Genomic DNA, 226,657 nt, shown 5'->3' on the forward strand with positions numbered 1-226,657 from the left:
CGGGTGGGACAACCTGCTGGCTGTTATCCCGGGTGGCTCGTCCGTGCCGTGTGTGCGTGGCGAAAACATGCGCGACGCGATCATGGATTTTGACTATCTGCGCGGTGAACTGGGCTCGGGCCTTGGTACCGCAGCCGTGATCGTCATGGACAAGAACACCGACATCATCAAAGCCATCTGGCGCCTGTCGAAGTTCTACAAGCATGAAAGCTGTGGTCAGTGTACCCCGTGCCGCGAAGGCACCGGCTGGATGATGCGTGTCATGGACCGTCTGGTGCGCGGCGAGGCAGAGGTCGAGGAAATCGACATGCTGTTCGACGTGACCAAGCAAGTCGAAGGCCACACCATCTGTGCGCTTGGCGACGCGGCGGCTTGGCCGATCCAGGGTCTGATCAAGAACTTCCGTGAGGAAATCGAAGACCGGATCAAGGCTCAGAAAACAGGTCGCATGGGGGCCATGGCGGCAGAATAATCGTGCAATTTCAGGGGCATCATAAAGTAGCACTAGCTGCCAAGCGGACGGGTAAGGGGTATTCTCTCTTGGCCGGTATCCGCCGTTCCGACGCGGAACGTGCCCCTTGTTATTGCATAGCGAAAGCTGCGCCTCCCACCTCTACCATCGTCGCAAATCCTGCGACGCTGATCGGAGGTGACGCATGAAACCCCTTATGACCACTGCAATTGCTGTTCTTTTGGCCTCGGCTTCGACCGTTCAGGCCCTAGCCAGCGAATTGCGTTATCACCAGCCCATCAATGACGGGCTGACCATCGTCGCTATTGCGGACATCCTCCGCAAAGAGTGCGATGAGATCGAGCCGCGGATGATCCGCGCTTACCGTTTTATCAAGTCGCTGGAATACACGGCCAAGGCCGATGGGTTCAGCGATGAAGAAATCGAGGCCTTTGTCGAGAACAAGGATGAAAAGGCCCGCGTCCAAGGCGCGGCCCGGGAATACTTGTACTCGAAGGGCGTCAATCTGGCCGAACCGCAGACCTACTGCACTGTTGGTCTCGCTGAAATTGACCGGAACAGCCAAATCGGCGCGCTGTTGAGGAGCAAATAGACTATGAGCGACCTTCGCAAGATTGTCATCGACGGGCAGGAGATCGAAGTAGATCCCGCCATGACCCTGATCCAGGCTTGTGAGCAAGCCGGGGTAGAGGTGCCGCGCTTCTGCTATCACGAGCGTCTGTCGATTGCCGGTAACTGCCGGATGTGTCTGGTAGAGGTCGTTGGCGGCCCGCCCAAGCCGGCTGCGTCTTGCGCGATGCAGGTTAAAGACCTGCGTCCGGGGCCGGAAGGCCAGCCTCCGGTCGTCAAAACCAACTCGCCCATGGTCAAGAAGGCCCGCGAAGGCGTGATGGAATTCCTGCTGATCAACCACCCGCTGGATTGCCCGATCTGCGACCAGGGCGGTGAATGTGACCTTCAGGACCAGGCCATGGCTTATGGTGTGGATTTCAGCCGTTTCCGTGAACCCAAGCGCGCCACCGAAGACCTGAACCTTGGTCCGCTTGTTGGCACCGCGATGACCCGCTGCATCAGCTGCACCCGTTGCGTGCGTTTCACCTCGGAAGTTGCTGGCATCACCCAGATGGGCCAAACCGGCCGCGGTGAAGATGCAGAGATCACCAGCTATCTGAACCAGACACTGGATTCGAACCTGCAGGGCAACATCATCGACCTGTGCCCGGTGGGTGCGCTGACGTCGAAGCCTTATGCCTTTACCGCCCGTCCGTGGGAACTGACCAAGACAGAATCCATCGATGTGATGGACGCTCTTGGATCGAACATTCGCGTCGACACCAAAGGTCGCGAAGTGATGCGCATTCTGCCGCGTAACCATGATGGCGTGAATGAAGAGTGGATTTCGGACAAGACCCGTTTCGTCTGGGATGGCCTGCGTCGCCAGCGTCTGGACACGCCGTATATCCGCGAAAACGGCAAGCTGCGCAAAGCAAGCTGGGGTGAGGCGTTGGACGCTGCCGCTGCTGCGATGAAGGGCAAGAAAGTTACCGGTCTGATCGGTGATCTGGCCTCTGTCGAAGCGGCCTTTGCTTTGAAACAACTGGTTGAAGGTCTGGGTGGTTCGGTTGAGTGCCGTACCAACAACGCCAAACTGCCCGCGGGCAACCGTTCGGGCTATGTGGGCACCGCCACCATCGAAGATATCGACAGCGCAGAGATGGTTCTGCTGATCGGCACCAACCCGCGTGTTGAAGCACCGGTCCTGAACGCCCGTATCCGCAAGGCATGGGCGGCTGGCGCAGATGTCGGTCTGATCGGTGAAGCTGCTGACCTGACCTATGATTATGCACATCTGGGCACTGACCGTGACACATTGGTTGATGTCGCGACCAAGGATGTGACCGAAGAAACCAAGGCGAAGAACACTGTTGTCATCGTTGGCCAGGGCGCTCTGCGTGAAGCCGACGGCGAGGCGGTGCTGAGCCAGGCAATGGCGATTGCCGAAGCCTCGAACAGCAAGCTGATGATCCTGCACACTGCGGCCAGCCGCGTAGGTGCGATGGACGCTGGTTGTGTGACCGAAGGCGGTCTGGAAAAGGCCATCGACGGGGCAGAGGTGATCTATAACCTCGGTGCCGATGAGGTCGAAATCGACGCGGGTGCCTTCGTGATCTATCAGGGCAGCCATGGCGACCGTGGCGCGCACCGCGCTGACATCATCCTGCCGGGTGCCGCATACACCGAGGAAAACGGTCTGTTCGTGAACACCGAAGGTCGTCCGCAGCTGGCGATGCGCGCTGCGTTCCCTCCGGGTGATGCGAAAGAGAACTGGGCCATCCTGCGTGCCTTGTCCGCGCAAACCGGTGAAGTGCTGGCATACGACAGCCTTGCCGCCCTGCGTCAGGCCCTGATCGCCGAAGTTCCGCATCTGGGTCAGATCGACGTGGTTGCCCAGAACGAATGGACGCCGATCAAAGCGAAGAAACCGGGTAAGGCCGACTTCCGCAACGCGGTTGCCGACTTCTACCTGACCAACCCGATCGCACGTGCGTCGGCCCTGATGGCAGAGTTGTCTGCCAACGCCAAGGCCCGCGCCGAAGCGCCGATCGCAGCGGAGTAATTTGTGCTGAACGCCCAGATCATATCCCCCCAGATGCAGGTCGCGAACCTGACAGTCTTGGCTCGCGGTGGCGAGAACGGGGCTGGTTGGGGCGTGTCTGACTCTGCGGCGATGTTTCGCAATAAATTCAACGAAGATACTGGCAATCGTCGCGCAGATGCTGTTAACAGCAACTCACCGATGCTGCCGCGCGGCATGCGTGTTTCAAACGCGCCTGCCACGACGAAAAACGTACCGTTTCGGACACACCGACGGACTGAGGGAATGAGGAACGATGGCTGATTTCTTGAACACTGGCTTCGGAACCTTCTTGCTGATAGCGGCTCAAGGCCTGCTGATCATCGGTTTCGTGATGATTTCGCTGCTGTTCCTTGTGTACGGCGACCGTAAGATCTGGGCTGCTGTCCAGATGCGTCGGGGTCCGAACGTGGTAGGGGCCTTTGGTCTGCTGCAATCGGTGGCTGACGCACTGAAATATGTTGTGAAAGAGGTGGTTATCCCCGCTGGCGCCGACAAGACGGTGTTCATGCTGGCGCCGATGATCTCTTTCGTTCTGGCGATCCTCGCTTGGGCCGTGATCCCATTTGCCGATGGCTGGGTTCTGGCGGACCTGAATGTCGCGATCCTGTATGTCTTCGCGATCTCTTCGCTAGAGGTCTACGGCGTCATCATGGGTGGTTGGGCCTCGAACTCTAAATACCCGTTCCTTGGCTCGCTGCGTTCGGCGGCACAGATGATCTCTTACGAGGTTTCGATCGGCCTGATCATCATCGGCATCATCCTGTCGACCGGCTCGCTGAACTTCACCGACATCGTTGCAGCGCAAGACGGCAAGTATGGCCTGTTCAGCTGGTACTGGCTGCCGCACCTGCCGATGGTCTTCCTGTTCTTCATCTCGGCGCTGGCTGAAACAAACCGCCCGCCGTTCGACCTGCCAGAAGCGGAATCGGAACTGGTTGCCGGTTATCAAGTTGAATACAGCTCGACCCCGTTCCTGCTGTTCATGGCCGGTGAATATATCGCGATCTTCCTGATGTGCGCACTGACCTCGCTGCTGTTCTTCGGCGGCTGGCTGTCCCCGATCCCGGGTCTGCCGGATGGCGCCCTGTGGATGGTCGGTAAAATGGCGTTCTTCTTCTTCCTCTTCGCGATGGTGAAGGCGATCACGCCGCGCTACCGCTATGACCAGCTGATGCGTCTGGGTTGGAAAGTTTTCCTGCCGATGTCGCTGGTGTGGGTCGTGATCGTGGCGTTCTTCGCGAAATTTGAACTTTTCGGCGGTGCATATGCCCGTTGGGTAATCGGAGGCTGATATGGCATCTATCGACTGGAACCGCGCGGGCAAATACTTCCTGCTGCACGATTTCTTCGTCGGCATGAAGCTGGGGCTGCGTTACTTCTTTGCCCCCAAGGCCACGCTGAACTATCCCCACGAAAAGGGCCCGCTGTCCCCGCGTTTCCGCGGTGAACACGCGCTGCGCCGCTATCCCAACGGGGAAGAGCGCTGCATCGCCTGTAAACTGTGTGAGGCGATCTGCCCGGCACAGGCGATCACCATCGACGCGGAACCCCGCGAAGACGGTTCGCGCCGCACCACGCGCTATGACATCGACATGACCAAATGCATCTACTGCGGTTTCTGCCAAGAAGCCTGCCCGGTAGACGCGATTGTCGAAGGTCCGAACTTCGAATTCGCAACCGAGACCCGCGAAGAGCTGTTTTACGACAAGGAGAAACTCCTTGCGAACGGCGAACGTTGGGAAGCGGAAATCGCTCGTAACCTGGAACTGGATGCGCCGTACCGATGAACGACCTAAGCAAACTCTTCGAGCAGATGATGGAACAAAGTCACGCTATGGCGAAGGCTTTCAATCCTGCTTTGGAAAGTTTCCAGGTCTCTGGGTTCGACAAGCTGATCCCGACCATGCCCAAGGACTTCATGGAGATGATCTGGGGCAACTCCTTTAACAAGGACGGTCTGGACGCAAAAACCCGCCTGCTGGTTGTTCTGGGTGGCCTGACCGTGTTGGGCGCACAGGCCGAGCCGCAGTTCAAACTGACTGTCCGCCACGCCATCGAGGCTGGCGCGACCCCGAAAGAGATCGCCGAGGTGATCTATCAGATGTCGATGCTGGGCGGTGTCCCGGCGATGGCCAAGGCGCTGCAACTGGCGCAAGAGGTCTTTAACGAACTTGAAGGAGACGAGGAATGAGCGTCGCCGATATCATCTTTTATGTTTTCGCCGTGGTGGTGGTGAGTGCGGGTTTCATGACCGTGATCTCTCGCAACCCGGTGCATTCGGTGCTGTGGCTGATCTTGGCCTTCCTGTCTTCGGCAGGCCTGTTTGTTCTGCTTGGTGCGGAATTCGTGGCGATGCTTCTGGTCATCGTTTACGTTGGCGCGGTTGCCGTGCTGTTCCTGTTTGTCGTCATGATGCTGGACATCGACTTTGCCGAGCTTCGGGCGCAGATGGCACGGTATATCCCCATTGCCGGCCTGATCGGCGTGGTGATCCTGATGCAACTGGGCATGGTCTTTGGCAACTGGCACGTGGCCGAAACGGCCGAGGCGGCCCGCGCGGCTGTAACGCCAGCCGTGGATGAGGTGCACAACACCGCCGCTTTGGGTCAGCTGATCTATGACGATTACATCTACCTGTTCCAGGCTGCGGGCCTGATCCTGCTGGTCGCGATGATCGGTGCGATCGTACTGACCCTGCGCCACCGCACGGACGTCAAGCGTCAGGACATCCTGGCCCAGATCTACCGCGATCCGGCGACCGCTATGGAACTGAAAGACGTGAAACCGGGGCAGGGGCTGTAAGCTTCTCCCAAGATAACAATCGGCCCCGGGCAACCGGGACCGCGATAGTAAAGACGAAATCGAGCCAAAGGCTCGGAGGGACGACATGGTTGGATTGGAACATTACCTGACAGTAGCCGCCGCGCTATTCGTCATAGGCATCTTCGGCATCTTCCTGAACCGCAAGAACGTCATCATTATCCTGATGTCGGTGGAATTGATGCTGCTTGCGGTGAACATCAACCTTGTGGCGTTCTCGTCCTTCCTGGGCGATCTGGTCGGCCAGGTCTTCACGATGTTCGTCCTGACCGTTGCGGCTGCGGAAGCAGCGATCGGTCTGGCAATTCTGGTTTGCTTCTTCCGGACCCGCGGAACCATCGCGGTCGAAGATGTCAACGTGATGAAGGGGTAACGGACAATGGCAAGCATCATCCTCTTTGCCCCGCTTGTGGGCGCGATCATCTGCGGCTTCGGCTGGCGGATCATCGGCGAAAAAGCCGCCATGTGGGTTGCCACGGGTCTGCTGTTCTTCGCCTGTCTTCTAAGCTGGATTGTATTCCTTGGCTTCGACGGCCAAATGCAACAGATCCACATTCTGGATTTCATCCAGTCGGGCTCGCTTGATACGGCTTGGGCCATCCGTCTGGACCGCCTGACCGCGATCATGCTGATCGTTGTGACCTCTGTTTCCGCGTTGGTTCACCTGTATAGCTTTGGCTACATGGACCACGACCCGCAGTGGGGCGAGGGCGAGACCTATAAGCCGCGCTTCTTTGCGTATCTGTCGTTCTTCACCTTCGCGATGTTGTCGCTGGTGACCGCTGACAACCTTGTCCAGATGTTCTTTGGCTGGGAAGGCGTGGGTGTCGCATCCTACCTGCTGATCGGCTTTTACTGGAAGAAACCGACGGCAAGTGCAGCGGCGATCAAAGCGTTTGTGGTCAACCGTGTTGGTGACTTCGGCTTTGCCCTCGGTATTTTCGCGCTGTTCATGCTGACCGACAGCATTGCGTTTGACGATGTCTTCGCGGCTGGCCCGGCGCTGGCAGACACAACCTTGCACTTCCTGTGGCGCGACTGGAACGCGGCTAACCTGATCGGCTTCCTGCTGTTCGTTGGCGCGATGGGTAAGTCGGCCCAGTTCATCCTGCACACATGGCTGCCGGACGCGATGGAAGGCCCGACACCGGTTTCGGCGCTGATCCACGCAGCAACCATGGTTACCGCCGGTGTCTTCCTGGTCTGCCGTATGTCGCCGATCTATGAATACGCACCGCAAGCGACCAGCTTCATCGTTTTCCTTGGCGCACTGACTGCCTTCTTCGCGGCGACCGTGGGTCTGGTGCAGAACGACATCAAACGCGTGATCGCGTACTCGACCTGTTCGCAGCTTGGCTACATGTTCGTAGCGGCGGGCGTCGGCGTCTACTCGGTCGCGATGTTCCACCTGTTCACGCACGCCTTCTTCAAAGCGATGCTGTTCCTTGGCGCCGGCTCGGTCATCCATGCGATGCACCACGAGCAGGACATGCGGAACTATGGCAACCTGCGGAAGAAGATCCCCTATACCTTCTGGGCGATGATGATCGGTACGCTGGCCATCACCGGTGTTGGTATCCCGCTGACGCACTTCGGCTTCGCTGGCTTCCTGTCGAAAGACGCCGTGATCGAAAGCGCCTATGCAGGTGGCACTGGCTTTGCTTTCTGGGCACTGGTTGTCGCGGCTTGCTTCACCAGCTTCTATTCCTGGCGCCTGATGTTCATGACCTTCTTCGGGGAAGAGCGTGGGGACAAGCATACGCATGAACATGCGCATGAAAGCCCGAAAGTCATGCTGATCCCGCTTGGTGCGCTGGCACTGGGTGCCGTGTTCTCGGGCATGGTCTGGTATGGCAGCTTCTTCGGTGACAACGTGAACAAGTTCTTCGGTATCCCGGCAGCAGCCTATGGCGAAGCGAAAGACGGCCATGGCGACGATTCTGCCAAGGGTTCGAAAGAGGCCAAGGCTGAGTACGCGGACTCCAATGGACATGAGGATCAATCGGACGATCATGCTAAGGCAACCGATCTGCACGGAACTGCACCTGAAGGCGCGATCTTCATGGGCCCGGACAACCACGTGCTGCATGACGCACACTATGTTCCGAAATGGGTCAAGATCTCGCCCTTCATCGCGATGCTGATTGGTCTGGGCGTGGCCTACCTGTTCTACATCGTGAACCCGGCGCTTCCGAAGAAATTGGCAGAGCAGCAGCGTCCGCTGTACCTGTTCCTGCTGAACAAATGGTACGTCGACGAGATCTATGACTTCCTGTTTGTCCGCCCGGCGCGCGCGCTTGGTAACTTCCTGTGGAAGAAGGGCGACGGTACTGTCATCGACGGTTTCCTGAATGGCGTTGCCATGGGGATCATCCCGTTCTTTACCCGCCTCGCTGGCCGTGCCCAGTCTGGCTACTTGTTCCACTATGCCTTTGCCATGGTGATCGGCATTGCCGTTCTGGTCACCTGGATGACGATCAGCGGAGGAGCTGAATAATGGAGAACCTCCTGTCCATCATCACCTTCATCCCGCTGATTGCGGCGTTGGTGCTGGCGTTCTTCCTGCGAGGCGACGATGAAGCCGCGCAAACCAATGCAAAATGGGTGGCGTTGATCGCAACCTCGGCGACCTTCCTGGTCTCGCTGTTCCTGATCGCTCAGTTCGATCCACAGGACACAGGCTTCCAGTTCGTGGAAGAGCGCGAGTGGCTGATGGGTCTGACCTATAAGATGGGTGTGGATGGTATCTCGATCCTGTTCGTGATGCTGACCACCTTCCTGATGCCGATTACGATCCTGTCGTGCTGGGGTGTGACCCACCGCGTGAAAGAATACATGATCGCCTTCCTGCTGCTGGAAACGCTGATGATCGGCGTCTTCTGTGCGCTGGACCTGATCCTGTTCTACCTGTTCTTCGAAGCAGGCTTGATCCCGATGTTCCTGATCATCGGTATCTGGGGCGGTCAGAACCGTATCTATGCGGCGTTCAAGTTCTTCCTGTACACGTTCATCGGCTCGGTTCTGATGCTGGTCGCTATGATCGCCATGTATATGGACGCAGGCACCACCGATATCGTCGCTCTGCTGAGCCACGAGTTTAGCGCGGGCCCGATCAAGGTGCTTGGCTGGCAGATCGCTGGTGGTTTGCAGACCATGATGTTCTTGGCTTTCTTCGCGTCCTTCGCGGTGAAGATGCCGATGTGGCCCGTGCACACCTGGCTGCCCGACGCGCACGTTCAGGCGCCAACCGCGGGTTCGGTCATTCTGGCGGCGGTTCTCTTGAAGATGGGCGGCTACGGCTTCTTGCGCTTCTCGCTTCCGATGTTCCCGGTTGGCTCTGATCTGCTGGCACCGCTGGTGCTGTGGATGTCGGCCATCGCGATTGTCTATGCCTCGCTGGTTGCTCTGGCGCAGCAGGACATCAAGAAGCTGATCGCTTATTCGTCTGTCGCGCACATGGGGTACGTCACCATGGGTATCTTTGCTGTGAACCAGCAGGGCATCGACGGTGCGATCTTCCAGATGCTGAGCCACGGCTTCATCTCGGGCGCGCTCTTCCTGTGTGTCGGCGTGATCTATGACCGGATGCACACTCGTGACATCGACGCTTATGGCGGTCTGGTTAACAAGATGCCGGCCTATGCACTGGTCTTCATGCTGTTCACCATGGCCAACGTCGGCCTGCCGGGCACTTCGGGCTTTGTTGGGGAATTCCTGACCCTGATGGGTATCTTCCAAGTCAACACTTGGGTCGCGATGATCGCAACCTCTGGTGTGATCCTGTCGGCGGCCTATGCGCTGTACCTGTTCCGCAAGGTTGTCTGGGGTGACCTGATCAAGGAAAGCCTTAAGACGATTTCCGATATGAATGTCCGCGAGCGTGCGATTTTTGCGCCGCTGGTGGTCATGACCATCCTTCTGGGTGTCTACCCGGCGCTGATCACCGATGTGATCGGCCCGTCGGTCGAGGCGCTGATTTCCAACTATGAGACCGCAATGGCGCAGGCCGACACCGGCGCGGCGGTCAAATTGGCTTCGCACTAAAGGGGCGTGACGATGATCTCTGCTGATATCAATGTAGTTCTCCCCGAGATCGTTCTGGCGGTCTACGCCATGGCGGCTCTGATCTTTGCGGTCTACACCAGCAAGGACAAAGCAGCGGGTCTTCTGGTCTGGGTCACCTCGGCGGTCTTCGTCGTGGTTGCGCTTTGGATCGGGATGGGCGGCAACGGCACGAAAGAGGCGTTCAACGGCGCCTTTGTCGACGACGGCTTCGCCCGTTTCGCCAAGGTCGTGATCCTGCTGTCTGCAGCTGCCGTGATGGTTATGGGTCAGGAATTCATGGCCAAGCGTGACCTGCTGCGGTTCGAATACCCAATCCTGATCACGCTGGCATCCGTCGGTATGATGATGATGGTTTCGGCTGGCGACCTGATGGCGCTGTACATGGGCCTAGAGCTTCAGTCGCTGTCGCTTTACGTCGTCGCATCGCTGCGCCGTGACAGTGCACGCTCGACCGAGGCTGGCCTGAAGTACTTTGTGCTGGGCGCGCTAAGCTCGGGCATGCTTCTGTATGGTGCGTCGCTGACCTATGGATATGCGGGCACCACCCTGTTCGACGGCATCATCGCGTCGATTGGAGATGAAGGTATCTCGCTTGGTCTGCTGTTCGGTCTGGTCTTCATGATCACCGGTCTGGCGTTCAAGGTTTCGGCGGTTCCTTTCCACATGTGGACCCCGGACGTTTACGAAGGTTCGCCGACCCCGGTCACCGCTTTCTTCGCGACTGCGCCGAAAATGGCCGCGATGGGCCTGTTCGCCCGTGTAATGCATGACGCCTTCGGTACCGCGACCCAGGATTGGGGGCAGGTCATTGCTCTGCTGGCGGTACTGTCGATGTTCCTTGGTGCCGTGGCCGCAATTGGCCAGCGCGACATCAAGCGACTGATGGCGTACTCGTCGATCGCCCACATGGGTTTTGCCCTGATGGGTCTGGCCTCTGGCACTGCGACTGGCGTTGAAGCGATGCTGATCTACATGACCATCTATGTGGCCATGAACGTCGGTACCTTTGCCTTCATCCTGTCGATGGAGAAAGACGGCAAGCCGGTTACCGATATCGACAGCCTGCAGATGTACAGCAAGGTTGAACCGCTGAAAGCGGCGGCGCTGCTTGTACTGATGTTCTCGTTGGCAGGTGTGCCGCCGATGGTTGGCTTCTTCGGTAAGCTGGCTGTTCTGCAGGCCGCTGTTGATGCTGGCATGGTCTGGCTGGCGGTTGCCGGTGTGATCGCGTCCGTGATCGGTGCGTTCTATTACCTGCGGATCGTCTTCTACATGTACTTCGGGGAAGAGCGTGATCAGGCGCTGGATACCTCTGGCAATCCGGTCCTGTTTGGCTTCCTGATGCTGTCGGCGTTCGTCATGCTGGCCGGTGTCATCAACCTGTTCGGCGTCGACGGCATGGCGGCCGCTGCCGCGGGTACCCTTGTCAACTAACCCGCTTCCGGGCGGGTATGCCCATATGCACCTCGGCCGGGTGGACAGCACCCAGGCCGAGGCCGCACGCCGGGTGGCCGAATTACCCGGCCCCACATGGATCACCGCTGACGAACAAACCGCAGGTCGCGGGCGTCGCGGGCGCGTCTGGTTAAGTCCCACCGACAATTTCACCGCAACGCTTCTGTTGCAGCCCAAAGAGGCACCGGAAGAAGTCGCCTTGCGGTCGTTCGTGGCCTCGCTTGCCCTGTTTGATGCCTTTGTCGAGGCGACAGGCCGTCCGCAAAGCTTCGCCCTGAAATGGCCCAACGACGTTCTGCTTAACGGTGGAAAGGTTGCTGGCATCCTGTTGGAAGGTGTCGGACACGGCAATCAGGTGGGGCATCTGGCGATCGGTATCGGTGTAAACTTGATCGGCGCACCGGAAGTCCGCGATCTGGAAGAGGGAGCTGTTGCCCCCGTCAGCCTTGCGTCTGAAACCGGGGTGACCGTAGTGCCCGGAGAGTTCTTGCAACTTCTGGCCCCGGCCTATGCCCGATATGAGGCGCAATTCACCACTTACGGTTTTGCACCTATTCGCGAGGCCTGGCTGGCCCGCGCTGCGAAACTTGGAGAGGTCATTACAGCCCGTACCGCCACGCAGGAATGGGTAGGAACCTTTGAAACCATCGACACATCCGGCAATTTGGTGCTGCGCACCGCCGAAGGCCAAAAGGCCATCGCTGCCGCCGATGTATTCTTCTAGAGGAGGCATCCATGCTTCTTGCGATTGACTGCGGAAACACCAACACCGTGTTCTCTATCTGGGACGGAGAGAAATTCCTCTGCACCCTGCGCACCTCGACACACCACGCCCGCACCGCGGATGCTTATTTCACGTGGTACTCGACGCTGGTGAAGCACTACGGGATCGAGGTGGACATTACCGAGGTGATCATCTCGTCCACCGTGCCGCGCGTGGTCTTCAACCTGCGCGTCTTCGCAGACCGGTTCTTTGGGTGCCGCCCGATGGTGGTTGGCAAGCCAGAGTGTCTGTTGCCGCACAATCCGCGCGTCGATGCAGGGACGCAGGTCGGCCCGGACCGTTTGGTGAACACGGCCGGGGCCTTCGATCGTCACGGTGGGGATCTGATCGTTGTCGACTTTGGAACCGCGACCACGTTCGACGTTGTTGACGTTGATGGTGCTTATATCGGTGGCGTGATTGCCCCGGGTGTAAACCTCAGCGTCGAGGCGCTGCACTCTTCTGCGGCCGCTCTGCCGCATGTCGACGTCACCAAGCCTGAAAAGGTGATCGGGACGAATACCGTCGCCTGTATCCAGTCGGGCGTCTTCTGGGGCTACGTCGGGCTGGTTCAGGGTATTTGCAACCAGATCCGTGCCGAATATGGGCGAGACATGAAGATCATCGGCACTGGTGGTCTTGCCCCGTTGTTCGCGCAGGGAGATGTGTTATTTGACACAATCGAAGACGACTTGACCATGCACGGCCTGACCGTGATCCATGCTTACAATAAGGAAAACAACAAGCAATGAGCAGTGAGAACCGGCTGATCTATCTTCCTCTAGGCGGGGCAGGCGAGATCGGAATGAACGCCTATGTTTATGGCTACGGGCCCAAGGATCAGGAACGCCTGATCCTTGTCGATTTGGGGGTGACCTTCCCTGACATGGACGGCACGCCCGGTGTGGACCTGATCTTTGGCGATATCTCATGGCTTGAGGCGCGCGCTGACCGGCTTGAGGCGATCTTTGTCACCCACGGCCACGAAGACCACATCGGGGCTGTGGCCCTTGGCTGGCCGCGCCTGAAGTGCCCCGTTTATACCCGTGCATTCACCGGCAATCTGGCCGTGCGGAAAATGGAAGAGCGCGGCGGTGACCCCGAGGCCGTTCAGATCGTGGGTGCCTATCCCGAGAAAGTCGACGTTGGGCCGTTCAGCGTGTCTTTCCTGCCAGTGTCGCATTCGATCCCCGAAAGCTCTGGCCTGATCATCAACACGCCTGCGGGCCGGATCGTTCATACGGGCGACTTCAAACTGGATGAAAGCCCGGTAGTGGGCGAACCCTTTGACCCCGCCCTGTGGGGCCAGTTGGGGCAAGAGGGTGTGAAGGTCCTGACCTGCGATTCCACCAATGTCTTTTCGCCGCAAGGCGGCCGGTCCGAGGCCACCGTTGGCCCGGGCATCCATCAACTTGTGTCTCAGGCCAAAGGCATGGTCGTGGCGACCACCTTTGCCTCGAACATCGCTCGCCTGAAAACGCTGGCCGAGGCGGGCAAGAATGCGGGACGCTCTGTTGTGCTGCTTGGCCGCGCGATGCGCCGCATGGTTGAGGCAGGCATCCAAAGCGGCGTCCTGACCGATTTCCCGACCGTCGTCAGCCCCGAAGAAGCAACGCAAATCCCGCGTGAAAACCTGATGCTGATCGTCACTGGCAGCCAAGGCGAACGCCGGGCAGCAAGTGCGCAACTGGCGCGGGGCAAGTACATGGGGCTTGAGATGAAAAAGGGCGACCTGTTCCTGTTCTCTTCCAAGACCATTCCGGGGAATGAAAAGGGTGTGATCCAGATCATCAACGCGCTGTCTGAGAAGGGTGTTGATGTGGTCGACGACAGCTCTGGCATCTACCACGTTTCTGGCCACGCCAACCGCCCCGACCTGAAGCGCGTGCACGAATTGATGCATCCCGAGATGGTCATCCCCATGCACGGTGAACACCGCCACCTGCGCGAGCACGTAAAACTGGCAGAAGAAAACGGCATCCCCGCGATCATTGCCACCAATGGCACGATGGTTGACCTGACGGGCCCCGTCCCAAAAGTAGCTGAATATATAGAGGCCGGGCGCACCTATCTGGACGGCGCTATCCAAATTGGCGCACTGGATGGCGTAGTCCGCGATCGTATCCGCATGGCTCTGAATGGGATCGTTCTGGTCAATGTCATCATCGATGAAGAGGACGAGCCGCTTGGCGATCCTTGGGTCGAACTGCGTGGTTTGCCAGAGACGGGCACTTCCAATGCGCCGCTGGCAGATGTGCTTGAAGGTGATCTGGGCCAGATGCTGGGTCGGACCGACGACAAGGTTCTGCGTGATGATGACAAGTTGGAAGACGCCCTGCGTCGCCGCACGCGTCAGGTTGCCAACGAAGAGATTGGCCGCAAACCCGAAGTCGTTGTGGTGATCAGCCGTCTGTCGGCTTAACCACTTGGTTTGCATTCACCTCCTGCGCTATCGTTAGGGTAGGGGGTGACGATAATGACGAATGCAGATCATTGGGAAAAGGTTTACCAGACAAAACCTGAAGATGCGGTCAGCTGGTTCCAGGCTGACCCTGCGCTTTCCTTAGAGCTTGTCCAAAAATACGCAGAGCCGGGTGACCCAATTGTAGATGTCGGGGCAGGGGCCTCGCGTCTGGTGGATCAGCTTGTCTCTGCTGAACTTGGTCCGATCACCGTATTGGATCTGTCAGAGGCCGCGCTGCGTGTCAGCCAAGTCAGACTGGGGGCAGCAGCAGAGGGAGTTACCTGGATCGCGACCGACGTGACAGAATGGGACCCACAGATCGCGTATCAGGTTTGGCATGATCGTGCGGTGTTTCATTTTCTGACGGATACGCAGGATCAAGAAAAGTACTTGTCGCGAATGGACGCCGCGCTTCAGCCCGGTGGTGTCGCGATCATTGCCACCTTTGCCTTGGACGGGCCCGAAAAGTGCTCGGGCCTGCCAGTTCAGCGGTATTCCGGTGAAACGCTAGAGCACAGGATCAACGCCTTTGCGCCAGACAGGTTTAAGCGCCTTGGCACCCAAGACGTTGTCCACGAAACACCATTCGAAACCAACCAACGGTTTCAGGTGTCTGTATTCCGCAAGTTGGCTTAGTTTGAACCGTTTTCCTCGGTTTCAGCTGCGCCTTCGGCCGGTGCGGGTTCTGATTCTGCTTCCACTTTAGGTTCCGGCTTCGGAGCCTTGAAAGAGCGCAACAGGAAGGCCGGAACGTGATCGCCCAGACCGACGACGGGCTCACCCTGCGAACGGCCGTTTCCACGACCGCCACGACGAGAGCGGGACCGGTTTTCGCGTTTTTCCTCGGCGGGCTTCTCAGCGGCTTCTTCGGACTTTTCGCGCGGCTTGCGGCCCTTGTTTGCCGGTTTTTCACCATCTTCATCGCGCGGCTTGCGGCGGCTGCGTGACGGTGCCTCGGGCAGCTCCGGGGTCTCGATCCGCGGGATTTCCTGCTTTACCAGATCCTCGATCTGGGCCAGGTATTTCTCATCTGCGGGGACGCAGATCATCATCGCGGTGCCTTTGCGCCCCGCGCGACCGGTGCGGCCGATGCGGTGCACGTAGTCCTCGGAATGGGTCGGGACGTCATAGTTGAAAACGTGGCTGACGTTCGGGATGTCCAACCCACGGGCGGCAACGTCCGACGCACAGAGGAACCGGATAGAGCCATCGCGGAACCCGTCCAACGTACGCATGCGGTGCGCCTGATCCAGATCGCCATGAATCGCGGCGGCATTATAGCCGTGCTTGTTCAGCGATTTCGCAACGATGTCGACTTCGGTCTTGCGGTTGCAGAAGATGATCGCGTTGGTACAGGCCTCGCCCTCACTATCGATCAGGCTGCGCAGAACCATGCGCTTTTCTTTGGCCTGACGGTCCTTGCGCGAGGATTTGAACAGAACAACGCCCTGTTTGATGTTCTCGGATGTGGTCGCGGCGCGGGCGACCTCGATCTTCTCGGGGTTCGACAGGAACGTGTTGGTGATACGTTCGATTTCGGGCGCCATGGTGGCCGAGAAGAACAGGGTCTGGCGCGTGAACGGCGTCAGCTGGAAAATCTTCTCAATGTCCGGGATGAAGCCCATGTCCAGCATCCGGTCAGCTTCGTCCACGACCATGATCTGCACGCCAGTCAGCAAGAGCTTGCCGCGTTCGAAGTGGTCCAGCAGGCGGCCGGGGGTGGCGATCAGGACGTCGACACCTTTGTCGATCAGGGCGTCTTGTTCCTTGAAGCTAACGCCGCCGATCAAAAGCGCTTTGGTCAGCTTGGTGTTCTTCGCATAGATGTCGAAGTTCTCGGCAACCTGAGCGGCCAGTTCTCGCGTCGGGGCAAGAACAAGGCTGCGCGGCATCCGGGCGCGTGCGCGGCCCCGGGCGAGCATTGTGATCATCGGCAGGGTGAAACTGGCGGTTTTACCTGTGCCGGTTTGGGCAATCCCAAGAACGTCGCGACCCTGAAGAGCAGGGGGAATGGCGCCGGCTTGAATAGGGGTAGGGGTTTCGTAGCCCGCGTCAGAAACGGCGGAAAGAACTTTGGGGTGCAACCCCAAGTCAGAGAACTTGGTCATTGAGATCCTTTGGCGCTGCGGCTCTTATGGAAGGCCGCAGTTCTGCGCGGCCCGATCAGCCGAATTGCCGATCGTCATCTAGGCCTGACGCATATGCGAAAGGCTTGAAACAGTCAAGATTGTCGGGGCCTTAGCCTTTATTTGCAGCAAGTGAAGTGTTCAAAACAACACCTTGGCCACCAACCAGATAGCGGGCGCAATAGCGGTTAGGCCAAGGCTCATGACGACGCCGTCTCTGGCAGTCAGGCCCAGACCGATCAGAAGGATATGGATCGAAAGGACAAATGGCAGGCCGGGGACAAAACCGATGAAGAAAATCACGCATCCCGTGAGCAACAGGATTAATGCATTGGCCAACTGAAAAGCGCGACTGTCGATGATAAAGGTTAAGCGCTCTGACAAAAGCAAACGCGCTTTTCGGCGGAGGGGCCGGGCACGATCCACTATGGATTTGAGCGTTTCGGTCTTGATGGTAATGCGGCGCAGGCGTGCAGGCATCCAAAGCTTTGGTTGAACGAACAGAAGCTGAATACCGATCAACACAAACACAATTGCCACGAGCCCCGGCATCCCGGGAACCATCCCGACCGGCAGGATAAGAACCGCAGACAGGATCACCAGCAAAGGGCCAGTGCCCCGTCTCCCAAGTGCGTCGACAAGCTCTCCGAGGGTGGTCGCCTCGGTTTCGTGGGCAACGGAGTGCAGATCGTCGAAGACCTCTGAAAACTGATCCTCTGTCTCGTCTTCAGGGGTCATCGGGTCAGACCTGCATTTCCTTGGTTGCGCTAAGCGTCAGTTCCGGGTGATCGCGTTCGATCCGGTCGATGTCCCACTGTAGGCGGGTCATGTAGACAAGATCGCCGTCGTTATCATAGCTGATATGGCCCTTGTTCTTGTTCACAAAGGCATCAACATCTTTTTCCGGTCCGGTGATCCAGCGGGCGCTGGTGAACTGGGTCGGCTCAAACCGTACGGGTAGCCCATATTCCAGTTCGATCCGGCTGGCGAGAACCTCGAACTGCAGCTGACCAACGACGCCTACCACAAAGCCAGAGCCGATCATGGGTTTGAAGACCTTTGCTGCGCCTTCTTCGGCAAACTGCATCAGGGCTTTTTCCAGATGTTTCGCTTTCAGCGGGTCGCCCGCGCGGCAGGCCCGCAGCAGTTCCGGAGCGAACGAGGGAATGCCGGTGACGCGCAGGGCTTCGCCTTCGGTTAGCGTGTCGCCGATGCGCAATTGGCCGTGGTTGGGGATGCCGATGATATCGCCCGCCCAGGCCTCTTCCGCCAGTTCGCGGTCCGAGGCGAGGAACATGACCGGGTTCGAAATGGCCATAGGCTTTTTCGAGCGCACATGTGTCAGCTTCATGCCCCGTTTGAAGTGACCAGAGGCCATGCGGACAAAGGCCACCCGGTCGCGGTGCTTGGCGTCCATGTTGGCCTGAACTTTGAACACAAAGCCCGAGACCTTTTTCTCTTCCGGCGCAATCTTGCGCGGCTCGGCTGCCTGAATCTGCGGTTCGGGCCCGTATTTGGCGATGCCGTCCATCAGCTCTTTGACGCCGAAACTGTTGATGGCAGAGCCGAACCAGATCGGGGTCAGTGTGCCATCCAGCAGGGCCTGCGGGTCAAGCGGCGGCAACAGTTCGCGGGCCATTTCGACCTCTTCGCGCAGCTGCTCTAGCAGGTTGGCGGGGATGTGTTCTTCCAGCTTGGGGTCGTCCAGACCTTCGATGGCGATGCTTTCAGCGACCTTGTTCCGGTCGGCGCGGTCCATCAGCTCCAGACGGTCACGCAGCAGATCATAGCAGCCCAAGAACTCTCGTCCGACACCGATCGGCCAAGAGGCTGGGGTCACGTCGATCGCAAGATTTTCCTGAATCTCGTCGATGATCTCGAACGTATCGCGGCTTTCGCGGTCCATCTTGTTACAGAAGGTAAGGATCGGCAGATCGCGCAGGCGGCAGACTTCGAAAAGCTTGCGAGTCTGGCTTTCAACGCCTTTCGCGCCGTCGATCACCATGACGGCTGCATCAACAGCGGTTAGCGTGCGATAGGTGTCTTCCGAGAAGTCAGAGTGGCCGGGCGTGTCGACCAGGTTGAAGCGGTACTTGTCGAAGTCAAACGACATGGCCGAGGCCGAGACCGAGATCCCGCGGTCCTGTTCCATCTTCATAAAGTCCGACCGCGTCCGCCGTGCTTCGCCTTTTGCGCGCACCTGTCCGGCCATCTGAATGGCGCCACCATACAGAAGGAATTTCTCGGTCAGGGTCGTCTTACCCGCGTCGGGGTGAGAGATGATCGCAAAGGTCCGACGCCGAGCAATCTCGGGCGGCAACTCTGGGCGGTTTGAGGCGTTGTCTAACATAGGCGCGATATAGCGATCCAAGAGGCGCTGTGAAAGACCCTAAAGCCAGCGGCGGGTGCGTTTCAAAAGCATGGCGTAGGGTTCGCCGAATTTCGTCTTCAGATAAGCCTCTTCCCGCAGCACGACGCCAAAGTGCAGGGTCAGCGCCAACAGGGGCGTGGTCAACAGACCCCAATCCAACGAGGCAGCAAGGGTCAGCCCAAGGTTCAGGGTGATCATGCCCAGATACATTGGGTTGCGGGTGAACCGGTAGGGGCCGTCGTTCACCAGCACCAGCGCGGGCTGTCGCGGATCAATATTGGTCTTCGCGCGTTTGAAGGCGCGGGTGCCAGAGACAGCCAGACCGCCGGCGAGCAACATCAGCAACACGCCAGCAACCAACATGGAGCCGCCCGGGGCCGGAAGAATTCCATATGGCAACAGCCATTCCATCAGGCCTGCGAACGCGGGTGCGGCAACGGAAACCGATGGCGGGAAGACGAGAATATTGGCGGTGTCTTGGCTCATAATCAAAGGCTACCGGGCAAAAAGCAGGAGTCCAGCTTTTCCTGAAATCGCTTCTTGGCAGCTCAGGGCTGGTAAATTTCTGGAAATCTGGTCCATATGGAGCATATCAAACCCGGGTGTTAAAAAGCCCGTAAAGAATATTAGGGGGAACCTATGGATTTGGGAATTGCCGGGAAGACGGCTTTAGTTTGCGCCTCGTCAAAAGGTCTAGGTCTGGGCTGCGCGACCGCGCTGGCCGAGGCTGGTGTAAATCTTGTGATGAACGCGCGTGGCGCCGAGGTTTTGGAAGCCGAAGCAGAAAAACTGCGCCAGAAATATGGTGTGCAGGTTAAGACCGTAGCGACGGATGTTTCGACACCAGAAGGTCAGGCAGAGCTGATCGAGGCCGCGCAGGGCGTGGACATTCTGGTCAACAACGCAGGTGGTCCACCTCCGGGGATGTGGTCTGACTGGGACCGTGAAGACTTCATCAAGGCGTTGGATGCCAACATGCTGGCGCCGATTGCGCTGATGAAGGCCTTTCTGCCGGGGATGATCGAAAAGGGCTGGGGCCGTGTGGTGAATATCACCTCTGGCTCGACCAAGGCACCGATCCCGGTACTGGGCCTGTCGAACTCTGCCCGTGCAGGTCTGACCGGCTATGTGGCGGGTACCTCGCGGCAAGTGGCGCAGTATGGCGTGAACATCAACAACCTACTGCCGGGCATCCACGACACTGACCGGGCCTCGTCCCTGGATCAGGGTGTTGCCGATCAGCAGGGGATTACGAAAGATCAGGCGCGGCAGAACCGTTACGCCACGATCCCGGCCAATCGCTATGGCACGCGGGAAGAGTTCGGCGCGATGTGCGCCTTCCTTTGCTCGCAGCACGCTGGCTTCATCGTAGGGCAGAACATCCTGCTGGATGGCGGTGCCATCAACTCTACGATGTAGGCAATGGCCAAGGGGTTCAGTCTGAAAGACCAGCTGTTCAATCGCGACAAGCTGGTCTACCTCGCCGGGCTGTTCCGTGACAGCGATCCGTCCTTTCCGGCGGATCGCTTCGTTGACGAGGTCATGCAGGACCTGCCAGCGCTAGAGCTGAAGCAGCGGATCACGCTGATATCCGAAGTGCTGGAGCGGTTTCTGCCAACCAACTTCACACAGGCAGCACAAGCCATTCAGAAGGCGCTGCCGCCGCCTTTGGACCCTTCCAAGACGGACGATGATTTTGGTGATTTCATCTTTGCTCCGCTTGGGGCCTATGTCGCGCGGCGGGGGCTAGGGGCGAATGACCTGCCGGTCGCTTTCAATCTGCTTGAGGAATTGACGCAAAGGTTCTCGGTCGAATTCGATATCCGTGCCTTCCTGAATGCTCACCCAGAGGTGACATTGGCGCAGATGCGCCAATGGGCCAGTCACCCGAATTATCACGTGCGTCGGCTGGTCAGTGAAGGGTCTCGGCCCAAATTACCCTGGGGGCAGAAAATCCATCTGGACACCCACGCACCGATCCCGCTGTTGGATGAGCTACACGCCGATCCGACCCGCTATGTTACGCGCTCTGTGGCAAATCATCTGAACGATATCGCCAAGATTGATCCCGATCTGGTGCTTCATACGTTGGGGCGCTGGCAGGATGAGGCCCGGCAGGACCCCAAAGAGTTGGGATGGATGACCCGCCACGCCCTTCGTGGGCTGGTGAAGAAGGGCCACCCGGAGGCGCTGGCTTTGCTTGGATTCCATCCGAACCCGCCCATCGAGGTGGTCATGTGGGCGCCGGGGGCCGCAGAAACCGGGCTGGGAGAGGCTGCAACCCTATCACTGAAGCTGCGAGCCAATGCCAAAGCAGCGCTTATGATCGACTATGTCGTGGACATGCCAAGACCCTCTGGCAGGGCCGCGTCCAAAGTCTTCAAGTTGAAACAGCTTGCACTGTCTGCCGGGGAAGAGGTCTTGCTGACCAAGACGCACCGCTTTGTGAAAGAGGCCACAACGATCACCTATTACCCGGGTCCACACGACCTGCACCTGCAGATCAATGGAACCCGGGTGGCAACGCTTCGGATCAACCTGACGCCGTAACAAACGCGCTTGCGGCGGGCTTGGGCGGTTGTTAAACCCTCGTAAAGTCCGATTTTTTTGATCGGAAATGCGAGGGATACAGGTGAGCGACACGACTCCACGTTTGGAAATCCGCAACCTCATGCGCCAGTTCGATGGGCGCATGGTGGTGAATGACGTGTCTCTGACTGTTATGCCGGGGCAGGTGACCTGCCTTCTGGGTCCCTCCGGTTGCGGCAAGTCCACGACCTTGCGGATGATCGCGGGCGTCGACATGCAGGACAGCGGTGAGATTTACGTCGACGGCAGTCTGGTCTGCGACACGGTCTTCCGTATTCCGCCTGAACGCCGGTCTGTTGGGCTTATGTTTCAGGACTTCGCGCTATTTCCGCACCTTTCCGTCGCCGAGAACGTGGCCTTTGGCCTGTCCGGCAGCAAGGAAGAGAAACGCGCGCGGGTCGAAGAATTGCTGAGCCGCGTGAACCTTTTGCGGTTCATCGACGAATACCCACACAACCTGTCCGGCGGAGAGCAGCAACGCGTGGCACTGGCCCGTGCCCTTGCTCCGCGCCCGCGCATTATGCTGATGGACGAGCCTTTCTCTGGTCTCGACAATCGGTTGCGTGACGAAATTCGCGACAGCACGCTTGAGGTTCTGAAATCCGAAGGCTCTGCCGTTCTTCTGGTCACGCACGAACCCGAGGAGGCGATGCGCATGGCTGATGAAATCGCGTTGATGCGTGACGGCAAGATCGTGCAGCAAGGCGCACCCTATAACATCTACAACTCGCCGGTTGACCTGAATGCGGCGCAGTTCTTCAGCGATGTGAATGTGATCAACGGCACGGTGCAGGGGGCGCTGACGGATACCGCGTTTGGCCAATTTCTGGCGCCCGGCGTGGCCGATGGAACGCGCGTGAATATCGTGATCCGCCCGCAGCATGTGAAGATCGACTTCGATCGCAGCGGTCGTGGGCCCGACCCCTCACCACAAACAGGAACACCCGCAAGGGCAATCGTGGAGCGCGCGCGCTTCTTGGGGAAGGAAAGCCTTGTGGAATTCCGGCTGGAGTATGACGGTTCTTACATGACGGCAGCGGTCCCGGCCGTGTTCTTGCCCGCGCCTGGAACCCCGATGTGGCTGATGGTGCGGCGCGAACGCTGTCACGTCTATCAAGAGACACCCGCGGCCTGACCCGGATCACGGCCCGGATTTGCGCCTTTTGATCCCTTGTTTTTCAAAAATCTCACTTATTATCGCCGCTAACATTCGTATTGCTGCAAATAAATTGGCAGAAATTGCGCGAAGGGGCTTTGAACTGGCCTCTCAAACAAATAAATACGTCTGGCAGAATTCAAAAAAGAGCGCCCCAATAGCGCTCTGTGGGAGAAAGAAATGCTGAACAACATTGGCCTGCCGGGCCTACTTCTGATCGCCGTCGTCGTTCTGGTGCTCTTTGGCCGTGGCAAGATCTCGTCGCTGATGGGTGAAGTTGGCAAAGGCATCACCGCGTTCAAGCGCGGCGTGAAAGACGGCACCGAAGAGCTGGAAAACCAAGCAGCGGAAGAGGCGAAAGACGTCACTCCGGAAGCTGAGACCGAAAAAGACAAGGCCTAATTGGCCCCGCGCCAATAAGGCAGGTTTTCTATGTTTGATCTCGGCTGGTCAGAGCTTCTGGTTATCGGCATCGTTGCGTTGATCGTGATCGGCCCCAAGGACCTTCCGGACCTGTTCCGGACCTTGGGCAAGTTCACGGCAAAGATTCGCAGAATGGCGCGCGACTTTCAGCGCGCGATGGAGGACGCGGCGGATGACGCAGGCGTCAAGGATGTCGCAAAGGACCTGAAAAGCGCAACCAACCCCAAAAAGATGGGTTTGGATGCAATCAACAAGGCTGCAGACGAGCTGACCGCTTGGGAGCCGCCTGAAACCTCTGATGCGCCCAAGACCGCCGAAATGACGGAAGAGCGCAAAGAGATGGCAGAAAAGATCAGGAATGCGACCGCCAAGTCTGCGCTTGATCGTCAGGTTGAAGAGTCCGCCGCGGCCGACGTCGACAATGAAGAAGGCTATGCGCCTCTGAAAGAGCCCGGAAAGGCCAAAGAATGAGCGATCAGGACGAGATCGACAACTCCAGCGCGCCGCTGATTGAACATCTGGCAGAGCTGCGCTCGCGCCTGATCTGGTCCGTCGCCGCCTTCCTTGTGGGGATGGTGATCTGTTTCACGGTCGGCGGGATGATCCTTGATTTCCTGCTGGTTCCGATCGAAAAGACCATGCGGTCCTTGGGTAATCCCAACCCGGTGATGCAGTACACCGCGCCGCAGGAATATTTCTTCACGTTGATTCGTATCTCTGTGGTGGGCGGACTGGCACTGTCCTTCCCGGTGATCGGCTATCAGCTTTGGCGCTTTGTTGCGCCGGGCCTTTATAAGAACGAAAAGAACGCGTTCCTGCCGTTCCTGATCGCGTCGCCCGTGCTATTCCTTCTGGGCGCGTCGTTTGCCCATTTCGTCGTCGTTCCTCTGGCGATGAACTTCTTCCTTGGGTTCGCGGATCTGCCGTCATTCGTGGCTGCCATGTTCGTAGAGGGCACTGGCGTTGCCGAGACCGCAGAAGACACCGGGATCGACATTGTCTTTAACGGTAAGGTTAACGAAACCCTTGATATCACGCTTAAAATGATCGTGGCCTTCGGCCTGTGTTTTCAGCTGCCGGTTCTTCTGACCCTGATGGGCAAGGCGGGTCTTGCCAGCGCCGAGGGCCTGCGCAACACGCGGAAATACGCGGTTGTCGGTATCTTGTCGGTTGCTGCTTTGGTCACGCCCCCGGATGTCACCACTCAGGTGCTGCTGTTCACGGTGGTCTATGGCCTTTATGAGATCTCGATTTTCCTTGTCGGCAGCGTCGAAAAGAAACGCGAGAAAGAGCTGAAAGAGCAGGGCCTTTGGTTCGACGACGATGACCTAGAGAACGCTTTTGATGCTGACGAAGCTGCAGACGCGGCAGAGCACAGTGCGGACGGTTCAAAGGAATGAGTAGCGAAGTCTATTTGCGCCGCATTGCCGAGGCGTTGGAGCGTCGCTCTCCTGCGCCTCTGGCCGCGCCTGATTTTTCTGCTGCGGACGCCTTTGTGTGGCACGTGTCGCCAGACAATCTGGCGCCCGTTCCGGATGTGGCGCGCGTGGACCTGTCACTGCTGATCGGCATTGATCGCTCGCGCGACACGCTTCTGAACAACACCCGGCAATTTGCTAAAGGGTTGCCCGCCAACAACGCGCTTCTTTGGGGCGCGCGGGGGATGGGTAAGTCCAGCCTTGTAAAAGCGGTCCATGCGCAGGTGAATGCCGAGGGGTTGCCATTGAAAGTGGTAGAGCTTCAGCGCGAAGACCTGCCATCGGTGTCGCGGTTGCTAAACCACCTACGGGCCGCGTCAGAGCATCGTTTCCTGCTGTTCTGTGACGACCTGTCGTTCAGCCATGATGATCAGCATTATAAATCCTTGAAGGCGGTTCTGGATGGCGGGATCGAAGGGCGGCCGGACAACGTGCTGTTCTATGCGACCTCCAACCGGCGTCACCTGATGCCCCGCGATATGATCGAGAATGAACGCTCAAGCGCGATCAACCCGTCCGAGGCGATCGAAGAGAAAGTATCTCTGTCTGATCGGTTCGGCCTGTGGCTGGGCTTCCACCCGTGCAGTCAGGATGAATACCTGGATATGATTCGGGGCTATTGCGCGGCTTTCGGGATCGAGATCGACGAAGACACGCTTTGGGCCGAGGCGATTGAATGGCAAGCCACCCGTGGCGCGCGTTCGGGCCGGGTGGCTTGGCAATTTGTTTGCGACCTTGCAGGTCGTCGCGGTGTCAGGATCTAAGGCAACAGCAGTCCGACCAATCCGGCGGCCAAGATCACCCAAACCTCATCGCGTTTGAACCCGGCGAGGGCGATCAGGGACACGCCGAAGATCGCCAATTGGGGCCACGCCTCTTCCAAGCCTCCGCTAAAGTCGATCGACCGCAGCAACGACACGGCTGCCGCCATGATCATTCCGCAGACCACAGCCCTTATGCCGCTTTGGGCCGCTTTGTAGTATGCGTGGTGGCTGATACGCTCTAACTGGTTTGCAGCCAGAACGATCAGCGTGGCGGGGGGAAGGAAGATCGCGATTGTCGCGACAATCGCCCCTGCGATGCCGGCGACCTTATAGCCCACGAAAGTCGCGCTGATCAGGATGGGGCCGGGGGTCACCTGTCCCAAGGCGATGCTGGCGGCGAATTCATCTGGACCAAGCCAACCCTGCGCGCCTACCACGGCCTCTTGCACCATCGGGATGAAGATATAGCCGCCCCCAAAGAGCATCAGGCTCATCCCTGCGAACAGCGAGAATAGTTGCGCACTGAGGGACGTGATATCCAGGCTGGGGAACAAAAGGAAGAGGGCGAGACACCCGACCAGAAAAGCCATTGCGAGCCACGACCCTAATCCAAATGAAACAGGGTTTTTGTGAGCAGTGGCAGAGGTTTCTGTGCGAGAGCTAAGGCGAAAGCGCAGCATGCCAACAGTAGCGGCACCCACGATAATCGCCGCCACGATCCAGATGCCGCCAACAAACAGGATCAAGCCTGCAGCGATCGCAGCCAAAGTCCATTCCAAAGGTCCGGGCAAAGCTTTGCCGCGCATCTTCAACGCCGCATTGGCGATAACCGCAGCAATTGCCGGGATGATGGCCGACAGGGCTTTTTCGGCCACTTCCTGACCTTCCCATGCGAAATAGACCGTGGCGAAACCCAGCATCAGGAAGAAGGACGGTAAGATGACCGCAGTGGCGCATAGGGCTGCGCCAAGGGTTCCGCGCAGGCGATTGCCGACAAAGGCAACGACATTCACCGCGACGGGCCCCGGAAGCAGCATCGCCAAGGCGATGCCGTCCATGATTTCATCGTCGCGAAGCAGGCGATGCTTTTCTACGATCTCGGCTCTGACGACCGAAACCAAGGCCATATAGCCGCCCCACGAGACGCATCCGATCTTGAAGAAGATCAGGAATAGGCGCCACAAAGAGGGGAAGCTGTTCTCACTGGCCGTCTGTTCATGCGACATTTCGTTGTTCACCCAAAAGCCGGGATTTGATCTGCTTCATGGCCGTGGCCTGCGCTTTGCGTCGTTGCAGGTCCGCGGGATCTGCCTTTTTTAGGGCTTCTTCCTTCAGGCGGTCGTTCTCCAGATCGAACCCATTGGTCAAAGGATACCCCAAGGCGACAAGCGAGTCCCCCGCCACGGATTCGAAGATGGCGATATCTTCCGGCGACATTTCCCGAAGAAATTTGCTGGTGTTTTGCTTCATCACGGGCTTTTGCACGTTGCTCCACATTTTCCCGGCCTGAGAGGTACTGGCAGCTTCGCGCGAACGGTGGAACTCCAGCATGTCAAAACGGAAATCGATTTCCATGAAGTCGCAAAGGCGGCGCAGTTCGGTCTCTGGGTCATTAACCAAGTCAGCGTAGGCGACAGAGCAGAAACGCTCTTTTGGTAGACGTGCTTCGAGGGCCAGTGCTTTTTGCTGCTCTTCATGCCACTGACGGGCAATGTGGAATGGTGTTTTTTCGCCAACAATCGCTTTCTGGAAGGACAGGGCAGAGTCGCGGCCATCGCGATGCAGGTGGATGAACTTCGCGCTTTCTCCACCAAACCGGTCGATTTCGTCTACAAAATGGACATTGGCCAGCGACTTGCAGACCCAGTCACGCGCGTTATTTTTCTGGGTCAATTGCTCGTGTATCGCGAAACACAAAGCCACCAGAGATTTTTCCTTGCACGAAGCGGCAAGCGCATAGCGGTCAATCTGCCCAAGCTCCCAACTGACCGGATTGGTGTCGATCAATAGACAGACATCTTCGACCAACTGCATGAAGGCTTTGTCTTCCCCCAGATTTCCATAGGCCGGCAATAAAGGGGCCAGACGTTCCAGGATATGAGGGGGGTGCGGGGCCACCAACTCGGGCGATTGGTTAATCATGACTCGCAAAAGGTTTGATCCGGACCGTTGGGTTCCGATCATGAAATAGGGCATTTGGTAAGCTCCGAGTTCGGTTCAGAAATGCCAACGCAAGGTAGCGGCGAGCGAAGGCGACTCGGCTCAACCAAAGAGAATAAAAATAAACGGTCCGTTAACGTTGTTGAAATAGGAATTAACGAAATGGGTCGGGATCTGTGAAAAGTTTAGAGAGCTTCTTTTTGCCGCTATCGAAATTTTAACGCCTTTCCCTCTTGAATCTAAGGGGTTGGTCTTGCCGGGGAGTTCTCCGGGCCAGCCGGTTAAGCAAAAAGGTGGGGCTTTCTTTGATGTTGAAGCGAATAAATCCCAGTTTACGTCGCGCAGTTATGGTCTGTGGGCTTGTTCTATCTGCAAGTACAAACGTTTTTGCCGAAACCTATTCTTTCGGCGTGGTTCCCCAGTTTGAGGCACGAAAGCTGGCCCGAATCTGGGAGCCAATCCTCTCGGAACTGGAAACGCGTACAGGATTTGAGTTCGAAATTCTCGGTGCGCCCCGTATCCCAGATTTTGAAGAGGCTTTTACGAACGGCGACTATGATTTCGCCTATATGAACCCATATCATGCCATTCTGGCGAATGATGCGCAGGGGTACGAGCCGTTCATCCGCGATGGGGCTCGGCAGCTTTACGGGATCTTGGTGGTCCGCGAGGACAGCCCGTACAAGTCGGTCCAAGATCTGAACGGTAAGGAAATCGCATTTCCCGCGCCGAATGCACTTGGTGCGTCACTGATGATTCGTTCGGATCTGTCGAAGGCGCACGGGGTCGCGTTTAAACCGAACTATGTGTCGACCCATAGCTCTGCGTATCTCAACGTGATCTTAAAGCAGGTCGCAGCAGCCGGTGGCGTTATGGGAACGTTCCGCTCTCAACCTATTGAGATTTCAGAACAATTGCGGGTTCTCTATGAAACCGCACGCGTGCCCCCGCACCCAATCTCAGTTCATCCACGGGTTCCGAAACATGTTCGGGAGGCTGTGGAAGCCGCGTTCCTTGATCTTTGGAAGTCTGGATACGGTCGTGAAATTCTAGAGCAAGTTCCGATTCTTGAAGCCGTTCCTACCAGCCTCAAGGAATACAAACCGTTGAGTGCGATGGGTCTGGATGAATTCATCGTAGTGAACTAGGGGAGAGCTTTGCTGGACACCAAGCACGTAACGCCAAAGCCCCCTGAGCGGCGCTTTCGGCTAAGAACAGTTTTTGTCGCCATTCTGGCGTTGGTGATGCTTGTCTGTGTTCTGGGGATGTCCTTGCTTTGGGAGCCCCGCGTCGAACGCGTCATGACTGAGGCTCAGGTTCAAAGTCTCGAACTCAAAGTAGAGATTCTGTCAGACGCTTTGGTGCCATTTCTTCTGCAAAACGATTTTGGTGCGATATTTGAGACCTTGGACAGCACCCAGGCACGGATCCCAAATTGGGAACAGGTCACTTTGACCAATATGAGCGGGCAGTTGCTTTACCCGCTGTCATCAGTTCAAGAGCAGGTGGAAGGCGCCACCATTTTTGCCGAGAAAACCATTGTTTTCGAAGGGCGAAAGCTGGCAACCCTGAGGGTCGGATCCGACATCTCAGGAGATCTTGGAGAAATCCGGGAGCAAGTGCGGGAACTTTCGATCCTGTTAAGCGTTGTCTTCTTGGGACTTCTGGTTTTGCTTGGCCTGCTGTTCGAGCGTTGGGTTGTCCGAAGAATTGCGTTGCTAGCCTCGGCAGCACGCCAACTTTCGCTTGGTGATTATGACGCGCGGCTCCCAGATGGGATCAGCGATGAGATCGGACTTTTGACACGAAGTTTCGGCAAGATGCGTCAGACCATTCGTCAGAATGAAAAGAAGCTGATCGCTTCTCGCGACGAGGCGCAACGTGCAGCCGAGGCGAAGTCGCGCTTCCTTGCCATGATGAGCCACGAAATTCGAACGCCATTGAATGGCGTCATCCCCGCAGCAGAATTACTGTTGGAAGGGGTTATGTCGCCGGAGCAACGGCAGTTGGTTGGAACGATTCAGGATTCTGGCAAGGCATTGAAAATCATCATTGATGACATTCTGGATATCTCGAAATTGGACGAAGGTCGGTTTGTTATCCGAAGTGAGACTTTTGCCCTCCACGAACTCGTCCAGAAAGTAGCGGGTATGTTCCAGGTTTCCGCTCGCCAAAAGGGGCTGTCCTTGAACGTCGAGCTTGATGCGAGGTGCCATCAGAACGTTGTGGGCGATCCTGACCGGCTGAGACAGGTGCTTATAAATTTGGTCGGCAATGCGATTAAATTCACGCCGCAGGGCGAGCTAACGATACGGGTTGAACCCGCTGGTGACGGTACCTCGTCGTCGAAATACCAATTCGAAGTAGTGGATACCGGAATCGGCATTTCCGATGACGATCAGGCAAAGATCTTTGAGCGGTTTACTCAGGTCGACAACCGGAGCAACCGAGAGTTTCAGGGTAGCGGGCTTGGGTTGTCGATCTGCAAACTTCTGGTCGAAGCGATGGGGGGAGAACTTCAGGTCGATAGCCGCTCTGGGGAAGGTAGTCGCTTCTATTTCACTTTGCCGTTGGTGGAAGCAGAAGATCAGCCGAAACAAACCCCGGCGCTCGCAAAAGTGGCACAGTTGGTACTTCAGGATGATGTTATGCCTGTGCGGACAGATGTGCCCAAGATGGCTGAGACGGTTGAGAGTACAGGTCTGCGTGTGCTGATTGTCGATGATAACCGCACGAATTTAAAAATCGCCAGTGCAATCCTGAAGTCGATGGGGCACGCACCGTCGTCGGCTGAGAACGGGATGAGGGCATTGGAGCGGCTGGAAGACGAAGAATTCGACCTTGTCCTGATGGATGTGAACATGCCTGGCATTGATGGTCTTGAGACGACACGCCGAATTCGGAAGGGGCCCGCCAAAATGGCTAACACGATTATTTTGGGGCTAAGTGCGGGCGCATTTCCCGAGAACATTGAGGCTTGCATTGCCTCTGGAATGAACGGGTTCCTGGCCAAGCCCCTGTCGAAGAAGAAGCTAGTGCTTGAGCTGGAAACCTACTTTCAAGCCGCTTGAGGGTAGTAGGCCTTTCAAGATGAAAGGCCGACTTCACCCTTCGGAAACTGACCGTGACACTTGCCCGTGAAACGCGGCTGTTATGGGCATTAGGCAAGCGTCGCCGATGAAACAGGTCAATTGACGTAGGGCGTCGGATCGACGCTGTCGAAACCTTCCCGAACCTCGAAGTGAAGGAAGCTGGGGTTACCACCTCGAACGGCGGCAATGGTTTGACCGCGCGAGACAGAGTCGCCCTTCTTCACCTTAAGGTCTTTGATGTTGGCATAAACCGTCAGAAGGTTGCCCGAGTGTTTAAGTACTAGGATCGGCACGCCTTCGGTATCGCGCGTGATCGCCGCGACAGTTCCGCTTTCAGCGGCACGAACGGCGTCCCCTTCGCGGGCCGCAATGTCGATCCCATCATTCACTCGTTTCTGATAATCACGAATGATCTTGCCGCTGACCGGCATTTGGAACCGAGTGCTGGAACTTCTTTGCGAGGAAAAGTCACTGGCCGGAACTGCCGCAGTCGTAACAGTTTCGGTTGGTAACGGTTGACCGGAACTGGGCGGTGCAGAAACAGTGCTGGTCCCGCCGGGTCGGCTGGTTGTTGTGGTGGTCACGTTTTGGGTTTCTGCCGAAACCGGGATCAACAAATACTGGCCCTCGCGCACCTGCAGATCGGGGCCAAGCCCATTCCAATCTGCCAAGGCGCGTACCGAAACCCCGTAGAGGCGCGCGATTGAAAATGCTGTTTCACCACGCTCTACTTTGTGGCGCACAGGTGTGTCCGCGGTAGGCTGAGTTGTGCCCGCTGTCGATTGCCCGCCACCGGCGCGCTCAATCGCGTTGCCGGCCAGTGTTGTGATGCTGATTTCGCCGTCTGGTTGGATCGTGCCACTGCCGTTTGCCCGAGTGGGCAATGCGATGATTTCATCCGGGCGCATGCGGGTCTCTGGCGTTAATCCGTTGTAGCTGGCCAGCTCTTGCGCGTTCAAACCCACGCGTGCGGCGACGGTCGCGACCGTGTCGCCTGGACGCGCGACCACGACTTGATAGGTCGGGTAGGAAATCACCCCACGGGCGTCCGGTTCGGGGCGAGGCGCCGCATTGCGGACAGCGTTGGTGGTGTCAATGCTGGTGCCATTGCGAAGATCAAAATCGGGCGCTTGGCAAGCGGTCAAGGTGGCCAACAACAGGCCAGACACCGCAAGGCGGTGGAGGTTAAAGGTTGTCATAGCGCGTGTTCCTCAATTCTATCCCCATGTTTTTCCGGGGTTTGATAACTGCTCTAATCGCGACCGAGCCCTTCCAGCAAGGGTACAAAACGTACCGCAAGCAACTCGTCATATTCAAATCCGTCGGCAGTCCGCGTCACTTTTATCAAGCTTTGAACGGCATCAGACTGCCCAACCGGTACGACCATAATACCGCCCTCTCGCAGTTGCGCCAAGAGCGGACCTGGTGGATCTTCGGCGGCGGCCGTGACGATGATCCGATCAAAGGGTGCCTGTTCAGGCAATCCGCGGGATCCGTCGCCATGCAAGGTGGTGATATTGTGCAGGTCCAGTCGTTGAAACAGCTCTTTGGCCTCTTGCACCAACCGTTTGTGCCGTTCGATCGTATAAACACGGCGCGCAAGCTGGCTGAGGATCGCAGCCTGATAACCAGAGCCAGTGCCGATCTCCAATACCTTGTCACGTGGGCCGACATTCAGCGCTTGCGTCATCAGCCCCACGACAGAGGGCTGGCTGATGGTCTGCCCGCAGGCAATAGGCAGCGGCATGTCGTCATAGCTGCGATCCGAGAACAGGCCTTCTTTCACGAACTCACCGCGATCGATCTGTTCCATCGCGGTCAAAACACGCGGATCCGTCACCCCGTGAGAGCGGAGCGCAAACATGAAACGCATCTGGTTCTCTGCGGTGGTCATTCGAGGCGCTCTTTCAAACCGGACAGTTGGTCATGGGCCGTGAGGTCGGCGCGCATCGGAGTAACGCTGATATATCCATTCAGGTTCTCGGCCACGTCGCTGCCGGGCAGGGTGGGGCCTTGCTGATTGCCGCCAGTCACCCAAAGGAAGCGGCGGCCTGTGGGGCTGTCTTGTGGCACAACGCGGAAGTAGGTGTCGCGGCGGAACCCCTTGGGGGATACGCGAAGGCCCGAGACTTCATCACCACGGCAGGGTGGGAAATTGACGTTGTAGAACAGCCGGTAATCCCCTTCGTCCCAAGCGCCGTGTTCTAGCAGCTTTCGGACCGTGGCGGCCCCATGCTGCGCGGCGGCTTCGAACTGATACGGTTTGCCATAGGTTTTGGGGCCCAGATATTGCGACAGGGCGATCGCGGGCAGGCCTTGCAACGCGGCCTCCATCGCGGCGCCAAGAGTGCCGGAATACATGGCGTTTTCACCCGAGTTATTGCCGCGGTTCACACCAGACAGAACCAGATCAGGCGGCGTCTCTTGCATGATGTCGTAAAGGGCAGCGATCACGCAATCGGCGGGTGTGCCCTCGGCTGCGAAGCGGCGTTCGGAAAGTTCCGAGACCATGAATGGGCGGGTGTAAGAGATGCAGTGCGCGACGCCGGATTGTTCAAACGCGGGGGCAACGGTCCAGACTTCGCCGTTGGGGCCCGCGATGTCTGCGGCGATGGCCTGCAGAACCTCTAGTCCCGGCGCGTTGATGCCGTCGTCATTGGTAAGAAGAATACGCATGTACCGCCCGCCTTATTGGTCTTGGTTCTGCATAGAACACAAGGTGAATCGCAGCAAGCGGGCAGGCAGTTTTAGCGCAAGAAAGCCTGATTACAGCGCTGACAAAAGACGTGCGGCCTCTGCATGGGCGTCGGCCAGCGGCGTCCGGTCTTCGCCGGGATAGAAGCGCGCGCGGGTCGCGGTCGCCATGGGCGCGGGCTCAAAAGCTTGAACCGTCAGTGCCTCAGCTGTGGCTGTCTCGGCTTCCCACGCGCTAAACAGGGCGCGCTGCGCGGCTTTCGCGGCGGCATAGGCCCCGTGGAATTTGCCCGCGTTGCTGTCATCGACAAACACGGCTTGTCCTGCGCCAGAGGCGTGCAGCAGGGGCGAGATAAACGGGATCAGCATGCCAATCGGCTTGATGTCGATGTTGATCGTCTTGTCCCAGTCCTTTTCCGCGATGTGATCAGCGGGGGAAAGGGGCGGGGTGTGGATGGCGGTATGAACCCAAAGGTCCAGCTTACCCCAACGGTCATGGATCGACCGGCACAGGTGACGCATCGCATCGATGTTCGAGATGTCCATCGGCGCCAGTGTCGCCTGACCGCCCTTCGCCTGAATGCGGTCATCCAGTTCTTCCAGCGCGCCAGTGGTGCGCGCCACGGCAATCACGTGATGGGTCGGGGCGAGGGCCTCGGCAACCGCCGCGCCAAAGCCGCGCGAGGCACCGGTGATAAGGGCAAGTTTGGTCATGGGCGGGGGTGTGGAGCAACTGGCACGCAAGGTCAAGAGAGAGCGTCTAATCCTCTAGCAAATGCGGCCGAATGTCGTGGCCCGCGGCGGCATATAGGTCCAGCACCTGATCAAAATTGACACCGTTGCGCTGCGCCATGCTGATCGGGTGGTGGTGCGGGTGGACATCGATCACCGGGCGGGATGCTTCGGCGATAAAGTTCAAGGTGGCGGGCAGCCAGCTGGTCATATCCCAGCCTTGGAGATAGTTCATCATCCACCCGTTCGCGCTTGAAAATGAGGAAAAATCGCCAGACTGCTTACTGTTCAAGTAGCTTTTGAAATTGTCGAGGGAAACGCTGATCCAAGGTGTGTAGACAAGCGCCTCTTTGGTGCCCAGAAGGGGTAGTCGTACCTCTCCACGAATGAAGAAGGACTGACCGACCTGACATAGGTCCGCAGTCAGCCGGTCGTCACCGAATTCCAAGGTATCTTCGCCTGAGACTTGCAGGCTGACATGACGCCAAGGATGCGGGTGATCAAAGTCGATCGGGAACATCCCGTTGAACTGGCGCCCGCTGTTTGGCGCGATGCGGTCGGGATCGTTGAACCGTTTCCAACGCAGGTCGTTCTGAATGTCGATCATGTCGGGCCTTTGATGCGGTCAGTCTGAGGTCAGATGTGCGCGAATATCGTTGCCCGTCGCAGCGTAGATGTCCAGCAGGTCATCGAAGCTGATCCCGTTCTCTTGCGCTTCTTTCAGCGGACCGCCTTGGGCTTGCAGGGCGGGGCGCTCTCCGGGCTCGCCGATCCACAGATTGCACGCGATGGGCTCTTCGCTTTCGAAGCCGGGAAGATCGTTGGAAAGCCAAGAAAAACAACCCTCGAAACCACTCCAATCGCCGCTGTTCCAGGCTTGAACATAGGCGGCGAAGTGGTCGGGGTGGACACTGCCCCAGGCGCCAAAGGCAAAGGTTTCATCGCTGCCACGGATGGGTAAGGCGACGATGCAGCGAATGAACCGATCATCGCCAACACGGCACAGGTCGGCGCTTAGCTTGTCATCGTCCTTCTCGATCACCTCTTGTCCGCTGTCGGCGCGATTTTCGTGTGGCCACGTCAAAGGGTGATCGAAGCCAATATCGAACACCCCGCCGTAGGTCTGACCACAGCACGGGCATTCGCGGTTCGCGTCGTTGAAGCGCTGCCAGCGTTTGTCGAGGTCAAGAAGGTTCATCAACTGTCTCCTGCGGGGTGGGTTCTGTCTGCGTCCATTCCTTGCTGCATTCAAGGGGGCAAAAGTCAAAGCGGCAGTTGGGCGTCCTGCTTCAGTTGACTCATCACGATCTGGCTTTGGACCCGGGCAACATGCGGATGGGCAAGAAGGACGTTCTGCACAAGGTGATTAAGCTCTTCCAGATCAGCGCAATATACGCGCAGCAGATAGTCAGCCTCGCCGGTCAAGGTCCAGACAGAGGTGATTTCAGGGCGCAGTTCGACCAGCCGGGCAAAGTCCCCTGCGGGTTCTGTGCCATGCTTGGCCATTTGCACCTGCACGAAGGCCTGAATGGCCAGCCCCACTCTCTGGGGGTCCAGCTTTGCGGTGTAGCCTCGGATCAGTCCATCGGCCTCTAGCCGTTGGCGGCGGCGGCTGACTTGGCTTGCGGAAAGGCCGCACAGTTCACCCAATTCCTGCGCGCTAAAACGGGAATCAGCCTGAAGGTTAGAGAGTAGGGTTTTGTCTATCTGGTCGAGCATGATGCGGTATTTGTGCGTATTTAAGCGATATAATGCACCATATCACGCAAAATTTCCGCTAGTAAGGCGCGTTTTGCGCAAAAGGTGCATCTGTCTCGTGTCATTCTGATCTTAGGAAAACAGGAGATGCCAGATGGGACCTTTCCCCCATAACGCAAAGCGCGCGACGATTTCAGGTGAAAACCCCGCAGGCACTGATGGGTTTGAATTCGTTGAATTCGCCCATCCAGACCCTCAGTCCCTGCGTGATGCCTTTACCAAGATGGGTTTCGCCCATGTCGGCAATCACAAGACCAAGAAGGTAGAGCTTTGGCAGCAGGGCGATGTGTCGTACCTGCTGAACGCCGAACCTGACAGTTTCTCGGCGCGGTTCGCGGACCTGCATGGGCCCTGTGCTTCGGCAATGGGCTGGCGCGTGGTTGATGCACAGCACGCCTTTGATCATGCCGTGAAGAATGGTGCGACCCCTTATCAGGGAGCGGACAAGACACTGGATTGGCCTGCGATTGAAGGGATCGGGGGCAGCCTGATTTATTTTACCGATCAGTACTACACCACCTCGCCGTTCAACGAGGAGTTCGATTGGATCGACAAATCCAAGCCCAAGGGCGAGGGGTTCTATTACCTCGATCATCTTACGCACAACGTCTTCAAGGGGAACATGGACGTTTGGTTCAAGTTCTATGGCGATCTGTTCAACTTCAAGGAAATCCGCTTCTTCGACATTCAGGGAAAGTTCACTGGTCTCTACAGCCGGGCGTTGACTTCACCCTGCGGGCGGATCCGCATTCCAATCAACGAAGACCGGGGTGAGAAAGGGCAGATCGTTTCCTATCTCAAGAAGTACAACGGCGAGGGCATCCAGCACATCGCCTTGGGAACCGATGATATCTATGAAAGCGTGAATGCGATTGCCGAAAATGGCGTTGTCTTCATGCCGGGGCCGCCGGAAACCTATTACCGGATGAGCACGGATCGGGTGAAAGGTCATCAAGAGCCGTTGGATCAAATGCAGAAGCACGGGATCCTGATTGATGGCGAGGGTGTCTTGGGAGGTGGCGAAACCAAGATCCTGTTGCAGATCTTTTCCAAAACTTTGGTCGGCCCGATCTTCTTTGAATTCATTCAGCGCAAAGGCGACGATGGCTTTGGCGAAGGGAATTTTCAGGCGCTCTTTGAATCGATCGAACAAGAGCAGATCGAAACAGGAGAGCTTGCCGCCGAATAACGGCTGGGAAGAGTGCTAAGAATAGAAAAAGGGCCGGGCAGGTTTACTGCTCAGCCCTTTGCTTTGGATCAGATCACTCAGCCGCTTTCAGCTCGAAACCCTTTTCGATCATATCGCTTGGGGCGACCGGGTATTCACCCGAGAAACATGCGTCGCAATAGCTGGGCGCTTTTGGATTGCGGCCGTTCTTTTCGCCAACGGCGCGGTACAGTCCGTCAAGCGAGATGAACTTCAGGCTGTTTACGCCCAGATAACCCGCCATCTCTTCCGGGGTCATTTGACTGGCCAGCAGCTTTTCGCGCTCTGGGGTGTCCACCCCGTAGAAGCACGGCCACGCGGTGGGGGGCGATGCGATGCGGAAGTGCACTTCCTTTGCGCCTGCATCAAGGATCATGTCTTTGATCTTGCGGCTGGTGGTGCCGCGCACAACCGAGTCATCGACCAGGATCACGCGCTTGCCTTCGATCAGGGCGCGGTTGACGTTCAGCTTTAGGCGCACGCCCATGTTGCGGATCTGTTCGGTCGGCTCGATGAAGGTCCGGCCCATATACTGGTTGCGGATGATCCCCATCGCGTAGGGAATGCCGCTTTCCTGGCTGAAACCGATCGCCGCAGGTGTGCCGCTGTCAGGGACGGGGCAGACCAGATCCGCTTCGACCGGGGATTCCTTGGCCAGCTCGACACCGATCTGGCGGCGGGTCTCATAGACCGACTGACCGCCCTGAATCGAATCCGGACGCGAGAAATAGACATGTTCAAAAATGCAGAACCGCGAGGGCCGACGCTCGAACGGGTGAAAGCTTTCCAAGCCACCTTCTTCGGTGATTACGACCATCTCGCCGGGTTCGATCTCGCGGATGAATTCCGCGCCGATGATGTCCAGCGCGCAGGTTTCCGAGCTAAGCGCCCAGCCATGGTCGCCCACTTTACCCAGAACCAGCGGGCGCACGCCCATCGGGTCACGCACACCGATCAGCTTGGTACGGGTCATGGCAACGACCGAGAACGCGCCTTCAACACGGCGCAGGGCGTCTTTCATCCGCTCTGGGATGTTCTTCTGCAACGAGCGCGCCATCAGGTGGATGATGCATTCACTGTCAGACGACGATTGGAAGATCGAGCCGCGCTCTATCAACTCGCGCCGCAGGGCGTCGGCATTGGTGATGTTGCCGTTATGGGCGATCGCAGCGCCGCCCATCGAAAACTCGCCAAAGAAGGGCTGTACGTCGCGGATCGCGGTGTTGCCTTTCGACCCGGCGGTGGAATAGCGCACGTGGCCGATGGACAAAGAGCCCGGTAGGGTCTCCATCAGGCTTGCCTTGGTGAAGTTGTCACGGACATAGCCAAAGCGGCGTGCCGAGTTGAAGCCTTCTTCGGCATCGTAAGTCACGATGCCCCCAGCTTCTTGTCCCCGGTGTTGAAGGGCATGAAGCCCCAGAGCTACGAAGTTCGCCGCGTCGGCGATCCCCACGACGCCAAACACGCCGCACTCTTCTTTTAGCTTGTCGTCGTCGAACGGGTGGCTGGGGGGCAAGTCGGCCATTTAGGGCTATGCTCCGAATCCGCTGTGGTCAGGTTGGCCCCTACTTAGGGGGTCGCGGCCCTCATGTCACGAAAGGATCACAATCGCCAGTGCGATTGTGCCATTTCCTTAATTCGCCGACGGGGCTTCACCCTCTGCCGGGGCGGCTTCTTCCACGGCCGGCGGAGGGGTAATGGGGGCGTCGTTGCCAGCATCGGGCGAACAGCCACCGATCAGGTCTTCATACTTGTCGGTCACCCAACCAAGCGCGTCTTCGGGGCGCTGTTCCTGAATACGGTCGGTCATCTGCGCGAAAATCGCAGCAGATTTACTGTCGTCAACAACCAGAACTTCTTCTGTCACGACCATTTCGTAGACAAAGAAGGCCACAGCGATCAGCAACAGGCCACGCGCCACGCCGAACAGGAAGCCAAGGCCCTGGTCAATGCCACCAAGCGCAGAGCCTTGGATAATGGCTGCAAATAGCGGCGCAAAGATCGACACCACAACCAGCGCAGCAGTGGCGACAATGGCGAAGGAGGCAATGATCGAAAGCTCACAGCTTTCGCGCAGGAAATCACCGACAACGGGAATTTGCTGGATCAGCGGTTCCGCCTGTGGGGCGAACATATAGCCCACGATCGCGGCGGCAACCCACCCGGCAATCGCCAGCACTTCACGCACCAGTCCGCGCGAATACGCAAGAATCCCCGAGAGGATAACGATGGCGAATACGCCTGCGTCGACGACGGTGAAACCTTCCATAATCTCTCCTTCCGGGGGTTAGCCCGTACCGAATACTTGTTCAACAAATCCCGGCAAATCTTTCATCTGCCTTAAGTTTAAGCCAGCCTCGGGCCGCCCTGACAAGGGGCTTTCCGGGAATATGGCTTGAGTAAAGCCTAGTTTATGCGCTTCTTTCAATCGGTTCTGGGTCTGGTTTACCGGACGAAGCGCCGCCGAGAGACTAATTTCCCCAAAAATCACGCATTCTGCGGGCAAGGGTGTGTCTTCCCGGGCACTCATCAAAGCGGCAGCGACGGCCAGATCGGCGGCGGGCTCTGTGACTTTCATACCACCGGCGACGTTCAGAAATACGTCCAAACCGGTGAACGGGACGCCACAACGGGCCTCTAGCACGGCCAATGTTGTCGAAAGGCGACCAGCGTCCAGCCCAACAACTGTACGTCTGGGCGTTCCTAGTGGGGATGGCGCAACCAAGGCCTGAATTTCGGTCAGAATCGGGCGCGTGCCTTCGATCCCAGCAAAAACCACCGATCCGGCGGCGGGTTTTTCGCGTTCTGACAGGAACAGGGCAGAGGGGTTGCCGACCTCGGCCAAGCCGGCGCCTGTCATTTCGAATACGCCGATCTCATCGGCTGGGCCAAAGCGGTTCTTGACGGCGCGTAGGATGCGGAAGTGGTGACCACGTTCACCCTCGAAGTACAGGACCGTATCGACCATATGTTCGACCACGCGCGGGCCCGCGATCTGGCCCTCTTTGGTGACATGCCCCACCAAGATCACCGCTGTGCCCGACCTTTTGGCGAAGCTGACCAGCTCATGTGCGGCGGCGCGCACCTGACCTACGGTTCCCGGCGCGCTGTCGACCGTGTCCAGCCACATGGTCTGGATCGAGTCGATGATCGCCAGATCAGGTTTTTCCTTATCCAGCGTCGTAAGGATTTCGCGCAGGTTCGTTTCCGCGGCCAGTTGCACCGGCGCGTTCGACAGACCCAAACGCTGTGCGCGCATTCGGACCTGCGCGCTGGCCTCTTCGCCCGTGACATAGACGCATTTTAACCCAGCCTGCGCGAACTTCGCGGCGGCCTGCAACAGCAGCGTCGACTTCCCGATGCCGGGATCGCCGCCCACCAGCAGGGCCGAGGCGGGAACCAAACCGCCGCCTAGCACCCGGTCCAATTCATCCATGCCCGACAAGTCGCGTTTGGGCGGCTCTTCACGGGTGTCCAGCGAGGTCAGCGCCATGCCTTTGCCGCGGGTAGAGCCCAAGGCCTTTTTGCCGGGTCCTGATGACAGCGGTTTTTCTTCGACGATAGAGTTCCATTCGCCACAGGCGTCACAACGCCCGGACCACTTGGAATGAACGGCACCGCATGCGGTGCAAGAGAAGGTCATGCTTTTGGCCATGGGCAAGCTTTGCCGGATGGGGGCGAGGGGGGCAACCCCAGAACGTCCCAAGGTGCGGGCGTCTAGCCCGGGCCGCGCCCGACCCTCCCCCCGGGAGGGCGCATTTGCGACGTTTCAAGGGGGACGTAACGTTGGATGTGAGCGGTGAGATAAACTGCACAAGCCCTAGGCCCCAAAGCGCCCACCCAAGGCTCGGGCGCGTCCCTTATCGCCCCGTTTTCGGCGTTAGCATCGAAATCGCCAGAGAGGCCAAAATGCAGAAGGTAAACAGGTACAGCCCCCAAGCCGTTTCCAGGCGTCCGACGCCCACGCCCTTGGCTATCACGATATAGAGGGCAATCAGGAAGATATCCGCCATTGCGAGCTTTCCCATCACCGTCAGTACCGGCAGCAAGCGGGGTGAGGCCATCCGAAACTGCACCAGTGCCAAGCCGACAGTTTTTACCATAGGCGCGACGAGGGCGAAGAAGGTCACCAGAAGGGCGAGGAAAATATCACTTTTCCATAGCGCCTGAAGTCCCGAGATGACCGAAATCTCATCCAGTTTGAACAACGGCAACAGCCCCGCCCGCATCAAAGGTGCGAACCACGAGATAGGGAATAGGATGAGAAGGGCGAGGTTGGCGTATTTCAAATAGGCCAAGGGCATTAGCGAACCGCTTCAATCGGCCCCTCGGCCCGTCCATGGATGAATTGATCGACATAGGGATCGCCAGAGGCGTCCATCTCGGCCACGGGGCCGGTCCATTTGATCACCCCGTCATGCAACATCGCGACCTTGTCGGCGATGGCGCGGACGGACGACATGTCGTGGGTGATGGTCATCGCCGTGGCGCCCATCTCTACCACGATCTCGCGGATCAGATCGTTGATGACGCCGGCCATGATTGGGTCCAGGCCCGTGGTGGGCTCGTCGAAAAAGATGATCTGCGGGTCGGCGGCGATGGCGCGGGCAAGGCCCACGCGTTTCTGCATGCCGCCAGACAGTTCAGCCGGAAACAGGTCGGCGACGTCGGCGGTCAGGCCGACGCGTTTCAGCTTGGCCACGGCGACCTCTTTGGCGTCGGTCTTGGACATCTTGTGTTCGCCCCGCAGCAGGCGGAAGGCGACATTCTGCCAGACGGTCAGGCTGTCAAACAGCGCGCCGCCCTGAAACAGCATCCCGAAGTGGGCAAGGAACTCTTCCCGCTCGGCGGTGGCCACGTTCTGCCCGCCAACAGTGATCGTCCCCTGATCCGGTTTGATCAGGCCCAGAACACATTTCAGCGACACGGATTTCCCGGTGCCGGACCCGCCGATGATCACCATCGACTCGCCCTTGGGAATGGTCAGGTTCATCCCGCGCAGCACCTTCTTGGGGCCAAAAGCCTTATGGACGTTATCGAAGATAATCATGCGGAAAAGAACAGCTCTGTCAGCAAGTAGTTGGAAGCGAGGATCATGACCGAGGCGGTCACAACGGCGGATTTAGTGGCTTTGCCGACGCCCTGTGCGCCGCGGCCAGAGTTCATGCCGAAGTAGCAGCCGATCAGGGCGATCAGGAAACCAAACACCGCGCCTTTGATCAGGCCCGAGGTGACGTCCCAAAGCTCTAGGAAATCCGCGGTGTTCTTGAGGTAGGCTGCCTCGTTGAAGCCAAGGCGGCCTGTGCCCACCAGATAGCCGCCGAAGATACCGATGCTATCGCCTACAGCGACAAGGATCGGAACCGACAGGGTCGCGGCGATCACGCGTGGAACGGTCAGGTATTTCATCGGGTCGGTGGACAGGGTGACAAGCGCGTCGATCTGCTCTGTCACTTTCATGGTGCCGATTTCCGCCGCGATCGAAGACGCGACCCGGGCGGCAACCATCAAGCCACCCAGCACAGGGCCCAGCTCTCGTGCCATGCCGATGGCGACGATGGAGGGGACAACTTGTTCGGCGTTGAACCGGGCACCGCCTGCGTAGATCTGCAGGGCAAGGGCGCCCCCGGTGAACAGCGCTGTCAGCCCGACAACCGGCAGGCTGTTATAGCCGATGGTCCAGAACGCATGCAGCGTCTCTTTGATATAGAAGGGTGGGCGCAGCATCGCTGCCAAGGTTTGCAGGAAATAAAGCGTCATGCGCCCAATTCCTGCCAGCAAAGCCAGCGTTGAACGCCCAATCCCTGCAACTGGTGCCAGAAGGATCATGCTTTGCCTCCGACGTAGGTTCGGTCATAGCGCGCACCCAGAGAGGTCAGGATTTCATAGCCGATGGTCCCGGCATGGCCTGCCACGTCATCCACGCCTTGCGCGGGGCAGACGATATCCAGATAGTCCGGCACCTCGTTTAGATGGGTCACATCGACCGAGATCAGGTCCATCGACACGCGTCCGGCGATGGGGCAGGCAATGTCGCCCGCAAACAACTGTCCTTTGCCCGACTGGCTGCGCAGCAACCCGTCAGCATAGCCGCCCGAAACGGTGGCGATGCGGGTTGGCTTGTCAGCTACGAAGGTGGCGGAATAGCCTACGGTCTCTCCCGGTTCCAGATCGCGGGTCTGCACGACAGGCAGCGACAGGCGAATGACCGGGGTGGCGTTCACAAACGGCTCGCCCCCATATAGGCCGACACCGGGTCGTGTCAGGTCAAAGTGATAGTCTTTGCCCAGAAGGATCCCGCCGGTGGCCGACAGCGAACGTCGTACGTTCAAACCGTCCGTCATCCTGCGGAAAGCCGCCAGTTGTTCGGCGTTCTGCGGGTGATCGGGCTCGTCCGCGCAGGCAAGGTGCGACATGATCAGGTCAGGATTGGCCTGCAGTACCAGATCAGAGACTGCGGCCCATTCGGCAGGTTCCATACCTAGACGGTTCATGCCGGTGTCCAGCTGAACGCCGAAACGGTGGCCGGGCAGGGCTTCCAGATGGCGGGTCAGCTGCTCGATCGAGTTCAGCATGGGCGTCATTGCTAGCTGGTCCAGCAATTCCGTGTCGCCGTCCATATGGCCTGAAAAGACGCAGATCGCGGGGCCGGGGCCAAGGGCTTCGCGCACGGCGATGCCTTCCTCGGCGACGGCTACAAAGAAGCGGCGCACGCCGTTTTCGGCCAGACGACGCGCCACGCGACCCGCCCCAAGGCCATAGCCATCGGCTTTAATCACGGCTGCGGTTTGCGTGTTCGGGCCCGAAAGCTGATCCAGCGCGGCCCAGTTGGCAGCGACGGCGTCCAGATCGATATGCAATTTTCCTGTCGACATGGGAACGGTTTCCGCCGCAGGGCGAGCAAGGTCAAGGAAAAACAGCCCAGCTTGCCGAAGCGGTCAGAATTCCTCCCACTCTTGCTGACGTTGAAGGCGGATCTTTTCTCCGATCAGGCAGTCATACCCGCTGACAGGTCGGATCTGTTCCGGGGCAAAGGGCGCCGGGGCCGCCGCGATTTCAAGGACAAGCTTGCGCTTGATTGCATCCGCAAATTGCCCCCAGCTGAAAACCGGGATCAGGAAAGAGCCCGGACCGCCAATCACGCATTCGCGGTAGTAGGTATCAAGATCATCCAGATGCCAGCGACTATAGGTCCCGTCATTCGTCATAAGCGGTAGACCATTAATAATGGCACCTTCGGCCAGTAACGCCGCCCGAGAGTCCAGTACGGGACGTCCCCCGTTGTTAGGGCCATCTCCGGATACATCAACAACGCGTCGTAGCCCTATGAATTCGTTAGATTCTAGGCTAATTCTAGCATGATCTAGCGCACCAGAAATCGAGGTGCGGCGCATATTGGTGCGGGGCTGTACCAACAGTTCTTCGACCAGCTCTATCGCTTGGTCTCGACTTTCGATCAGGGTCCAAGGGACGACGACGTTGTGGCTGCGCTGACCGGCCCATTCGACATAGGTGATCGCGATGCGCCCGATCAAACCGCCTTCAATGGCGGCAAAAACCTCGGGGCTGGCCAGTGCATCGGCATAACCGCGGCGCTGGATTTCAAGTTCCTCAAGGTTCATGGAGCGTGAAACATCCACGGCCAAGAACAGCTCTACATCCACCTCGGTCAGGTCAGAGGCAGTCGCAGGGCTAAGGCCGATGCCAAGACAAAGGGCAAGAATGCGAAGCATGGACCTATTGAGGCCCGAAAGCGCCGCCATGTCCAATCAAATATGGCTGACTGTTCGTCCTGCGCGGCCGCGATCAGAGCGCGATACCGATGGCAAACACGATGAAGAACACGATGTTAAACAGCGCGTAAATCGGGTGACGCTTCCAAATTTGTGACCCGAGCGGGTCCTCGAATGACCACCATTTCCTGTGGGCGTCGCGAAAGCTTTGCTTGGTGAACATCGAAACGTAGACGGCGAGATAGACCGCCACGAACCATCCGTGCCAAGGCACCCGCGCGATTGCTTCAATCACCGCTTAGAATCCTTGGTCCGACCCCTGCTGCCATGGCTTCACAAGGTTGCCAAAGCGGGTGAACTGGCTTTCGAACGACAGTTCGACCGTACCGATTGGGCCGTGACGCTGTTTGCCGATGATGACTTCGGCCTTGCCGTGCAGGCGCGACATGCGTTCCTGCCACGCGGCCATTTCGTCTAGCTTGTCCTCGGACGGCTTTTCACGCTCGGCATAGTATTCTTCGCGGAACACGAACATAACCACGTCGGCGTCCTGCTCGATCGAGCCCGATTCCCGCAGGTCTGACAGCTGCGGACGTTTATCGTCACGGCTTTCCACCTGACGCGACAGCTGCGACAGGGCGATGACGGGGATGTTCAGCTCTTTGGCGATGGCCTTCAGGCCCATCGAGATCTCGGCGATTTCTTGCACCCGGTTGTCCGACGTGCCGCGCAGCAGTTGCAGATAGTCAACGATGATCAGGTCCAGCCCATGGGTCCGCTTCAGGCGACGGGACCGCGCGGCGACCTGCGAGATTGGCAGGGCAGGGGTGTCGTCGATATAAAGCGGGCAGCTTTCCAGCGTTTTCGCAGCTTCCACGAAGCGGCGGAATTCCTGTTCCGTCATGTCACCCTGACGGATTTTGTGCGACGAAATCTCGGACGCCTCGGCCAAGATACGACCAGCCAACTGTTCGGCGCTCATCTCAAGGCTGAAGAAGCCGACAACGCCGCCCTCAATCGCGCCTTCGCTGCCGTCGGGTTTTTGCCCTTTCTTATAGGCCTTGGCGATGTTGAACGCGACGTTGGTCGCCAACGAGGTTTTCCCCATCGACGGACGTCCGGCAAGGATCAGAAGGTCCGAGGGGTGCAACCCGCCCAGCTTGCCATCCATGTCGATCAGACCGGTCGAGATACCCGCCAGACCACCGTCCCGCTGATAGGCGGCATTGGCCACGTTCACCGCGTCGGTGACGGCTTTCAGGAAGGATTGGAACCCGCTTTCGGTCTGGCCTTGCTCGGCCAGCTTATACAGCTTCTGCTCTGCATCGACGATCTGGTCCTTGGGATCGTTGTCGACCTTCATATGGGTCGCGCGGTCGGCGATGTCATGACCAAGGCCAATCAGCTCTCGGCGGATCGCCATGTCATAGATCATCTGCGCATAGTCACGCGCTGCGAAAGACGAGATCGCTGCACCGGCAAGGCGGGCCAGGTAGGCGGGACCACCCAGTTCTTTCAGGCCTTCGTCTTCTTCCATGAAGGCCTTCAGCGTCACCGGGCTGGCCAGCGCATTCTTCTGAATGCGCTGCATCGCGACCTCATAGATCCGCTGGTGCACAGGTTCGTAGAAATGGACAGGCTTGATGATCGAAGCCACCCTGTCGAATATCTCGTTATTCGTCAGAATGGCCCCGAGAAGTTGCTGCTCGGCCTCGATGGAATGCGGGAGCGCCCCGTTTCCTTCACTGCCCTCTTGGTCTTGCCGAATTGCGGCTAACTCGTTCATGAACTGCCCCTGTCCCCTTGGTCGAGTTGGATACAGCCCCCACGCATGCGGGTGCAAATGGTATGTTTCTGTGGATAGCCTGTGGATAGCTACCATAGCACAAATTGTGGAGGTCTGGACAAAAAATGCCGCAACAAGTTGCGGCACAATTGTTGACCTTTAGGGGTGCGGAGCCTCAAAAAACTTTTGCGCCCGCACCAAAGGACAGTGGTAAACCCGTGGTTGGGTCAGCCCTTCTGTCGCGCTTCTTGCCATTTTCGCGGATCATTCAGGAACGATTCGACCTCTGCCAGCGTCTCGGCGTCAAAGGACCCTTGCGCCTTGGCCTCGGCCAGAACGTCCCACCATGTGCAAAGCGAATGCAGCTTCACGCCGTGATCGCCAAGCGTCTTCTCGGTTTCCGGGAAGATGCCATAGTAGAAGATTACCGCCGTATGGCCGCAGGTGGCGCCGGTCTCGCGGATCGCGTCGACGAAGGACAGCTTGGACCCGCCATCGGTGGTCAGGTCCTCGACCAGCAGCACACGGTCGCCTTCGGTCATCGCACCTTCGATGCGGGCGTTGCGGCCATAGCCCTTGGGTTTCTTGCGGACATAGGACATGGGCAGCGCCATGCGTTCGGCCACGAATGCCGAGAACGGGATGCCCGCTGTTTCACCACCCGCGATGTTGTTGAACGCCTCAAACCCGGCCTCGCGCATCACGGTGACCACAAGGAAATCCATCAGGGCCGAGCGCACGCGGGGGAAAGAGATAATCTTGCGGCAATCCACATAGGTCGGCCCCTGAAGGCCGGACGCATAGGTGAAGGGCTCTCGCGAATTGAAGTCGACCGCGCCAATCTCCAGCAGCATGCGGGCAGACAGGCGGGCGATCTCGGTGCTGTCGGGGAAGGAAGAGGGGATCATTTAATGTCCTTTCAAGTCGCTCAGGCCTCGACAGACCAATGCAGCGGAATACCGGGGTTGAAGACGGTGACCGGGCCAGCGCCAGTTTCGATTTGCTCTGGGATCGTAATCGGATCGCCTTTGGTCAGGGTGATCGTGCCCTCGTTCAGCGGCAGGCCGTAGAATTTGGGGCCGTATTCCGAGACGAAAGCTTCCATCAACTCCAGCTTGCCGGCGGCCTCAAAGGTTTCGGCCAGGCAAGACAGGGCGATCGGCGCGGTAAAGCAACCGGCACATCCGCAGGCGTTTTCCTTGGTGTGTGTCGCATGAGGCGCGCTGTCAGTGCCAAGGAAGTAACGTGGGTCGCCAGAGGTCGCAGCGGCCAGTAGGGCCTCGCGGTGCTCGCGGCGCTTCAGGATCGGCAAGCAGTAATAGTGCGGGCGGATGCCGCCTACCAGCATGTCGTTCCGGTCCAGCATCAGGTGTTGAACGGTGATCGTGGCGCCCAGATCGTCACCACCTTCGGCGGCATAGGCTGCGGCTTGGGCGGTGGTGATGTGTTCCATCACGACACGCAGGCCGGGCGTGGCTTTGCGGATCGGGTCCAGAACGCGGTCGATAAAGACGGCTTCGCGGTCAAAGATGTCGATGTCGTGGCTTGTGACCTCGCCATGCACGCACAGCGGCAGGCTGATCTCGGCCATCTTTTCCAGCACGGCGCGGACGTTGTCGAAGTTGGTGACCCCAGAGGCAGAGTTGGTCGTGGCACCCGCCGGGTAAAGCTTTACGGCTTTGATCAATCCGCTGGCATGGGCCGCGGCGACGTCGTCCGGGTCGGTGTCCTCTGTCAGATACAGCGTCATCAGCGGCTCGAACGTCATGCCGTCGGGCAGGGCGGCCAGGATACGCTCGCGATAGGCGGCCGCATCGGTGCCCTTCACGACAGGCGGCACGAGATTTGGCATGATGATGGCCCGCTCAAAATGGCGAGCGGTTTCGGGCAGCACACCTTCCAGCATCGCGCCATCGCGCAAATGCAGGTGCCAGTCGTCGGGGCGGCGGATCGTCAGGCTTTGGGTCATGGCCCGTGCGATACAACAAGCTTTGCCGCCTGACCAGACCGGATAACGCCTGTCTGAGGTTAGAATCCTTTGCAGATGCAGCAGGCTGCGTCAAAATTACCAATTTTCCCCCTTAGTTTTATGAAGATTTTTATTGCTGCATCGCAGCATTGTGCTAATGTTCAATCGACCCGAGCAGCGGATTAGGCAATTGTCATGAAGGTTCATGCCAACCAGACACAGCAGCTGCAGCGGAACCAGCATTCCGCGCGCGTCGCCTTTGGGCGAGCGAGAGAGTTTTTGACCCCGTGCCACACAGAAAACTTCGACAGAGAGGCGCATCGCGGGCAGAGACGGCCGAAGGTCACCGCCCCGAGGATCCAGACCACCGGATCGCCGCAACCCAACCGCTGCGTATCGACCCAAGGCAGCACCGCTAATTGAACCAATCATCGCACTGGGCGAGCCCCGGTAAAAAGGCCCGAAAGGACAAGAATATGATGACCCCTATCAAATTCACCAGCAAGGTGATGTTTGACACCACCCCCGTGAAACTGTGGGCGAAGACCGTCGACATGCAAATCAATGCCTTCAAAGCATGGTGCGATCTTGCAATCGATATTGCGCCGGTTGGTCTGGGCTACCGGATTCCGGAAGCCAAGGCAGAGGTTGCCAAGCCTGCCGTGAAGAAAGCCGCGCCGAAGCCTGCAGCCAAAAAGCCAGCAGCAAAGAAGGCCGCTACCAAGAAGGCTGCCGCTCCGAAACCTGCCGCCAAGAAAACGGCGAAACCGGCCGCGAAACCTGCTGCAAAGGCAGAGGCCGCCCCGGTCAAGCCTGCCGCCAAGGCAGAGGCCAAACCGGCCGCCAAAAAGCCCGCCGCCAAGAAAGCTGCCCCCAAAGCAGCTCCGAAGGCAGAGGTAGCAGCCAAACCTGCGCCGAAAGCGGAAGCAGCACCGTCCAAGAAAGCACCGGCTGCTAAAAAGGCTGCCGCCAAGAAACCTGCTGCTACTAAGAAACCTGCGGCAGCTAAGGCCGCTGCTCCGGCTACGAAGGCAACCGCCGAGAAGGCACCGGAAGAGAAAAAACCAGCCACCCGCCGCCGCCGTACCCCGGCCAAGCTGGACCAGCCGTTCAAGCAGTAAGCGGCGCAAAACTACCGCACCAAACCCGATGCCCTGCAATTACGCCGGGGCCTTGCGGGTTGATCAGAGGTCCTTGAAAACCTTGTTTAGGCCCGTGCATGCAGCGCGGGCTTATCTTTTTCGGACTGGCTGACAGGGTAAGATCAGGAACATGACCGTTCTGCACTGTGCTAGTGCGGAGGGTTTCTCCCGGCCTGAATTGCCTGAACGCGCTTCGGCCATGTTGACCGAATATAAGCCAGAATATCCCAGATTTCCTCATCCGAGAGGACATCAGAAAATCCGGACATTCCGCTTTTATAGTTGGTCACGCCGAGTGCTTCCAAGGCACCTTGGCCGCCAAGCTTGGTGTAGCTGAACAGCAGTTGATTGTCATGGTGCCAGGTGTGCCCGGTCTCATCGTGCGGAGGCGCAGGTAGCGTGCCATCTGCATTCGGACTTCGCCAGTTCGGCTGCCCCTGAAGCTTGGCGCCATGACATACGGCGCATTGCTCTGCATAAAGCGTCTTGCCGTTTTCAATGTCACGATCATCAAGTTCGTGCCCTGCAAAAGCGATTGCCGGGCTCAGAAGACACGCAAGAACGATTGTTTTTCGGATCATATGACCTCTACCCATGTCCTCATGCCGGTGGCTGCATGGCCAAGCATATGACAGTGCAATAACCACTTTCCGGGGTTGTCGAAGACACAGTAGATGTCCCTGCTTTCACCCGGGTCGACCAGCGACGTATCGCGCAGTGGACCCACTGATCCGTCGGCTTCAATCTCGAAGAAGTGCTGCCCATGCAGGTGAATACCATGCGGGAAGGATGTGTCGTTCACCAATGTCATCAGAACAGAGGTGCCCCGATCAATCTTCAGCCACGGCTCGTCCTGCAAATCCGAAATCCCGTTGAAAGACCAAATGTCGTCCCCGGCATGCCGCCCACCCATCGCTCCGCCCTGCATCCGAAGAACCTCGCGCCGGTTGGCTTCTCCGCTGGGGGGCATGATCCCGCTGGGCGGCAGGGGGGAAATCGCCGAGCTGCGTTTTGAGGGGTTCATGCCTTCCGCCAAGATCGTGCCAAGGCCGTAGTCGCCTTCCCGGGTCTGGAAGCTGAACTGAATATCTTCCACGACATCGGCAATGATATCGGCCCGCTGTGCCGGCGCCATCATGATTTTCCCGAAGTCTTCGACTTGCGTCAGGGGCATTCCGTCCAGCGCAACAAGCTTGCCATCAATGCCCGTGATATCGATCGGAAAAATCCGTGCGTTCGAGGTGTTGATCAGCCTCAACCGAACACGATCCCCCTGTCGAACGGTGGACTGAGACGGCATCGCCTTCGCGTAATTCCCAAGCCGCCCCCCATGGGCGAATTGGAACATGGCGCCAAAGTCGTCAATGAAGGCGGCGTCCTCTCCCAGACGCCAGTCGTCGATCATCACGATGATATCGGCATCCACATCCGGGGGCGTGGCCTCTTCGACGATAAGGGGGCCATAAAGCCCTTTTGCGACCTGTTCCCAAGACCGGCTGTGCGAATGGTACCAGAAGGTCCCCGCGTCCGGGGCGACAAAGCGATACTCGAAATCTTCGCCATCGGCGACAGGCTCTTGTGTCAGACCGGGGACGCCGTCCATCGCATTGTATATGCGGATACCATGCCAGTGGACCGACGAGTCAGCGCCTGATCTGTTCTGGAAGGTTACGGCAAGCTCTTCGCCCTGACGCACCTTAAGCAGCGGACCCGGCGTGCCACCGTTAAACCCAAGCGCTGGCGTCGGACCAAAGTCACGGTACTCCCCCGCAAGTATTTGCTGAATGACAGGCTCTGCCCTAAGGCTTTGTGTCTTCGCCATGCCAAAGGTCGGCGCAATCGTCGCTGCCGCCGTGGAGGCCAGAAATGTTCTTCTCGATATCGTCATGGTGCTAACGATAGATCGGACAAACAGATTTGCAATTCTTCCTTCGCAGTCCGCTGTCCAGCGGCCATTTACGGCCGGTTATAGTGAAGACCTAAAAAAGAATGGCCCGCACATGTCTGCACGGGCCAATCCATGAATAGGAGGCGCAGATCAGACCGCAGAGCGCGGCTCTCTGCCTTCCATCTCGTCCAACTGATCGCGGAAATAGGTCTGGTCATAACGGCGCGAGGCCCAAGCGGCCAATCTGGCGGCCAGCTTGTCACGCCCCTGACCGCGCAGTTTGCGCAGAAGGGTGACGGCGTAGGGTTTTGACCGACGACGGGACCGCATGATCTGATGATAGGTCGGTTTCGACATTTCACCTTCGCAGGCCGCATCCACGATCTCGGTCAAAGCACCGATCATTTCTAGGTCAGCCTCGGCAGAGTGGCCGTGCAGGCTGCATTTCAAAAGCGCGACATTCGGGCCGCTGAACAGCGCTGCGTGGATCGCGTCTTCCTGATGGCTGGGGTCATAGATGACAAACACCTTATCTGCGCCTTGCACCATCTTTGGCGCATAGCCATAGCGGCTGGTGAAATCCAGACGGCGCTTGTTGCGGAACCGCATGTCCCAAGATGCAAAGGTCGGGTCCAGCGTCGCCTGCGGAGCAATGGCAACTACGGTCGAACCTGGGGCGACGACCGAGAATGCCGCGGCCGCGTAACCACACATGCCGACGCCAAAGAAGACGATCTGGTCGAACTGGTCAAAGAAACCTTGGTCGGTTAATTCGTCGAAATAGTTAAACAATGTGTCTTCGCGGAACCAATCTTGGCGGTCGGTCAGAATCGTCAGGAAAGACGTTCCGGACTCTTCAGCCAAGGGGGCAGCGAAGGGTTTTGCATCTGCGTCCTTGAGCTCGAAGCTGACCAGCAAGGTCGAGCCTTCTTCTTTGAAGGCAGAGGCGTAACCCTCTGAAATCAAAGTGGTATCGTAATCTTTTTCGCGGTGCCCCCAATAAGAGAATAGGGGGTTTGAAATCACATTTGGTTGCGGATCTGGCGACATCATCTGGTTAATCCCGTTTACAAATTACTCTAAGGTTCAAGAAGCGTTTGACCCGAGAGTAATTCACGTTCCCTGCAAAATTAGGGCGAATTCGTGGAATTGGCTACGTTTTTGAACCGGAAGAGGTTTTTTGTGCTTTGAGCCCGACCTCATGCATGAACTGCGCGTCGGCCTTGGACAGGGGCTGGCTGGAGGGGGTAAGAAGCAGGCGACCGTAAAGTGCGCGTAGCTCTTCATCCATCAAAAGGGCCGCAAACCGCGCGCGCCGCCACTCCACCGATGCGCCATGAAGGTCCGACAGAACGGGATCGGTTTTCAGGGCGTTCAGATGGGCTTGCATTTGGGGGCGCAGGCTGGCGATCGAGCTATCTTTGACCGTGTTGAAATTCCGCTCTACCCAGTAATCCATACCCAGCACATCGCGTCCGTGTACGGCCCGGCCCCGGTCGCATTTCACAAGATAGCTTTCTTTGGCGCCAAGAGGGTAGTGGTTCAACTGGACCAGATTGTGGTTTTCCAGATGGTAGTTCGAGAAAATCCTGCTGGTCTTGATCTGTGCCGGCAATTCACGGCCAGAGCCATCGAACCAACGCATCTCATTCAGTCGGGTCTTGTCCGGTTGCCGGGGGCGATGAACGCCAAGTTTTCCATAGGTCCCGTCGTTGCGATAAAGCGTTTTGAACATCGCCGCCCGCCACGGCCATTTCATTTGCTCTGGCGCCGCCATAGTGAATTGTTCGGTGATCGGTTCATCCACGAACCGGTCGATCCCGGCATTGCCAAACAGCTTCCATGTGATCGGAATGGCGCCTGCCTCGGGCAGGGCGGCCAGCAGGGCGGGCAGCGTGTGATCGCCCGCATGGATATTCACGAACTCGTCGACATCCAACGTCAAGATCCAGTCGGCCTGGCGGACCAATGGATGCTTGTTTGCCTTCTTCAGGCCTGCCCACTGGATGCCGCCGTCATAAGGTGGATCGTTGGGCATATGGGCGATCTCGCCCATGTCTTGCAGCCGGTCCAGAATGGCATCCGTGCCGTCCTGACAGTCGTTCGACAGGATCAGGAAATCGGTGAAGCCAACAGCTTTGTGGTGAGCCAGCCATTCCAGCAGAAAGGCGCCCTCGTTGCGAACCGTCAGAACCGCCAGCGCCCGCATCTAACTCTCCATGTCCAAGGCTAGGGCGTAGGACACGCGCTCCATCGCGGTCAGCTTCAGGGTCAGGGCGCGTTGGTACAGCTTTTCGAACTCGGGCACCTTGTGCAACTCGTCCGCCTTGGCGCGATGCCAAGCGCAAGCCTTGTCATGCCATTTAGCCAGTTCGGGGTCCTGTTTCAGGCGGTCCAATTCTGCCTTCACCCGCGTGCTGTTGCGGCGGATCGAATGGTCTTCGTGGTCGTTCCAATCCATCCGGATCCAATAGTTCAGCCCGATTGATCGATCCACATGCAGCGCACGCCCGCGCTGACGCTTGATCAGGAAACTTTCAGCAGAGCGCAGCGCATAGTGGTTCAGTTGCAGCAGGTCATAGCCGATATTGCCTTTCGACGACCGCCAGCCGCCGGTTTTAAGGTCCTGTCCTAAAAGCTGGGCAGAGCCATTGGCCCAAGCCACCTGTGCAAGGCGGCTTTGATCGGGTTTGTTCGGGCGGTGACAGCTAAGCTTGCCATAAAGCCCAAGGTTCCGCGTCATGGTCTTGAAACCCCACGCCGTGTGCGGCTTTGGGCAAAAACTGGGGGCGCAGCGGGTGAACTGGTCGATCACCAGATCATCTGACAGGTCCGTCACGCCGTTGTGGCCGAACATGCGCCATGTCATGGCGACATTCGTCGCCTCTGGGACAAGTTCCAGAAAATCATCCAGTGTGCCATTGCCACAACGCACGTTGATGAACTCGTCCACGTCGATATGGATCAGCCATTCGGCTTTCCGGATCACTGGTTCCTTCTTGGATTGATTCAACGCGTATTGCTGCGGAGACTGCCCCTTCCAGTCATCGTTCAGCCGGTGCTGAAGCACTCCCATCTCTTGCAGGCGATCCAGAATTTCATCTGTCCCATCCTCGCACCCGTTGGTGTAGATCAGGAAATTGTCGACGCCGATGGCCCGGTGATAGGCGACCCATTCAAGGATGTAGGGGCCTTCATTCTTCATGCAGCCAACGATCACCTTGCCGGTTGATCCCTTCGGCAGCTTCCGCGCCGGGGCGGGCGGGTAGTCGGCGCCAAGCCGGGTCAGATCGCCCTTGGCCAACCGGTTGCTTGGGGCAAAGGGGCCACCACGCAGCCGCTCAAAGTTCGCTTTAGCCAAGGGGGGAAGCAGCTGTTCGGCTTCTGGCGACAGAACTTCTTTGGCGGTCTCCCTCTGCGAAATCACCGCCTTCAGGTGTTCGCGCCTTGTGTCCTGCGTCGCCTTTTCGATCCGTGGCAAATAGGCGGCAAGATATTGCGACGCGCGGAAACCAAAGTCCGGGTCTGCCTCTTGCCAATTGGAAATCGGATCATCCGGTACCAAGGCGGGCGCGATGTCGGGAAACCGTTCGATCAGCTCTGCGTTCATCGCTTTGAAGCGGGCAGAGACCTCTGCCAACTGTCCCGCAACAGGCGCAGGGCCAGGGATCGAAGCCTCGGCATGCAGGATGCGCCACAGGCGACGGGGTATGATTTTGCCGGTCGTAATCAGCTTGGCGAAGCCTTCGTTCAGCAACCGCGCGCGGGTCAGCGACGCGGCAGAGGGCAGCGTGGGCGCGCCAACAGGATCGGCCTTGCCAATAGAGCGCGGCAGGTCGAAAGCGGTGCAGACCTCGTCCATCACTTGTTTTGGGCTAGGGTCTTCCGGCAGGGCGGGGCGCAGCGTGACGCGGCCTTCGCCAAAGACGTCCTCCCAACGCTCTACTAGTCGGCCATAGTCCAGCCAGAAGGCGGGGGCGACCACCTCGGGCGATTTATGCGCAGGTTGCGGGGTCTTGGGCCATTGGTTCAGGCAAGCGGTTTCCCAGTCGGCCTCTGCCATCAACTCCAGATCGCGGGTCAGCGGGGTGGTCCGCCCGGCCATGACCTGTCCGATATAGTTGCGCAGCATGGCGCGCGCCTGTTCCTGCACATGGCAGACGATAGAGACTTCGTCGGCCACCTCGTCCAGAAACTCGCGTAGGCGCACCAGTTCAGACCGGTGATAAAGGCTGATGGCCAGTTGCTCGGCCGACAGGATCAGCCTTTTGCAATCACTTCGCGCAATCTCGGCCTTCAGTTCGGCCAGCACATCCGCGTGTAGCCGCGCTTGAGCCTGACGCCCGGCAAAACCCCGGGCCACCCGCAGCGGATCAATGTGATCGGGGTCGGTGACCGCCATGAACAGGCGCGTGTGGTTCTTTCGACCAAGAGACGCCGAATAAAGCACGCCCTTGCTTGCCAGCTGGTTCCGCTTGGCATCTAGAACCGACTGCATCGCCGGGGTGCCCGCCGAAGGCAGGCCGATATGAAGGGTCAGCTTCAAAACGCGTCCTCTCCTTCAATATCGGTGTCGGAGGTGCGGTATTCGTTGAAGTTTTCAACGCCCCACCACGGCAGGTCACGGCCCAGGAAGGCGCCGATTTTCGTGGGCGCCTCGGGGTCTTCGATGTCGTACTCCAGAAAGTTATCACGTCCTGCAAAGACACGGCGGCAGAATTCGTAATGCCCTTCGATCCAGCGCAGCCGGTGCGGATGGCGGTGGCCAAAACCTACGGGCAGGCCGGGGATCGGGTTGTCGGGCAGGCGGTCTGATCCAAGGTCGGACCAACGCTCCATCGAGTCGCTCAGGGCTACGGAATCCCGGTAGGACAGCAGGAATTTCACACCCGGATGGAATTCTTCGATCGCGGTGATCAGGCCAAGGTCGGTCTGCGGCCACAGGCACAACCCGTCGCGAACCACGCTGATTTCCGTGAACGCATCAAAATCACCAAGCCGCGCCAGTGGATTGCCGGTGTTGAAATAAGCCTTGTACATCAGCTTGCCAACGAAATGAGACTGCAGGCGGGCCTTGCTGCCTTCGCCCTTGCGGATACGCCAGTCGGCGACGAGAAGCCCCGCCTGACGAAGGGCCTCGGCCAGCGTCGTGGTGCCGGATTTCGGAAGCCCCAGATTGATGACCTTCAGCTCATCCATCGACACCGTCCAGCATCTCGATCAGCGCCAATTCTTGCGGAGACTCCTGCGGCAACGTCTGCAGGTGATCGTACAGCGCGCGATAGTCGTCCTGCTGCATCAACCGGTCCCGCGTCGCACGGTGGGCTTCGACGGCCTGATCATGCAGGCGTGCGATCTCTGGATCGGACTTCAGCTTGGTCAGTTCTTCTTTCAGTCGGGGCAGGTAGCTTTGGATCGAGGTATCCTCATACGCCCCGTCATTCCGCTCGCGCCAATAAGTGTCGTCGAAATTGCGGTTCTCGCGGTTCACATCACCCCGGTCGTTCTTGACCAGATAGCTGTCCAGCGACCGCAGCGCATAGTGGTTTAGCGTCGCAAAGGCGCGTACACCCTTGGCGGGGAACTTTCGGATGCGGCGCTTGTTGGCGGCATGCAGGAACTTGTTTGGCACTTCTCGCCCCGCGCAATCGGTCCACGCGGGCAGCTTGTCGGCGGGCAACCCGTCTTTGAAGAACGGCCGGTGCGCGCCGTAATACTGCACGGGGAAGTCCTTGCGGATCAGCGTCTTGACCTCTTGCGCGGCCTGATCTGTCCACATGTCGGGGTTATGCGACCGCGTGAACTGTTCGATCACCGGCCTGTCTTCGTAGTCCTTGATCCCGTCATTGGCGAAGAACTGGAATGTCGCCGAAATGGCCTTAGGGTTCCCACAAGCCGCGATCAGCGCGGGGATTGTTCCGTCGCCGACGCGGATGTTCAGAAACTCGTCGACATCCGCGATCCAGACCCAGTCTGCGTCCTTCACAACCTTCTGACGGCGCGCGTCCTTCAGCGCCTCCATCTGGTAGTTCCGCCCCTCGGCCGGGTTGGGCAAATGCACCACGCCGCCACGCTTGGCCAATGCGTCCAGCATCGTGTCGGTGCCATCGGTGCAGTCGTTGGAATAAAACAGGTGATCGGTCACGCCAATCAGCCGGTTGAAGGCGATCCATTCCAGCAGGAAGGGGCCCTCGTTCTTGACACAGGTGACGGCTGTTATGCGCATTCATGCGCCTTTCGCCTTGCGGTCTTGATCAGGATCATTCCGTCAGTCGCCTGTTTGCTCTTTGATTGCCGGGATTAGTGCCAAATCCACCGTCGCAGGTCAATTCGAACCGGGGTGATCTCTGCCACAGTTGGCCATCTGCAACTTTCGTGCCGCTTGACCCCGACGGCAAGCGGTGCCTTCCATAGGGAAACGCCTGAGGGGAGACGTCATGAGCAATAGTCCGGGCTCGATAGAAGACATCCAGCAGATGCTGGCAGAGCAGAACTATGTCTGTGGCCGCCCATTGGCGACGGTCGCGTTTCTGTCGCTGCAACTGGGGCGTCCCCTGTTTCTGGAGGGAGAGCCCGGGACCGGCAAGACCGAGATCGCCAAAGCCATTGCCGCGGCATTGGGGCGTAATTTGATCCGACTGCAATGCTATGAAGGTCTGGATTCCGCCAGCGCTGTCTACGAATGGAATTTTGCCGAACAGATGATCGCGATTCGAACGGCTGAAGCATCGGGTGGCGCGGACCGCGAATTGCTGAAGACAGAGCTTTTCACCGAGGACTATCTGATCGAACGCCCGCTGCTTCAGGCCATGCGCCCGCAACCCGGTGGCGCCCCGGTCCTGCTGATCGACGAGGTCGACCGCACCGACGAACCGTTCGAAGCGTTCTTGCTGGAGGCCCTCTCCGATTTTCAGGTTACGATTCCCGAACTGGGCACCGTCCGTGCACCAGAGCCGCCGATCGTCATCCTGACCTCGAACCGCACCCGAGAGGTTCATGACGCGCTCAAACGTCGCTGCCTGTATCACTGGGTTGACTATCCCGGCTTCGAGCGTGAGGTCGAGATCCTTCAAGCCCGCGCGCCCGAAGCAGCGCTGAAGCTCAGCCGCGAGGTCGTAGCTTTCGTCCACAAGCTGCGGGGAGAGGACTTGTTTAAGAAACCCGGCGTGGCCGAGACAATCGACTGGGCGAAATGCCTGCTGGCGCTGGATGTGATCACCCTGTCGCCTGAAGTCATCGCTGACACTCTGGGCGCGATCCTGAAGTATCAGGACGACATTCAGAAGCTTGAGAACTCTGAAATCAAACGCATGCTGGATGCCGCCAAGGCCGACCTGCAGATGGTCATCTGATGTCAGCTAGGTTGCAGTGCCTCGGCCAGCTCCGCCACTGTCGAGACGGATACCATCTTGCTGCTCAGAAAGTTTTGCGTGGCTCCGGTCAGATGCGTGACGTAAAAGTTTCGGCCGGTCGGATCACATTGCACCAACAACGCGTTCTTAGCCTCGTTTCGGGCGACCACGGTCAACAAGCCTTGGGTCAACAAGGCCATCCGCTTCTGCTCGGCAAGCAGGCGTTCGGTCAGCGCTGCACTGACTTTGGGGCTGAGACGAACCCACCCCGTGGGCAAGGCACCCCTGGCGAGCGGTTGGTTCATGCGGCGACTATGACACCTTATGGGAGATTCGCAAATGGTCGAACTCAACCCCATTGATGTCAACGAAGATGGCGCCCTTGTGCGCAACATCATCTGGTTTGCGCGTGCTTTGCGAAAGTCCGGTCTTCCGGTGGGCCCCGGTCAGGTGATACGCGCCGTTCGGGCTGTGCAGGCCGCAGGGTTTTCCCGTCGTGAAGACTTCTTCTGGGTGTTGCACGCCTGTTTCGTTTCTAAGCGCGAACATCACACCGTGTTTGTTCAGGTCTTCCGCCTATTCTGGCGCGATCCGCAGTATCTGGAGCACATGATTTCGATGCTGTCGCCCATGGTGCGCGGAGTGAACGAGGAGCACAAAGCCGCTGCTGCTGCCAAACGCGCCGCAGAGGCCCTGCTGGATCAGGATCAGTTCGATCTGCCGGACCTTGAAGAAGAGCAGGGGACAGAGTTGGAAATCGACGCGCGGACCACTTCAACTTCTCAGGAACGGTTGAAGACGCTCGATTTCGAACAGATGAGCCTGTCCGAAATAGCAGAAGCCAAGCGCATGCTGGCCAAACTGACCCTGCCGGTCCCACCCATTCGAACCCGCCGTATGGCCCCCAAGGTTCACGGGCGCAAGCCTGACTGGCGGGCCACCATGCGAAGCTCTATGCGGCAAGGCGGAGAGATTACGACCCTGAACCACCGCGCCCCGAAAGAGCGCTGGCCTGATCTGGTGGTGATTTGTGATATTTCCGGCTCGATGTCGCAATACAGCCGGATGGTGCTGCATTTTCTGCACGCGGTCAGCAACGCCAAGGGGCAGGGCTGGGCACGTGTGCACGGTTTCACTTTTGGCACGCGCCTGACCAACATCACCCGCCATATGGCCACCCGCGACGTGGATGCCGCCCTTGCCGCTGCGGGATCGCAAGCGCAGGATTGGGAAGGCGGAACGCGGATCAGCGATTGCCTGCATGACTTCAACCGCGATTGGTCGCGCCGGGTTCTGTCACGTGGCGCGGTCGTGTTGCTGGTCACTGATGGGCTCGAACGCGGCGATATCGAGCAGCTGAAGCGCGAAATGCAACGCCTCCAACTGTCGGCCCGGCGCTTGATCTGGATAAACCCGCTTCTACGTTTCGACGGGTTCATGCCGCGTGCCGAAGGCATTCGCACGATGCTGCCTTTTGCTGATACGCTGGTGGCGGGGCACAACGTTGCTTCGCTAGAGGCTTTGGCAGATGTGATTGCAAATGCCAAAGATGCAGGCGACAAAACACGTCTGATGGCCATGGCCTAAGAGGAAAAGATGCAAGATCACGAACAGATGCCCGAAACCGCACTGGCATGGCACCGCGAGGGACGCGGCGCCGTCTTGGCTACTGTGATCGAGACCTGGGGCAGCGCCCCGCGTCCAGTTGGCGGGCAGTTGGTGATCTCTGGCGATGCGGAATTACAGGGCTCTGTGTCTGGTGGCTGTGTCGAGGGCGCTGTTGTGGCCGAGGCGATTGACGCCTTGGATGACGGCAAAGCCCGCGTTCTGGAATTTGGCGTCGCCGATGAAGAGGCCTTTGCCGTCGGGCTGGCTTGCGGCGGGCGTATCCGTGTTATGGTCGAACCGATCGGCGGGGCCATGCCCGAAGCGATGCTGGCCGAACTGGTAGAAGCCCGCGCTGCGCGGCGTCCCGTGGCCTATTGCGTGAACACCCAGACATGGCAGCGCCAATTGCTGGACCGCGACGATCCGAAGGTTGCTGATCGGTTCCGCATGGATCGCTCTGGGATCGAGGAAGATGGTGAGACCTTCGTGGCAATCCACAATCCCCCGCTACGGATGATGATCGTGGGCGCGGTCCACATCGCCCAGCCCTTGGTCGCGATGGCGCGGCTGGCGGGGTACGACCCGACGCTTGTCGACCCGCGAGAGGCCTTTGGCTCTGACGCGCGTTTCCCCGGCGAGACCATCCTGCACGAATGGCCGGATGAGGCGCTTCAACAGATCGGTCTGGATGCGCGTACAGCCGTCGTCACCCTGACCCACGACCCGAAACTGGACGATCCCGCGATTAAGGTCGCACTGGCCTCTGAGGCGTTCTATCTGGGCTGCCTTGGATCGACCCGCACCCATGCCAAACGCGTGGCGCGGTTGACCGAGGCCGGCCTGACCGAAGAGCAAATCGCGCGTATCCATGCGCCTGTCGGCCTTGATATCGGCGGCAAATCCCCTGCGGAAATCGCGGTCTCGGTCATGGCCCAGATCACTCAGACACTAAGGAAAGGCTGATGCAGTTCGGTCCGGTAGATACGCAGGACGCCGCAGGCGCGATCCTTGCCCATTCGCTGAAGCTGAAAGGCGGTGCGCTTAAGAAGGGCACCATTTTAGACGCCGAAGATATCGCACGGATTGCAGGGGCAGGCATCGATCAAGTCACCGTCGCCCGTCTGGAACGGGACGATGTCGCCGAAAACACCGCAGCCGACCGTTTGGCCCGCGCCATCGTGCCATACCCCGAGCGTGCCGGGTTGATCCGGTCCCATGCTTTCACTGGCCGGGTGAACCTGAACGCGGCTTGCCACGGGGTGGTCGAACTGGACGCCGAGGCGATCCATGACCTTAACAGCATCCACCCCGAAATCACATTGGCGACGCTGCCGCCAATGATGCGCGTGACCGAGGGCCTGCTGGTCGGGACAGTGAAAATCATCGGCTACGCGGTGCCCGGCGGGGCGCTGGACGACGCCTGCGCAGCCGCCCGTGCCGCGCTTCGCGTCAAGCCGGTTATCCGAAAGTCGGCGGGGCTTTTGCTGACCGAAGTTCCGGGCCAGAAGGCCACGATCTCGACGAAGGCTGAAAAGGTCATTGCCGCTCGGTTGGCCGCTCTTGGCGTGACGCTGGCCGAGGTGAAGGTGGTGCCCCATAAGTCGGGCCCGATGGCCGACGCCCTGAAATCCCTGAAGGGTGACATGCAGCTGATCCTGACCGGATCGGCGACCTCGGACCTGCACGACACTGGCCCAAATTCGGTGCGCAAGGCGGGCGGGAAGGTACAGCGTTTCGGGATGCCCGTCGACCCCGGCAACCTTTTGTTCCTTGGCGATCTAATGGGAAAACCGGTGATCGGACTGCCAGGTTGTGCACGATCCCCCGCGCTGAATGGGGCAGACTGGGTGCTGGAACGCGTGGCCTGCGGGCTAGAGATTTCCAGTGATGATTTTGCCCGAATGGGGGTCGGGGGATTGCTCAAGGAAATCCCCACACGCCCCCATCCACGAGAGCGTAAGACCAAGGCCTAGCAGTCTCTACGACCAAAGGACTACCGGATTTTTCGCGACTCGAGGTTCTCAAGTCAGCACTTCCGTGATTAACTTTCGCAGAAGATTTTCCGGGAGGACTCTATCAAATGACAAACGTATCCATGACCGTGAACGGCAAGGCCGTTTCCGGAGAGATCGAGGGACGCACTCTGCTCGTGACGTTCCTGCGAGAGGGGCTGGGCCTGACCGGCACCCATGTCGGCTGTGATACCAGCCAGTGCGGCGCCTGTGTTGTGCATGTGAATGGCGAAGCCGTGAAGGCCTGCACCATGTTCGCCGCAGACGCCGAAGGCGCCGAGGTCACCACGCTAGAAGGCATGGCAAACCCCGACGGTTCGCTAGGCACCATTCAGGCTGCGTTTCAAGAGCATCATGGCCTGCAGTGCGGTTTCTGTACCCCCGGCATGGTTATGTCGGCGGCGTCTCTGCTGAAAGAGAACCCGAAGCCTTCCGAGGCAGAAATTCGCGACTACCTCGAAGGCAACCTGTGCCGCTGCACCGGTTACCACAACATCGTCAAGGCGATCATGGCCGCGTCCGGTCAGGACGTCAGCAGCATGGCTGCTGAATAAGCGTCACCTTTAGGGAGGATATTACATGCCCAAAGACAATGGCATTGGCGCCAGCCCCAAGCGGCGCGAAGACGTCCGGTTCCTGACCGGCCGAGGAAAGTACACAGACGACATCCAATTGGCCAACACCTCTTACGCGTGCTTCGCGCGTTCGGACGTGGCCAATGGTGTTATCAAATCCATCGACACATCAGCGGCCGAGGCAATGCCCGGCGTTCTGGCGGTATTCACCGGCGAAGACTTTGTCGAGGTCGGCGGCAACCCCGCGGGCTGGGCGATCTCCAGCCGTGATGGCACCCCGATGCACGAGCCAAAGCGCCCGGTTCTGGCGCACGGCAAGGTCCGTCACGTAGGTGATGCCTATGCCGCCGTCGTCGCTGAGACCCCGGAACAGGCGCGCGATGCGGCCGAGGCGATCGAGATCGACATCGAAGAGCAACCCGCCGTTATCGACATGGCAGCAGCTCTGTCTGGCTCGACCTTCGTCCATGACGAAATCGGCACCAACCAGTGTTTCGACTGGGGTTGGATCGAAGACAACCGCGAGGCCACCGACGAGGCAATCAAGAACGCCCCGCACGTCACCACGCTCGAGCTGATCAATAACCGCGTCGTCCCGAACGCGATGGAGCCGCGCGCTTCCATTGGCGACTATGACCCGGGCACCGACGAGTACAAGCTCTACACCACGTCGCAGAACCCGCACCTGACGCGCCTGCTGATCTCGGCCTTCGTTCTGGGGATCCCCGAGAACAAGTTGACCGTTGTCGCACCTGACGTTGGTGGTGGTTTTGGTTCGAAAATCTATCACTACGGTGAAGAGGCGCTGGTTCTGGCCGCGGCAAAGAAACTGGCCCGTCCGGTCAAGTGGACTGCATCGCGCTCTGAGGCGTTCCTGACAGACGCGCACGGTCGTGACCACGTCACCAAGATTGAACTCGCCTGCGATAAAGAGGGCAACTTCATCGCCTTCCGTACCGAGACCCTTGCGAATGTTGGCGCCTACCTGTCGAACTTCTCGACCGCGACGCCGACCTTCCTACACGGCACGCTGATGGCTGGCACGTACACAGTTCCGAATGTCTATGTGAACGTGAAGACTGTCTTCACAAACACCGCACCGGTTGACGCCTATCGCGGCGCGGGCCGCCCCGAGGCGACCTATTCGATCGAACGTGTCATCGACAAATGCGCCGATGAGTTGGGGATCGACAAGATTGAAATCCGCCGGAAGAACTTCATCCAGCCCGATCAGTACCCGTACACCACCCCGGTGGGCCTGTCCTATGACATCGGCAACTATGATGCTCTGATGGACACGCTCGAGCGTCGTCTGGACGTTGCTGGCTTTGAAGCGCGCCGCGCTGAAAGTGCAGCGAACGGCAAGCTGCGCGGTATCGGCATCAACTCCTACATCGAGGCCTGCGGCATCGCGCCGTCGAACCTTGTGGGCCAGTTGGGTAGCCGTGTTGGCCTGTATGACGCTGCGACCGTCCGCGTAAACGCGACCGGTAATATCTCGGTCATGGTCGGGGCGCACAGCCACGGTCAGGGCCACGAAACCGTGTTCCCGCAGGTCGTGGCAGAGATGCTGGGGATCGACGAGGCTTCGATTGACATCGTCCACGGTGACAGCTCGAAGATCCCCTTCGGCATGGGCACCTATGGCTCGCGCTCGCTGGCGGTTTGTGGTTCGGCAGTTGTCCGCGCCACCGAGAAGATCATCAACAAAGGCAAGAAGATCGCGGCCCATATGCTGGAAGCATCGGATGCAGATATCGAGCTGGTCGATGGTCAGTTCACCGTCGCAGGAACCGACAAATCGGTCGGTTTCGGCGATGTGGCGCTGAAGGCCTATATCCCGCACGAGTTCCCGCTGGAAGACATCGAGCCGGGGCTAGAGGAAACCGCCTTCTATGACCCGGCGAACTTCACCTATCCGTCGGGTGCCTATGGTTGCGAGGTCGAGGTCGACCCCGAAACCGGCAAAGTCGACATTCTGAAATTCGTCGCCTGCGACGACTTCGGCAACGTGGTCAACCCAATGATCGTGGAAGGTCAGGTTCAGGGTGGCCTGGGTCAGGGCATCGGTCAGGCCATGCTAGAGGTCGGCACCTACGACGCCGACGGTCAGCTGACCAACGGGTCCTATATGGACTACGCCATGCCGCGCGCCGATGACATGCCCCAGATGGTCGTTGACCATTCGAACGGCACCGCCTGCACGCACAACCCGCTTGGTGTGAAAGGCTGTGGTGAGGCCGGGGCCATCGGTTCTCCGCCGACCGTTGTGAACGCCGTCGTCAACGCGCTGCGTAGCGCGGGCCATGATGTCACTCACATAGATATGCCACTGACGCCATCGCGCGTCTGGGCTGCAATGAACGGGTAAGAAAGGATCATCCCATGTATGAATTTGATTTCGAACGCCCGAGCACTATCGCAGAAGCGGTCGCAGCATTGGCAACCGAGGACGCGCAGGCACTGGGTGGGGGTCAAACCCTCATCCCGACGCTGAAACAGCGACTGGCCTCTCCAAGCAAACTGGTCAGCCTGTCCGGCATTGCCGAGATGAAAGGCATCTCGGCTGATGGCGGTACCGTCACCATTGGCGGTGGCACCAGCCATGCCGCTGTTGCTGCAGGGGCAGGGGCCTATCCGGCGCTGGCTGCTCTGGCTGGCAACATTGGTGACCCGGCGGTCCGCTCGCGCGGCACTATCGGCGGCTCGCTGGCCAACAACGACCCGTCGGCTTGCTACCCTTCAGCAGCACTGGCCTCTGGCGCAACCATCGTGACCAACACGCGCGAGATCGCGGCGGACGACTACTTCGAGGGCATGTTTACCACCGCCTTGGAAGAAGGTGAGATCATCACCGCTGTCCGCTTCCCGGTCCCCGACGCCGCGGCCTATGCGAAGTTCGAACAACCCGCCTCGCGCTTTGCGCTGGTTGGTGTGTTCGTCGCCAAATACGCCGATGGCGTCCGTGTCGCAGTGACTGGCGCCTCGGAAGACGGCGTCTTCCGCTGGACCGAGGCAGAAGAGGCGCTAAGCGCCAACTTCAGTGTCGACGCGGTGGCTGGCTTGTCGGCCTCTGCTGACGGTCTGATCAGCGACCTGCACGGCGACGCGGCCTACCGCGCGCATCTAATCGGTGTGATGACCAAGCGGGCGGTTGCGGCAGCCAGCTAACCGGCGCGACCCATAAACAAAGGAAAAGCGCGCCTGAGAGGGCGCGCTTTTCTCATTGGAAGTTCGAGTTACGCAGTGTTTAGGCGAAGCCAGCCTTTGTCGGAAAACCAAGCTTCTTCAGTGTCATGACAACAGGGCACATCCCGGTAAAGGACGCCTGCACCAGATGCGCCCCCATGATGCCCGTCACCCAAAGCCAATTCGGACTATGGAAAGCGGCTAGAAGAGCACTTCCCAGAACAATTACACCAACAATCAAAAGAATAGAGCGTTCAACGGTCATAGTTCCCTCCTCTGTGATGGCACGAATTATGCACGAAAACGACGCTCTTTTCCAATTTGAGGGAGACTCGCGGTGTCGCCAGGAAGCCGTTCGTAAAAGCTTCACCCCGAAATACTGCTCAACACGCCCAGAAGCAACGTCCGGCGGGACGCAAAGCGTTCCGTCGCTCCCACGATTCGACGCTTTCTAAGTTCCGATGCGAAGGCAGGTTTTTGAGCAGAACAACCTGATTACCAAGATCAATTTCAAGGCAAAGGTTTCTGCGCCACGAAATCAATCAACGCCGACATGCCAGAGTGCCCTTTGCCCTCTTGAATTTCGTGCTCATAGGCGCGGTTCTCGATGATATCCCATCCGGCGAATTCCTCGGCAAGCAGATCCTCGGTGTACATATTCGCGGGGTTTGATGGGCCGCCGGTGCCGTAGTCCACCTGTTTGGGCGTATAGCCGTGGATCAGGATCAGCCCGCCGGGACGGACCGCCTGTTTCATCCCGTCGAATATCACTTTCCGCCCCTCGGGGCCGACGAACTGAAAGAACACGCCGACGACCAGATCGAACTGCTCGGACCAGTCATAGGCCAGTACATCCGCTTCACGAAAATCGACCGCCACGCCGCGTGCCTCCGCCAATGTCCGTGCCTTGGAGATGGCCGAAGGCGCGTATTCCAGCGCAGTGACCGGCAGCCCTTGTTGTGCCATCCAGACAGAGTTGCGGCCTTCGCCATCGGCCACGGACAGGGCCGTGGCGCCGGGGGTGAAGTGTTGGCTGTGCTCGGTCATGAATCGGGCGGGTTCTGTTCCGAAGACGAACTCTTCCGTGGCAGAAAACCGTTCTTCCCACATTGGCAGGCTCCAATTCAAAGATGGGGCAGGATAGCCCGAAACCAGCATCGTCGCGCACATTCGTATGTACAGGTTCTGCACGCAATCTTCATAGGCCTATTATGCAAATAAAAACGCCCCCGAAAACGGGGGCGTTCGAATACAATCTGGATCAGCTTACTTGGGAAGCGGGCCGATCATCATGACCATTTGGCGGCCTTCCATCTTCGGCATGTTCTCGACCTTGCCGATTTCCTTGATGTCTTCAGCGACCCGCTCTAGCAGTTCGCGGCCAAGGTTCTGGTGAGCCATCTCGCGGCCACGGAAGCGCAGGGTCACCTTCACTTTGTCGCCGTTTTCCAAAAACTTAAACACGTTGCGCATCTTGACGTCATAGTCGTGCGTATCCGTGTTGGGGCGGAACTTGACCTCTTTGACCTCAATGATTTTCTGCTTTTTCCGGGCTTCGGATTCACGCTTCTGCTGTTCATACTTGAACTTGCCGAAGTCCATGATCTTACACACGGGCGGCGTTGCATTGGGCGAGATTTCCACCAGGTCCAGGCCTGCCTCTGCTGCCAAATCCATGGCTTTGCGAGGATGCACAACGCCAATATTCTCACCATCAGCGCCAATCAGGCGAATTTCAGGTGCGCGAATACGGTCGTTGACGCGAGGGCCGGTGTCGCGCTGCGGGGGCGCGTTATGAGGTCTGCGGGCTATGGTCCTTGTTCCTTCTGAGATTTCAGGTGGCGGAAAAATAGACGTGAGGGGCCTGTCTTTCAACCCGATAGTCTTACCCGAGCCGATAAATGTTGCGGGGCCGCGGTGCGGGGTATTTCGATGGGATTTTCCCCCTGTTAGTGTTGGGGCACGCTACCTAGGTAGACCGGTAAGATTTGAAAGGGGGCATTAAGATGTCTAAAACAGTTATCTTGGTAATAGCGTTGGCCGTCGTGGCCTTGGGTGGATTCTTTGTGTTTCAAAGTCAGCAGGGTACGCCTGAACCGGTGACGACCACCGAGGCGCCTAAGCAACCGTTTGAATTGCCGCAGGAGACCCCCAAGGCAGAAGACGTCGTAGAAACGGTTCAGGACGCCGTTGAGGGCGTAGTGGAAGAGGCCGAAGAGGTCCTGAATGGTGCCGCTGAACAATTGGAAGAGAAAGCCACCGAGGCCGTTGAGGGCGCCGTTGAAGAAGCCAAAGAAGCTTTGGGTGACGCTTTGAACCTTGGTGAGCAAGGCGAAGCAGCTGCCGAGGCGGCGACCGAAGCCGCCACAGACGCCGTGAAAGAGGCTGTCGAAGATGCGGCCACTCAGGCCGTGGAAGGTGCCGCTGAAACGGCTACGGACTCGGCCGTGGACACTGCCACTGATGCTTTGAAAAAGGTCATTACCAACAACTGATTTTCGGAGTTTGGCAGGCTTTGACTTGCTGAACCCATCGAGCAGGAAAGCCGCGATCCGTTTCGGGTCGCGGCTTTTTCTTTGTTCTCATTGGCGGCTTGTTTGGGGGAAATGTTTTCGATACTAGTCAGCAGAGTCGCTGTGAACAGAAACAATTTCCCGGGAAACCGTGATGTCGAATGCATTGGACACGATAGACAAAAAGATTCTGAACGAGCTTCAGATGGATGCATCGCAGTCTTTGGACGAGATTGCACGTAAGGTTGGGTCGTCAAAGACGCCTGTCTGGAATCGTATTCGCAAAATGCGCGATGCCGGTGTGATCAAGGGGCAGACGGCCTTGCTGGATGCAGAGGCTTTGGGGCTGGAGGCGTGTTTCTTCGTTCTGATCCGAACTTCCGAGCACGAGGCCGACTGGCAGAAGGCGTTTCTAGAGACACTCCATTCGCGGCCCGAGGTACTGGAAGCGCACCGTTTGGCGGGGGATATTGATTATATCCTGAAAGTCCGGGTGCCCAATGCGCGGGCTTATGACGCTTTCTATCAAGCACTGATCGCAGAGGTGAAGATTCACAATGTGACGGCGCTTTTGTCGATGGAAGAGATCAAGGCGACGACGGTTCTGCCGATAGATGTTTAGAAAGCAGAGCGCCACCCACGGGTGGCGCAAGTCTATCGTAGAAAGGCCGCCTGTGAGGGCGGCCTTGGTAATTGTGGTCTGGGGTCAGGCGGCCTCTAGCGCTTGGATGATGGCACCGAAGTCGCTGGCTTTTAGGGAAGCACCGCCGACCAATGCGCCGTCCACGTTCGAGGTGGCGAAAATTTCAGCTGCATTACCGGGTTTGACAGAGCCCCCGTACAGGAGGGGTGTTTCATTTGCTGACGAGCCGAAGCGACCGGTAAGTTCAGCGCGCATCAGTTCGTGAACCTCGGCGATTTGGTACAGCGTCGGGACGCGGCCCGTGCCAATTGCCCAGACCGGTTCATAAGCGACGACGAAATCCGCCCCGTTCAGATCATCGGGCAGGGAGCCGGCCAATTGTGAACGGATAACGTCGAGCGTATCGCCCGCGTCACGTTCACTTTCGGTTTCACCAACGCAAACGAGAGGTAGCAGACCTGCGCCAAGGGCCGCGACGGTTTTGACGCGCACAGTGGCGTCGGTTTCCCCGTGGTCGGTCCGGCGCTCCGAGTGGCCAAGGATGACATGAGTTGCGCCCGCGTCTTTCAGCATGTCCGCAGAAATATCACCAGTGTGTGCGCCAGATTTGGCGGCGTGGCAGTCTTGGCCACCCACAAAGATTGAATTACCAGCGCGGTCGGCGGCGCGAGACAAAAGCGTTGCAGGAGGGCAGATAAGCACGTCCACAGAGGACTCGGCGTGAACTTTTGCCAAGGCATCCAGTTCGGACAGTTCGGCAGAAGTGCCGTTCATTTTCCAGTTTCCTGCGGCGAGTTTTCGCATCCTATCCCTCATCTGCGTTAATTCGCGATCACACTATCTTGTCGTGTGGGGCAGGGAAACGGGCAAATTGCCTATTGAGGGAGGTCGAGTTCGGATACGTCTTTGAACTTGATCGACTCGCCGCAACCGCAGGCGTCTTCGACATTGGGGTTGTTGAATTGGAAGCCGCTTTCCAGCAGGCTGGTCTGATAGTCGATCTCGGTTCCGAACAGGAACATCTGGGCCATAGGGGCGATCATCACGCGGGCGTCGCCCTGTTCGACAACCTCGTCATTCGCGTCAATCTCGTTGGCGAATTCCATGGTGTATTCCATTCCCGCGCACCCGCCTTTCTTGAGGCCGATGCGCAGGCCTTTGTGGCCGTCGCGGGCCATGAGGCGGGCGATTTGCGCTTCGGCAGCGGGGGTCATGGTGACCGCGTTTTTGCCAGGAATGCCAAACATTTTACATGAATCCCAGTTCCAGACGAGCTTCGTCCGACATCATTTCCATACCCCAGGGCGGATCCCAGGTGATCTGCACGTCGACCTGTTTGACGCCGTCCAGCGGCTCTACCGCCTCGGCCAGCCAGCCCGGCATTTCGCCAGCAACGGGGCAGCCGGGTGCGGTCAGGGTCATGATGATCGAAACTTCATTTTCGTCTGTAATTTCAATCGTATAGACCAAGCCAAGATCGTAAATATTCACCGGAATCTCGGGGTCGTAAACCGTGCGACATGCCTCGATCACGCTGTCAAACAGCGGGTGCTCGGTGGTCGAAGGCTTGATGAGGGGGGCGCCCTCCATCGGTTGAGTTTGCTCGGTCATAGTCGTCTGTCCTTAATTCCGACCAAAGATATAGGGTTTAAGACCCGGGGCGTAAAGGTGCGTTCTGGACGCATTGTTTACGTTTAAGCACATGGGCTGTGCGGGCAGTATGACCTGCATATGACTGCCATATGAGTTGCATATGACCTTTGAGCGGGGCGCAAAGGTTAATACGCCTGCCCTGATTAGCTTGTTACACGTTTGCGGGTCGGTGCGGGGCGCATGTTCTTTTCGATCTCGTCAAAAAGGTGCGCGGCGATGTTCTTGCCGCTGCTGCGTTCAATCCCTTCCAGTCCGGGGGAGGAGTTGACCTCGAGCACTTTGGGGCCTTCTTCAGAGCGCAGCAGGTCGACGCCTGCAAGGTTCAGGCGGAAAGCCCGAGCCGCGCGAACTGCAGCAGCGCGTTCTTCCTTGGTAATCTTTACCGCACTGGCAGCACCGCCCTGATGCAGGTTCGAACGGAACTCTCCGGGTTGCGCCGTGCGCTTGATGGCTGCGACGACCTTGCCGCCGACGACCAGGCAACGGATGTCTTCGCCAGCGGCCTCTTTTACAAAGTGCTGTACAAGGAAGCTGGCGCGCAGGCCCCTGAAGGCCGAGATCACGGACTCCGCCGCTTTTTTAGTTTCGGCCAGAACCACGCCCTTGCCTTGGGTGCTTTCCAGAAGTTTCACGATTAGGGGCGCACCCCCGACGAGCCCGATCAGGTTGTTCGTATCCTTGGGTGAGGCTGCGAAGGCTGTCACGGGCATGCCGATCCGGTGGCGGGCAAGGATCTGATGGGCGTGCAGCTTGTCACGGCTGGCCGTGATGCCATCAGAGCCGTTCACGCAGTAGGTACCCGTGGTTTCGAACTGACGCACAACAGCGGTGCCATAACTGGTGATTGACGCGCCGATGCGCGGGACCACTGCGTCATAGCGGGGAAGGCGTTTGCCGTCGTAATGGACCTCTGGCGAGGACGCGTTCAGCGCCATGTAGCAGCGTAGGGTGTCTATGACCTCGACCACGTGGCCGCGGGCTTCACCTTCGTCGACAAGGCGGCGGGTGGAGTAGTTGTTCGCCTCGCGGCTGAGGATCGCGATGCGCAGCGACCGGGGCGGGGCGCTAGTTCGGACAGAGGGTGAGGCGTAAATGTCATAGGACAGTTGCGGCTGGCAGAAACTGTCCGTTGGACTAACGATAAGGTCTTCAGTCAGGGCCTGACGTCCCAGCAACATGCGATAAGCCATGGTGCCCCGGTCTGTCAGGGTGATCTCGATCGGCCAAGACCGGTCGCCCATGGTCAACTGCGAGGTAATGACATAGCGCAGTTCGGTTTCCCCGTTCGAACTGGTCACCTCGCGCCGGTCGGTGATTGGCGCAGAGCAGGCGATGGTCACGTCTGTGCGACCCGGTATCGGGTGCACGGCAAACCGCACTTTCGGTTTTGCAGCGGGGCCGAAAGGTTCGATATCGAAAGCGTGCAGGGCCGAGGTCCGTGCCCCGGTGTCAATCTTGGCCTTCAGGGCGGGCAGGCCGAGTTCGGGCAAAGATAGCCACTCTTCCCAGCCCAAACGAAACGGTTCGCCGGCGTTCGAAATCTTGTCCATGTTTCCACCTGTCTTGGAATCCCGCCAGAATCGCATATACCCGCCATTCCAGCTCAAAGCACTCAGGATCAGCAATGACAGAGAAATTCAACTTTGATTTGACGTCAACCGACGGGATGGCTCGGACCGGTGTGATCCACACGCCCAAGGGCGACATCCGCACCCCGGCGTTCATGCCGGTGGGCACGGCTGCGACCGTGAAGGCGATGATGCCGGAAAGCGTGGCCGCGACAGGGGCGGATATCTTGCTTGGCAACACCTATCACCTGATGCTGCGGCCGACGGCGGAACGCATCGACCGGTTGGGTGGGCTGCACAAGTTCATGAACTGGTCCAAGCCGATCCTGACCGACAGTGGCGGGTTTCAGGTGATGAGCCTTGCCGGGCTGCGCAAGCTGACCGAGAAGGGCGTGACGTTCAAGTCGCATATCGACGGGTCCCGGCACGAGTTGACGCCGGAACGGTCGATGGAAATCCAAAAGCTGCTGGGGTCGGACATTGTCATGTGTTTCGACGAATGCCCGGCACTGCCCGCGGATCGTGACCGCATTGCCAAAAGCATGCGCCTGTCTATGCGGTGGGCGCAACGGTCCAAAGACGCCTTTGGCGACCGCCCGGGATATGCCTTGTTCGGCATCCAGCAGGGCGGGCTGGAGCAGGACTTCCGCCAAGAAAGCGCCGAGGCGCTGCGCGAGATCGGGTTTGACGGCTATGCCATCGGCGGTCTGGCCGTGGGCGAGGGGCAAGAGGCCATGTTCAATACGCTGGACTTTGCCACCGACATGCTGCCCACCGATAAGCCGCGCTATCTGATGGGTGTTGGCAAGCCTGATGACATTGTGGGCGCCGTGGCGCGCGGTGTGGACATGATGGACTGTGTGCTGCCGTCGCGGTCGGGCCGGACGGGGCAGGTCTTTACCCGTAATGGTGTGGTAAACATCAAGAACGCCCGCCATCAGGACGACCCGCGTCCGCTGGATGAAAACTGTAGCTGCCCGGCCTGTCAGAACTATTCGCGGGCCTATCTGCACCATGTCTTCCGCTCGAACGAGATGATCTCGGGGATGCTGCTGACGTGGCACAACCTGCAATATTATCAGGATCTGATGCAGGGCATGCGCGACGCGATTGCGGCGGGGCAGTTCAAGGCATTCGAAGCAGATTTCCACGCCAAGCGGGCGCAGGGCGATATCGAGCCGCTGTAGCCTTTAGCGGTTTCGCTTGGGCTTCATCGCATCTTTCACCATCTTGCCGAAGGCTTTGTCTTCGGCGCGGCGTTCGTGCAGGGATTTGGCGTTATAGGCGTCCTCGGCCAGCAGCTTGCGCCAGCGGGCCACGCGCGCGGGGTCAACGTCATTGGCCTCTATCGCGGCCTGAATGGCGCAGCCCGGTTCGGTCTGGTGCTGGCAGTCGTTGAATTTGCACTGGTGGGCAAGTTCAGAGAGGTCCGAGAAGACCTCGTCGATGCCTTCGCGGACGTCGGCCAGTTGCAGCTCTCGCATGCCCGGCGTGTCGATGATCCAGCCCGCGTCCGGAATGCGGAACATCTGTCTGAAGGATGTGGTGTGGCGGCCTTTGGCATCGTCTTCGCGGATCGCGCCCGTTGCCATCATGGTGTCGCCTAGCAGCGTGTTGACGATGGTGGATTTGCCCACGCCAGAAGAGCCGACCAGCGCGACGGTTTCGCCCGGCTTGCACCATGGGCGCAGCACGGCGATGTCATTGGGGTTGGTGGCATCAATCGCTTCGATCAGCAGGCCGGGCTGAAGCGCCTCTGCCTGCCGGCGATAGGTATTGGGGTCGTCTGTCAGGTCGATCTTGGTCAGCACTATTACGGGGGTGACGCCGGCCTCGTAGGCCAGCGCGAGGTAGCGCTCTAGCCGGGCGATGTTGAAGTCCTGATTGCAGGAGCTGACGATGAACAGCGTGTCGACATTGGCCGCGATCAGCTGTTCCCGCCGGTCCTTGCCCGGGGCGCGCCGCTTGAACAGGCTGGATCGTTCCAGCAGGCCCATAGGCTGCCCCTGATCGTCCAACCAAAGCCAGTCGCCGACGGTGGTGCTGTCGAATTGCGGGCAGGTCGAGGGGCCATCGGGGCTGATTAGGTCCAGCCGGTCGCGATGGACGGCGGTCACGCGCACGGGCCGCGTGTCAGCAGGGGCGTCCGGCAGTTGGCGCGCGAAATTCGGCTTGAACCCAAACACCAGCAAATCACCCGTTCGACCCTGCGAAACTTGGGTGTTCAGAAAGTCCGGGATCTTGCCGCGTGCCATCAGTGTTGGGTGTCCTGCAGTAAGTAGTCTGAAACAGCCTGAGTCATTTCCGCAGCAGGCTAGGCTTTCGCCGAGGGTCTGTAAATCCGACGATTTGGCGCCAGACCGGCGCAGAGCCCCGGCAATCTGGGCGGCAGACCCAATTCAAAGGTATATTGAAGGGTCGGTTGCTTGACTCATCCGCGCGATTACCCAGATAAAGGGTCTGACCTAAGGGGAGAGACCTTGCTGCCGCGACGTTGGGGCCGGTCTCTTCTGCCAAGAACAAGGAAATTTCATGACCCTGCTTTCGAGCGATTCCTATCCTGTCCTCCCGCTGCGCGATATCGTTGTCTTTCCGTACATGATCGTGCCGCTCTTCGTCGGCCGCGACAAATCGGTGCGCGCGCTGGAAGAGGTGATGGCGGACGACAAGCAGATCCTTCTGTCCAGCCAGATCGACCCGTCTGACGATGATCCGGCGGAAGAGGGCATCTATCGCACTGGCGTTCTTGCCAATGTGTTGCAGCTGCTGAAGCTGCCCGACGGCACCGTGAAGGTGCTGGTCGAGGGGCGCGCACGTGTGTCCATCGACGAATTCATTGAAAACGAAGAGTTTTTCGAGGCTCGCGCCACCCTTCTGGAAGAAGAAGAAGGCGACGAGGCAACGGTTGAAGCGCTGGTGCGTTCTGTCGGGGCCGAGTTCGAGCGCTATGCCAAGGTAAAGAAAAACGTTCCCGAAGATGCGCTGACGGCGGTTGCGGAAACCCGTGAACCGGCGAAGCTGGCCGACCTTGTGTCGGGGCATCTGGGTATCGAAGTTGACCAGAAGCAAGAGCTTTTGGAAACTCTGCCGATCGCAGAGCGGCTGGAGAAAGTCTATGGCCTGATCCAGGGCGAAATGTCGGTCCTGCAGGTCGAGAAGAAGATCAAGACCCGCGTGAAGTCCCAGATGGAGCGGACGCAGCGCGAGTACTATCTGAATGAGCAAATGAAGGCCATTCAGAAGGAGCTTGGCGACGGCGAAGAGGGCCAGAACGAGATTCTGGAACTTGAGCAGAAGATCGAAGAGACCAAACTGTCGAAAGAGGCCCGTGAAAAGGCCGATGCCGAGATCAAGAAGCTGAAATCCATGTCGCCCATGTCGGCCGAGGCCACCGTGGTGCGCAACTATCTAGATTGGCTGCTGTCGATCCCGTGGGGCACGAAGTCTCGGGTCAAAAAGGACCTGAGCCGTGCGCAGGGTATTCTGGATGACGACCACTATGGCCTTGAGAAGGTCAAAGAGCGGATCGTTGAATATCTGGCGGTTCAGCAGCGCTCGAAGAAGCTGAAAGGCCCGATCCTGTGCCTTGTTGGCCCTCCGGGTGTTGGCAAGACCTCTTTGGGTAAGTCGGTTGCCAAGGCAACCGGGCGCGAGTTTATCCGGATTTCTCTGGGTGGCGTGCGTGACGAAAGTGAAATTCGCGGTCACCGTCGGACCTATATCGGGTCGATGCCCGGTAAGATCATTCAGGCGCTGAAGAAGGCGAAGACCACTAATCCGCTGATCCTGTTGGATGAGATCGACAAGATGGGGCAGGACTTCCGTGGCGACCCCGCGTCGGCCATGCTGGAGGTGCTGGACCCGGAACAGAATGGCACATTCGTCGACCACTATCTGGAGGTCGAATACGATCTGTCGAACGTGATGTTCCTGACGACCTCGAACAGCTACAACATGCCGGGCCCGCTTTTGGACCGGATGGAGATCATCCCGCTGGCGGGCTATACCGAGGACGAAAAGACCGAGATCGCGCGTCAGCACCTGATCGCGAAACAGGTCAAGAACCACGGTCTGCGCAAGGGGGAGTTCGAGCTGACCGATGAGGCCCTGCAAGAGATCATTCGTACTTACACCCGCGAGGCGGGCGTGCGGAACCTTGAGCGGGAACTGGCCAAGCTGACCCGGAAAGCAGTGACCAAGATTATCAAGAAAGAGGATGAGAAAGTCACTGTAACCCCTGAAAATCTTGAGGATTTCCTTGGGGTGAAGCGGTATCGCTATGGTCTGGCCGAGAAAGACGATCAGGTGGGTGTTGTCACTGGGCTGGCCTATACCAGCGTGGGTGGAGACCTGCTGTCGATCGAGGCGCTGAAGCTGCCCGGCAAGGGTCGCATGAAGACCACCGGTAAGCTGGGCGACGTGATGAAGGAAAGCATCGACGCAGCATCCAGCTATGTCCGCTCTGTGTCTCCGCAGATCGGGGTGAAGCCGCCGACCTTCGAGAAGATCGACATCCACGTGCACGTGCCCGATGGGGCCACGCCAAAGGACGGGCCGTCGGCCGGTCTGGCGATGGTGACCTCGATCGTGTCGGTGCTGACGGGGATCCCGGTGCGCAAGGATATCGCCATGACGGGCGAGGTCTCTTTGCGCGGGAATGCGATGCCGATTGGTGGCTTGAAAGAGAAGCTGCTGGCCGCGCTGCGCGGTGGGATCAAGACGGTCTTCATTCCTGAAGAGAATGAAAAAGACTTGGCGGATATCCCGGACAACGTGAAAGAGGGGCTGAAGATCATTCCCGTCACCCACGTCCGCGAAGTGCTGGAACAGGCGCTGGTCGAGCAGCCCGAACCCATTGAATGGGACGAGGCTGCGGAAGAGGCCGCCGCCAAGGCGCTGGCGGCTGAAAAGGCCGAAGGCGCCGCACGGCACCACTGATCTTTAGTGAAACACTTAAAAACGCGTCCTTCGGGGCGCGTTTTTTGTTGGGTGGTTCCGGGCGCCTATATTGACGTTCATCAAGGAAACAGGGTCAAAACCCCATTAAATTCGTTGTGTGGACGATCAGGAGGAGGAGCCATGATCACACTCGACGATGTTGAAGACATGACCGATCTGACCCGCGACGAAATTGCGGCTATTGCAGAACATGACCATGTGCCGCTGATGACGGCGGCGATGACCGCCAACTATTTGATACACGAAGCAAAGGGGCCGCAGCATATCCAGCAGGTGATCTGCGAGGATATCCGCGAGGCGCTGCACAACGGCGACCTGAACCACGCGCGAGAGCTGTTCACCGTCCTGCGCCGTTTTATCTATGAACATCCCGAAGCTGTCCGAGGATCTGAGGCCGAGTGATTCCCGGTCGTACGGCGTGCGCTTAGCTTGAGAATGATGCCCGAGTGACCATATTTCGGGCAGGAATGGGCTGTGGGTAACCGTCACACACTTGTAACGAATTCAATCTAAGTATTGTGATGTCCACAGTATGTTGTGGGGGTTGCCAGAAGGGCAACTCGATATATAGTTGAATCATAGCTGGGGCGGGTCGTCCCGCCTTGGTGTCGTGAAGGCAGACGAGGCGGAGGCGGAGTCCCGATGGACGGTGATTTCAGGACGAGTTTTGTACATCAACCCGGTGGGCTGAAGCAGCACCCGGCGTTGGTCTTGAACGCGGATTACAGACCGCTTTCCTATTACCCGTTGTCGCTGTGGCCTTGGCAAGAGGCGATCAAGGCGGCGTGGCTCGACAGGGTGGATATCGTCGCTGAATATGATCAGGTGGTTCGAAGTCCTTCGACCGAGATACGGATCCCCTCGGTTGTTGTTCTGAAAGACTATGTAAAACCTCGAAAGCGCGTGGCCTTCACGCGCTTTAATTTATTTTTAAGGGATGAATTTTCCTGCCAATACTGCGGCAGCCGGGGTGATCTGACATTTGATCACGTGGTGCCGCGTGCCCGCGGTGGGGTTACCAGCTGGGAAAACGTCGTTGCGGCCTGTTCGCCCTGCAACCTTCGCAAAGGGCACAAGAGTCTGCGGCAGGCGGGGATGTCCCTGCGCAAAACGCCGAAGCAGCCTTGCGCGGAGGAATTGCGGAATATGGGGCGGCGCTTTCCCCCGAATTATCTGCATGATAGCTGGATGGACTTCCTGTATTGGGACGCCGAACTGGAGCGCGATCAATAACGTTATCGGAACATCTTGGGGTTTGTCGTATCTGGGTGCTAGACAGGTTATGACAAATGTATTAGGTGAGCGTTAGCGCTAACGTAGTTGCGGAGGAAGCCATATGGTCTCGCGCGTTATTCCAGTTGAAACCTTTGATCTTGTGATCTTCGGAGCCACCGGTGATCTGTCTCGGCGCAAGATTTTGCCGGGGCTGTTCCGCCGGTTCTGCGCAGGGCAAATGCCGCCTGAAGCCCGCGTCATCGGTGCGGCCCGCACTGAAATGGACGTTGCCGGTTTTCAGCAGCTTGTCAGCGACGCAATTTCCGAATTCGACCCTAAGAACAAGGCCACGGCCGACGACATGCAGCGCTTCCAAGAGCGGTTGGACTATGTCGCGATTGACGCAAAGGGCGATGACGGCTGGACAGAACTGGCCGGGAAGGTCCGCAAGGATGTTGTCACGGCCTTCTATTTCTCGGTTGCGCCCAGCCTGTTCGGTGATCTGGCCGAACGCCTGCGCAGCAACAATATCGCGACCTCTGAAAGCCGGATCGTGGTTGAAAAACCCTTCGGTCATGACCTTCAGACGGCCAAAGCGCTGAACGCGACATTGGCCAAGCATTTCGACGAGACCCAGATCTATCGGATCGACCACTATCTTGGCAAAGAGACGGTTCAGAACCTGATGGCCGTGCGGTTCGGAAACATCCTGTTTGAACCGCTTTGGAACAACCATTTCGTCGACCACATTCAGATCACGGTGGCAGAGACCGTCGGGGTTGGCGGGCGAGGGTCTTATTATGACCAGTCCGGCGCGATGCGCGACATGGTGCAGAACCACCTGATGCAGCTTCTTTGCCTGATAGCGATGGAACCGCCCAACGAGTTCGAGCCCAACGCGGTGCGTGACGAAAAACTTAAGGTTATCAGGGCATTGGACCCTGTATCCCCGTCTGACATTGTACGTGGCCAGTATTCGGGGACGGACAAGTTGTCGGGCTATCTTGAAGACTCAGAGAACCCAGACAGCAAGACCGAAAGTTTTGTGGCGATGAAAGTCGCCATTTCGAACTGGCGCTGGAAGGGAACGCCGTTCTACCTGCGTACCGGTAAGCGGCTGCGCGACCGGACCTCGGAGATTGCGATCGTGTTTCAGGACCCGCCTCACTCGATCTTCGAAGCACAGGAAGAGCGTCGCGGCAATGTGCTGGTCATTCGTCTTCAGCCGAATGAAGGTATCACCATGCGCGTGACCATCAAAGAGCCGGGGCCGGGTGGTATGCGCCTGATCGAGGTGCCTCTGGATATGAGCTTTGCCGACGCGCTGGACGAGGCGCATGATGTGCATGACGCCTATGAGCGTCTGATCATGGACGTCATCCGTGGCAACCAGACCCTGTTCATGCGCGGCGACGAGGTCGAGGCAGCATGGGCCTGGACCGACCCGATTATCGAGGGCTGGCAAGAGCGGGGCGATAAACCGCGTCCCTATGACTCTGGCAGCTCGGGCCCCGAGGATTCGCTGATGCTGTTGCACCGCGACGGGCGCCGCTGGCGTGAGGTCCGGGCATGAGGCTGATTGATTACCCCGACCGCGATGCCTTGATGCTGGATTTGGCCGGCGTACTGGCAGAAGAGCTGGAAATGGCCTTGCTGCACGAAGAGCGCGTGACGTTTGTTGTGCCGGGCGGGACCACGCCGGGGCCGGTGTTTGATGCACTGTCAGTCACCGATCTGGATTGGTCGCGCGTGGACGTGATGCTGGGCGATGAACGGTGGGTGCCTGAAACCTCTGACCGGTCGAACACCCGGCTATTGCGCGAGCGTCTGCTGGTGGGCAAGGCCGCCAAGGCGACCTTGTTGCCGCTGTACGCTGACGCCCCGCAGCCAGAGGACAAGCTGGACGATCTATGCGAGGGCATTCGCCCGGCGCTGCCGATCAACGTGCTGCTTTTGGGTATGGGCGCGGATATGCATACCGCGTCGCTGTTTCCCGGTGCCGACCGGCTGGACGAAGCTTTGTCGCCCAACGCGCCGATCCTGTTGCCGATGCGTGCGCCCGGCGCACCCGAACCCCGGATCACCCTGACCGCTCCGGTTCTGGCTGGTGCGCTGTCGATCCACCTTTTGATCACCGGCGAAGAAAAGCGTCGCGCGCTGGAAACAGCGAAAGCGACATCCAACTTGCGCGACGCTCCTGTCGCCGCCGTTCTAAATGATGCAACCGTTCACTGGGCAGACTAAGCGATGACACTCTGGACTACGCTGGCCGCGAAGGCCGAAGCCGCAAAAGACACCTCGATTGTGGGCCTGTTTGACGATGCTGACCGGGCCAAGAATTTCTCGGCCCGTTTCGGCAGCTTGCTGTTCGACTATTCCAAGACAACGCTTCAGGCCGACACTCTGGAGGCCCTGATCGCACTGGCGGAAGAGGCCGATCTGGTGGGCCGTCGCAAGGCGATGTTCGGCGGTGAGAAGATCAACGAAACCGAAGGCCGCGCGGTTCTGCACACAGCCCTGCGCCGGTCGGACGTGGGCGTTTATGTGGACGGCGAGGATGTCATGCCGGGCGTTCATGCGACGCTGGACCGGATCGAGACCTTTGCCAATGAGGTGCGCAGCGGTGCGTTCACGGGGCAGGGCGGCTCTATCACCGATGTGGTGAACATTGGGATTGGCGGTTCGGATCTGGGGCCGGTGATGGCCTGTCAGGCGCTAGCGTCATACAGCGACGGGCCGCGGGTGCATTTCGTGTCGAACGTCGACGGGGCGCATATCGCGCAGGTGATGCGCGGGCTGGATCTGACCCGGACACTGGTGATTGTGGCGTCGAAAACCTTCACCACGATCGAGACCATGACCAACGCGCAGACCGCGCGGGACATGATGGCCGAAGTGGTTGATGATCCCGCCGTGCAGTTCGCAGCCGTGTCGACCTCTGCCGAGAAAACCGCCGAGTTTGGCATCGCGGCCGAGCGTGTGTTCGGTTTTGAGGACTGGGTTGGTGGACGTTATTCCATGTGGGGGCCGATTGGCCTGCCGATCATGCTGGCCGTAGGCCCTGCAAACTTCCGCGAGTTTCTGGCTGGCGCCGAGGCGATGGACACCCATTTCCAAGAGACGCCCCTGCGGTCGAACTTGCCGGTGCTTCTGGCGCTGGTTGGCATGTGGCATCACCAGTTCTGTGGCCACACGACCCGCGCCGTTTTGCCCTATGATCAACAGCTTGCACGCCTTCCGGCATACTTGCAGCAGCTAGAGATGGAGAGCAACGGCAAGGGTGTCGCGATGGATGGCAGCTCTTTGGAAACCGTGTCTGGCCCTGTTGTTTGGGGCGAGCCGGGCACCAATGGCCAGCACGCGTTTTACCAGTTGATCCACCAGGGTACCGCTGTGATCCCGTGCGAGTTCATGGTCGCCGCCGAAGGCAACGAGATGGGCCGTAGCCGCCATCATCAACTGTTGGCGGCGAACTGTCTGGCGCAAAGTCAGGCACTGATGCTGGGCCGGTCGCTGGAGACCGCGCGCGAGATGATGGCAGCCAAAGGGCTGGAAGGGGACGAGTTGGAACGTCAGGCGCGTCACCGCGTCTTCCCGGGCAACCGCCCGTCGACCACGCTGGTTTACCCGAAACTGACCCCCCATTTGTTCGGCCAGATCGTGGCCCTTTACGAACACCGCGTCTTTGTCGAAGGGGTGATCCTTGGCATCAACTCGTTCGACCAGTGGGGCGTTGAGCTGGGCAAGGAACTGGCAATCAAGCTAGAGCCGGTGCTGACCGGCGAAAGCGACGCGCCTCAGGACGGATCAACCGAAGCGCTGGTCGCCTTTCTTCAGGACGCGTTGCGCTAGGGCGCCAGCGTCTTTGTGAACAGCTGTTCCAGAAAGGCCTCTGCCTCGGGGTAGGGGTCATCAGCGCCGATCATGAAATGCACCTGGGCGTCGAAGTCTGCGTAATGCTGTGTCAGCGCCCAGATTGAAAAGATCAGGTGGTGGGGATGCACTTTGGCGATGCGCCCAGAGTCGATCCAGCCCTGAATAACAATCGACTTTTCTACGAACTGCTTCTTCAGGTCGCCCATCAGCTCGCCTTCCATCCGCGGCGCGCCCTGCATGACTTCGTTTGCGAATAGGCGACTTTCGCGCGGCATGTCGCGGCTCATTTTCAGCTTGCGACGGACGTATTTCAGGATTTCGTCGATCGGTTCGCCCTCTGGGTCCATCTCGATCAGGGGGGCAAGCCAGATATCCATCAACTCTGTCAGAAGGGCGACGTGGATCGCCTCTTTCGAGGGGAAGTAATACAGCAGGTTGGGCTTCGACATTCCCGTAGTCTGAGCGATCTGCTCTAGCGTAGAGCCGCGAAATCCGTGCTGCGAGAAGACCTCTAACCCGGCGTTTAGAATGGCTTTTCGGTTCTTGGACTGAATACGGGAGAGAGGCTTCTTCATAGGGCTAAAACTATGTTGGGGGGCTTTGGGCTGTCCAGCCGGAAATCAAATATAACGCATAGAAATCCGAAGTCAGCCAGTTCCCCGGGGCCGATGCGGGTGCTATGGCTTAGGCAGTTAATGAATTTTCAGGAGTGTTCGATGATGCGCCTAAGTTTTATCTGCGCAGTGAGCCTTGCAAGTTTTGGGGTTTTGGCGGGTTGCGCGACCCCAGAGCCGAAAGTTCCGATCTCGGCCAAGGCAGCGGCTGCAATGCCCGAGGGGGTCGAGATCACCGACCTGCGCCGACTGTCGAACGGGTGCTATTTTATCGTCCAGCAGATTGGGCCCCGCACGATTTCACGCCCTCTAGAAGGGCCGGATGGTTTGCAGGTTTGCGACGAGGTGCCCCTAGAGCAGATGCTAAGCCCCAGCCGGGTCGTAGTGAACGAAAGAGCGATCTAGCCAATAAAAGAGGGCGCCCCGAAGGGCGCCCCTAGCCGCGTGAGTGGTGGCTTAGTTTAGATTGCGAGGTATTCCGAGCGTAGATCCGCGTTCTCTAGAACCTCTTTGGCAGTACCGTCGAACACGACGGACCCGGTGTCCAGAATGACCGAGCGATCGGCCAGTTCCAGCGCACGAACAGCGTTCTGTTCCACGATAATTGTGGTCATACCCTGTTCTTTAATGTGGATGAGGGTCTTTTCGATCTCGTCCACGATCACCGGTGCCAGACCTTCATAAGGTTCATCCAGCAGCAGTACCTTGATGTCCCGCGCAAGGGCCCGGGCGATCGAGAGCATCTGCTGCTCGCCGCCCGAAAGGGTCACACCTTCCTGCTTGCGACGTTCGCCCAGACGGGGGAACAGGTCATACAGGCGTTCCAGTGACCAGCCGATCGGCGGGGCAATCTGGGCCAGTTGCAGGTTTTCTTCCACGGTCAGGCCGGGAATGATGCGACGATCTTCGGGGACCAGTCCCAGACCAACAGACGCAGCTTCGTGGCTGGACATGTTGTGCAGGGGCTGGTGGTCCAGCCAGATCTCACCCTGACGGGTTTCGGGGCTGCCCGTGCGCGCGATTGCGCGCAGGGTCGAGGTTTTACCGGCACCGTTACGTCCCAGAAGGGCAAGGATCTCGCCTTCGTGGACGTTAAAGTTGATGCCCTGCACGATGTAGCTTTCGCCGTAGTAAGCGTGCATGTCCCATACCGACAGGAAGGCCGGTGCGGTGGTCGCCTGGTTGGCGTTTTTGCTGAAGTCGGGTTTGACGTTCATTGTATCGCCTCCTTACGCGCTTTCGCCAAGGTACGCTTCGCGCACTTTGGGGTGGCCTTTGATTTTTTCCGGCGTGTCTTCGACAAGCGGAGTACCCTGCGCCAGAACCGTGATCCGGTCTGCCAGAGAGAACACCACGTGCATGTCGTGCTCGATGATCGCGATGGTGATGTCGCGCTCTTCCTTGATCTCCTTCAGCAGGTCGATCGTGTTGTTGGTGTCGGCCCGGGCCATGCCCGCGGTCGGTTCATCCAGCAACAGAAGGCGCGGCTCTTGCGACAGGCACATGCCGATCTCAAGACGACGTTTGTCACCACGCGACATCGAAGCCGCATTCATGTGACGCTTGTCTGCCATGTTCATCTCTTCCAGTACCTTCTCGGCCCGTTCGATCACGTCTTTCTGGGACGAGACCGAGCTGAAGGCGTTCAGTTCGAACGCCCCATCACGGGCTGCGAAGATCGGGATCATCATGTTTTCCAGGACCGACAGATCTCCGAAGATTTCTGGGGTCTGGAACACGCGGCTGATGCCCATCTGGTTGATCTCGAAGGGTTTGCGACCCAGAACCGACTGGCCGTCAAACATGACGCTGCCGGTGTCCGGGATCAGTTTCCCGATGAGACAGTTCAGAAGGGTGGACTTGCCAGCACCGTTCGGACCGATGATCGCGTGGCAGGTGTTTTCCTGCACACTGAGGTTCACATCGCCGAGCGCCTGCAGGCCGCCGAAGCGTTTGCCAACACCTTTGACTTCAAGGATTCCCATAGTTCCGTTCCTCCTTATTCAGCCGCAGGCTGGGTTTCAGCCGCGTCGTCATCGGACTTCTTGCGACGTTTGATCAGGTTCATGATGCGCTGACCACCTTCGACCAGGCCACCTGGCAGGAAGATAACCACTGCCATGAACACAAGACCAAGGGTCAGGTGCCAGCCTTTACCGACGAACGGGTGGATCACGAAGACAACGAAGTCTTCAAGCCCATCCGGCAGGAAAGAGAACCAGCCGTGCAGAACGGTGTCGTTGATCTTGGAGAAGATGTTCTCCATGTACTTGATCGCACCTGCGCCCAGAACCGGGCCAATCAGGGTGCCGGCACCGCCAAGGATGGTCATCAGAACAACCTCACCCGACGCGGTCCACTGCATGCGCTCGGCGCCTGCCAGCGGGTCCATACAGGCCATCAGTCCGCCCGCCAGACCAGCATACATGCCAGAGATGACGAAGGCTGCAAGGGTGTAGGGACGGGTGCTGAGACCGGTGAAGTTCATGCGGTTCTGGTTACATTTCACAGCCCGCAGCATCATGCCGAAGGGTGAACGGAACACGCGGATCGCGATGTAGAACGACAGCAGCATGATGATTGCACTGACATAGTAACCAGCCGAGAAGCTGAAGCTCCATGCACCCATTTCGATCGTTTCCGAACCGCGCATCTCGAGACCAAACAGGTTGGTCACCGGGATCGAACCGTCGGCCGTTGCACTAACACCCAGAACGCGCGGGTCATCCAGCAGCAGCTGCAGGCCGGTTTCACCGTTTGTCAGGTTGTAGCTGGAGGCCGGGTTGCCCAGAACCGAGTAGGCCATGTTGTAGCACATCTGTGCAAACGCCAGTGTCAGGATCGAGAAGTAGATACCCGATCTGCGCAGGCTGACGTAGCCAATGACCACTGCGAACAGACCCGAGACAATCACCGAAAGGATGATCGCAGGGATGATGTTCATGCTCAGCAGTTTGAACATCCAGACCGCCGAGTAGGAACCGATGCCCAAGAAGGCCGCGTGGCCGAAGGACAGGTATCCGGTCAGACCGAACAGGATGTTAAACCCGATTGCAAAGATCCCGAAGATCACGAAGCGCTGCATCAGGTCAGGGTAACCCGCGTTGAACTGGGCCAGGCCCGAGTCAGTGGGGAAGGGGTTCAGGATGAAGGGGGCGAACATTGTCAGGACCGCCACGATCATCAATAGGGAAGTGTCTTTTTTATCTAGACCAAACATGTCCTTAGTCCTCCATCACGCCTTTGCGGCCCATCAGACCCCGCGGACGGGTGAGCAGGATAACGATTGCAACCAGATAGATGATGATCTGGTCGATGCCGGGGATGATGTCCTTGATCCAGTTCATCGAAGCAAAGGCCTCAAGGATACCCAGAAGGAAACCAGCGGCGACAGCGCCGGGCAAAGAGCCCATGCCGCCCACAACAACCACAACGAAGGACAGGACAAGGAAGTCCATCCCCATGTGATAGTTCGGCGAGTTAATTGGCGTGTACATCACACCAGCCAGACCAGCCACGGCGGCCGCCAGGCCGAACATGATGGTGAAGCGGCGGTCGATGTTGATGCCCAGAAGGCCCACGGTCTCGCGGTCAGCCATACCGGCACGGACAACCATCCCGAAGGTGGTGAACTGCAGGAAGGCAAAGACGCCCGCGATGATCACGCCTGCGAACAGGAAGTAGACCATACGCCAGTAGGGGTAGATGATCGCATTCGCTTCGAAACCCAGCATCGCGCCGAAGTCGAAAGACCCTTTGAAGGCTTCCGGGGCAGGGGTCGGGATCGGGTTCGCGCCATAGAAGTATTTCACAACTTCCTGAAGAACGATTGCCAGACCAAAGGTCACAAGGATCTGGTCGGCGTGGGGGCGCTTGTAGAAGTGTTTGATCAGGCCGCGCTCCATCGCGTAGCCAACGAACAGCATGATCGGAATGGCGAACAGGATCGCCAGCGGGACCGACCAATCGATGATCGCGCCGCCGAAGCTTTCTCCGAACCAGCTTTCAATATAAGGAACCTTTACTTTCAAGGGGTTACCCAGAAAGTCTGTCTTGGTCGGATCGACAACTTCTTTCGAAATCGTCAGAATTTTGCTGAGTGTAACGGCACAGAAGGCGCCAATCATGAACAGCGCACCATGTGCGAAGTTCACGACGCCCAAGGTGCCGAAGATGAGCGTAAGCCCCAAGGCGATCAGCGCGTACGCCGAGCCTTTGTCGAGGCCGTTGAGAATCTGCAATAGGATTGCGTCCATTTTCCCCACCCGGTCTTGGTGTTGGAGTGAAGCTGCCCGAGGTCTGTGACGGGTCAGCCGAAAAAAGAATGCCGGCCGCGTTAGAACGCGGCCGGCAAACTATGCAAGGCTTATGCGCCCGGGTTACACGAACCCAGAGCACCGCCAGCGAACATCGGGTGATCAGGTGCATAAGTAACCTGCTCAACCGGGGTCTTCTCGACGATTTCCAGAGTGTCGTAAGGCGACGTCGGGTTCATGTTACCGCGCACAACCAGAACGTCTTTGAAGCACTGGTGGTCTTCGGCACGGTACAGGGTCGGGCCGTTGCCCAGACCGTCGAACTCGAACCCTTCGAGAGCTTCTACAACACCACAGGGGTTGAAGGTGCCCGCGCGCTCACACGCGTCTGCGTACAGCAGAGTCTGTGCGTAGCAGGTCTGAGCCGAGTTGGACGGCGGCTTGCCGTACTTCTCACCGAACGACTTAACGAACGCCTTGGTGCCATCGTCGGTCAGCTGCCAGTTCCAGTTCATCGAGCCAAGAACGCCTTTGATGTTCTCACCCGCACCAGTTGCCATCAGCTCCGAGTACAGCGGAACAACGATCTTGAAGTCTTTGCCGTTGGCCACTTTGGCCAGCAGGTCGAACTGGATCGCGTTGGTCAGCGAGTTGACCATGTTGCCGCCGTAGTGGTTCAGAACCAGAACGTCAGCACCCGAGTTCAGAACCGGGGCGATGTAGGACGAGAAGTCAGTTGCCGCCAGCGGGGTGCGGACGGTGTTGACGGTTTCCCAGCCCATCGCTTCGGTCGAAGCAACGATCGACTCTTCCTGGGTCCAGCCCCAGTTGTAGTCGGCGGTCAGGTGATAAGCGCGACGGTCTTTGCCCATCTCTGCGGCCAGCACCGGCGCCAGAGCGGCACCCGACATGTAGGCGTTGAAGAAGTGACGGAAGCCGTTGGCTTTCTTGTCTTTACCGGTGGTGTCGTTGGCGTGGGTCAGACCCGCCATGAAGATAACACCAGCTTCCTGACACAGGCCCTGAACAGCAACAGCAACGCCCGAGGACGAGCCACCGTTGATCATGACAGCGCCGTCTTTTTCGATCATCGACTTTGCCGATGCGCGAGCTGCGTCCGATTTGGTCTGAGTATCGCCGGTGACGAATTCGACCTTCTTGCCAAGGATGCCGTTTCCTTTCAGCGCTTTCGAGCTGAAGGTGTTCAGGCAGCCACCGTCGCCTTCACCGTTCAGGTGCTCGACGGCCAGTTTCTGTGCCAGCAGTTCGTCAGCACCCTCATCAGCGTAGGGGCCGGTCTGCGGAACGTTGAAGCCCAGGGTCACGGTCGAGCCGGTCGGCTCGTTGGTGTAGGCAGCAGCCGAAGACGCGGTGAAGATCGTCGGCAGAGCAACGCCTGCACCAGCGACGGCACCGGTTTTGAGCATGCCGCGACGGGTCATGTTCGAATTGGACATGTATTCCTCCCAAAAATTGTAAAAATGGGCCGCTCTCCTCATTTACGACCCACACTTTTCAGCACCTTAATTATCGGTGAGTAGTGTAAAACCTTGCAACAATTGGTTTTTCTTGAATGTCCATTTTGTAAACTTGTAAACGATGCGGGGGCGAAGTTTGTAAATACGTTTTCGCGCAGGTGCAGAAAGCCTTTGATATTGTTCAGAATTCGGATTGTCCGTCGGAAATAAAATTTTGGAAAATAGCTGTGAAGGGTATCTTCCTTGCTCTGAAAACTGGGTGATTTGAGTAAAAATTAGGCACGCGTTTCTGTCGCGGTAAGCGAATCCCCTTTGCCACCAACAACTTTTACCCTGACACGTGGGAATTCCGTAGTCAGTAGATCGCAAAGCGTCTGAGTAAAGGGGCGTTAAGCGCCAGCTGTGCAGCGGGGAGGGCGTCGAAACCGGCTCCTGCGAAGCGTAGATGCTGTGTCTGGCCGAGAAGGCGGATGTCTTGAAACGAAAACGCCGCGCAGTTGGACTGCGCGGCGCGAATATTTAGACTTTTGTTTGGGCGATTATACGCCCGGGTTACAGCGACCCAGTGCACCACCTGCGAACATCGGGTGCTCTGGCGGATATGTAACCTGCGAGGCAGGAGTGACCTCGACCACTTCCAGCACGTCGTACTGCGAAGTCGGGTTCGCCTTACCGCGGACAACCAGAACGTCTTTGAAGCACTGGTGGTCTTCGCCACGGTAAAGGGTCGGGCCGTTGCCCAGACCGTCGAACTCGAAGTTCGACAGGGCGTCGGCGACACCGCAGGGGTTGAACGTTTGAGCGCGCTCTACCGCATCGGCATACAACAGAGTCTGGGTGTAGACGGTATGTGCGGCCTGCGACGGCGGGAAGCCGTACTTGGTGCCGAAGGACTTCACGAATGCGCGCGAACCTTCGTCCGGCAGGGTCCAGTGCCAGTTCGCGGTGCCAAGCACCCCGATTGACGCATCGCCCGCACCGCGTGCCATCAGGCGCGAATACAGCGGAACGACAACTTCCATACGCTTGCCATTGCGTTCCAGATCGCGCAGGCCCATGGCCACGGCCTGGGTCACAGAGTTCACCATGTTGCCGCCGTAGTGGTTCAGAACCAGAATATCTGCATCACTGTCGAGAACCGGCTGCAGGAAGTTCTGGAAGTTTGTCTGGGTCAGCGGCGTACGGATGGTCGACACGGTGTCCCAGCCCAGAGCCTCGGTCGAGGCAACCATCGCGGCCTCGGTGGTGTAGCCCCAGTTGTAGTCGGCAGTCAGGTGGTAGGCTTTGCGGTCGGTGCCATATTCGGCAGCAAGAGCCGGCGCCAGTGCTGCACCCGACATGTAAGAGTTAAAGAAGTGACGGAAACCGTTGGCCTTGCGGTCCTTACCGGTGGTGTCGTTCGAGTGGGTCAGGCCCGCCATGAAGACCACACCCAGTTCCTGACACAGCGCCTGCACGGCAACGGCTACGCCCGAAGAGGACCCCCCGGTAACCATCAGCGCGCCTTCTTTTTCGATCAGGCGACGGGCAGAGTCAGTTGCGACCTGCGCGTTGGTCTTGGTGTTGCCAGTTACGAAGTTTACCTTCTTACCCATGATGCCGCGGCCAGTCAGAGCCTTGGAAGAGAAGGTGTTGATCATGCCACCGTCGCCTTCGCCGTTCAGGTGTTCAACTGCCAGCTGGAAGGCGAACATCTGGTCGGTGCCCTCGTCGCGATAGGGGCCAGACCGTGGGACGTTCAGACCAAGCGTCACGAAACGACCTGTCGGCTCGTTGGTGTAGGCTGCGGCGGACTGCGCGGTGAAAATGGTCGGCAATGCCAGGCCGGCACCAGCTGTTGCACTGGTCTTCAGCACACCCCGACGAGTCAGTTTGTTGGTAGCCATTGTTTACTCCCGTTCCTCAATGGTCAGGCCGTTGTTGCTCCTCATCGGCCGTACGTTTCTGCTTTGGAACCGATTTGGGGCCATTTGTCGCCATTGGGTAGGCGGCCGCCACAACCAGCTGTAAAAACAATTACTGGTTGGACAAGAATCTTGTTTATTTTTAGGCAAGCAAATGGGGAAATCGTACAAAGTGAGGGCAAATGCCTAGAACGGCCTTAGTGGGAAGTCGCATTCGAGAGCGGCGAACAGTTTTGAAGATGCGACAGGCCGAACTTGCACGTTCAGTCGGAATTTCTCCTTCTTATCTAAACCTTATTGAACATAACCGGCGCCGGATCGGTGGCAAACTGTTGGTAGATATAGCGCGCCAGTTGGAGGTTGAGACCACTGCATTGACCGAAGGGGCAGGTGCCACACTTATCGCCAGCCTTCGAGATGCCGCTTCTGGTAACGCAGAAGCCGAGAAGGAAATGCCCAGAATCGAAGAGTTTGTTGGGCGCTTCCCGGGTTGGGCGCAATTGCTGTCTTCAAGCCACCGCCGGATCGACGATCTGGAGCGAACAGTAGAAGCTTTGACAGAGCGTATGGCGCATGACCCGTTCCTGTCCGAATCTCTGCACGAAATCCTGTCGACCGTGACGGCGATCCGTTCGACCGCGGGGATTTTGAACGATACGCAGGATATTGACCGCGAATGGCGCGAGCGTTTTCACCGCAACATGTTCGAGGAAAGCCAGCGATTGGCCGATGGGGCAGAGGCGCTCGTATCCTATCTGGACAGTGCTGGGGGCGATGCCGATGTGCGCAGTTCTCCGCAGGAAGAGGTTGTTGCCTTTCTGAAGGCTCGTGAATTCCACTTGCCTGATCTGGAAGAAGGTGATGAGGCCGCTGTACATGACCTTGTTGTGGGTGACGAAGATCTGAAATCGGCCTCTGCGGTCGAGTTGGCAGAGGCGTTCTTGCACCGCTACCAGAGCGACGCCGAAAAAGTGCCGATGAGCGATTTGTTGGAGGCATTGAAAGATGGTGCCTTAAATCCGTCTGCGCTGGCCCGACAGTTCAGGGTGGACCTGTCGACGATCCTGCGCCGACTTGCATCAGTTCCGCGCGACAAAATCGGGCGATCTATTGGACTGGTAGAGTGCGACGGATCGGGCACGCTGACCTACCGCAAAGAGATCGAAGGTTTCCCGCTGCCGCGTTTTGGGGCGGCCTGTCCGCTATGGCCGCTGTATCAGGCATTGGCGCAGCCTATGATGCCGGTTCACAGGGTTGTGTCCGTATCTGCCCGTAGTGACGAGGTCTTTGAAACTTATGCGGTTTGCCAGTCGATCAATGCTGAACAGTTCGACGAACCTCAGGTCTATCGTGCGGTGATGCTGTTCTTCCCCCGGAAGGCAGGAGAGGCCAGCGATGCCCTGCATTTGGATGCCGGCACAAGCTGCCGGATATGTGAACGCCGCAAATGTGTCGCACGAAGAGAGCCTTCGATCCTTGCGGATGGGCTTTGACAGTGGAAGCGTTCTTGGTGATAGTGTGCGTCACTCAATTGCCAGAGGCAGGTAAGGGGCGGCGAGCAATCGTCGGGGGGAGGGCTCTTATATGAGCAAAGAAGTTCTGCTCATCGAAGATGAGCCAAACATCATCGAAGCGATCAGGTTTATCCTGTCGCGGGACGGATGGGTCGTGCATACGCATTCCGACGGCACCACTGCGTTCGAAAAAATCACCGAGAAACAACCGGATGTGATCATTCTAGACGTCATGCTGCCTGGGCGCAGCGGATTCGACATTCTTCACGATGTCCGAAGCGTAAGTGAACGTCCCGACATCCCGGTCCTGATGCTGACAGCCAAAGGCCAAAGCAAGGACCGCGCCCGCGCCGAAGAGCTGGGCGTAAGCAAGTTCATGTCGAAACCCTTTTCCAACACGGATGTTCTTGCCGCTGTGCGGGAACTGGCCGGGCAGTGAAGTCTCCGCTCTTCTTGGAACGCCAAAGATATCGCCGCAGGCGGTTACAGGACATGTCGCGGTTAACACCTGTGCTTGGGCTGTTTCTGTTTATGGTGCCTTTGCTAGGAACGCAGAAATTCGGCGGTGATCTTGCAGCCTTGCTGGTCTACTTCTTCCTCGCCTGGGCGGTGCTGATCTTGTTGGCCATGCTGGTGGCCCGTGCTCTGGTGCGTCAAATGGCGGATGAACAGGCAGAGGAGCGCCTAGGGTGATTTCCTTCAACCTTCTGGTCGGAATTTGCCTTGCCTACGTGGTCTTTCTTTTCCTTGTGGCCTTTTTGGCAGAGCGTCGCGCGGCGCGGGGCTTGGGCGGTTGGTTGCGCTCGCCGATGGTCTACACATTGTCGCTGTCGGTTTACTGTACCGCTTGGACCTTTTACGGGGCCGTCGGATATGCCGCACGATCGGGGCTAGAGTTCGTTACGATCTATCTTGGGCCGACACTTGTACTGGTCGGTTGGTGGTGGTTCCTGCGCAAGCTGGTCCGGATCGGGCAGACACAGCGGATCACCTCTATCGCGGACTTGATTTCCTCGCGGTATGGTAAATCCAACATGCTGGGTGTGATGGTAACGCTGATCGCGGTGATCGGCACAACGCCCTATATCGCGCTTCAGCTTCAGTCTGTGACACTGTCTTTCACGGTCTTCGCGGGCGAAGGCGCGAAGTGGATTTCGCAAGATCACAACGCCACTGCATTTTGGGTTGCTGTTGGCTTGGCCTTGTTCACGGTTCTTTTTGGCACGCGCAACCTTGACGCAAACGAACGTCACCACGGTGTGGTCATCGCCATCGCGGTCGAGGCTGTGGTCAAACTGGTCGCCCTTATTGCGATTGGCATTCTGGTCGTCTGGGGCGTTGCAGGCGGCCCAACAGACATGATCAACCGGATCGCTGAAAGCCCGATTGCAAATGCCCAGATCAGTTCCAGTCGTTGGGTCGGTCTGACGTTCCTGTCGGCGGCGGCCATCTTTACGCTGCCGCGGATGTTCCAGGTTTTGGTGGTCGAGAACGCGGATGAAAACCACCTTGCGACCGCGTCTTGGGCATTTCCTTTGTATCTGATGCTGATGAGCCTGTTTGTGGTGCCTATCGCCGTGACCGGCTTGGCGATCCTGCCTGAGGGCAGCAACCCCGACCTGTTTGTTCTCAGCATCCCGCTTAGCCTTGGGCAAAACGGCTTGGCGACGCTGGCGTTTCTTGGCGGCTTCTCTTCGGCGACCTCGATGGTCATCGTGGCGTCGATCGCGCTGTCGACGATGGTCAGTAACCACATTGTAATGCCGCTGTTCCTGCGCTGGCAGGGGGCCTCGGCGACGATTTCCGGTGACGTTCGGACGCTGGTTCTGCGGTCGCGCCGGATCTCTATCGCGGCGGTGCTGGTGCTGGGCTACGCCTATTACAGCCTGACCGGCGGGACAGAGGCACTGGCGGCGATCGGTCTGATCTCTTTCACCGGCGTCGCACAGGTTTTGCCTGCAATGATCGGCGGGATCTTCTGGCGCGGGGCGACTAGGGTCGGGGCGGCGGCCGGTCTGTCGGTTGGGTTCATAGTCTGGGCCTATACCTTGTTCCTGCCCAGCTTCGGACCTGACGCGTTCCTAAGCTCTGGCATTCTGCAAAACGGTCCCTTCGACATTAATTGGCTGCGTCCGCAGGCCTTGTTCGGTGTCACCGATATGGATCCGCTGGTCCACGCGATCTTCTGGAGCCTGATCCTGAACAGCTTTGCCTTCTTTGGCGCCTCGCTTATCAGCTTCCCGTCACCGATGGAGCGATTGCAGGGCGCGCAGTTCGTGAACGTGTTTGACCACTCTCGTGCGACGTGGACCTGGACCGAGGGTCACGCCCAGGCCGAGGACTTGCTGATGATGGCGCAGCGGATTCTTGGCTCGGAAGATGCGCAGGCCCTGTTCCGTCACGCGGCGGAAGAGCAGGGCAAACAGGGCTATCTGCCAGAGATCACTCCCCGTTTCATGGAAACTCTGGAAAGAGAGCTTTCCGGTTCGGTTGGTGCGGCAACGGCCCATGCGATGGTCAGCCAGATTGTGGGCCGGTCGTCGGTTTCGGTCGAAGACCTGATGGCGGTGGCGGATGAGACCGCGCAAATCCTTGAATACTCCACGCGGCTAGAACAGCAGTCCGAAGAGCTTTCGCGCACGGCCCGTCAGCTGCAGGAAGCCAACCAAAAGCTAACAGAACTGTCGGTGCAAAAGGACGCCTTCCTGTCGCAGATCAGCCATGAATTGCGGACACCGATGACCTCGATCCGGGCGTTTTCCGAAATCCTGATGGAAACGGATATGCTGACGCCAGAGGAGCAAAAGAATTACTCTACCATCATCCATGATGAGGCGATCCGCCTGACCCGTCTTTTGGACGACCTGCTGGACCTCAGCGTGCTGGAGCGGGGCAAGGTCACACTGAACGCGCAAGAAGGCAACCTGTCTGACCTTCTGGACAAGGCCATGAGTGCGACCTCGTCGATGGAAGATGGGGCAGACATGGTCTATTCCCGTAGAAAAATCCGTGAAGACATCGTTGTCCGCACCGATACGGACCGATTGAGTCAGGTGTTCATCAACCTGATCGCCAATGCGCGGAAATATTGCGACGCCGAACACCCGCGCTTGAAGATCAAAGTAACGCATCGCGGGGACATGGTGACGGTCGATTTCGTCGACAACGGCAGCGGCATTCCCACCAAAAGCCAAGCGATCATCTTCGAGAAGTTCTCACGCTTGTCAGATCAGGCAGCGGCTGGTGGCGCGGGTCTAGGGCTGGCCATCTGTAAAGAGATCATGGCCAACTTGGGCGGTGATATCGTCTATCTGCCCGGGCAGGGTGGGGCGGCGTTCCGGGTCAGCTTTCCGCTGGATATGCCGGAACGCGAAGAGGATTAACGCGCGGCGGCAAGCTGCTCTAGCTGGCCGCGTGCGGGGGACAGATCATATCCACCGCGGGCTGCTGCTGCGATGATGTCATCGACGGGCATTTTTCCAGCCATTGTGAAGGCCCAGACATGGGTCGATCGGGTGCCAGAGCGGCAATAGGCCAGAACTGGACCGGCGCTGTTTTCCAAAATTTCTGCGGTCTGGTCGAGCATCTCCATCGACATGCCGCCGTGCCCAACCGGGATCACGAAAAACGCCAGCCCGGCATCGGCTGCGGCTTTTGCCATTGCCTCGGCATGCAGGTCTTCGGTCACCTCCATGTCCGGCCGGTTGCAGATCACGGTGGTGTAGCCCGCGGCAGCTATGTCTGGCAGCTCTGCTGGGTCAATTTGCGGGGCGGCCGAAAACGTGTCGGTAAGCGGGCGGATGTCCATGAAAGCGTCCTTAATCAACTGTGCCCACAAAAAACCCTATGCCCGCGACGAAGGCAAGACCGGGAAATGTTCATATTCTGACTAGAAAACAGGCAGGTTTGCGCAAACAGTTGAAAAACACCCATGGTGAACCTTCCAAACTGTCATAGCCGCGTTAATTTTGACATGTATCAAGGAAAAAGCCGTCAAAGGGTTTACTTCTGTCAGGAAGGCGATCTGCGTGTTTCCGCTTTTGTTTGTTTAAGACCTGATTAACCAGTCTTGCTCAGAAGATGCGCATCGGATTAAAGACGCCGCTGGTAGTTCCAGTGGCAGAGACGGCCAAAGATATTGGGAGAGAATACATGGCTTTTGAAGAACTTCGCGCGGCAGCACTCATGCTTCTGGAAGAAGTAGAGAAAGACCCGGAGGATAAACATATCCTGCTGGAGCAGCTGCGTGAAAAAGTCTCGGAGATGCGGACCTTGGGTCTGCAAGTCCCAAACGATCTTTTGCGGTTTGTTGACCAACTGGAACAGGAAGAAGCGGACGACATGTTTGACAACATGCCGGTCTGACCTGCAACCGACCGAGTTTTTTAGGGCACCCCGCGTCTTCGCGGGGTGTTTTCGTTTAGGGTTACAGCATGATGCCCATGACGACCATCATCAGCCCGATGGCCGACACGAACAGGGCGCCCATGTTCAAAGCAACCACGCCTTTCAGGCGGGCGTGCATCTCTTCGCCGGACAAGCCCTCTTTCTTGGCCTTCATTGCGACGCGGACACAATACAGAAGCCCTGCGAGCCCCAAAAGCGATACAGCGGCGCCTGCCCAAACCAGCCATTCCATGTCAGTCTCCTGTCCTTTTGCCACGCGCCTAGACGATGCGGGGGCTCAAGGCAAGGGCAGGGCTTGCGAAGGGGCGTCGCGGCAGCTATCCGAGGGGGAAACATCGAAACAGATCAGAGGCCGACATGGAAGGTTCCGCATCCGACGCAAGCTATCGCGTGACCGCAGACGAGCTGCGCCAGTTTATAGAGCGTTATGAACGGCTGGAAGCCGACAAGAAAGACATCGCCGAGCAGCAGAAAGAGGTCATGGCAGAGGCCAAGTCCCGCGGCTATGACACCAAGGTCATGCGCAAGGTGATCGCGCTGCGCAAGCGTGACAAGGACGACATCGCCGAGGAAGAGGCGATCCTTGATATGTATAAAGAAGCGCTTGGGATGTGATGATCAGGGGGTCAGGAACGTGACCCCCTCCATCTTGGCGATCCGCTCCAGATCCTCTTCATAGGCCTCGGTGAGCGCGTTGATCAGGTCCTGCGACCAGTGGGGCAGGTCGATCTCTTCTTCCATGGCGTCAGGGCGGCCATAGGTGTCCAGCATGTCGGCCAGAAGCGCACGTTTCGATGCGGCGTCTTTCGGCGGATCTGTTTTCAGTCGACTGGCCAGCGCCTGAACCCCGTCTTCGCTCATCAGGCTTGCCGGGAAGTCATATGATCCGCGCAGGGTCATATCCGGGCCAATCCCCGCGAACCGGTTCAGAATGTCGTGCCAGATAACCGGGCTGTCTTCATTGGCCCAGACAATCAAGGGCGATCCCGGCGACGCACGTCTGATCCGAGAGATCGTTTCGGACCAGTACATATTGATGGGCTCGATCCCCATCATGAACTTTTCAAAGTCCTTTTCGCCGCTTTGTTTGAAAATGGCCGGAAAGTAGGTGGCCGGGTCGCGGACAGCGATGAAGAATTCGCAGTGGTCTTGCGGAAACAACCGGGCATAGCCCTGCGCCAACTCGCCTGCTTTGGGGTAAAACCGCCCTAATCCTACCGCGCCGCCGGCGCTTCCCAGAAACGCGGAGTGTGAAAAAATCACGCGTTCGACGTTGTCGAAAATGATCACATCATCCAGAAGTTCGTCCTGTTTGGCATCAGAAGCGATCTCTCCGCGCAGTTCGCCAACAGCGGCGCGCAGCTGTGCACGATAGCGTCCGGGGCCGGAAACATTGATGCTGCGCTCACCTAGGGCGCCACGGTTCTTGAACAGGCATTTCAACAGGCGATCTTCATCGGTGCAATGGGCGCCGAAATGATATGCGAACTTCATGAACTCTCTCGCCAATGAATTTTGTTATCCTCTGGTTACACCAGCCTTTCTGGACAGGTAAACCGCATTCGTTTAGGTCAGGCAAATGACCGTCGCAAACCAGCCAGCCATGAACCGCAAACGACCCAAGATCGAGGCCAACCCCTGGTCAATCGGGGCATTGTTGATTTCGGCACTGGTTTTGATGCCGATCCTGTCGGTCGTCTGGATAGCATTTCACCCGGAAGAGAACATCTGGCCCCACCTGATCCGGACCACGTTGCCGCGCTATCTAAGCAACTCGGTCACCTTGATGTTGGCGGTGGCGGCATTGTCATCCTTTGTCGGGGCAGGGACTGCATGGTTGTTGTCAATGTACCGCTTCCCGCTGTCGCGCTGGCTGGAATGGCTGTTGTTTCTGCCGCTGGCGATCCCGGCCTATGTCGGGGCCTATGCGCTGGTCGATTTTCTAGAATACGCGGGCCCGGTTCAGGGCGCGTTGCGCGATATGTTTGGCTGGCAAAGTGCCCGGGATTATTGGTTCCCCGAAATCCGCTCTCGCGGTGGGGCGATCTTGGTGCTGTCCTTCGCGCTGTACCCCTATGTCTATCTTCTGACCAGAACAGCGTTTCGCGAACAGTCAGGCAGCATCTATGAGGTCGCGCAAGCCTTGGGGGCTGGGGCGTTCGGCCGGTTCTGGCGCGTCGGCCTGCCACTGGCCCGGCCTGCAATCGCGGCCGGTGCAGCGATTGTCATGATGGAAACCGTCAATGACTTTGGCGTGGTAGAGTTTTTCGCGGTTCAGACCCTGACCACCGGCATCTTCTCTGTCTGGCTGGAAAGCGGCAATGCGGGTGGCGCGGCCCAGATCGCGAGCGTGGTTCTGATCCTGATCTTGGCGCTGATGGCCATGGAAAAGTTCAGCCGCCGGCGCCTGCGTTTCCACAACCCAAGCCGCCAGCCGCGTCCGATCGTTGTGAAACAGCTAACCGGTCCTACGGCGTGGGCCGCATCTGGCTTGTGCTTGTTGCCTTTCCTGATTGGCTTTGCTCTGCCGGTCGGTGTTTTGCTGTCCCATGCGATCAGCAACGAAAGCTGGTTCGAGCCGGGCCTTCTTCAGGCCCTTATCAACACGCTATTCGTTGGCGGCGCGGCGGCTGTCGCGACCATGATCGCGGCCCTGTTCCTTGTCTATGGGGTGCGTTTGAGCGGTCAAAAACTGCCGCGCCTTTTGCTGCCTGTGACGACCATCGGATATGCGGCACCGGGCGCTGTTCTGGCTGTTGGCATTTTGATCCCCCTTGCCAGTGTTGACCACGTGCTGGCTGACGGTGTCGAGAACACTTTCGGTGTCGATGTGGGGCTGGTCCTGACCGGGACCGCCTTCGCGCTTGTCTATTCCTATGCCGTCCGGTTTTTCGCCGTGGCCCAAGGGGCGACAGAATCTGCGATGGGTCGTATCTCTCCAAGCCTGCCGATGGCGGCCCGCTCCTTGGGTCGAAATGCCCGCAGCACCCTGTGGTCGGTTTACCTGCCACTGATCCGCGGGTCGGTTGGAACCGGGCTGCTGCTTGTCTTCGTTGATTGCGTTAAAGAACTTCCCGCGACCTTGCTGTTGCGTCCCTTCAACTATGACACACTGGCCACGCGCGTGTACGAGAAGGCATCGCTTGAAGACTTGGGCGGTGCCGCACCTGCCGCGCTGCTAGTTGTTGGGGTGGGGCTGATGGCGGTGGCATTGCTGGCGCGAACAAGTCGGTCAGTTTGATCCGGGGCGTTGCGACTGTAGCTTTCGATCAGATCAAATCGCGTAGGTTTCATCCTCACATAGTGCGTACAGCACCCGAAGGAATTTGTGTGAAGTTGCGCGTTCGCGAAAAATGTCATCAATGTGACATTAGATTGCTTAAAATTGTAATTATGTTGAAAAATAACCGCGATTGTTGTCTAATCGCGAGGTAATTCTCCCGATTTCAAGCCCGCCTGTGGGCGCCTGTTTTTTTGGTGAAGCCATGTCATTTTCACATTTTCTGAAGTCTATTGCGCTTTGCGCGGTTTTGATTGTTGGCTCCGTTGCGGGGGGTGTTGCTGCGCCAATCGCGACTGTCACCGGTTTGGCGGGCCAAGCGACGGTCAAAGAAGGATCAACCGCGACAGCATTGAAACAGGGCGCGCGGATCGAGCAAGGCAGCACGATCGAGACCGACGCAAAGTCACGCGTTCAGCTGGTATTTGATGACGGCACAAAGATCGCGATGGGGCCGAACTCCAAACTGGAAATCACCGATGTCCTGATGCGGTCCTCCAATCGCGCAAGCCGCTTTGCAGTGAAAGCGATTGGCGGCGGGTTCAGGTTTATTTCTGGCAATAGCAATCGCGATGTTTATGAGATTTCGACGCCGACAGCGACGATGGGTATTCGTGGAACGGCCTTCGATCTGAATGTTCGCCGTGGTGATACTGTGATGGCCCTGCTCGAGGGGCAGGTGAAGATGTGCCACAACAAAGCCTATTGCGGCTTGATCCAGGACCCTTGTGCGATTGCGTCTGTTCCTCGCCGAAAGGTCGTGCGTGAATTCATCGGTCGGCGCGCCACACGGGCGCTGACCTCGAAGTTCGTGTTTATTGATGACCCGTCTCTTCTAGACGAGCAGTTCGAAGCTGATCTATCTGGGTGTGGTCGTCATTTCGATATTGTCGTCCAATCTATTCCTGAAGATGAAGAGACGGAAGAAACGCCTGCGCCGCCACCCCCTCCGCAACCAGAACCTGAGCCCGAACCAGAACCTGAACCTGAACCGGAGCCCGAGCTTGAAACCGGATGTAACGGCAGTGGCTGCGAACCCGGAACAGGGAACGGAAATAGTGAAGGTCGTGAAGGATCGCAGAAAGATCGGGACTAAGTCTGGCAATCCGAATGACAGCTTTTGTTTTGCCCTTTGGCTTTATCCCGCAGAAAGCGACCTAGGTCTTGCGCGCGCCTGTTCTTCTTCTCGGGGCCGCACTTATTCTGGTGCTGACAGCGCTTAGGCTTGCAAACCCGCATCCCATTCAGACGCTCCGCCTGAGCTACTTTGATTTCCTGCAAAGGCTGGAGCCTCGTGACTATCAGGAACTTCCTGTACGCGTCGTTGATATCGATGAGGATTCGCTGCGTGAGGTCGGGCAATGGCCTTGGCCGCGTGACCAACTTGCTATCTTGCTGGACAAACTCGCGGGTTATGGTGCCGCGGTCATAACGCTGGATATCCTGTTTGCGGAACCGGACCGAAATAACCTTGCAAGGTTGCTTCAGGATCCGGTTTTGGCCGATATGCTTTCCCCGGACGCGCGCGACGTTCTTTCCAGCAGGTTGGCGACGGATCAAGTATTTGCGAGGGCGATGTCCCGCGTACCCGTCGTGCTGGGTCAGGCCGCGGGTTCAGGCAGTCGCACGGATCAAACGGCATATGACAAGGCCGGCTTCGTCGAGGTAGGCCAATCACCCGGTGAGGGAGTGATCCCACTACGCTCTGTCACGCCTATCATCCCGGTCTTACGGAATGCCTCTCTGGGGATTGGGAACGTGAACGTGACCCCGATCCGAACGACCGGCGTCGTGCGCCAGGTGCCACTGGTCTGGCGACTGGGTGATGGTTACCTGCCGTCGCTGTCGACTGAAGCCCTGCGTGTCGCGCTTGGCCAACCTATTTTCCTGCTGAACGGGTCGCCTGACATCTCAGGGGTCATGCAATCGCTTCAGGTGGCGGGCTATAACATCCCCACGAATGAAAGAGGGGAGATCTGGGTTCACTACAGGAAGGATCATCCTGACCTTTATATCTCGGCTAATGACGTCTTGACGGACCGAAACCCTGAAGACCTGCAGGCGGCGCTGCAGGGGCAGATTGTGCTGGTCGGAACCTCTGCCGCAGGGCTGCTTGATATCAGGGCGACCCCGCTTGGAGAAAGCGTTCCGGGGGTTTCGATCCACGCGCAGATCCTCGAACAAATCCTGACCGAAGATTACCTGTTCCGAAATGACACGATTGCAGGGCTAGAGGTTCTTGCCTTCGTCATTTTGGGATTTCTGGTGACACGCCTGATGCACAGGTCTGGCGCGGCCCATTCCGTCTTTGCAGGGGCAATTGTCGCTGTGATTGTGACGGCGGGAAGCTGGTTCGCTTTCAGCCAATACAACATTCTGTTCGACGCGACCTTTCCGCTGCTCGGCGGGCTGGTCAATTTCGGCTTTCTCAACGCCTTTCAGTTTATCGTGGCGGATAGGGACAAGCGTCGCATTCGCGGCTCGTTTTCCCAATATCTTGCGCCTTCCGTTCTAGAACAAATCGAAGAGCACGACTACGAAATCACGCTGGACGGTGAAGTGCGTGACATGACGATCATGTTCACGGACATTCGGAATTTTTCTCCGATGGCAGAAAAAGTCTCTCCGCAGCAACTGGTTCCAATTCTCAATGAACTGTTTACCGATCTGTCCGAAGAAATCCTTGAACAGGAAGGAACGATCGACAAGTTCATCGGCGACAGCATCATGGCCTTCTGGAACGCACCGCTGCCGGTAGAGCAGCACTGTCGAAAGGCAGCCTTGGCCGCGCTTCAGATCGAAAAAGCAACGGCTGAGTTTGCCCGAAGACACCCAGAGATCGATCCACCAATCCGTGTGTGTCTTGGTGTCGCCTCGGGGATGGCCAGCGTGGGCAACATGGGGTCGCGGCAACGATTTAATTATTCCGTGATCGGCGACACCGTAAACGTAGCAGCGCGGCTTGAAACAAGTTGCCGTCACCTGTCGGCCGAACTGGTGTTCTCGGAGCGGGTTCGAGAAGAGGCCGACGATCTTGCGTGGATTTACGCTGGCAAGGTCGCGCTTAAAGGGATTTCAGAGCGCCAACCCGTCTACGTTCTTGTCGGTGACGCTGAACTGAAGGCGTCGGAAACGTTTCAAGCCTTCTGCAGGGCATACGACGGGTTGTTAGACGGTCTTAAGTTGGGAGTCCTGAACACTGGGTCCCTGCAAGAGTGTCAGTCTTTGGCGCCATCCGTCAGCAGGCAGTTGATCGACTACCTTTCCCAGATTGAGAACCGGGTCGAGGACTTTCAGCAGGTTCAGGCCGTCGCCCAAACCGCCAAGATAGCGACGTAAGTCAATTGATGTGCGGCCTGATCAACGCCAGCTGCACGCCAAAATCCTGCATCCGCTGGTGTCAGGCCCGATCCATCTGTCACCCGCGCCTTTAACCAGTCGATGTGAAAATGGATGACAAGATCGCCGATAGCTAAAATAGCCAACAATGTTAGCGGCGTGGGTACAAATGCCAGCGCGATCGCGGTTCCCGTGGCATGTACCGCAGCATGTGCCAAGCGTCCAAAATGTAGGTAGGTGTCTCGGCCGCTGCGCATAAATTCTGGTTGAAGGAAATAGTCCGCAAACATGTGCTTCATTTGAAAAAGCACCATCAAAACCAGCAACTCAGTCGTCATTTCAGCACGCTTTTCGATCCTTTGATGATGCCAGCGTACAATCAGCCTTCTCTTTCATGCAATCAGCAATCTCGAAACACATTGCCCGGCACAGCATTCCCACACTCGGTTGATGCCGAAGCAGGGGTGCAAAAACCAAATAGACCGCGCAAACACCTTTGGCGATCTTAAGCGTCTGAGTTTGGGAAATGGTGCCCCCACACGGACTCGAACCGCGGACCTACTGATTACAAATCAGTTGCTCTACCAGCTGAGCTATAGGGGCAACGGCACAGCGATTAGCATTGGCCGAAACAGGGTTCAAGATGAAAGAGAACGGAAATGTTCGGGGCGGGCTATAAATTCTGCTCGATTGTCTTAATCAAGGTGATTTACCTGATCTGTAACTGCCGTGCCGCAGCCTAAGCGTATAGGCGAAACAGAGAACGAAGACGCGCCAGAAGTCTGGGACACGTCAAATGCCCCATAACGTGGATTTCAAACTGAACTGGAATTGGTGCAGAAGTGTCGCGCTGAGGCGTTAACCACAGAGTAGTCGATTATTCGTCGTCGTCGGCTGTGTTGATCAGCCAGCCGCCGGGCCCAGCAATCGCGTCGGGCAGGGTGAAAATCATGGCTTCACGCAGCATGCCGGTCAGGATCAGCGCATACAGCATTTGGTCCATAGTCACGGGCTGGAAGATATCCATGTCAATCGCTCCATCGGTGGTTCGATCTCTGATTTCTCACGGAAAAATGTCGTAATAATGGCAGGTATCGCCCTAATCACCGTGAATTCTAAGAGTTTCGGCCGTGCTTGTCTTAGTTGTCGGGCGAAATGCTTTATGCGGCGCGGATTGTTTTGAGTTTGGCGAGCTTTGTACATCACCTGCCATTTGCCAATTGTGAGGTGCCAATGCCTTGTAGGGCAGGTGTTAATCCAAAGCCTATGGTTTGACCATCAAAGCGTTGCCCGATGAAGCAGATGGAACTTACCATCTTCGGCTTCACCGAACAGGCACAGGCTGTCGATCATGAAGGGGTATGGCAGTAGGGGGGTGATCAGAGGTTTCAGCACTGCCTCGGTCTGGTTTAGGTCTTCAGGGCCCAGGCGGCCCGTCATGGTCATGTGGAACCTGAACTCTTCCATGACATAGGGATAGCCCCATTGAAGCAACAAACTGCGTTGTTGGGCGCTTAGTCGGTTGGGATTGCGGCGAGCGATGTCAGCGTCGGTAAGTGGCGCGCGAAAGATGTCCAGCCCACGAACGACGGCCGCCGCAAGTGCCTTTAGTTCAGTGGTGTCGCCCTGTGGTTTCAGTGCCAGAAACCGACCAAGGCGCGACAGTTGCAATCCCTGCAGATGAACTGAATTCAGGCTAAGCGCCAGAGCATCGAAAGCAGCGACTAGATCGACCTGGCCCATGCCCTCGGCCAGTCTGAAGGGGGGCTTGATCGTACCATGGAACCCGTATTTGCGCGGCGTGGCGGTGATGACATCCAGCGGCTGGGGCAGGCCCTCAATGGCGGGCGGCGCGGCGGGGGCGCCTGCAACCGGATCCCAGCCCAGCCAAGCAGAGCCAAAATCCATAAGCGGACCCGGATCTGGGGTGTAAAAGACTGCATATCTTTTAAAGTTCGTCATGGTCGCCGTCATAAAGCCGATGCGCAACAGGTTCATGACAGGACCTGCCATGCGCACAGAAGTTTCTCAAGGCGCTTACCGCGACTGTGTCTGATCGCACTTGCGTCAGCTTAACCCACGAACGAGCGCGTGAAGCTGATCGTAGTGGTTAAAGGTCGCGTTGTGGCGCAGCGCCTCGACCGGGTCGCGGCGATAGCCTTCGGTAAACAGCAGAAACGGCGCGTCGGCGCGATCCGCTGTTTCGGCGTCGGTGCCGCTGTCGCCCACGAAGATGTAGTCAGAGGCATTCAACTGCCGGGCTGTTTCGAACAACGGGGCAGGATCAGGCTTACGGACCTTCAGGCTGTCACCGCCCAAAACGGCATCGAAGAAGGGGGCTAATGCCAGTTCTTCCAGAATTTGAACGGTGGGCTCGAAGGGCTTGTTTGTACAAACGCCCAATGGCCGTCCTTCGTCCCGCAAAGCAGCGAGGGCGTCCATCACACTTGGATAAAGGCGCGTTTCCGCAGAAGGAGAGGCTTTGTAATGGGTCTGTGTGATATTGGTCAGTTCGGCGTGATCGGCAAGGTCCAGACCCACGTGGCGCATCGCACGCTCGACCAATTTGGGAAGGCCGTTTCCGACAAATCCGATAATGGTGTGCAGGTCGAGCGGGTCCTTGTCCCGCTCGGCCAGCATTTTGTTCACGGCAATTCGAATGTCTGGCGCACTGTCGATCAGCGTGCCGTCCAGATCGAAGATAACGGCCGTCACAGCGCGGCTTCGGCCGCTGCGCGGATGGAGCGGATGTTGTCGCCATAGGGAGCTGGATTGTCGACCGAGCCGCCTTTGAAAACTGCCGAACCAGCGACCAGCACATCAGCACCCGCAGCCGCCATTAAGGGGGCGGTTTCGGGGGTGATGCCGCCATCGATCTCAATATGGATTGGGCGATCGCCGATCATGGCGCGCAGTTTCTTGACCTTGTCGATCTGGCTGTGAATGAATTTTTGTCCGCCAAAACCCGGGTTTACGGTCATCACGCAAATCAGGTCGACCATATCCAGCAGGTATTCGACATCCTCGATCCCCGTCGCGGGGTTCAGGGCCAGACCAGCCTTGCAGCCTGCGCCGCGGATGGCCTGCAGGGTGCGGTGGATGTGGGGGCCGGCCTCTAGGTGGGCGGTCAGGACATCGGCACCGGCGTCGGCGAACGCTTCGATATAGGGATCGACGGGCGAGATCATCAGGTGCACATCCATCACGGTGTTGATGTGCTTGCGGATGGCTTTGCAGAGGGGCGGGCCGAATGTCAGGTTCGGCACAAAGTGGCCGTCCATGACATCGACGTGAACCCAATCGCAGCCCTCTGTTTCGATGGCTTCGATCTCTTTACCGAAGTTTGCGAAATCCGCCGACAGGATCGACGGGGCGATTTTGATTGAACGGTCAAACATGTGCGTTGCCTGTAATTGCGTGAGTCGCGGGTCTTTTAACGTATCAAAGCCCCGGGCGCATCATGCAGCTTTGGGTCGGCGGATCTGGTCGGCGGCTTTGATCACAAGTGGCGACAGCCCGTCACCGCCCGCATCCAGGATTTCGAACAGTTGAAGGCGCATGCGAGGCTCCCAGAAATCATTGATATGGTTCGCAATTCCGGCGACGGCCTTGTCTTCGGGTTGCGACCTGAAGAACGAAGCGATCTGGTTGGCCATGTAGGTGAGTTTCTCAAGCGACATTATGGGCCTCTTGTGGGGTAATCCGGTGGGGATGGGTGAAAATCTCGAAACGCTCGTCGCGGGCCAGCGCGATCAGGGTCAGGCCTGCATCTTCGGCCAGCCGGACGGCGTGGGCTGTCGGGGCAGAGACAGCGATTAGAATAGGCGCACCCGCAAGGACCGTTTTTTGCACCAGTTCGACGGAAACGCGGCTGGTCAGCAGGATCACGCCGCTGGCCGGATCGATCCCCTGAAGCGCCAAAGAGCCGATCAGTTTGTCCAGCGCGTTGTGGCGGCCGACGTCCTCTTTCACGGTTACGGTATCGTCTGCGTGCAGGAATCCGGCGCCATGAACGCCGCGGGTCAGATCGTGCAATTTCTGGCCTTTTCGCAGCATGTGCATTGCGTGAAGAAGGCGTGCAGAACCCGTACATACGTTGTCAGGTGGCAATTGGGGCAGGGGACGCATGGCCTGTTCCAGTGAATCGATCCCACATAGGCCACAACCAACGGGTCCCGCCATCTGGCGGCGGCGTTCACCAAGGCGGTCGGCGGCCTCGTCCGACAGCCACATCTGACAGTCGATACCGGCGTCCAGTTCTTCGATTTCTAACCGTTCGATCTGGTCAGGATGTGTGACGATCCCCTCGCCAAGTGAAAAGCCGATGGCGAATTCCTGTAGATCGGCGGGCGTGGCCATCATCACCGCCTGCGTCGTACCGTTATAAGACAGCGCGACGGCGGTTTCCTCGGGGATGTCCCGCGTATTGGGGCGGGCGGTGCCCCGGGACACCGCCACGCTGGAAACAGATTGCGACGGGCGCGGCATCACTCTGCCGCTGGAAGGATGCGACGCGAAGCCTTGGCCCGCGCGGCATAGTCTTCCTGCCAGTCGGTTGGTCCGTTCGAGGGGCTGACCTGTACCGCCGTCACCTTGTATTCCGGGCAGTTCGTGGCCCAGTCGGAATAGTCCGTTGTGATGACATTGGCCTGCGTGTCAGGATGGTGGAAGGTCGTGTAAACCACGCCGGGAGAGACGCGATCGGTAACCTTGGCCCGCAAGGCAGTTTCCCCGGAGCGTGACGCCAGTCGGACCCATGAACCATCCTGAATTCCGCGGTTTTCGGCGTCGAACGGGTGGATTTCCAGATCGTCCTGATCGTGCCAGACGACGTTCTCTGTCCGACGGGTCTGGGCGCCCACGTTGTATTGCGACAGGATACGGCCCGTGGTCAGCAACAGCGGATAGCGGGGGCCTGTTTTCTCATCCGTGGCGATGTATTCGGTGACGACGAACTGGCCTTTGCCACGCACGAACCCGTTGGTGTGCATGATCGGCGTGCCTTCGGGCGCGGCGTCATTGCAGGGCCACTGGATTGAGCCTTTCTCTTCCAGTGCATCGTAATTTACGTTTGCAAAAGAAGGGGTTGTGGCTGCTATTTCATCCATGACTTGCGAGGGGTGCGTGTAGTTCCATCCAGCATCCATGGCGTTGGCCAGAAGCTGGGTGACCTGCCAGTCGGCATAGCCGTTCTTGGGTGCCATCACCTTGCGAACGCGGTTGATGCGGCGTTCGGCGTTGGTGAAGGTGCCGTCTTTTTCCAAGAAGGACGACCCCGGCAGGAAGACATGGGCGTAGTTTGCGGTTTCGTTAAGGAAGAGGTCGTGAACGATCACGCATTCCATGGCTTTCAGGCCCGCGGCCACGTGTTTGGTGTTGGGGTCCGATTGCAGGATGTCTTCGCCCTGACAGTAAAGGCCCTTGAACGTGCCTTCGACAGCGGCGTCCAGCATGTTGGGAATGCGCAGACCGGGTTCATCGTCAATCTTGGTGCCCCAGATCTTTTCAAACACCTCGCGGGTGGCATCGTCAGAGACGTGGCGATAGCCGGGCAGTTCGTGCGGGAAAGAGCCCATGTCACACGCGCCCTGCACGTTGTTCTGCCCGCGCAGTGGGTTCACACCCACACCTCGACGACCGATGTTGCCGGTGGCCATGGCGAGGTTGGCGATTGAAATAACTGTGGTGGAGCCTTGAGAGTGCTCGGTCACACCCAGACCGTAATAGATCGCGCCATTGCCGCCAGTGGCGAATAGGCGCGCAGCAGAACGCAGCTCTTCCGCGGGGACGCCGGTCAGAAGGGCGGTGCTTTCGGGCGAGTTTTCCGGGCGGCTGACGAATTCGGCCCAATCCTGGAACTCTTCCCAGTCACATTGGGTGCGGATGAAGTCTTCGTCACACAGGCCCTCTGTCACGATGGTGTGGGCCAGCGCTGTCATGACCGCAACGTTCGTGCCGGGGGTCAGCGCCAGATGGTGGGCGGCCTGAATATGCGGGGTGCGGACCAGATCAATCCGACGCGGGTCAATGACGATCAGCTTGGCCCCTTGGCGCAAGCGTTTCTTCAGACGCGAGGCAAAGACCGGATGGCCGTCGGTAGGGTTGGCGCCCATGACGATGACCACGTCGGTGTCTTCGACGGAGTCGAAATCCTGTGTCCCGGCTGATGTGCCAAAGGTGGTCTTCAGCCCGTAACCGGTGGGCGAGTGACAGACCCGTGCGCAAGTGTCGGTGTTGTTGTTGCCAAAGACCTGACGGATCAGTTTCTGAACAAGGAAGGTTTCCTCGTTCGTGCAGCGGGAAGAGGTGATGCCGCCGATCGAACGCACCCCGTGTTTCGATTGTAGATCGCGCAGCTTGGTGGCGGCAAAGCTGATGGCCTCGTCCCAGGACACTTCTTGCCACGGGTCCTCGATGCTGTCGCGGATCATCGGGTTCAGGATGCGATCTTTGTGGCTGGTATAGCCATAGGCAAAGCGCCCTTTGACGCAGGAGTGTCCCCGGTTCGCCTTGCCTTGCTTATAGGGGACCATGCGAACCAGTTCTTCGCCGCGCATCTCGGCCTTGAAGGAGCAGCCGACGCCACAATAGGCGCAGGTGGTGACGACAGAATGGTCGGGCTGGCCGACCTCAATAATGGATTTTTCCTGCAGGGTTGCGGTGGGGCAAGCCTGCACGCAGGCGCCGCAGCTGACGCATTCGCTGCCTAGGAAGTCGTCAGACCCCATGCCGGGCGAGACGCGGCTGTCGAAGCCGCGACCCTCGATCGTCAAGGCAAAGGTGCCCTGAACCTCTTCACAGGCGCGGACGCAGCGCGAGCAGACGATGCATTTCGACGGGTCGTAGGTGAAATAGGGGTTGGTTTCGTCTTTGGGCTGGTAGGCGGGGTTGGCCTCGCCGTTCTGGCGGGTCTCAAAGTGGTTTTCGCCCGGTTCATAGCGCACGTCGCGCAGGCCGACGACGCCAGCCATGTCCTGAAGCTCGCAATCGCCATTAGCGGCACAGGTCAAACAATCCAGCGGGTGGTCTGAGATATAAAGCTCCATCACCCCTTTGCGCAACTTGTGCAGCTTGGGGGTCTGGCTGTGGACGACCATCCCCTCGGCCACGGGCGTGGTGCAAGAGGCCGGGGTGCCGCGACGGCCTTCGATCTCGACCAGACACAGGCGGCAGGACCCGAAGGCGTCAACCATATCGGTGGCGCAAAGCTTGGGGATCTTAATCCCGGCCTCGGCACTGGCGCGCATGACAGAGGTGCCCTCTGGCACGCTCACCTGCTGGCCGTCGATGATCAGGGTGACGGTGTTTGTGGATTTCGAGGCAGGGGTGCCGAAATCGGGATCGGGGATGATGAAGTCTTTCATTCCGCAGCCTCCTTCTGAGGTCCGAAGTCTTCGGGGAAGTGGGTCAAGGCCGACATGACAGGGAAGGGCGTAAAGCCGCCAAGCGCGCAAAGGGACCCTTCGCGCATTGTCTCGCACAGGTCGGTCAGGATTTCGGTCGCCTCAAGGTCGCCGCGTCCGATGCGGTCGATGGTTTCCACACCGCGCACCGCACCAATACGGCAGGGGGTGCACTTTCCGCAGCTTTCAATGGCGCAGAACTCCATCGCAAAACGGGCCATGGATTGCATATCGGCGGTGTCATCAAAGATCACGATCCCGGCGTGGCCGATCAGCCCGCCTTGGCCGTCGAATTCTTCATAACCAAACGGTGTGTCGAATTTCTCGCGCGGGAAATAGGCGCCCAAGGGGCCGCCCACTTGGACCGCTTTCACGGGCCGACCCGTCGCAGTGCCGCCTGCGATCTCGTCGACCAACTCGCCAAGGGACATGCCAAAGGCGGCCTCGAACAACCCGCCGTGTTTGGCATTGCCCGCGATCTGAATGGGGATCGTCCCGCGCGACCGGCCAAGGCCGAAGTCACGGAAATACTCGCCGCCCTTGTCCAAGATGACCGGCACAGTGGCCAGCGAGATGACGTTGTTCACAACGGTTGGTTTGCCCAAGAACCCTTCGTGCGCAGGAAGCGGGGGCTTGGCGCGAACCACACCACGTTTGCCTTCCAAGCTGTTGAGAAGGCTGGTTTCTTCGCCGCAGACATAAGCGCCTGCACCCACGCGGACCTCCATATCGAACGCTTTGCCACTATCCAAAATGCTGTCGCCCAGAATGCCTGCGCCTTGGGCGATTTCGATTGCGCGCTTCATGACACGGATCGCGTCTGGGTATTCGGATCGCAGGTAGATGTACCCCTTGGTCGCCCCGACAGCGAGACCTGCGATGATCATGCCTTCGATCAAGACGAAGGGGTCGCCCTCCATGATCATCCGGTCGGCAAATGTGCCGCTGTCGCCTTCGTCGGCGTTGCAGACGATGTACTTCTGGGGTCCGTCGCAATCTAGAACAGTCTGCCATTTGATCCCCGTCGGAAAACCCGCCCCGCCGCGACCGCGCAGGCCCGAGGTGGTGACTGTATCGACGATCTCTTGTGGCGACATCTTCAGGGCCTTGGTTAGACCGGCAAAGCCGCTGTGGGTCCAATAGTCTTCAAGGCTAAGCGGATCCGTCAGGCCGCAGCGGGCGAAGGTCAGGCGGGTTTGCTTGGCGAAGAACGGCAGGTCTTCGACCGGGCCAAGGGCTTTGGGGTGGGTGCTGGGCGAGGCCAGCAAGTCTGGGATTTCATCCGGGGTGATGGGGCCGAAGGCGGTGCGCCCGGCCTCTGTCTCTATTTCGACCAGAGGTTCCAGCCAGATCATCCCACGAGAGCCGTTGCGCACCACATGCAGGTCCAAATCCTGTGTTTCAGCCTCGGTCATGACCGCGCGGGCCACGGCGTCAGCCCCAAGGGCGAGGGCGGCGGAATCGCCGGGGACGTAGACCTTCATCATGACTGTGCCTCCGCCAGCAGCGTGTCGAGCTGTTCGTTCACCCGGCCATGGACCTTGTCGTCCAGCATGGCCGCAGGTGCACAGGCACACAGGCCAAGGCAGTAGACAGGTTCCAGAGTGACCGCCCCATTCGGGGTCGTCTCGTGCCAGTCCACACCTAGCTTATCTTTGGCGGCTGCTGCCACGGCATCGGCACCCATGGCCTGACAGGCTTCGGCCCGGCAAATCTTCAAAACCTTGCGCCCGCCGGGTTTGGTTTTGAAGTCATGGTAAAAGGACATCACCCCGTGAACCTCTGCCCGCGACAGGTTGAAGTGTTCGGCCAGTGTAAGCAGAGCCTCTTCCGGGATATGGCCAAGCGCATTCTGAACGCCATGCAGGGTGGGCAGCAAGGGCGCCTCAAGCCCGTCATGGGCCGTGGCGATCTCTAAGGTTCGGGCGCGGATGGCGCTTGCGTCGGTGGCTGTTTGCACAGGTCGTCCCCACAGTAAGTCTATTGGTTTGTTCTGTGGTGGTTTGATCGGCAATTCAATATTGAATATTCGTTATTTGATAGAGATAGTCTATCAAATAATATCCCGTTTCGCAATGAAACAGGGCGACCGATCAGTCGATGTCAGACAGTTTCCGCGCCTCGGATATCAGCGCCTCCAGCACAGGTGTGTGCGGTTCGCGCGGGGGCGCGACAAGGCCCACCATATGTTCGGCCTCGGGTTCTGTGATCGGGCAGGCGGCCAGTTCGCCAGAGTTCAGGAACAGGCGCGCGGTTTTCAGCGGCAGGATGGTCGCCCAGTCGCCCGTCAGAACGTGGCTGATCAGGGTGATGACAGAGTTCGATTCCAGTCTTGGCGCGATCTCTGCCCCGGCGGCGGCCATATACTGGTTCACGATCCGTCGGTTCTGCATTTCTGGTGTCAGCAGGCACAGTGGCAGTTGCGCGGCCTCTGCCCAGGTGATGGATGTGCGCGCCTGATTGGCAGGGGTCACCAAATAGTAATGTTCGTAGAACAGCGGCACGGTTGTCAGCCGCCCAAGCGGTTCATTGTCGAGATAGGTAATACCTGCGTCGATCTCGAGGTTCTCAAGAAGCTGCAGAATCTCGACAGAACTTTGCGAGGTCACGGTGAATCGCAAGTTGGGGTGACGGGCCCGCAAACGGCTGGTCAGATCGCTGACCATCGCCAATGCGGTGGGAATGACCGCAATCCGAAGATCGCCAGACAGGCCTTGTTTCACCGCCCGCATCTCTTCGCGCATGGTCCGCGCGTCGCCGACAATCTGCCGCGCCCAGACCAGAACGCGCTGCCCCTCTGGCGTTAGCCCCTTAAACCGGGAGCCGCGCCAGACCAGCATCACGCCAAGCTGGTCTTCCAGCTGTTTGATCGCTGCCGACAGGGTGGGCTGGGTCACACCGCATTCCTCGGCCGCGCGGCCAAAGTGCTGCTGATTGGCCAGCGCAATGAACATCTCAAGCTTGTCGATCATGGCGACACTCTGCACCCGGTCAGGGCGGGGGGTAAAGAGGGGATGGAGCGGGTGAAGGGAATCGAACCCTCGTCTTAAGCTTGGGAAGCTCCTGCTCTACCATTGAGCTACACCCGCAACGTCTTCGATATAGCCACGCAGCCATAGCCGCTGCAATAGCGAAACTGGGCTTCATAGGTCTGAGGAAGGAAAATCACCAACACCCGGAAATCCCGCTTGTCCTTCCCCTGCGATTAAGGCTACACCCGTCGGCGGAGACGTGGCCGAGTGGTCGAAGGCGCTCCCCTGCTAAGGGAGTATACCGGAAACGGTATCGAGGGTTCGAATCCCTTCGTCTCCGCCATTCACCCCATAACTGTTTTTAAATAATAAACAGTTAGTGGGGTATTGGCCTTTCTTGTCCCCCTATAAGTCCCCTAATTGTAAATTGTAGGATTGTTGCAGTCGATCTCAGTTTGCTTCGGATCTTTTGTTGCAGAGTACCAAAGAAATTGAGCGGTTTCTTTGAAGTTGTGTGGTGCTTTCAGTGCGTTTGGGAGCGGCGCAGACGGCTTTGCTCGCCTGCGCCGTTCTAAATGATATTTCTCAGCTTGCTGCGGTTTGAAACGAATCCGCAAAGGTCTCTCGAAGTTGGTTCTTTTGAACTTTGCCCATCGTATTGCGCGGCAGCGCGTCCACGATTTCGATCCGTCTAGGCCGCTTGAACCCCGCGAGGTCACGTCGCACGAGTGCTTCGATTTCGGAAGTGTCGAGGGATGCGTCCGTTTCGGGGACCAGAACTGCCACCACGCTTTCGCCGAAATCGGGGTGCGGCGCGCCGATCACCGCACTTTCCTTCACGCCTGGGATCGCGTCCAAGAAGAGTTCGATTTCCTTGGGGTAGATGTTGTAGCCGCCGGAAATAATGAGATCCTTGCCGCGCCCGACGATATGGATGTAGCCCCGTTCGTCGATCAGCGCGAGATCGCCGGTGATGAACCAACCATCTTCCATGAGTTCTTCACGGGTCTTTTCGGGCATTTGCCAATAGCCCTTGAAGACATGAGGCCCGCGGACCCAAAGCACCCCGATTTCGCCGGTCGGAATCTCATCGCAGGTCTCTGCGTCGCAGATCTTCGCCTCGACGCCGGGCAGAGGTAACCCCACGGTTCCGGCACGGCGTTCGCCGTCATAAGGGTTTGACGTGCTCATCGATGTCTCGGTCATGCCGTAGCGTTCCAGTATCTTGTGACCGGTCCGTTCTTCGAACTGCTTGTGTGTCTCGGCCAGAAGAGGCGCGGATCCTGAGATGAAAAGACGCATATGGCCCACGAGATCTTTCGTGAAGCGCGGATCGTCCAGCAGTCGGGTATAGAATGTTGGTACGCCCATCATGGTGGTCGCGTCTGGCAGGCGATCGAGCACGATCTCGGCATCGAATTTCGGCAGGAAAATCATCGAGCCGCCAGCGAGCAGCATAATATTCGTCGCCACGAAAAGCCCGTGACTGTGAAAGATTGGCAGGGCGTGGAGCAATACATCATCCGACGTAAAGCGCCACGTTTCGACCAAGGCCTCCGCGTTCGAAAGCAGGTTTTTGTGGGTCAGCATAGCACCCTTCGACCGGCCGGTGGTGCCCGAGGTATAAAGAAGAGCGGCAAGGTCATCTGCCCCACGTTCACAAGTCTCGAAATCGATGGGTTGGGTTGCGACCACATCGGTCAGAGAGCCTTTCCCGTCGCCACCGAGCGTCTTCAGGACACCCCCTGTTTCACCAGCGATAGCTTGCAGGTCGTCGGCTTCGCTTGGGTCGCACACGAAGAGCGCCGCGCCACTGTCGCCGACGAAATACTCGAGCTCACGCGGAGTATAGGCGGTGTTGAGCGGGAGAAAGACCGCGCCCGACTTGACGCAGGCCGCGTAAAGCGCCAGCGCTTGCGGCGATTTCGCGACATGGACTGCGACACGGTCTCCGGGCTTGACGCCGAGCGCCCGAAGCGCGTTTGCAGTTTGGCCCACCTCATTTAGAAAAGCGCCATGCGTAATCGTCGAGCCGTCGGCCAGATGTAGAAACGGTGTTGACTTGTCTTCGTGCGGGGCAAAAAGGGCATCGTAGAGCGGGTTGCTCATGTTGAGGTGTTCCTTGCTGTCGGTCGGGCGGGCGTCAGGTGGAGCCGACGTCTTCTTTTTCGACCATTTTCATATAACGTGTGAGGCTTGCTGCGATGTGGTGTTCGGCCGCCTTTCTTGCCGCTTCCGCATCGCCAGAAATGACGGCATCGCTGATGGCGCTGTGCTCTTCGAGCGACCGCGCGATATTGTGCGGAACAGAAAGACCGCGGCGCCTGAACAGATGCATCTCTTTGACCAGATTGTCATACATGGCCTTGGCGCGCGGGTTCCCCGCGCCGTGGAGAAGCAGATCGTGAAATTCGATGTTGAGTTTGTAGTAGGCCGCCGTTTCTCCGCTCTTATGCGCCTTTTCCATCTTCGCGATGTTCTTGGTTAGAGCATTGGGAAGGTTGGGTTCGGTGCTTTCCCTAACCCTGCGAGCGGATGATGCGCAGGCAAGCCCGAAAATCGCGGCCCTCAGTTCATATAGGTTCCGTACCTCGCCGAGGGTGGTTTCATGAACAAAGGCGCCCCGGTTCGCGATTAGGTCGATCAATCCGGAATCGGCCAGTGATCGGATGGCTTCTCGCACAGTGCCGCGGCTCACGCCCATGACATTCGACAACGCCAGTTCGTTCAGCTTCTCTCCGGCGGCGAGATCTCCCTCGACTATCATACGCTCAATCTCGCCGCGTACTTCGCCGGCGAGTGTGGCGCGTCCCTGTCCAATTGTTCTGGCCGAAATCGTCATACGTCTTCTTCTCCCAACGCCGTATTTTTGTCAACAATCAACATTTATATTGCTAAGCACTGATCTTTGGCATAGTAATGCCAACGACACAATTTCCAAGGGGGGAGCATAATGGCGCAGTCCCAAAAGGAGGCCGTTGGCGAAATGCAGGATACGGAAACCAATATGTCGCTTCCTCTCCCGAGTACGGCCCTGAAGGGCATTCGCGTTCTGGACCTGACGCGGGTCCGCTCTGGTCCCACATGTGTACGCCAGTTCGCTGATTGGGGCGCCGATGTCATAAAGATCGAGACGCCCGTAGATAGCGCGCAGCTTGGCGGTCCGCGCTCCGGACCCGATTTCCAGAACCTGCATCGGAACAAGCGGTCGCTGACGCTTAACTTGAAAACCGAGGAAGGGATCGCGGCTTTCAAGAGACTCGCCAAGACGGCCGACGTCATCGTCGAGAATTTCCGTCCCGGCGTAAAAAAGCGCCTCGGCATCGACTATGAGACGCTTTCTGTGGACAACCCGGGTTTGGTCTATGCCTCCATATCCGGTTTTGGACAGGACGGTCCGCTTGCCGCGCGGCCAGGCTTTGACCAGATCGCGCAGGGCATGGGCGGTCTGATGTCGATAACCGGCAAACCCGGTGAGGGCCCGATGCGCGTCGGCATTCCGATCGCCGATCTTTGCGCAGGGCTTTTCGCCGCACAGGGCATCCTGATCGCACTTCTCGAACGCGAAAAATCGGGCAAGGGGCAGTGGATTCAAACCTCGCTCCTTCAGGCGCAGGTCTTCATGCTGGACTTTCAGGCGGCGCGTTTCCTCATGGATGGAGACGTGCCAAAGCAGGCGGGCAACAATCACCCGACGTCGATTCCGACCGGTGTCTTCAAGACTAAGGATGGGCACATGAACCTTGCCGTCGCGGGACAGGAGATATGGAAGCGGTTTGCGACCGCGCTGGATCGCAAGGATTGGATCGAGGACGACCGATTTGCGACGCCGCCAGCACGATCCGAGAACCGGGATGTTCTTGGGGAAGAGATCGAGGAGATAACCCTCACCCGGACGACGGCGGAGTGGATCGATATCATGAATGAGGCGGGCGTTCCCGCCGGTGAAATCAACGACATCGGACAGGTCTTTGACAATCCGCAGGTGCACCATCTTGGCCTTGCCCAGCCTGTCCATAGCCACGAACGTGGTGAAACTCGGCTTGTGGGCCAGCCAATCACCATGAGCCGGACGCCCAGCAGAATCGCGGCGCCGCCGCCGCTGGCGGGTCAGCATTCCGAAGCCATCCTCAAAGAGATAGGCTATTCGGAAACCGAAATCGCTGCCATGAAAGAAAATGGCGCAATCTAATCTAACGGACGTAATAAATGACTGAAAAAATTATCACCGAGCAGAATGGCGAGATCGCGCGGATCATCTTCAACCAGCCGGAAAAGAGAAACGCCGTCTCGCTGGAGATGTGGGAGGCTGTCGAAGAAGCTCTGGCTCGTTTCGCCGCAGACCCAGAGGTGCGGATCCTGATCCTGTCAGGTGCCGGTGGAAAAGCTTTCGTCTCGGGGGCCGATGTATCGAAGTTTGAGAGCGAGCGCGCCAGCGCAGAGGCCGTCGCGCATTACAATGCCACCACAAAACGCGTCTACGACAGCCTCGAAGCGTTTCCCAAACCCACGATCGCGCAGATCGACGGTTTTTGCATTGGGGGCGGCGTCGCCCTGTCGCTCAGCTGCGATCTTCGGATCTGCGGAGAAGGGTCGCAGTTCGCGGTGCCAGCGGCCAAACTTGGCCTTGGATACGGCTATCCCGGCATCAAGCGACTTGTCGACGTTGTCGGACCGTCCTTTGCCAAGGAAATCTTTTTCACCGCTCGGCGCTTCAACGCTGAAGAGGCAAGAACCATGGGTCTTGTAAATCGTGTGGTCGAAGACGGAAAAGTGGCCGAGGCCGCCGAAGAGACCGCGAAGATGATTGCGGCAAACGCGCCGATGACCGTCACTTCGGTCAAGTACATCGTGAGTCAGGTGGTTCTGCCAGAAAGTGAGCGAGACCTTGAAGAATGCGAGCGCCGCGTGCAGGCCTGCTTCAATAGTCAGGACTATATCGAAGGCCGCCGTGCCTTTCTTGAAAAGCGCAAACCTCAGTTCGTTGGGTCCTGATGGAGGATGCCGCACCAAAGCGCATAGACGAGGCGAAAGCCCGGGCGCATTTTAATGAAGCGATCGAAGGTCACGAGCAGGCCTTCGAAACCTTCTTCTTTTCGCGGTTTCTGGGGCTCAGCTTCGAGTATCTTCCTGAAGGCGTTCCGGACTCTGAGAAAGAGGTATGCAGGCTGACGTTTCCGGTCACCGACATGCTTCGAAATCCGCAGGGGTCGCTTCATGGGGGCGCAATGGCCTCTGCTATGGACATTTCCATGGGGCATCTGGTTAAAAAGATCGCAGGGCCTGGCGCGACCATAGAACTGAAGGTGCAGTTCATGCGCCCGGTTATGGAGGGAACTGTGACCTGTGAGGGCCGATTCACCAAGAAGGGGCGGACGCTGTCTTTCATGGAAAGTCGGCTCAAGGGGCCGGATGGCAAACTCGCAGCTCTCGCAACCGCCACGTGGAAGATGCCAGGCTGATGACGATGCTAATACGACCTATTGACGCCGAACTTCTCTCGGAAGTTCGTAGCCGTTTCGCTCATGTCGATACCTGCCCGTTCGAAGGCGAGCGGATATTCTTCGAGAATGCGGGCGGCGCGCTGACCCTGAAATCTGTTGTTGAGACCTCTGCGAAATTTGCAGCCATTCCCGACAACCAGGGCCGAGACAACCCTGCCGCTCATGCACTGATGGCCCTGATCGACAAGGCCAAGGCCGATATGGCGGTCTTCTTCAATACTTCCGGTGGTCAATTCTTTGTCGGCGAAAGCGGCACCGAGCTTCTTTTCCGGCTGATCCGTACCGCCTGCTTGGCGACGGAGGAGGGCCGCGTTCTTGGCAGTACGCTCGAGCATCCCGCGACCCGCAGCGCCGCGCGGCACTGGTCTGAAGTTGCGGGCAAGGCACATGTCCTTGTGTCTCATGACAACGCGACGGGAACAGTTGACCCGGATGGATATCGGCCCGAGATCACTCCCGATACCCGCGTGGCCACAATCCTGCACACATCGCCCGTGACCGGCATGGGTGTTGACGTGGGCGCAGTTGCAGCCGAAATACGCCGCGTCGCCCCAGACTGCATCATCATTGTGGACGGGATTCAGCACGCCGCGCATGGCCGGTTAGACATCGAGAGCTATGACATCGACGGCTATGTCGTGTCGCCTTACAAGGTCTTCTCGCGCCATGGCTATGGTGTGGCTTGGGTTTCGGACCGCCTAAACGGGCTTAAGCACGAGCATCTTATCGACGCGCCCGGCGAGCCTTGGGAGTTCGGAACTCGGGATACCGGTGCCTATGCCACCTTTTCCGACGTGGTAGATTATTTCGACTGGCTAGGGGGCGAAGTCTCGTCTGCCGAGGACCGGCGCGAAAGGATCGTTGCCGCGGGCGAGGCGATCCATGCCCATGAGATGGCGCTGACCGACGCCATGATCAAAGGCACAGGCAATCAGAAGGGTCTGGCAGAAATACCCGGGATAACGATCATTGGCGGGGCCGAAAACCCGAAACGCGAGGGTCTTGTGTCCTTGGTGGTCGAGGGAATGGACGCTCCCGACGTCGTAACAGCGCTGCGGAAGCGGGGCATCCGAACCCACACGCGCAAGGCCGATCACTACTCTGGCAACATCCTTGATCCGCTTGGCATTACTTCTGCCGTTCGCGTTTCCTTGTGTCACTACAACAGCCAAGCCGAGGTCGCGCAGTTCCTTCAGGCGATCCGCGAGATTGCTGAAGCCAACTAGACCCGCGCGAGCGCCTTGAGTCTTCCCAGCAGGTCAGGCGCGATCGGTACGCCTTTGGCACGTGCCTCGGCGAGCGACGCCAGCGCGCGATCGCCAGGAAGGCGCGGCCCATGCGCAGCATCTGGTGCGGCGCTCTCTTTCAGAAGTGAGCGTGCCACGCCAAGACGATCCGAGGCGGATTGGGGCGATAAGAGGCGCCCGGCGTCGATCACCAGGAACAGGTGCCCGGTATTGCTTACGGCTTCGGGGTTTTGATTGGCGTTCGGGATCTCCGATAGAAACGACGACCCCGAAAGGACGGCTGTAAAGAGGTCGAGCGCTAGAGAGAGGTTCGCGCCCTTGCTACCACCGATGGCCTGCATGAACCCCTTCATCGCCTCGGCCGCATCGGTCGTTGGCTGGCCCTGCGCATCCGTCGCCCAACTGTCCGGGATCGGGATGCCTGCAGCCGCTGCCTGTCGCACCTTCGATCGGGCGGCGACTGACAAAGCTACATCGAAGATGAGATGCCGACCGCCGGTATCGGGGATCGTGATCCCGAGCGGCTGATTGCCAAGTATCGGAGAGCGTCCTCCGGGGGCAGCGATCATGGGTGCGGTGTTGGTGGTGCAGATCGCGGCGAAGCCAGCCTCGGCCGCTTGGAGCAGCAGCGGCGCCAACGCGCCGAGATGTGATGAGGCACGGCAAAAGGCCGCGCCTATGCCGACCTCCCGCGCCGCCTCCATCGCAGAGGTCATGGCGCGAAATGCGACGGCCGCACCAAGGCCGTTCTGACCGTCCACCTGCCTTAGGGCCGCTGCAGGGGCGGTGATTATGGGCGTTGCATCGGGATTGACGCCGCCTTTTTCCATTCGGTCGACATAGTACCCGGTCCGTGACACGCCGTGGGTGCTGATCCCCATCATCTCGGCGGTAACGAGCATCCGCGCGGCGTCATCGGCCATATCGGCGCGCATCGCCGCCGCGCGGAAAGCCGACCCAACGAGCCCGACCAGCTCGCATTCAGCGATCCTCTCCACTACCTTAACTGCCCGCTTTTTCGGATTCCCCGGCACTGGTGTTTCCGAACCGGTTGAGCAGTGGAAGCAGTACCACAAGGGCAATCGTCACGCAGATGATCGACAATGATGGCGTGCGCTCGATGAAGATGCCAAAGGACCCGCGAGAGATGGTCATCGTTTGTCGAAGGGCTTCCTCGGCGAGGGGGCCGAGCACTAGCGCCAGGACCAGAGCGGCGGGCGAGAAGCCGTAGAGCCGCATGAAGAAACCGACCATACCGGCGGCAAACATCAGGTAGGTCTCGATAAAGCTCGCGTGAACGCTAAACGTGCCAAGCGCGCAGACCACCACGACCGAGGGCCCGAGCACCCGGTAGGGCACCTTGATCATTTGGACGAAGAGTGGGATCGCAAAGATCGAGATGACCAGAAGCACCATGTTCCCAAGATACATCGATGCGATGAGGCCCCAAGCCAACTCGGGGTTCTGCTCCATGAAGAGAGGACCAGGACGGAGGCCCCAGAGAAGGAATGCTGCGAGAAGCACCGCCGTCGAAGCCGACCCCGGTATACCGAGCGTCAGAAGCGGGATCATTGCGCCGGACGATGCCGCGTTATTCGCGGTTTCCGGGGCGACAAGGCCCGCCATCTCGCCATTGCCGAAGTTATCGCCATTTTTTGAGATCGACCGCTCGGTGGAGTAGGCCATGAGCGAGGCAATTGTCGCTCCTGCGCCCGGGATCACACCGACAACAAAGCCAAGGATAGAACCGCGCACCATGGTGAAGCGTGTGGAAACCCAGTCCTCAATCGACGGCCAGAACCGCTCTTCCTTGTCGTACTGGACGATGCCGCCCGTGCCGGTTTTGTGAAGCCCGGTGTAGAAGGCATAGAACAGTTCGCCAAGGCCGAAGAGACCGATCGCAATCGGGATGAAATAGATGCCCCCGATTAGCTCGGCAGAGCCGAAAGTGTAGCGGCCCTGTCCGGTTTCAAGGTCGACGCCTACTGTGCCAAGGGCGAAGCCGATCAGCGCCGAGATCACCCCAAATTTCCAGTTGGTTCCGATCATGACGAGAAGCGTCAGCATCCCCATCACAGCCAGCAGAAAATACTCGGGTGGCCCAAAACTCCGGCTAACCTGAGCGAAGAGTGGTGCGAGGATGGTGATCAGGATCACGCCTACGGTGCCACCCACGAAAGAGGCCGCTGCCTGCATAACAAGAGCGGGCCCTGCGCGGCCTTTCTTGGCAAGTGGAAAGCCATCGAAGGTCGACGCGACTGTAGCGCTTTCCCCCGGGGTGTTGAGAAGGATCGAGGTGATCGTTCCGCCGTACATCGCGCCGTAATAAATGGCCGCGAGCATCATGATGGCGCCGATTGGGTCCATCCCGAATGTCACTGGTAGAAGGATCGCAAGACCCGCCGAGGGTCCAAAGCCCGGTATAACACCGACGATCATGCCGACGATGGCACCGATTAGAAGGTAGAAGAGGTTGATCGGGGAGATGGCGATCGAAAGCCCCATCATCAAATCCGAAAAGATGTCCATTGCGGCTGCTCCGGCTAGTGTATTGTGAGGCTCAGATTGGTAGGTCGTAGAGCGCGGGCGGCATGTTGGCGTTCAGCACCCTGTCGAACAGAAGATAGACGCCGCCTGGGATCAAGATGGCCAAGGCGAAGTTCTTGAGCGGTTGTGTGCGGTTTAGAACCATCAGGGTCACGCCAAGGAAGATCACGGTAGCGACGAAGCCGCCGAACATCCGGAGTAGCACAGCGTAACCAATAGCGAGGGCCATGAGCATGACCACGTCCTGCCATGCCTCCGGGTTCGCCTTTTCCTGCTCATCCGCGCCTTTTCTGAGCTCGTCGATCAGCGCCCAGAGGATGATGAAGATAGCAGAGATGCCGATCACACGCGGAAAGAAACCTGGGCCGGGGCGTCCGGTCCGCGTCAGAAAGTTAAGGTCGGCGAATGCGACGTAGGTATAGTAGATCACCCCGGCGAGGAGAACGACAAGGAAGACGCGGCGCATGATTTGAAATCCTGTGATGGAGAAGGCCGGCCGCGGACCATTCCGCGGCCGGCCCATAGTTTTGGCAGATGCCGCTTATTCGATCGCGCCGACTTCACGCAGAACGGTCTCGAAGCCGTTCTTTGTGTTGCCAAGGAAGGTGCGGAACTCGTCGCCGTAGAGTACGGTCGGTGTCAGCGTATTGCTTGAGATGTACTCGTCCCATTCCGGCGTCTCGACGACTTTTTTCATGGTCTCGATCCAGAACGTCTGGGCTTCTTCCGGCGCATTTGGCGGCAGGATCAGTCCGCGGGGCATCGACACGCCGATGTCGTAACCGATATCACCCATGGTCGGTACGCCTTCGAGCGCGGCCGGGGTGGATGTTCCCGAGAACACCATCGGGCGCAGGTCTCCGGAGTCGATCAGACCAAGGATTTCACCTGGGTTGCCGACCATGGCGTCTAGCGCGTTCGAGAGAAGCGCTGTGGTCTGCTCGGACATCGAGTTGAACGAAACGTAGTCGAACTCGAAGCCCGCGCGCTTGGCAAAGAGAGTCGGCACGATGAAGTCGACATTGACCGAACCTGTACCGCCGATCGTGATCGGGTTTTCTTTCGCGTTCGCGATGAACTGGTCGATATTTTGGATATCGCTTTCGCCGTTCACCACGAGGACGAGGTCGTCGGTTGCCAGAAGCGCCACGGGCGTGAAATCTTCGGGCTGCCAAGGCGTATCTGCCTGAAGCGGTGTGGTCACGAAGCTGCCCGACGTGGTCGAGATGCCATAGCCGTTGCCGTCCTGTGCATAGAGATAGCCCCAACCGACAGCCCCAGAGCCGCCCGCGCGGTTCTCGGCCGAAATTTCGCCAGGATAGAGGTCGTACTTGTTCAGGATCTCGATGATGCTGCGGGCCATGATGTCGTTGCCGCCACCCGGACCGAAGGCGATGGTCCAGTCGAGCGTTTCATCGGCCGAGGGATAGTCCTGCGCAATCGCAGGCGTTGCCACAGCGAGGGGGGCGGCGACAACGGCCGCCGCTACGGCGCCGAGAAGTCCGCGTCCGAATTTGGTTTCAGTCTTGTCCATGAGTATCCTCCCTAGGTTTTGCATGGAATTTCGGCTCGGCGCCTCCTGCGCCGGGCAGATAAATGTTGATCGCGTTACGCTGTCTCTTCTGGGCTCCCTCCCATCAGGTCCAGAAGGCGCGCTTTTCCGTTCAGGTGATGCACGCTTCCTGCCTCGCGCGCAGCTTCAACGTCGCCCATCTCGATGGCCGTTACGATGCGCTCGTGTTCCAGATTTGAAACGCGCAAAGAGTCCTGCCCGGTAAGAACACGATGGCGAAACAGCCGCACCTCTTTGCCGAGAGCAATGTAAAGTGCCGCGGTCCTTTTTGTGTCCGCTGCTTCAGCGATCCAATCGTGAAAGGCTAGGTTCTGAGCGAAGTAGCTCTCTTCGTCCCGTGCCTCGATTGCCTCTGACATACTCTCGACCTGAGCTCTAAGAGCAGCCCCCGCATCGGCGCCGCAGCGTCGAGCCACGCAGGCGCAGAGTATACCGGCAAGCATGGCTCTCAGATCGTAGAGCTCGAGTGCATCCTTTACCGAAAGTTTGCGGACAAAGACGCCTTTCTTGGCCACCGTAGTGACAAGGCCATCACGTTCAAGGGATCGCGCAGCCTCCCGAACTGGAGCGCGGCTGACACCCATTTGAGCCGCGAGCGTGTGCTCGTTCAGCCGTTCCCCGCCAGGGACTTCGCCCTCCAGGATCATGCGTTCAAGTTCGTCACGCACCTCCAATACAAGCGGGCGTCGACGCTTGAAGCCAGTAAACTCGTGCTGTTTAGGGGTGCTGATCATGGCGCCAAGCAAATAGATATAATGTAGAATGTCAACAATATTCTGTTGATTGGCGGGGGGCATACGGCTATTCACTGTGTGCAGAACGAGCCATTGCGCAATATGAATTTGGGCGAGGAGGGCCCGAACCTAATGTCAAAACCACTCATTGGAAAAACCGCTTTTGTCTCTGGTTCCGGCCAGAATATTGGGCGCGGGATCGCAGTTCATCTTGCAGGTCTCGGAGCGAATGTCGTGATTAACGGATCGCGCGACGAGGCCGCCTGCACCGAAACGGCGCGTCTGGTGGCCGAGGCCGGTGCCGAGGCATTGGTAGTGATGGGCGACATGGGGCAAGCCGATGACGTCGCCCGCGCCGCTGACATCGCGAAGACACGCTTTGGTACAGTTGATATCCTCGTCAACAACGCTGCCCGCCGCCCGCACAAACCCTTCCTTGAAATGACGGACGAGGACTGGGATGGCGTGGTCGACGTTGCGCTTACCGGCGCTTTCAGAACGGCGCGTGCATTCCTGCCGGGCATGGTCGACAAGGGTTGGGGCCGGATCATCAATTTCGCGGGTATGAAGGCCATTCGTGGCTATTTTGAAGGCGCGCCCATCTCTGCGGCGAAACACGGCGTTTGGGGGCTGTCGAAGGCGCTATCGACCGAGTTCGCGCCCAAAGGCATCACAGTAAACGTCATCTCGCCGGGCCAGATCCGGAAGGATGAGGACAACGCCGACGACCCCAAGCGCGTGGCAACCATTCCAGTCGGGTTCATGGGGCAATCCCCTGATATCGCCGCCTGCGTGGGCTATCTCGCATCGCCCGAGGCGCGGTTTGTCACCGGGCAGATGATCGCCGTGAATGGTGGAGAAGAAACATAGCCCGCGTCGGTCTCAGGCGACCAGCCGGTGGGGCTGAAAATCTTCCTCGCATTCTAGCCACTATCGCCATGGGTCTTTCGGGGACCGGCGTTTTCCTTTTCTTGGGGTTGCCGCTTCCGTTCTTATTCGGACCGCTTATGGCCTGTCTTCTGGCTGCACTTTTCGGCATCCATGTGGTCGGTTCCGGCCAGATCGGCGTGGTCATGCGAACCATTCTCGGCGTCGCGATCGGGGCATCGATCACGCCCGAATTGATCCAGCGACTTCCGCTGATGACGGTCTCGCTCGCGATGGTACCGCTCTACGTCCTGGTGGTGGCCGTGATTGGCTTCCAGTTCTTTCGCCGGGTCTACGGTCTCGACAAGGCGACGGCCTTCTTTGCGGCCATGCCGGGCGGGCTTCAGGAGATGACTGCCTTTGGCGAGGAGTCGGGTGCAAAGGTGCGAACGCTTACCCTGATCCACGCGACACGGCTTCTTGTTATCGTGCTAGTTGTGCCCTTGATCATGGTCGCCGGTTTCGGTGCTGACCTTGACAATCCGATCGGAGCGCCCGCCGCCACCATACCTATCCACGAGATGCTAATCATGGTTGCTGCGGCACTTATCGGCTGGCAATTGTTCAAGCGCATCGGAATGTTCGGGGCCGCAATTATCGGGCCGATGGTGCTTTCGGCTGCGCTCTCTCTTGGTGACGTCATTCATTCCCGCCCGCCGGCCGAGGCGATCCTAGCAGCGCAGTTCTTTATCGGCATGGGGCTTGGTGCGGGCTATGTCGGCGTGACACTGTCCGAGATCCGCAAGGATGTCGTCGCGGGGCTGGCGTATGTGATCATCGTAGCTGCCGTCGCCGCCCTTTTTGCAGAGATCGTCATTCTGGCAGGGCTCGCGCCAGCCCTTGACGGGTTTCTCGCTTTCGCGCCTGCCGGTCAGGCTGAAATGGCGATCCTCGCTATAGTCGTCGGGGCAGATCTCGGGTTCGTGGTCCTGCATCACGTCACGCGCGTCTTTTTCATCTTGACCTGCTCGCCGCTCGCTGCGCGCCTTCTCGGCTTCAACGCCGGGAAAGACGGGACATAGAGTCATGGCGGCGTCTTGGCAGGTCGAAGCGACGGTTCACTCACCCAAGCCGATGAAGGGTGATCCTTCTGCCTATTCCGGGTCAGACAGTTTTACGTTTGTCAGGCTTCGGCTGCGCGATCTGGACGGGGTTGAAGGCAACGGGTTTTCCGGGCGCTTCTTAGCCCCTGAAGTCGCGCATTTCCTGAATCGCGCCTTGCCGGAAATCCTTGCGGAAGGTGTCGAAGATCCGGTGACCGTGATGGCGCACAGGTTCAATCCGAGGAACATGGGTGGGGTCGTGATTTCGGCGCTTTCTGCGCTCGAAATCGCACTGACGGATCTCCGCGCAAAGCGCGCGGGCCAGAGCGTTGCAGCCCATCTGGGAGGAGCCCGCGCGGCAGCACCGTTCCACGTAACCTGCGGTTTTCCCGAACTCTCGACCGAGGTGCTTGCCGAGGTGTGCCGAAAAGAGGTCGCCAGCGGTGCGCTTGGCGTAAAGGTTCTTGTCGCCGCGCGCGGAAGAAGCGTTGCCGAGGACCTCGCTCGGCTTCAGGCTGTGAGACAAGCTATTGGAGAGGAAGCCGAGCTGATCGCCGATGCTAATTGCAGGATGGATTTGGAGGCAGCGCTGCGTTTCGTCGATGGTGCACGACACCTAAACCTCGCCTGGCTTGAAGAACCGGTTATCGGAAATGACATTGCTGCTCTTTCTCGCCTTGCGGCCGAAGGTATCCCGATCGGGGCCGGGCAGATGGAACAGAGCGCCGCGCGGTTCGAGGCCTTTAGCGAGGCCGGCGTTAAAATGATCCAGCCAAACGCGGTTTTTCTTGGCGGTTTTAAAGCGGCCATCGACGCGGCCCAAGACGCGGTCGACCGGAGGATTTCGATTTCGATGGCAGGAGGCTGGGAGATCGTAAACCTTCACTGGATCTGCGGGGCGTTCACGACAGGAGCTGTCGAATTGCACCGAGCCCAAGTCCGTATCGTGCGTCTTCTGATGGCGGACCCGCCCATGTTATCCGCGGGCAAGATCGCCGTGCCAAATCGCCCGGGTCTGGGCCTTGAACCTAATGAGCGTCTTTTGCGCGAATGCCGTATTGGATAGGGACCGATCATGCTCTTTCCGACTTCTCGAACACGACCGAAACCCCGCAACTGTTCAACATTGGCCAGTATCGGAAACAGTTATGTTTGCCCTGCGTCTTCTGAAGAACGGGGCGAGGCTGACCGTTACTTTCCAGTACGACAAACACGAATTCGGCATCGGTCACCTTCTCGGATTTCTTGCCGCATCTCGGACACGCCGAGGCATCGACGTGCGCCCGACTTTGCGCAGCCGTGGAAAGCGCGGGCTGCCGCACTTTGTCGGATACCCAACGATTGGCAATCCGTGACGAGGAGTGCCTCCGGGTCGCGAAAACGCCGACTCTACACCGGTACACCTGTCCTCGGGTTGTTGCGTAGGAGTACAGGGCAACTACTAGGTTCCAGCTTCGATCGCGTTCGAGAAAGGCATATTAAGCTCTGCTTCGTCTACGATTACACAGACGAGCGCTTGGCCTTAAAACACTGCTCGAAACACTCGCGAATGTTGGTTTTTTCGGGCGGTCTAGATAGGATTACAACGCCATGAATGACCCTGACAGCATAGACGCGACGGTTGCCCGATACATTTCGAAAGCGGGGGGAATGGAACTGCCGCCCGAGGTCGAAATGCGCGCGCGATGCCATCTTCTCGATACCATAGCGGCGATTCTTTCGGGCCGGTTTTTGCCCGCGGGTCAGTTCGGTTACCGCTTTGTGGAAGGTGCGAAACAGATTGGACCGGCGGCATTGCTCGGATCGACGTCCCGAACAAGCGTCGAGTACGCGGCATTCGCCAATGCGATGGCTGCCCATGCGGATGAGACCGACGACAGCCATATTTGGGGGCGTTTTCATCCCGGATGCGGTATCGTGCCGGCGGCGCTTGCCATGGCCGAGCGTCAGGGTTCTTCTGGCGCGGCGCTTCTTCGCGCCATCGCTCTTGGATACGATATCGGTGCGCGGGCAACCATGGCGTTGGGATATTCCAACCCGAAGACAACGGTGTTCTCGACCCATTCCTTCGGGTCGCTCTTCGGCGCTGCTGCGGCTTCTGGCACTCTGGCCCAGCTCAGCGCCGCCCAATGCGAGGCGATGCTGTCATTTACAGTTCAGCAGACCTCAGGGTTGTCCTATTGGAACCGCGATCCGGACCATGTTCAAAAGTCGTTTGACTTCGGCGCCAAAAGCGCACGGAACGGCGTGTTTGCGGCGCTGCTTGCCGAAGCCGGCATGACGGCGCCGGACCATCCCTTGACCGGCGAGAACAGTTTTCTTGCGGCCTTCGCGGAAGCCCCGCGTCCAGAGGCCCTGTACGAAGAGCTCGGAGAGCGTTTCGAAATAGCACGCTCGTCGATCAAGAAATGGTCCGTCGGCTCGCCACTGCAATCCGTGCTCGACGCGGTCGAGGCAATCTTCGGCGGCAAGACACAACGAGGTGAGGACATCGACGCTATCACGGTGCACCTTCCTTCGAACCGGATTCATATCGTTGACAATCGTCACATGCCGGCGGTTTGTGCACAGCACCTCGTGGCACTTTCGACGTTACGCGGCCGGGTCGGCTTTGCCGCTTCGCATGACGCGGCTCTGATGTCGGACCCCGAAATTCTTGCCCTTCGTCAAAAGATCCGACTGGTGGCGGATGACGCGCTGACCCATGCGCGGCCCGAACGCCAATCGATCGTCGAGATACGCATGGCGGACGGGAAAACGCTCCGGCACCACGCCAGGGTCGTGCGTGGTACGCCAGACGACCCGATGTCTCCGGATGAGGTTTGCGAAAAGGCCGGCGATATCCTTGGCGGCATACTTCCTGATGGCGGGACGCGCTTGATCAGCCTCTGCTTGGAAGAAAACTTCCAACCGGGCGATCTTGTTGATGCGTGTCTTATCGGACCGCATCCGAATGACACAATTGCGCTAGGTGGAACATGACCGGAATCGAACCTCCTGAGGTGACGCGCCAAATCGCCTCCTTTATCGCGGCGACGAGATTCGAGGATTTGCCGGACGATGCCATACAGGTTGCGGTCCGCTGCGTTTTGGACGGCATGGCTGTAATGATCGCGGGTACGCAGGAAGCCTGCGCAACGATTGCCAGGGACTACGTTAGGTCCGTCGGGGGCAAAGAAGAAGTCACGGTTTTCGGAGCAGGGGGCAGGCGGTCGCCCATTCATCTTGCCGCTTTCGCCAACGGAATTGCAGGGCACGCGCTTGACTATGACGATACAGCGCTGTCGCTCGAAAAGGACCGTTCTGTCCTGATCCATCCGACGATGCCCGCGCTCTGCGCGGCATTGGCTGTCTCTGAATTGACCGGAGCGAGCGGGCCCGAGTTTCTTACGGCCTTCGTTCTGGGGTTCGAGACCGAGGTGAAGGTCGCGGAAGCGATCCACCCGGATCATTTCGCCGGCGGTCGGGGTTTTCATTCGAGTGGAACAATCGGTGTTTTCGGCTCGGCAGCGGCGGCGGCAAAGTTGATGAAGCTAACCGAGGAGCAGACGTGCCATGCGCTCGCTATCGCTGCGACAATGTCGGCTGGTCTGGGTGTTAATCACGGCACGATGTCGAAACCCCTCAACATGGGGCGGTCGGCGGAAACCGGTGTGACAGCGGCACGGCTCGCAAGCCTTGGATTCGATGGCCCAGGCAATGCGCTTGAAGGCGGACGTGGTTTCTTCGAGGCATTCGGTGGCGGCTTTGCCGCAGAGAAAATCGTGGATCGACTTGGCGCGCCATTTGCGATCCTCGACCCAGGCTCGTCGATAAAACCTTACCCGTCCGGCGTCGTCGGACATCCCGGGATGGATGCGATGAAAACGCTGGTTACCCTGCACGACATAGCCCCCGGGGACGTGGCAAAAGTCGTGGTCAGAACAGGGCTGAACGTGATTGCCCCCGGCCCGTTGCGCGTCGCGCATGCACGCACGGCGCTCGAAGGTAAGTTCTGCGTTCCATTCCAGATGGCAGCGATGATCCTGCGCCGGAAGGCGGGGCTAGCAGAGTTTTCGGATGATTTTGTTGCGTCCGAAGCCTGTCAGGCAATGCAGAAACGGGTGACGGCCGTTATCGCGCCCGATATCGCGGCTCTCGGCAAGGACAAGATCGTATTTGAGATCGAGCTACACACTCATAGCGGCGCTGTTCATGTTCAGAGATCTGAGGAGCACTACCGAGGTGGACCGCGCAATCCTCTTACTTGGGAGGAGCTGGTCGAAAAGTTTAGAGACTGCAGCGAAGGGGTTATCGAAAAGGGGGCGCAGGATACCTTTATTGCGAATTGCCGCAACATCGCGGATCTGCCGACGATTTTGCCACTTGTGAAGTCCCTAATCTGATCGGCGCGCACCAGCAGGCGCGCGTCGATTAGTTTTTTATCGGTTAAGAGTTATTCTGCGCTGTCCGCGTTCGCCGCGTTCTTCTTTTTCCTCGCGTCGAAATAGTCCCGGAGGCCCGATCCCACCACGAAGAGAAGCGCCGTAATCAGCAGCCCGAGCGAGATGCCATCATTGATGAAAACGGAATGATCGCCACCAGTCAGCAAGAGAGAGCGGCGGTAGTTCGATTCGATCAGATAACCAAGCACGAGGCCCAGAACCAATGGCAGAAAAGGGAAGCCGAGCAGGCGCATGACATAGCCAATCGCCCCAGCGAAGAGGACGAGGTAGAGGTCAAAGAGCGTGTTGTCGATCGAGTAGATTCCCGAGAAGATTAGCGCGAAAATCGCGGCCATAAGATATGGTTTAGGGCGGTTCACAAGCCAGATTGCCGGCGTCAGGATCAGCATGCCGATAAAGAAAAGCGACAGGTTCGCGACAAGCAGCCCGCCATAGAGCCCATAGATGAAGTCCGGGTTCTCTTCGAAAAGAAGCGGGCCCGGTTGAAGTCCATGGATAAGAAGGCCGCCGAGAAGGATCGCGGTCGAGTTCGATCCTGGGATGCCGAATGAGAGCATTGGAACAAGGGCCGTTCCTGCCACGGTGTTGTTGGCGCTTTCCGGGGCCGCAATGGCTTCGGGCGACCCTTTGCCGAACTCGTCCGGATTGGAAGACCAACGCCGCGCCTCGTTATAGGCCATGAAGGCCGCGATCGAGCCGCCGGCACCCGGCATGACACCTTCGAAAAGACCCACGCCGGAACCGATAGCCTGAGGTTTGCGCAGCCGCTTGAGTAGCGCCCATGACGGAAGCTTTATCCGCATCTGCCGTGTCTCGCTCTTGGGGCGCTTGTATTCGGGTTTTCCGGCCTGCACGAGCAGTTCCGAAACCGCGAAGACGCCGACCATCACGAGAATGAAGGGTATGCCGCCCAGCAACTCGGGGGCACCGTATGTGAAGCGGCTCACCCCGGAAATCGGGTCGGTGCCGACGGTGGCGATCATCAGACCGATGACACCAGCCATAAGTCCCTTGATCAGCGACCCGCTCGACAGGGATGCAATCACGCTGAGCCCTAGCACGCCGAGTGCGAAATAGGCGGGTGGCGTGAAATACAGGGCGACGCTCGCCAGTGGCTTGGTCAGAAGGACAAGGCAGAAAAGTCCTATCATTCCGCCAATCACGCCAGAAACGAGCGATATCCCGAGGGCCTCGCCACCGCGCCCCTGCTTTTGCATCTCGTAGCCGTCGATCGAGGTGGCAGCAGCGGCATTGGTACCGGGGGTGCGGATCAGGATCGCCGGGATCGAACCGCCATATTCAGCGCCCACATAGGTCGCCGCGAGAAGGACGATCGCGGGAATTGGGTCCATCGTATAGGTAAAGGGCAGCAAGAGCGCCATCGCGATCGACGGCGAAATCCCGGGCAGGGCTCCACCAAGGATGCCCCAAACGACACCACCCATCGCGGCAAAGGCCGCCGGTGTCGTCGTTAGTGCTGACCATGCGTAGCCGAGTGGCTCCATTATCTCACTCCTGTATTAGAAAATGCTTGCCTGCGGTCATCGGCATATCAGCCGGTACCGGGAAGCGCGGGAAGTATCGTGCCGCCTGGCAGCGGGATGCCAAGAAACAAAACGAACAGAAGGTAAAAGCCGAAGGGCCCAATCAAGGCTATCAGTATGGTTCTCTGGCTAAGAGGAGCCCCGATGTAGAGCGAAACGAAGAAAATCAGAAGGCCGATAGAAATGACATATCCCAGCGTATTCACGACCAGCAGATAGCCAACTCCAAGGGCCAGCATGCCGATGGCGCGAAGATGCGGCCTAATGCGTTCGGACAACGGCTGGGGATCTTCTTTGGCCACTGTCTCGGAGCTGGTCATGAGCGATATGGAAATCGCCCGAATGATCAAAAGAATGGCAAGGGCACCGAGCGCCCAAGCCAGTGATTTTGGTAGCCCCGACGCACCCACGGGATCGTCGAGCGGGCTGACGCGTATTTTAGAGGCTTCGAGCCAGTAGAAAATGGATACGCCCAACATCACAAGGCCAATCCAAATGTCCCGGGTGAAGTACGTCATCTTTGTATTCCTTTTGCCCGAAGCCGTTTCGCTCAGCCGTCCACGATACCGTAGGTAACGAAGAATTCACGCTGATCTTCGGCGAACTGCTCAAGGAAGGCGTTGTATTCCTCATGCTGCATGAAGGCCGGGACGAGGGACTGAGCCGAGTACCACTCTTGGAACTCTTCGTCCTGAAGAACGGCGGTCAGAGCGGCTTCCCACTTGTTGAAAATGTCGTCGGGAAGACCGGCCGGGCCTGCGATGCCGCGGAACTTGTTCACGACAAGGTCGATACCCTGCTCCATCGCGGTTGGCACATCGGGGAAGCCATCCAAACGATCCTGTGTGTAAGTTGTAATCAGGCGCACCTCACCCGCTCTGAGTTGGGCGTCGAGTTCCTGAATTTCACCAATGCCAAGAGCCACGGTGCCGTTAAGAACCGAGATCAACAGCTCGCCACCGCCGTCATGCGTGACGACTGGCGAGGTCACGCCGGTCAGGGCTTTGAACTTTTCCATCACCTGGCGATCGAGCGATCCAGGCGTCGTCACCCCGAAGACCACGTCAAAGGGACTAGCCTTTGCCGCCTCGACGACTTCCGTCAGATTATTGAACGGGCTGTCTGCGGCGACGTAGACGACCTGCGGGTCGAGGAACACGTTGGAGACGCCGGTCAGGTCCTTGTAAGTGTATTCGGGCTTCGAAAGCAGCGACGTGTTGATGAAGGTCGGCGTCGTTCCATAGAAGATCGAACCGTCCGATGGTGAGTTCGCCAGCTTGGCCATCGCCTTGGCGCCAGAGCCGCCGCGAACGTTTTCGACGACGAAGTCGGCGCCGAGATACTTGCCGAGATATTTCGTCATCTCACGCAGGAAGACGTCCGTACCGCCACCCGAGCGTGAGTGCGTGACGAGCGTCACCGTATCATGTGGATATTCCTGAGCTGCCGCCGGTAGAGCCATAGTTCCGGCCGCTGCGGCCGTGGCTAATGCGGCAATTAGATTGCGAGCGCTATTGAGCATTTTTTATCCTCCCTTGATTGGGTCACATCGCGGGATTTCCAACCGGACAGTCGAACCCTGCAATGATCATAGCTTCGTGGATTCGAGGCTGAATTGTCAACTGTCAACAATTTTGGAGAGTAGAAAAAGTATCGTAAGATATTGGTAATATTCAAAAAAAGTGATTTATAGCCTCTTGTCAGAGCATAAAAAATCAAAGAATCTCGCCCTTGATCCGTTCCGTTGGCAAAGCTGAACCACGGGGGGAACGGGCCGATGGCCGCTTGTACGGTGTGGGTTTGGGCGCCGTGCGCTCGCTGAGCCATCTTGTCAGCAATCACGGCATGTATAATCCGCCCGAGACATGCACCGTTTGTCCGGTCATGAAGCCAGCGTGTGGTAGGCACATCGTGACCACCATTCCCGCTGCCTCGCCAATCTCGCCCTCGCGGCCACGAAGAATTTCGGTCCCCATGTTCGGCGAGGCTCCCGATGAGGCCGAGCGTTTACCGCCGATCTTTCCGGGCACGACGCAGTTCGCCGTGATGTTCCGATCTGCGAACTCGCGAGCAATCGCCTTGGTGAGGCCGACAAGGCCGGCTTTCGCTGCGCAGACATGTGCACGGTTCACGGCACCGATATGCGCGGTCACGCCACCGATATTGATTACTGTGCCGCCGCCTGTTTCGATCATCAGTGGCAGGGCGGCACGGGACATAAGAAACGCTCCGTCGAGAATGACCGAGTTTATCTCGCGCCATTCGTCCAACGACATCTCAAGTAGGGGGACCTGGCGGCGGATCGCGGCATTGTTCACGAGAATATCGAGGCGGCCATATTCCGAACGGGCCGCTTGCACCATCGACAGCGCGTCGTCCTCTTTGGTGACATCGCCCATGGCCACGATTGCGCGTCGCCCGAGCGCGCGGATCTCGTCGGCGACCGCGTCGATTTCGTCCTTAGCGCTGCGGGCGGTGATCACCATATCCGCACCGTGGCGCGCAAGGCCCAATGCAGTTTCACGGCCGATGCGGCGCGAGGCACCGGTTACTATCGCGACCTGTCCATCGAGTCGGTCGAGAGGAGCGGATTGGGGCATTGGCGTGTCCAATATCTACTTCGGTCAGTGCCTATGGATGTCACTCAAATACAGTAAAATGTCAATTGTTGACATTTTTCAGTTCCCTCGCGATGATTGCCGCCGGTTTAGGGAGGGTTTGAAGATCTTGGATCAGGCAGATGGTCTTACGGTTTCTGAACAGTTCTCGGACTTCCTCGCTGCGATTGACCTAGAAAAGGTTCCGCAGGAGGTGCGGGACACCGCCATTCGCGATCTTGTGGATGCGGCCGGACTTTATCTTTCCGCGCGCAACACGGATTACATCGGTAGTCTTTTGCGGGCCGTCGAGCCCGGCAATTGCACTGTCATCGGCCAGTCGGCGGCGCTCGACGCGGCTGGCGCAGCGTTTGTCGGCGGGGTCGCGATTCATGGCGAGGATTTCGATGATACGCTGGAAGGCGCACCGATCCGGGTTGGCGCAATGGTGCTGCCAGCCGTTCTCGCCGCGGGTGAGCGGTACAGGCTTTCAGGTGCGGACGTATTGACCGGTATGATTGCCGGGCTGGAGGCGGTTTGCCGGCTCAATCATGTTGCCGCCGGGCATATGCACCGCGCGGGGTTTCACCCCGTTGGTGTCATCGGCGCGCTCGGGGCGGCAGCCGGCGTCTCGGCGGCTCTTGGTCTTGACAGAGACCGTTTCGCAGCAGCTTTCGGCGTGGCCGCCAGCTTTTCCTCGGGCATCCTCGAGTACCTGACCGACGGCGCATGGACGAAGCGACTTCATCCCGGCTGGGCCGCACAATCGGGGCTGCGCGCCGCGCTGATAGCGCGCGAAGGTTTCTTTGCGCCTAGAACCGTGTTCGAGGGTGGGCACAATTTTTTCAAGACCTTCGCACCCACGGCCGAACCAGACTACAGCCACCTGACACAGGGGTTGGGCGAGACTTGGTACATGAGCCGCATCGTCTTCAAACCCTATGCCTGTGGGACAATGATTCATCCGTACATCGATTGCGCGCGACGGCTGGGAAGGGACGGCGTGCGCGCGGAAGAAATCGACAGGATCGTATGCGATACAGGCGAGGGTCTTGTCCATCGGCTTTGGGAGCCGCTGGCCGACAAGCAGCGCCCGCCTTCGGGTTATGCCGCCAAGTTCTCGATGCCCTTTTGCATGGCGCTCGGGTTCTACGACGATGCCGCTGGCCTTGGAGAGTTCGAAGACAGCGTCGTCACTCGGCCTGACCTGTTAGGCCTTGCCGAAAAAATCAGTTATCGGATCGACCCCAAGAACCCTTATCCCGTCAACTATACCGGCGATCTCGAGGTTTACATGAAGGACGGTCGCGTTCTTCGCTATCATCAGCCGCATATGCGCGGCGGCCAGCACGAACCTCTGAGCGATTCCGACATCGCAGAAAAATTCTTCGCAAATGCTGCTTATGGCGGATGGAGCAGGGCGCAGGCGGAGGACTTGATGACTTTTTGCCAGACGATAGACAAGGCGGCCGATCTGGCCGACTTTTCGGCCTTCAGACATTGAAAGGGAATGCCATGACAAACGAAGCGACGGTATCCGGCATCCTCGCAGAATGGATCAATAGCCTTCAGATCGAGGATATCGCCGAGGACGCCCGGCGCGATACCGAATCGACTGTCATCGACACCGTCGCGCTGACGATTGCGGCACTTGAAACCGACTATGGATTGGCCGTCCGGAAAGCTTTTGCTGGAAAAGGCAGCGGAACGGTCTGGGGTCTGTCCGAAGGATTCGAGCCTACAGCCGCCGCCGTTGTTAATGGAACCTGTGGTCACGGCGAGGACTACGATAACACATTCGAAGGATGCCCCGTTCACTCCGGCGTTGTCGTCGTGCCAGCTCTCTTCGCAGCAGGCGAGGCCCTAGGGCTGTCGAAATCGGATGTCGCGAAGGGACTAGTCGTCGGCATCGAAGTCGCCAATCGTCTGGGTGTCATCGCTGGAAAGTCCGTGCATTCCGCAGGTTTCCACCCGACCGCGATCCTTGGCACGATGGGCGCTGCCGCCGGTGTCGCCGGGGCCATGGGGCAGTCACCGAAACAGATTCGGGATAGCTTGGGTGTTGCTGGTTCCATGGCTGCAGGGATTATCGAATACCTTGCCGATGGCAGTTGGACCAAGCGCATGCACGCGGGCTGGGCCGCGCAATCGGGGATACGGGCGGCGCAGATGGGCGCGGCAGGCTTTCGCGGCCCGCAAACCGTCTTCGAGGGCGTCCACGGGCTTTACGCAGCCTTCGCACCATCGATCACGCCGGATTTCTCCCCTTTGATTGATGATCTCGGTACGGTTTGGCAATCGGCTCGCGTCGCCTTCAAGCCTTATGCCTGCGGAACAATGACGCAACCGTTCATCGACTGTGCAATCCGACTGCGGAAGCGGGGTATCGACCCTAAGGACATCGTGCGGATCACCTGCGAGGTCGGCGAGGGCACAGTGCACAGGCTGTGGGAGCCACTTGCCTTCAAGCAATCCCCGCCAAGCGCCTATGCTGCCAAGTTCTCGTCGCCCTATACGATTGCCGCAGGTCTTTTGTATGGCGGTGCAGGTCTGGCCGAATTTACGGAAGAAGCTGTGGCAGCGCCCGAAGCGCAGGCGCTCGCTGCCAAGGTGTCCTACGTGATCAACCCCGACGATGAATACCCACGCAACTATACAGGTCATATCCGCGCCGAACTCGCGAATGGCGAGGTTTTCGAAGAGAGACAGGGTCAATTGCGAGGGGGAACGAAGGAGCGGATGTCGCAGGATGAAATCGTCGAAAAAGCGCGCGCGAATCTGATCTTCGCTCGGCGTTCGCCGGAAGCGGCCGAGGAACTTCGCGCCTTTGCTTCGGACCTGTTCACCGGAACCGGGCCGTTTGATGCCCGTCCCCTTAGTGGCCTAGGCGCGTGACGCGGCCGGATAGCGGCCCGCCGGGCATCGCGCACCGCGCAAGCGGCGATCCTTGGGCCAGATAAGCAAGTAGGTTCGGAGGTAAGTCGTGTCAGCTCGGATTTCGGCAGACTCAGCGATGGGTCGCATCGTAGGCGAGGGCGAAGTCGCGTTTTTGGACTTGCGCGAGGCCGGCCCCTTCTCCGAAGGCCATCCCTTTTTCGCCGTGCCATGCCCTTGGAGCCGGTTCGAGGAGCGTGTGGTGGCGCTTGTACCCCGTCGGGATGTGCCGGTCATTCTGATCGACGGAGGCGACGGAATAGCCGAGCTCGCCGCTCGGTCGCTGGAATGCCTTGGATATTCAGATGTGTCGTTCGTCGAGGGAGGGGTGCCAGGTTGGTCCGAGGCTGGGTTCACTAATTTCAAGGGAGTTCACGTTCCGTCGAAAACACTTGGCGAATTGGCCGAGGAGCATCTGCATCCCAGAAGCCTTGGACCCGACGCGCTTTCTCAGTGGCGCGACGAAGGGCGACCCTTTCAGTTCTACGATTGTCGTCCCGCCGCTGAACACATGAAAATGACCGTTCCGGGGACCACCTACCTCCCGAACGGAGAGCTCTTGCATCGTCTGGAAACTCTGCCGGCCGAAACGCCTATCGTCGTGACCTGCGCGGGACGGACCCGCGGAATCATCGGCGCCGCAAGCGTCGGTCTGGTTGCGCCCGACCGCGAGATTTTCTGGTTGGAAGATGGCACTCAGGGCTGGCGGCTCTCGGGGCGTGAACTGGCCCACGACCTGCCCGAGGAAAAGTTGCCAGCGCTGAATGACGGCGCCGCCGCTGCTACTGAAGCGCGCTCCTTGAAGTTCTTGGCGCGTGAAGGCCTTGAAATGCTCGAGGCGCCGGAGGTCGATGCGCTTTGCTCCGAGAATGGGGTGACGACATATCTTTTCGACGTGCGCGCGCCAGAGGAGGCGAGACGTGATCCGTTGCCGGGATTTGCCGCGGTGCCGGTCGTTAGCCTTGTTCAGGCAACGGACCAAGAAATCGGTGTCTGGCGTGCCCGCGTGATCCTCGCCGACGATCTCGGTTTGCGGGGGGCGATCGCCGCTTATTGGCTGCGCGCGCTTGGCTTTCAGACCTTCGTTGTCCGGACATCCGACGCCCTGCGCGGAAGAAGTGTCGCTCCGAAACCTACCGCGGTCGCCGAACGGGTTCTGCGGATCAGCGCGGCAGAGGCGCTCGCGGATTTCGAGACTGGCAATGCTCGGCTTGTGGATGTCAGGCCTTCGGGCGATTTTGCGACGGGACATGTCAGGGGTTCGATCTGGACTATTCGACCGCGATTGCATGATTTGCCGTCCGACATCGGTCGGCTCCACCTGGTCGGCGATGAGACGGCTCGGGCCGATCTTGCTGCTTTCACGCTGCGGTCCACTGGCGCCTTTGATGCCGCCGTCGTCGATGGTGGGATGACGGCGTTGACGGCGGCCGGGGCCGAAATCGAAACGTCCAGCCCCATGCCACTTTCCGAAGCCTTGGATATCACGAGTTTTGCCGACGGCCGCCACCGGGGAAACCTGAAGGCATCGCAGCTTTACCTCGCGTGGGAAAAAGGGCTCGTGGGGCAACTCAGCGATACCGAGCGCGGCTTGTTCAGGATATGATGAAATGCCTTGGTCGATTTCGACGCCCTTCAGCATGCCTGCGACGCGGTTGGCAACACAAGCGCCCGAGGGATTCAGGACTGCTGATACACTAACTCACCCACTGGTTCGCTCAGTAGACACCGAACCCTATTCCGAAAGGGAAGACGCATGACGGAAAAGACAACCGAACTCGACGCGGCCGCCATCGAGACGCTGAAGAGCGTCACAACCGCGACGCTTACCACGATCCTGCTTAAGAAAGGCCTTCGGAATGTGTGGATTCGGGGTGCCAACCCAATCCACGACAAACAGGAACGCGTTGTTGGACCGGCCTTTACCTTCCGGTTCGTGCCAGCCCGTGAAGATCTTGCCACGCCAGCCAGTTGGGGCAGCCCGATTTCCACACGTGCCGCGATCGAATCTATGCCCGAGGGGGCTTTTGCGGTGATCGATTCAATGGGTGTCGCCGATGCAGGCGTTTTCGGTGACATCCTCTGCGCACGCATGATGAAAAGAAAGGCGGCGGGCCTTGTGACCGACGGGGTTGTACGCGATCTGATGGGTGTCCTTGGCACCGACCTGCCGGTTTGGTGCCGGGGCGCGGCCGCGCCGCCCTCGGTTGCGGGTCTTACATTCGTCGGCTGGGATGAGACGATCGGTTGTGGCGGGGTTTGCGTGATCCCCGGAGACACCATCGTCGCCGATCTGGATGGAGCGGTGGTGATCCCTGCGGCTTTTCTGGGCGAAGTTCTCGAGGAGGCTGTCGAACAGGAGCGGATGGAAGGCTGGATCGTGTCAGAGGTCGAGCGTGGAGAAAAACTCCCGGGTCTCTATCCCATGAACGCCGAGACGAAGGCGCGCTACGAGGCGTGGAAAAAAGAGAATAGCTAGACGGCAGGGTCAAAATATGAGGACTGGGGCGGAGGGCTTTCCGTTACCATCTTGTCAGTGGAGGTTGGCTTAAGTGAGGGAAGGGCAGTCTTGTAACCTTCCCCTATGACCAAGGGCGCCCGAAACAGGTAGATCAATACCAGCCCCGAAATCATGTGCCTGGCGGTCATGCTTTATTTGCGATGCCTACTCTCGCTTCGTAACGTGGGATATCTGCTGCTCAAACGGAACTTAGGTCAGGAAGGCGAAGGTGGGTAAGGATAAGTAACGAAGCCACGTGCTAAGACTGTTGAGCTGAAATTTCTCAGCTACGCATGATCAGCCTGAGGTCATCACGATGGACAAGTTCCGGTTTTCCTGCACAGGCGAAGCCTTCAGAAATTCGCTGCCGTCCATGCCTTTGCCAGGAACCACTTCAACTAGGAGCGCGGCCTCTTTAGCAGATCACGATTAATGGCCAGCCGTTCCGGTGCCAGTGACGAGCCGAGCGGTCTTAATACAGCATAAAGGACAGAGCGACTTTCCAAGTGGAGACTTTTCCGAATTAGTCTGCCAGCACCGCCAATATCATTGCTTATTGTGATGTTATTTTGGAGAACAGTGGCAGTCTAATTGGGCCCGTCCCCTAAATTTGTAGCCTGTAAGGCATGAATGAATTCGCGTTACTTGTTGTTTCAAACGGGTCCGATGGTTTGGTTGCTGGTCAATTAGGAGGGGTCTTTGGTACGGAAGCGTCTTCTCTTAAAAAATTATGAAAAAGAGTACTAGGGTGAGACGACTTGGTCTTAGTACGCAATATCGTACAACCCAAAGAGTGCTATACTAGTCGAAATACCCGGCTTGCCCCGATATCTTGGAGGGGCCCAAAATCGAACCTGCCAAGTTAAGCCTTGCCATGCGAGTTTTTGGTGCGACCTCCAATCCAGCAGGGGTGCGATCGTCGTTCTCTTATTTGGTTATTAGGCAAATTGTTATTCGAATTCGGGAGGCCCTCGCGATACGAGTGCGGTCGTCTGGCCACGGATCGCCTTAACGGGCAGATGGCCCTATAGATTTTTTGTTTCTAAAGTTGACTGGGTAAAAACTTTGAACCTTTCCACGCTAATCGCAGCTCTTCTCGCAGCCATTTGTGGGCCGGGTCTTCGTTGAAGCGTCTGTGCCAGATCAGATGGTTCGCGACTGGAGCGACCTCTAGGGGAACAGGGGCAATTGTCAGCGGATAGCGTTGGGTCAGGTAATCTGCCGTCAGGTGTGTGAACACGCCGATCAGATCCGACCCCAACAGCAGTTCTGGTACGATGGTGAAATTCATCACGGTCGCTGCGATCGTGCGGGTCAGTCCATGACGTTCAAGAACGGTATCGAACACCGCCCGTTGATCGCCGGTCGAGCTGACGACCAGATGCCCGTACTCCAGAATATCCGTCAATGTTGGCATTTTACTACCAGCGAGAAGCGGGTGATCCGATCGGCACAGACAGACGAAGACATCCTCGAACGCAAGCAGGCGTTCGATATGTGGGGGGGTCTGCTCGAACCAGCCTAGGGCCAAGGCAATGTCTCCGCCTTCGATAAGGCGGATCGCATAGTCCCGGTCAGTTGTGCGCAGCTGCAAGCCAACCTTTGGCGCGATCTGCCCCAGTCTTCGCATCAATGGCAGGAACACGGGCAGGCTGATCCTATCAGGCGCGCCCACGACGAAATGGGCCTCGGCGGTGTGTGGATCGAAGGCATCGGGCTTGATGATGCTCTCTTCCGTTTCATGCAACAGCCGCGCGACCGTTCCGGCCAGCGCAACGGCCCGAGGTGTCGGGCTGAGCCCCTCCGGAGTGCGCACGAATAACGGGTCCTCCAAACGATCGCGCAACCGCTTCAGAGCGTTGGAGATCGCAGACTGGGTTCGACCAAGCCGCTCTCCTGCGCGGGTCACGCTTCGTTCTTCCATAAGAACGTGAAAGACAACAAGTAGATTTAGGTCGAAATTATGAAACAAAATCAATCCCTTCATTAATTTGAATGATTTTGTATAACACAACTATTAATTTTACAAATGCTCAGAGGCGAGACAGACTTGAGGGACTAAAGAGAGGACTCAAGACTATGAACGACGCTTCGGGCAACTTATTGGCCGCCGACAAGGATTATATTCCCTTCTGTCCGGCACCGTCCAAGCCTGACTTTACCCCGCCCGAGGGCGCCGTGGATGCGCATTGCCATGTCTTTGGTCCAGCAACAGAGTTCCCCTATGCGCCAGAGCGGAAGTACACGCCAGTTGATGCGCCGGCAGAACGCCTGTTTGCGCTGCGTGATCATCTGGGTTTTACGCGCAACGTCATCGTGCAGGCGACCTGCCATGGCGCCGACAACAGCGCGATGCTGGCCGCTATTGCGCAATCGGATGGCCGGGCCCGCGGGGTGGCCGTGGTTGACGAGAATATCTCGACCTCCGATCTGACAAAACTGCACGAAGGTGGCATTCGCGGCGTGCGCTTTAACTTTTTGAAACGTCTGGTCGGTGATGCACCGATTGACCGGTACCGCCGGATTGCTGAACGGGTTGCGGATCTTGGGTGGCACATCGTGATCTACTTTGAATCGCAAGAGCTGGACGATCTAGAAGACTTCATCCGTTCATTGCCCGGCACGATCGTCATCGATCACATGGGGCGCCCAGAGGTCGAAAAAGGGGTCGAGGGCACCGGCTTTGCAAAGGTGCGCAAGTTGATGGAAGACCCGCGTTTTTGGATCAAAGTGTCGTGCCCAGAACGGCTGTCTGTCGCTGGACCGCCCTATGCGGATGTGGTGCCCTTTGCGCGCAAGTTGGTCGCCGACTACCCCGATCGCGTACTGTGGGGGACCGACTGGCCTCACCCCAACATGCGTTCACACATGCCCGATGACGGGGGTCTGGTCGATATCATTCCCCAGATTGCGCCGACTGCGCAGGCCCAGCAAAAGTTGCTGGTTACAAACCCCATGCGCCTGTACTGGCCCGAGGAGGCGTCCTGATGACCGAGCATCAAGACACCCCTTGGGTCCGCTGGACCATTGCAACGCTGGCGACGGTCATGTGTGTGGCCTGCATCCTGTGGAACCTTGAAGTACACACCCGGCTTGGCTTCGCGCTTCTGCGTCAACAGTACATGGCCCTGCAACTGGGGCTGGCCTTAGCGATTGCCTTTCTGCGCTTTGGCTGGCGCGGCGAGGTCGTGGGACGGCCTTCGATCCTTGATATCGGGATTGCGGTGACCTGTCTGGGCGTTCTTTTGTACGCGGCCTATGACTTTGTCTGGCTGCTGAAAGAACAGTTCTATCGCCCGTGGCAAATCACCATGATCGGCGCGGTCGTCGTCTTTGCCGTGATGGAGGGCATCCGTCGCCGGGCAGGCATGATGCTGTATTTCATTGTCGGCGTGTTTTTGGTCTATGCCCTGTTTGCAGACAAGGTTCCCGGGCGCTTGATCGGTCGCGAATTGTCCCCGCAACGGCTGGTGGATTACGTGGGCTTTGACAGCTCGGCGGTGTTTTCGCTGCCCTTGGCTGTCGGCACTATCACTGTTTTGCTGTTCGTGTTTTTCGGCCAGTTGCTGTTCGCCGCTGGCGGCGGCGCCTTCTTTACCGACCTTGCCATGGCCGCCACCGGGCGTTCCCGCGGGGGGAGCGCAAAGATCGCTGTTGTGGGATCTGCGCTTTTCGGGTCGATTTCTGGCAGCGCGGTGTCGAACGTAGCGACCACCGGCGTGATCACCATCCCACTGATGCAACGCGGGGGCTATTCGAAAGAAGATGCCGGCGCGATCGAGGCCGTAGCCTCGACCGGTGGGCAGTTGACCCCGCCGATCATGGGCGCGGCGGCCTTTCTGATGGCCGAATTTCTGGACATCCCATACGCCACCGTCGCCGGGGCCGCGCTGTTGCCCGCGATCCTATACTACTTGGGGGTTTTCCTGCAGGTCGACCTGATCGCCGTGCGCGACGGGATCAAAGCGCCAGAGGATGACGGCATGACCGTTCGGCGCGTGCTATCAGATGGTTGGCACTTCCTCGTCCCATTCGCTGTGTTGCTAGGTTCTCTGTTCTGGCTGCGGGCGGACCCCGAAGATTCCGCACTGTATGCCTCGGTCGCTATTGTCGTGGTGGGGTTCCTGCGTGGCTATCGCGGTACCCGGTTAAGCCCTTCGACACTGTTCAATGTCTTCGTGCAGACAGGTGTCTCGATGGTCGAGCTGATCCTTGTGGTCGCAGCTGCAGGCTTTGTGATCGGGGTTCTCAACATCACCGGCCTTGGCTTCGCGCTGACGCTTCTATTGGTAGACTCGGTTGGATCCAGCCTTGTTCTGCTGCTACTGATTTCGGCGGTTGTCTGCATCATCCTTGGTATGGGGATGCCTACCTCTGGCGTCTATGTCCTGCTGGCTGCACTTGTCGCTCCGTCCTTGGTCGAGGCGGGTGTCGCCCCGATCGCGGCGCATCTGTTCATCCTGTATTTCGGGATGATGTCGATGATCACCCCGCCGGTGGCGCTTGCCGCCTTTGCCGCAGCGGCGATCTCTAAAGCAGGGGCATTGACCACCGGACTGGCCGCTATGCGGATTGGTTGGGCAGCGTTTATCCTGCCGTTTGCGTTTGTCTCGACACCCGCGCTGCTGTTCGAAGGTAGTTTGGTCGAGACAATTTTCGCAGGCCTGCTGACCGCAGTTGGGATCTTTGCCGTTACAACCGGGATCACCGGCTATTGGGGGCGCCCCCTGCCCATGGTCCTGCGCTTGGTCTTTACCGTCCTTGGCGCGCTGGCATTGCCGCTTGGGTTTGTCGATCTACCGACGCTCGCCCACGCTGCGGCAGCGGCCGGGGCCATCTTGCTGGCCGTCGGGCTGCTTTTCTCAGCGCCCCGCGCTTCAGACACCAATCACACGAACCAACAGAACGTTTAATCCAGGGAGGAAATCATGAACGAACTGAAAACACTCACCATTGCCGGGCTGATGGGCCTTGGGCTTGCGGCAAGCGCGAATGCGCAGGTCGTCACCATGGCCACCGGCGCGCAGGGCTCTTTGGCCTATAACTCGGGGCAAGCGGTTGCACGCGTCGCCAATGACGAAGGCATCACCGTGCGCACACAGCCCTTGGTCGGCTATATGGCCCTGATCCAGGCGGGTGAAGTGGACTTTGGATTTGCCAACGGGGTCGAGGTCGGTTTCGCCTATACAGGCACCGGCAACTTTGACCGCGAGCATCCGAACGTGCGCCTTGTCGGCACCATGTTCAACCTGACCACCGGGATCATGGCGCCTTGCGATCTGGGCCTGTCCTCTGTTTCGGACCTGGCAGGCAAAACCGACCTGCGCATCGCGTCGGAATACACTTCGTCGACGATTATCCCCTATTACATCTCGGGCGCACTGGCGACCGGTGGACTTAGCTATGACGACTTCAAGAATGTCCCCGTGTCCAGCTTTGTCGCCGGGATCAATGCACTTGGCGATGGCTTGGTCGATATCGCGCTGGTCAGCCTGAACGCAGGCGCCGGGCAGCAGGCATCCGTCAAACTGAAGGATCGTGGTGGGCTTTGCTACATCTCGCTCAACGATAGCGACGAAGCTGAAGCGGCATTCAAAGAGTTCCTTGCCGCGGGCTCTATCGCAAGCCTTCCGCAGAATGAAAAAATCAACGGTCTGGGTCAGTCCGGTGCGAACCTGATGCGTATCCCGTGGATGCTGCTGACCAGCGCCGATGTCTCGGATGATCTGGTCTATGATCTTGTCAAAGCCGTGGCAGAGAACAAGGAAAAGCTGGTTGATGCCTTCCCGCTGTTCCGCAGCGCCAATGCCGAGAAGATGGCACCAGCGAACGAGACACCATACCACCCCGGTGCGCTTCGCTATTACGAAGAAGCTGGCATCAGCGTCGGCCAATGACACTGACGGCCCCGCCTTTGCGCGGGGCCATTTTCAACTTCAAAGGAAAACACATCACATGTTGACCACGATTACCGCCTCTGATGGCCACAGCCTTGACTGCTGGATGGTTGATGCCGAGGGCCCCGCAAAGGGTGGCATCGTCATCCTGCAAGAAATCTTCGGGATCACCGACCAGTTAAAAGGTGTGGCGGATCGCTATGCGCAACTGGGATACAACGTTGCCATTCCCGCGCTGTTTGACCGCCAGGAACGCGGCGCCGTTATCCCGTTTGACAAAGGGCCAGTGGGTCGTGACCTGATGCTTGCTGCAAAGCTGGAAAACACGATGAAAGACGTGGATGCCGCCGTTACCGCCTTGGCAAACAAGGGTGGCCGCGTCGGCGTTATCGGGTTCTGTTGGGGCGGTGGACTTGCGCTGCGTGCCGCGCAGAAATCCGACGTCGCAGCAGCCGTGGCATTTTATGGTACGCGCCTGCCGCAATATCTGGATGCCCCCCTACAGGCGCCTTTCCTTGGCCATTTCGGAGAGACAGACGATCACGTGCCGCCTGAAATGCTGGCTGAAGCCAAGGCCTACCTTCCCGAGATGGAGGTCCACATGTACGACGCTGGGCACGCATTCGCCAACGACGCGCGCCCCAGCTACGTCGCAGACGCGGCCGAGGTTGCCCATCAACGTACTGCGGAATTTCTGTCAAAACACGTTGCGCAAAACTGATCTCTTAGTTTGGCAATCAGCAATAGAAGGGCACCGTTTTACGGTGCCCTTTACTATATTCTGAAAACAATTCGTTGTATTAGAAGCGTCAGCATTGAGAACTCAAAGAAGCATGGGCCCTTAAACAACTGAGCTTCTGGAGATCATGTGTGCAATTTCGGTTCTGAACTCAAACTAACGAAATCTCTGGCTCTATTGAGGGCGCTATCGCGTCAGTACCATTAATGTGTCAGGTCGCGATGTTTGCGTGCTTGAAGGGGTAAGATGTTGTTTTGGCTTCGCAGAGACCAAATGTGTGTGCGAAATGGACGACTATTCCTTACTTCATCGCCAGCCAGACCGAATTGCGGTTTATAAATCTTCGGATCGATTAGAGTGGAACGATGGTCTTGGCACGTGGTTCTCGGCAGACATCGAAACAATTCAGAAAATCCTTCGTGATCGAGAGGTGTTTCATGTGGTAAATTTTCGTTTGATTTATGAATCTTTCGCCGACAGGTTTGGGCTTGATTTTCGTCGTTTGGTCAAGGTCCTTGATCATGTGCCGCTTGGTCTGAACGGGGAAGAGCATATGGCAGAGCGGCGTGCCCAGACCCTCTATCTTAAGCAAGCGGTGCCTGACGCAGCCAAGGCTTTTGAAGAGACGTTTGACGAACATCTGACGCGTGTTCTGGATGCAGCGGGGGAAGCGGATTTTCTTACTGAAGTTTTGCTCCCCAGCAACACTGCAATGTTTTTTGAGTTGACCGGTTTGCCGGCTGAGAAAGACCAATTACGTGCCTCATGGTCGCAAATTTTTGACCGAAAAATTAGTCTGAACCGTCGCTTGAAGATCGACGCACAAGTTGCCGCTGCCCTTGAGCAGTTTCGCGAAGAGTTGTCGCCAGACGACACACTTAGGCGCTTAGCGTTGAACATCGTTGGAGCGGACTCCATCATTGCCAGTTGCTCCGAATCCGTCGCCGCTGTCTTGCGCGCGCATCTAGGACAGCGCTTGTGCGAGATGAATTGGCCAGAAGAAATGCCGCGAACAGGTGTGCCCTATGTCGATAGAATCGTCGCGCATAAGAGCCTTTTTTGGCGTAGGTGCGCATGTGTGCCTTGGCAAGGCGCTTTCCATGCGAGCTTGGCAGCATGTGTCGAGAACTCTTCGGCAGCAAACTGCGCGGATCGAACTGGTTGACTACCGTTACCGGCGCTCCGACCACTTATTCAACGCCCCAGAGGCCATGACAATCAAGGTGATTCATGAACGAAACAGCTAAGGCACTGTACGAAATACTTTCGGACTATGCGGCCAATCTGGTGGAGCCTAGTTCAGGGGTTGCTACGGCTGCTTTTCTTAAAACACATCTGGAAGATTTGAGCTTGGACAGTTTGGATGTTCTTGAAGTTGTGATGGCTATTGAGAATCGTTTCGAGATTGCGTTGGACGAGGACGAAGTGGCAATGACCAAGGTCGTCGGAGATTTTGCGGTGATGGTAGACAGGTTGTCTGCTGCAGCATGATTTCGGTCTTACGGTTTCTTGACGGGCTTGTGGGTTTGGTTCGGTTTCAGGTTGGGCGCGCAATTCTTGGAATCTATGCGTTAACGCTTTCGGGAAAGAGCGCAGAGCAAACCCACCTGCTTAAGTGGTCGCTGGCAAATAAGTTGTCTTTTCTTCTCAGGGGGCGAGAACTTTATGTAAATCGGTATCGTTGTGCCTGGACCAACCATCTGGGAAATAGCTTTGCTCGTAGGCTTTTGAAGTCCTCGGGTGAACAGTCTTGGCTTTACGAACTGGACGGGGCTTCTCGTGCCTGCGGGTTAGCTTCAGAGACGGGGCCAGCATTGGTCATTGGCACTCATGTAAAAGTTGGCTTTGCCCGTCTCCACGTGTTGAAAGAGTTGGGCCATGACGTCGTTCAGATCGCAAAGCCGCGCCGCAATCCTAAAAAGGCTTTTGATGTCGTAAAGAAGACTGATTACATTTCGACCGATCAAGCAACGTTACTTTCGATCCGAAAGGCGCTGAAAGAAGGGAAGTCGATTTCTGTTCTTGCAGATTTCACTCGAAGGGAAGCTTGTAGTCTTACCCACCAGCTTTATCTAAGCTCGGCCATATTTGAGACAGCACACCTACTTGCGGCACCCGTATTGATAAGCACTTGCACGATGACTCGCGAAGGGCGCGTAAAAACCGTGTTCCGTTTGATTCAGAAAGGTGGAGAAAAGCGCCCGGTCGACGAGATGTTGGAAGAGTTTCGGGACTTTTTTGCAAAGTTCCAAGACGTGCCCCATGATTGGGAACTGGTGCGGGCACCGTCGGAAGTCGAGGGGCCTGAAAAGCAGCTTAATAACTTGTGTTTTTCACCCCGGAATCTGCTGCCTTCGTTCAAATAGACAAGTTTTGCCAGTAGCAATTGTAAGATTAAGTAGCCGGGCGGTCAGCGCCAATTCGCCCGGTACAAGCGATTAGCTCTGTGGTAGAGCACTCCGTTCGCATCAAAGGTGTAAGGAGTTCAAACCTCTTTCCACCTACCAAAATCCTTTAAAGGCGCGTCATGATGAGGGCGCGTTTTTCTTTTTTCGGGGTAGGGCGAAGAAACTTGAAATCGGGGCTTGCACTCCCCCCGGATACCGCGCTATCAGGCACGCCGAAAGGGTGATTAGCTCAGTTGGTAGAGCGCTTCGTTTACACCGAAGATGTCGGGAGTTCGAGTCTCTCATCACCCACCATTCTCCCCCCAAGAAATAAAGAACGTCCGTAGAGGCACGCGATTTATGCGCTGGCCCGAGACGTTTTTGGCGCCGGCATTTGAGCAATTGGTTGAGGGCCGAACCGAAGCTCGTTGGGCCGAATCCTGAGACTTTAAAGCGTCGCCATCACGCGGGCCGGTTTTGTCTTTGGGGTAGTTCTGGCGCAGGGTCCATAGCGCGCTGGGTCGATGCTCAACTCTGGAAACAAGGTGGTGATTTCGTCGAGTTGGGGGCAGGGGAGAATAGACAGGCTATAATCCGTTGGAAAAAAGCTTTCGGTCCACATGTTGTTCGACAAGACGACCTCGTGCCGGTCGAATAAGAAGTGGACATAATCGACCTGCTCTGTTCGCGGCCGGGTGACTCGCGTGTCATCTATTAATGAGATTGCGCTGACCAGAACCTCTGGTTCATCAAAAAGAAAGTCCGCCCGCCAATCGTCAATCAGAAGACGGTGTTGTGGGGACACCAAAAGGTCTCGGTCCGGGACACCTGCGCCGAAACTGTCCTTGCGGATCATTACAGGCCGCAACTTGGGGCTTTGTTGAAGAACTTGGGGCCCAAGGTGCCGTTGCCCAATCCACCGAATTTCCTGCATCCCGTTGTCTCGGGTCTGAACGAGATCTCCTATCTTCAGCAAGGATGCTGGTCGAAGCCCCGTAACCGTCTGGATTAGGGCCTCGGGTGTGAAGCAGACCACTCCACCGATATCGAGCTCAAAATCATTGCCAAGGTTTTCCCGAATGTCGGAGACGACTTGGCCTTCTTCGAAAATCGTCCCGTTGGTGGAAAATAGAGTGCCTTTGCCCCCATCCCCAACATACCCATAGAAAGTACCGCCGACATCGTTGCCCTGACTTCCATGGGCGACAAAATGAGAGTCCCACTCGTCATTCGAAATGGTTCCATCGCCATCTAGGTCGTCTATGTCGATGGTTAGAGGTTCCGTATAAACGCTGACGACGACCCACTCGCCTTTAATGCGTTGAATTTCCGCATAGGTGTAGGCGGGGAAGGTGACCTCTACCACGCATCACACTCCTCGGGACAATATACCCGATTCACGACTTTGGCAGGATGGAAACGGCCCATAGTTTGCAAGTCTTATAGTTTTGTGACGCTCGAAGTGTTCTTAAGTATAGTTTTTAACTTCTTATAGAATATTTCTCGCCACCTTCCAAGAATGTGACCCGTTCTGCACATCAAGTGGGGTCTGCGGCAGAAAATCAGACGCTTCAAGGCCCTTTGGTTGCGCCGTTTGGTCATGGGCAAAGCAGGTTCGTGAAAAGAAAGATAAGAAATTGTCATCATCCGTTTCGAACCCGCTTGACGCCACCATCCGCCCCGCATAAAACCCCCCTCACGCCGGGCAGAGCCCGGGTCATGCAGAGCGGTTGTAGCTCAGTTGGTTAGAGTACCGGCCTGTCACGCCGGGGGTCGCGGGTTCGAGTCCCGTCAACCGCGCCACTGCATACCCGAGACGGTCCCGAGCGAGATGCGCGGTTGTAGCTCAGTTGGTTAGAGTACCGGCCTGTCACGCCGGGGGTCGCGGGTTCGAGTCCCGTCAACCGCGCCACTTTTTACCTGAAAATCAAAACTCAGTCGTAGGTGTAGCCTATTTCGGCTTCCATCTGCAGGTTCAACTGATCCAGCAGAAACTCTCGGTCTTCGATGGTAATGGCGTCAGGGGTTTCCGGACGGTCATCTACAAGCGCTTTGAATTTAGAGCCGAGCCGTTGCTTGATCGGACGGAAGGGTTCCGGATCCGGCAGGGCGAACCCATCGCTGACTTTTTGCAGGAAACCTTCCGGATCAGCCAGAACAGCTTCCATCCTTACCATCAGCAAGTTCACATTGCGGTTGCGGAATCCTAGATGCGCGCGGTGTTTGCTGTTGCGCATCGAAACCAAGTTACGGAACCGTTTGCCGGTTATCGGATGCCTGTCCAGCTGAAGATCCATCATCTGTGTGCCGGGGGCGGTCCATGGAAAGGCGTCTTCGCGGTCGACCACGCTGTCCCAACGGGCTCGGATAAAGTCGCTGAAATCCAATTTCTGCATCGCTGGTGAGCAGTGCCAAGGCTTGGTATGCATCGAGCGCAGCCAATCTTCGGCGTTGCGGAAACAAACGATGATCAGATGCTCTGGCGCCACGCCGGGCATGGATGGGAAACCGTGTTTCCAGCCGTAGTCATGAATCAGCTTCAGGTTCAGGTGCCGCATGACAAAGCGCCCAACAATATGGGTGCCGGTCGACCGCTCTCCGAAAATCTGGAACCGTGTCGGCGCGACCGTGTGGTTGCGATGAATTTCGATTCCCGAATCTTGAAGCGTCATGCCTGTACTCTTTTCAATCGTTCTTCATTGCGTCGTCTATCATGCGAGGGTAATCCTTTCTACGGCCAAGCAATAAACGGGCAGGTAAGACGATGGCATCAGATGTTGCCGTTCTCACGATGGTGCGGGACGACGATTTTTTCCTCGAGAAATGGGTCGACTATTACGGGGGACTGTTTGGGCGATCGAACCTATATGTGATTAACCACGGATATGAAGCCAGCGTCGACCGGATTGCTGAAGGCTGCAATATCATCGGCCTGCCGGGGGATCCGCATAAAGGTTTCGATAATAAGCGCTGGCGATTGCTGAGCGGTTTGACCAACGGCATCCGCACCTATTATCGGCACATCATCGTTGGCGATGTCGACGAATTTGTTATTGTGGATCCCGATGTCTCGCCGTCTCTTAAAGAGTTTCTTGCGCAGACCCCGACTGGGCAGGTTTTGACCCCGTTTGGCTTGGATGTCATGCACCGCCGTAAGGATGAACCCGAGGCGATCTCGCAAGAACGGATAATTGGACCTCGCAGGTTCGTTCGAAAGTCGGTTTTCTACTCAAAACCATGTGTTCTGTCAGGCGGCGCGAAGATTGCGCGGGGCGGGCACTATACGGATTTTGATAAACTGAATGTGCCAGAAGGTCTGTACATGCTGCACCTGAAGCACTGCGACTTTGACCTTTACCAAGACACTTTGGATCGTCGGAACAAGGTTGTGGATGACGTCCGCGGGAACAAGCCCAACCGCCCGGTGATGATGGGGGCGCATTGGTACCGCGAAAATCGCAACGACGATGAAATTTTTGCGAAGTTTGAGGAGATGCCAGTCGCTGATGGTTTTGATTTCTCGCCCGAGATCAAAGGCATGTATGAAAGCTGGCAACCACGTGGGAACACGCCTTTGTGGGAATTCGGGAAGTTCAAAAATGATGTTCTGAATGAGCTTCCTGAAAGATTTTTTGGCATTATTTGACCAATCTTAAAATTAGGGTCCTTACACCGGTTTTCACCTTGGAAGCTGCAACCAAAGGCTGTTAACTCGCTTCAGTGATAGCTTTAGGGGTGTGTATGTCTACTTTGAGACTTGTCGGCGATGCGTTTGGATCAATCATTCGGAACCCGTTGCAGGCCCTTCGAATATCCTTGCCGGTTTGGGGGCTGGTGTTGCTGGCTTTCCTCGCCTTGATAGGGTTGCAGAACAGCGTCCCCGACGCACCTACCTACGAGCAAATGCGGACCATCCAGCGCGTGGCCAATACCATTATTCATGGGTCATTTATGGGATTGATAGTCGCGACGGCTTGGGCCGCTGTCGCCTGGCATCGACACCGGCTTGTCGGCGAAAACGTTTTGGGGATCTTCCCACGTTTTCAGCTGAGTGCTGTCTATGGCTATGCTTGGCGTATTTTGATGCTGATCTTGTTGTGTGCCATCTTTGTCCTGATTCCAGCCTTGGTGGTCGGAATCGTTATCGGGGTGAACCATATCGTTGTTGGAAACTTCAAACCGGCGTTGCACTCTGGCGCGGTGCACGTTGCATTCACGTTCTTGGTCACCACAGTCTTCACAAGTATGTTCCTGCGCTACGCGATGATCCTTCCTGCGAAAGCAGTGGGAGAAACCATTACTCTTAGCGAATCTTGGCGCCGGACCAGCGACCGAAGATTTTCGATCATCGGTATAGCGGTGTTCTACTCTGCGGCAACCTTGCTTTATGGCTATCTTAGCATCACTGCATCCGTCTTCGTCCAGCTATCGCAAATCCCAGCCTTGGCGTATGTTCAGGATATTTTCTTTCTGTTCGTTCAATGGATTCTTCTCATGCTTTCGGTAAGCATCCTGACGACCCTTTATGCTGAGAGCCGACCTGTTTTGCGCCTGAAGATGTGAAGGTTTTCAGTTAACCCGCCAAGGCGTCCAGAACCCGAGCCCAGCTTCTGATACCTTTATGGAAGCTGCGCAGGTCGTATTTCTCATTGGGCGAGTGAATGGCGTCGTCGTCATTGCCGAAGCCGATCAGCATTGCGTCTGTTTCCAGGTACTCTTTGAAATAGCCAGCAATCGGGATGGACCCGCCACAGCCGACATAGGCTGCGGGTTTCGGCCATTCATCGGACAGGGCCGCACGGGCTTGTTCGAACGCGGGCAACTCGATCGACATCTGTGCCGCGGGCGAGGCGCCGTGCGCGCTGAAACTTACTTCGCAGTCTGCGGGCAGTGCAGAGCGAACATAATCGCGGAAGGCCTTGCGGATGGCATGGGGGTCCTGGGTGCCAACAAGGCGGAAGCTGATCTTGGCGTGGGCTTCGCTGGGAAGGACGGTTTTGAAGCCCTCGCCAGTATAGCCACCCCAGATGCCGTTAACCTCGCAGGTGGGGCGGGACCAGATCATTTCTAACGGTGTGCGATCTGCTTCACCAGCGGGGGAGGACAGGCCGACCTCACCAAGGAACCCGTCGCTGTCAAAGCCAAGATCGCGCCATTGCTGGGCGACTTCGGCGGGCAATTCCGGAACACCGTCATAGAAGCCGGGCAGGGTGATCCGCCCCTGATCGTCATGCAGGCCCGCGATGACCTTTGACAGAACCCGGATCGGGTTCATGGCCGCGCCACCGTACATGCCGGAATGCAGGTCCTTGTTGGGGCCGGTGATGGTCAGTTCTTCGCCCAGCAAACCGCGCAGCATCGTGGTGATTGCTGGGGTGTCGCGGTCAAAGAGACCGGTGTCACAGATCAGGGCGACGTCTGCACTCAGCTCGTCGGCGTTTTCTTTCATGAAAGGGATCAGGGACGGAGAGCCCGATTCCTCTTCGCCCTCAAAGAAGAACGAGATCTTGATCGGCAGTGAGCCATGCACAGCTTTCCATGCGCGGCAGGCTTCGACAAAGGTCATCAACTGGCCCTTGTCGTCGGATGAGCCGCGGCCGCGGATGACTTTACCCGCCGGAGTGTCTTCGATCTGCGGGTCAAACGGGTCGCGGTCCCACAGGTCCAACGGGTCAACAGGCTGCACGTCGTAATGGCCATAGAACACGACATGAAGACCCGGTCCATCACCATGCGCTACCACCATCGGGTGGCCCGGTGTGCTGCGTTTGCTGGCATCGAACCCAAGCGAGCTCAATTCCGCCACCAGCCAATCGGCTGCGGCATCGCAGTCAGTTTTAAAAGCCGGATCGGTCGAGATTGACGGGATCCGCAATAGTTCGAGCAGGCGGTCGGTCGCCTCGGGCAATGTTTCGTCGATTTTGGCCAAAACGGGGGAAAGGGACATGGGGTCATCCAGTATTTTGAGGTTGCGCCAAACCTATCATCCGGCTGCGTGCTGTCCAGACCGACTGGACGTCAGCGGCGCCAAACGCGTGGCCGGGCGGTCAAACCAATGACATAACGGTGTCGGCCAGCCGTCAGAGATTCGAAGATTTACCGGCTATTTTGCACTACAATGGTTCAGTAGCAGTCGGATTTAAGCGCATTCCGAAGCGTAACCCGCGACAACATGGTACAGCTAAGAGAGTTTATCCAAAGAGCTAAATGTGGCATCAGAGACTAATAATTTCTTGAAGTTGCCCCTTACGGGATGCCAAGGAAGACGGAAGGCGTCGCCAGCAATCGGCGATTAGAAGGAGACACGCGGTGGATTATAACGAAGGTCTGGATAAAGCGATTGGCCAACTTCATGACGAAGGCCGCTATCGCACGTTCATCGACATCGAGCGCCGCAAAGGTTTCTTTCCGCACGCGACGTGGCGTCATCCCGATGGAACCGAACGTCCAGTCACCGTCTGGTGTGGCAACGACTATCTGGGCATGGGGCAACATCCCGAAGTCCTGAGCGCGATGCACGAAGCCATCGACGCCGCAGGTGCGGGCTCGGGCGGTACGCGCAACATCTCTGGCACCACGGTTTATCATAACCGTCTGGAAGCCGAGCTTGCCGATCTTCATCAGAAAGAGGCCGCGCTGGTGTTCACCTCGGCCTATATCGCGAATGATGCGACGCTTTCGACACTGCCGAAACTGTTCCCCGGTCTGATCATCTATTCGGACGAGTTGAACCACGCTTCGATGATCGAAGGCGTGCGCCGCAATGGTGGCGCCAAGCGTATCTTCCGCCATAACGACGTGGCGCATCTGCGCGAGTTGCTGCAAGCTGACGATCCCGCCGCGCCGAAGCTGATTGCATTCGAGTCGGTCTATTCGATGGACGGCGATTTTGGCCCGATCAAAGAGATTTGTGATCTGGCAGACGAATTCAACGCCTTGACCTATATTGATGAGGTCCACGCAGTTGGCATGTACGGTCCCCGTGGTGCTGGTGTTGCTGAACGTGACGGGCTGATGCACCGCATCGACATCATCAATGGGACGCTGGCAAAGGCCTATGGTGTCATGGGCGGCTATATCGCGGCCAGCGCCAAGATGTGCGACGCGATCCGGTCTTACGCCCCGGGCTTCATCTTCACCACGTCGCTGGCACCTGCGATCGCAGCAGGGGCGGCGGCCTCGGTTCGTGTTCTGAAGACCGAACAAGTTCTGCGCGACCAGCACCAGACTCAGGCGAAAATCCTGAAAACCCGCCTGAAGGGGCTGGGTCTGCCGATCATCGACCATGGCAGCCACATTGTGCCTGTGATCGTCGGTGACCCGGTTCATACCAAGCTGCTGTCGGACATGCTGCTTGAACAGCATGGCATCTATGTCCAGCCGATCAACTTCCCGACCGTTCCGCGCGGGACAGAGCGTCTGCGCTTTACCCCGTCGCCGGTCCATGGGCCCAAAGAGATTGATGCGCTGGTCAAAGCGATGGATTCGCTGTGGTCCCACTGCGCGCTGAATCGTGCCGACCTGTCGGCCTGATTTACCCTGTGGATGAAATCGCACTTGTTCTGTGCTATGAACGCTTTAAAGGTTCCCGGTAAGGGGAATCATTAAAACGTTCGTTTCGCAGGGGCACAGAGCAGATGACCGGGTCCAAAGATCCGCATTCCGGCGATCATGCAGAAGAGCTTCAAGGGTTTGATGCCTTTGAGTTCCGTCTCGGTGACGAGATGCGCGGAGAACGTGCGACTCTTGGAAAGTCCCTTCTTGACGTCCAGCGAGAGCTGAAGATCAAGGCAAGCTATATCGCCGCGATCGAGAATGCAGATCCCAATGCCTTTGATTCCAAGGGGTTTATTGCCGGGTTTGTCCGGTCTTATGCGCGCTATCTGGGTATGGATCCAGACGAATCCTTCCGCCGCTTCTGCGAAGAAAGCGGGTTTGAAACACCGCGCGGACCTGCCGCGACGACGAAAGCGCCATCCAACAAAACGCCTGTCAAATCTCGCAGCAAGTCGGCGAATGACCCGCTGCTGACCGCAAAGACGGCCTTTGTACCTGAACGTTCGGGTTTCTTCAGTCAGCTAGAGGCTGGCGCGCTTGGCTCTTCGCTGGTGCTGTTGGCTCTGATCGCGGCGCTGGGTTATGGCGGCTGGTCGGTGCTGCAACAGGTACAGCAGGTGAACCTGACACCGGTCGAAGACGCGCCAGAGGTTCTGGCCGTCGTTGATCCGCTGGTGGGTGCCTCGACCCCTGCAGCTGAAGAAGACGAAGAACGCGAAGCAGCGCTTGTCCGCCTGTATCGCCCGCAAGCCTTGGATGTCCCGGTGCTAGAGGCGCGGGACGGTCCGATCGCGACGATTGATCCAAGGGCGATGGGCGTGCTGGCGAATGAACAGCAGCGTCTGGAACAGATCGCCTTGGATTCTTTGCCGACACTGCCTGATCTGCCAGAGCCGGTTCAGGTCGTCGAACCCGTTGCGCCGGAACTGGCGATTATTGCCGTACGCCCCGCTTGGGTGCGTGTGTCGGGTGCTGATGGCTCGGTCCTGTTTGAGAAGATTTTGGAAAGCGGCGAGCGCTACATCATCCCCTCGACCGAACAAGCGCCGTTGTTGCGTGCGGGGAATTCCGGCGCGGTTTATTTCGCGGTGAATGGTGAAACCTTTGGCCCTGCCGGAGACGGTGGATCCGTTGCCAAGAATGTCGAACTGTCCGTGGAAGCGGTGCAGGGCGTGTATGAGGTCGCTGATCTGGCATCGGACCCTGACATGGCCTCTATCGTTGCTTTGGCTAAGGCACCAGCGCCCGAAGCGGAAGCTGAATAAACTTTACTGCCTTTATTGCCCCCCAAGCCTTGGGGGATTATCTACTGGGGCGACTTTAATCGCGACCGGACCCTAGCCTGATGTCATTGAACCCCATTCGCCCGTGGCGCAACATCGACCGCCGTAAATCGCGTCAGATTCACGTGGGCAAAGTGCCTGTTGGCGGTGATGCCCCGATCTCGGTCCAGACGATGACCAACACGATCACGACCGACATTCCGGCGACGATCAAACAGGTTCTGGCCGCGGCAGAGGCCGGCGCGGATATCGTTCGTGTTTCGGCCCCGGATGAGGCGAGCGCCCGCGCGCTGAAAGAGATTTGTGCCGAAAGCCCGGTTCCGATCGTGGCCGACATCCACTTTCACTACAAACGCGCGATCGAAGCTGCCGAAAGCGGCGCAGCCTGTTTGCGGATCAACCCCGGCAACATTGGTGACGAGACCCGCGTGCGTGAGGTTATCAAGGCGGCCAAGGATCACGGCTGTTCGATCCGCATTGGCGTGAACGCCGGGTCGCTGGAAAAGCATCTTCTGGAAAAATATGGCGAGCCATGCCCCGACGCGATGGTCGAAAGCGGGCTGGAGCATATCAAGATCCTCGAAGACAACGATTTCCATGAATACAAAATCAGCGTGAAGGCGTCTGACGTATTCCTGGCAGCGGCGGCTTATCAGCAGTTGTCAGAGGCCACCGATGCCCCGATCCACCTTGGGATCACCGAAGCTGGTGGTCTGGTGTCGGGCACGATCAAATCGGCCATCGGTCTGGGCAACCTGCTGTGGATGGGGATCGGCGACACGATCCGGGTATCTCTGTCCGCCGATCCGGTGGAAGAGGTGAAGGTCGGCTATGAAATCCTGAAATCCCTTGGCCTGCGGCACCGTGGCGTGAACATCATCTCTTGCCCGTCCTGCGCGCGTCAGGGGTTTGACGTCATCAAAACGGTTGAGACGCTGGAAAAGCGGCTGGAGCATGTGAAAACCCCGATGAGCCTGTCGATCATCGGCTGCGTGGTGAATGGTCCGGGTGAGGCGTTGATGACCGATGTCGGGTTCACCGGTGGCGGGGCAGGGTCCGGCATGGTCTATCTGGCGGGCAAGCAAAGCCACAAGATGTCGAACGACCAGATGGTCGATCACATCGTAGAACAGGTAGAGCTGAAAGCGGCCGAGATTGAAGCGGCCGCATCCAAGGACGCGGCCGAGTAAGGATCAGTTGGTGCGCACGTCGGCCACGACGCCGCGCATCCCTTCCAAGGGCAGATAGCCGCGAAGAAGTTGTTCACCCACCACAAAGGTCGGGGTACCGTTGATCTGCATATCGCGACCAAGGGCATGGTTGGCGGCGATCACGGCTGTGACCTCTTCCGCATCCATCGCCCCCATGATGACGTCTGCATCCAGCTCCAGTTCGTCCGCGATTTTGCGTAGGTTGCCGTTGGAAACCTGACCGCGCATGGTCATCAGTTCATCGGTTACCTTCTTATAGGCGTCGCTGCCGATCTGCTGCAGCGTCGCGATGGCAAAGCGAGATGCCAGGATCGATTCTTCGCCCAGGATCGGGAATTCCTTCACGATGATCTTGATGTTGCCGTCGGTTTCCAGCAGTTCGGCCACCTCGTCATGGGCGCGGCGGCAATAGCTGCAGCGATAGTCCAGGAACTCGACCATCACCACGTCGCCATCGGGGTTGCCTCCGACCCAGTCATTCGGGTCGTTAAACAGCGCGTCCGAATTCTGGCGTACCAGATTGACGTCGGCAGAGGCCTGCGCCTCGGCTTCGCGGTTCTCCAGAACGGCGATGGCTTCCATCAGTACTTCTGGGTTCTCCAGAAGATAGGCGCGAACCTCTGCACGAAAGGCCTGACGTTCGGCCTCTGTCATGTTGGTCTGGTCCGCTGCGGGGGCCGTGTTGGCCATCAGGGCTGCGACCGCTAGGGCCGATAGGCGTTTCAAAGCCATTGTTACCTCCTTGTTCCGGCGGTCTTTGCCGCCGCCAATATATCTTGTGCTCGCCGCCAGCCCGGAGAGCCGTTGGGAAGCAGGTCAGATGCACGTTTCGCATGCACCGCCGCGTCCTTCAAGCGTCCCGTGATGGCATAACGCTCTGCGGTTGCCAGTGAAGCCTGACCATTTTGCCCAGAACGGGCATAGGCCACGGCCAAGTCACGCAGCAAACCGGGGTTCAAAAAGTCGCGAGATCGGGCCTTTTGCAGAGCCGAAAGCGCACGTTTGTTGCCATCCGCCGTCTTAAGCGCCAGCAGCGCCCGACCATATCCGCCAAGGATCAGGGGGTGGTTGGGGGACAGATTCACCGCGTTGGCATAGGCGTTGACCGCCGCCCCGAACTGGCGGGATTCAAGCAGTATCTGACCTTTCAACTCGTGCGCGAATGGGTCCTTGGGCCGTTTCGCCATCAGGGCATTGATCTCGCGCAGTGCATTCTTGGCGTCTGGCTTGCGGTGATAGGCGACCGCCCGCCGCATCAGGGCCACGTCGCTTTGGTCTTTCTTTCCAACCTTGCGCAGCGTGAACGATGGGTTTTGCAGGAACGCGCCAAGCTTTCCGCGTGCTCGTGCGAACCAATAGTCGGCAGTGGACGTATCGGCCCCGTCCACCGGATAGGCGGCGGCATAGCCTTTCACCCGCCGCAAACGCTCTGCGCTAAGCGGGTGGGTGCGAACATAAGGGTCCTGTCGCCCTCCGATCAGGGCTTCTTGGCCACGGAAGATATCCAGCACATCTGCCATGGCCTGCGGAGAGACCCCGGCACGTGCCATATAGCGTGCTCCGGACTGGTCAGCGGCGGATTCCTCGGCCCGGGTGTGGCCAAAGAACACCCGCTGAGAAGACGACGCCGAACCTGCCGCGATCCCAGATCCGGCCGCGCCATTGCCCGAAGCTGCCAGAGCCATGCCCAAAAGCGTACCGATCTTGGCCGCGTTACCTGCGGTTTTCGCGTTCACTTGGCGTCTGGCAATATGGCCATTGGCGATATGGGCAATCTCATGCGACAGCACGGCTTGCATCTCTGCAGCGCTGTCCAGCTTCAGGATCAGCCCGCTGTGCAGGAAGATGGATTCGTTGTCCGCCACGAAGGCGTTCAGGCTGTTGTCTTTGACAATCACCACGCGCAGCGAATTTGCGTTCAGCCCCGCCGCTGCCGCGATCGGGCGCATCAGCTGGCGAAGAGAGTATTCGATCTCGGCATCACGGATCAGGGTTTGCGCTTTGGCCGGGGCTGCGAAAGTCAGCGCAAGCAAAGCAAGTAATAGCACGCGCGCGAAAAACGCACGTCCCGCGGCCATTGACGGCGCGCGCAGGCGCTGAAACAAAGCAGTCATGCCCAAGACTATGGAGAGCGGGATGCGGAATTCAAGGCGCGGTTTGGTTGATCCCTTTATCGTGATGGACATCGTGGCCGCCGCTGCGCGGAAAGAAGCCGACGGACAGCACATCATCCACATGGAAGTGGGCCAACCCAGCACACCAGCCCCCGCCGGTGCGCGCGCGAAACTGGCGGAAGAGCTGAACCAAAGCTCTTTGGGTTACACCGTGTCGCTTGGCATCCCCGAATTACGAGAGCGGATCGCGCGGCTTTACAAGGATTGGTATGGCGTCGATCTGGACCCAGAGCGCGTTATTGTCACCTCTGGGTCGTCGGGCGCGTTCATTCTGGCCTTTACCGCGCTTTTTGACGACGGTGAACGTCTTGGCATCGGCGCGCCGGGCTATCCGTCTTATCGGCAGATCGCCAAGGCGTTGGATATTGACCCTGTCATGATCGAAACGCAGGCGGCGAACCGTTTCCAGCCCGTTCCATCAGAACTGCCGGCCGATCTTGCCGGTCTGATGGTGGCCTCACCCGCGAATCCGTCGGGGACAATGCTGGGGCATGACGAACTGGCCGCCTTGATCAATGCCTGCGCTGATCAAGGGACGGCCTTTATCTCGGACGAGATTTACCACGGCATCGAATATGAGAAGAAAGCGGTAACCGCGCTTGAGGTTTCCGATGATGTCTATGTGATCAACTCGTTCTCGAAGTATTTCTCGATGACGGGTTGGCGCGTCGGCTGGATGGTGGTGCCGCCCGATCACGTGCGGACCATCGAACGGCTGGCGCAGAACCTGTTTGTCTGCGCCCCGCACGCGGCCCAGGTCGCCGCTCTGCACGCGCTTGATTGTGAAGACGAGATGCAGGCGAACCTGCAAGTCTATCGCCAAAACCGTGCATTGATGATGGAAGGTCTGCCCAAGGCAGGGTTCCACAAAATCGCTCCGCCGGACGGGGCCTTTTATATCTATGCCGATGTGTCTGACTTGACCGACGACAGCCTGAGCTTTGCTGCTGAAATTCTGGATGAAGCCGGTGTCGCCGTTACACCGGGGCTGGACTTTGATCCCGACCGCGGGGCAGGGACCCTGCGGTTCTGCTATGCCCGCGCCACCGAGGAGATCGAGGAAGGGCTACGCCGCTTGAAGCGTTTCATGTCGTCACGAGGATTTGCCTGATCCATGCGGTGGCTTTTGCTTTCCCTGATATGGTTGCTCTTAGCGCCAGTCGCCGTGGCGCAGGATTTGGCCCGTCTTAATCCTGCCCTGTCTAAGATCATCGACCAGAAAGGGCAGGTCGAAATCACTCTGACCCTGTCACGGCCAGTGCCATTCCGCGTGATCCACCTGCAAAAGCCACCTCGGTTGGCGGTGGAGTTGCAATCGACGGATCTGAGTGGGCTGCAGCTCCTTGATCTGTCGCGCTCTGATCATGTGGTGGATGGGGCTGCCGGGTTGGTGGACCCGAAAACATCACGGCTGGTGCTGCAATTCGATCGGCCCTTTGTGGTCGAGGCTGTCCGCACTGCGCTACCCTCAGAGGCTTTGCGGGTGGTTGTCGCGTTACGCCCGTCCTCGGAAGCGGAACTGGCAGAGCGCGCTTTGCGGCAAGCGGATCAATCAAAGGTAAACGCGGCGCCGATTCCATCCCAAACGCTGTCTCGGCAGGATGGCTCACGCCCGCTTCGCGTCATGCTGGACCCCGGGCACGGGGGTATTGATCCGGGTGCTTTAGCCGGAGACTTGACTGAGGCGCAGTTGATCCTTGGGTTTGCGAAAGACCTACAGCGTCTTCTGCAAGAGGCCGGGATGGAGGCCTTTCTGACGCGAGACGGTGACTACTACGTTTCACTAGAGCGCCGAGTCGCGCTGGCGCAACAAGCGCAGGCAGACCTGATGCTGTCGCTGCACGCCGATGCGGCAGATGATGAAAGCGCGTCAGGGTCGAAGGCATACACCATCTCGGAAGAGGCCAGCGACAGGTTGTCGAAGTTGCTGATCCGGCGACAAGAGCGGGCCGCGATGTTGTCAGGTGTGGACCTGACGGCGCAAGACGATGCCGTTGCCGATGTGCTGGTCGATCTGGCGCGTCATAACACTTTGCCCCGATCACGCGCGCTGGCCGACGCGATTATTGGGGGCCTTCAAGCCACGGTTGGGGACCTGCATTCGCGTCCTCGGTCCGAGGCGAGTTTTTCGGTTTTGAAGGCGGCAGAGGTGCCCTCGGTTCTGTTGGAACTTGGCTTTCTGTCCAACCCAAATGATCTGGAGCGCTTAACTGATCCCGTTTGGCAAGGGCGCGCTCAGCAGGGGATTTTGAAAGCGCTTCAGGCTTGGGCTAAGGATGACGCTGCGGAAGCCGTCAAGCTTAGGCGCTAGGTCGTTTACGGCACATCCAGACCGAATGCATCTGGCAATCGGGGTCCTCTGGCACAAAGGCGATTTCTTCAAAACCGTTGTCGTCCAGGAGTGTGCGGTATTCGGGCGGATCGAAGCTGGAATGATAGATCGGCTGGCCACCGACCTGTCCGATGGGCTCTCCGGCCGCGGGGCCGCTGGTGAACAGAAGAACAGCTCCCGGCGCGGCATGGGCTGCGAAAACCGGAAACATCCCCCTTTGATCATCCGGCGACAGATGGAAAAAACTGTTCCACGCCAATATGATATCGAATTTTTTCCCAAGGTCGAGCGTGCGCATATCGGCCACGATCGCCTCTGCCTTTGGCAGGTTCTTCTGGAACAACTCGATCATCGCGGGGGCGCCATCAACGCCTGTCACAGTCGCTCGGCGTTCTGACATGTATTGCGCAATTGGTCGGCCAGAGCCGCAACCAAGGTCCAGAACGCGCCGTCCTGTCGCGTGGTTCAGTGCGCGGTCCAACCAGCGCCGTTCGAACAGGGATTTGTCGCGTTCTCGATCAAAAGTCGCGGCGACCGACTCGTAGGTTTTCAGGACATTTTTCGCGTGCATGGCCTAGGCGCTACGCTTGTGAAGCGGGTCTCGCAACCCCATCTGTTGGGATGCGGGTAAAACTGGCATGAAATGGCCGAACCCTATGCGGAGTTCTTTTGACCCTTCGAAGGGCAGGCCTTATATAGGCGCGGCATATCACTCGAGGTACTTGTGCTTAGGTTCATTTTTTCCTTCTTTGGAACGCTGTTTTCCTTCATCACCATCGGAATGGTGATGGGCGCTTTAATCGTGGGCGGCATCTTTTGGTTCTACAGCCGAGACCTGCCAAACCACGATGAACTGGTGAACTACGCCCCGAAAACCATCAGCCGAATCTATTCGGGCGAGGGCCGTTTGATGGACGAATTCGCGACAGAGCGTCGCCTGTTCGCCCCCATCGACGAAATTCCCGACGTTGTGAAACACGCGTTTATCTCGGCCGAGGACAAGAACTTCTATTCCCACCAAGGCTATGACGTACGCGGCATGGGGGCGGCCTTCATTCAGGCGGTGAAGACCCGCGGGCAAAGCCTTCGCGGCGCCTCGACCATTCCGCAGCAGGTGGCGAAGATCTCGTTCCTTGGCAGCGAACGCACGGCAGAGCGGAAGATCAAAGAGATCATTCTGGCGAGCCGGATGGTAACCTCGCTTGGTCGCGAAAAGGTGCTAGAGATTTATCTGAACGACATCGACCTTGGTGTCCGCAGCTTCGGTGTTCGCGCAGCGGCCCAGAGCTATTTCAACAAAACGCTGGATCAGCTGGAATTGCACGAGGCCGCATTCCTCGCGGTTCATCCGAAAGCGCCCTACAGCTATCGCCCCGATCGTGAGAGCGAATATCAGAAAGCGTTCGATCGCCGGAACTTCGTTCTGCGCGAGATGAAAGAGAATGGCTATGTCACAGAAGAGGCCTATGAAGCGGCCAGAGCCGAACCCATTGTCACTGTGCAGACGGGGGACTTCCCACCGTTCCGTGACAGCCTGCCGACGCGCGATTACTTTACCGATGAAATCCGCCGACAGCTAAGCCAGGACTTTGGCGAAAGCCAGTTCTTCGAAGGCGGCCTGACCATCCGTGCGACCGTAGACCCGGAATTGCAGGTCGAGGCCGCGATGGCTCTGCGTAAAGGGCTGGAAGAATATGACCGAGAGCAGGGCGTCTGGCGCCCCACCGGCCTGACCATCCCCGCCGATCAACTAGGTGACGAAGAGGCGTGGCGTGCCGCTCTGGCCGCCGTCGACACGCCGCGCGACATTCAGGAATGGCGCCCGGCTGTTGTTCTGGAAGTTGGCCAAAACAGCGCTCGGATCGGCATCGAAAATGTAGAGAACGACGAAGACGGCCACTGGATTTCCCCCAAGGATGTGACATGGGCCCGCAAGCAACTTGAAAACGGAGAGTTGGGTCGTAAAGCCAAAGTCGCAGGTGACCTGCTGGCAGTCGGCGAGGTCGTGTATGTCACAGCGCTAAAAGACAAGGACGGTGCGTTTGATCGTTGGTCGCTGCGCCAGATTCCCGAAATTCAAGGCGGCTTCGTCGCGATGGACGTGAACACCGGACGTGTTTTGGCGATGCAGGGCGGGTTCTCGTATCAGCACTCGGTCTTCAATCGCGCGACCCAGGCAGAGCGTCAGCCGGGCTCTAGTTTCAAACCCTTTGTCTATGCCGCCGCTTTGGACAGTGGCTTCACACCAGCGACTGTTATCATCGACGCGCCGATCGAAATCGACGACGGGTCCGGTGACATTTGGCGACCCAAGAATGCGTCGAACAAGTTCTACGGCCCTGCGCCACTTCGTACCGGGATCGAATATTCGCGCAACCTGATGACTGTCCGTTTGGCACAGGAAATCGGGATGGACACTGTTGCGGGTTACGCGGAACGCTTTGGCGTGTACGATCGGATGGGTCGCTATCTGGCGAACTCTCTTGGGTCCGAAGTCACGTCGCTTTACCGTATGGTCTCGGCCTATGCGATGTTTGCAAACGGCGGCGAGCGGGTAGAGCCAACTCTGGTCGACCGTGTTCAGGACCGCTATGGCAACACAATTTATCGCCACGACCAACGCAAGTGCGTCAACTGCGACGAACCCGATCTGCGCGACGGTCAGGCCCCGTGGATCGACAGCAACCGCACGCGCGTGATGAACGCGATCACTGCCTATCAGCTGACCTCGATGATGAAGGGCGTGGTAGAGCGTGGGACAGCCGCAGGCCGGGTCAAGCTTGGTGTGCCGACGGCTGGCAAGACCGGTACCACCAATGATGCGCGTGACGTCTGGTTCGTCGGGTTTACTTCGAACATCGTAGCAGGCTGCTACATGGGCTATGACATTCCCAAGCCGCTTGGACGCGGGGCAGGGGGTGGCCGTATGTGCGCGCCTGTCTTCAACGACTTCATGCAGAAAGCGACCGAGAAATACGGTGGTGGCCCGTTCGAAGTGCCTCCGGGCGGTCATTTCATCAAGATCGACCGTTTCTCGGGGGAGCGCCTATCGCCTGACGCAAGTGGCCCGGACGTGGTGGCAGAGTATTTCCGAGGTGGGGAAGAGCCTATCTTTGGCATGAGCGCCCTAATCGACGGCGGCTTTGCCATGGGCTCGAACCTGCCGCTCTTTACCCCGGAAGAACTGGGCTCTGTTGGTCGCGGCCCTGAGGTCGACGCCGAGGGCAAGCCGGTCGAGGGGCAAGAGAACCTCCCGCAGCCCAACGCCAGCTTCGGAACCTTGTCGGCAGGCGGGCTTTACTAAGCTTGCCCGTCCCGGCCCAAGCCGCTATCCACGCAGAACCACAAATCAAAGCAAGAGTGCCCCATGCGCGCCGAAATCCAAAATATCTCTGAAGCTGTTCGAAAGTCGCTGGACCTGCTGGCGCAGCGTATGGATTGGGAAACCGCAGAGCATCGACTGGAAGAGTTCAACGCGATGTCGGAAGACCCCGACCTGTGGAACGACCCGGCCAAGGCACAGAAGCTGATGCGCGAACGTCAGGCGCTGGTGGATGCAATCGACACCTACAAGTCGATCAAGCAAGAGCTGGAAGACAATATCGAGCTGATCGAACTTGGCGAAATGGAAGACGACCAAGAGGTCGTTAAAGAAGCCGAAGACGCGATTAAGGCCCTGCAGGAACGTGCAGCGGCCAAAGAACTGGAAGCGCTGCTGAACGGCGAGGCCGACAGCAACGATACCTTCTTGGAAATCAACTCAGGCGCGGGCGGCACCGAAAGCTGCGACTGGGCCTCGATGTTGGCGCGGATGTATGTCCGTTGGGCCGAGAAGAAGGGCTATGAGGTCGAGCTGCAGTCGGAAACCGCGGGCGAAGAGGCAGGCATCAAGTCGGCCTGCTACAAGATTTCGGGTCACAATGCCTATGGCTGGCTGAAGTCGGAAAGCGGTGTTCATCGTCTGGTGCGCATCTCTCCCTATGACAGTTCGGCGCGCCGCCATACCTCGTTCAGCTCTGTCTGGGTGTACCCGGTTGTCGACGACAATATCGAGATCGAAGTGAACCCTGCTGACATCCGCATCGACACCTACCGGTCGTCCGGTGCTGGCGGTCAGCACGTGAACACCACCGACTCGGCGGTGCGGATCACCCACGCCCCGACGGGCATTGTTGTGACCAGCTCTGAGAAGTCGCAGCACCAGAACCGTGACATCGCCATGAAGGCCCTGAAGTCGCGCCTGTACCAGCTGGAGCTGGATCGCCGTAATGCCGCGATCAACGAGGCGCATGAAAACAAGGGTGACGCGGGCTGGGGTAACCAGATCCGGTCTTATGTTCTGCAGCCCTACCAGATGGTGAAAGACCTTCGGACAAATGTCGAGACTTCGGACACCTCGGGTGTGCTGGACGGCGATCTGGACAAGTTCATGGCCGCAACTCTGGCGCAAGACGTGGCGGGCAAGTCGCGTGCGGATGCGCAAGCGGAAGACTGACCGGCTAAACCATTGACATGATGTATCTTTGGCTGCTCTGATCGTGTGTGGAAACGCGCGGTTTTGGGAGGAGCCGCATGAGTGATACCTCGACGCAGCCTGGGCAATCTGTGCCACAGGTCGCGCGTATCAATATGAAAGACATTCGGGACGTTTTGGCCCTGGGCTTGCGCGACTTTCGGGCCGCGCCCCAGTTTGGTGCGTTCTTCAGCATGGTCTATGTGCTGGGCGGAATTGGCTTGGTGGCCCTTGGCGCCGGCACCATGACTTGGACCTTGGTGCTTAGTCTTGGGTTTCCGCTGATTGCGCCCTTCGCTGCCGTCGGCCTGTACGAGGTCAGCCGCAGGCTGGAGGCAGGGCAGCCATTGGACTGGCGCAGTGTCCTAGGGGTCGTATTGGCAGAGCGTAAGCGGCAGGTCCCATGGATCGGTGCGATCATCGTCATCGCTTTCCTGTTCTGGACCTTTCTGGCTCATATGATCTTTGCCCTTTTCATGGGGCTGTCTGCGATCACCAATATCTCGTCTTCCTATGAGGCGTTCCTGACCACGAATGGCCTGACCATGCTTGGGGTCGAGGCTATCGTCGGCTTTGCCTTCGCGCTTTTCATGTTCTGTATTGCCGTTGTCAGCCTGCCTCTGGCGCTGGACCGAGAGATCGACTTCGTCACCGCCATGCTGACCAGTATCAAAGTGGTCAAAGGGAATTTCCCGATCATGTTTGTCTGGGCCGTCGTGATTGCAGGATGCGTTCTGATTTCGATGATCCCGATATTCTTAGGCTTGTTTCTTAGCCTGCCGGTTCTGGGACATGCCAGCTGGCATATGTACCGACGCGCCCTGAAATAATCTTCTACAGGGGCAGTCGTCATAACTCGGGTGAGATAGGAGGTCGTCAAGATGTGCTGGAGCGAAGGAGCATCCCTTGCGATGGTCGGTATCGGCACCGTGGCGACAGTCGTGGCCCTCCGCCGAGGAGAACCGCGTGCCATACCTGCAGCACTGGGTTATTTTACCTTTATGGAGGCGCTTCAAGCGGCGGGCTATCAGGTGTTGAACGAATGTGGGGCAGTGGGAAACCAGACCGTCACCTTACTGTCTTATCTTCACATTGCGTTACAGCCGATTTTCATCAACGCTTTTGCAATGGCGATCACGCCGATTGGCGTGTCACAGGCTATGCGCCGTCGAGTATACCTGCTGTCGGCTTTAGCCTCTGCTTTCCTACTGTTGCGTCTGGTTCCGTTGGACTTTTGGGGTCCGTGTAAAGAAGGACAGGTTTTGTGCGCCCGCCAGTTCTGTACAGTCGCTGGCAACTGGCATTTGGGTTGGCAGGTGCCGCTGAACGATTTATGGGGTGCATTGATCGGACCTGTGTCCAAGGTTATCCAGTTCCCGGACTACTTGCTCGCGGTGTTCGTTTTGCCGCTTTTCTACGGGGCTTGGCGGTTCGTTGTATTTCACGCCGCTGTCGGACCATTGCTTGCGATGATCCTGACCGACAATCCGTTTGAGATGCCAGCGATTTGGTGCCTTTTCTCAATCGGGATTGTGCTTGGGGGAACAAGCTCGATCTTCAGGCAAAAAGTTTTTCAGGGACGGACTGTTTAAGCCGAAAACCAAAAGGGCACCGCGAACGGTGCCCTTTCAGATAATTTTTTGTGTAGAAGCTGATCAGGCTTTAGCGGCAGCTACGGCCGGCTTGGCGCCACCGTTGCTAAGCGGGTCGTCCTGACGCTGAACCGAACCTTCGAAATGCGCGCCGCTTTCGATGGCGATCGTTTTGTGGATGATGTCGCCTTCGACTTTCGCGGTCGATGTCAGGCGTACTTTCAAGCCACGTACACGACCGATAACGCGGCCATTCACAACCACGTCGTCCGCAACAACTTCGCCTTTGACAGTGGCGCCTTCGCCAACGGTCAGCAGGTGCGCGCGGATGTCACCTTCGACAACGCCTTCAACTTGGATGTCACCGGTAGTCTTCAGGTTGCCGGTGATAGTCAGGTCAGAAGACAGCACAGATGCCGGGGGTTTGGCTTTGGGTGCTGCGGGCGCTGCGGGTGCGGGTTTGTTCATAGTTGCTTTTTCCGGTGCTTTGTTTGCTTCGGGTTCACCGGCCTTTTTGGGGCCCGGCTCGTTGATTTTACTCTTAGAAAACATCTCTGGCTGCCTTGATGTAGTTCATCGGATTTACGGCCTTCCCATCCACACGCACTTCATAGTGCAAATGCGTGCCGGTAGAACGCCCAGAATTTCCCATAGCACCAATTCGGTCTCCGCGTGAAACTCTTTGTCCGACTTTGACGTGAATTTTCGACATATGCGCATAGCGCGTTTCGATACCGAACTCGTGCTGAATCTTTACCAACCGACCGTACCCCGAGGACCATCCGGCATGAATCACAACGCCATCAGCGGTGGAATGGATCGGAGTGCCATAAGAGGCGGCGAAGTCGGTACCTTTGTGCATCCGTCCCCAACGCGGACCATAACCGCTGGTGAAACGGAAGGCCGATTTGACCGGTACGGCAAAGGGCGTCTTCTCGGCGGCGATGCGATACATGTTCAGCCGATCAAGGTTTGTCAGGATCGCATTGGCGCGGATCTGTTCAGCGCTTTCAATGCCACCTTTCGTGGAGACCGTGATTGGGGTCAGGGGGCCGCCCACGCCGCTATAGCCGCTGCGGACCTGGTTCAGAAGGTTCTCGGTCGAAAGGCCTGCTTTCTCGAACATCTTGTCCAGCGGCTCGACCGAGACGGTCAGCGCGTCTTCCAACTGTTCAAAGATACGGCCCGTGCGCTCTTCTGTCAGCCTGCGGTCCAGTTCCAGTGCGTCGGCCCGTTCCATTGCCAAAGCGGCATCGGTCGCAATCAGGTCGCGCTCGGCAGCGGTTTGCTGCAGGGCGCCCGAAATGAATTGAAGTGTGTTCGACAGCTGCTCTGCCTGAGCGACGGCTTGGCCGTCTGCCGATTCCAGATTGTCCAGCTTGGCGCGGATCGCTTTGGTTTCGGCGCGCGCCGTATCCCGATCTGCAATCGCGGCGCTAAGTGACAGGCGCATGGCTTCAAGACCGGATTCCAACTCGCGGCGCTGTTCCTCTAGCGCCAGAAGCTCGGATTGCATCTTCGAAACTTCGGCCAGCGCGACGTTGAAACGTTCTTGCGCGGCTTGCGCCTCTTGCTGGCGCAGATCGCGATCACTGGCCAGCGCGTCAAGGCGCTGTTGATAGATGGCTTGCTCTTGCTGCGTGCGTTCACGCAGGTTCCCGGCGCCGATGGATTCCATCAGCATCACGGCAGCCGACAAGATCGCAAACGCCACGACGACAGTGCTTCCGCCCAAAGCAATAAGCTGGGTCAGTGGCCGAAGTCGGACAAAGCGCGTTTCCGTGTCGGTGCGCAAAAATAGCCGCTGTTCTGGCAGCAAGCGTTCAAGACTGTTGTTTAGACGGTCAGCAATACGTTTTGGCACGTTTTTTTGTAACCTTTCCCCATCGTGACCGCGCCTCCCACCGCACGGTCCCGAACTGATTACTCAGACTGAGGCGCTCACGCAAGAAATATGAACAAATAGTATATCCTTCGCGGATTCGTGCCGAGTGGCCCTGACTAGCCCTTAGGCTGGTCAGAAAGCGGCCAATAGAAGTCCGGCGGCAACCCGGCCTCGGCCCGTTTTTCCTCGTTGAAGGGCGGCTTCAGAGAGCCGGGGAAGTACTTGCGCACCAACTCGTGAAACGCGTCCTTAGGGTCATGATTGTCCCGCCCGCAGAGGAAGTGAAACCATTTCGACCCATAGGCGACATGGCCGACTTCTTCGGCATAGATCACTTTCAGCGCATCGACCACGCTGTCCAGCTTGGCCTTTTCGAACAGGGTGATCATGTTGGGGGTCACGTCCAGTCCGCGCGCCTCTAGCACCATGGGAACAACAGCAAGGCGGCCCATAAGATCATCCGCCGTGTCCTCGGCGGCGCGCCACATGCCTGCGTGCGCTGGCAGGTCGCCATAAAAGCTGCCTAGACCTTCCAGACAGTCGCAAACAAGGTTGAAATGCTTGGATTCCTCGTCCGCTGATTTGACCCAGTCGTCGTAAAAGCCGGGGGGCATCGGTACATGGCCAAAGCGTGCGATGATGTCCCAATGCAGGTCAACGGCGTTCAGTTCGATATGCGCAACGGCGTGAAGAATGGCCAGACGGCCCTTTTCGGACCCCGGCTTGCGGCGCGGCACATCGCGGGGATCCAGCAATTCGGGCTTTTCGGGCCGGGCAGGGAAGTCGGGTGGCGTGGCAGTTCCCACAGGCAGCATGTTGCCAGCCTTGCGCGCAGCAAACCATTCGGCGGCGTATTTGTGGGACAGGGCGGTTTTTTCGCGGCCATCGGCGGTCGATAGAACCTCGACCGCCATTTGCGTCAGGGTCTTCTCGCTCACAGGGACTGTACCGCTTCCAGAACTTCCTCGGCGTGGCCGGGTACCTTCACCTTGCGCCAGACCTTGGCGATGGTTCCATCAGCAGCGACCAAAAAGGTCGAGCGTTCGATGCCAAGGTGGGTCTTGCCATACATGCTTTTCTCTACCCAGACGCCATAGTCTTCACACATAGTGCTGTCGGCATCCGACAAAAGCGCGACCTCTAGCCCGTGCTTGGCGCGGAAGTTCTCGTGCTTTTTGATTGAGTCCTTAGAGATGCCGAAAACCTTCGCCCCGGCCTTTTCGAACTCTGGCAGAAGGCCGGTGAAGGCAATCGCCTCGTTGGTGCAGCCGGGGGTGTTGTCGCGCGGATAAAAGAACAGGACCACCGGCGCGCCCGCCAGATCGGACAGGCTAACAGGGTCGCCTCCATCCTGTGGCAGGGTGAAATTAGGTGCTTTTTCGCCGATGTCGGGCATTGGGCTTCCTCCAAGAAATTGCGGAACAGTCTGGACTTGCTGTTCCTTCGGCGGGAAGATAACGCCAGCTTCGGCAGAGGCAAGAGCACCCCAGCAATGGGCAACAAGATGAACGACACTCAGGAAGAGTCCAAACGCAAGACCCGATTGCACCGCTTTGAGTGGGGTGTAAGCCTGTTGTTGGTCTTGGCGGTTATTGTCGGTGCCATATACTTGTCGTTCACTGGCCGGATGGTGGCGATGCCGTGGCGCGTCACCGATTGGGTCGAGGACCGGTTGAACGAGCGTATCGCGCCGCTGCGGGTCAACCTTGCCCAGACAGCCGTCTTCCTGACCCGAACGGGCGAACCCCGCGTTTTGCTAAACGGTGTCGATTTCTATGATGCGGCCGATCAGCAGGTGGCCTCGTTACGTCAGGTGACGGCCACGCTACGGGGGCGCAGCCTGTTCACGGATGCGCCGATATTGCGTCATGTGGCCATTCAGGACGCACAGGCGGTATTGCGTCGCGACTTTAACGGACAATTGGCCATCGTGTTCGGCGAAGCCCGCCAAAGCGTTGGACGAGGGGCCACCCTTGTCGAGGTGTTGGACCAGATCGACGCCGTCTTTGCTGGCCCCTTGTTGACCGCCGTGGAAAGCATCGCGGTCGAACAGCTTAGCCTTTGGTACACAGATGATCGCAGCGGTCGGTCGTGGCTGGTGGACGACGGGCTGATGACCTTGGAGCAGACCGAGAAAGATCTGTCGCTGCAGGTCTTCTTCTCGGTTCTGAATGGGATGAGTGTCCCCGCCGAAGTCGCGATGAGTTTTGGCACAATGAAGGGGTCGCTGGCCTCGCGGCTGTCGGTCAGTTTCAGTGATGTGCCCTCGGTTGATCTGGCAGCCCAATCAGCGGCCCTTGCGTTTCTGTCAGTGATTGATGCGCCGATCTCGGGCGCGATGCGCACCGGGGTCGATGAAGAGGGCAATCTGACCCCGCTGAACGCCGCTTTGGAAATTGATCGCGGCGCCTTACGTCCGCTGGAAAGTGTCCCGCCGATCCAGTTCGAGCGTGGCCGCAGCTTTTTCAGCTATGACCCGCTGGAGAAGCGGTTCCAACTTAGCTCTCTAGAGGTCGACACAGAGGGGTTGCAGTTACGCGCCGAAGGGCAGGGGTTTCTTGGAGGCCTTGTAGACGGCTGGCCAACCTCTCTTGTCCTGCAAACGGGCTTTAGTCGGATCGCGCTGGACCCAGAAGGCGTGTTCGAAACCCCGGTGGTATTCGACAAAGGAGCCATGGACCTGAAGATCGATCTTGATCCGTTCAAGGTGCATTTGGGACAGCTGGCCTTGGTCGGCCCCACTGGTGAAGCCTATCACGCCTCCGGAGAGGTCGAGGCGCGTCCCGATGGCTGGCGCGTCGCTGTAGATGCTCAAGTCGAACAGACCGACCGGGACCGCGTGCTGGCCTTCTGGCCGCTTAACGCTGTGCCAAGGACACGTGAATGGCTAGAGACCAACATCTTTGGCGGCTCGTTCTCGGATGTGAACGCGGCACTTCGGCTGGTTCCCGACAAAGAGCCAGTGATCTCTTTGACCTTCGATTTTTCGGACGCGGATGTGCGGTTCATGAAGTATATGCCGCGCGCCAGGGACGGGTCCGGCTATGCCTCTATCAATGACAATAAGTTCACGCTGGTGGTGGACGAGGCAACCGTGACGCCACCCATTGGCGGTGATCTTAGCGCCGCGGGAACGGTTTTTCAGATCAAGGACATTCGGCAAAAACACCCTCCTACACAGATTAACGTACGAAGTGAGGGGCCGTTGTCAGCGACACTTTCGCTGCTGGATCAGCGACCGCTCAATATAATGCAGAAAGCCAATCTGCCTGTCGATTTGGCGCAGGGGAGTGCGGTATCCGAAACTCAAATCGACATGATCCTCAGGAAGGGCGTGCAAACTGAAGATATTAAATTCGAAACCAAGGGAACCCTTCTTTCCGTCGATACGGATAAGCTGGTCAAAGGGCGTCGGCTGCAGGCCGAACGACTGGACCTTACGGCGAATAATGACCGGATAGAGATATCTGGTCTTGGGACCATTGATGGCGTTGGGTTGCGCGCGGCATGGGGCCAAACGATTGGACCAGATCGCGATGGGGGCAGCCAGTTGTCAGGGCGGGTCAGCATCACGCCCGAGGCTTTAAAGACGTTCAATATCGCTCTGCCAGAAGGCAGCGTCTCTGGCCGCGGTGTGGGGTTGCTGGAATTGAACCTGCCCAAGGGCGCGCCTGCCAGTTTTCAGATGACCTCTGACCTTGATGGGCTTGCTCTGCGCCTGCCACAGCTGAACTGGTCCAGCCCTGCCGCCGCGACCGGCTCGCTTGAGGTCGCTGGTACGCTGGGACAACCCGCTCAGGTCGATCGGTTAAGACTGGACGCCTCGGGCCTGAAGCTGGAAGGCTCTGTAAACCTAAATGAAGATGGAACGCTGGATACCGTCAAGCTTGACCGGGTCCGGCTTGGCGGTTGGCTGGATGCACCGGTCACGCTTCGTGGCCGTGGCGCAGGGGGCAGCCCGGCGGTGTCTATCACCGGCGGTCTGGTCGACTTGCGTAACCTTCCCAAAAGCAATGGGGCAGGGGGTGGGTCCGGCGGAGAACCGATTGATGTGGCCCTTGACCGCCTGCAGATTTCCGATGGGCTATACCTTGGCGCGGTCCGCGGGGAATTGGTGCCCCAGTCCCGGATGAGTGGACAGTTTTCCGGCCTGGTGAACGGAGCCGCCCCGATCCGTGCGGCCCTGATCCCGGCGCAAAATGGCAGCGCGATCCGCGTGCGTTCGGACAACGCTGGCGAAGTGATGCGTGCAGCAGGTGTTCTGCAAAACGCGAATGGCGGGGAGATGGACCTGATCCTGAACCCCTTGCCCGAAGATGGGTTCTACAATGGCAATATGTCCGTGGACGGCCCGATCCGGGTCAAGGACGCCTCGGCGCTTGCTGAACTGCTTAGCGCGCTGTCGATCGTGGGCCTTCTGGAAATGTTGGACGGTGAGGGCCTGTCCTTTGCGGATTTGAATGTCGACTTCCTCTTGACCCCCAATGCGTTGCAGATCACATCAGCCGCGGCGACCGGACCGTCTCTTGGGATCTCGGCCGCCGGTGTCTTTGATATGGGCAACAAGCGTATGGATATTCAGGGCGTGATCTCGCCGATTTACATGTTCAATGCCGTCGGCAGCATCTTCCGCCGGGGCGAGGGGCTGTTTGGCTTCAACTATCGCATGAAGGGCGATCCCGCCGATCCGAAAATCTCGGTCAACCCACTGTCGATCCTGACCCCGGGCATGTTCCGAGAACTCTTCCGCCGCCCACCGCCACAGGTTGCCCAATGAAACTGTCCGATTTCGATTTTGACCTGCCGGAAGAGCTGATCGCCACCCGGCCCGCGAACCCGCGTACCTCGGCCCGGCTTTTGCACGCCGAAAGCGGTTCCATTGTGGATCGGAACGTCTTTGATCTGCCGCAGATCCTGCGACCGGGTGACCGACTGATCCTGAACAATACCAAGGTCATTCCTGCGCGCCTGTTTGGTCACCGACTGCGTGAAACCCCCGAGGGTCAGGTTTCGGCCAAGGTCGAGATCACTTTGTTAGAGCCTCAGGCCGATGGCAGCTGGAAAGCGCTGGCCAAACCGCTGCGCAAACTGCGCGAGGGTGAGGTGGTAACCTTCTCTGACGACTTGTCAGCCACCGTCACCGCCAAGGAAGAAGGAGAGCTGCGCTTGACCTTCAATCTGGCAGGCGACGATTTCGACGCGGCCTTGGCAGAGGTGGGCGCCATGCCGCTGCCGCCCTATATCGCCGCCAAGCGTGCAGCAGATGCTCGGGACAAGACGGACTACCAGACCGTTTTCGCTCGTCATTCCGGGGCAGTGGCCGCACCGACCGCGTCGCTGCACTTCGACCGCGCGCTTCTGGAAACGCTCGCTGATATGGGGGTCACCTTTACCGAGGTCACGCTGCATGTAGGCGCAGGCACCTTCCTGCCGGTCAAGGTCGACGATGTGACCAAGCACAAGATGCATGCCGAATGGGGGCAGGTCACGGCCGAGGCGGCCGACCAGATCAACCAGACCCGGGCTGAAGGCGGGCGCGTCATTCCCGTCGGCACCACGGCCCTGCGTCTGATTGAAAGCGCCGCAGAGCCCTCGGGCCCGATGAAGCCATGGCAGGGTGAAACGGATATCTTCATCCGCCCGGGCTATCAGTTCCGCGTCACCGATGGATTGATGACCAATTTTCATCTTCCGAAGTCCACCTTGATGATGCTGGTCTCGGCCCTGATGGGGGTGGACGAGGTCAAGGAAATCTACGCGCATGCCATCGCTGACGGCTATCGGTTCTTCAGCTACGGGGATTCCTCGCTTCTAATTCCCGCCAACTAGGTGCTTTTCCTACAAAAAATGCTGGACGTGACCCACTTTTCTGCGTGAAGGTAAGCTTACAGAGCAGAAAAAGGGCCACGCGCCCAGAAGCCGCGATTGGCCCCGTAAAACGGAGGCCCAAGCTATGGACCCGCAAGAGGTAATCGACTTTTGGGTAAAGGACGTCGGACCCAAAGGTTGGTACGAGCAATCCGACGAACTTGATCAGACAATTCGCGATCGTTTCATGGACGTCTGGGAATGCGCCAGAGACGGCAAGCTGCATGGATGGCTGGCATCCGCAGAAGGGATCTTGGCCTATTTGATCGTCACGGACCAATTTCCAAGAAACATGTTCCGAAATGATCCCCGGGCGTTTTCCACCGACCGCCTCGCACGTGCCGCAGCGAAGCAGGCCGTCGATCAGGACTTTGACATGCGTGTCGCGGAACCGGAACGGCAGTTCTTCTATCTGCCGATGATGCATTCGGAATGCCTGACAGATCAGGATCGCTGCGTGCGCCTTATGATGCTTGGCATGTCCGCTGATAGCAGCGTGCTGCACGCACGGGCCCATCGAGAGATCATTCGCAAGTTCGGGCGGTTTCCTTACAGAAATGAGGCTTTGTCCAGAAATAGCTCTGAAGAAGAGTTGGCGTTTATAAATCAAGGAGGCTACGGCGCGATCGTTCGTGAATTACAGGCAGCGGCATAGCTATGCGCAGCAAGCATTTCGGGATTGCGCCCGAAAACCGGTTTAGGATTGAACCAAGCGTTGATGCAAATCGAAATATAGTTTAATGCCAAACTAATTTCGGACGGAGGACGATAAATGGCTGGCAATTCTTACGATGTTGTTGTGATTGGCGCAGGACCGGGCGGCTATGTGGCTGCGATCCGTGCGGCGCAACTGGGGCTGAAAACCGCTGTGGTCGAACGTGAACACCTTGGTGGGATCTGTCTGAACTGGGGGTGCATCCCGACCAAAGCGTTGCTGCGCTCGTCCGAGGTCTTCCACCTGATGCATCGTGCAAAAGAATTCGGCCTGAAAGCCGACGGGATCGGCTATGATCTGGACGCCGTCGTCAAACGTTCTCGTGGTGTTGCGGGCCAGCTGTCTGGCGGCATTGGCCACCTGCTGAAGAAAAACAAGATCACCGTTGTCATGGGCGAAGCGACCATCCCTGCGAAGGGCAAGGTCAGCGTCAAGACCGACAAAGGCACCGAAGAACTAACCGCCAAGAATATCGTTCTGGCCACCGGCGCGCGTGCTCGGGAACTGCCGGGTCTGGAAGCCGACGGCGATCTGGTTTGGACTTACAAACACGCTCTGCAGCCGCCACGCATGCCGAAGAAACTTCTGGTTATCGGGTCTGGCGCCATCGGCATCGAATTCGCCAGCTTCTACAACACGCTTGGCGCCGACACGACCGTGGTCGAGGTAATGGACCGCGTTCTGCCGGTGGAAGACGCCGAAATTAGCGCCTTCGCCAAGAAAGCCTTCGTCAAACAAGGCATGAAGATCATGGAAAAAGCCATGGTCAAGCAGCTGGATCGCGCCAAGGGCAAGGTCACCGCGCACATTGAAGTGGGCGGCAAGGTCGAGAAGCAAGAGTTTGACACCGTGATCTCGGCCGTGGGCATCGTTGGCAACGTCGAAGGTCTGGGTCTGGAGGAGCTGGGCGTCAAGATCGACCGCACCCACGTTATCACTGACGAATTCTGCCGCACCGGTGTTGATGGCCTCTATGCCATCGGCGACATCGCAGGCGCACCGTGGCTGGCCCACAAAGCCTCGCATGAAGGTGTCATGGTCGCTGACCTGATCGCCGGCAAACACGCCCACCCGGTTAAGCCCGAAAGCATCGCCGGCTGCACCTACTGCCACCCGCAGGTCGCTAGCGTCGGTTACACCGAGGCGAAGGCCAAGGAACTGGGCTACGACATCAAAGTTGGTCGCTTCCCCTTCATCGGCAACGGAAAAGCGATTGCCTTGGGTGAACCCGAAGGCATGATCAAAACCGTCTTTGACGCCAAAACTGGTGAACTACTTGGTGCCCACATGGTTGGTGCCGAAGTGACCGAGATGATCCAGGGCTACGTCGTTGGGCGCCAACTGGAAACCACCGAGGAAGATCTGATGAACACCGTCTTCCCGCACCCGACCTTGTCGGAAATGATGCACGAAAGCGTTCTGGACGCCTTCGACCGCGTCATCCATATGTAAGAAGACCCCGGCATTGCGGGGCACGAAGAGGCCCCGCCAATGTCTGACACAGTTAAAACCGATACTCTTACGGTTCTGACCATCTGGGTCGCAGGCCTTTGCGCCGCGGCCCAATTTGCTAAGATTAGTGTTTCCTATCAACATCTTGGCGAGATCTACCCCGATGCTGGCGCGTCGTTGGGGCTGGCTGTATCGCTGATTTCCTTTCTGGGGGTCCTGCTTGGGGCCGTCGCGGGCGTGTTGGTCGCAGGCATGGGCTATCGCAAGGTTTTGGTGATTGGCCTGACCATCGGGGCGCTGATGTCTTTGGTGCAATCGACACTTCCGGCTTTCCCCGTGTTTCTGACCTCTCGTCTGCTTGAAGGGATATCCCACCTTGCCATCGTGGTGGCCGCGCCGACCCTGATCGCCAACGTATCCGCCCCGCGTCACCATCCCGCTGTCATGACATTGTGGAGCTGTTTTTTCGGCGTCGCCTATGCGCTTTTCGGTTGGGGCGGGGTCCCGCTGGTCGAGGCCTATGGACCCGGGCGCCTGTATCTGCTGCACGGGCTGGCCTGTATCGCGATGGCCGCCATCCTGATGCTGGTCTTGCCAAAAGGCACGGTCGCTCGCTCGGCGCTGCCTAAACTTGGTGAGATGCTCCGAAGACACATCGCGATCTATCGCTCGCCCTTCACCAGTTCTGCGGCCTTGGGCTGGCTGTTCTATACACCCACCTTCGTGGCCTTGCTGACATTGCTTCCGTCACTTGCTGGCGAGGGTCGGGGCGGCTTTCTGGTGATCTGGATGCCGCTGGTCAGCATCGCGGCCTCACTCACCGTTGGCGTTTTCATGCTTCAACGTCTACAGGCGCATCTGGTGCTGATGATCGGGTTCGCCGGGGCAGCAGTGGCGGTTGCATTGGTGTGGATCACCGGATCGGCGGTTGGGCCGTTCTTCGGCTTGGCGGTGTTCTGGGGGCTCATTCAAGGGGCAGGGTTTGCCATGGTGCCGCAACTGAATGACGGCGCCGGTCAGCAATCTTTGGCCAACGGGGCGCTGGCGCAGATGGGGAACCTTGGCAATCTGTGCGGCACCCCTATATTCGCCCTGATCCTTGCTGGCGGGGGCGCAGAGGCCGTTTACTATGGCTTGATCTCCATTTTCGCGATCGCGATTGTGTTGCAAGTGGTTTTGGCAAAGCTGCGGGCACGCTGACCCGCATTAAGCAAATCGTCATATTCACTATTTGTTCTCATTTTTTAGTTGGAGACTCAGCGGCGGTCAACTATCTGTTAGGAATTCAATCCGAGGTAAGGCATGGCCGAGCTGAAAAAGATCGAGGTGCGCGGCGCGCGCGAGCATAACCTCAAGTCGATTGACGTCGATATTCCGCGGGACGAACTGGTGGTAATCACTGGCCTGTCCGGCTCTGGCAAGTCGTCGCTGGCCTTTGACACGATCTATGCCGAAGGGCAGCGCCGCTATGTCGAAAGCCTGTCTGCCTATGCGCGTCAATTTCTGGACATGATGGAAAAGCCCGATGTGGATCACATCGCGGGTCTGAGCCCGGCGATTTCCATCGAACAGAAGACCACGTCCAAGAACCCGCGTTCGACCGTGGGGACCGTGACCGAAATCTATGACTACCTGCGTCTGCTCTTTGCTCGCGCGGGGACGCCCTACAGCCCTGCAACCGGCCTGCCGATCGAGGCGCAGCAGGTGCAGGACATGGTCGACCGCGTGATGACCATGGAGGAAGGCACACGCGCCTATCTGCTGGCCCCCATCGTGCGCGACCGAAAGGGCGAATACCGCAAGGAGTTCCTTGAACTGCGCAAGCAGGGCTTCCAGCGCGTTAAGGTAGATGGAGAGTTCTATGAGCTCGACACGCCGCCCACGCTGGACAAGAAATACCGCCACGACATTGACGTGGTCGTTGACCGGATCGTCGTGCGAGAGGGGCTGGAAACGCGCCTCGCTGACAGCCTGCGCACCGCGTTGGACCTTGCTGACGGCATCGCCGTGCTAGAGACCGCCCCGAAAGAGGGTGACCCTGATCGCATTACCTTCAGTGAAAACTTTGCCTGTCCCGTCAGCGGCTTCACCATCCCTGAAATCGAACCGCGCCTGTTCTCGTTCAACGCCCCCTTCGGCGCATGCCCAGACTGCGACGGCCTGGGAAAAGAGCTGTTCTTTGACGAACGTCTCGTCGTGCCCGACGCGGCGCTTACCGTCTATAACGGCGCGCTCGCCCCATGGCGCAAGGGTAAATCGCCCTATTACCGCCAAACGATCGAGGCCATTGCCCGCCACTATGAATTCGACAAAGACCTGCCGTGGAAGGACCTTCCAGCCCACGTCAAACAGGTCTTCCTGTATGGCTCTGGCGAAGAGGAAATTCAGTTCCGCTATGACGAAGGCGGGCGCGTCTATCAGGTCTCTCGCGTGTTCGAAGGCGTCATCCCCAACATGGAACGCCGCTACCGCGAGACCGATAGCAACTGGATCCGTGAAGAGTTCGAGAACTACCAGAACAATCGCCCCTGCGGCGCCTGCGGGGGTTACCGCCTGCGGGACGAGGCTTTGGCCGTCAAAATCGCAGGTCTGCACGTGGGGCAGGTCGTCGAAATGTCGATCAGGGATGCCTACGACTGGTGCGAGTCTGTTCCAGGCCATCTGACCGCCCAAAAGAACGAAATCGCCCGCGCGATCCTGAAAGAGATCCGCGAACGGCTTGGGTTCCTGAACAACGTGGGTCTTGAATACCTGACCATGTCGCGTGCCTCTGGCACCCTGTCGGGTGGTGAAAGCCAGCGTATCCGGCTTGCAAGCCAGATCGGGTCCGGCCTGACGGGTGTGCTGTATGTGCTGGATGAACCCTCGATCGGGTTGCACCAGCGCGACAATGGCCGCCTGCTGACCACGCTGAAGAACCTGCGCGATCAGGGCAACACCGTGATCGTGGTTGAACACGACGAAGAAGCCATCCGCGAGGCGGATTATGTCTTCGACATCGGTCCGGGGGCAGGGGTGCACGGTGGGCAGATCGTTGCCCAGGGCACGCCAGATGAAATCACCAATGACCCCGCCTCTCTGACGGGCCAATACCTGTCTGGTGCGCGCGAGATCGCCATCCCTGCCGAGCGGCGCAAAGGCAATGGCAAGAAGATCACCGTCAAGAAAGCCTCTGGCAACAACCTCAAGGATGTGACCGTCGACTTCCCGCTTGGCAAGTTCGTCTGCGTGACCGGTGTGTCGGGCGGGGGCAAATCCACCCTGACCATCGAGACCCTGTTCAAGACCGCCAGCATGCGCCTGAACGGCGCGCGGCAGACGCCGGCCCCGTGTGAAACGATCAAGGGTCTGGAACTGCTTGATAAAGTCATCGACATCGACCAACGCCCGATTGGTCGGACCCCGCGGTCGAACCCCGCCACCTATACCGGCGCTTTCACCCCGATCCGCGACTGGTTCGCTGGTCTGCCCGAGGCGAAAACCCGCGGTTACAAGCCCGGCCGTTTCAGCTTCAACGTCAAAGGCGGGCGGTGCGAGGCCTGTCAGGGCGATGGCGTCATCAAGATTGAAATGCACTTCCTGCCCGACGTCTATGTCACCTGCGAAACCTGCAAAGGCGCGCGGTACAACCGTGAAACGCTGGAGGTGAAATTCAAAGGCAAGTCCATCGCTGACGTGCTGGATATGACCGTTGAAGACGCAAAAGAGTTCTTCAAGGCCGTGCCTTCAATTCGCGACAAGATGAACGCGCTGTCCCGGGTCGGGCTTGATTATATCAAGGTCGGTCAGCAGGCCACGACCCTGTCAGGGGGCGAGGCGCAGCGGGTCAAACTGTCGAAAGAGCTGTCAAAACGCGCCACGGGCCGGACGCTGTATATCCTCGACGAACCGACGACGGGTCTGCATTTCGAAGACGTGCGCAAGCTGTTGGAAGTGCTGCACGAGCTGGTCGAACAGGGCAACAGCGTCATCGTGATCGAGCATAACCTGGACGTCATCAAGACCGCCGACTGGATCATCGACATCGGCCCCGAAGGTGGTGACGGTGGTGGAGAGATCGTTGCAGAAGGGACGCCCGAAGACGTCGCAGAGGAACCGCGCAGTCATACGGGGCGTTATCTGAAGGACATCCTGAACGCGCGAAAGGTCGCCGCGGAATAGGCTAGTTGTCCAGCAGGTCCGACAAAACCCCGACGACCTCCAGAATTTCGCGGGTTTCTGGGTCGACCCGCACGACCTCTTCGTCGAGCTGGTAATAGGTCTGATCCATGTCCAACCGGTACTTCCAAAGATCCTCGACACGCCGATAGCGATCGTCGATGCGGTCACGCGCCTCGTCGTCCTTCTTTGCCTGACCGGGCGGGGTGCACTTGGGGTCCTTCTTGGCCAGACCCGGTGGGCAGCCGCCGACACCATATCCTACAGCCGCCTTATCGGCCCCGTTCCCTTTGGGCTTAGCCTTACCGTTGCCTTGGGCAATGGCGCTGCCGGTTGCGATCAACGACAAAATGGCGGCTAGGGCGAGGGGGGCTTTGATCGGGGACATAGGGGCTCCTTCAATGGCGCTGTCCCCAATGTGCGCGGCTTTTCTCGATCACGCAACCGCAAGCCCATTTGATGCGCGGATGTATGCACAGGTTCTGTACGCTTTCTGTACGGGTTCTGTATGGCTTTTCAGAGCGTTCCATTAGGGCCGGACGAGAAAAGTAGAGCTGAACGATTCAGCATCCATGACTGGCGAAGCTAGGTCGACATCCGGTCGATGTCTGAAAAACAAAGGGCGGCCGAAACGACCGCCCAAAGTCCGTAAGGTCTAGGCCTCTGCGTCTTTCTTCATCGGGCAGGTGCTAAGCCCGACGATGGAATACAGCGGGCAGCTCGACATCAATCCGGTCGCCAGCGGCACGATCCCGATCAGGAACCAAAGGTTCTGGGTAAAAGCAAAAGCGGCCAGCAAAGCAAGGCCAACAACGATGCGAAGGGTGCGGTCAATCCCGCCAACGTTCTTTTTCAACATGACCATCTCCTATGTCACTAAATGCAATGTTATAAGAAATTGGCCGATCCGTCTGTAACTCCTGTCACACTTGGAATTACAATTCCGAAACTTCAGCACGTTGACCTAGGCCATCGCGGTCAAGAACCGTGATCCGCCCCCGGCCCAGTTCCACCAAACCGTCGCGCGCGAAGGCGGCCAGTTTTCTGGCGACAACTTCCCGGGCGGAACCCACGATGGTGGCCAGTTCCGATTGGGTGGCGGTTACCTCATTCCGGTCGCCGCTGCGCGCCAGCAATGCCTGCGCCAAGCGTGCCTCAACTCGAAGAAAGGCAACTTTTTCAAGAAGTTGCATCATTGTTTGCATACGTGATGCGAAGGTCGCAAAGACGAGGTTGCGAAACCCTTCTGACTGTCCGAGCAAATCCAGAAATACGGCTTTCGGAACAAGTACCAACTTCACATCGGTCTCGGCATAAGCCTCGGCCGAATAGTTTTCATTTCCGATGAGCCCAAGCGTTGTCTGAATACAGGACTGCCCAGGGGTGACTTCGTACAGCAGCAGGTCGCGGCCTGATGCACTGGTCAGGCAGACATTGATCCGGCCTTCCAGTGGAATGACGTAACCGGTCACGGCATCACCGGGCCGGAACAATACGGTGTCCGAGGGAACCGAACTGACCGGCAATCCGTTCAGAACTTCCTTCGCCTCAGTGTCTAGTGAGGCAAGAGAAGGGGATTGCTCGGTCCAGTTCATGCAGGCAGCCTAGGCTTTGCGGCCTCGTTTTTCAAACCGGGGCAGCATGGCGCTGAAATCGGTGCCAGCGCCGTTTTCCTTTTCTACGAATTGCTCGTAGAGCGCCGTCGCGATCTGGCCCATTGGCGTGTCCGCGTCTGCGGCTTCTGCGGCCTGCTGTGACAGGCGCAGGTCTTTCAGCATCAGGTCGGATGCGAAGCCGGGTTTATAGTCATTGTCCGCCGGCGATTGCGGGCCCACACCGGGGGCCGGGCAATAGGCGTTCATGGTCCAGCTATACCCGGAAGAGGTGCTGACGACATCGAACATCTTCTGCCGATCAAGGCCCAATTTGTCAGCCAAAGCAAAGGCTTCGCAGGTCGCGATCATGGTCACGCCAAGGATCATGTTGTTACAGATCTTCGCGGCTTGGCCGGCGCCAGAGGCCCCGCAATGCACTGCTTTTTGCCCCATGATGTCGAACAGGGGATCGACCTTGGCAAAGGCCTCATCCGAACCGCCCGCCATGAAGGTCAGCGTGCCCGCCGCCGCGCCACCGATCCCGCCAGAGACCGGTGCGTCGATTGCCAGAACACCGGTTTGATTGGCTTTGTCAGCAACTGCGCGTGCGCTTTCCACGTCAACGGTCGAACAATCGCAGAGCACAGAGCCTTCCGCCATCAAGGGCAGAACCTCATCCGCAACGCTGCGCAGGATCGCGCCGTTGGGCAGCATGGTAATCACGACATCTGCACCCTTGGCGACGTCGGCGGCAGTCTCGGCCTTGGTCACGCCTTCGGGGCAGGGGGCGGTCAGGTCAAATCCGGTGACCTCGTGCCCTGCAGCCGTAAGGTTGGCGGCCATGGGCGCGCCCATGTTGCCCAGACCGATAAATCCGATTTTCATGTCTCTTCTCCCTCAAATTTCAAACCGTCCTCTTCCAGCGGTGCCAGCATTGCGGCGACTTCTGCCTCGCTGACGTCCTCTAGCGCGGCATGGCGCCAGTTGGGGTTACGGTCTTTGTCGATGATGGCTGCACGAATTCCTTCCAGGAAATCAGCCTGTTCTCCGGAACGATAAGTGAAGCGAAACTCTGTCCGCAAGGCACCTTCGATCGTGTTCAACTCGCGTACACGACGGATGATTTCAATCGTGCAGGCCACGGAAAGGGGCGAGTTCCGGCGTAGCGTTTTCAATGTCGTTGCGGCGAACTCGCCATCGTCATTGCCCAGACTGGACGCGATCAGGGCTGCAGAGTCCGCGCCGAAATGCGTGTCAATCTGGTCCTGAAGTTCGGACAAGGGCGCGGTGGGCAGGGCAAGCGCTGCCGCTTCTATCAGTCCCGCATCACCGGTCTCTTCCAACTGCGCGATCAGGTCTGGCCATTGGTCTTCCGGAACGTAGTGGTCCGCGAAGCCAACAAAGATTGCATCGCCGGGGCCCATGCGCGCGGCGGTGGTGCCAAGATACTCTCCTAACCGGCCCGGCGCGCGGGCAAGGATCAGAGAACCGCCCACGTCAGGGATCAGGCCGATGCCAACCTCTGGCATCGCAATCTTACAACTGTCACCGACCACTCGGTGCGAGCCGTGACAGCCAACCCCGACGCCGCCGCCCATGACGAAGCCTTGAAGAAAGCTGGCTACAGGCTTGGGGAAATTGAAGATTTTGGCGTTCATGCGATATTCGTCACGCCAGAACTTCCGCCCGTATTCGAAATCGCCTTTGGTTCCGGTGTCGTACATTTCCTGAATGTCGCCACCCGCGCAGAAGGCTTTCTCGCCCTCTGCATCCATGACAATCATCTTGACCCGGTCGTCATCTCGCCACGCGTCAAAGGCGTCTTCAACTGCCAGAGCCATTTCATAGCTGAGCGCATTCAGCGCCTTGGGGCGGGTCAGGGTGATCCGACCCGTCTGGCCGACGATGCGAATGTTGATGTCGCTCATGCACGGGACTCCAGCATTTGCCGGGCGACGATGACGCGCATGATTTCATTGGTGCCTTCAAGAATTTGGTGCACGCGCAGGTCGCGGACCAACTTCTCGATCCCGTAGTCGGACAAATAGCCATAACCGCCGTGCAACTGCAGACATTGATCCACGATACGGCTGCCCGCTTCGGTCACGAATTTCTTCGCCATGGCGCAGAACTTGGTGGCATCCGGGGCCCCGGTATCCAGTTTCCATGCGGCCTGCCGCAGGAAGGTGCGGGCGGCCTGAAGCTCGATCTCCATATCAGCCAGACGGAATTGCAGCGCCTGGAACTGGTCGATGCTTTTGCCAAATGCCTTGCGTTCGCCCATGTAGGTCAGGGTGGCGTCCAGCGCTGCCTGAGCGGCACCAAGCGAGCAGGCCGAGATGTTCAAACGACCGCCGTCCAGCCCCATCATCGCATAGCGAAAGCCCTGACCTTCTTCACCCAGAAGGTTATTCGCGGGCACTTTGCAGGCATCCATCTGTACCTGACGGGTTGGTTGCGACCGCCAGCCCATCTTGCTTTCCAACCCGCCGAACGACAGCCCCTCGGCACCGTCTTCGATCACCAAGGCCGAAATCCCCTTCGGTCCTGCATCCCCGGTGCGGGACATCACGATATAGGCATCAGCATACCCACCGCCCGAGATGAAGGCTTTGGTGCCGGTCAGGCTGTAACCCTCGTTTGTCTTTTCAGCGCGGGTTTTCAATGCCGCTGCGTCCGAGCCAGAACCCGGTTCGGTCAGGCAGTAGGCAAAGAATTTTTCCATTGTGACAGCAGGCGCTAACAGGCGTTCGTGCTGTTCGGGAGAGCCAAACTTGTCCAGCATGGCCGCGCACATGTTGTGGATCGACAGGAAAGCCGCAACAGAGGGGCAGGCCATCGATAGTGCTTCGAACACCAATGTCGCATCCAGCCGAGACAGGCCAGAGCCGCCGTTTTCCTCGCGAACGTAGATCCCTCCAAGGCCAAGCTCGGCCAATTCGCGCCAAAGCTCTTTCGGGATGGTGCCGGCCTTTTCCCATTCTTCTGCGTGAGGCGCGATATTGTCAGCGGCAAAGCTGCGCGCCATGTCGAAGATGGCTTCCTGCTCTTCGCTCAATGCGAAATCCATGGGTGTCCTCCCTGACGTCAAAGAATTGAACGCGTGTTTAATTCTTGATTGTTACACCAGTGTTACGGGCTGTTAAAGATCAGCGTGAAATTCCTCGACCAGCAGGTCCACAACCGACTTCAGCGCAAGTTCTTCACTGTTCTCGTTTTCAAGCGCAGTGCTATAGGCAGCGCGCTGTCTGTCAGCGGAAGTCCCGGTGCCAAGAATGTTCGCAACGGCCTCGACCTCGTGGCGGCACTTCAGGGTATCCATGTCTTCTTCAAGCAGCTCGAACAACTCGATCAAGAGGTGCGAAATCGGTTTGACGGAACGAGACCCGAAATCGATTAATCCTTCCGAGATTCCATAGCGTTGCGCGCGCCAGCGGTTCTCGGAAATCAGGAAATTATCATAAATGCGCCAGCGTTGGTTGTTCCGCGCCAGACGACGCAGCATGCGGGTCAGGCATTGGGTGATCGCAGCAAGGGAAAGCGTGTTTTCCAGCAATGGCGACACGTCGCAAATGCGCGATTCAATCGTCGGGAACCGAGCAGACGGACGCAGGTCCCACCAGATTTTTGAGCTGTCTTCGATCATGCCAAGGTTGACCAGCAACTCGACCGAACGCTGGTACTCAGCCCAACTGTCGAACTGCGGGGGCAGGCCAGTCCGAGGCAGGTTGTCGAAGACCGTCAGGCGATAGCTGTTCAGCCCGGTGTCCATGCCTTGCCAAAAGGGGGAAGAGGCGGACAAAGCCAGCATGTGAGGCAGGAAGTAGCTAAGCTGATTAACAAGGTCGATCCGTTGGTCCTTGTCATCCACTCCGACGTGGACGTGCATACCGCAGATCAACATCCGCTGCGCGACACCTGCCAGATCTTTGGACAGGTCGTTATAGCGTTCCTTGTCGGTGTGATGCTGTGCCCGCCACTCTGCAAAGGGGTGGCAAGAGGCCGCAATCGGGGCCAGCCCATGTTTCTTTGCGATCTTCGCAACGGTCGAGCGCAGCTTCTTTAGGTCTTCGCGGGCTTCACCGATATCTTGGCAAACACGGGTCCCTATCTCTACCTGGCACTGCAAAAATTCGGGGCTGAATTGACCCTCTAGTTCCGCACCGCACTCCGTCATCAGGGCTTCGGGGGCCTCCGCCAAAGCGCCTGTCTGGGGGTCGACAAGAAGATATTCCTCTTCAATGCCAATGGTATAGCTGGGATCTGAAAGGGACATGGGCTCACCTGATTGGTTCGGTTACCTGATTTCAGCAGGAAAGCGGCCCGGGGGCAAGAATGCTCCGTGGCCCAGTAGGGCCACGGAAAGATCTTAGCGGATGGATCAGTCCATCTGTTTGAAGTTGAATTCGGACCCTTCTTTGATGCCCGAGAACCAGCGCGCGGTGACCGTCTTTGTCTTGGTATAGAAGCGGAACGCGTCTGCGCCGTATTGGTTCAGGTCGCCAAAGGCCGACTTTTTCCAACCACCGAAGCTGAAGTAGGACAGCGGAACCGGGATCGGGAAGTTGATGCCGACCATGCCAACGTTCACTTTGTTCGCGAAATCGCGTGCAGTGTCGCCATCGGCTGTAAAGATCGAGGTGCCGTTGCCGTATTCGTTCTTCATCACCAGATCCAGCGCCTCGGCGTAGCTGTCGGTGCGCACGGTGGACAGGACCGGACCAAAGATTTCCTCTTTGTAGATGTCCATGTCCGGCGTGACGTTGTCGAACAGCGACGGGCCGATGAAATAGCCATCTTCATAGCCCTGTAGCGAGAAGCCACGACCGTCGATCTTCAGGTCGGCGCCTTGCGCTACGCCAGAGTCGATCAGACCGGTGATGCGTTCTTTCGCAGCAGCGGTGATGACGGGGCCATAGTCCACGTCTTCTTCCGAGGTGTAGGGACCAACCTTGAGTTTCTCGACACGCGGGATCAGGCGTTCGATCAGCGCATCGGCGGTTTCCTGACCGACCGGAACAGCGACAGAGATCGCCATGCAGCGTTCGCCAGCCGCGCCGAAACCTGCGCCGACCAGAGCGTCAGCGGCCTTGTCCAGATCTGCGTCGGGCATGATGATCATGTGGTTCTTCGCGCCACCAAAGCACTGAGCACGTTTGCCGTTCTCAGCCGCACGGTGATAGATGTAATGCGCGATCGGGGTCGAGCCGACAAAGCCCACAGCCTGAACCGTATCGTTGTCCAGAATTGCGTCTACGGCCTCTTTGTCGCCGTTCACAACCTGCAGAACACCATCGGGCAGGCCTGCTTCTTTGAACAGCTCTGCCAGACGCAGTGCGGTCGAGGGGCAGCGCTCGGACGGTTTCAGGATCATCGCGTTACCGGCGGCAATCGACGGGGCCATCTTCCAAAGCGGGATCATGGCCGGGAAGTTGAACGGTGTGATGCCTGCAACAACACCCAGAGGCTGGCGCATCGAATACAGGTCGATGCCCGGACCGCCGTCGTTCATGTATTCGCCCTTCAACAGGCTCGGGGCACCCATGCAAACCTCGACGACTTCCAGACCACGCTGCACGTCACCACGTGCGTCGGGCAGGGTCTTGCCGTGTTCTTTGGAAACCAGTTCTGCCAGCTCATCCATGTGCTCATTGATCAGAGCACCGAATTTCATGATGACGCGTGCGCGGCGCTGCGGGTTGGTGGCACCCCAGCCGACTTGCGCCTCTGCGGCTTTGGCGACAATTGCGTCGACCTCAGCTTTGCTGGCCAGCGGGACTTTGGCCTGAACTTCGCCAGTGGCAGGGTTGAAGACGTCGCTGAAGCGACCGGTGGTGCCGGCAACATATTCGCCGTTCACATAGTGTTTGAGTTCTTCCATGGGGTCCTCCGATACGTAGTTGCCGGAAGAATATACTTGCGAAAATACAAAATGAAGGCGAAATATGGCAAAGATATATTGCAAAAATGCAAGGCTAGCCGATGGCGGAAAATTGGGATGATCTACGTGTTTTTCTAGCGGTAGCACGCGCTGAAAGTCTTGGACGCGCAAGCCAGATTGCCAAGCAGGACCCGGCAACCCTAAGTCGCCGGATCAAGCGGTTGGAAGACCATCTTGGCGTCCCTCTCTTTCTGAAGTCCCCACAAGGCTATGGGTTGACCGAAGCCGGTGAGAGGTTACGGAAATATGCAGAAGCCTCGGAAGTGGCCTTCAATACCGGTGCCGCAGAGTTAAGCGGTTCAGCCGAGACGCTGGCCGGGGCCTTCCGGATTGGGGCCCCCGATGGCTGCGCTAATTTCGTACTACCACAAGTTTGCGCAAAGATCGCAGATGAGCATCCTGATTTGGAAATCCAGATCGTGGCACTGCCGCGTGTGTTCAACTTAACCCGCCGCGAGGCTGACATGGCGATCAGCGTGTCACCCCCGACAGCGGGGCGCCTAACAGTGCAAAAGATCACGGACTATCATCTGCATCTGGCCGCGCATGAGGACTATTTAAACGCACATCCCAAGATCGAAACTATGGACGATCTACGTGGGCATCGGATCACCGGCTATATCTCTGACATGATTTTTGACAAAGAGTTGGACTACTTCGGCCAACTCGGCGAGGTGCCAGCGCAATTTACCTCAAATTCATTCTCTGTGCAGTTCAATCTGGTCAGGCAGGGCTACGGGGTCGGTATCTTGCATGACTTTGCCGTGCCGATCTGGCCAGGGTTGAAGCGCATTCTGACCGATCAGTTGTCGCTGACGCGAAGTTTCTATCTGGTGCGTCATGCTGACGACCGGCAACAAGCCCGCCAAAACCGGATGGCGCGACTCTTGGCCGACGGAATCCGCGGCGAAATAGCACGACTGGAGAGCTTGGCTTGACAGTCAGATAAGTTTTGGACGACGCTGAAGAAAATGACAGGAGGACAGCAATGCTTGTAAACCAGATTCTGAAAAATAAGCCTCAGTCGGGTGTTATTAGCATCGCGCCCGGCGCGACCCTTGCCGACGCAGCGACCTTGCTGTCAGAGCGTAAGATCGGTTGCGTCGTGGTCTCGGAAGATGGGTCCAAGCTGGACGGCATCTTGTCCGAGCGCGACATCGTCCGCGAACTTGGCAAGCGCGGTCCATCCTGCATGGCTGACACCGTTGACGCGATCATGACCAGCGAGATTAAAACCTGCGTTGGGACTGAAGACGGCGAAGTCATTCTACAGCGCATGTCCGAAGGCCGCTTCCGCCATATGCCCGTAATGGAAGGGGACAGTGTCGTCGCTCTGATCTCGATCGGGGACGTGGTTCAGGCCCGGATTTCAGAGCTCGCGATGGAAAAAGACGCGCTTGAAGGCATGATTATGGGCCACTAGGCCCTTCTTACTTGCATCCGGCAGCGCAATATTGTTGCGTGACGAAAAATTAAGGAGCTGGCATGCGCGTCGGACTTTATCCCGGGACATTTGACCCTATTACCCTAGGTCATATCGACATCATTCGTCGGTCCGCTCAACTGGTGGATCGGCTTGTCATCGGCGTTGCGATCAACCGCGACAAGGGCCCGCTGTTCAGCTTGGAAGAGCGCGTCGCCATGGTTGAAGCTGAATGCGCGGCTCTTTCGGAAGAGACGGGCACAGAGATCGTCTCTCATCCGTTTGAAAACCTCTTGATCCACTGCGCACAAGACGTCGGAGCTTCGGTGATCTTCCGGGGCCTGCGGGCTGTGGCGGATTTTGAGTATGAATATCAAATGGTTGGCATGAACCGCGCCATGGATGATACGATCGAAACCGTCTTCCTTATGGCCGAGGCCCGGCATCAGGCAATTGCGTCAAAGCTGGTCAAAGAAATCGCGCGTTTGGGTGGCGACATTCATAAGTTCGTCACGCCAGAGGTAGAGAAAGCTTTGCGCAATCGCTTGCCTTAAGTGATCTTGGACAACGCGCTGGCGATTTCTGGATCTTGGATTAGCTTTTCCAGTTCGACATTCAGGCGCGGAAGATAGCGAAGAATGCTAGTATCTTCAAAGTTGTTGCGGTCGTTGCGGGCGAAATATTCGTCGTCGTGCCTCACCGTCGTGTCGCCTTTATAGCGGTCGCCAAGCCCTCTGGCCTTGCGACGTTCATACATATCTGGCGTTCTGACGGCATAGTGGTTCACCTGAGCAATCTTGAAGAAACGACGTTTTGCCAAGGTTTTTTGAATGGGTGTCCCGCTGCGCCGCTTGCCAAGATAAAACTCTTCGGCAACAGGAGATCCATCGCCCCCGATAAAGGGGCCAATGCCCTCTAAAAATTCAAGAGAATTGAATGTCGGCCTGTGTACGTACAAGCTTTCAATATGGGGTCCGTAGCGGAATAGAGTTTTAACCTGCGCGTTTACAAAAAACTGACGAGCGCTGGCCATACAGAAATCAGGGGCAATCTGGCGTCCAGGCCAGGTCTGGTGTCCGCTTGACCCAAAAGTCCGCCAATTCAGTGCGACGCCGCCAGCATGATCAAATCGCTGTGTCAGGTCATCGAGCTTTCCGTCTCCGATATGAATGTTAAGAAATTCATCCAAGTCTAGCCACATTACCCAATCGCCTTCGGAAAACATTCCGGCCTGCATCGCTGTTTGGGCGGCAGCCAACTGAGGAGCTTCGGTTGGCGAGTGTGTATGGTGCTCGATTAAGCCTCGATCATTCAGAACCTTCAGAAGGTCATCTGACCCGTCTGTGTTGTCGTTTGTGAACAATATGATCCGGTCAAATCCAATCAACCGATGGAATACGGTCCACTCCAGCAAGAAAGGGCCTTCATTACGGGCACAGGAAAAGAGGATATTGGTCATTTAAGAATTGCCCGATTGCGTTTCCAAACAAATAGCCAATCAAACAACGCGATGAAAGCATTCAGCGCCAGAAAGCGACCCATTCAAGGAATTCGTCGAACTTGATCGCTAGAAACAGTGCGTTTTCAAAGTCGTATCTAAGATAGTCCACCAGCAACGCGCCTAGGATAACGGCGGCCAGAAATACGGCTGTTGCATTGGTCATAGGGCGGTCCCGCGGTTTGTTGGTGCCTGCATATGAAGGGCGAGGGGACGGATAAGTCAACCAACCCCATAAACGAAATTCACCGCCGAAGCGTCGGCGGTGAAAGTAAATCCAGACTTAAAGCTGTCGTTTTAGTTCGATAGTTGACCCATACGGGCAGCTACGTCCGCCATGCGGACCGAGAAGCCCCATTCGTTGTCGTACCAAGCCAGTACACGAACGGTACGGCCGCCGATGACCTTGGTTTGGTCAGGCGCGAAGATCGAGGATTCAGAGGTGTGGTTGAAGTCGATCGAAACTTTCGGGGCAGGGTCGTAGCCCAGAACGCCCTTCATCGCGCCAGCGGCCGCTTCGCGCATGACTTCGTTTACGTCTTCGACGGTGACGTCTTTCGATGCTTCAAAGGTCAGGTCCACGGCCGATACGTTCGGTGTCGGGACGCGCAGGGCGGAACCGTCGAGCTTTCCGTCCATCTCTGGCAGAACCTCTTTCAGGGCCTTCGCGGCACCGGTTGACGTCGGGATCATCGACATCGCAGCAGCACGGGCGCGATACAGGTCGCCGTGACGGCGGTCCAGCGTCGGCTGGTCGCCTGTGTATGCGTGAATGGTGGTCATGATGCCGCGCTCGATACCGATCGCGTTGTTCAGAACCTTAGCAAGCGGTGCCAGACAGTTGGTTGTGCAGGAACCGTTCGATACCATCTTGTGAATCGGCAGCAAATCGTCGTTGTTTACACCCCAAACGATCGTCTTTTCGACGTTTTTGGCCGGGGCAGAGATCAGAACTTTCTTGGCGCCGCGCTCAAGGTGAATCTTGGCCTTCTCGCCGTCGTTGAACTTCCCGGTGCATTCCAGAACCACGTCGCAACCGGTCCAGTCCAGCTGGTTCGGGTCGTAGGTCGAGAACATTTCCATCGGGCCTTGGCCGACGTCCATGGTGTTGCCGTCGATAACGACGTCGTTGGCGAAACGGCCATGAACGCTGTCATAACGGATCAGGTGCGCGCTGGTTTCCAGCGGGCCGGTCGCGTTGACCTTAACCACCTTAACGTCATCACGCGCAGCCTCGGCAATGTGCGCCAGAGTACAGCGGCCGATCCGACCAAATCCGTTGATGCCTAGTGTAACTGCCATTTCACGCCTCATCTTCTGTTAAGGTGCCCGATTTTGCTGCGCTTTCTATAGACATCGAGACGCTTTGGGGAAAGGTGAAAACCTGTGTTTTACCAGTATGTTAGCGCAAACTAATGCGCCGCTGAAAGGGGTTGCGCTAACAATCCTGATGGGTCAGCGCTAACGGTATGCGATTGTGCGCCAATGGATGTGGGTGAGTCGTAACCATGAAAAAAGGGGCATGGTTTTCGCCATGCCCCTTTTCGAAATTGGATATTGTGAAGCTTACAGAAGCTCTTTTGCCTTCTGGGCCACGTTTTCTGCCGTGATGCCAAAGTGTTCAAACAGGACACCAGCCGGGGCAGAGGCGCCGAAGCTTTCCATGCCCACGAATGCCGCTTTGTTGTACTTGCCACGCTCGCCACACAGCCAACGATCCCAACCCTGACGGGCGGCAGCTTCGACGGCGACGCGAACGGGGCCACCGGGCAATACGCGCTTGCGATAGGCTTCGTCCTGCTGCTCGAACAGTTCCCAGCACGGCATCGAAACGACGCGGGTGCCAATCCCTTCAGCCTGAAGGATGTCACGCGCTGCCATGGCAACCGAAACTTCGGAACCCGTGGCCATAAGGATGACCTCGCGCTTGCCCTCGGCATCCGCCAGAACATAGGCACCCTGAGCGGTCAGGTTCTTGTTCTTGTGTTCGGTCCGAACGGTGGGCAGGCCCTGACGGGTCAGAACCAGTGTCGACGGGGTGTCTTGCGCAGTCAGGGCAATTTCCCAAGCTTCCGCAGTCTCAACAGTATCTGCGGGACGGAACACGTTCATGTTCGGCGTTGCGCGCAGCATTGCAACATGTTCGATCGGCTGGTGCGTCGGGCCGTCTTCGCCAACACCGATGGAGTCGTGGGTCATGACATAGGTGGTCGGAACACCCATCAGCGCCGAAAGACGCATCGCACCACGGGCATAGTCGGTGAAGCACAGGAAGGTGCCGCCGTAAGAACGCAGACCACCGTGTAGCGCCAGACCGTTCATGGCCGCTGCCATGCCGTGTTCACGGATGCCGTAGTAGACATAGCGACCTTTGCGGTTCGACGGATCAAACATCTCCATGTCGCCCGACTTGGTGTTGTTCGAGCCGGTCAGGTCGGCAGAGCCGCCAACGGTTTCGGTCATGATCGGGTTGACCGCGTCCAGAACCTTTTGGCTTGCCGCACGGGTCGCAACTTTGGGCTGCTCTTCCGAAATCTGTTTCTTCAGCGCTTTGATTGTTGCCGTCAGTTTTTTCGGCGCTTCGCCTGCAAAGACACGGTTGAACTCTTTCTGGCGGCCCTGCGACAGGGTGGCAAAACGGGCTTCCCATTCCGCGCGCGCTTCAGCGCCGCGACCACCCATGGCTTCCCATTGGGCTTTGACGTCTGCAGGAACGGTAAAGGGCTCTTGCGGCCAGCCGTACGCTTCTTTGGCGTTCTTGATCAGTTCAGGATCGGTCAGGGCGCCGTGGCCCTTTGAGGTGTCCTGAGCCGACGAACCCAGAGCGATGTGCGTTTTGCACGCGATCATCGAGGGCTTTTTGGTTTTCTTGGCAGCTTCGATGGCGGCGTCGATGGCTTCGGGATCGTGGCCGTCAACCTCTTGAACGTGCCAGCCCGATGCTTTGAAACGCATCACTTGGTTGGTTTTGTCCGAAAGCTCGACCGTGCCGTCGATGGTGATGTTGTTGTTGTCCCAGAAGACGATCAACTTGCTCAGCTCTTGTTTGCCAGCCAGACCGATGGCTTCCTGGCTGATGCCTTCCATCAGGCAGCCGTCGCCTGCGATGACATAGGTGTAGTGGTCTACAACCTTCTTGCCGAAACGTGCGCGCAGGATTTCTTCGGCCATCGCGAAACCGACTGCGTTCGAAATACCCTGGCCAAGCGGGCCGGTGGTGGTTTCGACGCCTGGGACGTGACCGTATTCTGGGTGACCCGCAGTGATCGCACCCATCTGGCGGAAGTTCTTGATCTGATCCAGTGTCATTGCTTCGTAACCGGTGAGGTACAGAAGCGAATAGATCAGCATCGAACCGTGGCCCGCCGACAGGATGAACCGATCGCGGTCCGGCCAGTTCGGGTTCTTGGGGTCAAAGCTCAGGTGCTTTTCGAACAGAACGGTTGCCACATCGGCCATGCCCATGGGCATGCCAGAGTGGCCCGAATTCGCGGCGGCTACCGCATCAAGGGTCAGGGCGCGGATTGCACCGGCTTTCATCCAATGCTCGGGGTTTGCTTCGCGAAGGGCTGAGATATCCACCAGGGCCGTCCTTTTCTGTGTTTGGGCCAATGTTAGCGTTAAAAATAACGGTTAATTGCGGGTGATAGCAGCACTGGCGGCAAGATCAAGCAAGTCTATGCCGATATTGGCAATCTTTGAGCGGTTAGAGGCGCTTTCGCTACTTGTTTGGTGGTGATGGCTTGAAACAAGGTTGACGGCTTTCTTTGGCATGTGCGAAGATTTTGTCCAAATCGAGGGGTCACCGGAATGAGTGATATCAATATCTTAGAGGGACGTCTTCAAGCGGCGCTTGAACGCATTGGACGCGCGATCGAAAATAGTGGCGGCCCGTCTCAACCCGCGCCCGCTGTTGACGACGCTGCTGTGGCAGCACTTCAGGCGCAGGTACAGGAATTGCAATCCGCACTGGCCGAGGCCGCAACGGCGCATGAGGCAGAGACTGCCGCGCTGAATGAGAAGCTTGCTGCGGCAGAGGACAATGCCCAGAATTTGCAAGGTGTGGTTGCCGCATTACGGGGGCGGATCAAAGGTTTGCGTAACGCAAATGCAAGCAAGATCGGTGATCCTGAACTGGTGAATGGCGCTCTTGAGGCAGAGTTGGCCGCCTCTGACGCGCAGCGTCAGGCGGATCGCGAAGAACTGAACTCTATTCTGGCCGAGCTGGAACCACTGATGGGGGAAGCCGAGAATGCCTGATCTAGACCTTAAAATCGGTAACCGCTCTTACCAGATCAACTGTCAGCCCGGAGAAGAGCCTGCTTTGCAGACAGCGGCATCGCTGATGGATGAAGAGGTCACAAAGCTCGTCGCGCAGGGAGGGCGAATGCCCGAGGCGCGTTTGTTGCTTTTGGCCGGGTTGATCCTAGCGGATCGGCTGGCAGAAGCGGGGCAGGTGATGGCGCAAGCGGAAGAGGCCTTGGTCAAGGCGCAATCGGCAGAGCCTGTGCGTGTTGAAGTGCCCGTAATTCCGGCGGGTCTTGCCGATTCAATGGCAGAGCTGGCAGCCCGTGCAGAGGCGCTTGCGGCACAGGCCGAAGAAAAAGCGGCACAGTAACCTGCGCCGCTTTCAACTTTAAATCGTTTGTTCGCCTTAGGCGTTGGCTTCGCGGATCTTGTCTGCGGCCTCTTTGTTGTAGGCAACGCCATTGTCGTCGAACAGTTTGTCCAGTTCGCCCGACAAGGTCATTTCGGTGACGATATCGCAGCCGCCGATGAATTCACCTTTAACGTATAGCTGAGGGATCGTCGGCCAGTCGCTGAAGTCTTTGATGCCCTGACGAATTTCTTCATCGGCCAGAACGTTTACGTCAGCAAAGTCGACGCCCATGAAGTTCAACACACCTGCCACGCGCTGCGAGAAGCCGCACTGAGGCATGGTTTTGGTGCCTTTCATGTAGAGCACCACATCATTGGTGTCGTTCATTTCTTTGATTTGGGTCGCTGTGTCAGTCATAGCGGTCTCCGAAAAATGGGTCTGTCGGGAAAGCCTTCCCGAAAACTGGTGCGAATGTGTTATTCCGGCACCTTGGTGGTCAAGGCCAGAGCATGCAGGTTTCCGTTGCTGCCAGCCATTTCGTCTTTCAGTGCGGCGTAGACGGCGCGTTGCTGTTGAACGCGGTTCTGGCCACGGAAGCTTTCGTCGATCACCTCGGCCGCCCAGTGATTGCCGTCTCCGGCAAGGTCGGTGATGTTGATCGTTGCTTCCGGGAATTTTGCCCGGATCGCGGCTTCGATTTCATGGGCCTGCATAGGCATCGGCGTTTCCTTCTTACGTCTTCAAAAGGAAATGTAGGGTGCGCCCGGGGTGGGCGCAACCATCATGCGATTGCGTTGGCAAAAGCGCCGCGGAAAGTCGCAGCCAAATCGGCCAGAGGAGCCTCTTGATCGCCAAGCTTGATGGTGTCCCCACCAAAGCTGCCAACAACTTCGACCGTGACGCCGGCATCGGCGGCGGCGGCTGCCAAAGCTTCGGCCGCGTCTGCCGAGCAAGCCACCAGATAGCGAGCCTGATCTTCCCCAAAGAGGGTCGCAGTGTCGCCGCTGTCGAGGGCTACGCCTACACCAGCGGCTTCAGACATCTCGAAGGCAGCCAAAGCAAGCCCACCATCCGCAAGGTCGGTCGCGGCAGAGATCAGCTTGCCGTTGGCACGCAGGAACTCACCGTTTTTCTTCTCGGCGTTCAGATCAACGTGGGGCGCGTCACCGTCTTCACGGCCAAAGGCTTCGGCCAGCAGGGCGGATTGACCAAGGTGGCCATTTGTCTTGCCGATGACCAATGCGACGTCGCCTTCCGAGGCCAGACCGGCAATCAGATCGTCGGTGTGTTTGATCAGACCAACAGCACCGATGGTCGGTGTCGGCAGAATGCCTTGTCCGTCTGTCTCATTATAAAGTGACACGTTGCCCGACACGATCGGCATATCCAGCGCGGCGACCGCTTCACCGATGCCTTTGATGGCGCCGACGAACTGGCCCATGATCTCGGGCTTTTCAGGGTTGCCGAAGTTCAGGTTGTCGGTGGTTGCCAAGGGCAGGGCGCCGACAGCTGTTAGGTTGCGGTATGCTTCGGCCACGGCTTGCTTGCCGCCCTCGGTCGGGTTGGCTTTGACATAGCGCGGGGTCACGTCGCTGGTGAAGGCGATCGCCTTGTCGGTGCCGTGCACGCGGACGATGCCAGCACCCAAACCGGGCTTGCGGATCGTGTCGGCCATAACCTGGCTGTCATACTGTTCATAAACCCACTGCTTGCCCGCGTAGTTGGGCGACGAGATGAGGGCGCGCAGCCCCTCGATCGGGTCGATGCTGGGCACGTCGGCAAGCGGAGCTGCCTCCGGGGTCGGGACCCACGGGCGGTCGTATTCAGGCGCGGTGCCGGACAGAGCCTTCAACGGCAGGTCGGCCATCACGGTGCCGTTGTGTTTGATCAGGAAGCGGTCCTCGTCGATCGTGTGACCCACGATGGCAAAATCCAGATCCCATTTTTCGAACACGGCGCGGGCTTCAGCCTCTTTCTCGGGCTTCAGGACCATCAGCATGCGTTCCTGGGATTCCGACAGCATCATCTCATAGGCTGTCATGTTCTCTTCCCGCTGCGGGACGCATTCCAAATCCAGTTGAACACCAAGGTTGCCCTTGTCACCCATTTCAACGGCAGAGCAGGTCAGGCCCGCTGCGCCCATGTCCTGGATCGAAATCACAGCGCCGGTTTCCATCAGCTCCAGCGTAGCTTCCATCAGGCGCTTTTCGGTGAAAGGGTCGCCAACCTGAACGGTGGGTCGCTTTTCTTCGATGGTGTCGTCGAACTCGGCCGAGGCCATGGTCGCGCCACCAACGCCGTCACGGCCGGTTTTTGCGCCAAGGTAGACGACTGGCATGTTCACGCCGGACGCCGCCGAATAGAAAATCTTGTCTGCGTCCGCCAGACCTGCAGCGAATGCGTTCACTAGGCAGTTGCCGTTATAGGCAGAGTGGAACCGTACTTCGCCGCCAACAGTCGGAACGCCGAAACAGTTGCCATAACCGCCGATGCCTTCGACCACACCATTAACCAGCGATTTGGTTTTGGGGTGGGTGGTCTCGCCAAACGACAGAGAGTTCATTGCCGCAATCGGACGCGCGCCCATGGTGAACACGTCGCGCAGGATGCCGCCAACACCCGTGGCCGCCCCTTGGTAGGGTTCGATGTACGACGGGTGGTTGTGGCTTTCCATTTTGAAGACCACGGCCTGACCGTCGCCGATATCTACGATACCCGCGTTTTCGCCCGGGCCACAGATTACCTGCGGGCCATCGGTCGGCAGGGTGCGCAGCCACTTCTTCGAAGACTTGTACGAGCAATGCTCATTCCACATAGCTGAGAAGATACCGAGTTCGGTAAACGTGGGTTCGCGATTTAGCAGTCGCAGAATTTCGGCATATTCCTCGGGCTTCAGACCGTGGGATTCAATCAGCTCTTCGGTGATGGCTGGCTCTTGCATGCGCATGGATCCTCTTGCGTGATTGCGCGTGGGTTTAGTGCAAGCAAGCGCCGGGGGGAAGTCCCAGATGGCGAAAACAGCAGGAAAAACGTTGAAATCTGACAATCAATATATTGCCGTTTCTTGGGGCAAGGATGGGTTGTCGATGCCTATATCTTGGTCGGCTTTGAATTTGACGGCTGACAGAGGGCCAAAAAAAAGGCCGAGACAAAGCTCGGCCAAAGTCCAACAGGGAGGTAAAGAAGCAGCCTAGCTGCCGTCTTCAAGAACCGAAATATGAGGCAAATCTTTTTCGATCAAGAAAAAAATGCTGCGGGAGCAAACATAGCCGCTATGACTGTTGCGCATGGCTCACAGTTTTATGTGAGGTAAATTCTAGGCAGATAGCGCTATTCTTGCTCTTCTTTCAGGCGTTTACGGTGTTCCATGATCTCTGAAACCACGAAATCCCGAAAGACAGCTATGCGTTTTGAGTGCCGAAGCTCTTCGGGGTAGGCAAGGAAAACCGGTACCTCGTTGCTTTCCACATCCGGCATGACTCGGATCAGTTTTGGGAAATCAGAGATAACATAGTCAGGCAGAACGCCGATCCCAAGGCCCGCTTGGGTGGCTTTCAGAACACCGTAGTAGTTGTTCACCCGCAGGGTCGACGGCGGTTCGTAGGATAGAATTTCCTGAACCAGTGTCGAGCCGGCGCTGACTTGGACAGAATTTACGTTCTGACAGATCAAACGATGGTCGACGAGATCTTCCAGCTTCTCGGGCGAACCGTGTTTTTCCAGATAGTCCGCGTCAGCGTATAGCCGCATCCTGACGGACATGATTTTCTTCCGGACGAGATCAGCCTGGCTTGGTTCTTTCATCCGGATGGCGACGTCGGCTTCGCGCATGGGCAGATCAAGCACGCGCTCTTCAAGCATCAGATCAATGTTCAAGTCCGGGTACTCTTCGTACAGCTTCCACAAACGAGGGGCCAACCACAGCGATCCAAAGCCCGTTGTGGTGGTCACACGAAGTTCGCCGAAGACCTCATCTTCGCTGTCGCGGATGCGAGCGGCCGCCGTATCGAGGCGCTTGGACATCGACCGGGTGGCGTCGAATAGAAGTTCGCCTTGTTCGGTCAGGATCAACCCGCGTGCATGGCGATGGAACAGTGTGGTGTTCAGGCTTTCTTCCAGCGCACGAATCTGACGGCTGACCGCTGATTGCGACAAATGCAGGGTGTCGCCCGCATGTGTAAGGCTGCCGGCATCGGCGACTGCATGGAAGATTCTAAGTTTATCCCAATCCATTCCGTAAGTGAGGCTGTTGGGCGTTTGACCCGCGTTCGCCTCCTCCTGCAATTTGTCCACGTTAAAGGTTGCACGACATCCGCTTGTTTAAAATCAACGGGTTGTCTTGTCGCGCATGACCGAAGGGTGCTTGTTCTACAAATATGCGGGAGAAGGTTCAAACGCAAAGCTTGTCGTCAAAAAAAAAGTGATCGGATGGCTAAAAAGTAACAAAGTGATATTCGCCGCGCTTGTTTCTAGTGGCCAGTTTCACTGGTCCTGTCTGACAAATATGACTATGTGGCTTCGAAATGATGACGAAGATCGACGAAATACGCCAAGAAGCAACCCGTGAAATCAGTTATGCCAGCTCGGCAAGTTCTACCGTTGGGCAAAAACTGATCCGGTTGACCGAAAACGCGACGGGCAGGCTAAGCCTGATCCGCCGGGCGGCTGGCTATGAGACCGAAGTCGCGCAGGGGCGGGACTTTTGGCAGGTCATGATCGAACGTTACGGGCTGTCGATGGACATTCTGGCCGGCGGGCTGGACAACATTCCTGCCGAAGGGCCCGTCATTCTGGTCGCGAACCATCCTTTCGGCATTCTGGATGGGCTGATCATGGGGCATATCCTGTCCACGCGGCGCGGCGATTTTCGAATTCTGGCGAACACGGTCTTCCGTAAGGCGGAAGAGTTGAACCGTATTGTCCTGCCTATAAGCTTTGACGAAACGCGCGAGGCACAGCGGGTAAACATCGAAACCCGCCGCTATTCGCTGAATTACTTGTCTCAAGGTGGCGCAATCGGCGTGTTCCCGGGCGGGACGGTTTCGACCTCTCGCAAGCCATTCTCTCGTGCGATGGACCCGCGCTGGCGCAGCTTTACCGCGCGGATGATTGCAAAATCCGATGCGACGGTGATCCCGATTTTCTTCGAGGGCACGAATTCGCGCATCTTTCAGTTGGCAAGTCGGGTCAGTCCGACGCTGCGCCTGTCGCTACTGATCCGAGAGTTCGGGCGCAGGGTCGATGAGCCAGTAAAGCTGGTCATTGGCGAGCCTTTGGATCGTTCTGAACTTCAAAGCTTTGCCGGTGACCCCAAAGCCCTGATGGAATTTTTGCGCAAGGCGACTTATGCGCTTTCCCCCGTTCCGTTGCAGTCTTATGCTCATGGCTACGAGTTTGAAGAAAAGCACAAAGACTGATGGCTGTCGGCATTTTTGATTCAGGACTGGGCGGGTTGACCGTCTGGGATGCGGTAACCAAGCGGTTGCCTGATGTTCCGATTGTATATCTGGGCGACAACGCTCACGCGCCTTACGGGGTAAGGGACGCGGATGATGTGTATAACCTGACCACCGCAGCGGTCGAACGCCTTTGGGAAGCCGGGTGCGATCTTGTGATCCTTGCGTGTAATACCGCCAGTGCGGCCGCCTTGCGGCGGATGCAGGATGGCTGGATCCCCGAAGATAAGCGGGTGCTTGGCGTTTTCGTGCCATTGATCGAGGCGCTGACAGAGCGCCAGTGGGGCGATAATTCTCCGCCGCGCGAAGTTGAAACCAAGCATGTCGCCCTGTTTGCAACGCCCGCGACGGTAGCAAGCCGTGCGTTCCAGCGCGAGCTGGCGTTCCGCGCGATCGGTGTCGATGTCGAGGCGCAGCCATGTGGTGGTGTCGTCGACGCGATCGAAGAGGGGGACGAGATCCTCGCAGAGGCCCTTGTCCGCAGCCATGTCGAAGCTTTGAAGCGTCGTATGCCGCATCCAGAAGCCGCTATCTTGGGCTGCACTCATTACCCATTGATGGAAAAGACCTTCCAGAAGGCCTTGGGGGACGACGTGCGCGTGTTCTCTCAGGCGAACCTCGTGGCGGACAGTCTTGCCGACTATCTTGAACGGCACCCTGAAATGATCGGGCCCGGCAAAGTTTCGCTTAACCTTACGACGGGCGATCCCGCGGTGGTTTCCGACAAAGCCACTCAGTTCCTGAGACGCAAAGTAGAGTTTCACGCCGCCTGATTGCGATAGGCGTCTTTCTGCCCTAAATCCCGTGTAAGCACAGGAAAAGACCATGACACATAAAATCGCCATCCTCGGCGCCTCGGGCTACACCGGGGCAGAGCTTGTCCGGCTCATCGCTACCCATCCGTCGATGGAAATCGTCGCACTTTCGGGGGACCGAAAGGCCGGTATGGCGATGGCAGAGGTATTCCCGCATCTGCGCCATCTTGATTTGCCGAACTTGGTAAAGATCGAAGAGATCGATTTCTCTGGCGTGGATCTGGCCTTCTGCGCCTTGCCGCATGCCACAAGCCAGTCGGTGATCTCGCAGCTTCCGACCACTTTGAAGATCGTGGACTTGTCTGCCGACTTCCGTCTGCGTGACCCGGCTGCTTATGAAAAGTGGTACGGCAAACCGCATTCGGCGCTAGAGATGCAGAAAGAGGCCGTCTATGGCCTAACCGAATTCTATCGTGAAGAGATCAAGCAGGCGCGTCTGGTGGCAGGTACTGGCTGTAACGCTGCGACTGGCCAATATGCGCTATCTCCGCTGGTTGAAGCAGGTGTTATCGATCTGGATGAAATCCTGATTGATCTAAAGGCGGCCGTTTCCGGGGCGGGGCGCTCTTTGAAGGAAAACCTGCTGCACGCAGAGCTGTCCGAGGGCTATCACGCCTATGCGGCTGGCGGCACGCACCGTCACCTTGGCGAATTTGACCAAGAGTTTTCGAAACTCGCCGGTCGTCCGGTGCAGGTTCAATTCACACCGCATCTGATCCCGGCAAACAGAGGCATTCTGGCGACCGTCTATGTGCGCGGCGATGCCGCAGTTGTGCATCAAACGCTGGCCAATAAATATGAAGGCGAAACCTTCATCGAGGTTCTGCCGATGGGGCAGTTGCCCTCGACCAAGCATATCCGCGGCTCTAACTTCGTTCATATCGGGGTGATTACGGACCGGATCGAAGGCCGCGTGATTGTGGTTGCGGCGCTCGACAACCTGACAAAGGGGTCGTCGGGACAGGCGCTGCAGAACGCGAACCTGATGTTGGGTGAGCCGGAAGAAACCGGGCTGATGCTGGCCCCGGTCTTCCCGTAGGAGGAACGCAGATGCGTGGGCTGAAGAAGAAACGTCGTATCCAGATCATCGTGCTGGCCTTTGTGGCGCTGGCCGTAGCGACCGGCATGATCGGTTATGCGCTGCAGGACGGTATCAACTTCTTCCGATCGCCGAGCCAGATTGTGGCCGAACCGCCGAAGCCGACCGAAGTATTCCGAATTGGCGGGCTGGTCGCGGAAGGGTCGCTTGAACGCGGTCAGGGCGAGACCATCCGGTTCAAAGTAACCGACGGCGGGGCCGAGGTTCCGGTGGTCTACACAGGTATCCTGCCCGACCTGTTTGAGGAAAATCAGGGGATGGTCGGCACCGGAAAATACGTGAACGGTGTCTTTGAAGCCTCTGAAATTCTTGCCAAACATGACGAGACCTATATGCCGAAAGAGGTCATTGATGCCTTGAAAGAACAAGGCACATACGTCGAGCCGGACGGCTCGTAAATTTCGGATTAACCCCAACGGCTTCAGCCTGAACCCACTGCAAAAAGCGAGGGTTCAGGATGGATCGTATCACGTCAATTGCCGATGAGATCATTTCCCGCGAGGGCGGTTTTGTGGATGACCCCGACGATCCGGGAGGGGCGACAAACCACGGCGTGACTATTCACACAATGAAGCGGTTAGGTCTGGACCTGAACCGCGATGGTCGGGTTGATGCGCGGGATGTGCGTAAACTTAGCCGCAGTCAGGCCCGGAAAATCTTTCTGAAAGACTATTTTCACCACCCGCGACTGGATGCGTTACCAGAGGCGTTGCAGGCGTCTGTTTTCGACATGTATGTCAATGCGGGCACCAATTCTGTTCGCATTTTACAGCGCCTTCTCAATGACATGGGCCATGCTCTTGAGGTGGACGGTGTCATTGGCCCGAAGACAATCTTGGCTGCTGAAACGGCCTATGCAACTGCGCCGAACCATTTGGTTGATGCTTATGGGATCGCGCGCCGGAACTATTACTACGCTTTGGCCGACAGACGTCCGGCAAGCCGCAAATATGCGCGCCGACGTGATGGTGGAAAAGGTGGCTGGATCCGTCGGGCGGAAGAGTTCATTTCGGCCCGCTATCATCTGACCCACGCCGAACATGCTGCGAGGGTCGCATCATGGGGGTGATTGAAGGACTGTTGACCTTGCTGTTCGGTAACGGTCGGAATGTGGTGCGCGAAACGGCCGAGGTTTTCCGAGAGAACTCTGAAAACGGGGCAGTAAGAGCTGCGGATTGGCAGGTTGCTGCTTTGAACCAGTTCGCCAGTGAGTTCGGGGGCAACCGGGTGTCGCGGTTTGATCGCTTTATCGACGGGCTGAACCGATTGCCGCGTCCTGCGATGGCTTTCGGCACGATTGGCTTGTTTGTGGCAGCGATGGTGAACCCGGTTTGGTTCTCGGCGCGGATGCAGGGGATATCGCTGGTGCCAGAGCCGCTTTGGTGGCTGTTGGGTGCGATCATCAGCTTCTATTTCGGGGCACGTCATCAGGCAAAAGGGCAGGAGTTTCAGCGATCTATCGCAGAAACCTTGGGAAGAACCCAAGTTGTGCATGGAAATCTACGCGCGTTGGAGGCGTTGGAAAATGGTGCCACTTATCAAACCGGACCAAACCCGGCGCTGGAAGACTGGAGGTCCGAACAATGACCGTTCTGATGCCCGTACTTACCGCAGCCCTGATGCTAAGCGTCTACGTTGACTGGTATCCAGAAGACCACGAATCCACTGTCTTGGATCTGTCTTTCTTGTCTGCGGCGACGTTGCTGACGGTGTTTCAGCTAATCAGCTAGGGCCGCCTTATTGAAATTTGCGTGATTTAGGGCGTCCTGCGGCAATTGCCTCATTGGCCTTGCCTGCAAGACGGCCTAATGTCTGCGCCATGATAGTAGAACTTGGCCACTTTGCCCTGATCCTCGCCTTCGCCGTCGCCATTGTGCAGACGGTTGTTCCCTTAATCGGTGCCCATAAAGGGTGGCGCAGTTGGATGGCTGTGGCTGAACCTGCGGCGACCGCGCAGTTCATCTTGGTTGCGGGCTCGTTTGCCGCGCTGACCTATGCCTTTGTGACTTCGGACTTTTCGTTGCGCTTGGTCGTTTTGAACTCTCACACCGCGAAGCCGCTTTTGTACAAGATTTCGGGTGTCTGGGGGAACCACGAAGGCTCGATGCTTCTTTGGGTGCTGATTCTGGCCCTGTTTGGCGCGACTGCTGCGTGGTTTGGCGGTAACCTGCCACCCAGCCTGCGGGCACGGGTACTGGGCGTACAGGCCTCTGTTGGGGTGGCGTTTTATGCCTTTGTTCTGTTCACCTCAAACCCGTTCCAGCGGTTGGCGCAGCCGCCGTTCGACGGCCAAGACCTGAACCCACTGCTGCAAGACCCGGGTTTGGCGTTCCACCCTCCGTTCCTGTATTTGGGTTACGTCGGACTTTCGATCTGTTTCTCATTCGCCGTCGCCGCGCTGCTTGAGGGCCGCGTGGATGCAGCTTGGGGCCGTTGGGTGCGCCCTTGGACGCTGGCCGCATGGCTGTTCCTGTCGATCGGGATCGGTCTGGGCAGTTGGTGGGCCTATTACGAACTGGGCTGGGGCGGTTTCTGGTTCTGGGATCCGGTTGAAAACGCCAGTTTCATGCCTTGGCTGATCGCTGCAGCCCTGTTGCATTCTGCCATCGTGGTCGAGAAGCGTGAGGTTCTGAAAAGCTGGACCATCCTGTTGGCAATCACCGCCTTTGGGTTCTCTTTGATCGGGACGTTCATCGTACGATCTGGTGTAATTACCTCGGTCCACGCATTCGCGAATGACCCTGAACGGGGCATGTTCATCCTGTTCATCCTTGCCTTCTTCATGGGCGGCGCGCTGACGCTGTTTACCGCGCGGGCCAGCATCATGCAGGCGAAGGGTGTCTTTGGCGTGGTCAGCCGCGAAACCATGTTGGTGGCCAACAACATCCTGCTGGCCGTGTCCTGCATGGTGGTTTTCGTCGGCACGCTATGGCCGCTCTTTGCCGAGTTGTTCATGGACCGCAAGCTGTCGGTGGGCCCCCCGTTCTTTAACACTGCCTTCACTCCTTTTATGGTGATTTTGGCGCTGATCCTTCCGGTAGGCGCCATCATGCCTTGGAAACGCGGCCGACTGGGTCGGGCGTTGAAGCAGTTGCGTTGGGCCTTTGCGCTGGCTTTGGCCATCGCTGCTTTGGCATGGGCAATGCAGACCGGACGCAGTGCGCTTGGGCCGATCGGTATCTTCCTTGGTACTTGGCTGGTCGCGGGTGCTGCGGTTGATCTGTGGAGCCGGACGGGCCGCAAAGGAAGTTTTGCGCGCCTGTGGCGCTTGCCGCGTGCCGATTGGGGCAAGTCGGTTGCGCACAGCGGTTTTGGAATCACCATACTGGGTATTGCTGGTCTGCTGGCATGGGAAGTCGAGGACGTCCGCGTCGTCGCAATTGGTGAGACTTTCGACGTGGCCGGTTACGAACTGCGTTTGAACGATGTGCAAGAACTTCGCGGCCCGAACTATTTCGCGACGACGGGGTTCGTTTCGTTGATTAAGGAAGGCGTAGCTGTCACAGAGTTGCGCCCCGAAAAGCGCGTCTATCCCGTAGCCGGAATGCCCACCACCGAGGCCGGTATCGACAACGGGTTCCTGCGGGATGTGTATGTGGTTCTTGGCGACCGCCAGCTTGACGGAAGCTGGGCCGTTCGGACCTATATCAAACCGCTGGCTAACTGGATTTGGCTGGGAACGATCGTAATGGCCCTTGGAGGTCTGCTCAGCTTGTCGGATCGTCGTTATCGCGTTGCTGCGGGAGCCGCAAAGGCAGTGAAGCCGACCCAAGGGGTGCCTGCGGAATGAAACGCCTTATCCTGATCCTGTCGCTTTTGGTGACCCCAGTTCTGGCGGTTGAACCGGATGAAATCCTGGCCGATCCGAAACTAGAAGAGCGGGCCAGAGAGCTTTCAAAGGGGCTGCGCTGCTTGGTTTGTCGTAACGAAAGCATCGACGAGTCAAACGCCGATCTGGCCAAAGACCTTCGCCTTTTGGTGAGAGAGCGTCTTGTAGCGGGTGACACCAATGACCAGGTGATCGACTTTGTCGTGGATCGCTATGGTGAATACGTTCTGCTAAAGCCGACCACTGGTGGGGCGAACCTTGTTCTGTGGGCGACTGGTCCGATTGTTTTGCTGCTGGCGATTGGGGCAGGGGCCATGTTTGTCCGCTCTCGCCGTCGTTCGGCTCAAACCTCTGACGATCTGACCGATGAGGAACAGGCGCGCCTGAAGGAAATCATGGGCGAATGACCCCGCGTTCTGCTTTTAATGGCAGGCAAAGCATCTATGGTCGACAGGATATAACAAGTCGCGGAGTCCGTTCATGATTTACCAGATGATTCAGCTTTCTATTGCCGAGGATGTTGCGGTACTGACGTTGAACCGGCCCGACGTCATGAACGCGCTGAACACCCAGATGCGCGCCGAAATTCTGGATGCCGTGAAGCAGGCAGAGAAAAGTGCACGGGTCTTGGTGATGACGGGGGCAGGGAAATGCTTCTGTTCTGGGCAAGACCTTGCCGATGGCGTTAATGCTGCGACACTCGATCTGGAGCGGGCCCTGCGCGATGAGTATGAGCCCATGCTCAAAACCATCTACGACTGCAAGATCCCGACAATTTCAGCAGTGAACGGCGCGGCTGCCGGGGCAGGGGCCAATCTGGCGCTGGCCGCTGATGTTGTAATCGCCACCGAAAGCGCCACGTTTCTTCAGGCCTTCACGCGGATCGGACTGCTGCCGGATGCCGGTGGCACCTATTGGCTGCCCCGTCAAATGGGGATCTCCAAGGCAATGGGCGCGGCCCTGTTCGCCGAGCCGATCTCGGCGCAGCAGGCGAGTGACTGGGGTATGATCTGGGAAGCGGTTCCCGATGCAGAGTTTGACGCCCACTGGCGGGCTCGGGCGGCGAAGCTGGCCGTGGGCCCGACTGTTGCCTATGGCCGGGTCAAGAAGGCGCTGCGACAAAGTTTTGAGAACACTTTGGAAGAACAGCTGGCAGTCGAAGCGCGGTATCAGGGAAAGCTGGGCAAGACCCACGATTTCCTAGAGGGCGTGATGGCCTTCCTGCAAAAACGCCCTGCGAAATACGAAGGCCGCTAAGGGCAAAGGCCGCTTAAAACTTGTACTTGTAAACTACGCTAAGCTGGACCTCTTCGCGCGGTGCTTCATCAAATAACAGATCTAGTGTGTCGGCTGGACGCAATGGGGTTGCAGCAAACCTACAGTTAACTTGTTGAACACCACCAATAGCGCCATAGTTTGCTGTGCAGGGTCTTTCGTTTAGGTGGCCTCCTAAAACCGCTGTGAACCGAAGCGAGAGACTGCTGGAATCGCTGAGTTTCTCATTGTAGATAAAGCCGAGCGTCAGGCTTGGATCTATGCGGTATTTTTCGCCCTCTTCACCGATGCCCAGCCCCCAAATTATTCCAAAGTTTTGAGAAAGCGATGTCAGAAAGGTGACGTGCCAATCCCGAGCGTCGTCTGAATACCATTCGTTCAGTGGGATCTCTGAGCCGTCACGCAGTGGTAAGGCTCCCCAGCTTGCATCCTGAACGGTCGTGGAATTGCCACTTTGGTAGATACCGGCCAAAACAGTGTTTTCCCATATCTCCAGAGCATTGGCTGTAGAGGCAAACAGGCCTAATGACCATGTAAGCCAAAGAGCAGCTGTAAGATGTTTAGGTTTGAAAGCTCTCATATCGTTAGATGCCGCTGACCGTCAGTCGATGAACGCTCAGCGACGAATTGGTTTCGGTTTGGGCCTACTGCGCGCCAATCGGAGCTAGCGCGCAGGACAGACAGGCCTCGCCACGCCCATGGATTGCCGGACTGTAATCGGTGATCGTCGTTATGCGTGCAGAATCCAAAAGTTGCTGCGCCACTAGACTGGGTGCTGGAGGTGTCAAACTTTCAACATCCGTGAATTTATGAGCAACAATCGCAGCGTAACCGGTAATAATAGGAGCGGCGAACGACGTTCCATAGAGACACGTTCCGTTATTGACGCTCCCACAGTCCGATCCATAGTTCGCCAACGCATCGGTCGCAGTGCGACCTCCCTCGACACCGACTAGCAGATAGTGGTTTTGAACATCTACGTTCGTACCGGCGATGGTGGAATAAGACGCGATGGCTTCAGTGTTAAATTCACCGTCGATATCGTCGCCCTCCGCACCGTCAGGGTTCCATTCCAGCGCACCGGCAAAGATGACCGGTGCCATGTAGGTGTAGAGACCGGTCGTCTCATCTATCACGTCATCAACTTCAATAATGCGCACGAATTGCTGACCGAAAACATCGATCTTGCCCTTTACAGTGTCACCTATTGCAACGTCATTGCCGTCGTTTCCTGCAGATTGCACAGCTAGGGCAAGGTTCCCATCTACAGCTTGCAGGACAGCCTCATGTGGTGCTCCGAGATAAGACCAGTCATTGAAGACGCCAGCAAAGGACGCACGGGCGGTGATGCCATAGCTCAGGTTCACCACGTCGAACTTGTTGGGGTCCCAAGTTGGAACTGCAGAGCTGTTGAAGTCGATCTTCATGTTGTCTTCAAAGTCAGCACCGGGGGCGACCAGGCTTGCGATAAGAGAGGTCCATTCCCCGTGAGTGCGGTCAGAGAGTTCCCCGAGACTGCCGCCGACTTCTAGTCGGCCTTTGATCGTGCTGCCTGACAGAAAGTCGTCGACTACGGTGATCCGGCTTCCGACACCAGTCCAATTTTCGTCATGTGCCAAACCAACGTCCGAATGCATCCAGTTAAGATCAGCGGTCGTTCCAGTTGGGGGCGGAGGCGGCGGAGTAGTGTCTCCGTCATCATCCCCACCTTTGCACTTCTTCTGCGTTGGATCATCCGCGCAAGAAACCGGTTTGGCTTCTGCGTCTGACGTCAAAATTGTAAATGCTGCCGCGGCCATAAACCCGCTTTTCAAAAATTCGGAAAAGGTCATCAACACATCCCCTTAGTAATTGACAAAAAAAAGCCACATTTAAGATACCACAGAAAACATTACCTCCCAAATTGACGAATTGTTTGGTGAGCGACTGTATTGAGGGAGTGCAAAATAGTGGCTTCGAAAGGCGAGTGTTTCACCAAGCGGCTCGAAAACTTCTTATTTTTAATAAACAAGGCGCCATTTTGCGATTCTCAAAAAAGCTGAGGCCCCACATCTTGGATGCGGGACCAAAAGAGAATTTGTGAAGAGGCAGTTTGCCAGTCTTTGAGGGTCAAGCTTGGAGCCGAGCCTCGTTCGGCTGCTAGGACGCCAGCGCTGCGGCCTCTGCTGCCAGTTCTGTGATGGCTTTCCAATCGCCCGCAAGCACAAGCTTCTTGGGAGCGACCCACGACCCACCGACACACATGGTGTTCGACAGGGCAAGGTAATCAGGCGCGTTTTGGGGTGTTACACCACCGGTCGGGCAAAAGCTGACCTGCGGGATCGGTGCGCCGATGGCTTTCAGGGCCGGAACGCCACCATTCGCCTCTGCCGGAAAGAACTTCTGAGCAGAATAGCCGCGTTCCAGAAGGCGCATGGCTTCGGTTGATGTTGCAGCCCCGGGTAACGTTGGCAGGTCATTTGCTTCGTAGGCGTCCAGCAGCCGGTCAGTCGAACCGGGCGAAACGCCGAATTTCGCGCCTGCTTCAACAGCATTCACAACGTCTTGGGGCGTCAGCAGGGTGCCTGCGCCGACAACGCCGCCTTCAACCTGTGCCATCTCGCGAATGACATCCAAGGCGACGGGGGTGCGCAGGGTGACCTCGAGTGCGGGCAGGCCGCCTTCGATCAGCGCCTCTGCCAAGGGGCGGGCGTGGGCGACATCGTCTACCACCAGAACCGGCACAACCGGGGCGCGGCGGCAAAGCTCTGACGTGAATTTGCTGGCTTCTTGGGGAGTCATTTCAATGTCCTCAGACGATGGGGCTGGCGCCGGACGTGGCCGGGCTGACGTGATTGCGGAAGTTTTGGAACAGGTTGCGGCCAAGACCATGCGCGTTGGCCGTCAGGTCTGCAACCGCAGCCTCGCGGTCCTCGAAGCCTTCGGTCAGGTTGACCAACTCGCCGCTTTCGGCGTCAAGGCGCAGCAGGTCACCATCCCTGATCTTGGCGATGGCACCGCCATCTGCGGCCTCTGGCGACATATGGATCGCGGCGGGCACTTTGCCCGAGGCGCCAGACATCCGACCGTCGGTGACCAGCGCGATCTTCAGGCCGCGGTCCTGTAACACGCTAAGCGGTGTGGTCAGGCCGTGCAGTTCGGGCATACCGTTGGATTTCGGGCCTTGGAAGCGGACGACCACGATGGTGTCCTCGGTGAATTCGCCAGCTTTGAAGGCCGCTTTGACGCCTTCCTGATCGTGGAAGACACGGGCCTTGGCCTCGATAAAGCGGCGCTCTTCGGCAACGGCCGAGATCTTGATGACCGCGCGCCCGATGTTGCCATCAAGGCTTTGAAGGCCGCCGGTCTTCTGGAACCCATCGCTGACGGGGCGCAGAATTTTGTCGTTCAGGGTTTCCCCGGCGCCATCGGTCCAAACCAGCTTGTCGTCGATCAGTTTGGGTTCCTTGGAGTAGTCCTCCAGACCCTGACCCGCGATCGTGGTCGAGTCCGCATGCAGAAGGCCCGCGTTCAGAAGCTCTTTGATCATGAAGCCCAGACCGCCTGCGGCGTGGAAGTGGTTCACGTCGGCCAAACCGTTGGGATAGACCTTGGCCATCAACGGGGTAACGGCCGAAAGTTGTGCGAAATCGTCGATGTCCAGAATGATCCCGGCGGCGCGGGCCATGGCGGGCAGGTGCAGGACAAGGTTGGTCGAACCACCGGTGGCCATCAGGCCGACCATGCCGTTTACGAATGCTTTCTCATCCAGAACCTGGCTTGCCGGGCGGAAGTCATTGCCCAGCCCGGTGATTTCAAGCGCGCGTTCCGTGCCTGCAACCGTCAGCGCGTCGCGCAAGGGTGTTTCCGGATTCACAAAGGAAGATCCCGGCAGGTGTAACCCCATGAATTCCATCAGCATCTGGTTGGTATTGGCCGTGCCGTAAAAAGTACAGGTGCCGACACCGTGATAAGCGGCCATTTCGGCTTTCATAAGCTCGTCGCGGCCCACCTCGCCACGGGCGAATTGTTTGCGAACCTCGGCCTTTTCTTCGTTCGGCAAGCCACTGGTCATGGGGCCTGCAGGCAGGAAAACCGCAGGGATATGGCCAAAGCTGGCGGCGGCCATCACAAGGCCCGGCACGATCTTGTCGCAGACGCCCAAGAACAGCGCGGCGTCATAGGTGTTGTGACTCAGGCCAATCGCGGCCGCCATGGCGATGGTGTCGCGTGAGAACAGCGACATCTCCATCCCGATCTCACCTTGTGTGACCCCGTCACACATTGCCGGTACACCGCCGGCGACTTGCGCAGTGGCGCCGACCTTACGGGCGGCTTCCTTTATCAGGTTGGGGTAGGTCTCATACGGCTTGTGGGCCGACAGCATGTCATTGTAGGCAGTGATAATGCCAAGGTTGGGTGCCCGATCGGCGACCAGCGTCGTCTTGTCGTCACCCATCGCTGCATAAGCGTGCGCCAAGTTTGAGCACCCAAGGTGACCACGGGCAGGGCCGGTTTTGGCTAGCGCATCCATCTGGTCTAGGTAGGCGCGGCGGGTCGGTTCAGACCGGCGAATGATATCGTCGGTGACTTTTGCGATCATGCTGTTCAGCGACACGGGAACTCTCCGTTCTTAAGCTTGGCGCCTCTGTAACACGTTAGCGCTAACACGACAAGCGAAAGGTCGTGTCGTGATTGTCGCAACTGGCGAAGGAAAAGATTGGGTCTTTTGCGGACGAGGCGAAGCCTTTAGGTACGCGGTATGACCGATTTAACTCGCCCCACTATTCGCCTGCGCCCCAAAACCGATAGCCGCCCGCTTCGCCGTGGCGCACCTTGGGTTTTTGCCAATGAAGCCGTTACCGATCGCCGCACCAAGGCGATGGTGCCGGGAACGATTGCTGTTCTTGAAGACGCGGATCGCGAGCCGATCGCATTGGTCGGCGTCAATCCGAATTCCAAGATCATCGCGCGTGTCTTGGACGCTGACCCAAACGCCGAGATTGACGAGGCATGGTTCGCCGCGCGACTGACGCGGGCTTTGAAGATGCGCGAACGACTGTTTGACGCGCCGTTCTATCGCTTGGTTCATGCAGAGGCCGACGGGCTTCCCGGCGTCATCATCGACCGGTTCGGTGACACGCTGGTGATCCAGCCGAACTCTGCTTGGGCAGATACATTGATCGAGCCGCTTGCTGCGGCAGCGGCCAAGGTCACCGGGGCAAGCTGTGTAATCAAGAATGCGACGGGGCGGGCCCGTGCGTTGGAGGGGTTGGACGAAGAGACTACGGTCATGACCGGCGCTGTTGACGGGCCGATCCCGGTTCCGATGAATGGCGCGACCTATATGGCAGACCTGCTTGGCGGCCAGAAAACCGGGCTGTTCTTCGACCAAAGACCCAACCACGCTTTTGCTGCCCGGCTGGCAGATGGGGCGCGGGTGCTGGATGTCTTTTCCCACGTTGGCGGGTTTTCTTTGGCCAGCCTCGCAGGCGGGGCCAGCCATGCGACGGCTGTTGATGGTTCTGCCGCTGCGCTTGAACTAGCAGAGCAGGGCGCACAGGCGATGGGTGCTGCCGATCGGTTTGCCACGCGTAAAGGAGACGCCTTCAAAACGCTGGAAGCGCTTGCCGAGGAAGGTGAAACCTTTGACGTCGTAATCTGCGACCCGCCGGCCTTTGCCCCAAACAAACAATCCCTAGATGCCGGTCTTCGAGCCTACGAACGCATCGCGCGTTTGGCGGCCCCGCTGGTGCGCCCCGAGGGGTATCTGGCGCTGTGCTCTTGTTCCCACGCTGCGGACCTGACGAAGTTTCGCACGGCCTGTAACCGGGGGATCGGGCGGGCAGGGCGTTCTGCTCAACTGATCCACACCGGATTTGCAGGGCCGGATCACCCTCTGATGCCGCAACTGGCCGAAAGCGGTTATCTGAAAGCGCTGTTCTATCGGCTGCTGCCATGAAGGTGTTGCTGGACGCTTGCGTTCTGTACCCAACCGTCACGCGTGAGGTTCTGCTAAACGTCGCGAAAGAGGGGCTTTTTACCCCCCTCTGGTCGCCGCGTATCCTAGAAGAATGGGCCCGCGCGGCTAGGAAGTTGGGGCGAGAAGGAGAGCCTCAGGCACGGGCAGAAATCGCGTTGCTCAAGGCCAACTGGCCCGGCGCCGAAGTTCTGCCCAAAGAGGCTGATCTGGCGCGGCTTTGGTTGCCGGATGAACATGACATCCACGTTCTGGCAGCCGCGATTGCGGGGTCGGCTGATCTTCTGCTTACCTTCAACGCGCAGGATTTTCCGCGCAACACCTTGGCCGAAGAAGGAATTTTACGGGATGGCCCAGACCATTTCCTGTTCGAGCTTTGGCAACAGAACCCCGACAAGGTCTTGGCCGCGGTTACCCGTGTCCATGCCGAAGCTGAACGGCTTTCAGGACAGCATTGGGACCTGCGTAAATTGTTGAAAAAGGCCCGGCTTCCGCGACTGGGGAAGGCCTTGGCCACCTAGGTGGCCGCCACGTTCCATCTGGCTTCCAGATTTTCGATCGCCTGAATGCGTTCTTCCGTCTTCGGGTGGCTCATCAGCCATGCGGGCACTGCACCACCGCGTTGCTTGGTCAGGCCTTCCAGCTTACCGAACAAAGATTTCTGCGGAGCCGTCCCAATGCCTGACTTCACCAATAGGGCCGAGGCATAGGCGTCGGCCTCATACTCGTCTGCGCGTGATAGGCGGGCCGCCAAAAGGGTGGTCAGGAAGTTTGCGACATAGACACCAAAGCCCGGCAGAAAGCGCGATAGGATCATGCCAAGCGCTGTACGCAGCGCGTTCTGACCGGAAAAGTCGATCATCCTGCGGCGTGAATGGCCAAGGGCCACGTGGCCCAGCTCGTGCGCGATGACCGAGGCCAACTCGTCTGCTGTGACCTCTCCGGCGCGATACTTGTTGAAGAACCCGCGCGTGATGAAGATGCGCCCGTCAGGGGCGGCAAGTCCGTTGACAGGCTCGACCTCATAGATATGGACCGGGATGCGCTTGATATCCAAAGCCCGCGCCATCTGGTCGGTCAGAACTTTCAACAGAGGGTCCGCCAGTTCGGTGGACTGTGCATCCAGTTCCCGCGCAGTCCGCCACGCGGAAAAGCGGTACATGAAAAAGCCATACAGAACGGCCAGCAGGATTGGGGTCAGCTTCAACATAGTTTGAATATGGGGGCGCAAGGGCCAAAGGGCAATTCAGCTTTTTGCATCAGGTCGCTGGTGCAGTGCCGCGCGCAACCAGAACAGCAGCCCAACAACGACGCAGGCAGCGGCCAACAACCCTGTCGCGTTGCTGAGAATGTCCGACACAAGTGAGATACTGCTGGAAAAAGCATAGCCAATTCCGATGTAGCCAAAGACCCAAACCAGTTCCCCGCTGATTGACCCCAAAGAGAACTGTCGGTGGCTCAATCCGCTCGCGCCTCCTGCAAGGTTTACATAGGGGCCAAGCGGGGCCACCAGCCAACGCGTGAAGAACACCGTCAGAAAGCCTCTTTTGTGCAAAAGATTAGAGGCCTTATCGACAAGTTTTCGCCTATGCGGGGCCCTTGCAAACCGGTCGAGCAATAGCTTTCCGCCATATCGTCCAACGAGATAGGCCGCCTGATCCCCGCTAATGGCGCCAATCGAACCGACCAGCAAAGCCTGCGTCAGGGTGACTTCGCCGCCGGCGATGAAACCGCCTGTCACCAGTAACAACAGTGACGTGGGAAGAGGCACGGCCATGCAGGACAGGAAGATGCTGATCCCCAACACCCAGACCCCGTAGACCGACACAAGGCTAAGCAGGCTATCGGTCAATTGCAGCTCTTTCAGCTTCAATTGCAGCGTATAGCCCGTCAATCAATACCGTCAGGCGAATACCGTTTTCAGCGGCGATCCGATCTAGAGGCATATGTTTTCCGGTAGGCACGTCCGCGGGAAGGGCGTCGCGGATGACATCCCGCGGCACAGCGTAAGAGTGCGCGATGTATCCAGCGGTCATCCAGCCTTCGATCTGCTGATCCCGGTGGGCGGGATCAGTCCAATAGATCCACTGTGCAACAATGCGTACCGCGAAGAACAGGGTCACCACCAGCGCCAATGCCAATGCGATCAGGGCGCCTTTGTGCTTGTGCCAGAGGTACCCGAGTGCCGACATCTAGCGCCCCAGTTCTTTCATCCCGCGTTCGATCCCTTCAAGGGTGAGGGGGACCATGCGATCTTCGAATATCTCGCGGATCATTGTGACGGATTGGGTGTATTGCCAATGGCGTTCCGGTACCGGGTTCAGCCAGATGTGATGCGGCCATTGCTGGCGGGCGCGTTGCAGCCAGACTTCGCCGGGTTCTTCGTTCCAGAACTCGTTCGCGCCGCCGGGGGCAAAGATCTCATAGGGTGACATGCTGGCGTCTCCCACGAAGATGCATTTGTAGTCACTGCCATAGGTGCGCAGCACCTCGGCGGTAGGTGTCTGCTGGTCCCATCTGCGGACGTTATCGCGCCAGACGCCGTTATAAAGGCAGTTGTGGAAGTAATAGTATTCGAGATGCTTGAATTCGGTTTTTGCCGCCGAAAACAGTTCTTCGACCATCTTGATATGCGGGTCCATTGATCCGCCAACATCCAAGAACATCAACACCTTAACAGCGTTTCTTCGTTCGGGTCGTGTCTTGACGTCCAAATAGCCGTGATCAGCGGTCGCCTTGATGGTCTCATCAAGATCCAGCTCTTCATGCGCCCCGTCACGTGCCCATTTGCGCAGGCGTTTCATCGCGACCTTGATGTTGCGTGTGCCCAGTTCGATGGTGTCATCAAGATTGCGGAATTCGCGCTTGTCCCAGACCTTTACCGCGCGCTGGTGGCGGCTTTTGTCTTGACCAATCCGAACGCCTTCCGGGTTGTAACCATAGGCGCCAAAGGGCGAGGTCCCCGCGGTGCCGATCCACTTGTTTCCGCCCTGATGGCGACCTTGCTGTTCTTTCAAACGCTCTTTCAGCGTCTCCATCAGCTTGTCGAACCCGCCCAGGGATTCAATCTCGGCCATCTCTTCGGATGTCATGTGCTTTTCGGCCATCTTGCGCAGCCAGTCTTCGGGCAGCTCTAACGCCTCCAACACATCGCCAAGTTCGATGGCTTCCATTCCCTCGAAGGTCTTCGCAAAGGCCTGATCAAAGCGATCAAGATGACGCTCGTCCTTAACCATCGAGATACGGGCGAGGTAATAGAAAGCTTCGACGTCGTAGGTCGCCAGCCCGCGCTTCAGAATTTCGAGGAAACTCAGAAACTCACGCAAAGACACCGGCACCCCGGTTTCGCGTAGCGTTTCAAAAAAGCGCAGGAACATCAGTTTATCCGAAACGGTTGATGCCAAGCGTGATGAATAGGCCGATGATCGCGAACAGAATGCCGAAACCCGCCGCGTATTGCAGCATATCAAGCCCTTTGCCGCCACGGCGTTTCGCAAGGAAAGCCCCATAGACAGCGCCGATGAATGTTGCAGCGTAAAAGATCATGAGGTGCTCCCTTTGCCGATTGCGGCGATCTCGCGCAGTTCGGCGCGTATTTTCTGTTCAGAGCCGAAGCCATATCGCGCCCAACCCAGACTGTCGAGCCGCACTTTCTTTGCCGCATCCCCTCGGTTCAGGCGGTCCAGCGCCTCGGCCTTAAGCATCAGCATCTTGGCAAGTAGCGCGGCGTTCTGGTGGCCCGAGACAACACGGGAATAGTGGTCCACGCGGTCCAGAACCACGTCGTACTGGCCAGTGGCCAAAGCAAAGGCTGACAGGTGCAAGCTGACATGGGCGGCCTGCAGGTCAGTGCGGCCCAAACCGACATATGTCTTCTCGGACAAAAGCAAGAAGCGTGCGGCGTTTTCATTGTCGCGCCCGATCAGCGCACGGCCCAGCACAAACTGGCTGAAGGCCAGACGACCGTCATTCCAGCCAGCATTCACGGCGATCCTGACAGCCGTTTCTGCCGAACGCTGCGCGCGGGAAGACCCGGGCGAGGCCTGCAAGGCGCCCTCGATCGCGTTGGTCCAGGTGCGGGGGGTGTCGGCAAGGGGGGTGCCCCCGTAGCCGCGGCCTGTGGGATTGATCCGCGACAGAACACCCGGAATTCGAGCTGCCGCCTCATTCCGCGTCAGGCCCGTGGGCATCGCGGGATCATAGAAGGCCCGTAAGATCAGCATATCAAAGCTGGTCAGGACCGTGTGCATGTTGTCGTCGTTAAAGACGCTGTCATGCAACCGGTACAGGTCGTTCACTGGCCCCAAGGCCTGTGCAATCTCTTCGTTCAGACAGTCGCGGATTTCTTGCGGGCTTTCGTCGCCCGGCAGGAAGATCGCCATCGAAGTCCGCTCTTGCAAAGCGGTCCAGGACATAGATGCTGCCCGGTGATTGCGCCGCAGCTCTTCCAGCGAGCTGACATTGGGCATCACGAAACAGGCCGCACCGGGAATGGCCCGCGCGATCTGCGATCGAGAAACCACTGCAACGGTGATATTCGCGGGCTGTGTGGCAGGAACCTCTCGGATGTCGATCCGCGCTTCGCGCCGCAGGCGAGAAATGAGGTTGTCCAGATCGGTCTGAAGGGTGGGGGGCTTCTTACCGGTCACTCGCAATGTCACGGGGCCCTGAAACCGGGACATGTTTTTCAGCTTCAGCCCGCTTTCCATCTGGAAGGCGAGATCAAGAAAGTCTTCGGCGATCTCGGTATTGCTGCGCGGAGAGCTGCGCGTTGGCGCGCCCGAGAACCGCTTCATCGCTGGAAGGTCGGAAGGCTGTGCTGTTGGGGCTTGGGGCTCTGCCGCACAGGCCCCAAGAGCCAGACACAAAAGAACTGCCTTCCGAAGCATGGCCTAACCCTTCACATATTTGATGAAGGGGGTCAGGCGACCGATGCGGTCATAAAGCTTTCGCGCCTCAGTATTGAAATCCTGCGTCATCCAATAGACATCCCCGGCACCAAGCGCATCTGCATCGTCATAGACCCCCTGAATAAGGGCGCGTCCGACACCTTGGCCGCGGACCTTGGGGTCCGCAAACAGGTCTTGCAGATACACAACATTTTCCACGCGCCAACAGTGGCGGTGCGACAGATAATGCGCAAGCCCGACGGGCTTTCCATCCACCTCGGCAATCAGGCCGCGATACTCGTTCGGATCGTCAGAGACCAATCTGGCAAAGGTGGTTTCATAAACTTCGGGCGAGACTTCGGACTCGTAGAATTCCAGATAGGCCCGCCAAAGAGCGTGCCACGCCTCTTTGTCCGAGGGGGCGATTGGACGCACTTGAAGGTTCGGCAACGCCATCTTGGATCTACCGCTCGCGCCGGGCCATGAACGCCAAACGTTCGAACAGGTGCACGTCCTGCTCGTTTTTCAAGAGCGCGCCATGAAGTTTGGGCAAAGCATTCGCGCCGCCGCGTTTCAGGTCCTCGGCGTCCAGATCTTCGGCCAAAAGCAGTTTCAGCCAATCCAGCACTTCCGAGGTTGACGGCTTCTTCTTCAGCCCACCTGTGTCACGGATTTCGTAGAATTGGGTCAGGGCGGTGGTCAGCAGGCTGTCCTTGATGCCGGGATGATGGACTTCGACGATCTGACGAAGGGTCTCTTCGTCGGGGAAGCTGATATAGTGAAAGAAGCAGCGGCGCAGAAACGCGTCGGGCAGTTCTTTTTCGTTGTTCGAGGTGATGATGACCACCGGACGCTGCTTGGCGCGGATGGTTTCACCGGTCTCGTAGACGTGGAACTCCATCTTATCGAGTTCCTGTAGAAGGTCGTTTGGAAATTCAATGTCGGCCTTGTCGATCTCGTCGATCAGCAGAACAACTTTTTTGCCTGCCTCAAACGCCTGCCACAGCTTGCCCTTGCGGATGTAGTTGGCAACGTCATGCACCCGTTCATCGCCCAACTGGCTGTCGCGCAACCGGCTGACGGCGTCATATTCATACAGGCCCTGCGCTGCGCGGGTGGTGGATTTGATGTTCCACTCGATCATTTCCATGCCCAAGGCATCGGCGACTTGGCGCGCCAACTCTGTTTTGCCGGTTCCCGGTTCGCCTTTGACCAGCAATGGGCGTTCCAGTGTGATCGCCGCATTCACAGCCAGCGACAGATCGGCTGACGCCACATAACTTTCGGTACCGCTAAATTTCATGCGCTCGATCCTGTTTTTCTATCTGTTTCCCGCTTCCTAAGCGTATTGCCAATCACTTTCCAGCGACGAGCAGAAAAATGCCACGATTGATCTATAAGCCTAGTGACAAGAAGGGTCCATTCCGCTAAACGCAGCGGCAGGAGAGCCGGGTGACTGATTTAAAAACGAATATTGAAACCGGCCTGCAGCAAGGAGCAGGTATGAAAGCTGAAGTATTTTTGCCGGACGATTACCGTCCTGCCGAGGACGAGCCTTTCATGAATGACATGCAGCTGGAGTATTTCCGCCGCAAGCTGGAACATCTCAAAGCTGAACTGTTGGATGAAAGCCGTTCAACCATCGAACACCTACAGGATGGTACACGCAACATTCCCGATGTGGCTGACCGCGCAAGCGAGGAAACCGATCGCGCGCTGGAGCTTCGCATTCGCGACCGTCAGCGCAAGCTGGTTGGTAAGATCGACTCTGCGCTGCGCCGCATTGACGAAGGTGAATACGGGTACTGCCAGGACACCGGCGAGCCTATCTCGCTGAAACGTCTGGATGCGCGTCCGACCACCACGCTGAGCCTTGAGGCGCAAGAGCGTCACGAGCGCCGCGAGAAGGTCCATCGCGACGACTGATCCCGTGGGATCGGAATGGATTAGCACCGGGGCCGTGGCTCCGGTGTTTGTTTTTTGGGGGTGCGGATGCTGATTGGTCAGCGTGCAACGGTTCTAGGGGCAGGGATCGCCGGTTTGGCGGCTTCTATCGCATTGGCGCAGCGCGGGGCACAGGTGCATGTATTGGATCAGGCCGAAGCGATCCGAGAAGTCGGCGCAGGCCTGCAGATCAGCCCGAATGGTGTCGCGGTCCTGAAGGCGCTTGGGTTGGGGCCAGAGTTAGAGCGGATCGGACTGCGCGCCGAAGCGGTAAACCTGCGGGACTATCGTAAAGGGCGCTTGGTCACTCGATTGCCGTTACAGAACGCGGCTGGTGCCTATTACTTCCTGCACCGTGCTGATCTGATCGACATGTTGCACAACGCCGCGACAGAGGCCGGGGTGCGTATTCGACTGTTGCAGAAGGTGCGAGAGGTAACCGTTGAAGACGGCAAAGCCTCTTTCGAAACCATGCAAAATGTCCGCCACTCACCCGATCTGCTGATTGGCGCGGATGGTGTTCATTCCAAGGCGCGCCCGGCTGTAAACGGGGCCGCCGAGCCGTTTTTCACAGGTCAGGTCGCATGGCGTGCAACGGTGCCGAACACTGACGGTTTACCGAACGAGGTTTCGGTATACATGGGGCCCGGGCGCCACATGGTGATTTATCCTCTTAGAGGTGGCGAACTGGTGAACATAGTCGCCGTCGAAGAGCGGGCGGCATGGGCGGAAGAAGGTTGGAATTACAAAGACGATCCTTCAGAATTACTCAATTCTTTCAGTGGGTTTGCGACAGAAGTTCAGTCACTTCTTGATCGTGTCGAAGATGTTTACCTTTGGGGATTGTTCCGTCATCCCGTGGCCCAAAACTGGCACAAGGGAAATGCCGCTCTTCTGGGTG

At 58.0% G+C, this 226,657-nt stretch carries 223 protein-coding genes and 6 tRNA genes (2 of these 229 cut by a window edge); 114 read left to right on the top strand and 115 right to left on the bottom strand.

What is annotated here, in order from left to right:
• From nuoF to CLM58_RS10670, 15 genes are all read left to right on the top strand, one after another.
• On the top strand, positions 1-472 hold the end of the coding sequence (gene nuoF, locus CLM58_RS10595; RefSeq protein WP_095595901.1) for an NADH-quinone oxidoreductase subunit NuoF. 827 nt of this gene lie to the left of the window's left edge; 472 of the gene's 1,299 nt are visible here — the last part of the coding sequence; its start codon lies beyond the left edge, outside the window; its stop codon occupies positions 470-472.
• A 184-nt stretch (positions 473-656) separates the two neighbouring features.
• Complete coding sequence (locus CLM58_RS10600) at positions 657-1,064, top strand: DUF5333 domain-containing protein (protein WP_095595902.1); 408 nt, start codon at positions 657-659, stop codon at positions 1,062-1,064.
• A gap of 3 nt (positions 1,065-1,067) precedes the next feature.
• Positions 1,068-3,089, top strand: a complete 2,022-nt coding sequence (gene nuoG, locus CLM58_RS10605) for an NADH-quinone oxidoreductase subunit NuoG (protein WP_095595903.1) — start codon at positions 1,068-1,070, stop codon at positions 3,087-3,089.
• A 274-nt stretch (positions 3,090-3,363) separates the two neighbouring features.
• Complete coding sequence (nuoH, locus tag CLM58_RS10615; RefSeq protein WP_095595905.1) at positions 3,364-4,401, top strand: NADH-quinone oxidoreductase subunit NuoH; 1,038 nt, start codon at positions 3,364-3,366, stop codon at positions 4,399-4,401.
• A gap of 1 nt (position 4,402) precedes the next feature.
• Complete coding sequence (nuoI, locus tag CLM58_RS10620; RefSeq protein ID WP_095595906.1) at positions 4,403-4,897, top strand: NADH-quinone oxidoreductase subunit NuoI; 495 nt, start codon at positions 4,403-4,405, stop codon at positions 4,895-4,897.
• Complete coding sequence (locus tag CLM58_RS10625) at positions 4,894-5,301, top strand: carboxymuconolactone decarboxylase family protein (RefSeq protein WP_095595907.1); 408 nt, start codon at positions 4,894-4,896, stop codon at positions 5,299-5,301. Before nuoI ends, CLM58_RS10625 begins: the two co-directional genes overlap by 4 nt.
• On the top strand, positions 5,298-5,912 hold the full coding sequence (locus tag CLM58_RS10630) for an NADH-quinone oxidoreductase subunit J (RefSeq protein WP_095595908.1): 615 nt from the start codon (positions 5,298-5,300) through the stop codon (positions 5,910-5,912). The genes CLM58_RS10625 and CLM58_RS10630 overlap by 4 nt, the downstream gene beginning before the upstream one ends.
• Positions 5,913-5,997: 85 nt before the next feature.
• On the top strand, positions 5,998-6,303 hold the full coding sequence (gene nuoK, locus CLM58_RS10635; RefSeq protein WP_095595909.1) for an NADH-quinone oxidoreductase subunit NuoK: 306 nt from the start codon (positions 5,998-6,000) through the stop codon (positions 6,301-6,303).
• 6 nt (positions 6,304-6,309) lie between these two features.
• Positions 6,310-8,427 carry an NADH-quinone oxidoreductase subunit L gene (gene nuoL / locus CLM58_RS10640; protein WP_095595910.1) on the top strand — a complete coding sequence of 706 codons (2,118 nt, stop codon included), beginning with the start codon at positions 6,310-6,312 and terminating at the stop codon, positions 8,425-8,427.
• Entirely contained in the window at positions 8,427-9,974 is a 1,548-nt protein-coding gene (locus tag CLM58_RS10645) for an NADH-quinone oxidoreductase subunit M (protein WP_095595911.1), read from the top strand. Before nuoL ends, CLM58_RS10645 begins: the two co-directional genes overlap by 1 nt.
• A gap of 12 nt (positions 9,975-9,986) precedes the next feature.
• Positions 9,987-11,429, top strand: a complete 1,443-nt coding sequence (gene nuoN, locus CLM58_RS10650) for an NADH-quinone oxidoreductase subunit NuoN (RefSeq protein WP_095595912.1) — start codon at positions 9,987-9,989, stop codon at positions 11,427-11,429.
• 25 nt (positions 11,430-11,454) lie between these two features.
• Positions 11,455-12,174 carry a biotin--[acetyl-CoA-carboxylase] ligase gene (locus tag CLM58_RS10655; protein WP_095595913.1) on the top strand — a complete coding sequence of 240 codons (720 nt, stop codon included), beginning with the start codon at positions 11,455-11,457 and terminating at the stop codon, positions 12,172-12,174.
• Between the two features lie 11 nt (positions 12,175-12,185).
• Positions 12,186-12,965: a type III pantothenate kinase gene (locus CLM58_RS10660; RefSeq protein ID WP_095595914.1), complete on the top strand. Its 780-nt coding sequence runs from the start codon at positions 12,186-12,188 to the stop codon at positions 12,963-12,965.
• A complete protein-coding gene (locus CLM58_RS10665) occupies positions 12,962-14,635 on the top strand; it encodes a ribonuclease J (RefSeq protein WP_095595915.1) in 1,674 nt (557 codons plus the stop codon). Before CLM58_RS10660 ends, CLM58_RS10665 begins: the two co-directional genes overlap by 4 nt.
• 54 nt (positions 14,636-14,689) lie before the next feature.
• Positions 14,690-15,313 carry a class I SAM-dependent methyltransferase gene (locus CLM58_RS10670; protein WP_095595916.1) on the top strand — a complete coding sequence of 208 codons (624 nt, stop codon included), beginning with the start codon at positions 14,690-14,692 and terminating at the stop codon, positions 15,311-15,313.
• Here the strand turns inward: CLM58_RS10670 and CLM58_RS10675 are convergent.
• The 4 genes from CLM58_RS10675 to CLM58_RS10690 form a co-directional block, all read right to left on the bottom strand.
• Entirely contained in the window at positions 15,310-16,785 is a 1,476-nt protein-coding gene (locus CLM58_RS10675) for a DEAD/DEAH box helicase (RefSeq protein ID WP_095595917.1), read from the bottom strand. The genes CLM58_RS10670 and CLM58_RS10675 overlap by 4 nt on opposite strands.
• A gap of 159 nt (positions 16,786-16,944) precedes the next feature.
• The gene (locus tag CLM58_RS10680; protein ID WP_095595918.1) at positions 16,945-17,541 is read right to left on the bottom strand and encodes an exopolysaccharide biosynthesis protein; all 597 of its coding nucleotides are present in this window, start codon (positions 17,539-17,541) and stop codon (positions 16,945-16,947) included.
• 4 nt (positions 17,542-17,545) lie between these two features.
• On the bottom strand, positions 17,546-19,153 hold the full coding sequence (locus CLM58_RS10685) for a peptide chain release factor 3 (protein WP_095595919.1): 1,608 nt from the start codon (positions 19,151-19,153) through the stop codon (positions 17,546-17,548).
• Positions 19,154-19,192: 39 nt separating this feature from the next.
• Positions 19,193-19,660 carry a methyltransferase family protein gene (locus CLM58_RS10690; RefSeq protein WP_095595920.1) on the bottom strand — a complete coding sequence of 156 codons (468 nt, stop codon included), beginning with the start codon at positions 19,658-19,660 and terminating at the stop codon, positions 19,193-19,195.
• Positions 19,661-19,813: 153 nt separating this feature from the next.
• On the opposite strand from CLM58_RS10690, the gene CLM58_RS10695 reads away from it, so the two are divergent.
• The 7 genes from CLM58_RS10695 (at position 19,814) to CLM58_RS10725 (ending at position 25,584) form a co-directional block, all read left to right on the top strand.
• Positions 19,814-20,593 carry an SDR family oxidoreductase gene (locus CLM58_RS10695; protein ID WP_095595921.1) on the top strand — a complete coding sequence of 260 codons (780 nt, stop codon included), beginning with the start codon at positions 19,814-19,816 and terminating at the stop codon, positions 20,591-20,593.
• 3 nt (positions 20,594-20,596) lie between these two features.
• Positions 20,597-21,724 (top strand): hypothetical protein, encoded by a 1,128-nt coding sequence (locus tag CLM58_RS10700; protein ID WP_095595922.1) that lies wholly within the window; start codon positions 20,597-20,599, stop codon positions 21,722-21,724.
• Positions 21,725-21,845: 121 nt separating this feature from the next.
• Positions 21,846-22,898: an ABC transporter ATP-binding protein gene (locus tag CLM58_RS10705; protein WP_373286799.1), complete on the top strand. Its 1,053-nt coding sequence runs from the start codon at positions 21,846-21,848 to the stop codon at positions 22,896-22,898.
• Positions 22,899-23,099: 201 nt separating this feature from the next.
• Positions 23,100-23,321, top strand: a complete 222-nt coding sequence (locus tag CLM58_RS10710; RefSeq protein ID WP_095595924.1) for a twin-arginine translocase TatA/TatE family subunit — start codon at positions 23,100-23,102, stop codon at positions 23,319-23,321.
• A gap of 30 nt (positions 23,322-23,351) precedes the next feature.
• Positions 23,352-23,813, top strand: coding sequence for a Sec-independent protein translocase protein TatB (tatB, locus tag CLM58_RS10715; RefSeq protein ID WP_095595925.1), 462 nt, complete (start codon positions 23,352-23,354; stop codon positions 23,811-23,813).
• Positions 23,810-24,742, top strand: a complete 933-nt coding sequence (gene tatC, locus CLM58_RS10720; protein ID WP_095595926.1) for a twin-arginine translocase subunit TatC — start codon at positions 23,810-23,812, stop codon at positions 24,740-24,742. Before tatB ends, tatC begins: the two co-directional genes overlap by 4 nt.
• Positions 24,739-25,584, top strand: a complete 846-nt coding sequence (locus CLM58_RS10725; protein WP_095595927.1) for an ATP-binding protein — start codon at positions 24,739-24,741, stop codon at positions 25,582-25,584. Before tatC ends, CLM58_RS10725 begins: the two co-directional genes overlap by 4 nt.
• Here the strand turns inward: CLM58_RS10725 and chrA are convergent.
• The gene (gene chrA / locus CLM58_RS10730) at positions 25,581-26,810 is read right to left on the bottom strand and encodes a chromate efflux transporter (RefSeq protein WP_095595928.1); all 1,230 of its coding nucleotides are present in this window, start codon (positions 26,808-26,810) and stop codon (positions 25,581-25,583) included. The two genes, CLM58_RS10725 and chrA, sit on opposite strands and share 4 nt — an antisense overlap.
• Complete coding sequence (locus CLM58_RS10735) at positions 26,800-27,780, bottom strand: sulfotransferase family protein (RefSeq protein ID WP_095595929.1); 981 nt, start codon at positions 27,778-27,780, stop codon at positions 26,800-26,802. The genes chrA and CLM58_RS10735 overlap by 11 nt, the downstream gene beginning before the upstream one ends.
• Before the next feature lie 374 nt (positions 27,781-28,154).
• Between CLM58_RS10735 and CLM58_RS10740 the strand changes: the two genes are divergently transcribed.
• Entirely contained in the window at positions 28,155-28,892 is a 738-nt protein-coding gene (locus CLM58_RS10740) for a phosphate/phosphite/phosphonate ABC transporter substrate-binding protein (RefSeq protein ID WP_198950964.1), read from the top strand.
• A gap of 9 nt (positions 28,893-28,901) precedes the next feature.
• Positions 28,902-30,815, top strand: coding sequence for an ATP-binding protein (locus tag CLM58_RS10745; protein ID WP_143226558.1), 1,914 nt, complete (start codon positions 28,902-28,904; stop codon positions 30,813-30,815).
• 116 nt (positions 30,816-30,931) lie between these two features.
• Here CLM58_RS10745 and CLM58_RS10750 read toward each other — a convergent pair whose 3' ends face one another.
• From CLM58_RS10750 to CLM58_RS10780, 7 genes are all read right to left on the bottom strand, one after another.
• Positions 30,932-32,035: a peptidoglycan DD-metalloendopeptidase family protein gene (locus tag CLM58_RS10750; RefSeq protein WP_095595932.1), complete on the bottom strand. Its 1,104-nt coding sequence runs from the start codon at positions 32,033-32,035 to the stop codon at positions 30,932-30,934.
• 53 nt (positions 32,036-32,088) lie between these two features.
• A complete protein-coding gene (locus CLM58_RS10755; protein ID WP_095595933.1) occupies positions 32,089-32,730 on the bottom strand; it encodes a protein-L-isoaspartate(D-aspartate) O-methyltransferase in 642 nt (213 codons plus the stop codon).
• Complete coding sequence (gene surE, locus CLM58_RS10760; protein ID WP_095595934.1) at positions 32,727-33,512, bottom strand: 5'/3'-nucleotidase SurE; 786 nt, start codon at positions 33,510-33,512, stop codon at positions 32,727-32,729. The genes CLM58_RS10755 and surE overlap by 4 nt, the downstream gene beginning before the upstream one ends.
• A gap of 90 nt (positions 33,513-33,602) precedes the next feature.
• Positions 33,603-34,244, bottom strand: coding sequence for an SDR family oxidoreductase (locus tag CLM58_RS10765; RefSeq protein ID WP_095595935.1), 642 nt, complete (start codon positions 34,242-34,244; stop codon positions 33,603-33,605).
• 46 nt (positions 34,245-34,290) lie between these two features.
• Entirely contained in the window at positions 34,291-34,869 is a 579-nt protein-coding gene (locus CLM58_RS10770; RefSeq protein ID WP_095595936.1) for a DUF2199 domain-containing protein, read from the bottom strand.
• A gap of 18 nt (positions 34,870-34,887) precedes the next feature.
• A complete protein-coding gene (locus CLM58_RS10775) occupies positions 34,888-35,460 on the bottom strand; it encodes a DUF2199 domain-containing protein (protein WP_095595937.1) in 573 nt (190 codons plus the stop codon).
• Between the two features lie 65 nt (positions 35,461-35,525).
• A complete protein-coding gene (locus CLM58_RS10780) occupies positions 35,526-35,981 on the bottom strand; it encodes an Lrp/AsnC family transcriptional regulator (protein ID WP_095595938.1) in 456 nt (151 codons plus the stop codon).
• Positions 35,982-36,114: 133 nt separating this feature from the next.
• On the opposite strand from CLM58_RS10780, the gene hppD reads away from it, so the two are divergent.
• Complete coding sequence (hppD, locus tag CLM58_RS10785) at positions 36,115-37,209, top strand: 4-hydroxyphenylpyruvate dioxygenase (RefSeq protein WP_095595939.1); 1,095 nt, start codon at positions 36,115-36,117, stop codon at positions 37,207-37,209.
• 73 nt (positions 37,210-37,282) lie between these two features.
• On the opposite strand, the gene purF is transcribed toward hppD, so the two are convergent.
• From purF to pyrC, 12 genes are all read right to left on the bottom strand, one after another.
• Positions 37,283-38,752, bottom strand: a complete 1,470-nt coding sequence (gene purF, locus CLM58_RS10790) for an amidophosphoribosyltransferase (protein WP_095595940.1) — start codon at positions 38,750-38,752, stop codon at positions 37,283-37,285.
• Between the two features lie 108 nt (positions 38,753-38,860).
• Positions 38,861-39,496 carry a CvpA family protein gene (locus CLM58_RS10795; RefSeq protein ID WP_095595941.1) on the bottom strand — a complete coding sequence of 212 codons (636 nt, stop codon included), beginning with the start codon at positions 39,494-39,496 and terminating at the stop codon, positions 38,861-38,863.
• Between the two features lie 18 nt (positions 39,497-39,514).
• Positions 39,515-40,882: a DNA repair protein RadA gene (radA, locus tag CLM58_RS10800; protein ID WP_095595942.1), complete on the bottom strand. Its 1,368-nt coding sequence runs from the start codon at positions 40,880-40,882 to the stop codon at positions 39,515-39,517.
• Between the two features lie 205 nt (positions 40,883-41,087).
• A complete protein-coding gene (locus CLM58_RS10805) occupies positions 41,088-41,525 on the bottom strand; it encodes a paraquat-inducible protein A (RefSeq protein ID WP_229666119.1) in 438 nt (145 codons plus the stop codon).
• A 5-nt stretch (positions 41,526-41,530) separates the two neighbouring features.
• Complete coding sequence (locus CLM58_RS10810; protein WP_095595944.1) at positions 41,531-42,277, bottom strand: ABC transporter ATP-binding protein; 747 nt, start codon at positions 42,275-42,277, stop codon at positions 41,531-41,533.
• Positions 42,274-43,056 (bottom strand): MlaE family ABC transporter permease, encoded by a 783-nt coding sequence (locus CLM58_RS10815; protein WP_095595945.1) that lies wholly within the window; start codon positions 43,054-43,056, stop codon positions 42,274-42,276. The genes CLM58_RS10810 and CLM58_RS10815 overlap by 4 nt, the downstream gene beginning before the upstream one ends.
• The gene (gene alr, locus CLM58_RS10820) at positions 43,053-44,102 is read right to left on the bottom strand and encodes an alanine racemase (protein WP_095595946.1); all 1,050 of its coding nucleotides are present in this window, start codon (positions 44,100-44,102) and stop codon (positions 43,053-43,055) included. Before alr ends, CLM58_RS10815 begins: the two co-directional genes overlap by 4 nt.
• Positions 44,103-44,165: 63 nt before the next feature.
• The gene (locus CLM58_RS10825; RefSeq protein WP_198950965.1) at positions 44,166-44,960 is read right to left on the bottom strand and encodes a DUF1194 domain-containing protein; all 795 of its coding nucleotides are present in this window, start codon (positions 44,958-44,960) and stop codon (positions 44,166-44,168) included.
• A gap of 73 nt (positions 44,961-45,033) precedes the next feature.
• Positions 45,034-45,255 carry a hypothetical protein gene (locus CLM58_RS10830; RefSeq protein ID WP_095595948.1) on the bottom strand — a complete coding sequence of 74 codons (222 nt, stop codon included), beginning with the start codon at positions 45,253-45,255 and terminating at the stop codon, positions 45,034-45,036.
• A gap of 3 nt (positions 45,256-45,258) precedes the next feature.
• Complete coding sequence (locus CLM58_RS10835; RefSeq protein ID WP_095595949.1) at positions 45,259-46,746, bottom strand: replicative DNA helicase; 1,488 nt, start codon at positions 46,744-46,746, stop codon at positions 45,259-45,261.
• Positions 46,747-46,973: 227 nt separating this feature from the next.
• On the bottom strand, positions 46,974-47,654 hold the full coding sequence (locus CLM58_RS10840) for an orotate phosphoribosyltransferase (protein ID WP_095595950.1): 681 nt from the start codon (positions 47,652-47,654) through the stop codon (positions 46,974-46,976).
• Between the two features lie 20 nt (positions 47,655-47,674).
• Complete coding sequence (pyrC, locus tag CLM58_RS10845) at positions 47,675-48,715, bottom strand: dihydroorotase (protein WP_095595951.1); 1,041 nt, start codon at positions 48,713-48,715, stop codon at positions 47,675-47,677.
• Between the two features lie 476 nt (positions 48,716-49,191).
• On the opposite strand from pyrC, the gene CLM58_RS17260 reads away from it, so the two are divergent.
• A complete protein-coding gene (locus CLM58_RS17260; protein ID WP_188720438.1) occupies positions 49,192-49,836 on the top strand; it encodes a hypothetical protein in 645 nt (214 codons plus the stop codon).
• 170 nt (positions 49,837-50,006) lie between these two features.
• On the opposite strand, the gene CLM58_RS10860 is transcribed toward CLM58_RS17260, so the two are convergent.
• From CLM58_RS10860 to CLM58_RS10890, 7 genes are all read right to left on the bottom strand, one after another.
• Entirely contained in the window at positions 50,007-50,438 is a 432-nt protein-coding gene (locus CLM58_RS10860; RefSeq protein ID WP_095595953.1) for a c-type cytochrome, read from the bottom strand.
• Complete coding sequence (locus tag CLM58_RS10865) at positions 50,435-51,745, bottom strand: multicopper oxidase family protein (protein WP_233133094.1); 1,311 nt, start codon at positions 51,743-51,745, stop codon at positions 50,435-50,437. Before CLM58_RS10865 ends, CLM58_RS10860 begins: the two co-directional genes overlap by 4 nt.
• A gap of 150 nt (positions 51,746-51,895) precedes the next feature.
• The gene (locus CLM58_RS10870) at positions 51,896-52,771 is read right to left on the bottom strand and encodes a phosphoadenosine phosphosulfate reductase (protein ID WP_158221895.1); all 876 of its coding nucleotides are present in this window, start codon (positions 52,769-52,771) and stop codon (positions 51,896-51,898) included.
• A 127-nt stretch (positions 52,772-52,898) separates the two neighbouring features.
• A complete protein-coding gene (locus CLM58_RS10875) occupies positions 52,899-53,954 on the bottom strand; it encodes a glycosyltransferase family 2 protein (RefSeq protein WP_095595955.1) in 1,056 nt (351 codons plus the stop codon).
• A complete protein-coding gene (locus tag CLM58_RS10880) occupies positions 53,955-56,291 on the bottom strand; it encodes a glycosyltransferase family 2 protein (RefSeq protein WP_095595956.1) in 2,337 nt (778 codons plus the stop codon).
• On the bottom strand, positions 56,288-56,944 hold the full coding sequence (locus CLM58_RS10885; protein WP_188720436.1) for a sulfotransferase family protein: 657 nt from the start codon (positions 56,942-56,944) through the stop codon (positions 56,288-56,290). The genes CLM58_RS10880 and CLM58_RS10885 overlap by 4 nt, the downstream gene beginning before the upstream one ends.
• Positions 56,937-57,971 carry a glycosyltransferase family 2 protein gene (locus CLM58_RS10890; protein WP_095595957.1) on the bottom strand — a complete coding sequence of 345 codons (1,035 nt, stop codon included), beginning with the start codon at positions 57,969-57,971 and terminating at the stop codon, positions 56,937-56,939. Before CLM58_RS10890 ends, CLM58_RS10885 begins: the two co-directional genes overlap by 8 nt.
• A gap of 211 nt (positions 57,972-58,182) precedes the next feature.
• Here CLM58_RS10890 and CLM58_RS10895 point away from each other — a divergent pair, with 211 nt between their 5' ends.
• The gene (locus tag CLM58_RS10895; RefSeq protein ID WP_095595958.1) at positions 58,183-59,097 is read left to right on the top strand and encodes an AAA family ATPase; all 915 of its coding nucleotides are present in this window, start codon (positions 58,183-58,185) and stop codon (positions 59,095-59,097) included.
• 2 nt (positions 59,098-59,099) lie between these two features.
• Here the strand turns inward: CLM58_RS10895 and CLM58_RS10900 are convergent, their stop codons facing one another.
• Positions 59,100-59,402, bottom strand: a complete 303-nt coding sequence (locus CLM58_RS10900) for a hypothetical protein (RefSeq protein WP_095595959.1) — start codon at positions 59,400-59,402, stop codon at positions 59,100-59,102.
• Positions 59,403-59,436: 34 nt separating this feature from the next.
• Here CLM58_RS10900 and CLM58_RS10905 point away from each other — a divergent pair, with 34 nt between their 5' ends.
• The 6 genes from CLM58_RS10905 to CLM58_RS10930 all read left to right on the top strand — a co-directional run bounded on the left by CLM58_RS10905 (position 59,437) and on the right by CLM58_RS10930 (position 66,463).
• Positions 59,437-60,684, top strand: a complete 1,248-nt coding sequence (locus CLM58_RS10905; protein WP_095595960.1) for a vWA domain-containing protein — start codon at positions 59,437-59,439, stop codon at positions 60,682-60,684.
• Positions 60,685-60,693: 9 nt separating this feature from the next.
• On the top strand, positions 60,694-61,668 hold the full coding sequence (locus tag CLM58_RS10910; protein ID WP_095595961.1) for an XdhC family protein: 975 nt from the start codon (positions 60,694-60,696) through the stop codon (positions 61,666-61,668).
• Entirely contained in the window at positions 61,668-62,678 is a 1,011-nt protein-coding gene (locus CLM58_RS10915) for a molybdopterin-binding protein (RefSeq protein ID WP_095595962.1), read from the top strand. Before CLM58_RS10910 ends, CLM58_RS10915 begins: the two co-directional genes overlap by 1 nt.
• Positions 62,679-62,785: 107 nt before the next feature.
• Complete coding sequence (locus CLM58_RS10920; protein WP_095595963.1) at positions 62,786-63,271, top strand: (2Fe-2S)-binding protein; 486 nt, start codon at positions 62,786-62,788, stop codon at positions 63,269-63,271.
• Between the two features lie 25 nt (positions 63,272-63,296).
• Positions 63,297-65,663, top strand: coding sequence for a xanthine dehydrogenase family protein molybdopterin-binding subunit (locus CLM58_RS10925; RefSeq protein WP_095595964.1), 2,367 nt, complete (start codon positions 63,297-63,299; stop codon positions 65,661-65,663).
• A gap of 14 nt (positions 65,664-65,677) precedes the next feature.
• Entirely contained in the window at positions 65,678-66,463 is a 786-nt protein-coding gene (locus tag CLM58_RS10930; RefSeq protein WP_095595965.1) for an FAD binding domain-containing protein, read from the top strand.
• Positions 66,464-66,542: 79 nt separating this feature from the next.
• Here the strand turns inward: CLM58_RS10930 and CLM58_RS10935 are convergent, their stop codons facing one another.
• The 3 genes from CLM58_RS10935 to infC form a co-directional block, all read right to left on the bottom strand.
• Complete coding sequence (locus CLM58_RS10935; RefSeq protein WP_095595966.1) at positions 66,543-66,746, bottom strand: YgaP family membrane protein; 204 nt, start codon at positions 66,744-66,746, stop codon at positions 66,543-66,545.
• Positions 66,747-66,991: 245 nt separating this feature from the next.
• Entirely contained in the window at positions 66,992-67,591 is a 600-nt protein-coding gene (locus CLM58_RS10940; RefSeq protein WP_095595967.1) for an SAM-dependent methyltransferase, read from the bottom strand.
• 156 nt (positions 67,592-67,747) lie between these two features.
• Positions 67,748-68,356: a translation initiation factor IF-3 gene (infC, locus tag CLM58_RS10945; RefSeq protein ID WP_444541766.1), complete on the bottom strand. Its 609-nt coding sequence runs from the start codon at positions 68,354-68,356 to the stop codon at positions 67,748-67,750.
• A gap of 131 nt (positions 68,357-68,487) precedes the next feature.
• On the opposite strand from infC, the gene CLM58_RS10950 reads away from it, so the two are divergent.
• Positions 68,488-68,976, top strand: coding sequence for a hypothetical protein (locus CLM58_RS10950; RefSeq protein ID WP_095595968.1), 489 nt, complete (start codon positions 68,488-68,490; stop codon positions 68,974-68,976).
• Positions 68,977-69,148: 172 nt separating this feature from the next.
• Positions 69,149-69,616: an Lrp/AsnC family transcriptional regulator gene (locus tag CLM58_RS10955; protein ID WP_095595969.1), complete on the top strand. Its 468-nt coding sequence runs from the start codon at positions 69,149-69,151 to the stop codon at positions 69,614-69,616.
• 84 nt (positions 69,617-69,700) lie between these two features.
• Here the strand turns inward: CLM58_RS10955 and tpiA are convergent, their stop codons facing one another.
• The 4 genes from tpiA to rimK all read right to left on the bottom strand — a co-directional run bounded on the left by tpiA (position 69,701) and on the right by rimK (position 72,840).
• Complete coding sequence (gene tpiA, locus CLM58_RS10960) at positions 69,701-70,441, bottom strand: triose-phosphate isomerase (protein ID WP_095595970.1); 741 nt, start codon at positions 70,439-70,441, stop codon at positions 69,701-69,703.
• A gap of 71 nt (positions 70,442-70,512) precedes the next feature.
• Positions 70,513-70,884, bottom strand: a complete 372-nt coding sequence (locus tag CLM58_RS10965; protein WP_095595971.1) for a HesB/IscA family protein — start codon at positions 70,882-70,884, stop codon at positions 70,513-70,515.
• 1 nt (position 70,885) lies between these two features.
• Positions 70,886-71,248, bottom strand: coding sequence for an SUF system Fe-S cluster assembly protein (locus CLM58_RS10970; RefSeq protein WP_095595972.1), 363 nt, complete (start codon positions 71,246-71,248; stop codon positions 70,886-70,888).
• A 185-nt stretch (positions 71,249-71,433) separates the two neighbouring features.
• Positions 71,434-72,840: a 30S ribosomal protein S6--L-glutamate ligase gene (gene rimK, locus CLM58_RS10975; RefSeq protein ID WP_095597065.1), complete on the bottom strand. Its 1,407-nt coding sequence runs from the start codon at positions 72,838-72,840 to the stop codon at positions 71,434-71,436.
• Positions 72,841-72,914: 74 nt separating this feature from the next.
• Here rimK and tgt point away from each other — a divergent pair, with 74 nt between their 5' ends.
• Positions 72,915-74,045: a tRNA guanosine(34) transglycosylase Tgt gene (tgt, locus tag CLM58_RS10980; protein WP_095595973.1), complete on the top strand. Its 1,131-nt coding sequence runs from the start codon at positions 72,915-72,917 to the stop codon at positions 74,043-74,045.
• 3 nt (positions 74,046-74,048) lie between these two features.
• Here the strand turns inward: tgt and rsgA are convergent, their stop codons facing one another.
• Positions 74,049-75,113 (bottom strand): ribosome small subunit-dependent GTPase A, encoded by a 1,065-nt coding sequence (gene rsgA, locus CLM58_RS10985; RefSeq protein ID WP_095595974.1) that lies wholly within the window; start codon positions 75,111-75,113, stop codon positions 74,049-74,051.
• 277 nt (positions 75,114-75,390) lie between these two features.
• Here rsgA and lon point away from each other — a divergent pair, with 277 nt between their 5' ends.
• From lon to pgi, 6 genes are all read left to right on the top strand, one after another.
• Complete coding sequence (lon, locus tag CLM58_RS10990) at positions 75,391-77,796, top strand: endopeptidase La (RefSeq protein ID WP_095595975.1); 2,406 nt, start codon at positions 75,391-75,393, stop codon at positions 77,794-77,796.
• A gap of 141 nt (positions 77,797-77,937) precedes the next feature.
• Positions 77,938-78,219 carry a hypothetical protein gene (locus CLM58_RS10995; protein ID WP_095595976.1) on the top strand — a complete coding sequence of 94 codons (282 nt, stop codon included), beginning with the start codon at positions 77,938-77,940 and terminating at the stop codon, positions 78,217-78,219.
• A gap of 240 nt (positions 78,220-78,459) precedes the next feature.
• Entirely contained in the window at positions 78,460-79,050 is a 591-nt protein-coding gene (locus tag CLM58_RS11000; protein ID WP_095595977.1) for an HNH endonuclease, read from the top strand.
• A gap of 103 nt (positions 79,051-79,153) precedes the next feature.
• The gene (gene zwf, locus CLM58_RS11005) at positions 79,154-80,605 is read left to right on the top strand and encodes a glucose-6-phosphate dehydrogenase (protein ID WP_095595978.1); all 1,452 of its coding nucleotides are present in this window, start codon (positions 79,154-79,156) and stop codon (positions 80,603-80,605) included.
• On the top strand, positions 80,602-81,276 hold the full coding sequence (gene pgl, locus CLM58_RS11010) for a 6-phosphogluconolactonase (protein ID WP_095595979.1): 675 nt from the start codon (positions 80,602-80,604) through the stop codon (positions 81,274-81,276). Before zwf ends, pgl begins: the two co-directional genes overlap by 4 nt.
• A gap of 3 nt (positions 81,277-81,279) precedes the next feature.
• On the top strand, positions 81,280-82,884 hold the full coding sequence (gene pgi / locus CLM58_RS11015) for a glucose-6-phosphate isomerase (protein WP_095595980.1): 1,605 nt from the start codon (positions 81,280-81,282) through the stop codon (positions 82,882-82,884).
• On the opposite strand, the gene CLM58_RS11020 is transcribed toward pgi, so the two are convergent.
• Complete coding sequence (locus CLM58_RS11020) at positions 82,881-83,483, bottom strand: TetR family transcriptional regulator C-terminal domain-containing protein (protein ID WP_095595981.1); 603 nt, start codon at positions 83,481-83,483, stop codon at positions 82,881-82,883. The two genes, pgi and CLM58_RS11020, sit on opposite strands and share 4 nt — an antisense overlap.
• A gap of 141 nt (positions 83,484-83,624) precedes the next feature.
• On the opposite strand from CLM58_RS11020, the gene CLM58_RS11025 reads away from it, so the two are divergent.
• The gene (locus CLM58_RS11025; protein WP_095595982.1) at positions 83,625-83,927 is read left to right on the top strand and encodes a hypothetical protein; all 303 of its coding nucleotides are present in this window, start codon (positions 83,625-83,627) and stop codon (positions 83,925-83,927) included.
• Between the two features lie 56 nt (positions 83,928-83,983).
• On the opposite strand, the gene CLM58_RS11030 is transcribed toward CLM58_RS11025, so the two are convergent.
• The 6 genes from CLM58_RS11030 to CLM58_RS11055 form a co-directional block, all read right to left on the bottom strand.
• On the bottom strand, positions 83,984-84,739 hold the full coding sequence (locus CLM58_RS11030) for an ABC transporter ATP-binding protein (RefSeq protein ID WP_095595983.1): 756 nt from the start codon (positions 84,737-84,739) through the stop codon (positions 83,984-83,986).
• Between the two features lie 12 nt (positions 84,740-84,751).
• Positions 84,752-85,507, bottom strand: coding sequence for an ABC transporter ATP-binding protein (locus CLM58_RS11035; protein ID WP_095595984.1), 756 nt, complete (start codon positions 85,505-85,507; stop codon positions 84,752-84,754).
• Between the two features lie 14 nt (positions 85,508-85,521).
• Positions 85,522-86,742 (bottom strand): branched-chain amino acid ABC transporter permease, encoded by a 1,221-nt coding sequence (locus tag CLM58_RS11040; protein WP_095595985.1) that lies wholly within the window; start codon positions 86,740-86,742, stop codon positions 85,522-85,524.
• A gap of 4 nt (positions 86,743-86,746) precedes the next feature.
• Entirely contained in the window at positions 86,747-87,778 is a 1,032-nt protein-coding gene (locus CLM58_RS11045) for a branched-chain amino acid ABC transporter permease (protein ID WP_095595986.1), read from the bottom strand.
• Between the two features lie 110 nt (positions 87,779-87,888).
• Positions 87,889-89,235, bottom strand: coding sequence for a substrate-binding protein (locus tag CLM58_RS11050; RefSeq protein WP_095595987.1), 1,347 nt, complete (start codon positions 89,233-89,235; stop codon positions 87,889-87,891).
• A 560-nt stretch (positions 89,236-89,795) separates the two neighbouring features.
• A complete protein-coding gene (locus tag CLM58_RS11055; protein WP_095595988.1) occupies positions 89,796-91,142 on the bottom strand; it encodes a substrate-binding protein in 1,347 nt (448 codons plus the stop codon).
• 200 nt (positions 91,143-91,342) lie between these two features.
• On the opposite strand from CLM58_RS11055, the gene CLM58_RS11060 reads away from it, so the two are divergent.
• The 4 genes from CLM58_RS11060 to CLM58_RS11075 all read left to right on the top strand — a co-directional run bounded on the left by CLM58_RS11060 (position 91,343) and on the right by CLM58_RS11075 (position 96,057).
• Positions 91,343-92,653, top strand: coding sequence for a helix-turn-helix transcriptional regulator (locus CLM58_RS11060; RefSeq protein WP_095595989.1), 1,311 nt, complete (start codon positions 91,343-91,345; stop codon positions 92,651-92,653).
• Between the two features lie 91 nt (positions 92,654-92,744).
• Complete coding sequence (locus CLM58_RS11065; RefSeq protein ID WP_095595990.1) at positions 92,745-93,113, top strand: response regulator transcription factor; 369 nt, start codon at positions 92,745-92,747, stop codon at positions 93,111-93,113.
• 53 nt (positions 93,114-93,166) lie between these two features.
• Positions 93,167-93,367, top strand: a complete 201-nt coding sequence (locus CLM58_RS11070; protein ID WP_229666117.1) for a hypothetical protein — start codon at positions 93,167-93,169, stop codon at positions 93,365-93,367.
• Positions 93,367-96,057 carry an ATP-binding protein gene (locus tag CLM58_RS11075; RefSeq protein WP_188720465.1) on the top strand — a complete coding sequence of 897 codons (2,691 nt, stop codon included), beginning with the start codon at positions 93,367-93,369 and terminating at the stop codon, positions 96,055-96,057. Before CLM58_RS11070 ends, CLM58_RS11075 begins: the two co-directional genes overlap by 1 nt.
• Here the strand turns inward: CLM58_RS11075 and CLM58_RS11080 are convergent.
• Positions 96,054-96,482, bottom strand: coding sequence for a TIGR01244 family sulfur transferase (locus CLM58_RS11080; protein ID WP_095595993.1), 429 nt, complete (start codon positions 96,480-96,482; stop codon positions 96,054-96,056). The two genes, CLM58_RS11075 and CLM58_RS11080, sit on opposite strands and share 4 nt — an antisense overlap.
• 272 nt (positions 96,483-96,754) lie before the next feature.
• Between CLM58_RS11080 and CLM58_RS11085 the strand changes: the two genes are divergently transcribed.
• On the top strand, positions 96,755-97,039 hold the full coding sequence (locus CLM58_RS11085) for a hypothetical protein (protein WP_233133101.1): 285 nt from the start codon (positions 96,755-96,757) through the stop codon (positions 97,037-97,039).
• A 61-nt stretch (positions 97,040-97,100) separates the two neighbouring features.
• Here CLM58_RS11085 and CLM58_RS11090 read toward each other — a convergent pair whose 3' ends face one another.
• Positions 97,101-97,313 carry a hypothetical protein gene (locus CLM58_RS11090; protein ID WP_095595994.1) on the bottom strand — a complete coding sequence of 71 codons (213 nt, stop codon included), beginning with the start codon at positions 97,311-97,313 and terminating at the stop codon, positions 97,101-97,103.
• A 125-nt stretch (positions 97,314-97,438) separates the two neighbouring features.
• Here CLM58_RS11090 and CLM58_RS11095 point away from each other — a divergent pair, with 125 nt between their 5' ends.
• Positions 97,439-97,696: a DUF2312 domain-containing protein gene (locus CLM58_RS11095; protein WP_095595995.1), complete on the top strand. Its 258-nt coding sequence runs from the start codon at positions 97,439-97,441 to the stop codon at positions 97,694-97,696.
• 3 nt (positions 97,697-97,699) lie between these two features.
• Here CLM58_RS11095 and CLM58_RS11100 read toward each other — a convergent pair whose 3' ends face one another.
• Positions 97,700-98,575: a hypothetical protein gene (locus tag CLM58_RS11100; RefSeq protein WP_095595996.1), complete on the bottom strand. Its 876-nt coding sequence runs from the start codon at positions 98,573-98,575 to the stop codon at positions 97,700-97,702.
• An 85-nt stretch (positions 98,576-98,660) separates the two neighbouring features.
• Between CLM58_RS11100 and CLM58_RS11105 the strand changes: the two genes are divergently transcribed.
• The 3 genes from CLM58_RS11105 to CLM58_RS11115 all read left to right on the top strand — a co-directional run bounded on the left by CLM58_RS11105 (position 98,661) and on the right by CLM58_RS11115 (position 103,700).
• A complete protein-coding gene (locus tag CLM58_RS11105; protein ID WP_095595997.1) occupies positions 98,661-100,322 on the top strand; it encodes an ABC transporter permease in 1,662 nt (553 codons plus the stop codon).
• 244 nt (positions 100,323-100,566) lie between these two features.
• On the top strand, positions 100,567-101,457 hold the full coding sequence (locus CLM58_RS17265) for a FecR family protein (RefSeq protein ID WP_143226559.1): 891 nt from the start codon (positions 100,567-100,569) through the stop codon (positions 101,455-101,457).
• A 68-nt stretch (positions 101,458-101,525) separates the two neighbouring features.
• A complete protein-coding gene (locus CLM58_RS11115; RefSeq protein ID WP_095595999.1) occupies positions 101,526-103,700 on the top strand; it encodes a CHASE2 domain-containing protein in 2,175 nt (724 codons plus the stop codon).
• On the opposite strand, the gene CLM58_RS11120 is transcribed toward CLM58_RS11115, so the two are convergent.
• The 13 genes from CLM58_RS11120 to CLM58_RS11175 all read right to left on the bottom strand — a co-directional run bounded on the left by CLM58_RS11120 (position 103,664) and on the right by CLM58_RS11175 (position 114,192).
• Positions 103,664-104,038, bottom strand: coding sequence for a DUF3307 domain-containing protein (locus CLM58_RS11120; protein ID WP_095596000.1), 375 nt, complete (start codon positions 104,036-104,038; stop codon positions 103,664-103,666). The two genes, CLM58_RS11115 and CLM58_RS11120, sit on opposite strands and share 37 nt — an antisense overlap.
• 189 nt (positions 104,039-104,227) lie before the next feature.
• A tRNA-Thr gene (locus CLM58_RS11125) sits at positions 104,228-104,303 on the bottom strand.
• A gap of 274 nt (positions 104,304-104,577) precedes the next feature.
• Positions 104,578-104,727 (bottom strand): hypothetical protein, encoded by a 150-nt coding sequence (locus CLM58_RS17165; RefSeq protein ID WP_158221896.1) that lies wholly within the window; start codon positions 104,725-104,727, stop codon positions 104,578-104,580.
• Positions 104,728-104,978: 251 nt separating this feature from the next.
• Positions 104,979-105,662, bottom strand: coding sequence for a DUF1045 domain-containing protein (locus CLM58_RS11130; RefSeq protein WP_095597067.1), 684 nt, complete (start codon positions 105,660-105,662; stop codon positions 104,979-104,981).
• Positions 105,663-105,767: 105 nt separating this feature from the next.
• A complete protein-coding gene (gph, locus tag CLM58_RS11135; RefSeq protein ID WP_095596001.1) occupies positions 105,768-106,415 on the bottom strand; it encodes a phosphoglycolate phosphatase in 648 nt (215 codons plus the stop codon).
• Positions 106,412-107,098 carry a ribulose-phosphate 3-epimerase gene (gene rpe / locus CLM58_RS11140; RefSeq protein ID WP_095596002.1) on the bottom strand — a complete coding sequence of 229 codons (687 nt, stop codon included), beginning with the start codon at positions 107,096-107,098 and terminating at the stop codon, positions 106,412-106,414. Before rpe ends, gph begins: the two co-directional genes overlap by 4 nt.
• Positions 107,099-107,158: 60 nt before the next feature.
• Positions 107,159-107,380 (bottom strand): formate dehydrogenase subunit delta, encoded by a 222-nt coding sequence (locus tag CLM58_RS11145; protein ID WP_095596003.1) that lies wholly within the window; start codon positions 107,378-107,380, stop codon positions 107,159-107,161.
• On the bottom strand, positions 107,370-108,188 hold the full coding sequence (gene fdhD / locus CLM58_RS11150; protein WP_095596004.1) for a formate dehydrogenase accessory sulfurtransferase FdhD: 819 nt from the start codon (positions 108,186-108,188) through the stop codon (positions 107,370-107,372). The genes CLM58_RS11145 and fdhD overlap by 11 nt, the downstream gene beginning before the upstream one ends.
• Positions 108,188-111,064, bottom strand: coding sequence for a formate dehydrogenase subunit alpha (gene fdhF / locus CLM58_RS11155; protein WP_095596005.1), 2,877 nt, complete (start codon positions 111,062-111,064; stop codon positions 108,188-108,190). Before fdhF ends, fdhD begins: the two co-directional genes overlap by 1 nt.
• Positions 111,061-112,587: a formate dehydrogenase beta subunit gene (locus tag CLM58_RS11160; protein ID WP_095597068.1), complete on the bottom strand. Its 1,527-nt coding sequence runs from the start codon at positions 112,585-112,587 to the stop codon at positions 111,061-111,063. The genes fdhF and CLM58_RS11160 overlap by 4 nt, the downstream gene beginning before the upstream one ends.
• Positions 112,587-113,063 carry a formate dehydrogenase subunit gamma gene (locus CLM58_RS11165; protein WP_095596006.1) on the bottom strand — a complete coding sequence of 159 codons (477 nt, stop codon included), beginning with the start codon at positions 113,061-113,063 and terminating at the stop codon, positions 112,587-112,589. Before CLM58_RS11165 ends, CLM58_RS11160 begins: the two co-directional genes overlap by 1 nt.
• Before the next feature lie 133 nt (positions 113,064-113,196).
• The gene (locus CLM58_RS11170) at positions 113,197-114,075 is read right to left on the bottom strand and encodes a LysR family transcriptional regulator (RefSeq protein ID WP_095596007.1); all 879 of its coding nucleotides are present in this window, start codon (positions 114,073-114,075) and stop codon (positions 113,197-113,199) included.
• A gap of 43 nt (positions 114,076-114,118) precedes the next feature.
• Positions 114,119-114,192 (bottom strand) — tRNA-Gly (locus CLM58_RS11175).
• Positions 114,193-114,328: 136 nt separating this feature from the next.
• Here CLM58_RS11175 and CLM58_RS11180 point away from each other — a divergent pair.
• A tRNA-Ser gene (locus CLM58_RS11180) sits at positions 114,329-114,418 on the top strand.
• Positions 114,419-114,660: 242 nt separating this feature from the next.
• Here the strand turns inward: CLM58_RS11180 and CLM58_RS11185 are convergent.
• Entirely contained in the window at positions 114,661-116,184 is a 1,524-nt protein-coding gene (locus tag CLM58_RS11185; protein ID WP_095596008.1) for a malonate--CoA ligase, read from the bottom strand.
• A 34-nt stretch (positions 116,185-116,218) separates the two neighbouring features.
• Positions 116,219-116,917: a GntR family transcriptional regulator gene (locus tag CLM58_RS11190; protein ID WP_095596009.1), complete on the bottom strand. Its 699-nt coding sequence runs from the start codon at positions 116,915-116,917 to the stop codon at positions 116,219-116,221.
• 111 nt (positions 116,918-117,028) lie between these two features.
• On the opposite strand from CLM58_RS11190, the gene CLM58_RS11195 reads away from it, so the two are divergent.
• Genes CLM58_RS11195 through CLM58_RS11210 form a run of 4 tightly spaced genes read left to right on the top strand, consistent with a single transcriptional unit; the run spans position 117,029 to position 120,805 of the window.
• Positions 117,029-118,267 carry a CaiB/BaiF CoA transferase family protein gene (locus CLM58_RS11195; protein ID WP_229666116.1) on the top strand — a complete coding sequence of 413 codons (1,239 nt, stop codon included), beginning with the start codon at positions 117,029-117,031 and terminating at the stop codon, positions 118,265-118,267.
• Positions 118,268-118,284: 17 nt separating this feature from the next.
• On the top strand, positions 118,285-119,070 hold the full coding sequence (locus CLM58_RS11200) for an enoyl-CoA hydratase (protein ID WP_095596010.1): 786 nt from the start codon (positions 118,285-118,287) through the stop codon (positions 119,068-119,070).
• The gene (locus CLM58_RS11205; RefSeq protein ID WP_095596011.1) at positions 119,070-119,537 is read left to right on the top strand and encodes a PaaI family thioesterase; all 468 of its coding nucleotides are present in this window, start codon (positions 119,070-119,072) and stop codon (positions 119,535-119,537) included. Before CLM58_RS11200 ends, CLM58_RS11205 begins: the two co-directional genes overlap by 1 nt.
• A 5-nt stretch (positions 119,538-119,542) precedes the next feature.
• Positions 119,543-120,805, top strand: coding sequence for an aminotransferase class V-fold PLP-dependent enzyme (locus tag CLM58_RS11210; protein ID WP_095597070.1), 1,263 nt, complete (start codon positions 119,543-119,545; stop codon positions 120,803-120,805).
• Here CLM58_RS11210 and CLM58_RS11215 read toward each other — a convergent pair.
• The 5 genes from CLM58_RS11215 to CLM58_RS11235 form a co-directional block, all read right to left on the bottom strand.
• The gene (locus CLM58_RS11215) at positions 120,802-121,824 is read right to left on the bottom strand and encodes an Ldh family oxidoreductase (protein ID WP_143226560.1); all 1,023 of its coding nucleotides are present in this window, start codon (positions 121,822-121,824) and stop codon (positions 120,802-120,804) included. The two genes, CLM58_RS11210 and CLM58_RS11215, sit on opposite strands and share 4 nt — an antisense overlap.
• 4 nt (positions 121,825-121,828) lie before the next feature.
• Positions 121,829-123,355, bottom strand: a complete 1,527-nt coding sequence (locus tag CLM58_RS11220) for a tripartite tricarboxylate transporter permease (RefSeq protein ID WP_095596013.1) — start codon at positions 123,353-123,355, stop codon at positions 121,829-121,831.
• A gap of 31 nt (positions 123,356-123,386) precedes the next feature.
• Positions 123,387-123,839 carry a tripartite tricarboxylate transporter TctB family protein gene (locus tag CLM58_RS11225; protein ID WP_095596014.1) on the bottom strand — a complete coding sequence of 151 codons (453 nt, stop codon included), beginning with the start codon at positions 123,837-123,839 and terminating at the stop codon, positions 123,387-123,389.
• 75 nt (positions 123,840-123,914) lie between these two features.
• On the bottom strand, positions 123,915-124,907 hold the full coding sequence (locus tag CLM58_RS11230) for a Bug family tripartite tricarboxylate transporter substrate binding protein (RefSeq protein ID WP_095596015.1): 993 nt from the start codon (positions 124,905-124,907) through the stop codon (positions 123,915-123,917).
• A gap of 74 nt (positions 124,908-124,981) precedes the next feature.
• Positions 124,982-125,680, bottom strand: a complete 699-nt coding sequence (locus tag CLM58_RS11235) for a GntR family transcriptional regulator (RefSeq protein WP_158221897.1) — start codon at positions 125,678-125,680, stop codon at positions 124,982-124,984.
• A gap of 132 nt (positions 125,681-125,812) precedes the next feature.
• Between CLM58_RS11235 and CLM58_RS11240 the strand changes: the two genes are divergently transcribed.
• From CLM58_RS11240 to CLM58_RS11265, 6 genes are all read left to right on the top strand, one after another.
• Positions 125,813-126,550, top strand: coding sequence for an SDR family NAD(P)-dependent oxidoreductase (locus tag CLM58_RS11240; protein WP_229666115.1), 738 nt, complete (start codon positions 125,813-125,815; stop codon positions 126,548-126,550).
• Between the two features lie 68 nt (positions 126,551-126,618).
• On the top strand, positions 126,619-127,629 hold the full coding sequence (locus CLM58_RS11245) for an AbrB family transcriptional regulator (protein ID WP_095596017.1): 1,011 nt from the start codon (positions 126,619-126,621) through the stop codon (positions 127,627-127,629).
• Between the two features lie 4 nt (positions 127,630-127,633).
• Complete coding sequence (locus CLM58_RS11250) at positions 127,634-128,716, top strand: enolase C-terminal domain-like protein (protein ID WP_095596018.1); 1,083 nt, start codon at positions 127,634-127,636, stop codon at positions 128,714-128,716.
• 82 nt (positions 128,717-128,798) lie between these two features.
• Positions 128,799-129,005 (top strand): hypothetical protein, encoded by a 207-nt coding sequence (locus CLM58_RS11255; protein WP_095596019.1) that lies wholly within the window; start codon positions 128,799-128,801, stop codon positions 129,003-129,005.
• A gap of 235 nt (positions 129,006-129,240) precedes the next feature.
• Positions 129,241-130,632: an MmgE/PrpD family protein gene (locus CLM58_RS11260; RefSeq protein ID WP_095596020.1), complete on the top strand. Its 1,392-nt coding sequence runs from the start codon at positions 129,241-129,243 to the stop codon at positions 130,630-130,632.
• The gene (locus CLM58_RS11265) at positions 130,629-132,035 is read left to right on the top strand and encodes an MmgE/PrpD family protein (protein WP_095596021.1); all 1,407 of its coding nucleotides are present in this window, start codon (positions 130,629-130,631) and stop codon (positions 132,033-132,035) included. Before CLM58_RS11260 ends, CLM58_RS11265 begins: the two co-directional genes overlap by 4 nt.
• Before the next feature lie 50 nt (positions 132,036-132,085).
• On the opposite strand, the gene CLM58_RS11270 is transcribed toward CLM58_RS11265, so the two are convergent.
• From CLM58_RS11270 to CLM58_RS11285, 4 genes are all read right to left on the bottom strand, one after another.
• Positions 132,086-133,600, bottom strand: a complete 1,515-nt coding sequence (locus CLM58_RS11270; protein WP_095596022.1) for a tripartite tricarboxylate transporter permease — start codon at positions 133,598-133,600, stop codon at positions 132,086-132,088.
• 47 nt (positions 133,601-133,647) lie between these two features.
• On the bottom strand, positions 133,648-134,157 hold the full coding sequence (locus CLM58_RS11275; protein WP_095596023.1) for a tripartite tricarboxylate transporter TctB family protein: 510 nt from the start codon (positions 134,155-134,157) through the stop codon (positions 133,648-133,650).
• Positions 134,158-134,189: 32 nt separating this feature from the next.
• Entirely contained in the window at positions 134,190-135,101 is a 912-nt protein-coding gene (locus tag CLM58_RS11280; protein WP_233133105.1) for a Bug family tripartite tricarboxylate transporter substrate binding protein, read from the bottom strand.
• A gap of 376 nt (positions 135,102-135,477) precedes the next feature.
• The gene (locus CLM58_RS11285) at positions 135,478-136,239 is read right to left on the bottom strand and encodes an SDR family NAD(P)-dependent oxidoreductase (RefSeq protein WP_095596025.1); all 762 of its coding nucleotides are present in this window, start codon (positions 136,237-136,239) and stop codon (positions 135,478-135,480) included.
• A gap of 127 nt (positions 136,240-136,366) precedes the next feature.
• Here CLM58_RS11285 and CLM58_RS11290 point away from each other — a divergent pair, with 127 nt between their 5' ends.
• The 4 genes from CLM58_RS11290 to CLM58_RS11305 all read left to right on the top strand — a co-directional run bounded on the left by CLM58_RS11290 (position 136,367) and on the right by CLM58_RS11305 (position 141,649).
• Positions 136,367-137,740, top strand: coding sequence for an MmgE/PrpD family protein (locus CLM58_RS11290; protein ID WP_158221898.1), 1,374 nt, complete (start codon positions 136,367-136,369; stop codon positions 137,738-137,740).
• Positions 137,741-137,751: 11 nt separating this feature from the next.
• On the top strand, positions 137,752-139,131 hold the full coding sequence (locus CLM58_RS11295; protein WP_095596027.1) for an MmgE/PrpD family protein: 1,380 nt from the start codon (positions 137,752-137,754) through the stop codon (positions 139,129-139,131).
• 118 nt (positions 139,132-139,249) lie between these two features.
• Entirely contained in the window at positions 139,250-140,776 is a 1,527-nt protein-coding gene (locus CLM58_RS11300) for a rhodanese-like domain-containing protein (protein ID WP_095596028.1), read from the top strand.
• Positions 140,777-140,926: 150 nt separating this feature from the next.
• On the top strand, positions 140,927-141,649 hold the full coding sequence (locus CLM58_RS11305) for a ribonuclease activity regulator RraA (protein WP_095596029.1): 723 nt from the start codon (positions 140,927-140,929) through the stop codon (positions 141,647-141,649).
• Between the two features lie 1,063 nt (positions 141,650-142,712).
• On the opposite strand, the gene CLM58_RS11310 is transcribed toward CLM58_RS11305, so the two are convergent.
• Positions 142,713-143,657 (bottom strand): LysR family transcriptional regulator, encoded by a 945-nt coding sequence (locus CLM58_RS11310; protein ID WP_095596030.1) that lies wholly within the window; start codon positions 143,655-143,657, stop codon positions 142,713-142,715.
• Positions 143,658-143,749: 92 nt separating this feature from the next.
• On the opposite strand from CLM58_RS11310, the gene CLM58_RS11315 reads away from it, so the two are divergent.
• From CLM58_RS11315 to CLM58_RS11350, 8 genes are all read left to right on the top strand, one after another.
• A complete protein-coding gene (locus CLM58_RS11315; protein ID WP_095596031.1) occupies positions 143,750-144,658 on the top strand; it encodes an amidohydrolase family protein in 909 nt (302 codons plus the stop codon).
• Positions 144,658-146,583 (top strand): TRAP transporter permease, encoded by a 1,926-nt coding sequence (locus CLM58_RS11320; protein WP_095596032.1) that lies wholly within the window; start codon positions 144,658-144,660, stop codon positions 146,581-146,583. Before CLM58_RS11315 ends, CLM58_RS11320 begins: the two co-directional genes overlap by 1 nt.
• 15 nt (positions 146,584-146,598) lie before the next feature.
• A complete protein-coding gene (locus CLM58_RS11325) occupies positions 146,599-147,567 on the top strand; it encodes a TAXI family TRAP transporter solute-binding subunit (RefSeq protein ID WP_095596033.1) in 969 nt (322 codons plus the stop codon).
• Between the two features lie 58 nt (positions 147,568-147,625).
• Positions 147,626-148,288 carry a dienelactone hydrolase family protein gene (locus CLM58_RS11330; RefSeq protein ID WP_095596034.1) on the top strand — a complete coding sequence of 221 codons (663 nt, stop codon included), beginning with the start codon at positions 147,626-147,628 and terminating at the stop codon, positions 148,286-148,288.
• A 304-nt stretch (positions 148,289-148,592) separates the two neighbouring features.
• Entirely contained in the window at positions 148,593-149,471 is an 879-nt protein-coding gene (locus CLM58_RS11335) for a cytochrome P450 family protein (protein WP_095596035.1), read from the top strand.
• A 65-nt stretch (positions 149,472-149,536) separates the two neighbouring features.
• Positions 149,537-149,797: a phosphopantetheine-binding protein gene (locus CLM58_RS11340; protein WP_095596036.1), complete on the top strand. Its 261-nt coding sequence runs from the start codon at positions 149,537-149,539 to the stop codon at positions 149,795-149,797.
• Positions 149,794-150,672, top strand: a complete 879-nt coding sequence (locus CLM58_RS11345; protein WP_095596037.1) for a hypothetical protein — start codon at positions 149,794-149,796, stop codon at positions 150,670-150,672. Before CLM58_RS11340 ends, CLM58_RS11345 begins: the two co-directional genes overlap by 4 nt.
• A gap of 260 nt (positions 150,673-150,932) precedes the next feature.
• A tRNA-Val gene (locus CLM58_RS11350) sits at positions 150,933-151,008 on the top strand.
• A gap of 133 nt (positions 151,009-151,141) precedes the next feature.
• Here CLM58_RS11350 and CLM58_RS11355 read toward each other — a convergent pair.
• The gene (locus tag CLM58_RS11355) at positions 151,142-152,059 is read right to left on the bottom strand and encodes a Hint domain-containing protein (RefSeq protein WP_095596038.1); all 918 of its coding nucleotides are present in this window, start codon (positions 152,057-152,059) and stop codon (positions 151,142-151,144) included.
• Between the two features lie 360 nt (positions 152,060-152,419).
• Between CLM58_RS11355 and CLM58_RS11365 the strand changes: the two genes are divergently transcribed.
• Positions 152,420-152,496: transfer RNA gene (locus tag CLM58_RS11365), tRNA-Asp, on the top strand.
• A gap of 32 nt (positions 152,497-152,528) precedes the next feature.
• A tRNA-Asp gene (locus CLM58_RS11370) sits at positions 152,529-152,605 on the top strand.
• A gap of 22 nt (positions 152,606-152,627) precedes the next feature.
• Here CLM58_RS11370 and CLM58_RS11375 read toward each other — a convergent pair.
• Complete coding sequence (locus tag CLM58_RS11375) at positions 152,628-153,365, bottom strand: hypothetical protein (RefSeq protein ID WP_095596040.1); 738 nt, start codon at positions 153,363-153,365, stop codon at positions 152,628-152,630.
• 92 nt (positions 153,366-153,457) lie between these two features.
• On the opposite strand from CLM58_RS11375, the gene CLM58_RS11380 reads away from it, so the two are divergent.
• On the top strand, positions 153,458-154,339 hold the full coding sequence (locus CLM58_RS11380) for a glycosyltransferase family 2 protein (RefSeq protein ID WP_095596041.1): 882 nt from the start codon (positions 153,458-153,460) through the stop codon (positions 154,337-154,339).
• Between the two features lie 191 nt (positions 154,340-154,530).
• The gene (locus CLM58_RS11385; protein WP_143226562.1) at positions 154,531-155,256 is read left to right on the top strand and encodes a hypothetical protein; all 726 of its coding nucleotides are present in this window, start codon (positions 154,531-154,533) and stop codon (positions 155,254-155,256) included.
• A 10-nt stretch (positions 155,257-155,266) separates the two neighbouring features.
• Here the strand turns inward: CLM58_RS11385 and CLM58_RS11390 are convergent, their stop codons facing one another.
• The gene (locus CLM58_RS11390) at positions 155,267-156,640 is read right to left on the bottom strand and encodes a M20/M25/M40 family metallo-hydrolase (protein WP_095596043.1); all 1,374 of its coding nucleotides are present in this window, start codon (positions 156,638-156,640) and stop codon (positions 155,267-155,269) included.
• Between the two features lie 362 nt (positions 156,641-157,002).
• Here CLM58_RS11390 and hemA point away from each other — a divergent pair, with 362 nt between their 5' ends.
• The 3 genes from hemA to ispG all read left to right on the top strand — a co-directional run bounded on the left by hemA (position 157,003) and on the right by ispG (position 160,723).
• Positions 157,003-158,226 carry a 5-aminolevulinate synthase gene (gene hemA / locus CLM58_RS11395; protein WP_095596044.1) on the top strand — a complete coding sequence of 408 codons (1,224 nt, stop codon included), beginning with the start codon at positions 157,003-157,005 and terminating at the stop codon, positions 158,224-158,226.
• A 104-nt stretch (positions 158,227-158,330) separates the two neighbouring features.
• Entirely contained in the window at positions 158,331-159,515 is a 1,185-nt protein-coding gene (locus CLM58_RS11400; RefSeq protein ID WP_095596045.1) for a helix-turn-helix domain-containing protein, read from the top strand.
• A gap of 80 nt (positions 159,516-159,595) precedes the next feature.
• Positions 159,596-160,723 carry a flavodoxin-dependent (E)-4-hydroxy-3-methylbut-2-enyl-diphosphate synthase gene (ispG, locus tag CLM58_RS11405; protein WP_095596046.1) on the top strand — a complete coding sequence of 376 codons (1,128 nt, stop codon included), beginning with the start codon at positions 159,596-159,598 and terminating at the stop codon, positions 160,721-160,723.
• Between the two features lie 3 nt (positions 160,724-160,726).
• Here the strand turns inward: ispG and CLM58_RS11410 are convergent, their stop codons facing one another.
• Together CLM58_RS11410 and CLM58_RS11415 are read right to left on the bottom strand one after the other, a co-directional pair.
• A complete protein-coding gene (locus CLM58_RS11410; RefSeq protein WP_095596047.1) occupies positions 160,727-161,476 on the bottom strand; it encodes a DsbA family protein in 750 nt (249 codons plus the stop codon).
• 2 nt (positions 161,477-161,478) lie between these two features.
• On the bottom strand, positions 161,479-162,858 hold the full coding sequence (locus CLM58_RS11415) for a M48 family metalloprotease (protein WP_229666112.1): 1,380 nt from the start codon (positions 162,856-162,858) through the stop codon (positions 161,479-161,481).
• 22 nt (positions 162,859-162,880) lie between these two features.
• On the opposite strand from CLM58_RS11415, the gene CLM58_RS11420 reads away from it, so the two are divergent.
• A complete protein-coding gene (locus CLM58_RS11420; RefSeq protein ID WP_095597073.1) occupies positions 162,881-164,029 on the top strand; it encodes a pyridoxal phosphate-dependent aminotransferase in 1,149 nt (382 codons plus the stop codon).
• 3 nt (positions 164,030-164,032) lie between these two features.
• Entirely contained in the window at positions 164,033-165,229 is a 1,197-nt protein-coding gene (locus tag CLM58_RS11425) for an N-acetylmuramoyl-L-alanine amidase (RefSeq protein WP_095596048.1), read from the top strand.
• Here CLM58_RS11425 and CLM58_RS11430 read toward each other — a convergent pair.
• Positions 165,219-165,821, bottom strand: coding sequence for a class I SAM-dependent methyltransferase (locus CLM58_RS11430; RefSeq protein WP_095596049.1), 603 nt, complete (start codon positions 165,819-165,821; stop codon positions 165,219-165,221). The genes CLM58_RS11425 and CLM58_RS11430 overlap by 11 nt on opposite strands.
• A gap of 153 nt (positions 165,822-165,974) precedes the next feature.
• Here CLM58_RS11430 and CLM58_RS11435 point away from each other — a divergent pair, with 153 nt between their 5' ends.
• The 4 genes from CLM58_RS11435 (at position 165,975) to CLM58_RS11450 (ending at position 171,355) form a co-directional block, all read left to right on the top strand.
• A complete protein-coding gene (locus tag CLM58_RS11435) occupies positions 165,975-168,554 on the top strand; it encodes a penicillin-binding protein 1A (RefSeq protein WP_095596050.1) in 2,580 nt (859 codons plus the stop codon).
• Positions 168,555-168,617: 63 nt separating this feature from the next.
• Positions 168,618-169,745: a peptide chain release factor 2 gene (gene prfB, locus CLM58_RS11440; protein ID WP_095596051.1), complete on the top strand. Its 1,128-nt coding sequence runs from the start codon at positions 168,618-168,620 to the stop codon at positions 169,743-169,745.
• A gap of 77 nt (positions 169,746-169,822) precedes the next feature.
• Entirely contained in the window at positions 169,823-170,593 is a 771-nt protein-coding gene (locus CLM58_RS11445) for a DUF2189 domain-containing protein (protein ID WP_095596052.1), read from the top strand.
• A 51-nt stretch (positions 170,594-170,644) separates the two neighbouring features.
• Positions 170,645-171,355, top strand: coding sequence for a DUF5765 domain-containing protein (locus CLM58_RS11450; RefSeq protein ID WP_095596053.1), 711 nt, complete (start codon positions 170,645-170,647; stop codon positions 171,353-171,355).
• Between the two features lie 63 nt (positions 171,356-171,418).
• Here the strand turns inward: CLM58_RS11450 and CLM58_RS11455 are convergent, their stop codons facing one another.
• The 4 genes from CLM58_RS11455 to CLM58_RS11470 all read right to left on the bottom strand — a co-directional run bounded on the left by CLM58_RS11455 (position 171,419) and on the right by CLM58_RS11470 (position 174,636).
• The gene (locus CLM58_RS11455; protein WP_095596054.1) at positions 171,419-171,907 is read right to left on the bottom strand and encodes a bactofilin family protein; all 489 of its coding nucleotides are present in this window, start codon (positions 171,905-171,907) and stop codon (positions 171,419-171,421) included.
• Positions 171,897-173,219, bottom strand: a complete 1,323-nt coding sequence (locus CLM58_RS11460; RefSeq protein ID WP_095596055.1) for a M23 family metallopeptidase — start codon at positions 173,217-173,219, stop codon at positions 171,897-171,899. Before CLM58_RS11460 ends, CLM58_RS11455 begins: the two co-directional genes overlap by 11 nt.
• 137 nt (positions 173,220-173,356) lie before the next feature.
• On the bottom strand, positions 173,357-174,154 hold the full coding sequence (locus CLM58_RS11465) for a ferritin-like domain-containing protein (RefSeq protein ID WP_095597074.1): 798 nt from the start codon (positions 174,152-174,154) through the stop codon (positions 173,357-173,359).
• A gap of 20 nt (positions 174,155-174,174) precedes the next feature.
• Positions 174,175-174,636, bottom strand: coding sequence for a peroxiredoxin (locus tag CLM58_RS11470; RefSeq protein ID WP_095596056.1), 462 nt, complete (start codon positions 174,634-174,636; stop codon positions 174,175-174,177).
• Between the two features lie 108 nt (positions 174,637-174,744).
• On the opposite strand from CLM58_RS11470, the gene CLM58_RS11475 reads away from it, so the two are divergent.
• The 6 genes from CLM58_RS11475 to uvrA all read left to right on the top strand — a co-directional run bounded on the left by CLM58_RS11475 (position 174,745) and on the right by uvrA (position 185,436).
• The gene (locus CLM58_RS11475) at positions 174,745-178,017 is read left to right on the top strand and encodes a YhdP family protein (protein ID WP_158221900.1); all 3,273 of its coding nucleotides are present in this window, start codon (positions 174,745-174,747) and stop codon (positions 178,015-178,017) included.
• On the top strand, positions 178,014-179,069 hold the full coding sequence (gene queA, locus CLM58_RS11480) for a tRNA preQ1(34) S-adenosylmethionine ribosyltransferase-isomerase QueA (RefSeq protein WP_095596058.1): 1,056 nt from the start codon (positions 178,014-178,016) through the stop codon (positions 179,067-179,069). Before CLM58_RS11475 ends, queA begins: the two co-directional genes overlap by 4 nt.
• A gap of 124 nt (positions 179,070-179,193) precedes the next feature.
• The gene (locus tag CLM58_RS11485; protein WP_095596059.1) at positions 179,194-179,763 is read left to right on the top strand and encodes a DUF924 family protein; all 570 of its coding nucleotides are present in this window, start codon (positions 179,194-179,196) and stop codon (positions 179,761-179,763) included.
• A 117-nt stretch (positions 179,764-179,880) separates the two neighbouring features.
• A complete protein-coding gene (gene lpdA / locus CLM58_RS11490; RefSeq protein WP_095596060.1) occupies positions 179,881-181,275 on the top strand; it encodes a dihydrolipoyl dehydrogenase in 1,395 nt (464 codons plus the stop codon).
• A gap of 39 nt (positions 181,276-181,314) precedes the next feature.
• Entirely contained in the window at positions 181,315-182,475 is a 1,161-nt protein-coding gene (locus CLM58_RS11495) for an MFS transporter (RefSeq protein WP_095596061.1), read from the top strand.
• Positions 182,476-182,577: 102 nt separating this feature from the next.
• Positions 182,578-185,436, top strand: coding sequence for an excinuclease ABC subunit UvrA (uvrA, locus tag CLM58_RS11500; protein ID WP_095596062.1), 2,859 nt, complete (start codon positions 182,578-182,580; stop codon positions 185,434-185,436).
• A 1-nt stretch (position 185,437) separates the two neighbouring features.
• On the opposite strand, the gene CLM58_RS11505 is transcribed toward uvrA, so the two are convergent.
• From CLM58_RS11505 to CLM58_RS11540, 8 genes are all read right to left on the bottom strand, one after another.
• Positions 185,438-185,821, bottom strand: coding sequence for a hypothetical protein (locus CLM58_RS11505; protein ID WP_229666111.1), 384 nt, complete (start codon positions 185,819-185,821; stop codon positions 185,438-185,440).
• Between the two features lie 267 nt (positions 185,822-186,088).
• Complete coding sequence (locus CLM58_RS11510) at positions 186,089-186,292, bottom strand: YgaP family membrane protein (protein WP_095597076.1); 204 nt, start codon at positions 186,290-186,292, stop codon at positions 186,089-186,091.
• 76 nt (positions 186,293-186,368) lie between these two features.
• Complete coding sequence (locus CLM58_RS11515) at positions 186,369-187,028, bottom strand: Crp/Fnr family transcriptional regulator (protein WP_095596063.1); 660 nt, start codon at positions 187,026-187,028, stop codon at positions 186,369-186,371.
• 9 nt (positions 187,029-187,037) lie between these two features.
• Positions 187,038-187,913, bottom strand: a complete 876-nt coding sequence (gene mmsB, locus CLM58_RS11520; protein ID WP_095596064.1) for a 3-hydroxyisobutyrate dehydrogenase — start codon at positions 187,911-187,913, stop codon at positions 187,038-187,040.
• A complete protein-coding gene (locus tag CLM58_RS11525) occupies positions 187,910-188,956 on the bottom strand; it encodes an enoyl-CoA hydratase/isomerase family protein (protein WP_095596065.1) in 1,047 nt (348 codons plus the stop codon). Before CLM58_RS11525 ends, mmsB begins: the two co-directional genes overlap by 4 nt.
• The gene (locus CLM58_RS11530) at positions 188,953-190,098 is read right to left on the bottom strand and encodes an acyl-CoA dehydrogenase family protein (protein WP_095596066.1); all 1,146 of its coding nucleotides are present in this window, start codon (positions 190,096-190,098) and stop codon (positions 188,953-188,955) included. Before CLM58_RS11530 ends, CLM58_RS11525 begins: the two co-directional genes overlap by 4 nt.
• Before the next feature lie 72 nt (positions 190,099-190,170).
• Positions 190,171-191,304, bottom strand: coding sequence for a carboxylate-amine ligase (locus CLM58_RS11535; protein ID WP_095596067.1), 1,134 nt, complete (start codon positions 191,302-191,304; stop codon positions 190,171-190,173).
• A 105-nt stretch (positions 191,305-191,409) separates the two neighbouring features.
• Complete coding sequence (locus CLM58_RS11540; protein WP_095596068.1) at positions 191,410-192,909, bottom strand: CoA-acylating methylmalonate-semialdehyde dehydrogenase; 1,500 nt, start codon at positions 192,907-192,909, stop codon at positions 191,410-191,412.
• A 101-nt stretch (positions 192,910-193,010) separates the two neighbouring features.
• On the opposite strand from CLM58_RS11540, the gene CLM58_RS11545 reads away from it, so the two are divergent.
• From CLM58_RS11545 to coaD, 3 genes are all read left to right on the top strand, one after another.
• Entirely contained in the window at positions 193,011-193,907 is an 897-nt protein-coding gene (locus CLM58_RS11545) for a LysR family transcriptional regulator (RefSeq protein ID WP_095596069.1), read from the top strand.
• Between the two features lie 50 nt (positions 193,908-193,957).
• A complete protein-coding gene (locus CLM58_RS11550; RefSeq protein ID WP_095596070.1) occupies positions 193,958-194,392 on the top strand; it encodes a CBS domain-containing protein in 435 nt (144 codons plus the stop codon).
• A gap of 62 nt (positions 194,393-194,454) precedes the next feature.
• On the top strand, positions 194,455-194,946 hold the full coding sequence (gene coaD / locus CLM58_RS11555) for a pantetheine-phosphate adenylyltransferase (RefSeq protein WP_095596071.1): 492 nt from the start codon (positions 194,455-194,457) through the stop codon (positions 194,944-194,946).
• Here the strand turns inward: coaD and CLM58_RS11560 are convergent.
• The 5 genes from CLM58_RS11560 to CLM58_RS17170 form a co-directional block, all read right to left on the bottom strand.
• The gene (locus CLM58_RS11560; protein ID WP_095596072.1) at positions 194,943-195,851 is read right to left on the bottom strand and encodes a glycosyltransferase family 2 protein; all 909 of its coding nucleotides are present in this window, start codon (positions 195,849-195,851) and stop codon (positions 194,943-194,945) included. The two genes, coaD and CLM58_RS11560, sit on opposite strands and share 4 nt — an antisense overlap.
• A gap of 61 nt (positions 195,852-195,912) precedes the next feature.
• A complete protein-coding gene (locus CLM58_RS17270; protein WP_188720432.1) occupies positions 195,913-196,056 on the bottom strand; it encodes a hypothetical protein in 144 nt (47 codons plus the stop codon).
• A gap of 131 nt (positions 196,057-196,187) precedes the next feature.
• On the bottom strand, positions 196,188-197,192 hold the full coding sequence (gap, locus tag CLM58_RS11565) for a type I glyceraldehyde-3-phosphate dehydrogenase (protein ID WP_095596073.1): 1,005 nt from the start codon (positions 197,190-197,192) through the stop codon (positions 196,188-196,190).
• A gap of 264 nt (positions 197,193-197,456) precedes the next feature.
• Positions 197,457-199,472 carry a transketolase gene (gene tkt / locus CLM58_RS11570; RefSeq protein ID WP_095596074.1) on the bottom strand — a complete coding sequence of 672 codons (2,016 nt, stop codon included), beginning with the start codon at positions 199,470-199,472 and terminating at the stop codon, positions 197,457-197,459.
• A 51-nt stretch (positions 199,473-199,523) separates the two neighbouring features.
• The gene (locus CLM58_RS17170) at positions 199,524-199,664 is read right to left on the bottom strand and encodes a hypothetical protein (protein WP_158221901.1); all 141 of its coding nucleotides are present in this window, start codon (positions 199,662-199,664) and stop codon (positions 199,524-199,526) included.
• Positions 199,665-199,700: 36 nt separating this feature from the next.
• Here CLM58_RS17170 and CLM58_RS11575 point away from each other — a divergent pair, with 36 nt between their 5' ends.
• A complete protein-coding gene (locus CLM58_RS11575; RefSeq protein ID WP_095596075.1) occupies positions 199,701-200,150 on the top strand; it encodes a hypothetical protein in 450 nt (149 codons plus the stop codon).
• Positions 200,143-200,508, top strand: a complete 366-nt coding sequence (locus CLM58_RS11580) for a cell division protein ZapA (RefSeq protein WP_095596076.1) — start codon at positions 200,143-200,145, stop codon at positions 200,506-200,508. Before CLM58_RS11575 ends, CLM58_RS11580 begins: the two co-directional genes overlap by 8 nt.
• A gap of 36 nt (positions 200,509-200,544) precedes the next feature.
• Here CLM58_RS11580 and grxD read toward each other — a convergent pair whose 3' ends face one another.
• The 3 genes from grxD to purL form a co-directional block, all read right to left on the bottom strand.
• Complete coding sequence (grxD, locus tag CLM58_RS11585) at positions 200,545-200,907, bottom strand: Grx4 family monothiol glutaredoxin (protein WP_095596077.1); 363 nt, start codon at positions 200,905-200,907, stop codon at positions 200,545-200,547.
• 59 nt (positions 200,908-200,966) lie between these two features.
• Complete coding sequence (locus CLM58_RS11590; RefSeq protein ID WP_095596078.1) at positions 200,967-201,209, bottom strand: BolA/IbaG family iron-sulfur metabolism protein; 243 nt, start codon at positions 201,207-201,209, stop codon at positions 200,967-200,969.
• 62 nt (positions 201,210-201,271) lie between these two features.
• Entirely contained in the window at positions 201,272-203,431 is a 2,160-nt protein-coding gene (purL, locus tag CLM58_RS11595) for a phosphoribosylformylglycinamidine synthase subunit PurL (protein WP_095597077.1), read from the bottom strand.
• Positions 203,432-203,498: 67 nt separating this feature from the next.
• On the opposite strand from purL, the gene CLM58_RS17020 reads away from it, so the two are divergent.
• Entirely contained in the window at positions 203,499-203,684 is a 186-nt protein-coding gene (locus CLM58_RS17020; RefSeq protein ID WP_143226563.1) for a hypothetical protein, read from the top strand.
• A gap of 136 nt (positions 203,685-203,820) precedes the next feature.
• Here the strand turns inward: CLM58_RS17020 and CLM58_RS11600 are convergent, their stop codons facing one another.
• The gene (locus CLM58_RS11600) at positions 203,821-204,723 is read right to left on the bottom strand and encodes a LysR family transcriptional regulator (RefSeq protein ID WP_095597078.1); all 903 of its coding nucleotides are present in this window, start codon (positions 204,721-204,723) and stop codon (positions 203,821-203,823) included.
• Positions 204,724-205,013: 290 nt separating this feature from the next.
• Between CLM58_RS11600 and CLM58_RS11605 the strand changes: the two genes are divergently transcribed.
• From CLM58_RS11605 to CLM58_RS11645, 10 genes are all read left to right on the top strand, one after another.
• Positions 205,014-205,907 (top strand): lysophospholipid acyltransferase family protein, encoded by an 894-nt coding sequence (locus CLM58_RS11605; RefSeq protein ID WP_229666110.1) that lies wholly within the window; start codon positions 205,014-205,016, stop codon positions 205,905-205,907.
• Positions 205,907-206,719 (top strand): glutamate racemase, encoded by an 813-nt coding sequence (locus tag CLM58_RS11610; protein ID WP_095596079.1) that lies wholly within the window; start codon positions 205,907-205,909, stop codon positions 206,717-206,719. Before CLM58_RS11605 ends, CLM58_RS11610 begins: the two co-directional genes overlap by 1 nt.
• Positions 206,720-206,771: 52 nt before the next feature.
• Positions 206,772-207,800 (top strand): N-acetyl-gamma-glutamyl-phosphate reductase, encoded by a 1,029-nt coding sequence (argC, locus tag CLM58_RS11615; protein WP_095596080.1) that lies wholly within the window; start codon positions 206,772-206,774, stop codon positions 207,798-207,800.
• An 11-nt stretch (positions 207,801-207,811) separates the two neighbouring features.
• A complete protein-coding gene (gene ccmE / locus CLM58_RS11620) occupies positions 207,812-208,258 on the top strand; it encodes a cytochrome c maturation protein CcmE (RefSeq protein WP_095596081.1) in 447 nt (148 codons plus the stop codon).
• Between the two features lie 59 nt (positions 208,259-208,317).
• Positions 208,318-208,929, top strand: a complete 612-nt coding sequence (locus CLM58_RS11625; RefSeq protein WP_095596082.1) for a holin-associated N-acetylmuramidase — start codon at positions 208,318-208,320, stop codon at positions 208,927-208,929.
• Positions 208,920-209,447: a holin family protein gene (locus CLM58_RS11630; protein WP_095596083.1), complete on the top strand. Its 528-nt coding sequence runs from the start codon at positions 208,920-208,922 to the stop codon at positions 209,445-209,447. Before CLM58_RS11625 ends, CLM58_RS11630 begins: the two co-directional genes overlap by 10 nt.
• An 8-nt stretch (positions 209,448-209,455) precedes the next feature.
• Complete coding sequence (locus CLM58_RS17425) at positions 209,456-209,590, top strand: hypothetical protein (protein WP_269843646.1); 135 nt, start codon at positions 209,456-209,458, stop codon at positions 209,588-209,590.
• A gap of 89 nt (positions 209,591-209,679) precedes the next feature.
• Positions 209,680-211,650 carry a heme lyase CcmF/NrfE family subunit gene (locus CLM58_RS11635; protein ID WP_095596084.1) on the top strand — a complete coding sequence of 657 codons (1,971 nt, stop codon included), beginning with the start codon at positions 209,680-209,682 and terminating at the stop codon, positions 211,648-211,650.
• Positions 211,647-212,096: a cytochrome c-type biogenesis protein gene (locus CLM58_RS11640; RefSeq protein WP_095596085.1), complete on the top strand. Its 450-nt coding sequence runs from the start codon at positions 211,647-211,649 to the stop codon at positions 212,094-212,096. Before CLM58_RS11635 ends, CLM58_RS11640 begins: the two co-directional genes overlap by 4 nt.
• A gap of 73 nt (positions 212,097-212,169) precedes the next feature.
• The gene (locus CLM58_RS11645) at positions 212,170-212,946 is read left to right on the top strand and encodes an enoyl-CoA hydratase-related protein (RefSeq protein WP_095596086.1); all 777 of its coding nucleotides are present in this window, start codon (positions 212,170-212,172) and stop codon (positions 212,944-212,946) included.
• A 13-nt stretch (positions 212,947-212,959) separates the two neighbouring features.
• On the opposite strand, the gene CLM58_RS11650 is transcribed toward CLM58_RS11645, so the two are convergent.
• From CLM58_RS11650 to edd, 4 genes are all read right to left on the bottom strand, one after another.
• Positions 212,960-213,544: a hypothetical protein gene (locus CLM58_RS11650; protein WP_095596087.1), complete on the bottom strand. Its 585-nt coding sequence runs from the start codon at positions 213,542-213,544 to the stop codon at positions 212,960-212,962.
• 64 nt (positions 213,545-213,608) lie between these two features.
• Positions 213,609-214,796: a S8 family serine peptidase gene (locus tag CLM58_RS11655; protein ID WP_095596088.1), complete on the bottom strand. Its 1,188-nt coding sequence runs from the start codon at positions 214,794-214,796 to the stop codon at positions 213,609-213,611.
• Positions 214,797-215,103: 307 nt separating this feature from the next.
• Entirely contained in the window at positions 215,104-215,745 is a 642-nt protein-coding gene (gene eda / locus CLM58_RS11660) for a bifunctional 4-hydroxy-2-oxoglutarate aldolase/2-dehydro-3-deoxy-phosphogluconate aldolase (protein WP_188720427.1), read from the bottom strand.
• Positions 215,746-215,755: 10 nt separating this feature from the next.
• Positions 215,756-217,546, bottom strand: coding sequence for a phosphogluconate dehydratase (gene edd, locus CLM58_RS11665; RefSeq protein WP_373286798.1), 1,791 nt, complete (start codon positions 217,544-217,546; stop codon positions 215,756-215,758).
• Positions 217,547-217,705: 159 nt separating this feature from the next.
• Between edd and CLM58_RS11670 the strand changes: the two genes are divergently transcribed.
• Both CLM58_RS11670 and CLM58_RS11675 read left to right on the top strand, forming a co-directional pair.
• Positions 217,706-218,905 (top strand): RSP_2647 family RNA methyltransferase, encoded by a 1,200-nt coding sequence (locus CLM58_RS11670; RefSeq protein WP_095596090.1) that lies wholly within the window; start codon positions 217,706-217,708, stop codon positions 218,903-218,905.
• Positions 218,902-219,444 carry an RSP_2648 family PIN domain-containing protein gene (locus tag CLM58_RS11675; protein WP_095596091.1) on the top strand — a complete coding sequence of 181 codons (543 nt, stop codon included), beginning with the start codon at positions 218,902-218,904 and terminating at the stop codon, positions 219,442-219,444. Before CLM58_RS11670 ends, CLM58_RS11675 begins: the two co-directional genes overlap by 4 nt.
• On the opposite strand, the gene CLM58_RS11680 is transcribed toward CLM58_RS11675, so the two are convergent.
• From CLM58_RS11680 to CLM58_RS11715, 8 genes are read right to left on the bottom strand one after another with little or no spacing between them, the layout of a single operon-like run.
• Positions 219,441-220,133, bottom strand: a complete 693-nt coding sequence (locus tag CLM58_RS11680; RefSeq protein WP_095596092.1) for a M48 family metallopeptidase — start codon at positions 220,131-220,133, stop codon at positions 219,441-219,443. The genes CLM58_RS11675 and CLM58_RS11680 overlap by 4 nt on opposite strands.
• 36 nt (positions 220,134-220,169) lie before the next feature.
• Positions 220,170-220,817, bottom strand: a complete 648-nt coding sequence (locus CLM58_RS11685; protein WP_158221902.1) for a DedA family protein — start codon at positions 220,815-220,817, stop codon at positions 220,170-220,172.
• Positions 220,765-221,115: a hypothetical protein gene (locus CLM58_RS11690; RefSeq protein WP_095596094.1), complete on the bottom strand. Its 351-nt coding sequence runs from the start codon at positions 221,113-221,115 to the stop codon at positions 220,765-220,767. Before CLM58_RS11690 ends, CLM58_RS11685 begins: the two co-directional genes overlap by 53 nt.
• Positions 221,116-222,300 (bottom strand): vWA domain-containing protein, encoded by a 1,185-nt coding sequence (locus tag CLM58_RS11695; protein ID WP_095596095.1) that lies wholly within the window; start codon positions 222,298-222,300, stop codon positions 221,116-221,118.
• A gap of 4 nt (positions 222,301-222,304) precedes the next feature.
• Entirely contained in the window at positions 222,305-222,469 is a 165-nt protein-coding gene (locus tag CLM58_RS17275) for a hypothetical protein (RefSeq protein ID WP_095596096.1), read from the bottom strand.
• A complete protein-coding gene (locus CLM58_RS11705; RefSeq protein WP_095596097.1) occupies positions 222,466-223,812 on the bottom strand; it encodes a DUF2927 domain-containing protein in 1,347 nt (448 codons plus the stop codon). The genes CLM58_RS17275 and CLM58_RS11705 overlap by 4 nt, the downstream gene beginning before the upstream one ends.
• 3 nt (positions 223,813-223,815) lie before the next feature.
• A complete protein-coding gene (locus CLM58_RS11710; RefSeq protein WP_095596098.1) occupies positions 223,816-224,268 on the bottom strand; it encodes a GNAT family N-acetyltransferase in 453 nt (150 codons plus the stop codon).
• A gap of 7 nt (positions 224,269-224,275) precedes the next feature.
• Positions 224,276-225,115: an AAA family ATPase gene (locus CLM58_RS11715; RefSeq protein WP_095596099.1), complete on the bottom strand. Its 840-nt coding sequence runs from the start codon at positions 225,113-225,115 to the stop codon at positions 224,276-224,278.
• A gap of 200 nt (positions 225,116-225,315) precedes the next feature.
• Between CLM58_RS11715 and dksA the strand changes: the two genes are divergently transcribed.
• A complete protein-coding gene (dksA, locus tag CLM58_RS11720; RefSeq protein WP_095596100.1) occupies positions 225,316-225,738 on the top strand; it encodes an RNA polymerase-binding protein DksA in 423 nt (140 codons plus the stop codon).
• 66 nt (positions 225,739-225,804) lie between these two features.
• On the top strand, positions 225,805-226,657 hold the 5' portion of the coding sequence (locus tag CLM58_RS11725) for an FAD-dependent monooxygenase (protein WP_095596101.1). 314 nt of this gene lie beyond the right edge of the window; 853 of the gene's 1,167 nt are visible here — the first part of the coding sequence; its start codon is at positions 225,805-225,807; the stop codon falls past the right edge of the window.

The organism is Actibacterium pelagium (genome assembly GCF_002285415.1).
Taxonomy (GTDB): domain Bacteria; phylum Pseudomonadota; class Alphaproteobacteria; order Rhodobacterales; family Rhodobacteraceae; genus Actibacterium_B; species Actibacterium_B pelagium.

Coding starts and splice junctions, on each gene's coding strand:
- CLM58_RS10600 (WP_095595902.1), top strand. CDS start 657: ATGAAACCCCTTATGACCACTGCAATTGCTGTTCTTTTGGCCTCGGCT.
- nuoG (WP_095595903.1), top strand. CDS start 1,068: ATGAGCGACCTTCGCAAGATTGTCATCGACGGGCAGGAGATCGAAGTA.
- nuoH (WP_095595905.1), top strand. CDS start 3,364: ATGGCTGATTTCTTGAACACTGGCTTCGGAACCTTCTTGCTGATAGCG.
- nuoI (WP_095595906.1), top strand. CDS start 4,403: ATGGCATCTATCGACTGGAACCGCGCGGGCAAATACTTCCTGCTGCAC.
- CLM58_RS10625 (WP_095595907.1), top strand. CDS start 4,894: ATGAACGACCTAAGCAAACTCTTCGAGCAGATGATGGAACAAAGTCAC.
- CLM58_RS10630 (WP_095595908.1), top strand. CDS start 5,298: ATGAGCGTCGCCGATATCATCTTTTATGTTTTCGCCGTGGTGGTGGTG.
- nuoK (WP_095595909.1), top strand. CDS start 5,998: ATGGTTGGATTGGAACATTACCTGACAGTAGCCGCCGCGCTATTCGTC.
- nuoL (WP_095595910.1), top strand. CDS start 6,310: ATGGCAAGCATCATCCTCTTTGCCCCGCTTGTGGGCGCGATCATCTGC.
- CLM58_RS10645 (WP_095595911.1), top strand. CDS start 8,427: ATGGAGAACCTCCTGTCCATCATCACCTTCATCCCGCTGATTGCGGCG.
- nuoN (WP_095595912.1), top strand. CDS start 9,987: ATGATCTCTGCTGATATCAATGTAGTTCTCCCCGAGATCGTTCTGGCG.
- CLM58_RS10655 (WP_095595913.1), top strand. CDS start 11,455: ATGCACCTCGGCCGGGTGGACAGCACCCAGGCCGAGGCCGCACGCCGG.
- CLM58_RS10660 (WP_095595914.1), top strand. CDS start 12,186: ATGCTTCTTGCGATTGACTGCGGAAACACCAACACCGTGTTCTCTATC.
- CLM58_RS10665 (WP_095595915.1), top strand. CDS start 12,962: ATGAGCAGTGAGAACCGGCTGATCTATCTTCCTCTAGGCGGGGCAGGC.
- CLM58_RS10670 (WP_095595916.1), top strand. CDS start 14,690: ATGACGAATGCAGATCATTGGGAAAAGGTTTACCAGACAAAACCTGAA.
- CLM58_RS10675 (WP_095595917.1), bottom strand. CDS start 16,785: ATGACCAAGTTCTCTGACTTGGGGTTGCACCCCAAAGTTCTTTCCGCC.
- CLM58_RS10680 (WP_095595918.1), bottom strand. CDS start 17,541: ATGACCCCTGAAGACGAGACAGAGGATCAGTTTTCAGAGGTCTTCGAC.
- CLM58_RS10685 (WP_095595919.1), bottom strand. CDS start 19,153: ATGTTAGACAACGCCTCAAACCGCCCAGAGTTGCCGCCCGAGATTGCT.
- CLM58_RS10690 (WP_095595920.1), bottom strand. CDS start 19,660: ATGAGCCAAGACACCGCCAATATTCTCGTCTTCCCGCCATCGGTTTCC.
- CLM58_RS10695 (WP_095595921.1), top strand. CDS start 19,814: ATGGATTTGGGAATTGCCGGGAAGACGGCTTTAGTTTGCGCCTCGTCA.
- CLM58_RS10700 (WP_095595922.1), top strand. CDS start 20,597: ATGGCCAAGGGGTTCAGTCTGAAAGACCAGCTGTTCAATCGCGACAAG.
- CLM58_RS10705 (WP_373286799.1), top strand. CDS start 21,846: ATGCGCCAGTTCGATGGGCGCATGGTGGTGAATGACGTGTCTCTGACT.
- CLM58_RS10710 (WP_095595924.1), top strand. CDS start 23,100: ATGCTGAACAACATTGGCCTGCCGGGCCTACTTCTGATCGCCGTCGTC.
- tatB (WP_095595925.1), top strand. CDS start 23,352: ATGTTTGATCTCGGCTGGTCAGAGCTTCTGGTTATCGGCATCGTTGCG.
- tatC (WP_095595926.1), top strand. CDS start 23,810: ATGAGCGATCAGGACGAGATCGACAACTCCAGCGCGCCGCTGATTGAA.
- CLM58_RS10725 (WP_095595927.1), top strand. CDS start 24,739: ATGAGTAGCGAAGTCTATTTGCGCCGCATTGCCGAGGCGTTGGAGCGT.
- chrA (WP_095595928.1), bottom strand. CDS start 26,810: ATGTCGCATGAACAGACGGCCAGTGAGAACAGCTTCCCCTCTTTGTGG.
- CLM58_RS10735 (WP_095595929.1), bottom strand. CDS start 27,780: ATGCCCTATTTCATGATCGGAACCCAACGGTCCGGATCAAACCTTTTG.
- CLM58_RS10750 (WP_095595932.1), bottom strand. CDS start 32,035: ATGACAACCTTTAACCTCCACCGCCTTGCGGTGTCTGGCCTGTTGTTG.
- CLM58_RS10755 (WP_095595933.1), bottom strand. CDS start 32,730: ATGACCACCGCAGAGAACCAGATGCGTTTCATGTTTGCGCTCCGCTCT.
- surE (WP_095595934.1), bottom strand. CDS start 33,512: ATGCGTATTCTTCTTACCAATGACGACGGCATCAACGCGCCGGGACTA.
- CLM58_RS10765 (WP_095595935.1), bottom strand. CDS start 34,244: ATGACCAAACTTGCCCTTATCACCGGTGCCTCGCGCGGCTTTGGCGCG.
- CLM58_RS10770 (WP_095595936.1), bottom strand. CDS start 34,869: ATGATCGACATTCAGAACGACCTGCGTTGGAAACGGTTCAACGATCCC.
- CLM58_RS10775 (WP_095595937.1), bottom strand. CDS start 35,460: ATGAACCTTCTTGACCTCGACAAACGCTGGCAGCGCTTCAACGACGCG.
- CLM58_RS10780 (WP_095595938.1), bottom strand. CDS start 35,981: ATGCTCGACCAGATAGACAAAACCCTACTCTCTAACCTTCAGGCTGAT.
- hppD (WP_095595939.1), top strand. CDS start 36,115: ATGGGACCTTTCCCCCATAACGCAAAGCGCGCGACGATTTCAGGTGAA.
- purF (WP_095595940.1), bottom strand. CDS start 38,752: ATGGCCGACTTGCCCCCCAGCCACCCGTTCGACGACGACAAGCTAAAA.
- CLM58_RS10795 (WP_095595941.1), bottom strand. CDS start 39,496: ATGGAAGGTTTCACCGTCGTCGACGCAGGCGTATTCGCCATCGTTATC.
- radA (WP_095595942.1), bottom strand. CDS start 40,882: ATGGCCAAAAGCATGACCTTCTCTTGCACCGCATGCGGTGCCGTTCAT.
- CLM58_RS10810 (WP_095595944.1), bottom strand. CDS start 42,277: ATGATTATCTTCGATAACGTCCATAAGGCTTTTGGCCCCAAGAAGGTG.
- CLM58_RS10815 (WP_095595945.1), bottom strand. CDS start 43,056: ATGATCCTTCTGGCACCAGTTGCAGGGATTGGGCGTTCAACGCTGGCT.
- alr (WP_095595946.1), bottom strand. CDS start 44,102: ATGTCGACAGGAAAATTGCATATCGATCTGGACGCCGTCGCTGCCAAC.
- CLM58_RS10825 (WP_198950965.1), bottom strand. CDS start 44,960: ATGCTTCGCATTCTTGCCCTTTGTCTTGGCATCGGCCTTAGCCCTGCG.
- CLM58_RS10835 (WP_095595949.1), bottom strand. CDS start 46,746: ATGAACGAGTTAGCCGCAATTCGGCAAGACCAAGAGGGCAGTGAAGGA.
- CLM58_RS10840 (WP_095595950.1), bottom strand. CDS start 47,654: ATGATCCCCTCTTCCTTCCCCGACAGCACCGAGATCGCCCGCCTGTCT.
- pyrC (WP_095595951.1), bottom strand. CDS start 48,715: ATGACCCAAAGCCTGACGATCCGCCGCCCCGACGACTGGCACCTGCAT.
- CLM58_RS17260 (WP_188720438.1), top strand. CDS start 49,192: ATGATGACCCCTATCAAATTCACCAGCAAGGTGATGTTTGACACCACC.
- CLM58_RS10860 (WP_095595953.1), bottom strand. CDS start 50,438: ATGATCCGAAAAACAATCGTTCTTGCGTGTCTTCTGAGCCCGGCAATC.
- CLM58_RS10865 (WP_233133094.1), bottom strand. CDS start 51,745: ATGACGATATCGAGAAGAACATTTCTGGCCTCCACGGCGGCAGCGACG.
- CLM58_RS10875 (WP_095595955.1), bottom strand. CDS start 53,954: ATGCGGGCGCTGGCGGTTCTGACGGTTCGCAACGAGGGCGCCTTTCTG.
- CLM58_RS10885 (WP_188720436.1), bottom strand. CDS start 56,944: ATGGATGAGCTGAAGGTCATCAATCTGGGGCTTCCGAAATCCGGCACC.
- CLM58_RS10890 (WP_095595957.1), bottom strand. CDS start 57,971: ATGCGCATAACAGCCGTCACCTGTGTCAAGAACGAGGGCCCCTTCCTG.
- CLM58_RS10895 (WP_095595958.1), top strand. CDS start 58,183: ATGAGCAATAGTCCGGGCTCGATAGAAGACATCCAGCAGATGCTGGCA.
- CLM58_RS10900 (WP_095595959.1), bottom strand. CDS start 59,402: ATGAACCAACCGCTCGCCAGGGGTGCCTTGCCCACGGGGTGGGTTCGT.
- CLM58_RS10905 (WP_095595960.1), top strand. CDS start 59,437: ATGGTCGAACTCAACCCCATTGATGTCAACGAAGATGGCGCCCTTGTG.
- CLM58_RS10910 (WP_095595961.1), top strand. CDS start 60,694: ATGCAAGATCACGAACAGATGCCCGAAACCGCACTGGCATGGCACCGC.
- CLM58_RS10915 (WP_095595962.1), top strand. CDS start 61,668: ATGCAGTTCGGTCCGGTAGATACGCAGGACGCCGCAGGCGCGATCCTT.
- CLM58_RS10920 (WP_095595963.1), top strand. CDS start 62,786: ATGACAAACGTATCCATGACCGTGAACGGCAAGGCCGTTTCCGGAGAG.
- CLM58_RS10925 (WP_095595964.1), top strand. CDS start 63,297: ATGCCCAAAGACAATGGCATTGGCGCCAGCCCCAAGCGGCGCGAAGAC.
- CLM58_RS10930 (WP_095595965.1), top strand. CDS start 65,678: ATGTATGAATTTGATTTCGAACGCCCGAGCACTATCGCAGAAGCGGTC.
- CLM58_RS10935 (WP_095595966.1), bottom strand. CDS start 66,746: ATGACCGTTGAACGCTCTATTCTTTTGATTGTTGGTGTAATTGTTCTG.
- CLM58_RS10940 (WP_095595967.1), bottom strand. CDS start 67,591: ATGTGGGAAGAACGGTTTTCTGCCACGGAAGAGTTCGTCTTCGGAACA.
- CLM58_RS10950 (WP_095595968.1), top strand. CDS start 68,488: ATGTCTAAAACAGTTATCTTGGTAATAGCGTTGGCCGTCGTGGCCTTG.
- CLM58_RS10955 (WP_095595969.1), top strand. CDS start 69,149: ATGTCGAATGCATTGGACACGATAGACAAAAAGATTCTGAACGAGCTT.
- tpiA (WP_095595970.1), bottom strand. CDS start 70,441: ATGCGAAAACTCGCCGCAGGAAACTGGAAAATGAACGGCACTTCTGCC.
- CLM58_RS10965 (WP_095595971.1), bottom strand. CDS start 70,884: ATGTTTGGCATTCCTGGCAAAAACGCGGTCACCATGACCCCCGCTGCC.
- CLM58_RS10970 (WP_095595972.1), bottom strand. CDS start 71,248: ATGACCGAGCAAACTCAACCGATGGAGGGCGCCCCCCTCATCAAGCCT.
- rimK (WP_095597065.1), bottom strand. CDS start 72,840: ATGGACAAGATTTCGAACGCCGGCGAACCGTTTCGTTTGGGCTGGGAA.
- tgt (WP_095595973.1), top strand. CDS start 72,915: ATGACAGAGAAATTCAACTTTGATTTGACGTCAACCGACGGGATGGCT.
- rsgA (WP_095595974.1), bottom strand. CDS start 75,113: ATGGCACGCGGCAAGATCCCGGACTTTCTGAACACCCAAGTTTCGCAG.
- lon (WP_095595975.1), top strand. CDS start 75,391: ATGACCCTGCTTTCGAGCGATTCCTATCCTGTCCTCCCGCTGCGCGAT.
- CLM58_RS10995 (WP_095595976.1), top strand. CDS start 77,938: ATGATCACACTCGACGATGTTGAAGACATGACCGATCTGACCCGCGAC.
- CLM58_RS11000 (WP_095595977.1), top strand. CDS start 78,460: ATGGACGGTGATTTCAGGACGAGTTTTGTACATCAACCCGGTGGGCTG.
- zwf (WP_095595978.1), top strand. CDS start 79,154: ATGGTCTCGCGCGTTATTCCAGTTGAAACCTTTGATCTTGTGATCTTC.
- pgl (WP_095595979.1), top strand. CDS start 80,602: ATGAGGCTGATTGATTACCCCGACCGCGATGCCTTGATGCTGGATTTG.
- pgi (WP_095595980.1), top strand. CDS start 81,280: ATGACACTCTGGACTACGCTGGCCGCGAAGGCCGAAGCCGCAAAAGAC.
- CLM58_RS11020 (WP_095595981.1), bottom strand. CDS start 83,483: ATGAAGAAGCCTCTCTCCCGTATTCAGTCCAAGAACCGAAAAGCCATT.
- CLM58_RS11025 (WP_095595982.1), top strand. CDS start 83,625: ATGATGCGCCTAAGTTTTATCTGCGCAGTGAGCCTTGCAAGTTTTGGG.
- CLM58_RS11030 (WP_095595983.1), bottom strand. CDS start 84,739: ATGAACGTCAAACCCGACTTCAGCAAAAACGCCAACCAGGCGACCACC.
- CLM58_RS11035 (WP_095595984.1), bottom strand. CDS start 85,507: ATGGGAATCCTTGAAGTCAAAGGTGTTGGCAAACGCTTCGGCGGCCTG.
- CLM58_RS11040 (WP_095595985.1), bottom strand. CDS start 86,742: ATGTTTGGTCTAGATAAAAAAGACACTTCCCTATTGATGATCGTGGCG.
- CLM58_RS11045 (WP_095595986.1), bottom strand. CDS start 87,778: ATGGACGCAATCCTATTGCAGATTCTCAACGGCCTCGACAAAGGCTCG.
- CLM58_RS11050 (WP_095595987.1), bottom strand. CDS start 89,235: ATGTCCAATTCGAACATGACCCGTCGCGGCATGCTCAAAACCGGTGCC.
- CLM58_RS11055 (WP_095595988.1), bottom strand. CDS start 91,142: ATGGCTACCAACAAACTGACTCGTCGGGGTGTGCTGAAGACCAGTGCA.
- CLM58_RS11060 (WP_095595989.1), top strand. CDS start 91,343: ATGCCTAGAACGGCCTTAGTGGGAAGTCGCATTCGAGAGCGGCGAACA.
- CLM58_RS11065 (WP_095595990.1), top strand. CDS start 92,745: ATGAGCAAAGAAGTTCTGCTCATCGAAGATGAGCCAAACATCATCGAA.
- CLM58_RS11070 (WP_229666117.1), top strand. CDS start 93,167: ATGTCGCGGTTAACACCTGTGCTTGGGCTGTTTCTGTTTATGGTGCCT.
- CLM58_RS11080 (WP_095595993.1), bottom strand. CDS start 96,482: ATGGACATCCGCCCGCTTACCGACACGTTTTCGGCCGCCCCGCAAATT.
- CLM58_RS11085 (WP_233133101.1), top strand. CDS start 96,755: ATGCGCATCGGATTAAAGACGCCGCTGGTAGTTCCAGTGGCAGAGACG.
- CLM58_RS11090 (WP_095595994.1), bottom strand. CDS start 97,313: ATGGAATGGCTGGTTTGGGCAGGCGCCGCTGTATCGCTTTTGGGGCTC.
- CLM58_RS11095 (WP_095595995.1), top strand. CDS start 97,439: ATGGAAGGTTCCGCATCCGACGCAAGCTATCGCGTGACCGCAGACGAG.
- CLM58_RS11100 (WP_095595996.1), bottom strand. CDS start 98,575: ATGAAGTTCGCATATCATTTCGGCGCCCATTGCACCGATGAAGATCGC.
- CLM58_RS11105 (WP_095595997.1), top strand. CDS start 98,661: ATGACCGTCGCAAACCAGCCAGCCATGAACCGCAAACGACCCAAGATC.
- CLM58_RS17265 (WP_143226559.1), top strand. CDS start 100,567: ATGTCATTTTCACATTTTCTGAAGTCTATTGCGCTTTGCGCGGTTTTG.
- CLM58_RS11120 (WP_095596000.1), bottom strand. CDS start 104,038: ATGACGACTGAGTTGCTGGTTTTGATGGTGCTTTTTCAAATGAAGCAC.
- CLM58_RS17165 (WP_158221896.1), bottom strand. CDS start 104,727: ATGGATATCTTCCAGCCCGTGACTATGGACCAAATGCTGTATGCGCTG.
- CLM58_RS11130 (WP_095597067.1), bottom strand. CDS start 105,662: ATGACGAACTTTAAAAGATATGCAGTCTTTTACACCCCAGATCCGGGT.
- rpe (WP_095596002.1), bottom strand. CDS start 107,098: ATGTTTGACCGTTCAATCAAAATCGCCCCGTCGATCCTGTCGGCGGAT.
- CLM58_RS11145 (WP_095596003.1), bottom strand. CDS start 107,380: ATGTCGCTTGAGAAACTCACCTACATGGCCAACCAGATCGCTTCGTTC.
- fdhD (WP_095596004.1), bottom strand. CDS start 108,188: ATGCCGCGCCCGTCGCAATCTGTTTCCAGCGTGGCGGTGTCCCGGGGC.
- fdhF (WP_095596005.1), bottom strand. CDS start 111,064: ATGAAAGACTTCATCATCCCCGATCCCGATTTCGGCACCCCTGCCTCG.
- CLM58_RS11160 (WP_095597068.1), bottom strand. CDS start 112,587: ATGAAGGTCTACGTCCCCGGCGATTCCGCCGCCCTCGCCCTTGGGGCT.
- CLM58_RS11170 (WP_095596007.1), bottom strand. CDS start 114,075: ATGATCGACAAGCTTGAGATGTTCATTGCGCTGGCCAATCAGCAGCAC.
- CLM58_RS11185 (WP_095596008.1), bottom strand. CDS start 116,184: ATGAGCAACCCGCTCTACGATGCCCTTTTTGCCCCGCACGAAGACAAG.
- CLM58_RS11190 (WP_095596009.1), bottom strand. CDS start 116,917: ATGACGATTTCGGCCAGAACAATTGGACAGGGACGCGCCACACTCGCC.
- CLM58_RS11195 (WP_229666116.1), top strand. CDS start 117,029: ATGGCGCAGTCCCAAAAGGAGGCCGTTGGCGAAATGCAGGATACGGAA.
- CLM58_RS11200 (WP_095596010.1), top strand. CDS start 118,285: ATGACTGAAAAAATTATCACCGAGCAGAATGGCGAGATCGCGCGGATC.
- CLM58_RS11205 (WP_095596011.1), top strand. CDS start 119,070: ATGGAGGATGCCGCACCAAAGCGCATAGACGAGGCGAAAGCCCGGGCG.
- CLM58_RS11210 (WP_095597070.1), top strand. CDS start 119,543: ATGCTAATACGACCTATTGACGCCGAACTTCTCTCGGAAGTTCGTAGC.
- CLM58_RS11220 (WP_095596013.1), bottom strand. CDS start 123,355: ATGGACATCTTTTCGGATTTGATGATGGGGCTTTCGATCGCCATCTCC.
- CLM58_RS11225 (WP_095596014.1), bottom strand. CDS start 123,839: ATGCGCCGCGTCTTCCTTGTCGTTCTCCTCGCCGGGGTGATCTACTAT.
- CLM58_RS11230 (WP_095596015.1), bottom strand. CDS start 124,907: ATGGACAAGACTGAAACCAAATTCGGACGCGGACTTCTCGGCGCCGTA.
- CLM58_RS11235 (WP_158221897.1), bottom strand. CDS start 125,680: ATGATCAGCACCCCTAAACAGCACGAGTTTACTGGCTTCAAGCGTCGA.
- CLM58_RS11240 (WP_229666115.1), top strand. CDS start 125,813: ATGTCAAAACCACTCATTGGAAAAACCGCTTTTGTCTCTGGTTCCGGC.
- CLM58_RS11245 (WP_095596017.1), top strand. CDS start 126,619: ATGGGTCTTTCGGGGACCGGCGTTTTCCTTTTCTTGGGGTTGCCGCTT.
- CLM58_RS11250 (WP_095596018.1), top strand. CDS start 127,634: ATGGCGGCGTCTTGGCAGGTCGAAGCGACGGTTCACTCACCCAAGCCG.
- CLM58_RS11255 (WP_095596019.1), top strand. CDS start 128,799: ATGTTTGCCCTGCGTCTTCTGAAGAACGGGGCGAGGCTGACCGTTACT.
- CLM58_RS11260 (WP_095596020.1), top strand. CDS start 129,241: ATGAATGACCCTGACAGCATAGACGCGACGGTTGCCCGATACATTTCG.
- CLM58_RS11265 (WP_095596021.1), top strand. CDS start 130,629: ATGACCGGAATCGAACCTCCTGAGGTGACGCGCCAAATCGCCTCCTTT.
- CLM58_RS11270 (WP_095596022.1), bottom strand. CDS start 133,600: ATGGAGCCACTCGGCTACGCATGGTCAGCACTAACGACGACACCGGCG.
- CLM58_RS11275 (WP_095596023.1), bottom strand. CDS start 134,157: ATGACGTACTTCACCCGGGACATTTGGATTGGCCTTGTGATGTTGGGC.
- CLM58_RS11280 (WP_233133105.1), bottom strand. CDS start 135,101: ATGGCTCTACCGGCGGCAGCTCAGGAATATCCACATGATACGGTGACG.
- CLM58_RS11285 (WP_095596025.1), bottom strand. CDS start 136,239: ATGCCCCAATCCGCTCCTCTCGACCGACTCGATGGACAGGTCGCGATA.
- CLM58_RS11295 (WP_095596027.1), top strand. CDS start 137,752: ATGACAAACGAAGCGACGGTATCCGGCATCCTCGCAGAATGGATCAAT.
- CLM58_RS11300 (WP_095596028.1), top strand. CDS start 139,250: ATGGGTCGCATCGTAGGCGAGGGCGAAGTCGCGTTTTTGGACTTGCGC.
- CLM58_RS11305 (WP_095596029.1), top strand. CDS start 140,927: ATGACGGAAAAGACAACCGAACTCGACGCGGCCGCCATCGAGACGCTG.
- CLM58_RS11310 (WP_095596030.1), bottom strand. CDS start 143,657: ATGAAGGGATTGATTTTGTTTCATAATTTCGACCTAAATCTACTTGTT.
- CLM58_RS11315 (WP_095596031.1), top strand. CDS start 143,750: ATGAACGACGCTTCGGGCAACTTATTGGCCGCCGACAAGGATTATATT.
- CLM58_RS11320 (WP_095596032.1), top strand. CDS start 144,658: ATGACCGAGCATCAAGACACCCCTTGGGTCCGCTGGACCATTGCAACG.
- CLM58_RS11325 (WP_095596033.1), top strand. CDS start 146,599: ATGAACGAACTGAAAACACTCACCATTGCCGGGCTGATGGGCCTTGGG.
- CLM58_RS11330 (WP_095596034.1), top strand. CDS start 147,626: ATGTTGACCACGATTACCGCCTCTGATGGCCACAGCCTTGACTGCTGG.
- CLM58_RS11335 (WP_095596035.1), top strand. CDS start 148,593: ATGGACGACTATTCCTTACTTCATCGCCAGCCAGACCGAATTGCGGTT.
- CLM58_RS11340 (WP_095596036.1), top strand. CDS start 149,537: ATGAACGAAACAGCTAAGGCACTGTACGAAATACTTTCGGACTATGCG.
- CLM58_RS11345 (WP_095596037.1), top strand. CDS start 149,794: ATGATTTCGGTCTTACGGTTTCTTGACGGGCTTGTGGGTTTGGTTCGG.
- CLM58_RS11375 (WP_095596040.1), bottom strand. CDS start 153,365: ATGACGCTTCAAGATTCGGGAATCGAAATTCATCGCAACCACACGGTC.
- CLM58_RS11380 (WP_095596041.1), top strand. CDS start 153,458: ATGGCATCAGATGTTGCCGTTCTCACGATGGTGCGGGACGACGATTTT.
- CLM58_RS11390 (WP_095596043.1), bottom strand. CDS start 156,640: ATGTCCCTTTCCCCCGTTTTGGCCAAAATCGACGAAACATTGCCCGAG.
- CLM58_RS11400 (WP_095596045.1), top strand. CDS start 158,331: ATGACCGGGTCCAAAGATCCGCATTCCGGCGATCATGCAGAAGAGCTT.
- ispG (WP_095596046.1), top strand. CDS start 159,596: ATGTCATTGAACCCCATTCGCCCGTGGCGCAACATCGACCGCCGTAAA.
- CLM58_RS11410 (WP_095596047.1), bottom strand. CDS start 161,476: ATGGCTTTGAAACGCCTATCGGCCCTAGCGGTCGCAGCCCTGATGGCC.
- CLM58_RS11415 (WP_229666112.1), bottom strand. CDS start 162,858: ATGACTGCTTTGTTTCAGCGCCTGCGCGCGCCGTCAATGGCCGCGGGA.
- CLM58_RS11420 (WP_095597073.1), top strand. CDS start 162,881: ATGCGGAATTCAAGGCGCGGTTTGGTTGATCCCTTTATCGTGATGGAC.
- CLM58_RS11425 (WP_095596048.1), top strand. CDS start 164,033: ATGCGGTGGCTTTTGCTTTCCCTGATATGGTTGCTCTTAGCGCCAGTC.
- CLM58_RS11430 (WP_095596049.1), bottom strand. CDS start 165,821: ATGCACGCGAAAAATGTCCTGAAAACCTACGAGTCGGTCGCCGCGACT.
- prfB (WP_095596051.1), top strand. CDS start 168,618: ATGCGCGCCGAAATCCAAAATATCTCTGAAGCTGTTCGAAAGTCGCTG.
- CLM58_RS11445 (WP_095596052.1), top strand. CDS start 169,823: ATGAGTGATACCTCGACGCAGCCTGGGCAATCTGTGCCACAGGTCGCG.
- CLM58_RS11450 (WP_095596053.1), top strand. CDS start 170,645: ATGTGCTGGAGCGAAGGAGCATCCCTTGCGATGGTCGGTATCGGCACC.
- CLM58_RS11455 (WP_095596054.1), bottom strand. CDS start 171,907: ATGTTTTCTAAGAGTAAAATCAACGAGCCGGGCCCCAAAAAGGCCGGT.
- CLM58_RS11465 (WP_095597074.1), bottom strand. CDS start 174,154: ATGGCGGTCGAGGTTCTATCGACCGCCGATGGCCGCGAAAAAACCGCC.
- CLM58_RS11470 (WP_095596056.1), bottom strand. CDS start 174,636: ATGCCCGACATCGGCGAAAAAGCACCTAATTTCACCCTGCCACAGGAT.
- CLM58_RS11475 (WP_158221900.1), top strand. CDS start 174,745: ATGAACGACACTCAGGAAGAGTCCAAACGCAAGACCCGATTGCACCGC.
- queA (WP_095596058.1), top strand. CDS start 178,014: ATGAAACTGTCCGATTTCGATTTTGACCTGCCGGAAGAGCTGATCGCC.
- CLM58_RS11485 (WP_095596059.1), top strand. CDS start 179,194: ATGGACCCGCAAGAGGTAATCGACTTTTGGGTAAAGGACGTCGGACCC.
- lpdA (WP_095596060.1), top strand. CDS start 179,881: ATGGCTGGCAATTCTTACGATGTTGTTGTGATTGGCGCAGGACCGGGC.
- CLM58_RS11495 (WP_095596061.1), top strand. CDS start 181,315: ATGTCTGACACAGTTAAAACCGATACTCTTACGGTTCTGACCATCTGG.
- uvrA (WP_095596062.1), top strand. CDS start 182,578: ATGGCCGAGCTGAAAAAGATCGAGGTGCGCGGCGCGCGCGAGCATAAC.
- CLM58_RS11505 (WP_229666111.1), bottom strand. CDS start 185,821: ATGTCCCCGATCAAAGCCCCCCTCGCCCTAGCCGCCATTTTGTCGTTG.
- CLM58_RS11510 (WP_095597076.1), bottom strand. CDS start 186,292: ATGTTGAAAAAGAACGTTGGCGGGATTGACCGCACCCTTCGCATCGTT.
- CLM58_RS11515 (WP_095596063.1), bottom strand. CDS start 187,028: ATGAACTGGACCGAGCAATCCCCTTCTCTTGCCTCACTAGACACTGAG.
- mmsB (WP_095596064.1), bottom strand. CDS start 187,913: ATGAAAATCGGATTTATCGGTCTGGGCAACATGGGCGCGCCCATGGCC.
- CLM58_RS11525 (WP_095596065.1), bottom strand. CDS start 188,956: ATGAGCGACATCAACATTCGCATCGTCGGCCAGACGGGTCGGATCACC.
- CLM58_RS11530 (WP_095596066.1), bottom strand. CDS start 190,098: ATGGATTTCGCATTGAGCGAAGAGCAGGAAGCCATCTTCGACATGGCG.
- CLM58_RS11535 (WP_095596067.1), bottom strand. CDS start 191,304: ATGTCCCTTTCAGATCCCAGCTATACCATTGGCATTGAAGAGGAATAT.
- CLM58_RS11540 (WP_095596068.1), bottom strand. CDS start 192,909: ATGGAAGAACTCAAACACTATGTGAACGGCGAATATGTTGCCGGCACC.
- CLM58_RS11545 (WP_095596069.1), top strand. CDS start 193,011: ATGGCGGAAAATTGGGATGATCTACGTGTTTTTCTAGCGGTAGCACGC.
- CLM58_RS11550 (WP_095596070.1), top strand. CDS start 193,958: ATGCTTGTAAACCAGATTCTGAAAAATAAGCCTCAGTCGGGTGTTATT.
- coaD (WP_095596071.1), top strand. CDS start 194,455: ATGCGCGTCGGACTTTATCCCGGGACATTTGACCCTATTACCCTAGGT.
- CLM58_RS11560 (WP_095596072.1), bottom strand. CDS start 195,851: ATGACCAATATCCTCTTTTCCTGTGCCCGTAATGAAGGCCCTTTCTTG.
- CLM58_RS17270 (WP_188720432.1), bottom strand. CDS start 196,056: ATGACCAATGCAACAGCCGTATTTCTGGCCGCCGTTATCCTAGGCGCG.
- gap (WP_095596073.1), bottom strand. CDS start 197,192: ATGGCAGTTACACTAGGCATCAACGGATTTGGTCGGATCGGCCGCTGT.
- CLM58_RS17170 (WP_158221901.1), bottom strand. CDS start 199,664: ATGCCAAAGAAAGCCGTCAACCTTGTTTCAAGCCATCACCACCAAACA.
- CLM58_RS11575 (WP_095596075.1), top strand. CDS start 199,701: ATGAGTGATATCAATATCTTAGAGGGACGTCTTCAAGCGGCGCTTGAA.
- CLM58_RS11580 (WP_095596076.1), top strand. CDS start 200,143: ATGCCTGATCTAGACCTTAAAATCGGTAACCGCTCTTACCAGATCAAC.
- grxD (WP_095596077.1), bottom strand. CDS start 200,907: ATGACTGACACAGCGACCCAAATCAAAGAAATGAACGACACCAATGAT.
- CLM58_RS11590 (WP_095596078.1), bottom strand. CDS start 201,209: ATGCCTATGCAGGCCCATGAAATCGAAGCCGCGATCCGGGCAAAATTC.
- purL (WP_095597077.1), bottom strand. CDS start 203,431: ATGCAAGAGCCAGCCATCACCGAAGAGCTGATTGAATCCCACGGTCTG.
- CLM58_RS17020 (WP_143226563.1), top strand. CDS start 203,499: ATGGCGAAAACAGCAGGAAAAACGTTGAAATCTGACAATCAATATATT.
- CLM58_RS11600 (WP_095597078.1), bottom strand. CDS start 204,723: ATGGATTGGGATAAACTTAGAATCTTCCATGCAGTCGCCGATGCCGGC.
- CLM58_RS11605 (WP_229666110.1), top strand. CDS start 205,014: ATGATGACGAAGATCGACGAAATACGCCAAGAAGCAACCCGTGAAATC.
- CLM58_RS11610 (WP_095596079.1), top strand. CDS start 205,907: ATGGCTGTCGGCATTTTTGATTCAGGACTGGGCGGGTTGACCGTCTGG.
- argC (WP_095596080.1), top strand. CDS start 206,772: ATGACACATAAAATCGCCATCCTCGGCGCCTCGGGCTACACCGGGGCA.
- ccmE (WP_095596081.1), top strand. CDS start 207,812: ATGCGTGGGCTGAAGAAGAAACGTCGTATCCAGATCATCGTGCTGGCC.
- CLM58_RS11625 (WP_095596082.1), top strand. CDS start 208,318: ATGGATCGTATCACGTCAATTGCCGATGAGATCATTTCCCGCGAGGGC.
- CLM58_RS11630 (WP_095596083.1), top strand. CDS start 208,920: ATGGGGGTGATTGAAGGACTGTTGACCTTGCTGTTCGGTAACGGTCGG.
- CLM58_RS17425 (WP_269843646.1), top strand. CDS start 209,456: ATGCCCGTACTTACCGCAGCCCTGATGCTAAGCGTCTACGTTGACTGG.
- CLM58_RS11635 (WP_095596084.1), top strand. CDS start 209,680: ATGATAGTAGAACTTGGCCACTTTGCCCTGATCCTCGCCTTCGCCGTC.
- CLM58_RS11640 (WP_095596085.1), top strand. CDS start 211,647: ATGAAACGCCTTATCCTGATCCTGTCGCTTTTGGTGACCCCAGTTCTG.
- CLM58_RS11645 (WP_095596086.1), top strand. CDS start 212,170: ATGATTTACCAGATGATTCAGCTTTCTATTGCCGAGGATGTTGCGGTA.
- CLM58_RS11650 (WP_095596087.1), bottom strand. CDS start 213,544: ATGAGAGCTTTCAAACCTAAACATCTTACAGCTGCTCTTTGGCTTACA.
- CLM58_RS11655 (WP_095596088.1), bottom strand. CDS start 214,796: ATGACCTTTTCCGAATTTTTGAAAAGCGGGTTTATGGCCGCGGCAGCA.
- eda (WP_188720427.1), bottom strand. CDS start 215,745: ATGACTCCCCAAGAAGCCAGCAAATTCACGTCAGAGCTTTGCCGCCGC.
- edd (WP_373286798.1), bottom strand. CDS start 217,546: ATGATCGCAAAAGTCACCGACGATATCATTCGCCGGTCTGAACCGACC.
- CLM58_RS11670 (WP_095596090.1), top strand. CDS start 217,706: ATGACCGATTTAACTCGCCCCACTATTCGCCTGCGCCCCAAAACCGAT.
- CLM58_RS11675 (WP_095596091.1), top strand. CDS start 218,902: ATGAAGGTGTTGCTGGACGCTTGCGTTCTGTACCCAACCGTCACGCGT.
- CLM58_RS11680 (WP_095596092.1), bottom strand. CDS start 220,133: ATGTTGAAGCTGACCCCAATCCTGCTGGCCGTTCTGTATGGCTTTTTC.
- CLM58_RS11690 (WP_095596094.1), bottom strand. CDS start 221,115: ATGTCGGCACTCGGGTACCTCTGGCACAAGCACAAAGGCGCCCTGATC.
- CLM58_RS11695 (WP_095596095.1), bottom strand. CDS start 222,300: ATGTTCCTGCGCTTTTTTGAAACGCTACGCGAAACCGGGGTGCCGGTG.
- CLM58_RS17275 (WP_095596096.1), bottom strand. CDS start 222,469: ATGATCTTTTACGCTGCAACATTCATCGGCGCTGTCTATGGGGCTTTC.
- CLM58_RS11705 (WP_095596097.1), bottom strand. CDS start 223,812: ATGCTTCGGAAGGCAGTTCTTTTGTGTCTGGCTCTTGGGGCCTGTGCG.
- CLM58_RS11710 (WP_095596098.1), bottom strand. CDS start 224,268: ATGGCGTTGCCGAACCTTCAAGTGCGTCCAATCGCCCCCTCGGACAAA.
- CLM58_RS11715 (WP_095596099.1), bottom strand. CDS start 225,115: ATGAAATTTAGCGGTACCGAAAGTTATGTGGCGTCAGCCGATCTGTCG.
- dksA (WP_095596100.1), top strand. CDS start 225,316: ATGAAAGCTGAAGTATTTTTGCCGGACGATTACCGTCCTGCCGAGGAC.